Raw genomic sequence first — 215390 nt, 5'->3', positions numbered from 1 at the left:
CGACTTCGCCGCCAGCGCCTCGAAGATCCTCAGCCAGACGCCAGCCTTCGCCCACCTGTTGTAGCGGTTGTAGACCGTGGTGTGCGGCCCGTACCGGCTCGGCAGGTCGCGCCACGGCGAGCCCGTCCGCAACACATAGAAGATCCCGTTGATCCCCCGCCGATCGTCCCCCCGGGCCCCCCCGCGCGGCTTGTTCGGCAAAAGCGGATCGATCAGCCGCCACTCCGTCTCGCTCAGATCGTAGCGCGCCATTTCAAGGCTCCTTTCGGAAGCCTTGAATCAAGCGTCGCCCCAGCCAGCAAGCTTTATGAGTTCAGAACCTAGGGCGGATCAGAAGCGGCGGGTGTAGCCGAACCGTGCGGCCCGAAACTGAAAGCCTTCGTCGTCAGTCCAGGCGTCCTTCTGCGACAGTTCCACGTCCTCGCGCAGGCGGTCGTCGCCGCGCACGGTCAGGTCCAGGCGTCGGGGGGCTGCGCGGGTGGCGGCCGTAGTTTGCCGAGCGGCGAAGCCAGCGGACCTGATCCGGGCCGGGGTCCGCGCCGTCATCTGGCCGGAAGCCGCTTGGCTCGAGGCGACGGCCGCGAGGCCGGCGGTCCCTGGCGTCTGGGCCAGGACGGGCGCAGGCGCGCCCAGGACAATCATCACCCCCGCCAGCTTCAGCGATCTATGCAAGGTTTCGTCTCTCCATCCGTCGTGTCGGAGGGGCAAACCCGCCTGCCCCGAGGATGGTTGCGCGTCCGGCGTCACGCCTTCGTAAGATGCGCGGGCCGCTGCTACGCCCGGTCGATGCGCGCCGCGTAGCAGCGGCCGCGAGCTTGCGTTCTGCGCCCGCGACCCCAGATCAGGAGCTCAACGAAGGAGCCGACCCCATGCGCCTGACGACGGACACCCGCTCCGCCCGCCCCGTCCACGCGCCCACGGTCGTCCATGCCTGCCTTCGTAACCCTCGATTCCCTGAGCTTCGTCGCCCCTGACGGGCGTGTCCTCCTCGACAAGCTGACCCTGGCCTTCGGCGCCGAGCGCACCGGCCTCGTCGGACGCAATGGCGTCGGCAAGACGAGCCTCCTGCGCCTGATTCTGGGCGAGCTGTCTCCCAGTGCCGGGACGGTGAGCGTCAGCGGCCGCCTCGGGGTGCTGCGACAGACGCTTCAGGCGCCGCCGGGCGCCAGCGTCGGCGACCTCCTGGGCGTCTCCGAGGCCCTGGCCCGCCTTCGACGGATCGAGGCGGGCGAGGGGACCGAACAGGATTTCGCCGAGGCCGACTGGACCTTGGCGACACGCCTCGCCGAGGCCTTGGCCGGAGTGGGCCTGGGGCGCCTCGACCTCCACCGTCCGGCCGCCTCGCTCAGTGGCGGCCAGGCCACCCGGGCGGCGCTGGCCGGCCTGATCGCCGCCGACCCCGACCTCCTGATTCTCGACGAGCCCACCAACAACCTCGACGTCGAGGCCCGGGCCCTGGTGGCCGAGACGCTGGGGCGCTGGAAGGGCGGCGCCATCGTGGTCAGCCACGACCGGGCCCTACTGCGCCGGATGGACCGCATCGTCGAACTCACCGGCGTCGGGGCCCAGGTCTATGGCGGCGGCTACGACCTCTATGTCGAACGCAAGGCCGAGGCCGAGGCGGCGGCGGGCCGGGCCCTGGCCGACGCCCGAAAGGAAAACGCCCGCATCGCCCGCGAGGTCCAGGTCGCCGCGGAGCGCAAGGCGCGCCGCGACAGCGTCGGCAAGCGCCTGGGGCGCTCCGGCTCCATGCCGAGGATCGTCGCCGGCGGGCTCAAACGCCGCGCCGAGGAGAGCGCCGGGCGAGGGCAGGTCCTGGCCGACCGGCTGAAGGCCGAGGCGGCCGAGGAGCTTGCCGAGGCCGAGGCCCGGGTGGAGCGCGTGAGGCGCCTGGCCTTCGAATTGCCGCCCACCGACCTGGCCGCTGAGCGGACGGTCCTCGCCCTGGAGGACGTGACCTTCGCCTATCCCGACGCCCCGCCCGTGGTGTGCGGCCTGTCCCTGCGTCTCACCGGGCCGGAGCGTGTCGCCCTCACAGGCCCCAACGGGACCGGCAAGACCACCGTCCTGCGGCTCGCCGCTGGAGAGCTGGAGCCCGCCTCGGGCCGCATCGTCCGTGGCGTCGCCCCGGCCTTCCTCGACCAGCAGACCGCGCTTCTGGGCGCCGAGGGTGGGCTGGTGGACGCCTTCCTGCGCTTGAACCCGCGGGCGAGCCCCAACGCCGCCCGGGCTGCGCTCGCCCGGTTCCTGTTCCGCAACACCGCCGCCGACAAGCCGGTGTCGGCCCTCAGCGGCGGCGAGCGCCTGCGGGCGGGCCTGGCGTGTGTGCTGTTCGGCGATACGCGGCCCGGCCTGCTCATCCTCGACGAGCCCACCAATCACCTCGACCTCGACAGCATTGGCGCCGTCGAGGCCGCCCTCAGGGGCTATGACGGCGCACTCCTGGTGGTCAGCCACGACGCCGACTTCCTCGCCGCCATAGGCATCGATCGGGAGGTCCGGCTGGCCGCCTCCGCCTGAGGGGCGGAAGCGGCCGCCGCGCCCGCTACCGCGCCGGGACCGGAACCCCCTCGGCCAGCAGCACGATGGCGTCCGAGCCGGCGATGCGGTCCTCGGAAATCTTCCGGTACTCGGGGGAATTGGCCCAGGTCAGGGCCGCCTCCCGGCTGTCGAAGCCGATCAGGACCAGCTTGCGGCCGTCCCATTCGCCCTCCAGCGCCTCGGGCGTCTCCTCCGAGACCAGCAGCCGTCCGCCGTATTGCCGCAGCACCGGCAGGAAGGCCGCCGCGTAGCGGCCATAGGGTTCGCGGTCATGGATGGCCACGCGAGCCACGACATAGCAGCTCATCACACGGCCTCCGCGATGCGGGCGAGGCTCTGCAGCGTGCCGTGGCAAGCCTGGGCGGCCTCGGCGCCCTTCACCCGGAAATGGGCGTGGAAGAAGCGGCGATGCTGGTCGTGCTCATGGAAGTGGTGCGGCGTCAGCACCACCGAGAACACCGGGGTTTCGGTGTCCAGCTGTACGCGCATCAGCGCCCGGATCACTGTCTCGGCCACGAACTCGTGGCGATAGATGCCGCCGTCCACCACGAAACCGGCGGCGACGATGGCGGCGTAGCGGCCGGTGCGGGCCAGGGCCTGGGCGTGCAGGGGAATCTCGAACGCCCCGGGCGTCTCGAAGCGGTCGATGGCGTTCTCGGGCACCCCGAGGCGGGCCATCTCCTCTACGAAGCCGGCGTGGGCCTCGCGCACGATGTCGACGTGCCACAGGGCATGCACGAAGGCGATCTTGGCGGCGCGGAAGGCGCCGTTGGCGGTGCGGTATTCCTGGATCGCCGGGGCGGCTTGGAGGAAAGCAACTTGGGTCATGGTCTTCTCCCTGACCGGGTCTGAAGGGACCACGACTCAGGGACAGGCCACGGGCGCAGGCGGAGTCCGCCTGCAGTCTGAGGCCGTTCTCATAACCGGACTATGACCGTCGGCCCCGGGATCGCACCGGGTCTGCTCGTCCCCTGCCTGGCTCGTGGCGGAGCGAGGCAGGGCGCCCGCGGGCTCGTCTCTCCGCCGCCGAGGCCTTGGAGGGCATTACCGCCGGTGGGGAGTTTCACCCCGCCCTGAGAACGTAGGCCGCCCGGGGAATCCGGACGGCGGTGTCAGGCTAGCGGGCTTTCCCCAGCGGCAAACAAGCGGCCGCGACAGGCGCCAGTCAGGCCCGGCGGTTGAGGGTGATCGCCGTGGCCGTTCCGGTGGTGGAGGCCACGCCGTTGGCGCCATAGGCGACGCCTTTGGAGCGGTTGCGGGCCACCTCGTCGGCGATGGCCCGAACCAGGCCTTCCGTGACCGTGCGCGAGGCTTCGATCGCCCGGCCCTGCCGCGCCAGCACGGCGTCGAAGGCCTCGGTGGCGCGCACCAGGCGGGTGCGAAGCGGGGCCGGGGCGCCGGCCACCAGGCTGGGGTCGGCCCGCACGCGGGTGGACTCGTGGCGGTAAAGGTTCGCCAGGCGCCCCGTCTCCTCCATCTTCGCGGCCGCGTCCTGCGGCCGGCGCTGCTCGAAGGCCTGGGCCTGCTCGGCCACCAGTTCGGTGAGCCGCTCGGTGAGCAGGATCAGCTGCTCGACGCGGTCCGTAGGGTCTGTGGCGGCGATGGCCATTACTGGAGCCCCTGGAGCTTGAGGATTTCCCGCTGGACGGAGTCGGCGAGGCCGATGCCCCCGGCCTTCACCATCTGCTTGCCGATGGCCTCGGTCATCACCGAGCGGAACATGGTTTCGCCCACGCCCCCGCCAAACGGGCCCTCGGGATCGGTCCCCTCGAACATCGGCTGCAGCATGGCCGACAGGAACTGGGCCTCGAACTGTTCGGCGGCCTCGCGGATCTTCGTCCGGCGCGCCAGCTCCGCTGTGGTCGGCGTCGTCACGGGCGAGAGCAGGGCCGGGGAGGCGACGAGATCGGCCATCACATCACCTCGATTTCGGCCTGCAGGGCGCCCGCCGCGCGGATGGTCTGCAGGATGGAGATCATGTCCCGGGGCGTGACCCCCAGCGCGTTCAGGCCCGCCACCAAGCTCGACAGCGAGGCGCCCGAGCTGACGGTCAGGAACTGCCGGCCGCGCTCTTCGTCCACCGAGATGTCGGTCTGCGGCACCACCGCCGTCTGGCCCGTGCGGGCGAAGGGCGCGGGCTGGCTCACCGCCGGCTGCTCGCGCACCGTGATGGTCAGGTTGCCCTGCTGGATGGCCACGGTGGAGACGCGGACGTTCTCGCCCATGACGATCACGCCGGCCACTTCGTCGATCACCACCTTGGCCGGGGCGTCGGGCTCCACGGCCAGGTTCTCCACCTGGGCCATGAAGGAGATCAGATCGGTCCCCTGCGGGCGCAGGGTCACGATGGTGGGGTTCTCGGCCACCGCCGTGCCCGGGAAGCGGGCGTTGACGGCGTCGGCGATGCGCCGGGCCGTAGTGAAGTCGGGATTGCGCAGGGTCAGCCGCATCTGGCCCATGTTGGCGAGCTGGAAGCCGCTCTCGGCCTCCACCGTCGCGCCGCCGGCGATGCGCCCGGCCGTGGGCACTCCTTTGGACACCGACGAGCCCGAGGCTCCCGTGGCGCTGATCGCCCCGGTTTGCACGGTGCCTTGCGCCACCGCATAGGCGCGGCCGTCCGCGCCCAGCAGCGGGGTCACCAGCAGCGAGCCGCCCTGCAGGCTCTTGGCGTCGCCCAGGGCCGAGACGCTGACGTCGATCTGCGAGCCGGGGGCGGCGAAGGGCGGCAGCTTGGCGGTCACCATCACCGCCGCCACGTTCTTGGTGTTCAGCTGGGCGTCGCGGGTGTTGACCCCCAGGCGCTCCAGCATGGCCTCCAGGCTCTGCTTGGTGAACGGGGCGTTCCGCAGAGCGTCGCCCGTGCCGTTCAGGCCAACGACGATGCCGTAGCCCACGAGCATGTTCTCGCGCACGCCCTCGAACTCGACGATGTCCTTGATGCGGGACTTGGCCATCGCCGGGGCCAGGGGCGCCAGCGCCAGGGGCGCGGCGAGGAGGAGGGCGGCGAGTAGACGGACCGGACGCATGGGCGCTCACTGAAGCTGCTTCGCTCGCGCTCCTGCGAGGAGCGTGCCAGTCGCGATGCGCTGGGAAACCCAATGAAAACAGCGTTTGTCATGGTTAATGCGGCGCCTTTTTCCCGGCAGGAATTGCCGCCTGTTAACCATGCTGCAAGTTTGGCCGGTGAAGCTTCCGGCGTGGTTCGGGACGGGGTGGCTACAGCAGAATGAAGGTCAGCGGCGCGGGCGGCGTTTCCGCCACGACGGGTGCCGGCAAGGCCGGGGCGCGCAACAGCGGCGAGGGTTTCCGCCTCGCCGGTCCTGCGCCGGCCGCGGGCGCCGACAAGCCGGCCGCCGTCGGCGGCGTCTCGGCCCTCATGGGCGTTGAGGCCCTGCTGGCCCTTCAGGACGTAGGCGGCCCGCTGGAGCGCCGCCGCCGTTCGGTGCGCCGGGCCGGGCGGATCCTGGACGTCCTGGACGGGGTGAAGATCGCCCTGCTGGGCGGCGAGCTCTCCGCGGCCGATCTTGAGCGCCTGCAGCACGCCATCCGCGAGGAGCGGCTGGCCACCGACGACCCCAGGCTCGAGGGCGTGCTCGACGAGATCGAGCTTCGCGCCCAGGTGGAGCTCGCCAAGCTTGAGAATGCTCGTCGCGCCGCTTGAACCGCTGGTCGCGTCCACACGTTGAAACCGCTGTTCGATTTGCTATACACCCCGCGCGTGTGTCAGGGCGTCCAGGGGGCGTGAGGTTTTCATGAAGACAGCCGAACTTCTGGCTGAAGGTCCTGAATACCGTCCTTCCGAGGACGAGGAATTCATGAACGAGCGCCAGCTTGAGTATTTCAAGCAGAAGCTCTTGAAGTGGAAGGAGGACATTCTCCGCGAATCTCGCGAGACGCTGTCCCACCTCCAGAGTGAAACTGAAAATCATCCCGACCTGGCCGACCGCGCCTCGTCGGAGACTGATCGGGCCCTTGAGCTTCGGACGCGAGATCGCCAGCGCAAGCTGATCTCCAAGATCGACGAGGCTCTGCGGCGGATCGAGGACGGCTCCTACGGCTACTGCGAAGAGACCGGCGAGCCGATCGGCGTCGCCCGCCTCGAGGCCCGGCCGATCGCGACCCTCAGCCTCGAAGCCCAGGAACGTCACGAGCGGCGCGAGCGGGTTCACCGCGACGATTGATCAAGGCGGCCCCCTTTGCGGGGCCGTTTTGCTGTCTGCCGCGTTCTGATCCGGCCGGGGCGGGGGGCGCTTTGCCCCCGGTCCTCGGCGACGCTATATATGCTCAAAGTGAGCATTTCCCCTGCGCCGGGATCGGAGCCGCCGTGACGTCGTCGTTCTACGCCATCCATGCCCACGGCTTCGTCCGCGTGGCCGCCTGCACTCCGCGCGTCGCCGTGGGCGATCCCGGCTTCAACGCCGCAGAGACCTTGCGGATGGCGAAGGAGGGCGACGCCGCCGGTTGCGACCTGATGCTGTTCCCCGAGCTGGGGATCAGCGCCTACGCCATCGACGACCTCTTCCTGCAGGACGCCCTGCTCAAGCGGGTGGAGGCCGAACTCGCTGGCGTCGTGGCGGCCAGCGAGAACCTCGCCCCGGTGCTGCTGGTAGGCGCCCCCGTGGCCCGCAACGGCCGGCTCTACAACTGCGCGGTGGCCATCGCCCGCGGCCGCATCCTGGGGGTCGTGCCCAAGAGCTACCTGCCCAACTACCGGGAATATTACGAGAAGCGCTGGTTCGCTCCGGGATATGGCCTTTCGGGCCTCACGGTCACCCTGGCCGGCCAGACCGTCCCCTTCGGGACCGATCTGCTGTTCGAGGCGGCCGACCTTCCGGACTTCGTTTTCCACGCCGAGATCTGCGAGGACTTCTGGGCTCCGGCCCCGCCGTCCACCCAGGGCGCGCTCGCCGGGGCGCTGATCCTCTGCAACCTGTCGGCCTCGAACATCGTGGTCGGGAAGGCCGACGAGCGGGCGCTGCTTTGCGCCTCCCAGTCCAGCCGCTGCCAGGCCGCCTATCTCTATTCCGCGGCGGGGCCGGGGGAGAGCACCACGGACCTGGCCTGGGACGGCCAAGCCTCGATCCACGAGCTGGGCCGTGAGCTGGCCAGCACCGACCGCTTCCCCGCGGAAGGCCAGATGGCCATCGCCGACATCGACGTCCAGAAGCTGCGGCTGGAGCGGATGCGCTCGCCCACCTTCAACGACGCAGCCATCGTCGCCGGCCATCCCGAACAGGCCTTCCGGCGGGTGCGGTTCGAGCACCAGCCGCACTTCCGCGACGTGGGCCTGCGCCGCGCCGTCGACCGCTTTCCGTTCGTGCCGGACGATCCGGCGCGCCTCGATCAGGACTGCTACGAGGCGTTCAATATCCAGGTGCAAGGCCTTGTAAAAAGGCTGCAATCCACGAAGTCGCAGCACATCGTCATCGGCGTCTCGGGCGGCCTGGACTCCACCCATGCCCTGATCGTCGCGGCCAAGGCGTTCGACCTCCTGGACAAGCCGCGGTCGGACATCCTCGGCTTCACCATGCCCGGCTTCGCCACCAGCGAGGGGACCAAGTCCAACGCCTGGAAACTGATGCGGGCCCTCGGCGTCACCGGCGAGGAGATCGACATCCGCCCGGCCGCCACCCAGCTGCTCAAGGACATGGGCCATCCCTTCGCCGAGGGGCGGCCGGTCTATGACGTGACCTTCGAGAACGTCCAGGCGGGCCTGCGCACGGACTATCTGTTCCGCCTGGCCAACCAGCGCCACGGCATCGTCCTCGGCACCGGCGACCTCTCGGAGCTGGCCCTGGGCTGGTGCACCTACGGTGTGGGCGACCAGATGAGCCACTACAACGTCAACGGCTCGGTGGCGAAGACCCTGATCCAGCACCTGATCCGCTGGGTGGCCAAGACCGGCCAGTTCGACGCCGCCGCCTGCGAGGTGCTGCTCTCGGTGTTGGACACCGAGATCTCGCCGGAACTGGTGCCGCCCGACGAGACCGGGGCCATCCAGAGCACTCAGGCCAAGATCGGCCCCTACGAGCTCCAGGACTTCAACCTCTACTGGATCACCCGCTACGGCCTGCCGCCGTCCAAGGTGGCCTTCATGGCCTGGCACGCCTGGAAGGACGTGGGGCAGGGCGCCTGGCCGCCGCACTTCCCCGAGGAGGCACGCAACGCCTACGATCTCGCCACCATCAAGAAGTGGCTGTCGCTGTTCCTCTTCCGCTTCTTCGAGATCAGCCAGTTCAAGCGTTCGGCCATGCCCAACGGCCCCAAGGTGATCTCCGGGGGCAATCTCAGCCCCCGCGGGGACTGGCGCGCGCCCTCGGACGGCACGGCTAAGGTCTGGCTCGAGGAACTCGAAGCCAACGTACCCTGACCCGCCGCCGGGACGGCGCCTCTGTCCTACATCTGCCGGCCCAGTCGCCCGGAGGCGCCAGGCACGTCCGCGCCGCGGAGCCAGCGGGCCAGGGCGCGCAGGGCCGGCTGCACCCACATGGCCCAGTAGCCGAACGGAACATCCTTATGGATCCTGTGCAGCTCTTCCATTTCCGTCTCCCGTCGTCTGTCCTGCGTTGAAAGGGAAAATGGCGATGAGACCCGTGATCGACAAACGGGGGCTCCTGCTGCATAGATAAGTCAGCCTTATGTCTGACGTCCTCGCTCGCATCCCGCTCAGCGCCATCCGCGTCTTCGAGGCCGCGGCCCGCCAGGGCAGCTTCACCCGCGCCGCCGAGGAGCTCGGCGTCACCCAGGCGGCGGTGAGCTGGCAGGTGAAGGCCCTGGAGCAGCGGCTGGACCGCCGCCTGTTCGTGCGCCAGCCGCGGGAGGTGTCGCTCACCCCCGCCGGCGAGCGTCTGGCCCGGGCGGCCACCGAGGCCATGACCGCCCTCCGCACGGCCCTGGCCGATCTTTCCGACACGGGCGAGGGCATCCTGGCCATCACCACCGTCCAGACCTTCGCCACCCAGTGGCTGGCCGCGCGCCTCGGCGTCTTCCAGCTCGCCCATCCGAAGATCGCCGTCCGGCTCGACACCGATAATCGGGTGGTGGACCTGGCCCGGGAGGACTTCGATGTGGCCATCCGCGCCGGCCGCGGGCCCTGGCCGGGGGTGGAGGCGGTGCGGCTGTTCCCGGCCATGCAGACGGTGCTCTGCACCCCGGCCGCCTATGCGGCCCTGGGCGATCCGCCCCGGCCCGAGAAGCTGCTCGAGGTCCAGCGCATCGGCTGGGACGGCGAGTGGAACGCCTGGTTCGCCGCCGCCGGGGTTACGGGCGAGGGCGGGGCCACGCCCGCCGCCCCGCGCATCACCGCCGACACCCAGACGCTGGAGGTGGCCGCGGCCATCGCCAACGACGCCGTGGCCATCGGCTCGCCCGCCATGTTCGGCCGCGACCTCGCCGCCGGGCGGTTGATCCAGCCCTTCGACATCTACATCGGCGACATCAGCTACTGGCTGGTCTATCCGCCCGACCGACGCCGGGTGGCCAAGATCGTCGCCTTCCGGGAATGGCTGCTCGAGGAGGCGGCCCGCGATCCTTACGTGAAGCAGGTGCTGGCCGCGCCGCCGGCGCCGCCCATCAGGTCACCTTGAGGACTTCCGCCTCCTCGGCGGGCGGCATGGGTTCGCCGGCCTGGGCATAGAGCGCCGGAATGATGTCCTCCACCCGCGCAACGTCCCGCCAGGCGCCCATGAACGTCGGCGGCGTCAGCTTGGCGTCCACCGTGTGCTGGAAGAGGTCGAACAGCGGCTGCCAGAAGCCGTCCGGATTGTAGAACACCACGGGCTTCTCATGCAGGTCGAGCCGCCGCCACGACAGCAGTTCCACCACCTCCTCGAGGGTGCCGATGCCGCCCGGCAGGATGACGAAGGCGTCCGCCTCCTCGAACATCATCGACTTGCGCTGATGCATAGAGGTGACGACCACATGCTCCACGCTCTCCAGCGCGCGCTCGCGGCCCACCAGGAAGTCGGGGATGATGCCCAGAACCTCGCCGCCGGCCTCGTGCGCGGCCCGGGCGGTAGCCCCCATCAGGCCCACGCCGCCGCCGCCGTACACCAGCTTGAGCTTCGCCGCCGCCAGCGCCCGGCCCAGGTCCGCGGCGGCCTTCAGATAGGCGGGATCGCCGGCGTCCGAGGAGCCGCAGAAGACGCAAACGGCGTGCAGGCGTCCTGTGTCGCGCCCCATGAACAATCACTCCAGAGGAAAGGGGCCGGATCGCAGCGCGCTTGCCTGCGCGCCGCAAAGGCCCAAGTAGCTAGGCCTCATGTAAAGGGATTCAAGCGAGCCGTGTTCCGCATTCCGCCGTTCCGCCCCGCGGGCGAGGCCTAAGCGCCTTGGCCCACGTCCACATGGCCCGCTCGCGGCACGGTTCTGGTCCCGACGCCGTGGCCCCGCCCGGCGCGAAGTTCGACTTCTGGGGATCCATGGCCGATCTCGGCCGGCTGGTTATGCGCTCGGGCGCTCCGCAACTGCGCCTGCGGATCGCCGCCGCCCTGGTCCTGGTCTTCATCGGCAAGCTGGCGGGCGTCGTGGCCCCCGTGCTGCTGGGCGACGCCATCAACACCCTGACGCCGGCCCAGCAGGGCGGGGTGGTGGTGGGCGTGAGCTTCCTGGGCCTCGCCATCGGCTTCGCGGCCCTGCGCTTCGTCGCCGCAGTCGCCCCTTACGCTCGGGACGCCATCTTCACCCGCGTCTCTCAGTCCACCATGGCCCGGGCGGCGGTGGAGAGCTTCGCCCATGCCCTCTCGCTGTCCATAGACTTCCATCAGACCAAGCAGACCGGGGCCCTGGCCCGGGTCATCGACCGCGGCGCGCGGGCCACCGATTTCCTGATCCGCAGCCTGATCTTCAGCCTCGGCCCCACGGCGGTGGAGCTGGTCCTGGCCATGGTGGTCATGACCCTGCGCCTCGACGGGCGCTTCGCCCTGACGGCCTTCGCCACCCTGGTCCTCTACGCGGTCATCACCTTCAAGATCACCGACTGGCGCCTGTCGCACCGGCGGGATCTCAACGCCGCCGAGACCCGCGCCGCCGGCCTTTCGGCCGACGCCCTGATGAACTACGAGACCCTCAAGGCCTTCGGCGCCGAGCCGCGGCTGGTGCAGACCTACGCCGGGGCCATGGCCGACTATGTGGACGCCAGCGCCCGGGCCAACGGCTCGCTGAACCTGCTGAACGCCGCCCAGGCGCTGATCCTCAACGTCGGCCTCGCCGCCATGACCGTCATGGCCGGAGTGCAGGTGGCCGGCGGTGAGCTGCGGATCGGCGACGTCACCACCGCCATCTTCCTGCTCTCGGGCCTCTATGCGCCCCTGGGCATGCTGGGCTTCCAGTACCGGGAGATCCGCCAGGGTCTGATCGACATGGAGCAGATGGTCGCCCTGCGCGACATCCGCCCCGAGATCGCCGACGCCGCCGACGCCCGGCCCCTGCCGCCGACCGAAGGCAAGGGGGCCGCTATCGCCTTTGAGGACGTCAGCTTCCGGCACGACGCCCGCTCCGCCGGCCTCCTGGGCGTCAGTTTCGAGGCTCGCCCGGGGACAACCACGGCCCTGGTCGGCCCCTCGGGGGCCGGCAAGACCACCGCCATTCGCCTGGCCATGCGGCTCATCGATCCCCAGTCGGGCCGTGTCACCATCGACGGCCACGACCTGCGCAAGGTGCGTCTCGCCGACCTGCGCCGCGCCGTCGCCCTGGTCCCCCAGGACGTGGCCCTGTTCAACGACAGCCTCTACGCCAACATCGCCTTCGCCCGGCCGGACGCCACGCCTGCCGAGGTGCGCGCCGCCGCCGAGGCCGCCGAACTGGGGCCCTTCATTGACGGCCTGCCCGACGGCATGGACACGCGCGTCGGCGAGCGTGGTCTGAAGCTCTCGGGCGGCGAGCGCCAGAGGGTCGGCATCGCCCGCGCCCTTCTGGCCGATCCCCGGGTGCTGATCCTCGACGAGGCCACCAGCGCCCTCGACGGCCCCACCGAAGCCGCCATCCAGGAAACCCTGCGCAAGGTGAGGGCGGGGCGCACGACCCTGGTGGTCGCCCACCGGCTCTCCACCATCGCCGACGCCGATCAGATCCTCGTCCTGCGCCGGGGCCGGATCGTCGAGCGCGGGACCCACGACGAACTGCTGGCCAAGGGCGCCGAGTATGCCGCCCTCTGGCGCCGCCAGACCCGCACCACCGGCTGACGTCAAACCCTCTCCATCCTGGGGGGCGCGTCAGATCGCCTTGCCCATCCGCACCAGGGGCACGGGCGTTCCGCCCCGGTCGTCCTCAATGGCCTCGATGGGTGCGTAGCCCACCGCCGCATAGAGCGGCTGGCCGGACAGGGTCGCCATCAGCTCCAGCCGGGTGAAGCCCTCGGCCCGGGCGGCGTCCTCGCAGAGGCGCAGGATCAGCCGCCCCACGCCCCTCCGGGCGAAGTTTGGATGGGTGTACATGGCCCGCACCCGCGCCGGTTCGGCGGCCGGGTCCAGAAGCGCCGCGTCCCGCCCGGGCGTGTGGTCGCCGCCATAGAGCGTGGCCCGCCGGCTCCAGCCGCCGCAGCCGGCCACCGCCCCGTCCGCCTCGACCACGAAATAGGTGCCGTCGGCGATGAGCTGCCGGTCCAGGCCCATGATCATCCGGCTGGCCTCGATCTGTTCCGGGGTCAGGAAGCCCCTCTGCAGTTCGCTGATGGCGGCGTCCATCACCGCCTCCAGGGCGGGGACGTCGGCGGCCGTGGCGATGCGGTGGGTCAGGGCCAAGGCCTACTCCGCCGCCCTGGGGAAGTCGTCGTCGAACACCACCGGCGCCGTCCGCTTCGGCGGCGCGCCCCGGCCTATGCGCGCCTCCACCCAGCGGCGCAGGCGCACGAACCTGGCCGAATAGATCTTGGGCGCGGCCAGCATCACCGGGGTCAGCACCAGGGTCAGCAGGGTGGCGAAGGACAGGCCCCAGACCACCGAGGCCGAGAGCTGCACCCACCATTCCGAGCCCGGTGCGTGGAACTCCAGGTGGCCGGTGCGGAAGTTGGGGTGGATCTGGAACATCAGCGGCAGCAGGCCCACCACGGTCACCAGGGTGGTCAGCAGCACCGGCCGGAACCGCTGGGCGGCGGCCCGCACCGCGGCCTCGTCCGCCGCATAGCCCGAGTGGCGCAGGTGATAGAAGGTGTCCACCAGCACGATGTTGTGGCCCACCACCACGCCGAACAGGGCGACGATGCCGGTGCCCATCATGATCACCGACATGTAGTCGAAGGTGCCCAGCAGATTGACCTGGACCCCCAGCAGCACGCCCACCGTGGACAGGATCACCGCCGAGAGCGTCACCAGAACCCCGTAGAAGCTGTTGAACTGCCAGAGCAGGATCACGAACATCATGAACAGGGTCGCCGCCATGGCGGTGGCGAAGAAGCCCGCCGCCTCCTGGCCGCGCTCGTCGGCGCCCATGAACTTCCAGGTCACCGACGGGTCGATGGGGGCCTTCTCCAGCCAGGGCTTGAGCTCGGCGATCTTCAGGTTGGCGGCCGCGCCCTCCACGGCGTTGGCCTGGATCAGCACCAGCCGCTGGCCGTCGCGCCGGGTGATCTGGGTCACCTGCTGGGTGGGCACGCGCTTGATGAAATAGCTCAGCGGCACGGGCCCCTGGGCGGTGGTGATCTTCAACTGGTCGAAGGCCGCCACATTGCGGGCGTCCGAGGGGAAGCGCACGCGGATGTCCAGCTCGTCCTCGGCGTCGTCGGGGCGGAAGCGGCCCATCAGCACCCCGCCGGTGAGGAACTGGATGGTCTGGCCAACCGACAGCACGTCGACGCCGTAGCGGCCGGCGGCGGCCCGGTCGACGGTCAGGTTCCACTCGATGCCGGGGGAGGTGCGGTTGTCCTCCAGCTCCATCAGCTGCGGGTCGGCGGCCAGCTTGGCCTTCACTAGGTCGGCGGCGGCGTTTAGGGCGGCGGGATCGTGGCCCTGGAGCTGGACCTGGATGTCCTTGCCCACCGGCGGCCCGTTCTGCGGTCCGCGCACCTCGATCTGCATGCCGGGGATGTTCTGCATCCGCCGGCGGACCTCGTTCTCGATGTCCTTGCCCTTCAGCCCCAGGGCCTTGCGGCCCTCGAAGTCCAGGAAGTCGATGCGTATGCGGCCGATGGTGTCGTTCGGGGCGGAGCCGGGACCGCCGCTCGAGGTGAAGCCGCCGGCCCGGACATAGAGCGACTCCACGCCCTTCAGGCCCTCCAGCCGCTGCTCCACCTGGGCCACCAGCTCGTTCTGGGCCTCGGGCGAGAGGTTGCCGCGGGCCTTCACATAGACCTGGGTGAATTCCGGGTCCTCTTCGAAGAACAACTCGGTGCGGTGCTTGGTGGTCCCGAACCAGGCGACGATCAGCACCACCACCAGCAGCCCCGCCGCCAGCGTGCGGGTGGGGTGATTGCCCAGCACCGTCAGGGCGCGGGCATACCAGCCCATGAAGCCCTTCATCTCCCGCGGGTCGCCATGCTCGGACTTCATGATCTCGGCGAGGTGCTCCTCGTCGATGGCCGCCTTGCGTCCGAAGATCGAGCCCAGGGCCGGGGTGAAGATCAGCGCCACGAAGATCGATGCGCCCAGCATGAAGAACAGCGTGAGCGGCAGGAAGCTCATGAACTTCCCTTCGATCGAGTTCCAGAACATGAACGGCACGAAGGCGCTGAGGGTGGTCAGGGTGCCGTTCACCACCGGCCAGAACATGCGCTTGCCGGCGGCGGCGAAGGCTTCGGTCTTGGACAGGCCCTCAGCCATTTTCCGGTCGGCGTACTCCACGACCACGATGCCGCCGTCCACGAGGATGCCCACGGCCAGCACCATGCCGAACATGACCATCATGTTCAGCGTCACGCCCATGCCGTTCATCAGCAGCAGGCCGAGCATGAAGCAGATCGGGATCGAGGCGCCGACCATCAGCCCCTGCCGGATCCCCAGGCTGGCGACGATGATCAGCATCACCAGCAGGCTGGCCACCAGGAGGCCGCTCTCCAGGATCACCAGGGTCCGGCCGATGAACTCGCTTTCGTCATAGATGTAGGCGTGGCGGATGGTGGGCGGCCACCTCTCGGCCTCGGCCTCGGTGACCTTCTTGATGGTCTCCACCGTCTCCAGGATGTTCGCCCCGCCGCGCTTGGAGACCTCCAGGATGAAGGCCTGCTGGCCGTTGAAGCGGGTGATGGAAGTGGGGTCCTTGAAGGTGCGGCGCACGTCGCCGACGTCGCCCACGGTCACCAGCCGGTCGCCGTTCTTCTTGATCGGCAGGGCGAGGATGTCGGCGGGCTCCTCGACCACGCCCGGCACCTTCACCGCGAACTGGCCGGCCCCCGCGCGCAGGGAGCCGGCGGGCACCAGCTGGTTATTGCGGCCGATCACCTGGGCCAGTTCGCCAGTGGTGACGTTGTAGGCCTCCATCCGCAGCGGATCGATGATGACCTCGAGCACCTCGTCCCGGGCCCCGCCCATCTGTACCTCGAGGACCCCCTCGGCGCCTTCCAGCCGCTCCTTCAGCGACCGGGCCACCCGGTGCAGTTCGCGCTCGGGCGCGGCGCCCGAAATCACGATCCCGATCACCGGCTCGCCCGAGAAGTTCATCTCCTCGATGATCGGCTCCTCGGCGTCGGGCGGGAATTCGCCCCGGGCCAGGTCCACCTTGGCGCGAACGTCCTCCAGGGCCTTGTTCTTGTCGAAGTCGGCCTCGAACTCGAGGGTCACCACCGCCACGCTTTCCCGGGCGATGGCGTTCATCGACTTGATGCCCTGGATGGTCTGCAGCTCCACCTCCAGGGGCTTCACCAGCAGCCGTTCGGCGTCCTCGGGCGAGACGCCGGGGTAGGGGACCACCACCGAGATGTACGGCAGGTCGATGTCGGGCTCGCTCTCCCGGGGCATGCCCAGGTAGGCGAAGAAGCCGAACAGCGCGGCGATGAGCGTCACGCCCAGCACCACCTTCCGCCGTCGCAGGGCGCCTTCGATGAGGGCGTCGACCATCCGTGCGTCTCCCCGGCGGCGGGCGCTAGCGCGCCTGCGCCACCTGAACCTTCTGGCCGTCGTCGACGAAGGACTGGCCGACCGTGATGACCCGCACCTGGCCGCTCAGGCCGCTGACCCACATGCCCTGGTCGGTCTGCTCCAGGACCGAGACCGGAGCGAAGGCCACGCGGTTGTCGGGCTGGACGTAGCGCACGCCCTGGCGGCCGGCGGCGTCCAGCACAAGGGCCGATACCGGCACCAAGTGGGCCGCGCCCATGCCGGCGCCGATGCGCAGCTCGGCGGACAGGCCCGACCGGACGCTGTTGCCCGGGTTCTGGACGGCGATCTCGATGTGATAGGTGCGCGTGGCCGGGTCGGCGTCCTGAGCGACGTAGCGCACGCGCCCGTTCAGGATCTGGCCCGACACCAGCTTGGCCGTGGCCGGGGCGCCGATCTTCAGCCGCGCCGCGTCGGTCTCGGGCACGTCGCCCACCACCAGCAGCGGATTCAGCTCGATCACCGTCCCGCAGGCCTGACCGGGACTGAGATAGGTCCCAACCTCGGCGTCCCGGCGGTCGAACACCCCGTCGAAGGGGGCGCGGATGTTCACCTGCGCGAGGGCGATCTCGGCCTGGTGAACCTGGGCCTGGGCCGCATCCAGGGCCGCCTGGGCCTCCAGCACCTGGGTCTGGGAGCGATAGCCGTTCTCGGCGAGCTGGGCGGCCGCCTGCCGCTGGAGCTGGCGCGAGCGGAGCAGGGCGCGGGCCTGGTCGAGGGTGGCCTGGCGTGAATCCACCGCCAGCCGGCACAGCACCTGACCCTTGCGGACGAAGGTGCCTTCCCGGGCGGGCGTCTCCGCCACCACCCCGGCGGTCTCGGAGCGCACCACCACCGCCCGGGCGGCCTCGGTGCGGCCGCGCAGCACCACGTCCACCTGGCGCATGGTCTCGGGGGCGAGGGCCGCCTGGACGGTGGGGATCTCCTCGACGGGCTTGGCCTCCGCCGCGCCGCCGTCTCCGTCGCCGAACAACGGGCGGACCACGAAGTACAGCGCGACCAGCCCCAACACGACCAGGATGAACACGTACTGCGGCTTCAGGCGTCGCAAAACTCTCTCCCCAGGCGCCTTGGAGGCGCCCTTGCTCCCCTGTGGCGGCGATCTCCGTTCCGCCGCTTGTGATGCCGCCGTTATGCGAGCGCAAATGAATTTGCGGTCACCCGCGGCGCGGTAGATCTATTGAGGCGGCGACGCGCCGGGATTGTGCCCGCCTCGCCACACTCGCGGAGCGCGATCCCGTCTCCGCCAAGGATTTACGAAGTATAGGAAAGAACGCCGGTGCGCTACCTCCACACCATGGTCCGGGTCACGGACCTGGACGCCTCGCTCGACTTCTATGTGAACAAGCTCGGGCTCAAGGAACTGTACCGCTCCGAGCATGAGGCGGGCCGCTTCACCCTGGTGTTCCTCTGCGCCCCCGGCGATGAGGAGCTGGCCGTCCAGCGCAAGGCGCCGCTGGTGGAGCTCACCTACAACTGGGATCGCGAGGAATACGGCGGCGGCCGCAACTTCGGCCATCTGGCCTATCAGGTGGACGACATCTACGCCGCCTGCGCCCGGCTGATGGAGGGCGGGGTGACCATCAACCGTCCGCCCCGGGACGGCCGCATGGCCTTCGTCCGCTCGCCGGACAACATCTCCATCGAGCTGCTGCAGGCGGGCGAGCCCCTGCCGCCGGCTGAGCCGTGGGTCTCCATGCCCAACGTCGGGACCTGGTAAGCGCTCGGGTTTGGTGACTCGGGTTTGGTGGCTCGGGCTTGGTGAACGCCCGGCCTGGCGAGCACGCGGGGCAGAGGCGCATGGGCGCGTCCGTCCCGCCGCCCTGGGCGGACTCAGATCCGAATCAGACCGCCCGGCGAATCCCGCGCCGCGCCGTGCTTTCCCGCAGGGAGTCGGCCGGGCGGGAGTCGCTTGGGGGCTCAGCCGAAGAGGCGCTCCAGAAGTGCGCCCACGGCCACGAAGGCCACGCCGATGGCCACGAAAGGCGCCAGGATCACGGCGCATTGCGTATGCAGCCGCTCGGGCGGCCGGCTCATGTCGATCATCTCTAGTCTCCTCCCGAGCCTCTGACGGGCTCTATGCGAAGAACTCTGAACCTCGCCCGCTGTTGCCGCAAGCCTCCGTGAACCCTCCTTTGACGCCCCCGGCCGTCGAGGGGGACACGAAAGCTCCTGTGGATGACAGCTTGGCTTTTGACGTGAGAGGCGTTTGACCCGCTTGCGCCGCCGAACGACCCCGCGTATATGCCCGGCCCTCGACGGCCTGATCCTCGGTAGCTCAGTTGGTAGAGCAGGCGGCTGTTAACCGCCGGGTCGCAGGTTCGAGTCCTGCCCGGGGAGCCATCGCGAAGCTCGCGATCCCGCCGTCGAGACGAAACCCCAAAATTCCAGACCCTGACCCCAGGCGCCGTCGGCGCGCGGGGCGCCCCGGGACGGGGGCCATGAAAGGGGCCATGAAAAAAGCCCGGCGCGGACGCCGGGCCAGGAAAAGTCGGTGATGGTGGGGTGTCTTCAGAGAAGACGCTCGGAACGTCCGGCGCTTCGGTTAACTGGCCGTAAACGCCGTTCGCCGAACGCCCGAACCGGTTGCGGCGCGCCGCCCCCTTACCGCACCACCGGGATCGGCTGGACATAGTCGCCGCCCTGGGCCTCCCGCGTCTTGAACAGCTCCCGCCGCGGGCCGAGGTAGCCGAACAGATAGGCGGCCACCTTGCGCATCTGGATCTCCTCCGAGCCCTCGGTGATCCGGTAGCGGCGGTGGTGGCGGTAGATGTGCTCGAAGGGCTTGTGCCGCGAATAGCCAAGGCCGCCATGCACCTGCATGGCCCGGTCGGCGGCCTCGCACACCAGGCGGTTCGCCCAGTAGTTGCACATGGACACCTTGTCCGAGAGCGTCTTCTCCACCTGCTTGTGGTCCATCCGGTCCATCTCCCAGGCGGTCTTGCGGATCAGCAGGCGCAGCATCTCGCACTGGGTCTGCAGCTCCACCAGCGGCCACTGGATGGCCTGGTTCTCGGCCAGGGCCTTGCCGAACGGCTTGCGGTCCCGGGCGTATTTCACGCTCTCGTCGATGCAGTACTGGGCCGCCCCCAGGGACGAGGCCGCTTGGCGGATGCGGTTCTGGTGGACGAACGACTGGCCGAGCCCCAGCCCCTTGTCGATCTCGCCCCAGTAGCTGTCCTCGGGCACCCAGCAGTTGGTGATCGAGATGCGCGGATGGTCCGTGGGCATGTTGAACGTCCACAGATACTCCTCGATCACGAAGCCGGGGGCGTCCCTCGGGACGATGAAGCAGGTGATGCCCGTAGCGTCCCCGTCCTTGCCCGAGGTGCGGGCGAAGACCATGCAGTGGGTGGCCACGTGCATGCCGGTGGTCCACATCTTGGCCCCGTCGATCCGCCAGCCGGGCTTGCCGTCCCGGGTCTCGCGCACCGCCCGGGTCTCCATGAAGGTGGCGTCCGAGCCGTGGTTGGGCTCGGTGAGGCCGAAGGCGGTCCGCATCTCGCCGCTCAGCAGCTTGTCGGCGTAGCGCTCGTACTGCCAGTCGGTGGCGAACTCCTTGAACATCAGCACGAACGGGTTGTTGCCGACGATGGAGTGCTCGGTCTGCAGGTCGTTGAACAGGCCCAGCCCCTTGGCCGCCAGGTGCTCGCGGATCACCGCCATGGCCAGCTGGCTGCCGCCCTTGCCGCCCATCTCCTTGGGCCAGGCGTAGCGGTAGTGGCCGGCCGCGTCGGCTCGCCGTCGGGCCTCGGCCAGCAGCTCCTCCCACTCCTTGCGCGGCAGGCCGCCGTTCTCGAAGTCTGTCCGCGCCCATTCGCGCCGGTGATCGAAGAACCGCTCGTTGTCGTCCTGGGCCTGGAGCGGCCTGATCTCGCGCTCGATGAAGTCGTCGAGCTCCTTCAGATAGTCGACGAGGTCCTGGGGCAGGTCGAAGTCCATGGACGTTTCCTCACGCGCTTTGTTTCTTGGGCGAGGGTGACGTTGCGGAGGCATTTACAAGCCGGCCGCGGCCCCGCCAGATCGCTTTCAGACTAGATCAATCGGGAGCTTCCGTCGGGTCATGGAAGTGGACGTGCGCGCCGCGCTGGATCGATTGGCGGAGCGGCTCGAGGGCCGGGGCGCGCGGGTGGTCGAGGCCGGGCGGCTGTCCGGCGGCGCCAGCATGGAGACCTGGGCCTTCACCGTGGAGGGGGCGAGGGGGCGTGAGCGCCTGATCCTGCGCCGCCGCACCGTCCCCTTCGATCCCGACAACGCCCGGGCCATTCCCCTGGCGACCGAGGCGGCCCTGATCCGGGCCGTGCGCGGCTATGGGGCCCTGGCCCCGCCGGTGCGGCACGTCTGCGATGACGAAGACGGCCTGGGCGAGGCCTATGTGATGGCCGCCGTCCCCGGCGAGACCCTGGGCCGCAAGATCGTCGCCGACCCGGCCTTCGACGCCGTCCGGCCCGGGCTCGCCCGCCAGTGCGGCGAGGTCCTGGCCCGCATCCACGCCACCCCGCCGCCCGACGTGGGGCTGAAGGTGGTGGACGCCGTGGGCGAACTCGACCGCTACGAGGAGGTCTACCGCTCGACCGGCGCCCAGCGGCCGATCCTGGAGCTGGCCTTCCAGCACCTGCGCCGCCATGCGCCCGAGCCGGTCCCACCGGTGCTGGTGCACGGCGACTTCCGCAACGGCAATATCATGTTCGACCCCGAAACCGGGGTGGCCGCGGTCCTCGACTGGGAGCTGGCCCACATCGGCGATCCCGCCGAGGACATGGGCTGGATCTGCACCAACTCCTGGCGCTTCGGCCGCCCGGACCGGCCGGTGGGGGGCTTCGGCGACTACGCCGACCTGCTGGCGGGCTACGAGGCCGCCGGCGGGCGGCCTATTCCGTTGGAACGCCTGCGCTTCTGGCAGGTGCTGGGCTCGCTGCGCTGGGGCGTCATGTGCCTGACCATGTACATGAGCTGGCAGAGCGGCCTGGAAAAGTCGGTGGAGCGCCCGATGATCGGCCGCCGGGTCTCCGAGACCGAAGCCGACCTTGTCGTGCTTCTCCAACAAGGCTTAGGGGAGCAGGGCCTGTGAGCACCACCCATCCGAGAACCGAGGAGTTGGTCCAGGCCGTCGCCCTCTGGATCGACCAGATCCGCCCCAGCCTCGACCCCCGCGACGCCTTCCTGGCCCGGGTCGCCGTCAACGTCCTCTCGGTCGTCGAGCGCGAACTGACCCAAGGTCCCGCCGCCGAGGCGAGGGCGGTCCAGGCCATGAGCGGCCTGCTGGGTCATGAGGGGGATTTCACGACGCTCAACGCGGAACTGTGCGACCGCATCCGCGCCGGCGACCTCACCGTCGAAACCCCCGGCCTCCTCGAAGCCCTCGCTCTCATGGCCCGCGACCAGCTCGCCATCGACCAGCCCAAGTACCGCCCGGAGGTGGGGTAGGGGGCGCTAGACGTCTATCGGTGACTTTTGGCTGGGAAATCCGCTCTCGAGTAGTGAATCCATGGCTGTGGCGCAAGGCCGGATCGGGGGCTGAAGCGAAGTTGGCGACTTCCGCTTCCCAACAAGGGCAGGTGCGCGAGTTGCCGACGCGCGGGACTAATCAACATACAGTTGAGCTCGAAGTTGGATGATTCGCCCGAACACAGGCACGAGGCGTCATGAGCGGTCGCGGCACAGCCGGGGGAGTGGTCTTTCAGGCTGAGGTCGGAGCTGCGGCCGCGGCCTTACTTCTCGCAGAGCGAGCTATCTCCCGGCTCGGGCCGGGCCTGCCCGGGAGACCCGTCCGCATCCTCTTCGAGACGCCGACTGCGGTCGATGATGTGCTCGTCGAAACGGATGTCGGCATCATTTACGTCCAAGCAAAGCGGACTATCGCACTCTCGCCAAACAACAAGAGCGAACTGGCGTCGGTGGCCGATCAGTTCGTGCGCCAGTACCGCGACGGCGTTCTGGTAGGCGGAGTCCGTCGCGACCTTGATCCGACAAAGGATCGCCTCCTCCTCGCCGTTAGTGACGACACGGCCGGGACAATCTCGAGGAATTTGCGTGAGGCGCTGGACCGGAACAGAACCGGAGCCTCCACAGCGCTCCCCGCCGACCTGATCAACGCGCTTCAGGTCTTCAGCAACCATCTCGACCGCGAATGGAAGGCCGCCACCGGCCAGGAACTGTCGGCCGAGGAACGCCAGAATATCCTTCGCCTTTGCTCAGTTACCATCCTCTCAGACACAGCAAAGCAACTCGCCATAGAGGCCCTTCGCGATGCGGTCGAGACCGTTGGCGACGAAGCCGCAGCCTACGGCAGTTTGGGGCTTTGGGCAGCGAAGGCCCAAGCAGACGGCGTCGGTGGTGATGCTGCCGCAATCCGGCTGGCACTCAATCACGTCAAATTCAAAGCGCCGCCGAGCTACGCCGCTGATGTCGCGAAGTTGCTTGCACATTCTGACGAGGTTCGGGCGCGGCTCCGCAGATTCCCGGAGCTTGAGGCTCCAGAAGGACGGATTGCGATCGCCCGTCCTGTCGCCAAGGTCGTCGCGGACGCGGCGCGCGGTGGTTCTCTCGTCCTGACCGGCGATCCGGGGGCTGGGAAATCCGGCGTGCTCCACGAGGTCGCCGTAGACCTCGCCAAGCAAGGCTGGGTCGTGACCTTCGCGGTGGAAGCCAGCGCCGTATCTCTAGATGCGTTGCGGGCCGAGATCGGGCTTCGGCATCAGCTTATCGACGTGATGAAAAATATGCCGGGCGATCGGCCGGCGTATCTCCTCCTCGACGCCCTAGACGCCGTTCGCGGCGGGGCCGCCCAAGCGACCTACAAGAAGCTCGTCGAATCGGTGAGGGAGATTCCCGGGTGGCACGTCGTGGCGTCCGTGCGGTCCTTTGACCTCCGGCTCGGCCATGAGTGGCGCAAGCAGTTTCGGGGCATGCCACCGTCGCCGGATCGCAGCGACTCCACGCTCGCTGCTGTTCGGCACATCCACATCGGACTTCTAGACGACGCCGAGAAGGCGGACCTAGCCGCCAAATCGCCTTCACTAGCAGCCGCGGTTGAGGCCGGCGGACCGAAGATGGAGGTGCTGGCCCGCAATCCCTTCAATCTGGCGCTTCTGGCGGATCTCCTTTGCAATGGCGTCGCCGCCGCTTCCTTGTCGAAGGTCGCGAGCCGCGGCAACCTCCTTGAGCGCTATTGGGGCGAGAGGGTCGACGGCCTTGGCGTCGCCGGCACGACGAGTCTCAACGCGGTCATCCACGAGATGATCAGCCGGCGCTCGATCGATCTCGCCGACACGAAGGTTCCGATTGCCGCAGCACCGATGGTCGACGAGTTGCAGCGTGTCGGCGTTCTCGCCAAGACATCGAACATTCGGATCGGGTTTCGCCACCACGTTCTCTTCGACTACGCAGTCGCGCGTCTCCTCCTGTTCGCCGACGTGGAAGAAGCCCATACCCAGGTTCTGAAGGGCCGTGGAGCCGGCCTGCTAATCTCTCCTTCGGTCGGCTATTGGCTGGAGCACCTTCGGCGGACTTCAAGTGCAAGCGACTATTGGGCGTCGTCGCCCGGTTCGTATGCGACGGCACGATCGACCCAATCGTTCGTGTCGAGATCGCCAGGCTGGCGGTTGATGCCGCGGAAACTACTGACGGCATCGCGGACTTGGCGGCGATCCTCACGGAAACCCATCCCGCTCTCGCCAAGGCACTGAGCTACTTGGTCGGTGCGCTTCGCACGAAGGCGCTGGCGGGTGACGCGATCGTCGTCGCGCCATGGGCGACTCTGCTCGGCTACTTCACCAAACCCAGCGAGGATCAACTCGGTGCAGTATGCGCGCTGATCGGTATCGTCCTCGACAGCGGCCCGAGCGACGAAGACCGCGCGAACGCAGGTAAGGCCGCGCTAGCTGTCTTCGACGCGGCCACAACGCCTAGCCTTATCCAATGGCTGTCGCCTCACATTCTTCCCTACATCGCTAGGACGTTCGATCAGGACATCCCTGCCTCCCGCGAGCGTCTGCGGAGCGTCCTGCAAGGTGAGCGCTTCGCCGCTCACGGCTATATCGAAGTGCCTTGGCTCGCCCGCCAAGTCGCCGACATTGCGCCGTATGATCCCGATTTGGTGGTCGAGCTCTATGCGTGTGTCTTTCGAGGCCATGACTTCTCGCGGGACCAGACAACGAGTATGGGCGGAGGCTGGATTCTGTCGCTGACATCCAATGCCGCCCAGGACTTCGATTTGGCGTCGCATTCGCTTGCCGAGGTCTTTCCGAAAATCCTCGCCACCGATCCTGCACTCGGCTCAAAGCTTGTCGCGACGGTCGTCAGGAGCGAACAAGAGAAGGGACATCCTTTACCCGAGCAAGAGGAAGCCAGGTCGCTCGCGATTGCCGGGAAAGAGTACCCCTTCACGCCCGACCATAGCGCCATCTGGGCATGGGACGCGGAAGCGGATCGCCACGACGATTATTCGAAGGTGCTGCGAGCATACCTCAAATGGGTTGCCAAAGCCGGCGCTAAGGATGTGGCTGACGCCCCTGCGCTGATCTTGTCAGAGACAGGCAATGGTCTCGCTTGGCGGATCGTCTTCGCGCTCGGTGCTCGCAGGCCGAAAGTCCTCGGCGAGGTGCTGTGGGATGCGGCTACCAGTGAGACTGCGCTGAGGTGCTGCGACACCCGGCGCGATGCGATCAAGTTGATCGCAGCGGTCGCGCCGACGATCGGCGCAGACAAGCTCAGCGCCGCAGAAGCCCGATGGCTTGCATTTGATTTCTCCCATCGGAGCGACCCCGACGAAGCGCGCAAGATCGAGGTGGGCACGATCCTAAATGCCGTGGGCGCTGCGCGTCTTCAGACAGACGAAGCGCGTGCACTTCTCGCATCGGCAGAGGCCGACAAGCTCAGTCTCGAAAACAGGAAGCCCTTCCATATCGGGATGTGGCGCGGGACGGATCGACATTGGCTGGAACACGAAGGCGTCGATATCAAGCACCCCGAAGTCGCTAAGCTCATCAAGCTCAGCGAACGAGTCGGCAAGCTCAGCAAACGCGTCGGCAACGCCAACGTTAAGGCCGGCGACAGGCAGAATGGGAAGCTGCAGCAAGCGGCTTGGAACGCCACTTCCAATCTCTGGAAGGCGCTTGATCAGGCCTCGGCGGATCTAGAAACCGAAGTGGAACGTGAGGCGGCCCATAGGCTCGCCGAAGGCCTCGAACACGCCATACGCCGCTCATGCGTTCCTGACGATCAGCGAGAGGCTGCGATCGATCGGCTTCTAAAGATCGCCGATCATCCGCTGCCCGAAACCGGCGCGGACACTGAAGAGCAGTTCGCTCGCTCCTCGTCCTGGGGATCCCCTGCACCGCGCATCGAAGCCGCCATCTCGCTGCGGAGCCTGATCCGACTGAACGGCATGTGGCCGAGGCTTCGCGAGAAGTATGAGCAGCTCATTCTGAACGACCCGCATCCGGCCGTGCGCTTTAATCTTGTCCGCGGGTTGCTGACGGTCCTGCACTATGACCCCGAGGCGGCGTGGAAGCTCATCGAGCAGGTCGCGGCGAAGGAGACCAACGCCAGCATCATCAGGCAACTCGGACACGTACTGAATGCGATCCGAGGAAAGGACGAGGAGCGAGTCGAGGCTATGGTGCTCGATCTCGTCGATCGCTTTCCTGATCGGGATCGTCACGAGGATGGCTACATCGACAGCCTCACCCACATGGCCGTCGACAACGAGCAGCCCGCGTCGATCGCAAAAATCGACTCCTGGATTGACGAGTTTGCATCAAATGAAGGTGCGCTGCGCTCGGTGATCTTCGACCTGCAGCAGCGATTGATCCTGGGCTTCGAGAGTGGCGAAGAGAGGGACATCGCGACGCGCCACCGCGCCAGCGCCCTCGTGGATCGCATCATCTCCAAGATCGAGCCGACCGTTCGCGAACTACCTCAGCGTTTGGGCGACCCGACACCGTCTGACAAGGTCGCCTTCAAGCTCTTCAGCGAGATCGGTGAACTGCTCTATTACGGCGTGGGCCATGGCGCGACGTTGCCAACGTGGCTCAAGCCGCTGGAGGCTCAGCGCACCTATTTGGATGAGCGCTCCGCGTTGATCATCAAGCTCGTGACCCTCGGCAGTCCGGCGACGGTCCACCACTCGATCGACCTTGTGAGCAAGCTCGTCGAAGCCAATCCCGAGCTCTGTTTCGAAATCTTCAGCGAGGCGATGCTGCGGACCACGGGCGTCGCGAAGTACGAACACGAGAGCATGGGGGCCACCCGCTTCGTGGAACTCGTGGGCAGATACCTTGCCGACTACCGGTACCTCTTCGACGACGATGCCCGTCGAGCCAGGTTGATCGAGTGCATCGCGATCTTCGTGGAGGCTGGATGGCCTGAGGCGCGCCGTCTCTTCCAGAGCTTGCCCGATTTGTTCAGTTGAGCGCCGCAAACACCGGGCGCTGCCATTGCTCACGTGTCCCTCTCGGGTGGCTCTTCCTGGCGCTCAGCTGACGTTTGGTCGATCAACGACGGCAGATGCCCCCCGCCAACCGCCCTAAGAGCCCCCCCCATGCCCTCACACGCCTCCGCTCCCGCCGCCTATCCCATCGGAACCCCTGGCCGGCCGTGGGGGGACGCGGAGCTGGCGCAGTGGCGGGGGCGGCAGGTGCGGCGTCGGCGCTACGATGAGGACGTGCTGCCGCGCATCGAGGCCTTGGCGGAGCGATTCGAGCGCATCGCCTATGGCGCGCTGGATTACGCCGGCGAGGCCTATCCGCTCTATGCGCTCGCCAGCCGGCCGTGGGACCCGGCGCTGCCGGCGGCCCTGATCACCGGCGGCGTCCACGGCTATGAGACCAGCGGGGTCATGGGGGCGCTGGCCTTCTTGGAGACCCGGGCGGCGGCCTACGCCGGGCGGGCCAATCTGCTGGTGGCGCCCTGCGTCAGCCCCTGGGGCTATGAGCGGATCAACCGCTGGACCTACGACGCCGTCGATCCCAACCGGAACTTCCGAGAGGATGGCCCGTCGCGGGAGGCGACCAGCCTGATGGCCCTGGTGCGCGAGCCGAGGTTCGGGCGCTTTTCCCTGCACATCGACCTGCACGAGACCACCGACAGCGACGAGAGCGAATTCCGTCCGGCGCTGGCGGCCCGCGACGGCAAGCCGTTCGAGCCCGGCCTGATCCCCGACGGCTTCTACTTGGTGGCCGACGCCGAGGCGCCGCAGCTCCCCTTCCAGCAGGCGATCATCGCGGCGGTGGAGAAGGTCACCCACATCGCCCCGCCGGACGGGGCCGGCGAGATCATCGGCTGCCCGGTGGTCGCCCCGGGGATCATCACCTATCCGCAGGCCGAATACGGCATGTGCCCGTCCATCACCGGCGCGCCCTACACCACCACCACCGAGGTCTATCCCGACAGTCCGCAGGCGACGCCGGAGCAATGCGTGGCGGCCCAGGTGGCCGCGGTGTGCGCGGCCTTGGACTTCGTGCTGGCCCATGGCTGACCGGGTGGGCTGACCGCGGCCTGACCGGGCAGTGCAGGGGGCGCCTAGGCCGCCAGCACCCGGACGATCTCGTCCTCGCGCTGGTTGTAGAGGATCGACACCCCGGCGGCCGCCCGGGCGTGCTCGCCGAACCAGGCCTTCACCTCGGGCTCGCGCAGGCGGGCCTCGGAGACGCGGAGCAGGGCGATGTCGCCGCCCTGTTCACGCACCACGTCGTGGAAGCGCAGGATGCCGTTGATCAGCTCGCCCGAGGGCGAGGCGGGACGGAGGGCGGCCGACCGCGGCGCCTTCACCGGGCGCGGGCTGAAGCGGCTGCGGCGGGGGCGGAACTGGGAAGCCATCGAACCAACTCCGTGTTGCGGTTCTCGATGACTCCCGTATGGAATGGGGGTGCGACAGAAACGGACGTATGACGCCGATGCGGCACGAGAAAGCCGGCCGTCTCCTCGAACTGGCCCGCCTGCTGGCCAGCTCCGCCGAGGGCCTCACCCTGGACGAGATGGCCGACCACATGGGCGTGGGCCGGCGCACCGCCGAGCGGATGCGCGACGCCATCTGGGAAATCTTTCCCCAGCTCGAGATCGTGGACGATCCGCCCACCCGGCGCTTCCGCATCCCGTCGGGCCTCGACGGCCTCTTCCAGGCGCCCACCGCCGAGGAGCTGGCTGCGCTCACCGCGGCCGGCGACCTCTTCGAGAAACAGGGCGCCCAGGCCCGGGCCGCCGCCCTCCGCTCGCTGGAGCGCAAGGTGCTGTCGGCCACCCGCGCCGCCGCCCGCCGCAAGCTGGCCCCCGACCTCGAGGCCCTGCTGCAGGCCGAAACCATCGCCGTCAGCGCTGGCCCGCGTCCGTTCGAGGACGAGGCGGTGCTGCAGGCCATCCGCGACGCCCTGAAGGGCGTGTCCACCCTGCGCTTCCGCTACGAGGGCGGCTCCAGCCCCGGGCGGGTCCGCGAGGTGACGCCCTATGGCATCCTGTTCGGCCGCTCGAACTATCTGGTGGCGGCCGAGAGCGCCGAGACGGGGCCGCGCAACTGGCGCCTCGACCGCATCTTCGACGTGGAGGTCACCGGCCGTCCGGGCGAGCGGCCCGAGGGCTTCTCTCTCCAGGCCTATGCGGACGAGAGCTTCGGCATCTATCAGGACGACACCCACGACGTGGTCCTGCGCATCCTGCCCTCCGGGCGGGAGGAGGCCTTGGGCTGGCGCTTTCACGCCCGCCAGACCCTGGAGGAGACGCCGGACGGCAGCGTCATCGTCCGCTTCCGGGCGAGCGGCATGCGCGAACTCGCCTGGCACCTCTTCACCTGGGGCGACAAGGTCGAGATCGTCGAGCCCCAGGCGCTCAGGGACATGATGCGCGGCGAACTGGAGGCCGCCTTCCGGGCCCACGTCCGAAACTGACGGACCTGCCGGCCAGGGTGTGGCTCTCCAAGTTGAGGACACGACCATGACCGCCACGCTCGACTACGCCCGGTTGTTCGAAACCGAGTTCCGCCCCCGCCGCCGCCTTGTCGTGCGCCTGCGCCGCGCCGTCGCCCGGACGATCCTCGTGGGCCTGTTCGTGATCCGCCCGCGCCTCGCCCTGGCCATCTGGCGCGACCGCTGAAAGAGGTTGTGACCCCGCCCGGCCCCGGGCCACTCTTGGCCGGTCGCGACCCTAGGACCTGAGGCGGATGGCCGAGATCAGCGCCGGAGTGCTCGCATGGCGCCGTGGTCCGGAGGGGCCGCAGGTCCTGCTGGTGCATCCCGGCGGCCCCTACTGGGCCCGCAAGGACGAGGCCGCCTGGTCCATCCCCAAGGGCCTCGTGGAGCCGGGCGAGGAGGGCTGGGCCGCCGCCCGGCGCGAGTTCAAGGAAGAGCTGGGCCTGCCCATCGCGGGCCAGCCGGTGGCCCTGCCGCCCCTGCGCACGCCCGGCGGCAAGGTGATCTGGGCGTTCCTGGTGGAGGCCGACGTGGACGTCTCGGCCATCCGCAGCAACCTGTTCGAGATGGAATGGCCGCCTCGCTCCGGCCGCCAGGCCAGCTTCCCCGAGGTGGACTGCGCCGCCTGGTTCGACCTCGCCGTGGCCCGCCGGAAGCTGCACAAGGGCCAGCGGCCCCTGCTGGAGGCCGCCCTGGCGCATCTGGCCTGAGGCGGCGGCCGGGCGGATTTGCCCTCCGCGCCCCGGCTGGGCCATAAGACGGGCCATACGATCCCGCCCGAGCTTCCTGACCGCTGCGCCAGAGCCGCGGAAGAGGCCTTGCGCGGACCCTTGGCGGCCGGACGGCCGCGCCGACCTTCCGGAGCCATGACCTTCCAAGACCTGACCGCCGTCGTCGCGCCCTATCCCTGGCTTGAGACCCTGATCGGCCTGGCCCTGCTGGTGGCCGCCGCGACCGCCGCCAACATGCTGCTCAAGCCGCTGATCGTGCGGGTGCTGACGCGCATCATGGACGGCCTGTCGCAGAAGGTGAGCCGCGAGGACGCCCTGCCGGTCGCCCGGCGGCTGGCCAACATCCTGCCGGCGGTGGTGGTCAGCGAGGGGGTCGTGCTCGTGCCGCACCTGCCCCCGGCGGTGGAGACGGTGGCCCGCAATGTCTGCAGCGCCTCGGTGATCCTGATGGGCGCCATGGCCCTAAGCGCGGCCCTGAACCTGCTGAACGAGATCTACCAGCGCCGCCCGGCCGCCGCGAACCGACCCATCAAGGGCTACCTGCAGGTGGTCAAGATCCTGGCCTACGCCGCGGCCGTGGTGCTGATGGCCGCCGCGCTGATGGAACGTTCGCCGCTGCTGCTGCTCTCGGGTCTCGGCGCGATGACGGCGGTGCTGATGCTGGTCTTCAAGGACACCCTGCTGTCCCTGGTGGCGTCGGTGCAGCTGGCCTCGAACGACATGCTGCGGGTGGGCGACTGGATCGAGATGCCCCAGCTCAATGCCGACGGCGACGTCATCGACATCTCCCTGCACACGGTGAAGGTTCAGAACTGGGACAAGACCATCACCACTATCCCGACCCAGCGGCTGATCTCGGATTCCTTCAAGAACTGGCGCGGCATGCGCCAGGCGGGCGGCCGACGCATCAAGCGCAGCCTGATGATCGACCAGACCAGCGTGCGCTTCCTCACCGACGCCGAGCGTCAGGCCCTGCGGCGGTTCGCGCTCCTCGATCCCTATCTTGATCGCAAACAGGCCGAGATCGATGCCTGGAACGCCGAGCTCCTGGCCCAGGGGCGCGACCCAGTGAACACCCGGCGGGTGACCAACCTCGGCACCTTCCGGGCCTATGTGCAGGCCTATCTCCAGGCCCATCCGCGGATCGCCAAGGACATGACGCTGATGGTCCGCCAGCTCCAGCCGACCCCCGAGGGGCTGCCGATGGAGGTTTACTGCTTCACAGCGACCACGGTCTGGACGGAATACGAGGGCATCCAGGCCGACATCTTCGACCACCTCTACGCGATCCTGCCCGAGTTCGGCCTGCGGGTGTTCCAGGCGCCCGCCGGTGCCGACCTGGCGGCCCTGCGGGCGGCCTGATCGGCGCGGCCTTGGCTCGCCAGGGGCGGGGAGGGAGCCTGGCGGTTAGGCCGCTACGGGGAGAGCCTGCCGGAGGGCCTCTCGCCAGCCGTCCGCGTCCTGCGACGCAAGGCGGATGATGCGGATGCTCGGATACCAGGGCGTCCGCTCGCCCTGCCGACCCCAGCGCCAGTCCGTGCGGATTTTGGGCACGATCACGGTTGTCGGCTTTCCCATGGACCCCGCCAGGTGAGCCATCGCGGTATCGACGGTCACCACCCGCTCCAGGCCCGCGATGATGCGCCGGGTCGCCTCGAAGTCCTCCGCCCCCGTATCTTCCGGCGCAAGGCTGACGGTATGCGCCCGCATCTCCTCGATGATGTCCGGCGGCATCGAACGGTTCGCGTCATTCGGGTGGGTCGGTCGTCCTGCGCCGACAAAGCCGACGCCCCGCCCCTCGCCGCCGGCCAGCGGGATGGGCGGGGGCAGCCCGCCCAGAATCATCGGCAGGGACCCGACGAGACACCAGGCGTCACACGCGGGAATCTGGCTCGCGCCCGGAATGGGATAGGCGTCCAGGCCTGCCGCGCGGAACAGGCGGGCCAGCGGAGGACGGCAGGCGAAGCGCACGGCGATCCCGCGTGCTTCCAGCACCGGAATCCATCGCGCGAACATGATCTGGTCGCCGAATCCCTGCTCGTACCAGACCAGCAGCCTCTCGATCGGCTCGCCGCGCCATTCAGGGAAATTGAAGGGCGGGACATTGATCGGCTCGAAGGCCCATCGCCGCGCCTCGTACAGCGGCCAGCCCCGTTCGTAGTCGCCCAGGGCCAATCTCGTCTGGGCGACCCGGAATCGCCACTGCTGGCTCTCCGGCTCTGCCGCCATGCCGCGTTCGGCGATGGCGTCGGCGTCTTCTGCCCGCCCAGCTTCGAGGTAGAGGTAAAAGGCTTCGAGCAGCGTCACCATGGCGCCAGCCTATCGTTCTCCCGCAGGGCCGGGAAGGCTCGGCCACAACAGTCTGAGCGGCGCCAGAGGCAAGAGCGACAGCGAGTGACGGCCTGCTTCTCCGCGGGCCACAACCAAGGTGCGTGCCGGAAGAAGTTGGAGGCCTGACCGGGAATCGAACCCGGGTTCGCGGATTTGCAGTCCGCTGCGTCACCACTCCGCCATCAGGCCGCCGGAGAGCGCGGCGAACAGGCGCCGGGCTCGTGTGGAGGGCGCGAGGGCTACCAGAAGGTTTTCTCCGGAGCAACGTCCGTGAGGCGCCGCAATTGCGTTTCGCAGGCTGAAGCCTATAAGCCGCGGCCTAGACGCTTACCTTCTCGCGTATCCGAGGGATTCGATGGCCGACTTCGCCGCCGCCCGCCTGAACATGGTGGAAAGCCAGGTGCGTACGCAGGACGTGACCGACGTGCGCCTGCACGACGCCATGCGGGAACTGCCGCGCGAGCGCTTCGTGCCCGAGGGCAAAGCCTATTTGGCTTACGCCGATCTGGACGTGGAATACGCCCCGGGGCGCTGGCTCCTGAAGCCGCGCGACGTGGCCAAGCTCCTGCAGGAAGCCCGGCCGATGCCCGGTGAACGCGCCCTGGCCATCGCCGCGCCCTATGCCGGGGCCGTGCTGGAAATTCTGGGGCTTGAGGTCGTCCGCCTCGATGAAAATCTGAAGCAGCCGCCGGCTGGCGAATTCGATCTCATCATCTGCGAAGGCGCCGTCGCCCGTGCGCCTCAGGCCTGGATCGACGCCCTGGCGATGAACGGCCGCCTGGCGGTGATCGAGCGGGACGGCCCGGTGGGCAAGGCCGTGCTCTATCTGCGCGCCGAGGATGGCGTGGGCCGCCGCGAACTGTTCGACGCCACCCCGCCGGTGCTAGCTGGCTTCGAAGCGGAGCGCGGCTTCGCCTTCTAAAGGCCACGCCTTGCAACACCCTTGAAACCGCTCAGAAACGGTAGGGGGTGAAAAAAGCTTAAGGTGACGCCGCTTGGTCCGCGCGGCACACGACAGCATATAGGGCGAAGCGTCTCTCGCACGATCGGGGATTTCGAATGTCGATGACTGCCCGCGGCCGGCTGCTGGCTGCGATCTTCAGTGCGGGGCTGGGCTGCGCGGTCGTCGCGAATCCCGCCTCGGCCGAGACCCTGGCCGAAGCCATCGCGATGGCCTACGAGAACAACCCGACCCTGCAGGCGCAGCGGGCGGCGCAGCGGGCCCTCGACGAAAGCTACGTCCAGGCGCGCACGGGCTGGCGTCCGACCCTGTCCCTCAGCGCCGGCGCGGGCTGGGCCGAGGATCGGTCTCCCCGGGCGATCATCAACCCGGTGCTTCGCGACACCATCCAGGAAAGCAACAGCGCCCGGGCGGCGGTGACCTTCTCGCAGCCGCTGTGGACCGGCGGTCGCGTCGCCGCCAGCGTTTCAGCCGCCCATGCTGAGGTCCTCGCGGGGCGTGAGAACCTGCGCCGCATCGAGGCCCAGATCCTCGGTCAGGTGCTGCAGGCGTACGCCGACGTCCGTCGCGACCAGGCGGCCCTCGCCATCCGGCAGGAGAACGTCAAGGTTCTGACCCGGCAGCTTGAGGAATCCCAGGCGCGCTTCGATGTGGGCGAGGTGACCCGCACCGACGTCGCCCAGTCGCAGGCCCGGCTGGCCCAGGCTCAGGCCCTGCTTCAGCAGGCGGAGGCCCAGCTGGCCATCAGCCGCGCCAACTATGGCGAGATCGTCGGGCAGAACCCGGGTGAACTCGCGCCCGAGCCGTCCCTGGCCTACCTGCTGCCCAGCGATCCCGACCAGGCCTTCGCCGTGGCCGAGGAGAACAATCCGCAGCTCCGGGCCCAGCAGTTCACCGAGCAGGCCAGCCGCGCCCGGGTGGCCGGCGCCCGCGCCGAGCGGCTGCCGAACGTCACCGCCCAGGCGACCATGAGCTTCAACGGCCCGGCCGTGCCCGAGCCGCCGAACGATCCCTTCGAACGGGGCCTCTTCAACCGGGAGTCCACCGCCAGCGTGAACGTCACCGTTCCGCTGTTCTCCGGCGGCCTGATCTCCTCGCGCGTCCGTCAGGCGGTGGAGCGCAACAATTATGACCGGCTGAGCACCGAGATCGTCCGTCGCGACGTGCTGCAGGGGATCACTGCGGCCTGGAGCCAGCTGATCGCCGCCCGCGCCAACATCGCCTCCAGCGAAGAGCAGGTGAAGGCGGCCCGCATCGCCGCCGAAGGCACGCGCCAGGAGCAGCAGGTGGGGCTGCGCACCACCATCGACGTGCTGAACGCCGAGCAGGAGCTGCGCCAGGCCGAGCTGAACCAGGTCACCGCCCGCCGGGACGAATTCGTGGCCTCGGCCACCGTGCTCTCGCAGATGGGCCGGCTGGAAGCCAAGAATCTGACGCCCTCGGCGCCGCTGTACGATCCGAGCCGGAACTTCCGGAAGCTGCGCATCACCTGGGGCTGGGTGCCGTGGGAAGAGCCGATCGGTATCATCGATCATTTCCTCACCCCCTGGCCGGCGCCGAGCCCGGAGGCCAAGCCGGTGGAAGCGCCGATCGGTCCCGGCCTCGAGGCGGCCCCCGCCGCCGAGCCGCGCTGATCATCCGCCGTTCCCGGCGGTTTCCCCAGGGAGCCGCCGGTTGGCCCGCGAGCGGAAATTGCAGGATCGGCGAGGTACGCTTAGGCTCGCGATCTGAGATTCCTCATTGGCGGCAGGTCCATGTCCGAGCAGACGTCCCAGGAACCCACGATGGAGGAAATCCTCGCCTCCATCCGCCGTATCATCTCGGAGGACGAGGCTCCGGCCGAGACGGCCCCGCCGCCCGCGCCCGAGCCTGCGCCGGAACCTGTCCTTGCCGAAGCGCCGCCGCCGGCCCCTGAGCCCGTGATTGCGCCTGCGCCCGAGCCGGCTTTCCAGCCTGCGTCGCTGCCGGAAGAGGACGAGCCCCTGGAACTGACCCAGAAGGTGGAAACGGTCGGCGACCTCGATGTGCTTGCGCCCACCGAGCCGCCGCCGGCTCCTGTCGCTCCGGCTGCTGCCGCTGCTGCCGCCATTGCGCCTCTGGTCAGCGAGCGAGCCGCCAGCGCCGCGGCCTCGGCCTTCGGCCAGCTGTCGGCCGCCATCGCCATGCCGCGCGAGGATCGCACTCTTGAGGACGTGGTCCGCGAACTGCTGAAGCCGCTCCTGCAGCAGTGGCTGGACGACAATCTGCCGCGCATCGTGCAGGAGGCTGTCGAGGCCGAAGTCGCCCGCATCGCCCGCGGCCGAGTAGGCTGACCCTTCCACGCGACGCGCTTTCCGGCCCCGCCGGAGGCTTCGCAGCATTCACGGGCGCCCGGGCTGGCCGGGCGCTCTTTGACGTTCATCCAGTCTCCCGGCTTTCGCCGGGGTGAGCGGGTGTGTATGGACCGCTCCGGACATCGCCATGCTTGAAAAGACCTTCGATCCTAAGACCGTCGAACCGCGCCTCTACGCCGCCTGGGAGGCCTCGGGCGCCTTTGCGCCGACCGACGATCCGAACGCCGAGCCGTTCTCCATCGTCATCCCGCCGCCGAACGTGACGGGGTCGCTGCACATCGGCCACGCGCTGAATAACACCCTGCAGGACGTGCTGATCCGCTTCGAGCGGATGCGGGGCAAGGCCGCCCTCTGGCTGCCTGGGACCGACCACGCCGGCATCGCCACCCAGATGGTCGTCGAGCGCCAGTTGGCGCAGGAGGGCAACCTGGGCCGGCGCGAACTGGGCCGCGAGGCCTTCGTGGCCAAGGTCTGGGAATGGAAGGCCAAGTCGGGTGGGACCATCGTCAACCAGCTTCGCCGTCTGGGCGCGAGCTGCGACTGGAGCCGCGAGCGCTTCACCCTGGACGAGGGCCTCAGCGCCGCCGTCCGCAAGGTGTTCGTCACCCTCTACAAGCAGGGCCTCATCTACCGCGACAAGCGGCTGGTGAATTGGGATCCGCACTTCCAGACCGCGATTTCCGACCTTGAGGTCGAGCAGCGCGAGGTCGACGGCCACTACTGGCACTTCGCCTATCCGCTGGAGGACGGCTCTGGGGAGATTGTGGTGGCCACCACGCGCCCCGAGACCATGCTCGGCGACACCGCCGTGGCGGTCCACCCCAGCGACGAGCGCTATCAGCACCTGATCGGCAAGTTTGTCCGACTGCCGCTCGTCGACCGGCTGATCCCGATCATCGCCGACGAGTACCCGGATCCTGAGAAGGGCTCGGGCGCGGTGAAGATCACCCCGGCCCACGATTTCAACGACTTCGCCGTCGGCAAGCGCCACAGCCTGCCGATGATCAACGTCTTCGACGACTTCGCGCGCATCAACGAGAACGCGCCCCCCGAGTACCGCGGTCTCGACCGCTTCGCGGCCCGGTCAAAGATCGTGTCGGACATCGAAGCGCTAGGCCTCCTGCGGGGCATCGAAAAAACCCGCCACGTCGTCCCGCACGGCGACCGTTCGGGCGTCGTCGTCGAGCCCTACCTGACCGACCAGTGGTACGTCGCGGCCGACGTCCTCGCCAAGCCCGCCATCAAGGCGGTGGAGGAGGGCGATACCGTCTTCGTCCCCAAGGCCTGGGAGAAGACCTATTTCGAATGGATGCGGAACATCCAGCCGTGGTGCGTTTCGCGCCAGCTGTGGTGGGGCCACCGCATCCCAGCCTGGTTCGGGCCCGACGGAAAGGTGTTCGTCGAGGAAACCGAGGAAGAGGCTCGGCGGCAGGCTCGCGAAGCCTATGGCGAGGACGTGGAGCTGAAGCAGGACGAGGACGTCCTCGACACCTGGTTCTCCTCGGCGCTCTGGCCCTTCTCGACCCTCGGCTGGCCGGAGCAGACCGAGGATCTGCGCCGGTTCTACCCCACGCACACCCTGGTGACCGGCTTTGACATCATCTTCTTCTGGGTCGCCCGGATGATGATGCAGGGCCTGCACTTCATGGACGAGATCCCGTTCAAGCGGGTCTTCATCAACGCCCTGGTTCGCGACGCCTCCGGCGCGAAGATGTCCAAGTCCAAGGGCAACGTCATGGACCCCCTGGACCTGATCGACGACTTCGGCGCCGACGCCCTGCGGTTCACTCTGACGGCGATGTCGGGTCAGGCGCGGGACATCAAGCTGTCGCGGCAACGCATTGAGGGGTATCGCAATTTCGGCACGAAGCTGTGGAACGCCACCCGCTTCTGCCTGATGAACGGCTGTGCGCGCGCAGAGGGCTTCGATCCTGCCCAGGTGAAGGCGCCCCTGAACCGCTGGGTGGTCGGCGAGACGGTGCGGACCGCCCGTGCGGTCACCGAGGCGCTGGCGGATTGCGGCTTCGACGAGGCCGCCGCGGCGCTCTATCGCTTTATCTGGAACCAGTTCTGCGACTGGTACGTGGAACTGGCCAAGCCGCTGCTGAACGGCGAGGACGCGGCGGCCAAGGCCGAAACCCGTGCGACCGCCGCCTGGGTGCTGGACGTCATCCTGACCCTGCTGCACCCGGTGATGCCGTTCATCACCGAGGAGCTCTGGGAAAAGACCGCCGACCTTGGCGCGCCTCGGACCCACAAGGGCTTCCTGATGACCGCCTCCTGGCCGGAGCTGCCTGAGAGCCTGATCGACGCCGCCGCCGACGCCGAGATCGGCCTGATCATCAAGACGATCTCCGAAGGGCGTTCGGTTCGGGCCGAGCTCAACGTGCCGCCTTCGGCGCGTCCGCCGCTCCTCGTCGTTGAGGCGAGCGAAACCCAGCGCAAGGTGCTGGAAGCGGCTGGGCCGCTGATCGGACAGCTTCTGCGGGTGGCCGAGGTCCGCTTCGTGGAGGCCGCGCCCGACGGGGCGATTCCCTACGTGGTGGACGGCGCAACCCTTGCCCTGCCGGTGGCCGAGTTCATCGACCTGGCCGTCGAGCGCGCGCGTCTCGCCAAGGAGGTGGCCAGTCTGACCGCCGAGATCGAGAAGACGGCGAAGAAGCTCGGCAATCCGGACTTCGTCGCTCGGGCTCCGGAAGAGGTGGTCGAAGAAAACCGCGAGCGCCTCGCCGAGGCGGAAGCGGCAAGGGCCAAGCTGGAAGGCGCCCTCGCACGGCTCGGCGCGGTCGCGTAACGCTGTCGCCGGTTTGCCTCCGGCGCTGGGTTATGGTTGTTCACCTGGAGAAAGCGCAGGCGATGAGACCTGCGCACGCCAGGAGAAACGCCGCATGTCCGAGTTCGTCCTGCCGCCCGGCTGGCCCGCCATGTCGATCCAGCAGGCCCACGCCCTTCTTACCCAGCCCGGAACGGCGCTGGAGATCGAGGAGGTCGAGATCCGGGGCGTGCGGACCAAGGTCTGGAAGAACCTGCCGCCGTCGCTAAGGTCCGTGGTGGAGGCCAGCCGCGCCCACGGCGAGAAGATCTTCCTCGTCTATGAGGACGAGCGCGTCAGCTTCGAAGCCTTCTACCGGGCGGTCTCGGCGCTGGCCCGGGAGTTCCAGGCTCAGGGCGTCGGCAAGGGCGACCGGGTTGCGGTCATCATGCGCAACCTGCCGGAGTGGGTGGTCGCCTTCTACGCCGGCGCAGCCATCGGCGCGATCGTCACGCCCCTGAACGCCTGGTGGACCGGGCCGGAGCTGGAGTACGGCCTGACCGATTCGGGGACCAAGGTCGCGGTCATGGACGCCGAGCGCTATGAGCGCCTCCGCGAGCATTTCGACAACTGTCCCGACCTCGTCCGGGTCTATGTGAGCCGTCTGGGCGACGAAGAGGTGGCGCACCCCTACGTCACCCAGCTTGAGGGCGTGCTCGGCGCTCCCAACGATTGGGCCAACCTGCCTGATCAGCCGCTGCCGCCGGTCGACATCGCGCCGGATGACGACGCGACCATCTTCTACACCTCGGGCACCACCGGCCGTCCCAAGGGCGCTCTGGCCACCCAGCGGGCCGTCAACACCAACATCCTGACAGCCGCAGCCGCCACCGCCCGGGGTTTCCTGCGCCGCGGCGAGGCGCCGCCCGAGGCCGATCCCAACGCGCCCCAGCGCTCGGCGCTGATCTCGGTGCCGTTCTTCCATGTCACCGGCTGTTTCGCGGTCCTGAACCCCACGCTGTTCTCCGGCGGCAAGCTGGTGATGATGTACAAGTGGGACGTCATCCGCGCCTTCGAGCTTATCGAACGCGAGCGGATCATGGTGGCGGGCGGCGTGCCGACCATCGCCTGGCAGCTCATCGAACACCCGGCGCGTAAGGACTTCGACCTGTCCTCCCTGGAGAGCGTCTCCTACGGCGGCGCGCCGTCGGCGCCGGAACTGGTGCGGCGGCTCCGCGAGACGTTCCCGAAGTCGCAGCCCGGCCAAGGCTGGGGCATGACCGAGACGTGCGCCACCGTGACGTCCAACTCGGGCGAGGACTACATCAACCGGCCTGACAGTTGCGGCGTGGCTGCGGCGGTGGCCGAGATCCAGATTCGCGATCCGAACGACGGAAAGACGGTGCTCCCGCCGGGCCAGGTGGGCGAGCTCTGGTCGTTCGGGCCCATGAACTGCAGGCTCTACTGGAACAAGCCCGAAGCCACGGCGACGACCTTCGTCGACGGCTGGGTGCGCACCGGCGACCTGGCGCGGATGGACGAGGAGGGCTTCTGCTACATCATCGACCGCGCCAAGGACATGCTCATCCGGGGCGGTGAGAACATCTACTGCGTCGAGGTGGAGAACGTCCTCTACGACCACCCGGCGGTGATGGACGCCGCCGTCATCGGCGTGCCGCATAGGACCCTTGGCGAGGAGCCGGCGGCGGTGGTGACGCTCAAGCCCGGGGCTCACGCCACCGAGGACGAGCTGCGCGCCCACGTGGCCGAGCGGCTGGCCGCCTTCAAGGTGCCGGTGGCGGTGAAGTTCTGGCCCGAGACCCTGCCGCGTAATCCGAACGGCAAGATCCTCAAGAACGAGCTGAAGAAGCTGTTCGCCGACGAGGCTGCAGCCTGAGGAAACGCGCCGACGTCCTGCTGGTTGAGCGCGGTCTCTTCGAGAGCCGCGCAAAGGCGCGTGCGGCGATCGAGGCGGGCGGGGTGACGGCTGACGGACGTCCGGTTGGAAAGGCGTCCGAACTGCTGGACGAGGCGGCGGCGATCGAGGCCCGTGCGGCGCACCCCTGGGTGGGCCGCGGCGCCCTGAAGCTCGTGCACGCCCTGGAAATGTGGCCGGTGGAGGTGGCGGGGCGCATCGTCCTCGACGTGGGGGCGTCGACAGGCGGTTTTACCGAGGTCTGCCTTAGGCGAGGCGCCGCCCGGGTCTACGCCGTGGATGTCGGCCGCGGGCAGCTGCATCCGCGGCTGCGCGAGGAGGAGCGTGTGGTCAGCCTCGAGGCCACGGATGCCCGCGACCTCACCCCTGCGCTGGCGCCCGAGCCGCCCCAGTTGATCGTCAGCGACGTGAGCTTCATCGGCCTGGCGAAGGCCTTGCCGGCGGCTCTGGGTTTGGCGGCGGACGACGCGGATCTCATTGCCCTCGTAAAGCCCCAGTTCGAGGTGGGACCGGATCGGGTCGGCAAGGGAGGGGTGGTCAGCGATCCTCAGGCGCGCATCGATGCCTTGGAGGGTGTCAAGGCGTTCCTGGAGGGGGCGGGGTGGCCGGTGCAGGCCACGGCTGACAGCCCCGTGGCCGGCGGCGATGGCAACTGGGAGTTTCTGCTGTGGGCAAAAAAAGGGCCGCCCGCATAGGGACGGGCGGCCACTAGACAGATGCTTAGGGAGCGGAAGGGTTAGTCGACGACGGCGTAGCGTCCCGAGCTGTCGCGGCAGACCCGCACGAAGCGCGTCTGGGTGCGGCCGTCAGGCATGTAGATCGGGCTCTCGGCGAGGGTGCAGCCATCGGCTTCCGGGGCGTCGCCGGTCACGCGATAGCGGTCGCCACGGCGGTCGTAGGCGTAGTCGTCCCGGGCCGGAGCGTAATCGTCGCGGTCATGCTGAGGGCCGCGGGGACCATAGTAGCTGGTCTCGACCGGCGGGGGCGGCGGAGGCGGCGGAACATACTGGCCGGAGGTGCAGGCCGCGCTGGAATTGCCGACGCCGGCGCCGACCGCCGCGCCGAGCGCGCCGCCCAGGAGCGAGCCTTCTGTCCGGGCGTTGCGGGCCGCCGCATTGGAGCCGATCACCGCGCCGATGGTCCCGCCGATGAGCGCGCCGACGGTGCCGCGGGTGGTCTTCTCACGCTTGCAGGGGTCGTAGGCGTAGCCGCCAGAGCCCATGCCGTTGTAGCCGTAGGGCTGCGCCTGGGCGGCGGTGGTGCTGAGGGCCATGAGGCCGGCGGCGGCGATGAGGCCCGCCTTGGCGATGGTGACACGCTTGGACATTCGGAAAACCCCTCTCGAATCTTGCGCAGGCCTTGAGGGCCATGTTGGAAGCGAAGCTGCGCTACACAAGCTGAACGGACGTTGAGAATGTCGTTCATGTTCGTTCATCTTGGCTTAAGCGTGGCGGGGGCTTAGGCAGGCGCATGATGCCGCGCCGCCGCCGACCTGATCCGAAAGTTTCGTCGAGCCGCATTGTCGAACTCGACATTGAGGCCATGGGCGGCGAGGGGGACGGCCAAGCGGCCGGGCCGGTGTTCGTGCCATTCACCCTACCGGGTGAGCGGGTGCAGGCGCGGGGCGAGGGTGAGCGGCGAGAACTCGTGGAGGTGCTGGCGCCGAGCCCGGAGCGGGTCGAGCCGCCGTGCCCCCACTTCGGAACCTGCGGCGGCTGCGCTCTGCAGCACTGGGACCACGGGGCCTATCTGGCCTGGAAGGTCGCGCGGCTGGCCGGGACCCTGGCGCGCCAGCACATCGAGACTGAGATCCTTCCGGCCTACGCCGCCGAGCCGGGCACCCGCCGGCGAGTGACGATGCATGCGCGGCGGGGCGGGCGCGAGGCGGCCCGGCTGGGATACAAGGCGCGCAAGTCCTGGGACCTGGTGGACATCGGCGTCTGCCCGATCTCGGACCCGGCGATCCAGGCGGCGATCCCGGCCCTGAAGCGGCTGGGCGCGCCGCTGTTCGAGCATCCCAAATCGGCGCCCTCGCTGCACGTGACCCTCACCGACAGCGGCCTCGACATCGAGATCACCGGGGTCGAGGCGAAGAGCGGGGGCCTGTCCGCAGACGCCCGAATGCAGCTGGCGGAGCGGGCGGCCGAGGCCGACTTCGCCCGGGTGACCCTGGCCGGCGAGGTCGCCTATCAGGCCCGAAGCGCCCTGGTCCGCCTGGGCCCTGCCACCGTGGCCCTGCCGCCGGGCGCTTTCCTGCAGGCCACGCGCGGCGCGGAGGCGGCGATGACCGCCTTCGTGACGGCTGCGGCGGAGGGGGCGAGCCGGATCGCCGACCTTTACTGTGGTGTTGGCACCTTCACCTTCCGCTTGGCGGAAATCGCCCCGGTGCATGCCGCGGACTTCGCCCCGGAGGCGGTACGGGCCCTGAGCGCCGCCCTGGCCAGCGCGCCGGGCCTGAAGGCGGTCACCGCCGAGGCGCGGGACCTGGTGCGCCGGCCGGTGCTGGCCGAGGAGCTGAAGAAGACCGACGTGGCCGTCTTCGACCCGCCGCGCGCCGGGGCCGCCGAGCAGACGGCGGAGCTTGCCCGCTCAGGGGTGGCGCGGGTGATCGGCGTCTCCTGCAATCCGGCCACCTTCGCCCGGGACGCCCGTATGCTGATCGACGCGGGTTTCCGTCTGGACCGGGTCCTGCCGGTGGATCAGTTCCTCTGGTCCCCGCACGTAGAATTGGTGGGGGTGTTCCAGCGCTGAGCGGGCCCCATATTGGCCGCATGGTTGCACTCTCGGTCCTCGACCTCTCGCCCATTCTGGAAGGCTCGGACGCCGCCCAGTCGTTCCGCAACAGCCTGGACCTCGCTCGCCATGCCGAGCGGCTGGGCTATCGGCGCTTCTGGCTGGCCGAGCACCACAACATGCCCGGCGTGGCCTCGGCGGCGACGGCGGTGGTCATCGGCCATGTGGCGGCCGGCACCAGCACCATCCGGGTCGGCGCTGGCGGGATCATGCTGCCCAACCACGCACCCCTGGTGATCGCCGAGCAGTTCGGCACCCTGGCCAGCCTGTTCCCCGGACGGATCGACCTGGGCGTCGGACGCGCACCAGGGACCGACCAGATGACCGCCCGGGCCCTGCGCCGGACTCTGGTGGGCGACGTGGACCGCTTCCCCCAGGACGTGGTCGAGCTGATGGCCTATTTCGAACCCGCCCAGCCGAACCAGCTGGTCCGGGCCGTGCCGGGGGCGGGGTTGGACGTCCCGATCTGGATGCTGGGCTCAAGCACCTTCGGGGCGGAACTGGCGGCCCTGCTGGGACTGCCCTACGCCTTCGCCTCGCACTTCGCGCCCGCCCAGATGGAACAGGCCATCGAAATCTACCGGTCGAAGTTCCGGCCCTCGCCGCGGCAGGCGGAGCCCTACCTGATGCTGGGCCTGAATGTGGTGGCGGCCGAGACCGACGCGGAGGCCCGCCGTCTGTTCACCTCGCTGCAGCAGGCTTTCCTGAACCTGCGGACCGGCCGGCCGTCGCCCCTGCCGCCGCCGGTGGATGACATGGACGAGCGGCTGGCCGCCGCCGGCCTCTCGCCGGGCGAGCAGGGCGCCCTGGCCAAGGCGGTGGTCGGCGGCCCGGAGACGGTGCGCGAGGGCCTGCGGGCGTTCGTGGAGACCTATCGTCCCGATGAAGTGATTGTCACCGCCCAGATCTACGACCACGCCGCCCGGGTCCGTTCGTTCGAGATCGCCGCCGAGGCGACGAAGGCCTTGGCCGGCGAGCCCGCCTAGGGTCGGAAGAGGTCGATCTGGTCGCCCGGGCGGGGCGGCACGCGGAAGAGCGTCATGTCGAGAGCGCCCCAGCGGGCCTCCAGGCCGTAGCGCGCCTTGGCCGCCGCGAAGCGCTTGGCCATGAGTTCGGCGATGGGGCCTTCCCCCTTCATGCGGCTGCCCCACTGGGCGTCGTAGTCCTTGCCGCGGCGCATCTGCCGGACGAGCGACATCACCCGCCGGGCCCGGTTCGGATGGTCGGTCTCCAGCCATTCCCGGAAGAGGTCCTTGATCTCTAGCGGCAGGCGCAGGGCGACATAGCCAGCACCGCTGGCGCCTGCGGCGGCGGCCCGTTCAAGCACCTGCTCCATCTCGTGGTCGTTGAGGCCGGGGATGCAGGGGGCGAACATGACGGTGACCGGCACCCCCGCGCCGGTGAGCCGGCGGATGGCGTCCATGCGCTTCTCCGGGGTCGCCGCCCTGGGCTCCATGGAACGGGCCAGCCGCCGGTCGAGGGTGGTCACCGAGATGGCGGCGCGGACCAGGTTGAGCCTGGCCGCCTCGGCCAGCAGGTCGAGGTCGCGGACGATCAGGGCCGACTTGGTGATGATCGAGAAGGGGTGGCGGAAGCGGACCAGCACCTCGATCACGGCGCGGGTGACTCGCAGAATTCGTTCCTGGGGCTGATAGGGATCGGTGTTGCCGCCGATGTGGATCAGCTCGGGCCGGTAGCCGGGGCGCGAAAGTTCAGCCTCCAGCAGGCGGGCCGCCTCGGGCTTGAAGAACAGCCGGGATTCGAAGTCGAGGCCCGGAGAGAGGCCCATGTAGGCATGGGCAGGACGGGCGTAGCAGTAGATGCAGCCGTGCTCGCAGCCCCGATAGGGGTTGATGGAGGCCGAGAAGCCCACGTCGGGGCTGTCGTTGCGGGTGATGATGACCCGGGCCTTTTCAGGCGCGACGGTGGTCCGGAGCGGCGGGACTTGTTCGTCGTCCGACGTCCAGCCGTCGTCGAACGCCTCGCGAACCTGCTCCTCGTAACGGCCGGAGGCGTTGGAGCGGGCGCCGCGCCCGCGCAGTTGCTGGGGGAAGGTGCTCACCTGTCAAAGCTAGCGTCGCGTCAAGAACAAAACAAGAACCATATTGACGCCTGCGTCGACGCCAGCGCTTGTCCGGCCATGCTTACGGTGATCGTCGACGCCCGGACTTCGGCCGGGAAGCTCCCCGGGCTCCTGGGCCAGCTCACCACGGGGGCCGTTGAGGGCCTAGTGAAGGAGGTCTTCCTGGTGGCGCCGCACTCCGAGGTGGTGGACGCCCTGTGTGAGGAGATGGGGGCTGAGGCGGCTGACAGCATCGAGCAGGCCCTGGCCTGGGCCAGGTCCGAGCTGGTGCTGGCGGCGGAGGCCGACTTTCGCCTGAAGGACGGCTGGGTGGAGGCGCTTTCGACGCACCTGGCCAATGGCGGCGGCGCGGCGATGATCGAGGGCCTGGGCGAGAGCGGGCTGTTCGGACGAAAGCCCTACGGCGTCCTAGTCGAGCGCGGTCGCGTCGTTCGTCTGGATGATCCCGACCTGAAGCGACTCCGCCGCGAGCTGGGGCTGCGGCCCCGGCGTCTCGGGTAGGTCGAGGCGCAGGTCGATGGTGCGGGCGCCTGCAATCAGGGCGTCGAGCGAGCGGACTTCCTCGCCGAAGGCGCGCTTGTAGGCCCAGTAGCCGGCCACGACCTTCTCGACGTAGTCGCGGGTCTCGAGGGCGGGCAGGGACTCGATCAGCATCAGCGGATCGTCCTCGCCCACATGGCGCAGGGTCTTCAGCACCGCGCCAGGGCCGCCGTTGTAGGCGGCGACGATGCGGAACAGGTCGTAGCCGACGCCACGCTCGGTCAGCCAGTTGATGTAGGCTTGGCCGACGTCGAGGTTCACGGCCGGATCCAGCAGGGCCTTGTAGTTGTTGCGCAGCTTCGTATCGCCGGTAGCCAGGGCCGCTGAGGCCGGCATCACCTGCATCAGGCCCACGGCCCCTACGGGCGATATGGCCCGGGGGTTGAAGCGGCTTTCCTGGCGGACGATGGCATAGACGAGGGCCTTGTCGACGGTGAAGCCGTTCCGGGGCTCAAGCTCCGGAACCGGATAGTCGCCGAGGGTGAAGTAAGACGGGCCGACGGTCTCGCCCGAGCCGGGCGTGATCTCGGCCATCAAGGCCTTCCAGGTGTCGCGCTCCACCGGGGTCCGGGCCAGGGCGAGGCCCACGCGCAGCTCCTGTCGGGCCTCTTCCATACGCCCGATCTGGACGAGGGCCGCGGCGCGATGGGCGCGGGGCTGCTCCTCCATGAAGCGCCGCAGCTCGGCGTCGGCGCCCTTGCCGCGAGCGCGTGGGGCGGCCGGTGGGGGCGAAGGGCGGTAGCTGGCCGGGACGATGTCGCTGGTCTCGGCCTGGGCGAGCTGGAGTTCGCGGGCGGCGATCATGCCGTAGAAGGTCTGCGGCGCCGCGGCTGCCTGGCGCAGGAACACCCGGGCGATGGCCCGGTCGCCGCCGGTGCGCGCTGACCGATAGGCCCAGTAGGCGGCGGCCGAGCGCTGCCACACGTCCTCGTCGGGATCGCCCGCCACCTGGGCGAAATAGTCCTGGGCGGTGGCGTAGTCGCGCAGGCGATAGGCGGAGAGGCCGGCGATCCAGCGATCGGCGCATTCCACCGCCAGGGCGTGGGCCCGGCGCACGTCGCCGGAATAGTAAGCGTCACGAGCGGCGAAGGTGGCCTCGCTCCGGGTGCTGTCGATCCCGGCCACGGCCGGCGGGGGCAGCAGGGTCGCCTCGGCCGGCTTGCGCTGCTTGGCCAGGGAGAAGACTCGATCCGCGAGAGGCAGGTCGCGGAAGCGGCCCAGCCAGCCGGCCAGCTCCTCGAAGGTCGCCTTGTGGGCGGTCGGGTGCATCAGCTGGCGGAAGGCGAGGTAGCCGAGGAGGGACGAATCCTTGACCTCGGCGAGCTCGAGCTGCGCGCCCACGAAGTCGCCTTGATCGGCGGCGGCGAAGGCTGCGCGATAGGCGCTGGCGTCCCGATCGGAGAGGGCGCGGGGCGTTTCGGCGGACGCCTGGCCGGCGGCCGAGGCGAGGGTCAGGGCGGCGACCCCGACGCACAGGCGCTGGACGAGCGTCATGCGACCCAATCCGCGCCGGACGCCGCTGCGCCTTCAGCGCGAACCCCTTTTTCCCGAAAACGAAGCGGCAAGGCTAAGCAGGGCGCTCTGGCCGATCAAGCCGTTCCGTAAAGGTCAGAAGGTCGCTCCATGCCCGCTTCTTGGCGCCGGGTTGTCGCAGCAGGAACGCCGGGTGGAGGGTCGGCATGGCCGGCAGCTCCAGGGCGCCGTCCGACGAGCGCCATTCGAACCAGCGCCCGCGCAGGGAAAGGATGCCCTCCTCGCGCTTCAGCAGGCTCTTGGCCGACGCGCCGCCCGCCAGGAGCAGCATCCGGGGGCGGACGAGAGCGATAGCCCGCTCCACGAACGGCGCGCAGATTGCCTGTTCGTGGGGCGCCGGCGTGCGGTTGCCGGGCGGGCGCCAGAAGACGGTGTTGGTGATCAGCACGCGACCCGAAAGGCTGGCCGCATCCAGCATCTTGTCCAGCAGCTTGCCGGCCCGGCCGACGAAGGGCTGGCCCTGGCGGTCCTCGTCGGCTCCCGGACCTTCGCCGATGACCATTACCGGAGCGTCCAGGGCTCCGCGCCAGCAGACCGCCTTGGTGGCGGCGCCCTCGAAGCGCAGGCCGCAGCCCTCGAAGCCGGCGATGGCGACGGCGAGGGCCTCCATGTCCTGAGCCTGGGCGGCGAGGGCCTGGGCCTGGGCGATGGCGGCGGAGACGTCGGGCGCGGCAGGGCCCGCCTGCGGTCCCGGGCGCGGGGCGAGGGCCAGCGCGACCGGGGAGGGCGCCGGACGGGGCGGCAGGATCTTGCCGGCCTCGATGCGGTCGATGGGTTCGTCCAGCAGCACGGCGTCGACCCCGGCCTCGGCCCAGAAGGCGAGGAGGCTCTCGGCGACGGCGAGGGGGGAGACGTCAGGCATCGGCCAGAGATGCTTAGGGCGCCGAAAGGCCCGGGGAAAGGCCGCGCCGGGCTAGCGGCTGAAGCCGAAGCGGTCTGCGAGTTCCTCACGGGTGTAGTATCGGGCCTGGCGGTCCCCATCGGGCAGCCGCAGGCCGCCGTCCTGGCGCTCGTAGAGACCCGGGCGGACCTCGCGGTACCAGGTTCCGCCCAACTGGGCCCGCTGCTCCAGCCAGGCCAGGTAGGCTTCGAGGCTCTCAAACCTGCGGGGCGCATCTTTCGACCCCGGTTTCACGGTCTTGTCATCGGCGTGCGGCCTCGATCGGCTGCTATCTAAGGTTGTGTCCTGCGCTCCGGCGGACGGCTGCGCCCAGGCGATCAGGAACCCCGCGACGGGCAGGATGATAACTGCAGTCCGGATCATCTCACGCGCGCTCATGGAATAAGTAAAACAAAAGATAATCGGCTTTCGATTTCTGAAAAGCGAACTTGTCGGCGCCGGAAAAAGATGTTCGCTATCCAATAATGGCAATGCCGTGACCGGCATAAACATGTTTGCGGGTGATATCATGCGTTCTGCCGTTATGGATGATTTTCGGCCTACGACCGGTGGCGGTGCAACATCTTCGTCGCCGCAGCCAAGCTTGAGCGGCTATGGGCCGATCGACAGCAGCTTTCCGATCGACGATGGTCAGGTTCCGCTTCGCGCCGTCGGCGCCTTTGCAACCGAGGCTTACAGCTTCCTACCCATCACCCTGCAGGCGGGGGTGACCTACACATTTGCCCAGCGGCCGGCCGCGGTCGACGGCATGGAAGATCCGTTTCTGCTGCTGACCGACGCCAATCTCAACATCATCGACTTCGACGACGATGGCGGGTTTGGGCGGACGGCCATGCTGACGTTCACGCCGACCGTCACCGCCGGCTATCTTGTGGCGGCCAGTTCCTGGTACCACGTGGACCCAGGCGCCCCCGGCTATCCCAACTACCGTGACGCGGGCGGCTTCACCCTGGACATCTGGACCGCGAACCCGGCTCTCGACGCGCCCGCAACCTTCGAAGGGGCCTTCGTCGCCATAGAGGGAACGACCTACGGCCATCTGGATGCGCCGGGCGACCGGGACATGTACCGGATGGGGCTGACGGCCGGGCAGTTCTACACCTTCACCTACGCCGGCGGCATTGCGGGCAGCGGGGAGTATCCCGGCAACCTGCCCGGCGAAAACATCGGCATCCTGCGGCTCTACAATGCCGACGGCCAGCAGATCGCCGCGGCGGTGAACTACGAAACCGGCCTGGGCTTCATGCCCGAGGCGGACGGAACCTACTACCTGCGGATCGAGGGCTATGAGCCGGGCATGACCGGCGGCTACACGCTGGACATCCAGGCCGCCGCCTCCACGGACTTTGATCCGCTGGAATCCCTCAACTGGGACACCGCCGGCAACATTCCCACGGTGGACGTAAACGGCGTCCCGACGGCCTATGTCTATTTCGCGACCGTGGAGGACGGCGGTTTTGGGGATACCGAGGCCGACGGCGTCACGCCCATCGCGACTTACGGCTGGGAGGATTTCCAGATCCAGGGGGTGATGCGCGCCCTGCAGGAATACACCCCCATCACGGGGATCACCTACGCCCGCACCATGGACGTGGAGCAAGCGACGTTCCGGCTAATCACCACCGTCAACAACGTTTACGGAGCGCGGTTCTATCCGCAGGACCCGGCCTATGGGGATCTGCAGGGCCTGGGCGCTTTCAACCTGGTGAGCGGCGGTTTCACATCTCCCGCCAGCCTGCAGCCCGGCGGCTTTTCTTACGGGGTGATCCTGCACGAGTTCGGCCACGCCCACGGCGTCGCCCATCCGCACGACAGCGGCGGCGGCTCTGAAATCCTCCTGGGGGTCACGGACTCCAGCTCGCTTGGCATCTATGACCTGAACCAGGGCGTCTACACCGTCATGTCGTACAACGACGGCTGGCAGACCCATCCGGACGGGGCGCTAGAGTTCTCGCGCAAGACTCTGGGCTCAGGCTGGTCCGGGACGCTGGGCGCCTTCGACATCGCCGTGCTGCAGGCGCGTTACGGTGTCCATGCGCACAACGAGGGCGACACCGTCTATGAGCTGCAGGCCATCCAGCGCTTCGCCTATTACCAGACGATCTGGGCACGGGCGGGACCGACACCATCGCCTACAGCGGGGGCAAGGATGCCCATATCGACCTGCTGGCGGCGACCCTCGACTACACCCCCACGGGCGGCGGGGTGGTCTCGTTCATCGGCGGGGTGTTCGGCGGCTACACCATCGCCAATGGCGTGGTGATCGAAAACGCCACCGGCGGTTCGGGCGACGATGCCCTGATGGGCAACGAAGCGGACAATGTGCTGAAGGGCAACAGTGGCGACGACACCCTGCTGGGCCGGGGCGGCGACGACCAGCTGCGCGGCGACAGCGGCAAGGACGACCTGCGCGGCGGCGAGGGGGACGACACCCTGAACGGCGGGCCGGGCGACGACGTGCTGATCGGCGGGACAAGCTCCGATATCTTTGTCTTCACCGATCCCGGGACCGACACCATCGCCGACTACCAGAAGGGCGAGAAGATCGACCTCTCCGGGCTTGAGGGTGTGACCTTCGCCGACGTAAGCTGGGACGCCACTACCATCACCGTCGACCTTGAGGGGCCGGACGACCTGATGATCATCATCGGCAACACGCGGTGGCTCTCGGAGAGCGACTTCCTTTTCGCCTGACCGGCGGGCGAGCGTGATCCCGGCGGGCCGGAGCGTGACCCGCTCCGGCCCTTTGTCGGCCCTTTCCTGACGTGGCGGCGCCCTGTCTAGAGGCGCGGCATGAGCGTGACGGAAGCCGAGATCTTTCACCTGACCGCCGTAGCCCCCGGCCGGTGGACGAGCGTAGCGGGACCCGAGTGGAAGAATCCCAATGGGCCGCTGTGGGGCGGCTATCCCATCGGCCTCGCCCTGACCGTGGTGGGGCGCGAGCCCGAGGCGGTGGGCGAGCCGCTGTCCATTTCGCTGACCTATGTGGCGGCCCTGACCGCGGGCGAAATCGAAATCCGCACCCGCCGGCTGCGGCAGGGCGGCTCCATCGGCGTATGGGAGGTGGACCTGCGGCCGGCCGGGGCCGAGGGGGTGAGCGTCCAGGCCATCGTCACCATGGCCAGGCGTCCGCAGACCCCGCCCTTCGCCTTCGCGAAGATGCCGCAGGCGCCCGACCCTGAGAGCCTGCCGTCGCCCGTAAGCCCGGGCGGGGCGCTGCATTTCGGGGCCCGGGCCTTCGAGCGGCGCACGGAGGAAAGCTTCCCGATCCAGCCCCGGGAGAGTTCCTACTCCACCGCCTGGGTGCGGCCGAGGTTGCGGCCATGGGACCACCCGACCCTGGGCATGCTCACGGACAATTCGCCGCCGCGAGCCTTCTACGCCCTGGGTCACACGGTGATGACCACGACCCTGTCGCTCACCGTTTACCTGCACGCCACCGCCGCTGAGGTGGCCGAGGCCGGGCGCGACTGGCTGCTGGTGGAATACGAGGGGCGGGTCGGCGGCGGCGGCGCCTCGGACGAGCGCTCCAACTACTGGCGGCGGGACGGCAAGCTGCTGGCCACCAGCGAACAGCTGGTCTGGTACCGGAAGATCCCAGCCGCCTAGCGGGCGGGTTCCGGCGTGACCGCCGCCTTGAATCCAGCCATGTCGGGCGGCGGGTTGGCGCGGAGAGGGAAGGGTGTCGGCGGGCGATTCGAGGACCTTGGCGGACCGGCTCTACGGCCAGCGGCGGTGGTCTGAGGCGCTGGCGGCCTACGAGGTCTGGCTGGCGGCCGAGCCGGATTGCGCTGCGGCGCTGCTCGGGCGCGGGCGGACGCTGATGTGGCTGCGGCGACGCGAGGAGGCGGCGGAAAGCTTCGCCCTGGCGGCGACGATCGCCCCGGACGACTACGCCGCCCACGCCAATCTTGCGGTGGCCCTGCGGGAGCTTGGGCGGCACGGCGAGGCGCTGGAGCGTTTCGAACGGGCGCTGGCGCTCGGGCCCGCCGAGGCGCGGCTGCGGCGGGAGTGGCTGTCGACGCTGATGGAGGTGCGCGGTCCCGAGGCGGCCGAGGGGTGGCTGGCGGCGCATGCGGCTGACCCGCAGGAGCCCATGCTGCTGGAGATGTGGGGGGGCTGCCTGGCGCGGCTGGGCCGATTCGAGGCGGCCTGGTCGGCCTATGATCGGGCCCTGGCCCTGGCCCCGGACTGGCCGCCGGCGCTGTACGGCCGCGGCCTGGCCGACCTGACCCTCGGCCGCTTCACGCCGGGCTGGGAAGGCTATGAGGCCCGCTGGCGGGTGGGCATGCGCAACACCGCCGGGGGGCCGCCTGATCTCTTGGCGCAGCGCATCGAGCGGCCCGAGCCGGCGGCCCTGGCCGGGGCGGATGTGGTGCTGCTGGGCGAGCAGGGCGTCGGCGACATGGTGATGTTCGCCAGCATCATCCCCGACCTGCTGGCCGTCGCGCGGCGGGTGTCGCTGGTGGGCGAAATGCGCCTGGCGCGGCTGTTCGTCAGCTCGTTCCCGCAGTTGCACACTTCGGCGGCTTGGTCGGGCGCCAGGATCGTGACCCTGGGCAGCCTGGGCTACGCCTTCCGCAGGACGCCGGAGAGCTTTCCCGCGGCGCCCTATCTGCGGCCGTCAGCGGCGGCGCGGGAGCAGGCGAGGGCGCTCCTGGGGCCGCGCGTCCCCGGGCGGCGGCGGATCGGCCTGTCGTGGCGGGGCGGGGCGGAGATCACCGGGCGGAACCGCCGCTCGGTTGATCTTGCTGCGCTCATGCCGCTGCTGAGCCGGCCGGACGTGGAGTTTGTGAGCCTGCAGTACGGCGACCACGGCGAGGAGATCGCGGCGGCGAACCGGACCCTGCCGCGACCGATCATCACGCCCCCGGCGGAGGCGATGGCCGATTTCGACGACCTGGCGGGCCTGACGGCGGAGATGGACGGGGTGCTGTCGGTGCAGACGGCGCTGATCCACCTGTCGGGCGCCTTGGGCGTCCCCTGCGTGGTGATGGTCCCCAAGGTCCCGGAGTGGCGCTACGGTGCGGCGGGCGAGACCATGCCCTGGTACGGCAGCGTGCGTCTGGTGCGCGAGCGGGCCGAAGGCGGGCTGGCCTCTGTGGCGCCGGAGGCGTGGCAAACCCTGCTAAGGGCGATCGACGAACGGCCTTCGCCCTTGACCGCCCCGCCGTGACATCCCGATAAGACCCGCGACGAAATCAGGGCGGCGGACGGGCAGGCGAAGACACCGGCCGCGTCGCGAGGGGATGAGGAGCCAAGGCCGGGCATGAGCGAAGCCGTCGAACGCGAATCCATGGAGTACGACGTCGTCATCGTCGGCGCCGGCCCGTCGGGCCTAGCCGCGGCGATCCGGCTGAAGCAGATCAACGCCGACCTGACGGTGGCGGTGGTGGAGAAGGGCGCCGAGGTGGGCGCGCACATCCTCTCGGGGGCTGTGATCGACCCCAAGGGCCTCTCCGAGCTGATCCCCGACTGGAAGGAGAAGGGCGCGCCACTGGAGACGCCGGTGAAGGAGGACAAGTTCGTCTTCCTCGGCCCGCAAGGGAGCATGGACCTGCCGGTGTGGGCCATGCCGCCGTTCATGCACAACCACGGCAACTACATCGCCAGCCTCGGCAACGTCTGCCGCTGGCTCGCGGGCGAGGCCGAGGCTCTGGGCGTGGAAATCTACCCGGGCATGGCCGCCTCGGCGCCGGTGTTCGAGGATGACCGCCTGGTCGGCGTGATCGTGGGCGAGTTCGGCCTCGGCAAGGACGGCAAGCCCGGCCCGAACTACGAGCCGGGCATGGTGCTGCGCGGCAAGTACGTCTTCATCGGCGAAGGCGTGCGGGGCTCGCTAGCCAAGGTGCTGAAGGCCAAGTACGGCCTCAACAAGGACTCCGATCCCGAGAAGTACGGCATCGGCATCAAGGAACTGTGGCAGGTGCCGGACGAGGTGTTCCGCCCGGGCCTGGTGCAACACACCCTGGGCTGGCCGCTGGACGACAAGACCGGCGGCGGCAGCTTCCTCTACCACTTCGGGGACAACTACGTGGCCATCGGCTTCGTGGTGCACCTGAACTACCAGAACCCCTGGCTCTCGCCGTTCGACGAGTTCCAGCGCTTCAAGCATCACCCGGAGGTGGCCAAGCACCTGCAGGGCGGCAAGCGCATCGCCTATGGCGCCCGGGCCATCAGCGAGGGCGGGATCCAGTCGATCCCGAAGCTTTATTTCCCCGGCGGCGTGCTGCTGGGTGACTCGGCCGGCTTCGTGAACGTGCCGCGGATCAAGGGCAGCCACGCGGCGATCAAGAGCGGCATCATGGCGGCCGAGGCCGCGGCGGCGGCCATCGCGGCCGGCCGCTCGGGCGACGAGCTTGCCGAGTATCGTCAGGCCTTCGACGGCTCGTGGCTGAAGAAGGAGCTGCACGTCGTCCGCAACGCCAAGCCGATGCTGTCGAAGTTCGGCACGACCCTGGGCATGGCCCTGAGCGGCTTCGACATGTGGACCACGCACCTGCTGGGCGGGTTCTCGTTCTTCGGGACCATGCACCACGGCAAGAGCGATGCGGAGTCCACGGGCGCGGCCAAGGACTTCAAGCCGATCGTCTATCCGAAGCCGGACGGGGTGCTGTCGTTCGACAAGCTGTCGAGCGTGTTCCTGGCCTCGACCAACCACGACGAGGCTCAGCCGGCGCACCTGAAACTGCGCGATCCGTCGGTGCCGATCTCGGTGAACCTGCCCAAGTACGGCGAGCCGGCGCGGCTCTACTGCCCGGCGGGGGTGTACGAGGTACTGTACGACGAGGCGGGGCAGAACCCGAAGTTCCAGATCAACTTCCAGAACTGCGTCCACTGCAAGACCTGCGACATCAAGGATCCGTCGCAGAACATCGATTGGACGACCCCGCAGGGCGGGGACGGGCCCAACTACCCGAACATGTAAGGCCGCAAGGCCCGGACCTCGCGCGGGCGCCCTTGCGGCGGCCCGCGCGAGCGACCAAGGTCTGTCCATGCGCCTTCGCCTTCTCGCCTACGTCGCACCGCTGGTCCTCCTGGGAGCCTGCGCGAGCCAGCCCAGGGTCCTGGATCTGCCGGGGCCGAGCGCCGCCGCCGACACGCCCTACGGCATGTTCCTGGCCGGCAACGCGGCGCTGAACGCCGGCCGCAGCGAGGAGGCGGCGAAATTCCTGGCCATGGCGCGCACCCAGAGCGGCGCCGAGGCTACGGTGTCGGAGCGGGCGTTCACCGCCGCCCTGCTGGCCGGAGACGTGCGGCTGGCCTCGGAGTTGGCGCCCGATGGGGCGAACGCCTCGGAGCCCGGCAAGCGCATGGGGCGGCTGGTGAAGGCGGTGGAGGCCATCGCCCAGGGCAAGGGCAAGGTCGCCCAGGAGCAGCTCAGCGAGAACATCGGCTTCCCGCACCGGTCCGCGGCGGCGCTGCTGGCGCCGTGGGCCGCTGCCCAGGCGGGCGATCTCGAGACCGCCCTGGTGCGGCCGCAGGTGCGGGGCGATCCCACCGTCGACTATTTCGGCCAGCTGGGACAGGCGCATCTGTTCGAACGGGCCAAGCGCTATGACGAGGCCGAGACGGACTTCAAGGCGGTCACCAAGGGCGAGACCCCTTCGGAGATGGCCGTCCTGGCCTACGGCGGGTTCCTGGAGCGGCGAGGCCGCCGCAGCGAGGCGGTGGAGCTTTACGATGCGGCTCTGCAGCGCAATCCCGAGAGCCTGGGCCTGAAGACCGCGCGCGCCCGGGCCGCCGCGGGCCGCAGCGCGCCGCCCATGCCGTCGATCAAGGAAGGGGCGGCCCTGGCCATGCTCGCGCCGGCCGCCACCATGATCGCCGCCAAACAGACCCAGATCGGTCTCGCCTACCTGCGCCTGGCCCTGCGGCTCGACCCGCAGCGGAACGACGCCTGGCTGATGGTGGGCGACGTGCTGCAGGCGTCGGGCGATGTGGACGGCGCCCGGGCGGCGTATGGCCGGCCCAAGCCAGGCTCGCCCGAATATGGCTCCGCCCAGGCCAAGCTGGCCTGGAGCTACCAGCAGGCGGATGACAACGCGACGGCCCTGAAACTCGCTCGCGCAGCGGCGGCCACGGGGGACTATGACGCCCGCCTGACGCTGTCGGACCTGTTGCGGGCCAATGGCGACTACGAAGAGGCGGTGCAGATCCTGGGGCAGCTGATCGGCGAATCCCGGTCGCCCGACTGGCGGCTCTACTACGCCCGCGGGGCGGCGTTCAGCCTGATGGATCGCTGGCCCGAGGCCGAGGCCGACCTGATCGCGGCGCTGAAGCTGCGGCCGGACGAGCCTGAGCTGCTGAACTTCCTGGGCTACAGCTGGATCGACCGCGGCGAGCGCCTGCCCGAGGCCCTGGCGATGGTCGAGAAGGCGGTGGCGGCCAATCCGCGCTCGGGCGCCATGATCGACAGCCTGGGCTGGGCCTATTACCGCATGGGCGACTACAAGACGGCGGTGGAGAAGCTGGAGCAGGCCGTGGAGCTCGAGGCCGGCGATCCCGAGATCAACAACCACCTGGGCGACGCCTACTGGATGGTCGGTCGCAAGGACGAGGCGGTGTTTCAGTGGCGGCGGGTGCTGACCCTGCGTCCCGACGACAAGATCAAGGCCGACGCGGAGCGGAAACTGGCTTCGGGGCAGGGGCCTGAGGCGCCCCGGCTGGCGACGCAGTGACGGCTGCGCTCGCGCCGGCCAAGGTCAACCTCTTCCTCCACGTCGGCGCCCCGGACGCGACGGGGTATCATCCGCTGTGCAGCCTGATGGCTTTCGCCGACTATGGCGACCGGTTGAGCCTTACCGACGGCGGGGCCGGAGAACTGGTGCTTGAGGGGCCGTTCGCTGCGGGCCTGGCAGGTGAGGGCGACAACCTGGTGCTGCGCGCCGCGCGGGCGCTGCTGGCCGAGGTGCGGCGCCCCGTGCCGGTGACGGGCTTCCGGCTGGAGAAACGCCTGCCGGTGGCCAGTGGTCTGGGCGGCGGCTCGAGCGACGCCGGGGCGGCGCTGCGGCTGATGCGCGAGGTCCTGGCCCTGCCCGTGACGGACGAGCGCCTGGAAGCGTTGGCGGCGAGCCTGGGGGCGGACGGGGCGGCTTGCCTCTGGGGCCGGCCGGTGCTGGCGGAGGGCTATGGCGAGCGGCTGAGCCCGGCGCCGCGCCTGCCGGTGCTGGATGCGGTGCTGGTCAATCCGGGCGTACCCGTGTCGACCCCGGCGGTGTATCGGCGGCTGGATGCGGACGAGGCGTTCGGCTCCATCGCGCGGCCGCCGATGCCCGAGGCGCTGGAGAGCGTCCAGGAGACGGCGGCCTGGCTGGCGGGCCTGCGCAACGACCTGGAAGCGCCCGCCGTGGCGGTGGCCCCCGAGGTGGGGACGGTGCTGGAGACCCTGAGGGGCGAGCCTGAGACCCTGCTGGCCCGGGTGTCCGGCTCGGGCGGCACCTGTTTCGCGATCTGCGGCTCGGACATCGAGGCCGAAGGCCTGGCCGAAAGGATCGAGGCCCTGGCCCCCGGCTGGTGGGTGCAGCGGTGCCGGCTGGGCGGGCCGTGGTAGGCGCGCCAAACGTCTGAAGGCGAAGCGGCCTCTCATCTCTGTTCAGGACGCCCCTCTGTCGGCCCCGAGGATCTGGGTTTCTGCAGACTATGGTGCAAAGAAAACGGGGGCCCCGAAGGACCCCCGTCGCCACCCCGTCCGACGCCGCCCCCCGACGGCGTCTCTCCCCGGGAGCGGTTCTCAGCTCTCGTGCAGGGCTTCGCCGTGCTGCGAGAGGTCGAGACCTTCGATCTCGCCGTCCTCGCTGACCCGCAGGCCAGTGGTGAACTTGCAGATCATGAGGATCACGAACGTGGCCACCGCGCACCAGACAATGGTGCCGATGATGCCGAAGAACTGCGTGCCGATGTTGGCGCCGGCCGCGGCGTCGCCGGCCACGGCGGCGTCAGCCAGCACGCCGGTGAGCAGGGCGCCGGCGATGCCGGCCACGCCGTGCACGCCGAAGACGTCGAGGCTGTCGTCGTACTTGAGGGCCTTCTTGATCCAGACCGCGCCGGCGTAGGCGGCCACACCGCCCACCAGGCCGATGATCAGGGCGCCTTGCGGGGTGACGAAGCCGGCGGCCGGGGTGATGGCGACCAGACCCGCCACCGCGCCCGAGGCCAGGCCCAGCATCCCGGGCTTCTTGCGCTCGATCCATTCGACGATCATCCAGACGACCCCGGCGGCGGCCGTGGCCACCTGGGTGTTCAGCATGGCCACCGCGGCGAGGCCGTCGGCCGCCACCGCCGAACCAGCGTTGAAGCCGAACCAGCCGACCCACAGCAGGCTGGCGCCGATCATGGTCAGCACCAGGTTGTGCGGCGCCATGTTGTCCGTGCCGTAGCCCTTGCGCTTGCCGAGGACGAGGGCGCAGACGAGGCCCGCGATACCGGCGTTGATGTGGACCACGGTGCCGCCGGCGAAGTCGAGCACGCCCGCCTCGCTCAGGAAGCCGCCGCCCCACACCCAGTGGCAGACCGGGGCGTAAACGATCAGCGACCACAGGACGGTGAACAGCAGCATGGCCGAGAACTTGATGCGCTCGGCATAGGCGCCGACGATCAGGGCCGGGGTGATCACCGCGAAGGTCATCTGGAAGACGACGAACAGGTACTGCGGAATGCTGCCCGAAACGTCCTTCATGCCCATGCCGGCAAGCATGGCCGAGCCGAAGCCGCCGACGTAGGCGTTGAGGCCGGCCGAGGGGTTCTCGGAGAAGGCCAGGGAGTAGCCAAGGACCATCCAGACCACGCTGATCACGCAGGTGATGGCGAAGCACTGGGCGACCGTGGCGATCACGTTCTTGCGCCGGACCATGCCGCCGTAGAACAGGGCCAGGCCCGGAATGGTCATGGCCAGCACGAGGGCCGTGGAGGTGAGCAGCCAGGCGGTGTCGCCGCTATCGGCCACCGCCGCCTCCTGGGCGAAGGCGGGCGCGCCGAGCGCGCTCCCCGCGAGAAGGGCGGCGAGCGCGAGGCCCAGCCTTTGTTTACCCGTGATTTTCATGAAAGATCCCCTCAATCCCGATTAGAGCGCGGCTGCGCCGGTCTCGCCCGTCCGGATGCGCACGGCCTCCGAGACGTCGAGCACGAAGATCTTGCCGTCGCCGATCTTGCCGGTGGACGCGGCGGCCTTGATGGCTTCCACCGCCTTGCCGGCGGCCGCGTCGTCGACCACGGCCTCGAGCTTCACCTTCGGCAGGAAGTTCACCTGGTATTCGGCGCCCCGATAGATCTCGGTTTGCCCCTTCTGCCGGCCGTAGCCCTTGACCTCCGAAACCGTCAGCCCCTCGACGCCGGCGGCGACTAGCGCTTCGCGCACATCGTCCAGCTTGAAGGGTTTGACGATCGCCATGATGAGTTTCATCCGCTCGCTCCCGCGTCCGGCCCTTTGGGCGGGCCTGCCCCTCTCGTTCGTTTCGAGACCGCCGCAGATTTCGTTTGAACCCATCCCCTCGCAGCGGTCGTCCCAACGCTAGGGCCAGGCTTGCGGGTGCAGCACTTCGGGGGTGGGGATTGTGGCAAGAAGGCGGAATGCGCCTACGCCGCAGGCGCCGCGCCGAAGAGGCGCCCATAAAGTAGGCTGAATGGGCCTTCCAGCCCCTGACTGATCACCCTTGACGGGGGCGCGGCCGATCGGATTTCGTCCGTTTTCGCCGGGGGCGCTTCAGGAAATCCCGCAGGGGGCCGGAAACCCGCCGCATTGCCCGCGCAGAGTACGCGCTTCGCTCCGCAGTGGATTGGGGCGCCGGCTGTCGCCTGCCAGAACCAGACGAGGACTTTAAGGTATGTCTATGATCCGTATGCTTTCCGCCGTTGCCGCCCTGGCGGTGATCGCCTCTCCGGCGCTTGCCCAAAGCGACGCAGCGGCGCCGGCCGCGGCGGTCCAGGTGTCCCCGGCGGGCGACCTGATCGACACGCTCAAGGCGGCGGGCCAGTTCAACACCTTCATCAAGGCTGCGGACGAGACCAACCTCACCGGCCTGCTGAAGACCAACAGCAACCTGACGGTGTTCGTCCCGACCGACGCGGCCTTCGCGGCCCTGCCGGCGGACGAGCTGGCCAAGCTGGAGTCGGACAAGGCCGCCCTGCAGAAGCTGGTCCTGCACCATGTGATCAACGCCCCGGTCGACTCGGCCAAGATCAAGGGCGCGCGCGGCCCGGTGCCGTCCGGCGCCGGCGACCAGGTGCTGCTGGACGGCAGCGATGAGGCCGCCTTGAAGGCCGACGGCGCCACCATCATCCAGGCGGACGTGCGCACGGGCTCGGGCCTGCTGCATGTCGTCGACAAGGTGCTGGTCGCCGGGCAGGGCGAGACCGCCGCGGAAACCGGCGAGGGCGCCGGCGCTTAAGCCCGGAACGCGGGAACCAAATCGCCGGCCAGGCGGTAAAGCTTCCTGCCAACAACGGGGTGGGGCGTCAGACGTCCAGGCAACAGGAGTGCTAGACCTATGACCCTCAAAATCCTCGTTACCGTCGCCGCCGCGTCGGCCCTGATGGCCGGCGCGGCCGTGGCCCAGTCCACGTCCTCGGCGACCCCCGACCGGAGCACCACCACCAGCCCGTCGACCCCGACGAGCGAGACCGGTTGGGCGACCCAGGGCGATACGAGCGTCAATCCGCCCGCGGCCCGGGCCCCCGAGGCTTCCTCGGGCCTGACGTCGTCGAGCGGCGTGACGGACACCACCGAGCCGGACTCCGCCGTCAGCGCCACCTCCGCCACCAGCTTCGGCCAGGGCGCCAGCGTGACGACGACCATGGTCACCAACGGCCCGGTGCCGGACACGGCGGAGAACCGCGCCAAGTACGGCCAGCCGATGTCGCGGGCCGGCAAGGCGACGGCCGCCCGGGGCAACTAACCCGGTTCGGCGAAAACCTTGAAAATCCAGGCCTTGAAAACGCCTGGCGCGGCTTGAAGCAAAGGTCGGCGGGCCCTATGGTCCGCCGACTTTTTCGCGCCTGCGCACGGCCCTGTTTCCTTATGCCCGACGAGCCTCTCACGTTTCAGGGCCTGATCCTGAAACTGCACGACTATTGGTCCCGGCAGGGCTGCATGATTCTGCAGCCTTATGACGTTGAGGTGGGGGCGGGCACGCTTTCGCCGATGACGGTGATCCGGACCTTGGGTCCGAAGCCGTGGAAGGTCGCCTATGTGCAACCTTCGCGGCGGCCTGCGGACGGCCGCTACGGCGAGAATCCCAACCGGCTGCACCAGCACCACCAGTACCAGGTGATCCTGAAGCCGAACCCGCCGAACCTGCAGGAGCTGTACCTAGGGTCGCTGGAAGCTATCGGCATCGACCCGCTGCTGCATGACATCCGCTTTGTCGAGGACGACTGGGAGAACCCCACGGTAGGGGCCTGGGGCCTCGGCTGGGAGGTCTGGTGCGACGGGATGGAGATCACCCAGTACACCTACTTCCAGCAGGTGGGCGGCCTGGACGTGTTCCCGGTGGCCGGCGAACTGACCTATGGCCTGGAGCGGCTGTCGCTGTACCTCCAGAACAAGGAGAGCGTGTACGATCTCCAGTTCAACGAGGAGTTCAAGTACGGGGACGTCTACCTCGCCAACGAGGAGCAGTTCTCGGCCTTCGAGCAGGAGGTGGCCGACGTCGAGACCTGCAAGCGGCAGTTCGAGGACATGGAGCGCGAGGTGCGCCGGATCGTGACCTCGAAGGGACGGCAGGGGCAGGCGCTGGTGCTGCCGGCCTATGACCACGTGCTGAAGGCCAGTCACCTGTTCAACATCATGGACGCCCGCGGCGCCATCGCGGTAGCCGAGCGGCAAAGCTACATCGGCCGCATCCGCGACCTGTGCAAGCTCTGCGCCGAGGCCTGGGTTCAGAGCCAGGGGGCGAACGACTAGGCCATGCCCCAACTTCTGCTCGAACTGTTCTCGGAAGAGATTCCCGCGCGGATGCAGGCCAACGCCGCCCGCGACCTGGAGCGCCTCGCCCGCGAGAAGCTGGCGGCCGAGGGGCTGCTGCCCGAGGCGCTGAAGACCTTCGCCGGTCCGCGGCGCTTGACCCTGGTGGCCGAAGGGCTGCCGGTGGCGCAGAAGGACCGGCATGAGGAGCTGAAGGGCCCCAAGGTGGGCGCGCCGCCGCAGGCGCTGGAAGGCTTTTTGCGCAAGACAGGTCTGACCCAGGACCAGCTGATCGAGCGCGACGGCGTCTACTTCGCCCATCTGCACAAGCCTGGCCGGCCGACGGCCGAGATCGTGGCCGAGATGGTCGAGGCCATCGTCCGCAGCTTCCCCTGGCCCAAGTCGATGGTCTCGGGGGTGAGCAAGCTGCGCTGGGTGCGGCCGTTGCGGCGCATTCTCTGCGTGTTCGACGGGCAGGTCGTGCCGTTCGTGATCGACGGCATCCCCAGCGGCGACCTCGCCGAGGGGCACCGCTTCATGAGCGACGGCCAGCCGTTCCTGGTGAAGGACTTCGAGAGCTACGCCCACGGCCTGGCGCACCGCTACGTGGTGCTGGACGCCGACGAGCGAAAGCAGCGGATCGTCGAGACCGCCAAGACCCTGTGCTTCGCCCGCAATCTGGAGTTGGTGGAGGACGCCGGCCTGCTGGACGAGGTGGCGGGGCTGGTGGAATGGCCCGTGCCCGTGCTGGGCGACATGGACCCGGTGTTCCTGGACCTGCCGCCCGAGGTCATCCGCACCTCCATGCGGGTGCACCAGCGCTACTTCGCCGTGCGTGACCCGGCCACCGGCAGGCTCGCGCCCCACTTCCTGACCGTGGCCAACATCGAGGCCCGGGACGGCGGGGTGACCATCGCCAAAGGCAACGCCAAGGTGCTGTCGGCGCGCCTGTCGGACGCGCGGTTCTTCTACGAGGAGGACCGGAAGGTCCGGCTCGAGGACCGGCTGGAGAAGCTGAAGGGCGTCACCTTCCACGCCAAGCTCGGCTCGATGCACGACCGGGTGGAGCGGATCACGGCCCTGGCCAGCCAGCTTGCGCCTGTGGTGGGCGCAGACGAGACCAAGGCGGTGCAGGCCGCGCGGCTGGCCAAGGCCGACCTCGTCTCGGGCGTGGTGGGCGAGTTCCCCGAGCTGCAGGGGATCATGGGCGGTTATTACGCTGACGCCGAGGGGCTGGACGGCGAGGTGGTCGAGGCCATCCGCTCGCACTACCGCCCGCAGGGGCCGGCCGACGCCGCGCCTACCGGCAAGGTCGCGGCGACCGTGGCCCTGGCTGACAAGCTGGACACTCTGACGAGCTTCTTCGGCATCGGCGAGAAGCCGACCGGCTCGCGCGACCCGTTCGCTCTGCGGCGCGCGGCCCTGGGGATCATCCGCATCGTGCTGGAAGGTCGCATCCGGCTGCCGCTGAAGCGCTTCGTCTCGGACGAGGTGCTGGAGTTCTTCGCCGACCGCCTGGCGGTGCTGCTGCGCGACCAGGGCAAGCGCCACGACCTGGTGGCGGCGGTGTTCGCCCTGGGCGACGACGACCTGGTCCGCATCGTCGCCCGGGTGGACGCGCTGTCCGACTTCCTCAAGACGGAAGACGGGACGAACCTGCTCGCCGGCTACAAGCGAGCGGTGAATATCCTCAAGGCCGAGGAGAAGAAGGGGGCGCTGCCGGTCGGCGAGCCGGCGCAGATGGAGGGCGCCCCGGCCGAGGAACTGGCGCTGGTGGCCGCCGTCGACACCGTGGCCGGCAAGCTGGACAGCCTGATCGGCGCCGAGGACTTCGCCGGGGCCATGGCCGAACTCGCCAAGCTGCGCGGGCCGGTGGATGCGTTCTTCGACAAGGTGCTCGTGAACTCGGATAATCCGGCGGAACGGGATAACCGCCTGCGGCTTCTGGCCAAGGTCCGCGACGCCATGGGGCGCGTGGCGGACTTCTCGCAGGTCACGGGTTGAATTTCCCCCGGCAGAGGGCGCCGGGTTGTGTGGAGGTAAAGGGACGATGGCCGACACGATGGTGAAGACGCGGTGGGTCTATGCCTTCGGCGGCGGTGGGGCGGACGGGGACGCCTCGATGAAGAACCTGCTGGGTGGGAAGGGCGCCAACTTGGCCGAGATGTCGGCCCTGGGCCTGCCCGTGCCGCCCGGGTTCACCATCACGACCGAGGCCTGCACCTACTACTACGCCCATGGGAAGACCTATCCGGCCGAGCTGAAGGAGCAGGTGGCCGAGGGCCTGAAGAAGGTCGAGCAGCTGACCGGCAAGCGCTTCGGCGATGTGGCCAATCCGCTGCTGGTGTCCGTGCGGTCGGGGGCCCGCGCCTCGATGCCGGGCATGATGGACACGGTGCTGAACCTCGGCCTCAACGACGAGACCGTGGAAGGCCTGGCGCAGCTCTCGGGTGACCGCCGCTTCGCCTACGACAGCTATCGCCGCTTCATCCAGATGTACTCGAACGTGGTGCTGGACCTCGACCACCACATGTTCGAGGAGATCCTCGACGACCATAAGGAGCGCCTGGACGCGCGGGTCGACACCGACCTGACGGCGGAGAACTGGGAAGCCGTCGTTGTCGATTACAAGCGCGCCGTGGAAGCCGAGCTGGGCCGCGCCTTCCCGCAGGACCCGAACGAGCAGCTCTGGGGGGCCATCGGCGCGGTGTTCGCCAGCTGGATGAACGACCGGGCCAAGTTCTACCGCCGCATGCACGACATCCCCGAGAGCTGGGGCACGGCGGTGAACGTGCAGTCGATGGTGTTCGGCAACATGGGCGAGAGCAGCGCCACCGGCGTGGCCTTCACCCGCAACCCGTCCACCGGCGAAAACCGCCTGTACGGCGAGTTCCTGATCAACGCCCAGGGCGAGGACGTGGTGGCCGGCATCCGCACGCCTCAGCCGCTGACTAAGGCCGCCCGCGAGGAGATGGGCGACGTCCAGCCCTCGATGGAAGAGGCGCTGCCGGAGGTCTTCAACCAGTTCAAGTCCGTCGTGGAGCGGCTCGAGAAGCACTACCGCGACATGCAGGACATCGAGTTCACGGTGGAGAAGGGCCGTCTGTACATGCTGCAGACGCGCAACGGGAAGCGGACCGCCAAGGCCGCCCTGAAGGTCGCCGTGGACCTGGCCAACGAGGGCCTGATCACCAAGGAAGAGGCGGTGATGCGGGTCGAGCCCGCGAGCCTCGACCAGCTGCTGCACCCGACCATCGATCCGGCGAGCCCTCGCGACGTGATCGCCACCGGCCTGCCGGCCAGCCCCGGCGCGGCCACCGGCAAGGTGGTCTTCACCGCCGAGGAGGCCGAGAAGCTGGGCGGCGCGGGCGAGGCGGTGATCCTCATGCGCGAGGAGACCAGCCCCGAGGACATCCGCGGCATGGACGCCGCCCGCGGCATCGTCACCGCCCGCGGCGGCATGACCAGCCACGCCGCCGTGGTGGCGCGGGGCATGGGCCGCCCCTGCGTGTCGGGCGCGGGCGAAATCCGCATCGACCAGAAGGCGGGGGAGTTCCACTGCCGCGGCCGCACGTTTAAGGCCTATGACATCATCACCATCGACGGTTCGACCGGCGAGGTGCTGGCCGGGGCGGTGAAGATGATCGAGCCCGAGCTGTCGGGCGACTTCGCCACCCTGATGGGCTGGGCCGACAGCGTGCGCCGCCTGAAGGTGCGGGCCAACGCCGAGACGGCCCTGGACGCCCAGACCGCCCGCCAGTTCGGCGCGGAAGGCATCGGCCTGTGCCGCACCGAGCACATGTTCTTCGATCCGGCCCGGATCGCCGCCGTGCGCGAGATGATCCTGGCGGACGACGAGGCAGGTCGCCGCGGGGCCCTGGCCAAGATCCTGCCGATGCAGCGACAGGACTTCGTCGAGCTGTTCAAGATCATGGAAGGCCTGCCGGTCACCATCCGCCTGCTCGACCCCCCGCTGCACGAATTCCTGCCGCATACCGAGGCTGACGTGGCCTCGGTGGCCGAGGCCACGGGCCTGGACCCGCAGAAGCTGCTGCGCCGCGCGGAGGAGCTGCACGAGGTGAACCCGATGCTGGGCCACCGCGGTTGCCGCCTGGGCGTGGCCTATCCCGAAATCTACGAGATGCAGGTCCGGGCCATCATCGAGGCCGCCTGCGAGGTGGTCGCCGAGGGCCGCCCAGCGCCGATCCCTGAGATCATGCACCCGCTCGTCGCTAAGGGCGAGGAGATGAAGTTCCTGCGCGAGCTGACGGACCGCACGGCGCAGACCGTCATCGAGGAGCGCGGCTGCAAGATCGACTACAAGGTCGGCACGATGGTGGAGCTGCCGCGGGCTGCGATCCGCGCCGGCGACCTGGCGCAGAACGCCGAGTTCTTCTCGTTCGGCACCAATGACCTGACCCAGACCACCTTCGGCATCAGCCGGGACGACTCGGGCCGGTTCCTGAGCCACTACATCGAGAAGGGGATCTTCGAGAAGGATCCCTTCGTCAGCCTCGACCAGGACGGCGTGGGCGACCTGATCCGCATCGCTGCCGAACGCGGCCGGGCGGCCCGTCCGGACGTCAAGCTCGGCATCTGCGGCGAGCACGGGGGCGATCCGGCCTCGATCCAGTTCTGCGAGCAGGTGGGCCTGGATTACGTGAGCTGCTCGCCGTACCGCGTGCCGATCGCGCGCCTCGCCGCGGCCCAGGCGGCCATCGGCGAACGCGAAAAGGATCGTTGAGCCGCTGAGGGGGCGTAATGGGTGAGGGGACGTCGGAGCGGGCGTCTCTTCGCACCGGTCGCCCCCTCGGTCAGCGGCGCTGACGCCGACCGGTGACATAGAGCCGGGGGCGTTTCCGGGATTCGCGATGAACCGCGGCCATCTTGCGACCAAGCAGGAGCCGTCCCCGTCGAGACGGGGCTGTAGTGCGGCTAAGGTCGCGCCATGACCTTTCAACCTTTCCGAGCGCCGTCCGCGGCGCTGTGCTGGGCCGGGACGCTGGCGGTCGCTTCTGCGGCCGCTCAACCGCAGCCGCCTCGAACCGATCTTTAATGTACGGGCCAGGGTCCGCGTCCGCGGCCAAGAGCGAAATCGCTGGCGGCGCTGGGACCGTAGCGGTGACGCGGCTGGACGGCCGGCTGGGCGGTTCCGACGTGCGTGACCCAGTCTGGGTAGCGAAGCTTTCGGGGCGAGGCTCCCGCGGCGCTATGAGGAGCCATGCAGCAGCTGCCGCGTGACGATCAGTTCAGCGAGCAGGCGGCGCCCGTTCCGGCCCGCCGCCGCCCGTCGCGCCGAATGCTCCGGGTCCTGGCGCTGCTGGGGGCGATCGCCTTTGCCGCCGGAGTCTGGACGCTCATCGCCCTGGGCCTGCGGGCGCTGGTCGCCGGCTAGAGCCGAGCCGGACTACCAGGTCCAGTCGCTGGCCTTCGCCCGGCAGCCGCCATCGGGCCAGCCGGTCCAGCCGCGGCCGCGAACGACGCGCCCCGGGAGGGCGTTGGTGGCCTCGCCGTTCTCCAGGGCGAGAGCGCCGTTGACGACCACATGGTTCACGCCGGTGGCCAGCTGCTGCGGCTTCTCGTAGGTGGCCAGGTCCTGGACCTTGGCCGGATCGAACACCACCACATCGGCGAAGTAGCCGGGCTTCAGCAGGCCCCGCTCGCGCAGGCCGAGGTTGTGGGCAGGCAGGCCGGAGAGCTTGCGGATCGCCTCGGCGAGGGGCAGTCGCTTCTCGTCGCGGACGTACTTGGCGAGCAGCCGGACGAAGTTGCCGTAGGCGCGCGGGTGGGTGGAGGAGAGCAGGAACGGGCCTTCCGGAGCCTGGGCCTCGGCGTCGGAGCCGAAGCTCATCCAGGGCAGGGTGGTCTGGCGGGCGACGTTCTCCTCGCTCATCAGGAAATAGACCACCTGCACCCGGCTGCCGTCCTCGATGACCAGGTCGATGGCGGCGTCCTGCGGACTGACCCCGCGTTCCCTCGCGACATCGGCCAGGGTCCGGCCGGTGAGGGGCTTGAGCTTGGGGTTCTTGAAGCCCACCAGCAGCGTGCCCTCGGGCCCGGCGTGACGCATGAGGTTCTCGAAGCCGGCGTCCTCGGCCAGCATCTCGGCCTTCACCTTCGCCCGGGTGGCCGGGTCCTTCAGCCGTTCGATCCACTTCTCGACGCCGCCGGCCTGCACCCAGACGGGCATGGCCGCGTCGAGGCCGGTGGAGCCGGCGGTATAGGTGTACATGTCGGCGGTAATGCGCAGGCCCTCGGCCCGGGCTGCCTCGATCTTGGCGATGGCCTGGTCGAGCTTGGGCCAGTTGGCCTGGCCGCTGGCCTTCAGATGGTAGATCTCGGCCGGAGCGCCCGAGCGTCGGGAGATCTCAATCAGCTCGTCGATGGCTTCCAGGAGGCGGTTCCCCTCCGAACGCATGTGGCTGATATACATGCCGCCGCAGCGGCCCGCCTCGCTGGTGAGGGCCACCAGCTCGTCGGTCTCGGCGTAGTTGCCCGAGGCGTAGATCAGGGACGAGCCGACGCCCATGGCCCCGTCCTCCATTGCCTTGACCACGAGGGCGCGCATCTGGGCCAGCTGCTCAGGCGTCGGGTCGACGTCGTCCTCGCCCAGGACATGCACCCGCACGGTCTCGGCGCCGACGAACGAGGCCACGTTTAGCGACACGCCGCGCGCTTCGAGGTGGCGGAGGTATTCGTCCAGGGTGCTCCAGGCGACCTCGTACTTGATGTCGCCCTGGCGGCGGATGTCGTCGGCCTTCTGGGTCTCGTTCCACGGCCCCATGGAACTGCCTTCGCCCATCACCTCCAGCGTCACGCCCTGCTTCAGGGCGGACAGGCCGCGGCCGTCCTGGATGAGGCTGTCTACGGACCAGGACAGCATGTTGATGAAGCCGGGCGAGACGGCCTGGCCCCTGGCGTCCAGGGTCTTCTTCGCCGGGCCGGCGGGACAGACGCCGACGCAGACGATCCGGTCGCCCTTCACCCCCACGTCGCCCCGCACGGGACCAGCGCCTGTGCCGTCGTAGATTTCGCCGTCGCGGATCAGGAGGTCGTAGGCCGGCTGGCCCGAGCCCCCGGTCATCAAGAGGACGACAGCCAGGCCGGCGGCGGCGGCGAGCTTGCGCATGCGGCGATTCCCCCCTCGAACTCCGAGGAAGCCTAACCAGCTTTATCCACCCCGCGAAGCGGCGGACGGGTTCAGCGCTTGCGAACGAACACCGTGCCTGCGGAATAGCCGGCGCCGAACGAGCAGATCAGCCCCGTCTCGCCCGCCTGGAAGTCGTCGCTGGCCTTGTGGAAGGCGATGATCGACCCCGCTGAGGAGGTGTTGGCGTATTCGTCGAGGATGATGACGTTCTCGCCCGGCTGCGGATCACGGCCGAGGACGCGCCGGCCGATCAGGTCATTCATATTGATGTTGGCCTGGTGCAGCCACAGGCGCTTCAGGCCGGTGGGATCGAGGCCGAGGTCGGCGGCGTGAGCCACGATCATCTCGGAGACCATCGGCACCACCTCGCGGAACACCTTGCGGCCTTCCTGGACGAACAGCTTGTCGGGCTTGCCGATACCCTCGGGGGCGGCGCGGTTCAGGAAGCCGAAGTTGTTGCGGATATTGTTGGAGAACTGGGTCTTCAGCCGCGTGCCGAGGATGTCCCAGCCGCCCTGGGCAAGGTCGGCGCGCTCGATGATCACGGCGGTGGCCACGTCGCCGAAGATGAAGTGGCTGTCGCGGTCGCGGAAATTGAGGTGGCCCGAGCAGATCTCGGGATTCACCATCAGCACTGCCCTGGCCGAGCCCGAGCCCACGAAGTCGGCGGCGGTCTTGATGCCGAAGGTGGCCGAAGAGCACGCGACGTTCATGTCGAAGGCGAAGCCCTCGATCCCCAGGGCCTGCTGCACCTCGATGGCCATGGCGGGATAGGCCCGCTGCATGTTGGAGGCGGCGCAGATCACTGCGTCGATCTCGGAGGCCGGCTTGCCCCAGCGGGCAAGGGCGTCCTTGGCGGCCTCCACCGCCATCTCGGCGAGGATCGAGAGCTCCTCGTTGGGGCGCTCGGGGATGATCGGCCGCATGATGTCGGGATCGACCAGGCCAGACTTGTTCACCACGTAGCGCGACTTGATGCCCGAGGCCTTCTCGATGAACTCGACGGAGGAGGGGGCCAGCGCCTGGACCTCTCCGGCGGCGATAGCCTCGGCGTTCGCGGCGTTGAAGCGCTCTACATAGGTGTTGAAAGTCTCGACCAGCTCGGCGTTCGACAGGCTCTCCGAAGGGGTGTGGAGGCCGGTGGCGGCGATCACGGCGGCGGTCATGCTTCCTCCCGAACTCTGTTGGGCGCGACTGATAGCACGGTCCTGCGCGCCGTCATCCGGCGTTGTGGCCGCAGGGCCACAGGTGGGCCGCGAACAAGGCTTCGCCACAGAACCGGCCGCTGCGGGCCGCGTTTGACGCCGACCTAAACCCGGCTCGGGGGAGCTGAGAAGACTTGAGTGGAGTACCGACTATGAAAGCTCTCTACGCCGCGGCTTCTGTCGCCGCCGTTTCGCTGGCCGCCGCCGCCGTCGCCCCGACCGCCGCCCTGGCCCAGCAGGCGCCTGTCAGCAATGTGTACGCCACCGCCGGCTATGCCCACGTCGATGGCGACGGCGTTGACCTGGGCGCCCTGCAGGGCCGCTTGGGTTATCGGGCCAACCCCTGGCTCGGGGTCGAAGGCGAGGCCGCCATCGGCGTGAAGGACGACGATGTAAACATCGCCGGCACGAATGTGGACGTCGAGCTGAAACACCAACTGGCCGCCTATGTGGTTGGCTTTGCGCCCGTCGGCGCCAACACCGACCTGTTCGCCCGGGTTGGCTACGGCACCAGCAAGATCAAGGGCCGGGCCGGCGGCGTGTCGGTGACCGATGACGGCGAGTCCTGGAACTACGGCGTCGGCGCCCAGCACCACTTCGACGGGGTGAACGGCGTGCGCGTCGACTGGACCCGTCACGACTTCGACGGCGGCAACGCCGACGTCTGGTCGGTGGCCTACACGCGGAAGTTCTGATCCGCCGCAACGTCCTACATTGGTGACGTAACGGGAGCCCTCTCCGCTCGCGGGGAGGGCTTCTGCTTGACCCGGCGGTCCCAGGCGACCACGCTTCCCCGAACCTGGTTCGAAACCAGGGTGTGGAGGCAAGGCCGTGGACAAGGCGTATTTCGTCCAGCTGTTCGCGTCAGGGGCCGCGGTGGCGCTGCTTGTGGGGCTGGCCGCCTGGGCTCGGATCGCCAAGCCGCACGGCCCCCTGGACGAGGGCAAGGCGCGGGCGCTCCTCGAGGCGGAATTTCCAGGGCGGCGGCTGGACGCAGTGTGGGTGGCGTCCGACGGGAACGGCGCCCTGGCCAAGTCCGGCGGCCTGGCCCTGGTCATCTGCCGGCTGGGCGATGGCTATGCGGGCCGCCAGATTCCCTGGGCCCAGGCGCTGCAGGCCAGCTTCCGCAAGGGACAGCTATGCGTGGACCTGGCGGACGTGTCCGCGCCCAAGGCCTTCCTCAACCTGCCGTCCTGGCCGCCGAAGGACCTGGCGGCATGAAGACCTTCGATCCGGTCACCCTGGCGACGCCGCTCTTCATCCTTACTATCATCCTCGAGATCCTGTTGGCCCGCCTCGGCAAGGTGCGGGCCTATTATGAGGCCAAGGACACGGCGGTCTCGCTGGCGATGGGGCTGGGCTCAACCATGGCCGGGCTGCTCACCGCCGGGGTGGTGGGGACTGCTACTCTGTGGGCCTACCAGCACCGGCTGTTCGACATCCCCATGACCGCCGTCTGGGCGTGGGTGGCGATCTTCCTGGCCGAGGACCTGACCTACTACTGGTTCCACCGGCTGTCGCACGAGCGGCGGATCTGGTGGGCGGCGCATGTGAACCACCACTCCAGCCAGCACTACAATCTCTCCACAGCCCTGCGTCAGACCTGGACGGGCGGCCCGGCGGGGACCTGGCTGCTGTGGATCCCGCTGGCGCTGCTCGGCTTCCCGCCGGCGATGATCGCCATCCAGAAGGGGATCAGCCTCGTCTATCAGTACTGGATCCACACCGAGACCATCCGCCGGCTGCCCGCCTGGATCGAGGCGGTGTTCAACACGCCCTCGCACCACCGGGTCCACCACGCCCGCAACCCGCGCTACCTCGACAAGAACTATGCGGGCATCCTGATCATCTGGGACCGCATGTTCGGCACCTTCCAGCCCGAGCTGGACGAAGAGCCCTGCCGCTACGGGATCGTGAAGAACCTCGGCACCTTCAACATCCTGCGGGTCGCCTTCCACGAGTGGATGGGGATCGCCCAGGATATCGCGCGCCAGCCCCGGCACGCCCTCGGCTGGCTGTTCGGCCCGCCCGGCTGGAGCCCCGACGGCAGCCGGCAGACCAGCGCCATGCTGAAGGCCGAGTGGGAGGCGCAGCGACGACAGGCCGCGGAACCGGCGACGCCCGAGCTGGACGCGGCGGCCTGAGGCCAGTCATCTGGGCGGGATCAGTCGCGGAGCAGGGGCAGACTGAGGCCCGATACTGGACGGGCGTCCAGAACCTCGCGGCGGAAGCGGAAGAGTTCGGCGGGGCGGCCTCCGGTCTCTACATCGAGGCGGCCAAGGCCCTCCACCAGGCCGGCCCGCTCAAGGGCGCGGCGGAAGTTCTGCTTGTGCAGCGGCACGCCGGCGATGGCTTCCACGGTGCGCTGCAGGGCCGAGAGCGTGAAGGCCTCGGGCATCAGTTCGAACACCACCGGCCGATACTTCAGCTTGCCGCGCAGGCGGCTGAGGGCGGTGGCGAGGATGCGGCGGTGATCGGAGATCATCGGCTCGCCCATGGCGGCCTTGAGGGCCTCGTCCTGCCGCGGCGGGGGCTCGCCGCGGTCGCGGGCGGCCTCCTGCACCAGCCCGGCCTCGTAGAGCAGCTCGTAGCGCTCCAGGACGCGCTCCTCGTTCCACGGCGCGCCATCCAGGGCGAAGGCGAGGCGGGCGCGGGCCAGGCGCGGGACACTGCCGTCGGCCCAGGCGCGCAGGGCGGTCTCGATGGCTTCCAGCACCGCCGGGCGACCCTGGCGCCAGTCTTCCCATGGAAAGAAGCGTGCCCAGGGCCGCCATTCGCTGCCGGCGAAGTGGGTGTCCACCGCCGCCGGGGCGAGGCCCAGATAGCCGACGGAGATCACCCGGGCAGGGCGGTCTCCGGCCTGGCCGCCGAAGGGCTCCATGGCGGCGAGGGGCGCGTCGCGGCCCTTGTCGCCGAAGGTGTAGAGCTGCTCCACATAGCCGAGGTTGAACCGGGTCTGCTCGGTCACGAAGGCTCGCAGGCCGAGCTCGAAGGTTCGGTGGCCCTCGGGATCGAAGGGGCCGAAGGGCAGGCCGGACGGCTCGCCGTCCTTGTGGCGCAGGGTCAGGACCACGGCCTCGCCGTCGCGGATCGCCACGACCACAGCCGACAGCCCGATGACGACCATGGTGGGGCCCCCGCTCATTCGGTGATGAAGGCCTGGGCGGCGCCGGGGCGATAGCCGGCGGCCTCCGACAGCGCCTCGAAGCGGTGGAGGTAGCGATCCTGGGCCTCGAACGGGGCCTGGGGCTCGATCTTCAGGGCGTAGCCGGCGGGCGGCGGGCCGAAGAAGTCCAGGGCCTCCTCATGAGTGAAGCCGGCGAGCTGAGTGGCCTCGAAGAAAGCGCAGGCGCGGTCGGCCTGCTTGATCAGCTTCTTGATGGCCGGCGGGGTCCTGGCGGGCAGGCCGAACCGTACGTGGATGGCGTTCTCCAGCCGCTCCTCGAAGGTCTTGTAGTCCATGCCGAGGGCCGCCTTGAACGGGCTGATCATGTCGCCGATCACATATTCGGAGGCGTCGTGGAGCAAGGCGGCCAGCCGCCAGCGGGGTTCGATGTCGGGCCGGATGTGGGCGACGATCTCTTCGACCACCACGGAGTGCTGAGCCACAGAGAAGGCGTGCTCGCCCACGGTCTGGCCGTTCCAGCGGGCGACGCGCGCAAGTCCGTGGGCGATGTCCTCGATCTCGATATCGAGGGGCGAGGGATCGAGCAGGTCCAGGCGCCGCCCCGACAGCATCCGCTGCCAGGCCCTCGGCGCTTGGCGCGTTCGACGCAGCCCTTTCCTCACCGGCGCATTCCTTCCAAAGTCGAGCCGTGAACTGGCCCATGACCTGAGAAAGATCAATGCTGGCGCAGGTCTTCCGGGTCCAGACAGGCGAGCGAGGGAGGGACCTATGAGCTGGGCCCGCATTATGGTGCCGCTCTCGGGCGGCAAGGGTGACCGCGCGGCGATCGAGGCCGCAGCCGTCCTGGCCGAGCCCTTCGGGGCCGAAGTTGAGGGCGTGTACACCCCCGCCGACGTGGCCGACGTCATGCCCTGGATGGGCGAGGGCTTCCTCGGCGGCGTCCAGACGACGGCGCTGGAGTCCCTGAAAGAGGCCGCCGCGGCGGGCGAAAAGAACGCCCGCGAGGCCCTCGAGGCGGTCGGCTATCCCAAGTCGCGGTTCGTCGCCCTGCAGACGCCGGTTTGGGCCGGGCTGTCAGCCGAGAGCCGACTGGCCGATGTGGTGGTGTTCGGTGATGACCCGGCGCGGGGCCGCGGCCCCCTGGCCGAGGCATTCCAGCAGATGGTGGCCGACGAGCAGCGGCCGGTGGTGGTGGCGCGGGCCGGGCTAAGGATCGGCGGCGTGGTCGCCGTGGCCTGGGACGGCGGGAAGGAGGCCTCCCGCGCCGCGCGCCTGGCCCTGCCGCTGCTGGAGAAGGCGAGCCGGGTGGTGATCCTGGCGGCGCCCAAGGCGAGCTCGCGCAGCTTCGACCCGGCGCGGCTGCAGGACTACTACGCCGCCCGCGATGTGAAAGCCGACCTCGAGGTCCTCTCTGACACGGGCGATGCGGCGCCCGCTCTGCTGCACGGCGCCGAGGCGGTAGGGGCGAACATCCTAGTGGCCGGCGCCTTTGGCCACCCGCGGCTCCAGGAATTCATCTTCGGCGGAACGACCCGGACGCTGCTGAATTCCGACCACCCGTCATTATTTCTGTCTCACTAGGCTTGGAGGCGCTCATGTCCCTGTCGCGCATCGTGATGCGGCTTGCCCGGAACCCTGGCACGGAATTCGCCGGCGGCGACGACCATCGCGGCTATGTGCTGACGGCGCCTCTTACTCCGGACGGTCTCTTGGACGAGCAGGCCTACGCCAAGGCCCGTGACGCCTGCACCGTGCGCCGTTTCGCGCCCGACGAGGAGCCGGCGGACGGGCGGCTAAACCGTCGGGGAACGCGTTGGTTCTTCGACTATGACGAGGAAGAAGCGAGCGACGACGAGCCGGTCCATCGCCTTGGCGACCACCGCTTCGCCGTGGGCGAATATGTCACCGTCACTGACGATGACGGGCGGCCGCTGACCTACAAGGTGGTGGACGTTCAGCCGGCGGCCTAGGCGCCGCCGTTGCGCCGGACAAGGCGACGGATTTCGCCCTGGATCGTGTCGAACTGGGCGGCGTCCCGGCTGCGGATGACCGCCACGGTTAGCGGCCCGGAGACGGGGCCGGCGGCTTCGTAGCCGAGGACGCGGTAGCCCTCGGCATGATCCCCACGGTGGGTCATGCCCCGGATGACGCCCCGGCGCTTGGTCTTCGGCCCAGGGCCCTTGAGCGTGACGGTGTCTTGGTGGCGAGTGATCCCGGGCCCGCCCGCGGGCGCCAGCCGGACCGGCCCCATGCGGACGTTGTTCTCCCCATCGCGCATAAACAGGTGCGACCGCACGGGCAGGGCGTAGGATTCGCCACCGTCGGCTGCGGCCACCTCCACCAAGCCCGGGGCATAGACCCGCAGGCGGGTGATTGGCTCATCCGGCCGTCCGGCCAAGACGAGTTGCTCGAAGGGCTCCAGCGTCGCGGCGACGTCGTGTTGCACGGGCGATCGCACGAGGGTCATGGAGAAGCCATTGGCCCCTTCATAGGCGCAGGCCTCGCCGTCCGCCGCCGCGGAGGCGAGGCGAAGCACCCCGCCCATATTGCTCGGGCAGTCCAGGGCCGCACGTGGGGGCGCGGCGTTGCTATGGCAACCGCCGAGGACCGCGGCGGCGACCAGGATCACCGTGGCTGCTCTCATGCGCGTCCCCCCAACGCCCGAACGGTTGTTATCTAGACCCCGCCATTCTTGCGGACGAGGTGTTTCATGTCGTCGTAGACCTCGTCGCTGTGGTCAAGCTTGCCGGCGCCGCGGACCACGGCCACGGCGAGCGGGCCGGTCTTGGGGCCGCCGGCTTCGTAGCCGAGGAACCGACCCTGTTCGCCTCCGCGGTCGCCGAGGATGAAGGTCGCGCGAACGCCGCGCTTTTCCCGCGACAGGGCCTCGCCCTTGAGCCGCACGTCGCGGCGGATGCGGATGCGCGCCTCGTCGCCGCTGGCGTTCACGTGCAACGGGCCGATCCGGATGGAAGCGGAGTCTTCGTTCTCGTCGGCCTCGATCTGAATGCCGGGCAGATTGACCCGGGTGGTGCTGCCGCCCTCGGCCACCACGACCTTGCCGCCCTTGACGCGGACGTCGACGCCGCCGCCGTCCGAGCCGCCATTGGCCGACACCTCCACGCCCGCGGCGTCCTGCGCGGCTTCCTCGGCGGCGCGGCGGGTGTCGCCGGCGCTGACGGGACCGGGCCTCGCGTCGGCCGTCGCGCCGGCCTCGAGAGCCTTGGTCTTGGCCGCCGACTCGTCCTCGGCAACCAGGGCGGCCTCAAGCTGGTCGAGGGTGGCGTAGGCGCTGCCGGTCACCGGCACGAGGCGCAGGGTGATCTCGGCCCCGCCGTTGGAGGCGTAGGTGCAGCTCTTGCCGTCGGCTGCAGCGTCGGTGCGCGTCAGCTCTCCCTGGGTGGCCGGGCAGTCGAGCGCGGCCCGGGGCGCCTGGGCGCCCGAGGAGCAGGCGGCCAGGGGCAGCAGCGAGGCGGCGGCAAGGAGAAGCAGCGGCTTCTTCATATGGCAGGGGCTCCAGTCCGTTCGCATGAGAACGTGGCTGGAGCCCCCGAAAAAGGCGAATGAATTCGATGTAACGGCGACGCTGCCGTCGGGCCTGGGTTACTGGCCCGGGCGGGCGGCGCCCTCGCGGCGGGCGAGGAACGCCAACCGCTCGAACAGGTGGACGTCCTGCTCGTTCTTGAGGAGAGCGCCGTGGAGTGGCGGGATCAGCTTGGTGGGATCCTTCTCCTTCAGCGCTTCTTCGTCGATGTCCTCGACCATCAGCAGCTTGAGCCAGTCCAGCAGTTCGGAGGTGGAGGGCTTCTTCTTCAGGCCCGGCACCTTGCGCATGTCGTAGAAGATGCGCAGGGCCTCGGATACCAGCTTCTGCTTGATGCCCGGATAGTGGACCTCGACGATCTCCTGCATCGTCTCGGCGTCCGGGAAGCGGATGTAGTGGAAGAAGCAGCGGCGCAGGAAGGCGTCGGGCAGCTCCTTCTCGTTGTTCGAAGTGATGATCACGACCGGGCGGACGGCCGCCTTGATCGTCTCGTTGGTCTCGTAGACGTAGAATTCCATCCGATCGAGCTCCTGCAGGAGGTCGTTGGGGAACTCGATGTCGGCCTTGTCGATCTCGTCGATGAGCAGCACCGGGCGGACGGGGCTTTCGAACGCCTCCCAGAGCTTGCCTTTCTTGATGTAGTTCTTGACGTCTTTCACCCGCTCGTCGCCGAGCTGGCTGTCGCGCAGGCGCGAGACCGCGTCGTATTCGTAAAGGCCCTGGATGGCCTTGGTGGTCGACTTGATGTGCCAGGTGATCAGCGGGGCGTTCAGCGCCTTGGCGATCTCATAGGCCAGCACCGTCTTGCCTGTGCCGGGTTCGCCCTTGATCAGGAGCGGCCGCTCGAGCGCGATGGCGGCGTTGACGGCCACCTTGAGATCTTCGGTGGCGACGTAGTTTTCGGTGCCTTCGAAACGCTGGCTCATTCAGCTCCCCAGGCGGGCAGGACCCGCATTCGAACGTTTGTTTGCCTGGGGGCCAGCCTATAGGGCGTGACGCGAGGATCAAGCGGGTTCCGCGCCCTACGTAGCGGCGCCCTGCCGCCGCCCGTCAGGTCGCGAGCGGCGGCAGGGCGCCTTGTGGCGTCGCTATGCGTCCGGTTTGGCGCGGGTCTCGCCGCCGCGGTCCTCGGAATAGCCCATGTCCTTGAGGTCATCGTCCGACAGGTTGCGGGCCTGGAAGTCGGTGAAATCGTCCTCACCCCCCTCGGCCTCCCCGGCGTCGCGGACCTCGTCAAGGCCTTCAATCTCGCGGCGCAGGATGCGATGGTCGTTGAAGTTGTCGTCGGGGCCCAGGCCGTCCAGGTCGTCCTCGTGCTCATCGGTGGCGGCGCGGTAGTCGAGTTCGTTGTCCTCTTCGAAATCGCCATCGTCCACGGTGTCGGGATCGAACTCATCGGCGTCCAGGGCCCGGGCCTCGTCATCGTCGCGATCGCCGATCAGCTGGGTGAGATCCTCCACATCGGCCAGCTCCTCGAAGGTGCGCATCTCGGCGCCGACGCCGAAGGGGCTGTCATCGGCCAGACCCACGGATCCTTCGCCGCCGACGGTCATGCTCTCGTCGAACGCCTCGGCCTGATCCTGGGGATCGAAGTCGGACTCGGAGTCGAAGCTCGTGCCGGGCATGGGGGGTCTCCTTCGGGCTAACGTCGGCGCGGCGCGCCGTCGCAAGCAAAACCCTCAGGAAAACCCGGCGTTCCGCGCGCCCGGCGGACGTCCCGATCAGGCCTTGGTCCAAGCCCCCAGGGCCTGTGCGACGTCGGCCATGGCCGCATCCCAATCGCCATAGGTGGCGGGGGCGAAGACCCGGGTCTGGGGATACCAGGGATAGCGGTCGGCGCAGCCCAGGCGGGGCCATGCGCCGGGGGTGGTGATAAGCCACGCCGGGGCGCCGCAGGCGGCGGCGATGTTGAAGGTGGCGTTGGAGAAGCCGATCACCAGATCGAGGGCGCAGGAGAGGGCGGCGACCTCGTCGAGGTCCTCCTTCAGGTCGATGCCGGGCGGGTCCCAGACCTCGACGCCGAATTCGCGCTGGGCGAACGCCAGCTCCTCGGCGCAGTCGCCGTACTGCAGGTTCACGAAGGCGACGCCGCACTGGCGGAGCACCGGCGCCCACTGTTCGAAGGCCGAGAAGTAGCGGTGACGGGCGCCGCGGGCGGTGCCGCTCTTCCACAGGAGGCCGACCTTGCGTCCGGTCGGTGCGGCCTCAAGCACGCCACGCCAATGGGCGACACGGTCGGGGGCGGCGGCCAGGAAGCGGGGGCGGTCGGGATAGGCGGCCACGTCCCGGCGGAACTCGCGCAGGAGGGACCCAAGGGGCGCCCACAGGTCGATGGCGCCGGCGTCTTCCAGGAACGGCAGCAGCCGCACGGACCGGCCGCCGTGCAGGACGGTGGCGTGCGAACCGACCCGAGCCTGCGGGAAGCTGCGGGAAAACAGCGGTACGAGCCTGGGCTCGACGGCGATGGTGAGGCGTCCTTCCGGGCCGAGTCGTTCGATCAGGTCGGGAAGGGCGTTGGCGAAAAGGATTTCGTCGCCAAGGCCCTGCTCGCCGATGACCAGCATCGACTTCCCGGAGAGATCGAGGCCGGGCCGCCACGCGGGACGATCGATGGCGAAGTGCAGGGTGTCGGCGAATTGCGGGTGGTGGCGGGCCTCGTACTCGTCCCAGCCTTCGGCGAGGCGGCCCAGAGCGATGAGCATCGTGGACCGGGCCAGCAGCATCATCTGCCGTTCGTCCTCGGCGCGGGTGGACGTGAGGGCTTGCTCCACTAACGGCAGGGCTTCGGCCACCTCGCCGCGGTCGGCGAGGGCGTTGGCGAGGTTGTAGCGAGGCTTGGCGAAGTTCGGATCGAGGCGCATGGCCTCGGCGTAGAAGATCTCGGCGTTGGCCTGGTCGCCGTTCTCGGCCACCACGGCGGCGAGGCTGTTCCACAGGATGGCGTTGGTCGGATCGGCCTGGATCGCCGGGCGCAGCACCTCGATGGCTTCGGCGCGGCGGCCCTGGACGCGCAGGGCGGAGGCCAGGTTGTTAGCCGCCTCAGGGTGGCCCGGCCGGTGAGCCATGAAATGGCGGAAGAAGCCCTCGGCCTGCTGGGGCATGCCCATCCGCATGGCGAGGCGCCCCAGGTCGTTGGCGATCTCGGCGTGCTCGGGCAGGAGCTTCAGAGCCGACTCGTAGGCCTGAATCGAGGAGACGAAGTCGCCGGCCCGCTCGCGGGCCATGCCCAACAGGCACCAAGCGTAGCCGTTGCGCTCGTCGGCGTGCAGAGCCTTGAGAGCCCAGCGAGCGGCGCCCTTGGCGTCCTCGGCGTTCAGGCAGGCCACCGCCCGTTGCAGCATCGGTTGCACGGCCATGGCGCGGAGCTGGCCCATGGCGGCGGTGAGGCTTTCCAGGGTGTGGTTGCCGTCGCCCTCGGTCACGCGTTCCAGCAGGTTGTGGGCGGCGCGGGGAGCCGGCGTGGCCTGGAGCGCATGGGCGGAGGCGGCGCTGGGCCGGGCCGGAGGCGGCATGGGCTAGATTCTCCTGAATCGCTTGAGGGTTAGCTCGGCTCAACGTGTTTAATGTCGGCTTAAGCGCCGAGGGGGCGCGGTACGCCGCCGGACCGGCAAGGTGGCGTTAACTTGAGTGTCGCTATCGCTTTGCGTGCATCGGGTGCGCTGGCGACGAGGTGAGTCTGCCTCAGCTTGGGCTCCGGTCGGATGTGCGAGATCGGAGGGCGGAATTGCCGCTGAAACTGTCGCTGAGGCCGGGAGAGAGGTTCGTCCTCAACGGCGCGGTCGTGCAGAACGGCGACCGCCGGGCGGTCCTCGTGCTCCAGAACAAGGCCTCTGTCCTTCGCGAGAAGGACATCATGCAGCAGGAGGAAGCGAACACGCCGGCGCGGCGGATCTACTTCCCCGTGATGATGATGTACCTCGATGAGGGCAACGCCGACCGCTACTACGACGAGTTCGTGCGGCGGATGACCGAGTTCATGAGCGTGATCGTGAACCCGCAGGTGCTGGCCGACTGCGTGAGCGTCTCCAAGCACTGCATGGCGCGCGAATACTACAAAGCGCTGATGCTCTGCCGCCGCCTGATCGAGTACGAAGACGAGAGGTTGGGCAATGTCCCTTAACGCCTACCAGCAGGCGGCCGTGCGGTCGGAGAGCCCGCGGGAGATGGAGTATCGCCTGTTTGCGCAGGTGACCCGCGCCCTGATGGAGGCGGCCAAGCTTCCAGCGGATGATCTGCGCGGGCGTGTGGACGCCCTCGACTGGAACCGGCGCATGTGGGGCGTGCTGGGCGCCGATTGCCAGAGCCCCGGGAACAAGCTGCCGCCGCAGCTGCGCGCCTCGATCATCTCGCTGAGCATCTGGGTGTCGAAACACACCAGCCTAGTGATCCGTCGGGAGGAAGAGATCGAGCCCCTGATCGAGGTGAACCGGATGATCATGCAGGGGCTGATGGGCGGCGGGGGCGCGGCCCAGGCCGCCTGATCCTCCGCAACCTCGCCGGCAGGCGGGGCAGGGTGTCTTTTGGCAGGGCCGCGGCTTGCGCGGCCCTTTTTGCGTCTGGGCGGTCCCGTCCCGGCAGTTCCTGCCGGGCTGCAGGTTTGGTTTGCGCCCATGTGTGCGAGTTGCACGTATCTGGCAGAAAAACCTGATTAAAAACAGCCGGTTGGGTTGCGTCGGTTGCGGTTAATCCTGGCCCGCGGTTTGCGACGCCCTGTGCGAGCGAAAAATCGCTCTCCCGGCAAAAGCCGGGCTCATACCTCCAGAACGGAAGGGCTCAACGATGCCGATGAACTCGGTCAACACCAACGTGGGCGCGATGATCGCGCTCCAAAACCTGAATGCGACCAACGCGGAGCTGAACACCACCCAGACCAGGATCAACACGGGCAAGAAGGTCGCATCCGCGAAGGACAACGGCGCGATCTGGGCCATCGCCCAGAACCAGCGCGCCAACAGCCGCTCGCTGGATGCGGTTCGAGAGTCCCTTCAACGTTCGCAGTCGACCGTCGACGTGGCCATTTCGGCCGGCGAGACCGTCTCGGACCTGCTCCTTCAGATGAAGGAAAAGGCGCTGGCGGCTTCGGATACGTCGCTGGACACCACCAGCCGGAACGCCCTGGCCGAAGACTTCAAGGCCCTGCGCGACCAGCTGGCCAAGGCCGTGACCAACGCCGAGTTCAACGGCATCAACATGGTCAAGGACGGCGGCACGACGATCGCCGCCATCGCGAACGCGAACGGCACTGAGAAGCTGACGGTTCAGGCCCAGAGCCTTGCGCTCGGCGGCACGAACGTCACGCTCTCGGCGACCGCCACGTTCTCGACGGCGTCTTCTGCGGCCACGCTGATCACTACGATCAACACGTCGATCAACAACGTCTCGACCGTCCTGTCCAAGCTGGGTACCGGCTCGAAGTCGTTGGCTTCGCACCTGGAGTTCGTGAACAAGCTCCAGGACTCGATCGACGCCGGCGTGGGCAACCTCGTCGATGCGGACCTCGCGAAGGAAAGCGCAAAGCTCCAGGCGCTGCAGACCAAGCAGCAGCTCGGCGTGCAGGCGCTGTCGATCGCGAACCAGTCCTCGTCGATCCTGCTGGGCCTGTTCCGCTAAGTCGCAAACCCCGGGCGGAGTTCGCTCCGCCCGGGTGACCTTTTCAGGCGCCCGGCAAGAATGGCCGGTTTGCGCCCGGTAAATCTTGCCCATCAGGTCGCGCGGTGGGCAAAATCTGCCGCGGCAAAATGTGGCTAACAGGACTATAACATCAATATTTCAATATCTTAGTTGATTCGCCGAAGGCCGTTCTCGTGGCCCGGCGCTTGCTGTCAGGTCCCTCGGGCAAAACGCCCCCGGCCGCCAGAAAGGCGCCGGCTCCTTGAGAAGAAGGACCTAAGTGATGCCGAATAGCGTCAATACGAACGTCGGCGCGATGATCGCGCTGCAGAACCTCAACGCCACCAACAACGAGCTGATGACGGCTCAGGCCCGTATCAACACGGGCAAGAAGATCGCCTCGGCGAAGGACAACGGCGCGATCTGGGCCATCGCCCAGAACCAGCGCGCCAACAGCCGCTCGCTGGATGCGGTTCGTGAATCCCTGCAACGCTCGATCTCGACCGTCGACGTGGCCATTTCGGCTGGCGAGACCGTCTCGGACCTGCTCCTTCAGATGAAGGAAAAGGCGCTGGCGGCTTCGGATACGTCGCTGGACACCACCAGCCGGAACGCCCTGGCCGAAGACTTCAAGGCCCTGCGCGACCAGCTGGCCAAGGCCGTGACCAACGCCGAGTTCAACGGCATCAACATGGTCAAGGACGGCGGCACGACGATCGCCGCCATCGCGAACGCGAACGGCACCGAAAAGATCACCGTTCAGGCCCAGAGCCTTGCGCTCGGCGGCGCGAACGTCACGCTCTCGGCGACCGCCACGTTCTCGACGGCGTCCTCGGCGGCGACGCTGATCACCACGATCAACACGTCGATCAACAACGTCTCGACCGCCCTGTCCAAGCTCGGCACCGGCTCGAAGTCGTTGGCTTCGCACGTGGAGTTCGTGAACAAGCTCCAGGACTCGATCGACGCCGGGGTGGGGAACCTCGTCGACGCCGACCTGGCCAAGGAAAGCGCCCGCCTTCAGGCTCTGCAGACCAAGCAGCAGCTCGGCGTGCAGGCGCTGTCGATCGCGAACCAGTCCACGTCGATCCTGCTCGGCCTGTTCCGTTAAGGATGTCGCGCCGCGGAGCTCCGGCTCCGCGGCAGTCGCGTTGCGGCGGGCCGGATGCGTCGGCCCGCCGTTCCGCATTCTCATCGGAGCGCAGCCTGACGGCCTGCGACAGGAGACATGCAAAACAAGGTGGCGCGTTTCGCAGCCACGCCGGATTCCACCCTCGGGCAGCCCAAGCCTGCCGTGGCGCGCCCCATCGGCGCCCAGGCGCCGGTTGAGCCCCAGGGTTCGGACACGGCCGACCTGCGACTTGTCATCGAAGAGGATCCCGCCAGCGGGAGCTACGTCTACAAGACCATCGATCGCCGGACGGGCGAGGTCGTTCTCCAGCTTCCCAGGGCCGATGTCCTGAAGCTGCGGGAGGAGGCCGACTACGTCGCCGGCGCGGTGATCCGCACCCTGGCCTGATCCTCGAACGCTCGCCCATAGCGAGCATCGCAACCGCGAACCGCCCCGGAACGCTCCGGCGGCGGTGCGACTCTTTGCGCGCCGTTAACGATCTGATCACCACGTTTCTCCACCCTCGCAGCGAGGACGGAAGGCGAGTCGCCGCCCGCCCGAGTGGAGACCGCCATGTCGATCAGCGTGCACACCAACAAGTCCGCCCTGGTGGCGCTGCAAAACCTGAACAAGACCAACGATGAGTTGAGTCGGGTTCAGAACCGGATCAACACCGGCCTGAAAATCTCCGACGCCAAGGACAATGCGGCCGTCTGGGCGATCGCCCAGGGACAGCGGGCGGACATCGGCGCCCTGAGCGCGGTCCGGATGAGCCTTGAGCGCGCGAACTCGATCGCCGAGGTCTCGATGACCGCCGGCCAGACGGTGTCGGACCTGCTCGTGGAGTTGAAGGAGAAGGTCGTCGCGGCGATGGACACCTCGCTGGACGACGCCTCGCGCAAGGCCCTCAATTCGGACTTCCAGGCGATCCTGCGGCAGATCTCGCAGGTCGTGGACAATGCTGAGTTCGACGGCGCCAACCTGCTCAACGGCTCCCTGGGCGCGAACATCCAGTTCCTGGCCAACGCTGACGCCAATTCCCGGATCACGCTCTCGAGCCAGAATCTCAGCCTGGGCGGCGGGGTCATCGGTCTGACCGCCGGCGCTTCGATCCTGACGGTGACCACCGCCAGCCAGGCGCTGACCCAGCTGGACGCGGCGATCTCGGCCACCAATCAGGCGCTGGGCGACCTCGGCTCGCAGACCAAGCAGATCGAGGCCCACCTGGAGTTCGTCTCCAAGCTCACCGACGTGCTGGAAGGCGGCGTCGGCAACCTGGTGGATGCGGACCTGGCGAAGGAAAGCGCTCGCCTGCAGGCCTTGCAGGTGCAGCAACAACTCGGCGCCCAGGCGCTCTCCATCGCCAACGAGGCGCCGCAGATCATCCTGCAGCTCTTCCGCAACTAGGTTCCGTTGGGGCGTAGGGAAGGCCCCGGAGAGCGCGGCTTTCCGGGCCTTTCTTAACGGGGTGGAGACTCTAGGGGCCTAGAAGGGACGGGCGGGAAGCCGCCCGCGCGTGGACGCCCATGGTCATCTCGGTCGACACCAGCGTGCTGCTGGGACTCTATCAGTCCCGGACCTCAAGCCTCCTTGGCGCCGCCGCCAGCGCCGGGACTGGCGCGCTCGCTGCGGGCGCCCGCTCGACGACCAAGTATGCGCCGACGGCGCCCTGGAGCGCCCAGGGAACGGCGACGCCGGCCAGCGATCTGGTGAAGGCCGCCCTGCGCGGGGCCAAGTTCATCGACGAGGGGGCGGCCCAGCTCGACCTCGCCGGAGCCAGCGCCGACTACAAGAAGCTGTTTGCGCTCTACCAGGGGCTTTCGACCCTCACGAGCCTTGCCGAGCGGATGCAGGCCAAGGGCCTGACCAGCACCGACAAGCTGCAGATCCAGCGCGCCTTCGACCGCGGCATGGCGGAGCTCAACGCCTATGTGGACGCGGCCACCTTCGAGAAGCTGCGGTTGACGCAAGGCGTAGCCGCGACCCAGGCCAAGACCACGGCCCCGGTGCCCAGACCCAAGACCGAATATGTCACCACGCCGCTTTTCACGGGCACGAGCGCTGACGCCGTCCCGGCCTTCCAGGGCGATGTGAAGTTCGACATCCAGGTGAAGCGCGCCGGGGTGAACCACACCATCAGCATCGACCTGGCCGGCATGGGCGGGCAGGTGCGGTCGATGGCCAATGTGGTCACCTACATCAACCAGCAGCTGGAAGCCGCGGGCGTGGACACCCGCTTCGCAACCCAGCGGATTCCCGGCCAGCCCAAGACGGTGCAGTCGGGCGGCAAGACCATCACCATCGGCACGAACCCCGACCAGTGGGCGCTGAAGGTGAAGGTGTCGGTGGGCGAGACGGTCACGTTCGATGCGCCGAAGACCGCCGGCGCCATCTACATGGCCCAGACCGCGGGCGATCCAGACCCGGACGGCAAGGCTTCCACCAACGACGGCGTGCTGCAGCAGCAGCTTCTGAAGTTCCAGACCGACACCACAGACGTCCCCTCGGCGCCCAAGGCGGACGGGGAATCCTACTGGGTCGACGGCCGGGCCTTCGCCAAGACCCTGGGAACGGAGATCAAGGCGGTGCGGGCGACCCAGGTGGGGCCGGACGGCTCGGTCTACATGCTGGCCGACATCACCTCGACGAGCGGCGGCCAGGCGATCAAGGGGCAGCAGGACGTGGCCCTGCTCAAGTACGACGCGGCCGGGCAACTGGTCTATACGCGCACCCTCGGCGCGGCGGAGGAGGCGACGGGTCTGGCCCTGGCGGTGTCGGCCGACGGTCGGATCGCCATCGCCGGGGCGGTGAAGGGCGCGCTGAGCGGCGCCACCGACGGTCCCCTGAATTCGGGTACGAGCGGCGCCTATGCGGGTCAGGCCGACAGCTTCGTGACCCTGTTCAACGCCGATGGCGAGGAGATCTGGACCGCGCGCCGCGGCGCGCGTCAGCAGGACGAGGCGACGCATATCGCCTTCGCCGACGACGGCTCGATCCTGGTGGCCGGCCGGGCCCAGTCCTCGATGCCCGGGGCGACTGCCGTGGGCGATTGGGACAGCTACCTGCAATCCTTCAAGCCGGACCTCGTGACCTCGCCCACGGATCGCACGGGCAAGGTGGAGGCCAACTTCACCTACAGCTTCGGCACCGAGGGCGCCGACCGACCCGCGGGTATGGTGGTGGATGGCGCCTCGGTGATCACCGCCAGCATCGAGAACGGTCGGGCGATTCTGCGTCGGTTCGACCTGTCGAGCGGGCAGCCCGTCCTGACGTCGACCCGGGACCTGGGCGACCTGCAAGGGGGCAGCATCGCGGGCCTGGCCATCGACAATGGCCAGATCATCATCGCCGGGACGACCGCCAACGCCGCACTGGATGCGGGGACCGTCAGCCGCGCCCATGCGGGCGGCACGGACGCCTTCGCCGCCCGGCTCTCGGCCGATCTGACGCCGTCCGCGGGCGATGCCATCGCCTATTACGGCGGGGCGGGAGACGACCGGGCCACGGCCCTGACCGTGGCCAACGGGCAGGTGTGGATCGCGGGCTCGGCCGGTACGGACCTGCCGCCCACTGGTCCGGCAGGCTCCACCGATCCGGGCCTTGCGCCGGTGGGCAAGAAGGACGCCTTCCTGGCCAGCCTGGACGTGGCGACCGGGGAAATTGACTGGTCCCGGCGCTTCACCGGAAAGGACGGCCTTGCAGCGCCGACGTCCATCGCCATCGACCCCAACGGCGCGAGCGTGCTGGACCGGCTTGGCCTGCCCAAGGGCACGCTGGATATGGCCGACTCCCAGCGAGTGATCGACCAGAGCGCCGTGCGGCCGGGCGACACCTTCCAGGTGCGGTCGGGTTCGGGCCGTTGGACCACCATCACCATCGAGGCGAAGGACACCCTCGACACCCTGGCCAACAAAATCCGGCGGGCGGCGGGCTACCAGGCCAAGGTGACGGTGATGTCGAGCGGTGGCTCGCGGGTGCTGTCGATCGCCCCGACCAGCGACCGGGCGGTGATCGAGTTCGCGGCCGGCAAGACCGACAAGGACGCCCTGGCGCTTCTGGGTATTCCCGAAGGCGTGGTGCGTCGCACCGAAATCGACAAGGCGGGCAAGACGGTCTCGGCGGACGGCAAGCCGATGTTTTACGGCCTGTCCCTGGAGAGCGGCCTCAACCTCAATAGCGCCACTGAGATCAGCCACGCCCTGGCGGTTCTGACCAAGGCCCAGGGGGTGATCCGGCAAATCTATCGCGACCTCGTGGCCGCAGCGACGCCGAAGAGCGCTCAGAGCGCCGCCGCTGCGGTGAGCGGCGAGGCACCAGCCTATCTGCAGAACCAGATCGCCAATTATCAGGCCGCGCTCGCCCGCCTGGGCGGCTGACGCGCCGCTTGAAAGCGGCCGCGGCGCGGTCTAGCGAGGCGGCATGGATCACGACACCCAGCGCGACCCGCCGGCGGCGCCCAGCCGCAACCAGCTGGTGATCGCGGGCGCCGCCTTGGCCCTGCTGGCTGGCGTGGTCATCGCCTGGATGCTCATGCGCAGCGGAGAAACTTCCACCGAGCCGCCGCCGGCCTCGCAGGCGGGACTGGTCATCGAGAGCGGGCCCGCCGACGGTCGGCTCGACCCGGCCGGGCCCTTACGCTGCTTCGTGGCCGGACAGTTCGTGGGCGAGCTGAGCCTTGCGGACTGCGCGCGACGCAACGGCGTGGCCACCGACGCCCTGGACGTGGGGATCGACGAGACCGGCGCCCTGGCCGCCGCCGACCAGGCTGGCATGGTGCTGACCCCGCTGCCGCCGGAGGAGGGGGCCGAGCCGCCGCCTGAGGTCGAGCAGCCTGCGCCGCCGCCGGCTGTCGTGGCGGGGCCTGTAGCCCTTTGCCTGCGCCATGCGGGGGGGCAGTGGCGCAAGGTCGCCGACACCGACCTCAACGGCTGTGTCCAGGCGCTGTTCGCCGGCCGCTGCGAGCGCCCGGGCCAGGCCACCTATGGTCGGTTCGGCCAGCAGACCCTGCGGCTGGTTGCGGGGCGGGTGGAGATTTCGGCCGACAACCAGACCTTCCGCACGCTGGTCGCCCAGGGGCCGAACTGCAGCCTGCCTGTGGTCCCCTAAGCGTCCGGATGACGGGCGTCGGGTCCGCTGCTAGGGTCCGGCCATGTACGCAAAGTCGCTTCTCGTCGCCGCCGCCGCCACGGCCGCCGTTTCGCTCGCCGCCTGCGCCAAGCGGACCGAGCCGCCGGGCGATCCCGGCATTTGCTACCACGTGGTGGCCCAGAAGGACGGCGGGCTGAAGTACAACAAGGTGGTCGAGGCCCAGAGCCTGGAGGTCTGCGCCGCCAATCTCGAGGCCATGCGGGTGAAGTTCCTGACCCTGGGCGGCAGCCAGCAGGAACTGGTGGGTGCCTACCAGGCTAATTTCCTGTTCCTGGACCGCTACGGCATCCACACCTCCACCTCGCTGGAGGGGCCGCGTTACACGGCGCTGGTGCGTACTGGTGACGGGCGTCTGGCCGTTCCGGGGGCGATGCCCCAGTAGGCCGCGGGCCGCCGACGAATAACTGTGGACATGTGCCCGAGCGCCGGAACATATGGGGAACATAACGTTTGATGTTCTGTTAACGGCGCGCTAGCCTTGCGTCTGGGCGAAGCGGCCCGCAGCTACGGAAACTTCAGGGCATCGATATGGCGGGCAGCGTCAACAAGGTCATTCTGGTGGGCAACCTCGGGGCCGATCCCGAAATCCGCACCCTCAATTCCGGCGACCGGGTCGCCAATCTGCGCCTGGCCACGTCCGAGACCTGGCGGGACCGCGCCACCGGCGAGCGCAAGGAACGCACTGAGTGGCACCGGGTGGTCATCTTCAACGACAACCTGGTGAAGGTGGCCGAGAACTATCTGCGCAAGGGCTCGACCGTCTACATCGAGGGCTCGCTCCAGACCCGCAAGTGGACCGACCAGTCGGGCCAGGAGAAGTATTCCACCGAGGTGGTGCTGCAGAAGTACCGCGGCGAGCTGACCATGCTGGGCGGCCGGGGAGGCGACGGCGGCGGTGCGGTGGATCGTGACGAGGGCGGCTATGGCGGCGGCTTCTCGTCCGGCCCGCGCGCGCAAAGCTCTGGTCCCCGGGAAGACTTCTCCGCCGACCTGGACGACGAGATTCCGTTCTAAGCCGAACGCCGGCGCTGGCGTCGGAAGGCCGGTCCCTGCGGGGCCGGCCTTTTTCGTGGTCGCTCAGTTGGCGGCCGGGGTTTCCGGGGGCGGGCAGACGTCGCCGATGCGGCGGGCCTCGGTGGAGGCCTTGCCGGCGATGTCGAGCCCAAGGAACTCGGTGGCGATGCTGGCCGTGAGGTTGAAGCTGGTGGGCGTGTACTCGCCGGTCCCCTCGACGTCGACCTTGCGGCCCTTCTTGCTGACGCAGGAGCCCTTCAGGCTGATCTTGCCGCCGGCGATGACCTTGTGGGGGTAGGTGCACTTGTAGTGGCGGTTGGAGGGGCCGGCCATGAACTTGTCCACCTCGGCCGGAGTGATGCACCGCCGCTCGACCTTGGTCTGGCGGATCGGCGAGAGCAGCCGGTTGGTGGACTCCCAGTAGCCCGGCTGGATGGGCGGGGCGGCGGCGAGGGCGGGCGTCGCGACGCTGAGGGCGAGGGCGGCGGCGGTCAGGCGTTTCATGAGGCGAGCTTGTCCGGCTGGATCGGCGATATCGTGGCGCTCGCGCGGATGAACCGAAGCTGATCGCCCAGGATGCTCATCCTGCCGCCTCGGCCGTGCGGGCGCGATAGGCGGCGAGGATTTCGGCGCCGGCCTCGTCGTAGAGGAAGGGTAGGAAGGCGTAGCGGCGGCCGCGGGTGACCCGCAGGGCCTCATGCATCAGGCCGCAGCCGAACACCACCCCGCCGCCAACCGGCGGACGGTAGGTCTTGGGGCCGAACTCGGCGAAGCGCAGGTCGCCGCCCTCGAAGTCGTCGTTGAGGTTGATGGAGCAGGCGAACACGCGGTGGGCGGTGCCCTGGGTGGTGTTGTCCCTGTGCGGATGGAAGACGCCGCCGTCGTGCTCGTCGTAGCAGGACACCAGGAAGCGCTCGATGCGCGTGACCTGGAAGCCGAAGGCGCGGCGGATGAAGGGATAAAGCCGGGCTTCGAACCGGGTCCGGATGGCTTCCACCAGGTCGGGATCGCGCACCAGGACGTCCCGGCGCTTCTTCAGCTCGTCCATGACGTAGATGGTGCGCGCGCCGGCGTCGCGCATGACCCCGGTGTACCGGCCGCCGTCGCCGGCGTGCAGGGCGATCAGGGCCTCGCACAGCTCAGGTTCGAAGATGCGCGGGGCGACCAGCACCGGGGCGTGGAGCGGCACGCCCGCGTGGTCGCCTGGCGGGCCGAGGGCGGCGATGCGGCTCAGCATGGCCTCGACCGCCTCCAGCGGCGCCGCCGCCATCACCCGCAGGGCCGGGTCCAGCAGCAGCCAGTGCGGCGCCTCGGCCTCGAAGCGGCCGGCGATGGCGCCGTCGGCGTCGGGCAGCCAGCGCAGGCCGCGCACGTCTCGCAGGCCGCCGAACTGGGCCGGGTCCGGGAGGACCACGAAGGCGCTGACCCGGACGTCGTCGAAGAGCGCCTGGCGGCTGGCCAGAGCCTTCAGGGCAGGAATGGCCCGTTCGACCTCCGCAGGCAGGAACGCCATCAGGACATAGCGCCCGGCGGCGCTGTCGAAGACGAATTCGGGGGCGGACACGGTGGGCGCCGTGAACCACGGAGCCGGCTCGCCAAGACGCAGGGGCATGGCCTCTACCTAAGCCCGGCGGGCGGCCACGTCACCTGCGTCCACCCCGCGGAAGGGCGCCGTCGAGGCGGCGGCGGATGGCGGCGACGTGCGGCCTATGCGCGCGCGTGGGCGTGTACGCGCGAGGGAAAGTGGCGCTGGCAGCCTGCGCCTGCTAATAAAAACCTCTGTGTAACCCGTCCGATTCTCACGGTTAAATCTCTCCCTTGACCGACGAAACCAAAACGCCTCCGGACGATCGTCGCGGGGGCGTCGCCCCTGTCGCCATCGAAGACGAGCTGAAGCGCTCCTACCTCGACTACGCCATGAGCGTGATCGTGAGCCGGGCGCTGCCCGATGTGCGCGACGGGCTCAAGCCGGTCCACCGGCGGATCCTGTTCTCGATGGGCGAGAACAACCACACGCCGGATCGGGGCTATGTGAAGTCGGCACGGATCGTCGGTGACGTGATGGGTAAGTATCACCCGCACGGCGACGTCGCGATCTATGACACCTTGGTGCGTTTGGCGCAGCCGTTCTCGATGAACCTGCTGCTGATCGACGGCCAGGGGAACTTCGGCTCGGTCGACAACGACCCGCCGGCGGCCATGCGCTACACCGAGAGCCGCATGACCCGGGCCGCCATGGCCATCCTGGCGGACCTCGACAAGGACACGGTCGACTTCAAGGACAATTACGACGGCTCCGAGCAGGAGCCGGTGGTCCTGCCGTCGCGCATCCCGAACCTGCTGGTCAACGGCGCCGGCGGCATCGCCGTCGGCATGGCGACCAACATCCCGCCGCACAATCTGGGCGAGGTGGTCGACGCCTGCCTGGCCTATGTGGACAATCCGGACATCGGCCTGGACGAACTGCTGGACATCGTCCCAGGGCCGGACTTCCCCACCGGCGGCCAGATCATTGGCCGGACCGCCGCCCGCCAGGCGCTGATGACCGGCCGCGGCTCGGTGATCATGCGCGGCGTCGCCTCCATCGAGGAAATCCGCAAGGATCGCGAGGCGATCATCATCCATTCGATCCCCTACCAGGTGAACAAGGCGGCGCTGGTGGAGCGCATCGCCGAACTGGTGCGGGAGAAGCGGATCGAGGGCGTAGCGGACCTGCGCGACGAGTCCGACCGCGACGGCATGCGCATCGTGGTGGAGATGAAGCGGGACGCCTCGGCCGAGGTGATCCTGAACCAGCTCTACCGCTTCACGCCGCTGCAGAGCTCGTTCGGCGTCAACATGCTGGCGCTGAACCGTGGCCGGCCCGAGCAGATGGGCCTGCGGGAGATGGTCGCGGCCTTCGTCGACTTCCGCGAGGAGGTCGTCGTCCGGCGGACCAAGTTCGAGCTGTCCAAGGCCCGGGACCGGGGGCACGTGCTGGTCGGCCTGGCGATCGCCGTCGCCAACATCGACGAATTCATCAACATCATCCGCTCGTCCAAGGACCCGACCGAGGCGCGCGAGCGGCTGGTGGCCCGGGACTGGCCCTCCGGCGACATGCTGCCCCTGGTGGAGCTGATCGCCGACCCGCGCACCGTGGTGCTTGAAGGCGGGGCCATCCGCCTGACCGACGAACAGGCCCGCGCGATCCTGGCCCTGACCCTGTCGCGGCTGACCGGCCTCGGCCGCGACGAAATCTTCGGCGAGGCCCGGGAGCTGGCGGACGTGATCCGCGGCCACCTGGAAATCCTGGCCTCGCGCGAAAAGGTCATGGCCATCGTCCGCCAGGAACTGGTGGAGGTGCGCGAGCAGTTCGCCGTGCCTCGCCGCACCGAGATCGTCGAGGGCGACGCCGAGGTCGAGGATGAGGACCTGATCGCCCGCGAGGACATGGTCATCACCGTGACCCACGGCGGCTATGTGAAGCGCACGCCGCTCAGCCTCTACCGGACCCAGCACCGGGGCGGGAAGGGCCGCTCGGGCATGGGGACGAAGGAAGAGGACGCCGTCACCCGGGTGTTCTCGGCCAACACCCACACGCCGATGCTGTTCTTCTCGAGCGGCGGCAAGGCCTATCAGCTGAAGGTGTGGCGGCTGCCAGTGGGCACGCCCACCTCGCGCGGCAAGGCGTTCGTGAACCTGCTGCCCATCGAGCCCGGCGAAAGCATCACCTCGATCCTGCCGCTGCCCGAGGACGAGGCCACCTGGGGCCAGTACGACGTGATGTTCGCGACCCGCTCGGGCAACGTGCGGCGCAACAAGCTCAGCGATTTCGTCGGCATCAAGCGCAACGGCAAGATCGCCATGAAGCTGGACGAGGGCGACGCCATCATCGGCGTCGGCATCTGCAACGCCCAGCAGCATGACATCCTGCTCACCACGGCCATGGGCCGCGCGATCCGCTTCGCGGTGGACGAGGTGCGGGTGTTCGCCGGCCGTGATTCCACCGGCGTGCGGGGCATCCGCTTGGCCGAGGGCGACAGCGTGATCTCCATGGCCATCCTCCGCTCGGTGGAGGCTTCGGCCGAGGAGCGGGCGGCCTATGTGAAGCACGCCAACGCCATGCGTCGGGCCGCCAGCGGCGAGAACGAGGAGGCGGACGATGCGCCGTCGGCCGAGGATGACGAGGAAGCCACGGGCGACACCGCGCTCTCGCCCGAACGCATCGCCGAACTGGGCGCCGCGGAGGAGGTGATCCTGACGGTCTCCACCGAAGGCTACGGCAAGCGCACCTCCGCCTATGAGTTCCGGCGCACTGGCCGGGGCGGCCAGGGCCTGCTGGCCCAGGACCTCACCAAGCGCGGCGGCAAGCTCGCCGCCTCGTTCCCGGTGGAGGAGAACGACCAGATCCTGCTCGTCACCGATCAGGGCCAGCTCATCCGCACCCCGGTCAGCCAGGTGCGGATGGTGGGCCGCAACACCTCGGGCGTGATCATCTTCCGCACCGCCAAGGACGAGCATGTGGTCTCGGTGGACCGTCTGGCCGACACCGGCGAGGACGAGGGCGAGAACGGCGTCGAGAGCGGGGCGGGACCTGCGCCGGAGGCGTCATCGGAGGGTGACGAAGGGTAAGCCTCGGCAAGTTTCGCTTGCCAGATTGCTGCGGTGCGGCGAAAGGCGAACTGTGGTCAGTTTTCGGGGAGCCTTGAGCCACAATGACTCGCGTCGGCCTCTATCCGGGCACATTTGACCCGATCCATAATGGCCACACCGACATCATCGGCCGGGCCGTAAAGCTGGTGGATCGGCTGGTGGTCGGCGTTGCGATCAACGCCGGGAAGGGGCCGCTGTTCTCGCTCGACGAGCGGGTGGCCATCGTCGAGGAGGCCATCGACGGCCTCCGCGACCGCGCCGAGATCATCGTCCAGCCGTTCGAGGGTCTGACGATGCATTTCGCCCGGGAGATCGGCGCCAATGTCATCGTCCGCGGCCTGCGAGCGGTGGCGGATTTCGAGTTCGAGTTCCAGATGACGGCCATGAACCAGCAGCTCGAGCGCGAGATCGAGACGGTGTTCTTCATGGCCGACCCGCGGCACCAGGCCATCGCGTCCAAGCTGGTCAAGGAAATCGCGGTCCTGGGCGGCGACATCGCCAAGTTCGTCAGCCCGGCGGTGGAGTCCCGCCTGCTGGCGAAGGTCGGCCGCGCTTAATCCGCGCGGCGGGGCTGGCCTCTGGCGGGCGGCGCCGCTACGAGGGGGCCGATGAACCGCAAGACCGCCCTGATCGCCGCCACGCTCGCTGCGTGCGCGGCCACCGCCGTCGCCCAGCCCAAGCCGACTCCGCAGGTTCCGCCCCCCGACCCGGGCCAGCCGACGGCCGCCGACTGGCGCACGCCGAATCCCGACGACGTGCTGGTGATCGATACCAACAAGGGCCGGATCATCGCCGAGCTGACGCCTGAGGTCGCCCCCGAGACCACCGCCCGCATCCGCGAGCTGGCGCGGCGTGGCTTCTACGACGGCCTGACCTTTTTCCGGGTCATCGAGGGCTTCATGGCCCAGACGGGGGACCCGCAGAACAACGGCACCGGCTCGTCGGAGCTGCCGGACATTCGCGCCGAGTTCGTCTTCCGCCGCGGGCCGGACCTGCCGGTCGCCTTGGCCGAAAACCAGCAGGTGGCCGAAGTCGGCTTTGTGAAGTCCCTGCCGATCATGAGTCAGAGCATGATGCTGGCGCCGCTCACGGCGGATGGGAAGGTGCAGGCTTGGGGCCTCTACTGCCCCGGCGTGCTGGGCATGGCCCGGGGCGAGGACCCCAATTCGGCCAACAGCCAGTTCTTCTTTATGCGCGATCGCTATCCGCGGCTGGAGAAGCGCTATACCGCCTTCGGGCGGGCGTTGGCCGGCCAGGACGTGATCAATTCGATCAAGGTGGGCGAGCCGGTGGCGGACCCGCAGGACCGCATGGAGCGCGTGCGCGTTCTTTCCGACATTCCCGAGGCCGAGCGGCCGAAGATCCGTGTGATCGACCCCGCCGGTCCGTGGTTCAAGGCCGAGATCGCGCGTGCGCGGGCGGCCCGAGGGTCGAATTTCTCGGCCTGTGACGTGAACATCCCTGTCGAGGTGAAATAGATGGACGCCGAGAACACCCTGATCATGACGCTGGAGAGCGGTCCGGTGACCATCAAGCTCCGGCCCGACCTTGCGCCCAAGCATGTGGGGCGCATCAAGGAACTGGCCCGCGAGGGCTTCTATGATGGCGTCGTCTTCCACCGTGTGATCCCGGGCTTCATGGCCCAGGGCGGCGATCCCACCGGTACCGGCACCGGCGGCTCGTCCAAGCCGAACCTGCCGGCTGAGTTCAGCCGCGAACCACACGTGCGCGGCGTGTGCTCCATGGCCCGCACGCCGAACCCGAATTCGGCGAACAGCCAGTTTTTCATCTGCTTCGACGACGCCACCTTCCTAGACGGCCAGTACACGGTCTGGGGCGAGGTGACCGAGGGCATGGAGCATGTGGACGCCCTGCCGAAGGGCGAGCCGCCCCGCGCGCCGGGCAAGATCGTGTCTATGCGGGTCGCTGCCGACCTCTAAGAGCTGCGGGCGGCCGGAAACCCACCGGCCGCCCAGACGCTTCATCCACGGCGAAGGTGGATGCAGATGGCGGCGCGGCTGAAGGTGTTCGTGACGAGCGACGGGCTGACCGACTACGTCGTCGCGACCACCTCCAAGGTCAAGGCGCTGGCCGCCTGGGGCAGCCGCCAGGATCTGTTCAAGACCGGACTGGCGCGCCAGACGGATGATCCGGAACTGACGAAGGCGGCGAGCGCCAAGCCCGACGAAGTATTGCGCCGTCCCGCCGGTACGCGCGGCGAGTTGTCCAAGCTGAAGCCTGCCGGGAAGCCGTCGCTCACGGCTGGGAAGAAGACCGCAAAAACGCCGCGCAAGACCCCGTCCAAGGTGGCGCTGAAGAAGGTGGCCGACCTGGAGCGGAGGCTGGCCGCCGCCCAGGCCGCCCATGCCAGGGCTCTCGACGACCTTGACCGCAAGCGCGAGGCGGTGGCCGAAAAGGGCGCGGCCGAGCTGGCGCGGCTGGAGGCGCAGCTCAGCGCGGCGAGGCGGGACTTAGGATCATGACAATCGGATAGTGGTCCGAGCCAAGCTTCGGGCCGCGCCGCACGCTGACCGTGGCCCAGCCGGAGCCCGCGTAGACGTGATCGATGGGCAGGAACGGGAAACGGCCCAGCCAACGCAGCTGCTTGTAGGGCTGGGCGGGCCAGGAGAAGAGGCCGCGGTCCCGGCGAATGAGGCCGAATTCGGCATCCCATCGACGACGGGAGAAGCTCCACGGCGCGGAGTTGAAGTCGCCCGCGAGGATGGTCCGCTCGCGTGGCGACCGGGCGATGACTTCGGCGATTGCGGCTTCCTGCGCCTGCTGATCCGAACTGTCGGTGGGCCAGGCGTGATGCACGCCGATGACCGCAAACGGACCGCGTTCGTCCTCGAAGATGGCCCGGGTGAGGGGCCCTGGGGTGGGGCCGGCGAGGCGGATGAGGCTGTCCCGCACGGGTGGGCGGCGGGACAGGATCATCACCTCGCAGGTGTCGCAGACGGCGTACCAGCCCGGCTCGACCGCGGCGCGCTCGCGGACGGCGGCGGAGGTTTCCTCCAGGATGATGAGGTCAGGGTTCTCGGAGAACGCCCAGCCGAGGGCGCCGGCAGGGTCCTCGTTGTGGCTCCAGACGTTCAGCTGCACGACCTTCAGCTGCTCCGGCGCGTTGGGCGGCGCCTTGGGGCCGGCATCCCGCAGATATTCCGGCGCCATGAGGGCCACAGAGGCGCCGGCGGCCACCAGGCCCATGGCGAAGATCAGCGCCCGGACGTAACCTCGGAAGAGCAGCGCCCCAAAAACGGCGAGGAGCCCGCCTGTCAGCCAGAACGGGGCGAAATGGGCGAGGATGTCGAAGCGCAGGCTCTCGCGTCCCATATGGGCCGCGGCGGCGGCCCCTGCGCACAGGGTCGCGCCGAGGAAAAGAGGCGGGGCCAGGAGCACGGTCAGGACGAGTCGCACGAGGCGCATGAATGTTGGCTAGCACGGCGCGGCGCTTGACGCGCCTGCGCCCCCGTGGCCTTGAGCGCGGCCCATGCGTCTTGCCGATTTCGACTTCGACCTGCCCGAGGAGCGCATCGCGCTCCGGCCCGCGAGTCCGAGGGACTCCGCGCGCCTTTTGCTGGTCGAGCCGGGGCGGCCCATGCAGGACCTGGTGGTGCGGGACCTGCCGGGACTGCTGCGAGCCGGGGACGTGCTGGTGCTGAACGACACGCGGGTGATCCCGGCGCGGCTGAAGGGCGTGCGCCTGCGCGGTGAAAGCCGGGTGGCCGTGGAGGCGACCCTGCACCAGCGCAAGGCGGCCAGCGTTTGGACGGCCTTCATGCGTCCGGGCAAGCGGCTGCAGCCGGGCGACCGGGTGAGTTTCGGAGCCATGGACGACCGGGCCTGCGTGCTGGGCGCCCTGGACGCCACGGTGCGCGAGAAGGGCGAGGGCGGCGAGGTGAGCCTGGCCTTCGACCTTTCCGGGCCTGATCTGGACGCGGCCATCGCCGAGCGCGGCGCTATGCCGCTGCCGCCCTATATCGCCGCCAAGCGAGGGGAGGATGAGCGGGATCGGGTGGACTACCAGACAGTCTATGCCGAGGAGGACGGTTCGGTGGCGGCGCCCACCGCCGGCCTGCACTTCACGCCGGACCTGTTTGCGCGCCTGGCCGACGCCGGGGTGACGACCGAGAAGGTGACTTTGCATGTGGGCGCCGGGACCTTCCTGCCCGTGAAGACCGAGGAGGTCTCTGAGCACCGCATGCACGCCGAGTGGGGCGAGGTGGACGAGGGCACGGCCGAGCGGCTGAACGCCGTGCGCGCCGCAGGCGGCCGGATCATCTGCGTTGGCACCACTTCCCTGCGGCTTCTGGAAAGCGCTACCGGCGAAGACGGGATCGTCAGGCCGTTCCGCAACGAGACGGCGATCTTCATCACCCCCGGCTACCGTTTCCGCGCGGCGGACGGGCTGATGACCAATTTCCACCTGCCGAAATCGACGCTGTTCATGCTGGTCTCGGCTTTCGCTGGCCTGGAGACCATGCGCGAGGCCTATCGCCACGCCATCGAGACCGGCTACCGCTTCTATTCCTACGGCGACAGCTCGCTGCTCTGGAGAGCCTGATGGCCGCGTTCCCGTTCACCGTTCACGCCACCGACGGCAAGGCTCGGACCGGCGTCCTGGAAACGTCCCGCGGCGCGATCCGCACGCCAGCATTCATGCCCGTGGGCACGGCCGGCACGGTCAAGGCGCTGACCGTGGAGCAGGTGGCGGCGACCGGGGCCGACATCCTCCTGGGCAACACCTACCACCTGATGCTGCGGCCCACCGCCGAGCGGGTGCGGCGGCTGGGCGGCCTTCACAGGTTCATGCGCTGGGAGAGGCCGATCCTCACGGACAGCGGCGGCTTCCAGGTCATGTCCCTCTCACAAATCTCAAAGGTGACGGAGGAGAGCGTCACCTTCCAGAGCCACCTGGACGGCAGCCGGCACGTGCTGACGCCGGAGCGGTCCATCCAGATCCAGGCCGACCTGCTGGGCTCGGACATCGTCATGCAGCTGGACGAACTGGTGGCCCTGCCGGCGACGCCCGAGAAGGCGGCCGAGGCCATGCGGCGGTCGGCCCGGTGGGGGCAACGTTCGAAGGCGGCCTTCGGGACGCGCGAGGCCCAGGCGCTGTTCGGCATCCAGCAGGGTGGAACCGACGAGATGCTGCGCCGGGAATCGGCCGAGCGGCTGCAGGAGATCGGTTTCGACGGCTACGCCATCGGCGGCCTGGCCGTGGGCGAAGGGCACCAGGCCATGTGCGAAGTGCTGGACTATGCCCCGGGAATGCTGCCGGTGGAGAGGCCGCGCTATCTGATGGGGGTCGGCAAGCCCATCGACATCGTCGAGGCGGTCTACCGAGGCGTGGATATGTTCGACTGCGTCCTGCCCACCCGCTCGGGGCGGCATGGCCAGGCCTGGACCTGGGACGGTCCGCTGAACCTGAAGAACGCCCGCTTCGCCGAGGACGAGAGCCCGCTGGATCCGACCATTCCCGTCTCGGCCAGCCGCGACTATTCCAAGGCCTATCTGCACCACCTGGTGAAGGCGGGCGAAATTCTCGGCCAGGTCCTGCTGTCCTGGCACAACATCGCCTTCTTCCAGGCTCTGATGGCGGAGATGCGTGCCGCTATCGCCGAGAATCGGATGGAGGCGTTCCGCCGGGACTTTGCGGCGCGGCAGCGGCGGGCTGGCGGGTGGGATAGCGCGGAACGAAGCGCCGGTTAGGATCAGGCGGCGGCGTGCCGGCCTTCTCGTGGCTGGGCGTGGCCGGGGGATTGCAGCCCTTGGATTCGCCGAGGCCCTTCAGATAGGCGCGACGGACCCCGCCGGCGAAGATGGCGTCGCGCACCAACCGGTCGTGCCGCTCGGCCCCGGTGAGCTTGCGCACCCACCCGCGGAACGGGATGGCGTCGGAGGCGAAATCGGCGGCGGCGCCCAGGGCCGTCTCGCGGCTCCGCTCCATGACGTCCTGATCCTCGACGGCGATCCGGTCGAGGTCGGGCCCGAGGGCGTCGTCGAGGGCCTGCACGAGGCCAATGAGAGTGCGGCAGGTGTAGCCCTTAGGCGGCCGGGCGTAGGGATCGGCCATGGCCTCCAGCAACACCGGAGGGATCTTGGCGCGCATGACGTTGAGGTCGCGCAGGGGAGCGGTCGCGGCGCCCTGGACACTTTCCCGCTTCAGATCGTCGGCGGTCTTCACCCGCTCGGACGCGGGTTCGGATGGGGCCGGCTGGCCGGACGCCGCCGAGGCGGCGAGGGCCAGGAGAAGGGCGGAAGCAAGCTGGACGCGCATGTCAGCGTGACCATACCGCGACTTTGGGCGCTGATAAGGCGTGGCGTGCCGCCGCAGCAGCGGAGCGTTCATCAAAATGGGAGCGAGCTTCGCGGTGGTAGGCCGGCTGGGGCTCGAACCCAGGACCATTCGATTAAAAGTCGAATGCTCTACCACTGAGCTACCGGCCCGCACGCGGGTCGCGAAGCGGCGCGGACCATAGGCGCCGCTCTTGGCGCGCGCAAGCCATGTCAGCTTGCATTTGCGTCGCGGGGCCGAGGCGGCAGGATTGGCGCGCAGCCCGGCCCTACCGCCCGGCCGGGGGACTGCCTAGATTTGCGATCAGCTGCGGCGGGCTACGACGGCCCACTGGCGCGCCCAGTCCCGGGTCCCAGCATGGACGGTGGGTCTAAGCGTTCCGCAAGGGCGCTTTCCCGCCGCAGCACCCTCCTACTGCTGCTGTTGCTGCTGCTGCATCTGGTGCAGCCGCTGCTGCTCCACCAGGGTCGCGCCGGCAGCTCGGCGCGCGCCCGGCCGGGGCGCCGGGCGCGAGATGCGCAGAAATTCGGGCTCGCTGACCGCGGCGCGGGCCCGGCGCACGGAAACGCCCACGGACAGTTCGCTCTCGGCGTCGCCCTTGTAGACGCCCCGGGACGGCGGCACGTCGGAATAGTCGCGGCCCACGGCGCAGGCGATGTGCCGTTCGCCGGCCTCGGTGTTGTTGGTGGGGTCAAAGCCGATCCAGCGGGTGGACGGCAGGAAGACCTCGACCCAGGCATGGGTGGCGTCGGGATCGGAGCGGTCGCCGCCCTTGCGGTCGGTGAATAGGTAGCCGGAGACGTAGCGAGCCGGCACGCCCCATGACCGGCAAATGGCGATCATCAGGTGGGCGAAGTCCTGGCAGACGCCCTTGCGGGCCCGCAGCACGTCGTCGATGGGACTGTCGGCGCGGGTGACGCCCGCCTCGTAACCGAAGGCGGCATAGATGGCTTGGGACAGCTCGCGGACGGCGGTGAGCGGGTCGCGCTTGCGCAGGGCGCCGAGATCCTGCTCGGCCATGAAGGCGTGCAGAGCCTCGGTCTCGCGGGCGAAGCCGTGCGGGCGCAGATAGTCAAACTGTTCGCCGCGCACGAAGTCCGAGCGAAGGCGGTCCCACTCGCCCATGTCGAGGGTGTCGGGCAGGTCGATGGCCGGGGAGGTTTCCACCGCCGAGCGCGCCGTGATGACCAGGCGGTCATGCGGCTGCGGCACGTCGAAGTGATAGACCGCATTCCCGAAGCTGTCGGCGTAGGAGAAGAGCTGGGCCGGCGGGTCGATATCGAGGTCGAAGCTGACCAGCCGCTGGCGCGCGCTCTTCTGAGGCTGCATCCACAGCTCCATGACGCTCTCCCGCACCGGCGCGGCGTACTGGTACTGGGTGATGTGACGGATCTCGAGCAGCATCGGAAATCCCCTCAGGCCGGCAGCCGTTCTTCGAGCGGATAGGCCACGAAGGTGTCGTACATGAGCCGGTGGATGGCGGCGCATTCATCCAGCACGGTGGAGAGGAAGGCGCTGGGCCCCTGGCTCTCCAATTCGTTCATGTCGGCGTACTGCAGCCGCGCCTTGAGGCGGCCGGCCAGGCGCTCGGGACCCGCCACGCCCGCCATGCCCGCATGCCGGCATATGGCCTTGAGGTGGGACTCGATCTGGTCGGTGCAGAACCGGATCGCGCGCGGGAAGTCCTCGTCGAGCATCAGGAACTGGAGAATGTAACGGGGCTGCATCTCGGCGGTGTAGGCCCGCAGGTACGGCTCGAGGGCGCAGCTCATGCGCAGGACGTTGGTGAGGGCGAAGTGGTCGCTGATCGGCCGCCGGCGGCCATCCCCGAAGCAGACCTCCAGCAGCGAGCCGATGAGCTGGGCCCGCTCAAGGTACATGCCGAGCAGCAGGAACCGCCAGCCCTCGCCATGGCTCATGGTGGCGTCGGCGGCGCCCCTGAACAGGTGCAGGTCGGCGATGATGTCGTGCAGATAGAGCTGGGAGCCCTCGGCGTAAGCGGCCTCGGCGTCGGGGCCCGTCATCCGCAGATAGATGAGGTTTAGCCGCTCCCAGGTCTCGGTGGTGATCTGGTCGCGAACCTGGCGGGCGTTCTCGCGAGCCCGGGCGATGGAGGAGGCGATGGAGCCGGCGTCGTCGCGGTCGAACACCAGGGCCTTGGCCGCGGCGTAGGGATTCTTGGCCTTCGCCCCGTCGAAGTCGCCCACGGCGGCCAGGGCGATCCTGGCCACCTGGGTCGCGCTTTCCGAGCGGTCCAGGGTGGCGGTGAGCATTACGTCGGAGAGGCGGCACATGTGCTCCGCCCGCTCCACATAGCGCCCGATCCAGTAGAGGCTGTCGGCGACCCGCGCGAGCATCATGGGCGGCTCTCCCGGCTTTCGTTGAGCACCCAGGTGTCCTTGGAGCCGCCGCCCTGGCTGGAGTTCACCACCAGCGAGCCTTTCTTGAGCGCCACGCGAGTGAGCGCGCCGGGCGTGACCGAGATCTTCTCTCCGCAGAGGATGAAGGGGCGCAGGTCCACGTGCCGGGCCTCGACGCCGTGGTCGATGAGGCACGGGGCGGTGGAGAGCTGGATGGTCGGCTGGGCGATGTAGTTGCCGGGATCGGCCTTCAGGGCCTGGGTGAACTCCTCGCGCTGGGCCTGGGTGGAATGCGGGCCGACCAGCATCCCGTAGCCGCCTGAGGCGCCCACCGCCTTGACCACCAGCTTGTCGAGATTGGCCAGGACGTGGCTTAGCTGCGCCGGCTCGCGGCAGAGGTAGGTCTCGATATTGGGCAGGATCGGCTCCTCGCCCAAGTAGTAGCGGATGATGTCCGGGACATAGGCGTAGACCGCCTTGTCGTCGGCGACGCCGGTGCCGGGGGCGTTGCAGATGACCACGTTGCCGGCCCGGTAGGCGTTGAACAGGCCCGCTGCGCCCAGGGCCGAGTCCCGCCGGAAGGTGAGGGGGTCGATGAAGTCGTCGTCCACGCGCCGGTAGATGACGTCCACCCGCCTGAGGCCCGTGGTCGTGCGCATGTAGACAAAGTTGTCGTGCACCACGAGATCGCGGCCCTCGACGAGGGGCACGCCCATCAGCCGGGCGAGGTAGGCGTGCTCGTAGTAAGCCGAGTTGTAGACGCCGGGAGTCAGGACCACGACCTGCGGATTGGGCCGCCAGTCGGCCGCCATGCTCTTCAGGGTCTGGAGCAGCATGTCGGGATAGCGCTCCACCGACCGCACGCCGGCGCCGCGGAAGGTGCCTGGAAAGACCCGCTTGGAGGCCTCGCGGTTGGCCAGCATGTAGGAGACGCCGGAGGGGACCCGCAGGTTGTCCTCAAGCACCGCGAAGGCCCCATCCGGCTGGCGGATCAGGTCCGAACCGCAGACGTTGGCGTAGGCCTTGTGCGGCACATAGAGATTCTGCATCTCGCGCCGATAGGAAGGCGCGGTCAGGACCAGCTCGCGCGGCACCACGCCGTCCATCAGGATCTGCTGTTCCGAATAGATGTCGGCCAGGAACATGTTCAGCGCCTGGAGACGCTGGATCAGCCCAGCCTCGATCTTCGCCCACTCCTGGGCCGGGATGATCCGCGGCAGGATGTCGGTCGGAATGATCCGCTCGGTGGAGCTCTCGGCGCCATAGACGGTGAAGGTGATGCCCTGGAGCAGGAAGAACCGCTCCTGGGTCCTCTGACGTTCGGCCAGTTCGTCGGCCGACAGGGTGGCGAGCCTGGCCTGCAGGGCGGCGTAGTGGGGGCGCACCTGGCCATCGGCGCTGCGCGCCTCGTCATAGGGTCGCACGACCTCGATGGTTTCGGTCTCGACCCGGCTGACTTCCCCCACGTCGGCTACCACCTGCTCCCATCCATCACTGTTCAAAGCTGTAGGACGGTTGGGGCCTCGCCGAAAGCGCTGCGACAACTTTCGTTATGCGGACGCTTCGACAGATGGTGGCGCCCGGATTTTGGGCAGGCGCCTGTGGCGTGACAGGGAGCGACGGCGCGGCTACACGGACCTTCGGGGGGCTCGCGGGGATTCGAGCTTGGGTCGATTGCTCCACGCCTGCGCCGCCTCGGCGGCCCTGTGCGTTTACGGCGCAGCCGCGGCTGCGGAACCGCGCGCCGCTCTGGAGGGCGAGCTCGACGCGGATTTGCGCGCGGCTATCCAGCGCGCCATTGGCGAGACCGACGACAAGATCGAGAACCGTTTCGAAGCCCGACGGCGGGCCCGGGCCGCGGCCGAGGACGCCATAGCCGTCCTGCGTTCGGAGGGCTACTACGCCTATGTGGTGGAGCCGGACGTCAGCGAGACGGATCCGCCGACAGCTTTGGTGCGCATTACGCCCGGCCCGAGGTTCCGCCTGGGCGAGGCAGGCATCGAGTGGATCGAACCCGAACCCGATCCCGACGCGGCGGCCGAGGCCGAAAGGGCGGTAAACCTGCCGCCCGACGGACCGGGTCGGGCGGCTGATGTGATCGCCGCCGAAGGCCGGATCATCGCCGCGCTACAGCATCGGGGCTATCCCGACGCCACGCCCGAGCCGCGGGAAGTGATCGTCGACCACGCCACCACCCTCCTCACGCCGAGCTACCGCATCCGTTCGGGCGGGCTGGTGAAGCTGAACGGGCTGGAGATCATTACGGACGGCCGCACCCGGACCGGCTGGGTCCAGAGCCTGACGCCCTGGGCCCCCGGCGACATCTATGATCCCGACCGCGTGGCCGAACTCGAACGGCGTCTGCTGGACACGGGCGTATATGACAGCGTCACCGTCGCCCTGGCGCCGGCGGACAAGGTCACGTCGGAAGGGCTGCGGCCGGTGGTGGTGAGCCTGGCCGAACGCAAGCGGCGCACCATCGAGGCCGGCGCCAGCTATTCGACCACCGACGGGCCGGGTGTCGAAGGGCGCTGGACCCGCTACAATGTGCTTGGCCGGGCTGACACGCTTTCGGTGCTGGGGCGGTTCTCGGACAAGGACAGCCGGATCGAACCGGAAGTCACTCTGCCGCACTGGCGGCGGGCCCAGCAGACGTTGAGGCTGGGGGCGGCGGTCTACGACATCACCACGGACGCCTTCGACGAGACCGGCGCGGGCGTGCGCGGGGATGTGACCCGCCGCTACGGACGAACTTCCTATGTGACCGTCGGCGGCAGCATCGACGCCAGCCGCAACCGGGAAACCGACGAAGACGATCTTTCCCGCTTGGGGCTGGACCTGGTCACCGTCGCCGCCCTTGGCGACGTGCTGCTGGACCGATCGGACGATCCCCTCGATCCGCGCCGGGGCTGGAAGCTGAGCGCCCGGGCCGAGCCCACGGTGATCCTGGGCGAGGAAAACCTGCCGTACCTGCGCCTGCAGGTGCAGGGGACCGGCTATGTGCCCTTCGGCCCGGAGGCGCGGACGGTGCTGGCCGGCCGCCTGAGGGTGGGGCGGATCATCAACGGGACCGTGCCCGAGGTGCCGGCCTCACGGCGGTTCTATGCAGGCGGCGGCGGCTCGGTGCGGGGCTTCCCCTACCAGGGGGTCGGCCCGCGGCTGGATGACGGAACCCCCCGGGGCGGTCTCTCGCTGGTCGAAGCCTCGGCGGAGGTGCGCCGGGATCTCACCGAGCGGTGGGGCATGGCGCTGTTCGTGGATGCGGGCTCGGTAGGCTCGAACGGGGCCCTCGACCTTGACGACCTCGCCGTGGGGGCGGGTGTTGGCATCCGTTACAACCTGGGTTTCGCCCCGATCCGCGTGGACATCGCAACGCCTGTGGCGCGTCGGCGCGGTGAAGCGCCGATCCAGGTCTACATCAGCATCGGACAAAGCTTTTGAGCGAGCCGTCGGACACGCCGGCGGTTCCGGCCGCCCTGAAGCGCTCGGTGATCCCGAAAACCATCGTGGCGATCTGCGTGGTGGTGTTGGTGGCGTCCGCCGGACTGTTCGCCGCCGGGCGCTGGGGCGTGCTGGCGCCGGAGGCGCTGCTGTTGATCGAAGCCCGCACGGACGGCCTCAAGATCGGGCGTTTTGGCCGACTGAAGATCGAAGGCCTGTCCGGCGACGTGTGGCGGGATTTCCGCGTTCGCCGGCTGACGATCCGGGACGAGAAAGGCGTCTGGCTGGAGGCGAAAAACCTTCATCTTCAATGGCGTTATCTCGAATTGCTAAGGCGCAGGTTCGATGCCGACCTGATCGAGGCCGAGAGCCTGCGGCTGGTTCGCAGGCCGACCCTGGGGCCCAAGGGCAAGGACCGCGGCCTGCCTGTCTCGTTCCACATCGACGCCCTGCGCACGCGCGTCGTGCTGGAGGAGGGCTTCAGCTATCGGCGGGGCGTCTATGACCTGTCCGCCAACCTCGCCATCGAGCGGGCCGGGGGGCGGTCTGGCAAGGTGGCGGCCAAGAGCATCCTCCATCCCGGGGATCACCTGGACGTGGACTTCGCCCTGGGGCCCAAGGTGCCGCTGCGGCTGACGGCCGATGCGGTGGAGGCTCAGGGCGGGGCCTTGGCCGGGGCGCTGGGATTGCCGGCCGACCAGCCATTTGAGCTGGTGGTGCGTGCGTCCGGTAAGGCCTCGGAGGGCCGGTTCCAAGCCACGGCCCGCTCGGGCGAGCTCACGCCGGTGCTGGCGCGAGGCGCGTGGCGGCCGGACGGCGGCACGGCCGGCGGGCGAGTCCTGCTCGACGCCTCGACTCTGACGCGTCCGCTCATGGCGAGGTTCGGGCCCGAGGTGCGGTTCGGGCTGGCGGGCAAGCGGGCGGATAAGCAGTTCCACGACCTGGAGGGGCGGATCTACGCCGACAACCTCACCGTGGTCCTCTCAGGGCGGGGCAACTTGGGCGAACGGCGGCTGGCGCCGCAGGGGGTGCGGATCCAGGCCACCACCCCCGATCTTCAACGGCTGGCAGGCGGCCCGGAGATGCAGGCTGGGCGGCTCACCGGCGTCGTCACCGGAACCCTGGCGGAATGGAAGTTTGCGGGCCATGCGACGGTCTCCGACCTTTCCATGGGCGGCTATGGCCTGACCCGGATCGCCGGGCCGGTGCAGGCCGGACGGGACAGGGCGGGACTTTCGGTCAAGGCCAGACTGTCCGGGGTGGGCGGCAAGGGACAGGGCTTCCTGGCGGCGATGCTGGGCGCCGCGCCTTCGGCGACGCTGGACGCGGCCCGACTGACCGACGGGCGCCTGCTGCTGCGCGAACTGGATGTGGCCGGCGCCGGGCTGAAAGTGGAGGCCAGCGGCGGACGAAGCCTGCTCGGCGCCCTGACCTTCAAGGGATCGGCCGAGGTGTCGAACCTGGGAGCGGCCCGACCAGGGGCGGCTGGCGGGGCGACCCTGACCTGGCAGGCGACGCAGGGTGGGAGCGGCCGGCCCTGGACCGTCAGTTTCGACGGGCGCGGCCGGGGCCTGGCCACCGGCATGGAGGAGCTTGATCGGCTGCTCGGGCGCGAACCCAGGGCGAAGGCCCAGGCCAACTGGCAGGATGGCGCACTATCGGTGGCCCGGGCCAGCCTGGACGGAGCGGCTTTCCAGGCGACCCTGGCCGGGGCGCTGCGCGGGGACCGCACCCTGGCCTTCAAGACCGACTGGAGCGCCCAGGGGCCGTTCCGGGTGGGCCCGGTGGAGATCACCGGCCAGGCCAAGGGGACGGGCGCCGTGACCGGAACGCTGGCGGCGCCGAAACTGGACCTGATGGCCGACATCGAGCAGGTGGACGTCCCGCGCCTGCCGCTGACCAACGCCAAGCTGACCTTGAGCTTCCAGCGTCTGGTGGATGGATCGAGCGGCCTCGTGGCGATCGTTGCCGACAGCGCCTATGGCCCGGCGCGAGCCCGGGGGGCCTTCCGCTTCCCCGAGGGTGGGGTGGACCTGACCGAACTGGACGTGGACGCCGGCGGCCTGCAGGCCAAGGGGGCGATCTCGCTGCGTCGGCGCAGCCCGTCGTCGGCGGATCTTGATCTGGCCGTTGGGCCAGGGGCTTTCCTCAAGGCGGGGCGGGTCTGGGGAGACCTGCGGATCGTCGACGCCGGCGGGGCGCGGGCGAGCCTCGACCTGCGGGCGGAGAATGCCCGCCCGGCGGGCTCGGGCATGGCCATCCGCAACGCCCGGCTGACGGCGGATGGGCCGCTGGCGCGCCTGCCTTACACCCTCGCCGCCGAGGGCGGCTCCAAGCGGGGCGCCTGGCGGATCGACGGCAGGGGCGTCCTGGCCGAGGCGGAGGCGGGCTATGCGCTCGGGTTCGACGGCATGGGCCGTCTCGGACGCCGTGACGTGCATACGGTGCAGACGGCGATGTTCCGCTTCGGCGGCGAGGAGCGGTCCGCGCGGCTGCGGCTGGCCAGCTCCGACGGTGGACGGATCGATTTCGACGGCGCGCTGCGGGGCGAGGCCGCCGCGGTCCAGGCCCGCATCGTCGGCGTGACCCTCGAGATGCTTGATCCCGATCTGGCGGGGCGGATCGACGGGACGCTCAGCCTGAACGGGCGAGGCGAGGCCCTTGAGGGAGCCTTTGAGGCGCGGTTGGCGGATGCGCGCGGCCGCGGCGCACCGGAGGTCCAGGGCATGGACGTCCAGGTGCGCGGCAAGCTGGCGGGCAACGCCCTGACGCTTCAGGCCGAGACCCGCAACGAACAGGGGCTGCGGGCGGGCGCCGACCTGATGCTGCCGGCCGATGCCTCAGCGGCGCCGTTCCGCATCGCCATCGCCCGGCAGAAACCGATGCGCGGCCGGTTCTCGGCCGAGGGCGAGGTGCGGCCTCTGTGGGACCTGCTATTCGGCGGCGAGCGGGCTCTGGCCGGCGTGGTCCGCACCCAGGGAACGTTGGGCGGCACTCTGGCGGACCCGAACGCCGTGGGCCACATCAGCGTCGAGCGCGGCCGCTTCGACGACGGCGGAACGGGCCTATCCCTGCGCGACGTGACCCTGGCCGCGGACTTCACGCGTAACGGGGTGGACGTGACCGAGGCGTCGGGCGTCGATGGCCATGGCGGACGGGTCGCGGGCCGCGGCCGGGTGAGCCTGCAACGCGACGGCGTGTCCAGCTTCCGCCTCGACCTTGAGGACTTCCGGCTGATCGACAATGAGATCGCCACCGCCTCGGCCACGGGGCAGGCGACCATCGCCCGGGCTGCGGACGGCAAGGTGCGGCTGTCCGGCTATCTGACCATCGATCGCGCCGACGTGGCGGCTGACCTGCCAACGCCGTCCGGCGTGGTGGCCATGGATGTGAAGGAAATCAATCGACCGGACACTCTGGACACGGCTCTGCCGGCGCCACGCAGCCGCGGCTCGGGTTGGCTGCTGGACGTGAACCTGAAGGCGCCGCGTAGGGTGTTCCTGCGCGGCCGGGGGCTCGACGTGGAACTGTCGCTGGACGCTCACGTGGGCGGGACCACGACGCGGCCCAACCTCTCGGGCGTGGCTCGGGTCGTCCGCGGCGACTACGAGTTCGCCGGCAAGCGGTTCGAGTTCGACGACTCCAGCATCGTCTATCTGGCGACTCAGCCGCAGAACATCCGCCTGCAGCTGGACGCGACGCGCGACGATCCCACCCTGAGCGTCACCGTGCGCATCCGGGGCACGGCGGCGGTCCCCGAGGTGACTCTGACCTCATCGCCCACCCTCCCGAACGACGAGGTGCTGTCGCAGGTGCTGTTCGGGCGCTCGGCCGCCCAGCTCTCGCCGGTGGAGGCGGCGCAGCTGGCGTCGGCGCTTTCGTCGCTGACTGGGGGCGGCGGGCTTGACGTGATCGGCAACCTGCGGACCTTCGCCGGTCTCGACCGGCTGGCCTTCGGCGGCGGCGACGAGGCCGGGATGACTGTCTCGGGCGGCAAGTACCTGACCGACGACGTCTATCTGGAACTCACCGGCGGCGGGCGGGAAGGCGGGGCGGCGCAGGTTGAATGGCGTCTGCGCCGCAACCTGGCGATCATCTCGCGCATCACCGGGCAAGGCGAGAACCGCCTGGCCGTGCGCTGGCGGCGGGACTACTAGTCCGCGCCGCGGCCGCCCTTCCGGGCGTAGGTTTGCGTGCCGGGGGTGAAGACCCGGTCGTTCGGCAGAACCGCGTCAATCGGAATGTCCTCGGCGGGCGCAAGCCGGGCGTAGAGCGGCGCAAAGTCCTGAAGGGTGGCGTCCAGCAGGCTCTGCAGCGACGGGACGACGAAATAGACCTGCTGGAAATCGTCGATCCGGTAGGGCGTTCGCATCACCCGCTCGAGGTCGAAGCCAAGGCGGTTGGGCGAGGGATCGTCGAGGGCGAAGATCGATTCCGCGTGGCTGGAGACAATGCCGGCTCCAAAGATTCGCAGACCCTGCGGCGTGTTCAGGAGGCCGAACTCCACCGTGTACCAGTAGAGGCGGGCGAGGTTGTGCAGGCGGCCGAGCCCCAAGGCGCGGCGTCCGCCCTCGCCATAGGCTTGCATGTAGTCGGCGAAAACCGGATCGGTGAGCATCGGCACGTGGCCGAAGACGTCGTGGAAGACGTCAGGCTCCTGCAGGTAGTCCAGCTGGTCTGGTCTGCGGATGAACTGGCCGGCGGGGAAGCGGCGATTGGCCAGATGGTCGAAGAAGACATCGTCAGGCACGAGACCGGGGACCGCCACCACCGTCCAGCCAGTAAGTCGGCGGAGCTCCTCGTTGATGCGGACGAAGTCAGGGATGCCGGCCCGGTGCAGGTCGAGGGCCTCGAGCCCCTTGAGGAACGGATCGGCGGCGCGACCAGGCAGGAGGCGGACCTGACGCTCATAGAGCGTGATCCAGACCTCGTGCTCCGCCTGGGCGTAAGCCTCCCAGTTCTGATCGATCGTCCAGTCGGCCCGCGCCCCGGGCGGCGGGCCGCTCGCAAAGCCGTCGGCGCTCATGCCGACAGAATGGCCCCTTCCGCGCGGAAGTTCCGTTCTGAATGGTCCGCCAAAACGGGGTTTGGCGAAAGAACCTTGCGCGCTAGTGGCTGATCCGGGGACGCAGCGTGTATTGGCCTTCGCGGAAGGATTCGAAGATCAGCGAGGCCTGGGGATGGCCCACCGGCTGGCCGCTGTCGTCGGGCACCAGGTTCTGTTCCGAGACGTACGCCACGTAGGCGCTCTCATCGTTCTCGGCCAGGAGGTGGTAGAACGGCTGGTCCTTGTGCGGTCGGATGTGCGCCGGAATCGACAGCCAGTACTCCTCGGTGTTGTTGAACGAGGGGTCGACGTCGAAGATCACGCCGCGGAAAGGATAGACGCGGTGCCGGACGACCTGGCCGATCGTGAATTTGGCGAAACGCGTGTCCATACTCTCGAATCTAAGCCCTATCTCCTGACTGGAAGGTGAACGTAGCGCTCGGACTATTCTGTTCAAGGCTCTGCTTCCGGCCGCGGCGGGCGCTTGCTAAAGTCGCGGGGAAATGAGGCGGCCCGCCGGGCGGCCTGCGCAAGGACGGATGTAGTCCATGGATGAGGCGCCGAGCGCGCCGCGCGCCCCGACGGCTGTGCGGGGACGCGAACGGGGAAGGCCGGGAGGCGAGGCACCGTGCTATGCGGCGCTCGATCTGGGCACCAATAACTGCCGCCTGTTGATCGCCACGCCCTCGGCAGGCGGGTTTCGGGTGGTGGAGGCCTATTCACGCATCGTGCGGCTAGGCGAGGGCCTGGCGCAGAGCCGACAGCTCTCCGAAGCGGCCATGGAGCGGGCGGTGGCCGCGCTCAAGGTCAGCGCCGAGAAGGTGCGCCGTCGGCGGGTGGTGCGATTTCGCGCCATCGCCACCCAGGCCTGCCGTATCGCCGAGAACGGGCCGGCGTTCCTGGAACGGGTGGCCCAGGAGACGGGCGTCCGGCTGCAGGTGATCAGCCCCCAGGAGGAGGCGAGGCTCTCGGTGACGGGCTGCCTGAACCTGCTCGACCGTGGGCAGGACGCCGCCCTTGTGGTGGACGTGGGCGGCGGGTCGACCGAGTTGTCCTGGGTGGACCTGCGCGGGGCGCCGCCGGAGGGGATGCCGCCGATCCGGGCGTGGTTTTCGATTCCCATGGGCGTGGTGACCCTGGCCGAGCGTTTCCCGGAGGGCGAGGTCGCCACCGAGTCCTGGTTCCGGGCGATGGTGGAGACCGTGAAGGCCGAACTCGGCGCCTTCCGCCGGGCCGAGCCCATGCGGCCGATCTTTGAGGCCGACCGCGCGCACCTGATCGGCACCTCGGGCGCCATTACCAGCCTGGCCGGGCTGCACCTTGAGTTGCCTCGCTATGACCGTAGCCGGGTGGACGGCATCTGGATGAGCCGCGACGAATGCGACGCCGCGGCCGGGCGTCTCCTGGCCTTGAACGCCAAGGAGCGAGCCCAGGAACCGTGCATCGGGCCGGACCGGGCGGACCTCGTGCTGGCAGGGGCCGCGATCCTGCAGGCCGTGCAGGAACTGTGGCCGTGCTCGCGGGTGCGGGTGGCCGACCGCGGCCTGCGCGAAGGCATTCTCCTGTCCCTCATGTCCGACCGCGGAGGCCGACGCCGGCGCCGGCGTCGCCGCTCCCGGAGCGCCCGGAGTTCCTGATGACCGAACCGCCCCGCAAACGCATGGTGAAGCCGCCGACGGGCGGCCTCGAAGGAGGGCGCGGCAAGCCCGCGCGCCTGAAGACCGCCAAGCAGCGCACGCCGTCGCAGCAGGCCTGGCTTGAGCGTCAGGTGAACGATCCGTTCGCAGCCAAGGCCCGGGCGCTGGGCTATCGCAGCCGGGCGACGTTCAAGATCAGCGAGATCGACGAGCGTTTCCGCCTGTTCCGCAAGGGGGTGCGGGTGGTGGACTTGGGCCTCGCGCCAGGCGGCTGGACCCAGTATGCGATCCAGAAGGGCGTGACGCAGATCGTCGGCGTCGACCTTCTGCCGGTGGAGCCGCTGCCGCCGGCGCACATCCTGCAGATGGACTTCACCGACCCGGCCTGCGGGCCACAGCTGATCGAACTGCTCGGCGGCGCGCCCGACGTGGTCATGTCGGACATGGCGCCGAACACCATCGGCCACCGGGAGACCGACCACCTCCGGATCGTCGGCCTGATCGAGGCGGCGATGGACTTCGCCATCGAGGTTCTCAAGCCGGGCGGGACGTTCGTGGCCAAGGCCTTCCAGGGAGGCGGGACGGACCAGCTGATCGCGGCGCTGAAGAAGCACTTCAGCGAGGTGCGAAACGTGAAGCCCAAGGCCAGCCGTCAGGACAGCTCCGAGGTGTTTCTCGTGGCGACGGGCTTCAAGGGCCGGGCGGCGGCTCCGGCGTCTTAGCGCCTTCCTCTAGGAGCCAGTCGCGGAAGCGCCGCAGGGCGCGGCTCTCGGCGCCGGGCTGGGTGAGGAGGGCGAAGGCGCTCGCTGCGCGGTGGAAGCCCAGCGGCGCAACCAGCCGCCCCTGGCGGACCTCCTCGACACAGAGGGGCCAGGAGAGGACCGCCGCGCCGAGGCCGGCGAGGGCGGCGTCCATGGCGAAATGGACGTGGGCGAACGGCCGCTCGGCGACGTTGGGCAGTTCCAGCCCGGCGAGCTCTGCGAACACCGGCCAGGCCTCGGGGTGGGTGACGGCGGCCAGCCGCGGCGCTTTCAGAAGATTCCCGCCGGCCCGCTCGGCGCAGTCCGGCGACATGACTGCGCCCAGGGCGTTGCGGATGAAGGCCGTGCAGTTGGGCTCGGCGGTGCGGGCGAGGGGCACGATGCGGACCACCGCCTGGGCACCGCGGTGGGCCGTGGCGTGGGGCGCAAGTTCGGTCAGATGCAGGCGAATGTCGGGGTGACGAGCCTGGAAGCCGGCGAGGCGCGGGATCAGCCACTTCACCGAAATGCTGGCGTTGACCGCCACATGCAGATCTTCGCCGCCCTGACGGGTGGCCCGCACCGCCGCCTCGATACGGCCGAACGCCTCGGTGAGCTGGGCGGCGAGCTCCCGGCCGGCGGCCGTAAGTTCCAGGCGATGCTTGGGGCCGGTCAGGAGACGAACGGCGAGGGCGGCTTCAAGCGCCTTCAGCTGCCGGCTCACGGCGGACGGCGTAACGGCCAGCTCTTCGGCCGCGAGGGTCACCTTTCCGGTGCGCGCCACCGCCTCGAACGCACGCAGCGCATTGAGGGACGGTAGTGATCGACTTGTGAGTTTTTGGAACATACCCGTCCAGATAAGTCGATTTTTCTCAAATCGCCAGTCGGGCATCAGGGGCCATGGCGCAGCCCACGCGATCACAGGCCCTAATCGTCGCTGGCCTCGGCGTGGGCCAGATCGCGGCCTTCGCCTCCAGCTTCTACTTGATGGGCGTGCTGGGCGATCCGATCGGACGGACGCTCGATCTCTCGCCCACGTTTGTCTTCGCCGCCGCTTCGCTTTCGCTGCTCGTCCCGGCGGTCGTGTCCCCGGTGGTGGCGCGGCGGATCGACGAGCGAGGCGGCAAGCCGGTGCTCATCGGCTCGCATGCGGTGCTGGCCCTGGGCCTGGCGATCCTCGCAGTGGCGGACGGCGGTGCGGGGCTGATCCTGGCCATGGCCATGATCGGCCTGGGCATGGCCCTGGGACTTTCGCCGACGCCGTTCGCGATCCTCGTCTCCCTCTATGGGGAGGAGGCCCGACGACCGATCACCGCGGTGGCCCTGATCGGGGGCCTGGGCTCGGTGGTGGGCTGGCCCCTGACCGGTTGGCTGGTGGACGAGGTCGGCTGGCGGGGCGCCTGTCTGGTCTGGGCGGCCGTGCAACTCGCCGGCTGCGTTCCGCTGTCGGCCTGGACCTGCCCACAGACCCCCGGGGAGCGCGGCGAGGATGTACGTGCTGCGGCGCCGGCCAAGGTCCGGTGGGACCGCCCGATGGTGCAGCTTTCGGTGCTCTTCGCCTGCGCCTGGTTCGTCTCCACCTGCATGAGCGCGCACCTGCCGCGCCTGTTGATCGCCTTTGGCCTGTCGATCCACGCCGCCACGGCGGCGGCCGGGCTCATGGGCGTGGCGGCGGTCACGGTGCGGTTCCTGGAATTCACGGTGCTGCGCAGGCTTGAGCCCCTGGCGACGGCGCGCCTTGCGACCCTGGCTCATCCGGCCGGAGCAGGGATGCTGCTGGCGGGCGGCGCGGGCGCCGCACCCGCCCTGGCGGTTGGGCAGGGCGTCGGCAACGGCATGCTCACCGTGGCCAAGGGCGTTCTGCCTCTGAAGATATGGGGCGCAAGGGACTACGCCCTGCGCTCGGCCCTGATCGGTCGGCCAGCGATCATCGCCCAGGCGGCCGGGCCGATGGTCTACGCCATCGCCCTGGAACGTTCGGCCGTGGTGGCGCTCGGCCTGTCGTCGCTGCTCTGCCTTGTCATGTTCGTCCTGACGTTCGGCCTTTCGACCCGCGGCGAAAGGGCGCGGGAGGCGGCTCTGGCATGAATGCGCCGATCCCCCACTTGCCCCAACGGCGGCCTTCCCCGTATATCCGCGCCGCAAAACGGAGTGTCTCGATGGAGATTCGCGAAGGGCTCACCTTCGACGATGTTTTGCTCGAACCTGGCGCATCCGAGGTGATGCCCACACAGGTGGATGTCTCCACCCGGTTCACGCGAGAGATCAAACTGAACATCCCACTCGTGTCCGCCGCCATGGACACGGTGACCGAAAGCCGGCTGGCCATCGCCATGGCCCAGGCGGGCGGCATCGGGGTGCTTCACCGGAACCTGACGGTCGAGGAACAGGCCGACCAGGTGCGCGAGGTGAAGCGCTACGAGAGCGGCATGGTCATCAATCCGGTGACCATCGGTCCGGATACGACCCTGGGCGAGATTCGGCAGATCAAGGCTCGCCGCAAGATCAGCGGTTTCCCGGTGGTGGATTCCACCGGCAAGCTGTGCGGCATTCTGACGAACCGTGACATGCGGTTTGAGGGGCGTGACGACACGCCCGCCCACGTCCTGATGACCCGAGAAAACCTGGTTACGGTGAAGGAGGGCGTCAGCCAGGCGGAGGCCCGCGAGCTGGTGCGCAAGCACAAGATTGAGCGGCTGATCGTGGTGGACGACGACTATCGCGCCGTCGGCCTGATCACGGTCAAGGATATGGAGAAGGCCGAAGCCCATCCGAACGCCGCCAAGGACGCCCAGGGCCGCCTGCTGGTCGCCGCCGCCTCGACGGTGGGCGATGCCGGCTATGAACGGTCCATGGCCCTGGTGGACGCCGGGGTGGACGTGGTGGTGATCGACACCGCTCACGGCCACAACGCCGAGGTCGCCAAGGCTGTGGAGCGCGTGAAGCGCGAGACCAACCGCGTGCAGATCGTGGCCGGCAACATCGCCACCTACGACGCCGCCCGGGCGCTGATCGACGCGGGCGCGGACGCGGTGAAGGTGGGCATCGGCCCCGGTTCGATCTGCACCACGCGGATCGTGGCCGGCGTAGGGGTGCCGCAACTGACCGCCATCGCCGATGCGGTGCGCGCCGCGGAAGGAACCGATGTGCCGATCGTCGCCGATGGCGGGATCAAGTACTCGGGGGACCTCGCCAAGGCCCTCGCCATGGGCGCCTCGGTGGCCATGATGGGGTCGGTGTTCGCCGGCGTCGACGAGGCGCCGGGCGAGGTGTTCCTGTATCAGGGCCGCTCGTACAAGGCCTACCGGGGCATGGGCTCGCTGGGCGCCATGGGCCAGGGCTCGGCCGACCGCTACTTCCAGAAGGATGTGAAGGACGCGCTGAAGCTCGTGCCGGAAGGCATCGAGGGGCAGGTGCCCTACAAGGGTCCGATCGGGCCGATCCTGCACCAGATGATCGGCGGCCTGCGCGCGGCCATGGGTTATGTGGGCGGCGCCAACCTGGAGCAGTTCCGGCAGCGGGCGCGGTTCATCCGCATCACCAACGCCGGCCTTCGCGAAAGCCACGTCCACGACGTGATGATCACCCGCGAGGCGCCAAACTACCCCAGCGCACTCTGATGCGCGACGGCGGACGGCTGGCGGCGGCCATTGAAATCCTGGCGGAGATCGAAGGTCGCCATCGGCCGGCCCGTCTGGCCTTGAAAGCCTGGGGCGACGCGTCGCGGTTCGCCGGGGCGAAGGACCGGGCCTTCGTCTCGGGACTTGTCCTCGACGTCCTGCGCCGCAAGCGCTCCCTGGCCTGGCGGATGGGCGAGGAGGGACCGCGCGCCACGGCGCTCGCCGCCTTGCGCTTGCTCTGGGGCTGGCCCCTGGAGCGGATCGCGGTCGCTGCGGCCGAGGATCCGCACGGGCCCGGGCCGTTGAGCGATGCGGAACGGGCCGTCCTGGAGGTCCCGCGGGATCTTTCCGAGGCGCCGGCCGCCGTCCGCGGGGACTATCCCGACTGGCTAGACGCCAGCTTGGCTCGCGCCTTCGGCGAAGCCCGGGCGGAGGAGGGGGCGGCCCTCGCGGAGCGGGCCCCGGTGGACCTGCGGGTCAACAGCCTCAAGACCGATCCCGAGCGCGCCCTGAAAGCCCTGGCTTCCGTCGAGGCGCAGCCGACGGGCGTCCTGCCCAACGCCGTGCGGATCGCGCCGCCCGACCCCAGCGCGCGCAGCGGCGCCATCGAGGCCATCCCCCAGTTCTCCAAGGGCTGGTTCGAGGTGCAGGACCTGGGCAGCCAGATCGCGGCCTTCGCAGCCGGCGAGGTGAAGGGCAAGCAGGTGCTGGACCTGTGCGCCGGCGGCGGCGGCAAGACGCTGGCCCTGGCGGCGGCCATGGGCAACACAGGCCAGATCTACGCCTATGATAGCGACGCGCGCCGGCTGACTGACACCATCCGCCGCGGCGACCGGGCCGGCGTGCGGAACCTGCAGGTGCGCTCGCCGGTCAATCCCGAGCCGCTCAAGGGGCTGGCCGGCAAGATGGACGTGGTGTTCATCGATGCGCCATGCACGGGAACCGGCTCGTGGCGGCGTCATCCCGACACCAAGTGGCGCCTGACGCCCGAGGCCCTGGCCAAGCGTCAGGCCGACCAGGATCTGGTGCTGGACGACGGCGCCCGTTTCGTGAAGCCGGGCGGGCGTATCGTCTATGTCACCTGCTCGGTGCTGCCGGAGGAGGACGAGAACCGTGTCGCCGCCTTCCTACAGCGCCACCCGGGGTTCGCCCGCCGCCCGGCGAGCGATGATCCCAAGCTTGCGCAGTATCTCACCGCCGAAGGCGATCTCCGCCTCTCGCCCCGCACATCCGGCACAGACGGCTTCTACGTCGCCGTGCTGGAGAAGAGCCGTTAACGGAGCCCCATGACCACGTCCGCCCCCCAGACCGGCCACGAAAAGGTCCTGATCGTCGATTTCGGCAGCCAGGTGACCCAGCTCATCGCCCGACGGCTGCGGGAGAGCGGCGTCTATTGCGAGATCCATCCGTACGACAAGGCGGATGCGGCCCTAGACAGCCTGAAGCCCAAGGCGATCATCCTTTCGGGCGGCCCGGCCAGCGTGCATGAGAGCGCCAGCCCCTCGGCCTCGCCCCGGATCTTCGAGCAGGGCGTGCCCGTGCTGGGCATCTGCTACGGCGAGCAGACCATGTGCGCCCAGCTCGGCGGCAAGGTGGAGCCGGGCGCGACCCGCGAGTTCGGCCGGGCCGAGATCGAGATCGTCCGCGAGAGCCCGCTGCTGGAGGGCCTGGGCGCCTTGGGCCACACCGAGACGGTATGGATGAGCCACGGCGACAAGGTCACGGCCCTGCCGCCCGGCTTCGAGACGGTGGCGGTCTCGGAGGGCAGCCCCTATGCGGTGATCGCCGACGAAGGCCGGCGCTTCTACGGCATCCAGTTCCACCCTGAGGTGGCGCACACGCCGCGCGGGGCGCTGATCCTGCGCAACTTCACCCACCGGATCGCCGGGCTCAAAGGCGACTGGACGATGGCCTCCTACCGCCAGGAACAGGTCGCCAAGATCCGCGCCCAGGTCGGCGATGCCAAGGTGATCTGCGGCCTGTCGGGCGGTGTGGACAGCTCGGTGGCCGCCGTGCTGATCCACGAGGCGATTGGCGACCAGCTGACCTGCGTGTTCGTGGACACGGGCCTGCTCCGGAAGGACGAGGCGAAGCAGGTCGTGAGCATGTTCCGGGATCACTACAATATCCCCCTGGTTCACGTTGATGCATCTGAGCTTTTTGTGGGTGAGCTGAAGGGCGTCACCGACCCGGAGACCAAGCGTAAGACGATCGGCCGGCTGTTCGTCGAGGTGTTCGACCGAGAGGCGGCCAAGATCGATGGGGCCGAGTTCCTGGCCCAGGGCACGCTCTATCCCGATGTCATTGAAAGCGTGTCGGCGAGCGGCGGGCCGTCGGCTGTGATCAAGAGCCACCACAATGTGGGCGGCCTGCCGGACTACATGAAGCTGAAGCTGGTGGAGCCGCTGCGCGAGCTGTTCAAGGACGAGGTGCGCGCCCTGGGCGTCGAACTGGGCCTGCCGCCGCAGTTCGTGGGCCGCCATCCGTTCCCGGGCCCGGGCCTCGCCATCCGCATCCCCGGCGAGATCACCCCGGAGAAGGTGGCCGTGCTGCAGCAGGCGGACGCCATCTACCTGGACGAGATCCGCAAGGCCGGGCTTTACGACTCCATCTGGCAGGCCTTCGCCGTTCTGCTGCCGGTGAAGACGGTGGGCGTGATGGGCGACGCCCGGACCTATGAGCACGTCCTCGCCCTGCGCGCGGTCACCTCGACCGACGGCATGACGGCCGACTTCTTCGAGTTCCCCTGGGACGTCCTTGGCCGCTGCGCCACGCGGATCATCAACGAGGTCCGTGGCGTGAACCGGGTCGTCTACGACGTGACCTCCAAGCCGCCCGGCACCATCGAGTGGGAGTAGCGGGGCTTTAGAAGTGCAATAAAAACAATAACTTGAAGTTTCTCGTTGATGATGTGGCGCCGATGATTCGTTGCGCGCCCAACTGATTTTTCACCTGCCTTTTACTCACGATTAACGCGCGAATATTGGACTGAGCCGAGCAGCGCCGGCCTTCCGGCCTTATTGGCGGTATGGACGACGGTAATCACAGTATGGCCGGCGAGTCGGGCCCGAACTGTTGCCGCGGGTCAAACTTCAGAAGCCGTTGCGCCACCTCGCACGCCTCTCTCACTGCTTCAGCACGCCGTAGGGAATGCTGTTCGGAAGAACCTCCGCACGCTCTCGGCGCCCAGTCCGAGCCCGGCGGGTGAGTACCGGGCGGGGGCGGAAGCCCCGGTGATCGAAGGCGTGCTTCGGACGATGATTCGCCCTGCCTTAGAGCGCTAGGAGCGCCTGGCCAGCCGATCCTGCTCATCCTGTGTGATCGTTCGCGCGATCTGCCCCTCGCCGAAATGATGCGAGCGGGGAGCTGGGAGTGAGCCTGGTGGCCTCAGATTGGGAGCTATCGCTCCGCCCTCGTCCTCCCACCTTTCGTCAGCAGTATTTTCCAGCGAATGATGCTGGTGTTCGAGGCGAGCGTCGGCCCTTTCAACAGTTCGTTGCTTCATTTCTGAAACTCCACAAAGCGCCGTCCCGAGATGGGCGGTCGCGGACCGGCGACTACCGAGGGGCCTCAAAGATCAGCTCCGCTCGGCGGCCCTGACCCTCGACTTCGTGCGCGGCGCTTTCCGCCGCGGTCCGGGCCGGCGCCTCCGCCAGATAGTCGCCAAGGAAGACACGGTCGCGTGTCACCTGCCAGACCCCGCCGACCTGGGAGGTGCGGATCACCACCGTTGCGGCGAGTTCACTGGTCGTCGCGGCTGGTGCGGTCCTCTCGACCGCATCAGGAGGTTGAACGGAGATTGTGCCGTCGCGGACGCGGACCAGTCGCATCACCTCGTGCAGAAAGGCCTCGGCGTAGTCGGCGGTTTCCACGTAGTCATGTTCGTACGACCCACGCCGCGCCGTCGCGAAGCGCTCGCGCATGCGGTCCAGGAAGCCGGGCTCGCTTTCGGCGAGCTGGGCCATCAGCGCCTGCAAGATTTGCTCATGCGCAAGTACACGGCGCTCAAGGTGGGTGTTTTCGGCGGGCATTCTGAGCTCCTGGGAAGCTTGTCCCTAAGTCGCGCCCCAATCTTCGACGGATATTCGCCTGGACTACATGTGGTGATGCGGCGGCCATCGCGCCAGTGAGGGCGCACGATTTCAGGTCGGAAAACTGAGCGACTTTCGTAGCGCACGCGATTTCCTTGGTTGGGGGCGAGGAATATCCCACTTCAGCCGCTGTGCGTGCTATGATGGCTCACGTCGCTGGTGACCTGAGATGGTCAACGTGCAGCGGGTCGGCGGAGCGCCCTTTGTTCAGCGCTCGCCCAGGAAAGGGACGCCGATGGGCCTCTTCGAACCTCTACATTAGGAACTTGCCCTGAACCTCGGACTGGCGCTCATCGCTTCTTCAGCGGCCCCGCTCCTCTTGATGGATGCCGATCGTCGGGTGCTTGCGGCAAGTCCCTCGTTTTTGGGCGCCTTCGCCCTCGCTCCTGAGGTTATTCTCGGCCGGAGGATCGAGGCGCTCGGTGACGGGGAATGGGACATTCCCCAGCTACGTACGCTTTTGAACGCCACCCTGGCCGGGGACGCCAAGATCGATGCTTACGAGGTCGAAATTGCCAGGCCAGGGCATGGCGTGCAACGTTTGAGCCTCAATGCGCATAGGCTTGACTACGCCGGTGCGGGACCGGCCGATGGACGGCTGTTGCTCACCGTTTGCGATGTAACGGACGCTCACACGCGAGAGCATCTGAGGGAAGTCCTCGCGCGCGACAACGCCCTTCTTTTGAAGGAAGTGCGCCACCGCGTGGCCAACAACCTGCAGATCATCGCCAGCGTGCTTATGCAGAACGCCCGCCGGGTAAGTTCCCTTGAGGCTCGTGGACACCTTCACAACGCTCACCACCGCGTTATCGCCGTCGCCGAACTCGAGCGGCAGCTTGCGGTCTCGAGCTTCGACGAAGTCGAGCTGCAAACCTATTTCGGAAAGCTGTGCGACACCCTCAGGGCTTCCATGATTTCACCCGCCCAGCACGTGACCTTGAAGGTCTGCGGCTCCCCGGGCTTCGTGGCCGCGAACGTGTCGATCAGCCTGGGCTGATCGTTACTGAGCTCGTGATAAATGCGCTGAAGCATGCATTTCCAGACGGACGAAGAGGAGCCATCGTCGTCGAGTATCGGTCAGCGGGCTCGGACTGGACCCTTTCTGTGGCCGACGACGGGGTGGGGATGCACTCGGGCGGGGCGTCTCCGCAAGCTGGCCTCGGCGCCACCATCGTCGAGGCGCTCGCGCGTCAGCTCGGCGCGCGCGTCGAAATTTCTGGCACGCCGGGCTGTAAGGTTTCCATCCTATACGACGGGTCCCTGCGCGCGGCGGCTTAGTGGCTGTACGCGCTCCAGCGAGCGAGTCACCGCGCCTCCGCCTCGTCCTTGGCGATCAATGCATCGAACTCGAGGATGCTGCGTCTAATCCACGATGGCCTCGGACGAGATGTTCACCCCGTTTGAGCGGAGGGTGAGAGCGCCGGTTTCGAACATCTCAAGCTGATCGATCAGCATGGTCCGCAGATCGCGCCAGCGCTGAACGATTTCCGCGTGCGTTTCCATGATCCCAGCATACAGCGGCGCGTCCGCTGGAACGATCACTATTGTCGTTCTGGATTGCGCGGTTGCCGCAGGCGCTCAACGGCGCGCGCTAGCCGGGGTTCATCGGATCCCGCATCTGCAGCATCTTGCGCAGGAGGATGTCGTCAGAAGCCCTGCGACGAGCTTCAAAGGCGGCAAGCTGTTCAGCATAGTTCGCGCTCGGGCTGGGCGAAGACCGAGGCGGGGTGTGGGAGATGGATGTGGTGGGCTTCATTGGCGCTTCAGCTCACGCACGCAGGCGCGCAGGAGTTGAGCGCGCGCCGGCGCCAGGTGGGGCGCCTTGAGTTCATCGAGCGCGCCCTCAAGTGGCCAGCCGAGATGGCGCGTGCCCAAGCTCCAGATCTCCGCCCTGACCTCCTCCTCACTTGGGAAAGCGCCGCGCCACCAGGAACTGAGACTCATTGGCGCGCGCCTTCAAGGATGCATGTCGCGTGCCGGTCGGCCGCGCCGTTCACGCAGCGCGGTGAAGGACTGGGCTTCAAAGAGCAGGCGGGCGCCGCTGTGGCGGCTCTCGAGCGGGGTTCTGCAGAGCTATGTGGCGCGGGCATGATTGCCTCGGACGGCGCCGCATCGGACGGGATCAACCGCTTCGGTGGCGGCACACGCCCGACGGCGCTCGTCAGGGAGGTGGGGAGGCGCGATGCAGATTGCGAGGCCTCCACACCGAATCGTCCCTCGGGGCGCGGGGCTCGCCATTCTCGGGCCGACCAATTGGGCGCGTGCCCTGTCGCCGGCGGTCAGTGCGGAATGTCCTCGCCGAGGCTCTGCACGAGGAGGCCCGTCGCCTTCAACTCACCTGCGATCCGGCGCCAGGTGGCCGAAGCTGCGCGCCCCGCCTCGTCGTCGGCGAAGTCGGGGCTCGCGAAGACCGCCTGCAGTTCGTCGAGGAGGCGAGGGTCGCGAGCGGACAGAATTGCGATCAGCGTCCCAAGCAGGCGCTCGGTCGCCAGCATGCGCTGTTCCAGCTCGTCGTTAGCTTTGATCGACGGCATCTAATCGAGCCTTCCCGGCGGGCCGCGCCATGGGCCCACCGCATCTTAGCGTGTCCGACTGGGGCCTGTTCCGGGGACGCCTGGAAATAGCCGCTGCGCTCAGATCAGCAGCAGCTGGCGGCGCCTGCCGGCTGCAGTTCAAGCAGCTCCAGAAATACGAGAGCGCATCGAACCGGATGTCGGGCGCACGCTTCTGGCCGGTGCCAAGCGCTTGGCGTGGGAGTCGTCTATTTCTACGACGGGCTGCTCGCGCGTGGACGCCGGGGCCCGCCGCGCAGCGGCGGCCGACCTGACGATCTGCAGGGCAGGCGTCGCCCGCGCCTTGAAAGCGGCGCCCCGGCGCACCATCTGTTGATGGCGCCGTCGGTCCTGTGCCGCGAGCCAAGCGGTCGATCATCTCCGACACGGCGCGCTTTCGAGACATTCATGTCCGTTCTGTTCGTGGCGTCCGCGGCTTTTGCCGCAGGCGCGCTGGTGCTCCCGCTTCTGTTTTCGCTGTTTGGCGGACGGCGGTCGCTATGACCGCGACGCCTACAGACCTCGCCCGAGAGAACGCCTACCTGCGCCAGCGGAACGCGCAGCTGCAAGGGGACGTCGCCGCGTTGCAGGCGGAGGTCGAGCGGTTCCGTCAGATCGTCGAACGCCTGCATGGCCGCACCGCTGCGCGGCCTCCGAACCCTCTGAGCGGAGGACAGTAGTTATGCTCGCCAGCGACATCCGAGGCGCCGACTACCGGGCAAAGGCGCAGCAAGCGCTCGCCCACGCCGACTCCAGCACTTTGCTCCAGGTGCGGCGCAGGCACCAAGCGGCCGCATCGGTCTGGTTCGAGCTCGCCGCCTTCGAGGATCGGCGCAGCGCCTATGCGCGCGACATGATGGCCAACGCGCCAGTTCGCGCGGCCCGGGCCAGGATCCTCCAACCTGCGGAGCCCTCTCCATGCCAGAGCTAGCCTTGCCTGCCGGCGCTTCCGTCCGCCTCACGGCTACCGCGCGCGCCGACCGCGACCTGCATCGCTGGAAGGTGTCCGTGCTGCCGGCCGTCGGTGGACCGGCCAGGCTGACCTTCGGGTCATGGATCGGCGGGCGCGACCTGCACCAGCGGATCGACATACCGGCGCAGGATGTGGATTGCCGCCTTGAGATCCAGTCGCGCCATCAGAACGCGCAGGGCTGGGCCAATGACCGCGCCTCGCCCGAAGAGGACACGCCGGATCGGCTTCTGATCGGGTTCTGCAACCCGTCGAACCCGGGTGCTCGCCCGGACGACGTGCTGCTCAGCTTTGCTTTCGATACGCGGGACCGGCAGCAGCCGAAGGAGGACGCCGATGGCCAAGGAGCAAAAGAGAACGAACCGGGAAGCGCGCAAGCCCAAGCAGCCGAAGGCGAAACCGCCTGCAGCCAGCCGATCGCACCTTGAGCCTGCGCTACGAGGCGCGGCCAAGCCTTCTGCCCGCCCCAAGGCCTGAGGCTTCCCGGTTGGGCGAGCAGGACGCCCAGGCGGCGAAGCGGAGACGTCGCACGTGCGCGTGAGCATCCGCCACACCAGCACCTACCGCTTCTCGCGTGCTGTCGCATTCAATCCGCACAGACTGATGCTCCGCCCGCGGGAGGAGCTTGGCCTCGATGTTCTCAGCCACAGTCTCGCGATCAGCCCAGCACCTGCGCTCGTCTGGTCCACCGACGTGTTCGGGAATTGCTTCGCAACGGCGACCTTGGCGGACGCCGCGACTGAACTGGTCATCGAGAGCCGGAGCCTGGTGGAAGCGACAAGCCCCGATTGGCCAGTCTATGGAATCGAGCCTCGCGCTCAGCAGCATCCGTTCCGGTACTCGACGGATGAAGCCGCGGCGCTGGGCGTTCTCCTGAGCCCCGATATCGACGGAGTTGCGATCTCCGAGTGGGCCCACGGCTTCGTGGCGCGGCCCGGGACCGACACCCTTTCCCTGCTCAAGGACCTGAACAGCGGCGTCGGCGCGCAGATCTGCTATACGCCTCGATCAGAAGAAAACACCCAATCGGCGGGTGAAACGCTGGGTCGGCGCCGCGGCGCCTGCCGTGATCTTGCAGAGCTGTTCCTGGCGTCGGCGAGAAGCCTCGGCTTCGGTGCGCGAGCTGTCACCGGCTACCTTGTCGACTCCTCCCGAACTGGCGGCGCGGACGCCACTCACGCTTGGGCAGAGGTCTACATACCGGGTCCGGGTTGGATACCCTTCGATCCAACCAACGGTCGAATGGGCGCCGCCGGCCTTGTAAAGGTCGCCGTGGGCAGATCCTCCGCGCAGGTTCTCCCTATCGTTGGCAGCTACGTTGGCGATCCCAGCGACTACATCGATCTCGAGGTGGCTGTGCGCACGGCCACGCAGGGAACAGGAGTCCCGACATGTTGACGGCAAGTGAGACGGCCGCGCTGCGCAACCTGGCGGAGAAGAAGGCTGGGACGCTCACCGCCTTCGTGAACATCGCGGACGCGCGACGTTTGACCGAGCTCGGCCTGGCGCAGCGAAGTCAACAGGGATGGGACATCACGCCGGAAGGCGCCGCTTGCCTAGCCTCGATTGGTCCTGAAGAGGGTTACACCGGCTTGAGGCTAGCGACGCTGCGAAAACCCCAGGTGAGCATCACCGAAAGCAGAGCCGACGAAGAGGTGAGCAAGGACGACGCCGCGGATGCGGACGATTGATGTCTTGCGGCTAAGCTTTCGCTGAACCAACCTGCCTGCGGTGGGCACGTTCAGGCGCTGCCAAGGTCCAACGTGCTGGTCGGAACGCCGCCAGCCTCAACCTTGACGCCGAGGAAGTGCATCACGCTGTCGCGATAGCCAATGTCCTCGACAGGCGTCGTGCGGTCCCGCGCGAGCAGGCTCGCGTCCCGCAGCGTCATCTGGTCCAGGGAGGCTCCATTGGCGAGCGCATTCGCGATCGCTGCGCGGAAGCGGTTATCCGGTGACCGCGCGGACGCCTTCTCCGGCTGGCGTTCACGCATCTCTATTCTCTCCACCGGCTCGTTTCGCCGAACACCCGCACCTCGCAGGCTCGGCCTTTGTCAAACAGGTCTCGCGCCCGACGAAGCGCCGCGGCCCTGGCGACCTCCTTATCAGTCGAGTGCCCGAACGACTCTCCGCCGTCGGTGACGGACCAAATCCCGCCCTGCCTTCCAACGCTGATGATTTCACGCGTAAGTGTTTCTCGCATCTGTCACGCCTACCATGCGGAGGTCAGCAGCGCGTGGAGTTTATTTAATATATATGGACGATGACGACGGGACGTGGCATGGTCATTTCCATCAAATACTCGCGCTGGTTCGCCTATCTTCCGAGCAAGAGCTCTGCTCAGTGCCCCGGAAAAACATCCGACCCTCTTCGAAAATTTGATCTTCTCGCTCGTTTCGAGCGTGAGAACTCATGTCCGAAAGGGACAAATTCATGCAAACCGGTACTGTGAAGTGGTTCAACGGCCAAAAGGGCTTTGGCTTCATCCAACCTGAGAATGGCGGCGCGGACGTGTTCGTGCACATCTCGGCCGTCGAGCGCGCGGGGATGACGTCGCTGCAGGAAGGTCAAAAGCTCGGCTTCGAGCTTGAGCGCGACAGCCGCAGCGGCAAGACGGCTGCAGGCCAGCTCCAAGCGGCCTAGCGCGGTCGGCCGTGGCGCTGAGCGCCACGGCCACCCGTACACATCACTCAGCAATTCGATCTGAGGCGAGACGCAGCCGGTTGGACCGTGTTCGACCGCTGGACCGGCGAAACGGTGGTCCTAGCGTCCGCGCGTCAGGAAGGCCTCACGTGGACGGAGGCGTCGGACGTGCTTCGGCGGCTGCAGTCGCGGAGCGGCGAAGGCGATCGGAGCATCCTGCAATGAGCCCGGACCAGCAGCATCGCTGCACCGTACAACTGAAGGCCGACGGCGCACCCTACCTCGCGTTCGAGCCGAGCGATGGCGCCGTGTCGTCCTACAGCAACTCCCTGTTTACGCTGGACCTCCGCCCAGGTGTCGACCTCGCTGAGGCCGAGCGCTTGGCCGAACACGTCAACCGCGTCGTCTGGGGCGTTTCGACGACGGTCTTCTGAAGATCGCCGTGAGGGACGCTTAAGCCCGCCATCGCACGGGACCACAGGCTGCCAACCTCAATCATCATAAGTCCGGGCCCTACGGGCCCCACAACACCACGGAGCTAAATGTCTTTCACCACAGTCATCCGGCCGCGCCGTCGCGCGGCCCCCGGGATCGTTGGAAACCGGCCTGCGGCGCCGCCGCTAAAGGGCGCCCCGACTCGTCCGATCCTTCACCTCAAGCCAGCCGCCGGCGCATAGGGCGGCCCCGTGCGCTTCGCCACTGCTCCGTCTGACACGATCGGTCGAGCTGACTGCGGGAGAATCTAATGAAGAACCAGTTCAATGTCGGCTTCGCCGATCGCCTGAAGAGCGCTGCGGACGCCAAACGTTCGCTCCTCGGCAAGCTGCAGCACAAGCCGATCCAGACCGATCCGCTTCATGCCGAGCGAGAAGGTATGCGCAAAGAACGCCTGGCCGGAGTGCGCGCGGAACGCGCCACGCTCAGAGCCGCGAAGAAGCAGGCAGCGGCGGACGCTGCGGCCGAACAGCTACGCATCCAGGCCACGGCAGAGGTCGAGGAGCTGGCGCTGAAACGAGGCGCCCGCAAGGAGCGCAAGGCGCTCACGGCGGCGGAAGCAAAAGCCAAGCGCGACGCAAAGTACGCGGCGCGTAAGGCCCGAGGTTAAGGGAAGGGACATTATGGCGCGCAAGCCCAACTACCAGTTCGAGCGCTTGGAGCGCGAGCGCGTGAAGAGCGCCAAAGCCGCGGCGAAGGCCGCCGCCAAGCGTTCCCCGGACGAAGAAGCCGCCTCAGCAGAAACATCCGAGCGGAGAGGGGAATAGAGCTCGTGGGATGGGCTCCTCCTGGACAGGCCGCGAGATCGCCCTCGACTGCCGGCATGGACTCGACCGGCGCTTGAGCGGCCTGTGGCGATGTGGGATTGTCGCTTGCCGGACGCGGCTCGTCCTGTGCGACGATATGCACGGGAACGTGATCTGACTGAGTTCCTCAATGAATTCCGAAGCGTAGGTTTTTAACGCTGCCGTTGACGGTATTTGGCGTCGCCGCCGCAAAATTCCTTCGGAAATTCCGCCCCTTACGCGTCCAGGAAATGATCGAGTGGGAATAGGCTGAGCCGACTGGACATCATCGTTGATGTTCCCCTAATGTTCTCGCCCGCGAGGAGGAGGACATGGCGGAGCAATTGGCGTTGCCCGGCTTTGAGGCGAGGGCATGCGATGTTCAGATGGTCTATTTCGCCCTGCGGCCCGATCCGCGGGCGGCCTGCGAGGCGCGCCAGCGCGCCTGGGAGCTGAAGCGCCGCCATCGGCTGCATGGGCGGCCGGTCCCGCCAGAGCGGATGCACGTTTCGCTGCTCGGCGTCGGCGAGAGCCCGGTGGAACCCATCCTCCGTGCGGCGGAAAGGGCGGCGGCGCAGGTTCGGCTGCATGCCTTTGGCCTGCATCTGGAGCAGGTGGCCGGCTTCGGCGGCCGGGATGGGAAGCACCCCGTGGTGCTGGCGGGCGGCGAAGGGGCGAGCCTCGTGGATGACCTGCGGCGCGAACTGGGCGCTGCGCTGCGGCGGGAGGGCGTTCCAAACGCCGCCGGTCGGGCCTTCAGCGCTCATCTGACCCTGTTCTACGCTCAGCGTCGGATCGCGGCTGAATGGGTCGCGCCCGTGAGCTGGCGCGTGCAGAGCTTCGTCCTGATCCGGAGCCATTTCGGCGAGAGCCGGCATGAGGTGTTGGGTCGCTGGCCCTTGGTCGCCTGAGCTGCCACTAAGACGCCGAACTGCACACGGAGTCGCACCTTGACCGTCACCCTCTATGGCATCCGCAACTGCGACACGATGAAGAAGGCCTGGATCTGGCTGGACGCCAAGGGCGTCGCCTATGGCTTCCACGACTACAAGAAGCAGGGGATCGACCGGCGGACGCTCGAGGGTTGGGTCGAGAAGCTGGGTTGGGAGCCGCTGCTGAACCGGGCCGGCACCACTTTCAAGAAGCTGCCCGAGGCGGACCGACAGGACATCGACCGCGCCAAGGCTGTGGAGCTGATACTGGCCCATCCGTCGATGATCAAGCGCCCGGTCCTGGACGTGGACGGCAAGCTGACCGTGGGCTTCAAGCCGGAAATCTATGCCGAAGTCTTCGGCTGACGGCCCTGGGCTAGCGGCGTAGGTTCGCAGCCATGGGCGCAGGGCCGGCTATCCGGCGCTCTCCCTCGTACGTGACGACATGCGGACAAGGATGCTTGTCTCGCTCGCCGCGCCGCGCCGGCGGCTTATTGGAGGGGATGAATCATGACCAACAATTCATCGCCTTACATGCATCTGTTCGTGCGTCGCCCGGGCTCTTTTTGAGCAGAGACGGGCGCTTCGCCCGCCTTGACTGGAGAGAGGAGACAGCTCCGTGGAAATCCTGGTTCCGATCGCGCTGTTCGGGATGATCGCCGCGATCGTCATCGTTCCGCGCTATTTCATCAGCCTGGAACGCCAGAAGATGGCCGAGACGCTGCGCGCCGCCATCGAGCGGGGACAGCCGCTGCCGCAGGAGATGATTGACGCCCTGTCCACCAACGTCCGTTCGCCGAAGCTGCCGCCGTCGCCGCAGCGCGACCTGCGCAGCGGGATCGTGTGGATCGCCGTCGCCCTGGGCCTGGTCGCTCTCGGCCTGATCGTGGGCTTCGAAGAGCCGGACGCGGCCTACTGGTTCCTGGGTTTTGCCGCCTTCCCGGGCTTTATCGGCCTAGCTTTCGTCATCCTCGGCCTCATCAACAAGCCAAAGTCTTAGCGGACGGCCGAAGAAGGGTACGCCCATGCCGGGCAAACCACCGAGCTTCGCCAGCCTGCACGACGTGGAGCTCTGCTCCTACGCCGCGGCCGGCGAGGGACGCGCCTTCGGGGAGCTTGCGCGTCGCCACGGTTCGGCCGTCCGATACCTGCTGCGCCGGATGGGCGCGCAGCCCGCGGAGGCCGACGACGTCGCCCAGGACGCATTCCTCACCGCATTCCAGCGCATCGCCGAGTTCCGCGGGGAGGGCACCTTCGCCGCTTGGCTGAAGCGCATCGCCGCGCGGCAATACCTGCGCCGGCTCCAGAAGGAGCGCCGGTTGAGCGAGCTCGCCCAGGAAGGCGGCGAGGACGAGGGCGAGGTGTCGGCGGGAGATGCGGACCACCGCATCGACCTGGACGAGGCGATGAAGGTCCTCTCGAAGGCCGAGCGCATGTGCGTCTCGCTATGCTTCGGGGCGGGCCTTTCCCACAGTGAAGCGGCGGAGGCCTTGAACCTGCCGCTGGGAACGGTCAAATCCCATGTCAAACGTGGTCTGGAGAAGCTCAGAGCGCGACTGGCGCCGCCCGAGGGCGCCGTTCTGGAAGGGAGGCGGGGCAATGGCTGACGACTTCGAACGCCGCCTGGAACGCCTCTTCGCTGAGGCCCCGGAACTGCCGGACGCCCAGGCCTTCGCCCAGAAGATCGAGCGGCGGCTGAGCCGCGGGTGGCAGACCCGCCGCTGGCTGATCGGCGCCGGCGGGGTCGTTGGCGGCGTGGTGGGCTCCAGCCAACTGGTGATGTCCAATCTCTTTCAGCGCGTGGAGGCGGCCGAGGAGTCCGCCCGGGCGCTGACGTCCAGCCTTTCGCGAGCCGCGCCCAGCACCGAGATGATCTCGGCCCTATCGGGCGGTTTCGGCGTATGGATCGCCGTCGGCCTCGCCGTGCTATTGATGGGGTTCGCCCTGTCCCGGGTGATCGAGGAGATCTGATCTTGTCTAGTCATCGGCAGGAAGCCGTCCGGCGCGTCACCGCGCCGGATATCGCCGCGCGCAAGGGCGGGACGCCCATTGTCTGCCTGACCGCCTATACCGCGCCCGTGGCCGAGCTGCTGGACGAGCACTGCGACCTGCTGCTGGTGGGCGACAGCGTCGGCATGGTGGTGCACGGCCTGCCGAACACCGTGGGCGTGACGCTGGAGATGATGATCCTGCACGGTCAGGCGGTGATGCGCGGCGCCCGGCGAGCCATGGTCGTGGTCGACATGCCCTTCGGGAGCTACGAGGGCTCGGTCGAAGAGGCCTACGCTAACGCGGCCCGGCTGATGAAGGAGACGGGCGCCCAGGCCGTGAAGGTCGAGGCGGGGCCGACGATCGTCGGAACCATCGAATACCTGGTGAAGCGGGGCATTCCGGTGATGGGCCATGTGGGGCTGCGACCCCAGGCGGTGCTGGTGGACGGCGGCTTCAAAGCCAAGGGCAAGGCCGCGGCCGAGCGGCAGCGGATTCTGGAGGAGGCCAGGGCCACGGCTGAGGCCGGCGCCTTCGCCATCGTGGTCGAGGGCGTGGCCGAGGGGCTCGCCCGGGAGATCACCGAGGCGGTGAAGGTTCCGACGATCGGCATCGGCGCCTCGGCCGGCTGCGACGGCCAGATTCTGGTCACCGACGACATGCTCGGCCTGTTCGACTGGACGCCCAAGTTCGTGCGTCGGTACGGCGACCTGCGGGGCGAGATCGGGCGGGCTGTGGCGGCCTATGCCGAGGACGTGCGGGCCCGGCGTTTCCCCGGGCCGGCCGAGATCTACTACGCGAAGGCTGGGTAGCGTTGCGGCGGAAAGCGGCGCGCTATAGGTTCCCGGCCTCTGCCCAGAGGGCCAGCTAGAGAGTCCGGAGTCCCCTTCACGTGACGGATCTGTTCGAAGAGGTCGAGGAGCAGCTTCGCTCCGACCGCTACCGGTCGCTTGCGCAGAAGGCCCTGCCGTGGGTGCTTGGCGTCGCCGCCGCCGCGCTGATCGGGGCCCTGGCCTACTGGGGCTGGGACACCTGGCGCGCCAAGACCATCGCTGAGGCTTCGGAAAGCTATCACGCCGGCGCCCAGGCCTTTGTGCAGGGTGACGAGGCCAAGGCCCGGGAGCTGTGGACTCAGGTCTCGCAGTCGTCCGCTGGCGGCTACAAGGCCCTGGCGCTGATGCAGCTCGCCGCCTTCGCCGAACGTGAGAATAAGACCGAAGAGGCCGTGAAGCTCCTCGACCAGGCCGCGGACGCCGCGCCGGACGACATCCTAGGCGACGTGGCTCGCCTCAAATCCGCCTTCGCGGTGCTCGACACGGCCCCGTACAAGGACGTGGAGGCGCGCTTGACGCCGCTGATGAAGGACGGCCGCCCGTATCGGGTCCTGGCTCGCGAGGCGCTCGCCGTCGCCAAGCTGCTCGCCGGAGACACCGCCGGGGCGCGCGGCGACTTCGTGGTGCTCCAGCAGAGCCTTGATGCGCCGGACGGCCTGCGCGCCCGTGCGCAGGCCGCCGTGGCCATGATCGATTCCGGCTCGGCCAAGGCCCTGCCGGGCATCGTGAAGTCCGCGACCGCCATGCCGCCCATGATCGTGCCGCCCGGCGCCGTCGTGGGCCCGCAGGGCGCCGGTCAGCCGCAACCGCAAGACAACGGACAGCAATGACGTCGCGCCGCAACACCCTCCTGGCCGCCTGCCTGATCGCCGCGCTGGGCGCGAGCGGCTGCTCGACCCTGGGCCGCCTCAACCCGTTCGACCGTGACGAGGGTCCGCAGGAAACGGCGGGCGAGGGTCAGCGGATCTCGATCGTGCCCCCGGACCAGCGTCTGGAGCCGGCCGAGGCGCTGAAGGGCGTCGACTTCTCGCTGCCGACGCCGCAGACGGTGGCCGCCTGGCCGCTGCCGGGCGGAACGCCGGAGCAGTCGGTGGACCATGTGGACGCGGCCCCGAATCTGCAGGTCGCCTGGAAGCGCAAGTTCGGCGAAGGCTCCGAGCGTGGTCGATATGTGACCGCTCCGCCGGTGGCCGCCGACGGCAAGGTGTTCGTCATGGACGCCGACGGGCGGGTCTCGGCCCATGACGCCCGCACCGGCGCACAGATCTGGCGGACGGCGACCAACCCTGGGGACAACAAGCGCGACAAGCTCGCCTTCGGTGGCGGCATGGCCTACGCGGATGGCAAGCTCTACGTCTCGTCGGGCTTCCGGCAGGTTCTGCAGATCGACGCCAACACCGGCGCCATCGGCTGGCGCACGCGGACCAGCGAGGCCGTGCACGGCGCTCCCACCGTGGCCGGCGGTCGGGTGATGGTGGTCGCCCTCGACAACACGCTGCTGACCTTCGACGTTGCGACGGGCACGCCCAGCTGGACCTATCAGGCCCTGACCGAATCGGCGCGCATCCTGAGCGCCTCGAGCCCTGCGGTTTCGGGTGACACGGTCGTGGCGGCCTTCGGGTCGGGCGAACTGGTGGCCCTGCGCGCCGCCAACGGCAACGACCTGTGGAACGAGGCGCTCTCCCGCGCCAGCCGCACCAGTGCGCTGTCCGAGATCCGCGACATTCCCGGGCGTCCTGTGATCTATCAGGGCGACGTGTTCGCGGTGAGCCACTCTGGCGTCTTCTCGGCCATCGACCTGCGCACCGGCCAGGCCCGCTGGAACCTGCCCGTGGTGGGCATCACCTCGCCGCTGCCGGCGGGCGATGTGGTCTATGCGGTTTCGAAGGCGGGCGAGGTGATCTGCGCTTCCCGCGAGACCGGACAGATCTACTGGATCCGCGACCTCAACGAAGGCTTCAAGGGCAAGAAGAAGGGCGGATTCCTGGGGATCGGCGGCCAGCGGATGAACCGGCCGGTCTGGTCGAGCCCGATGCTCACCAACAACAAGCTGATCGTGGCCGGCCAGACGGGGCACCTTGTGGTCCTGAACGCCAAGACTGGCGAGATCGAGCGTCGGATCAGCCTGGGCGACTCCGCCTTGCTGGCTCCGATCGCCATGGGCGACACGATCTATGTGGTGACCGACGAAGCTACCCTGATCGCGCTGCGCTGAACTTGAATCTAGGCTGACGACATGCCGTTGAAGCTCGCCATCGTCGGCCGCCCGAATGTGGGCAAGTCCACGCTGTTCAACCGGCTGGCGGGGAAGAAGCTCGCCATCGTGGACGACCGCCCGGGCGTAACCCGAGACCGCCGGTTCGGCGTCGGCCGGCTTGGCGACCTCGATCTGGAGCTGATTGACACCGCCGGGTTCGAGGACGTCGCCGACGAGAGCCTCGAGGCCCGGATGCGCACCCAGACCGAGCGCGCGGTCGACGAGTGCGACGTGGCGCTGTTCGTCATCGACGCGCGCGAGGGCGTGACCCCGGCCGACCGCATCTTCGCCGAGATCCTCCGCAAGCGGGACAAGCCGGTCGTACTGGCCGCCAACAAGGCCGAGGGCGCCAAGGGCGACGGCGGGGTGCTGGAGGCCTGGGGCCTTGGCCTTGGCGAACCTGTGCCGATCTCGGCCGAGCATGGCGAGGGCATGGCCGACCTCTATGCCGCCGTCGCTGCGGTCTGGAGCGAGGACGACGAGGCCGAGGACGAGGATCCGGCCGACAAGCCGGTGCGGATCGCCATCGTCGGGCGGCCGAACGCGGGCAAGTCGACCCTGGTCAATCGCCTGATCGGAGAGGACCGGCTGCTGACCGGCCCCGAGGCCGGGATCACCCGCGACGCCATTCCCGTGGACTGGGAATGGGAGGGCCGCGCCATCCGGCTGGTGGACACCGCAGGCTTGCGGCGGAAGGCGAAGGTTCAGGAGAAGCTGGAGAAGCTATCCACCCAGGACACCATCCGGGCGATCACCTTCGCCGAAGTGGTGCTGCTGGTGATGGACGCCACCCATCCCCTGGAGATCCAGGACCTGCAGATCGCCGACCTGGTTGAGCGCGAAGGGCGAGCCTTGGTGTTCGTGCTGGCCAAGTGGGACCTCGTGGAGGAGCCCCAGGCGAAGCTGGCCGAGATCATCGAGGAGACGGGCCGTCTTCTGCCGCAGGTGAAGGGGTCGCCGATCGTGGCCCTTTCGGCCGAGACGGGGCGCGGCCTGGACCGGCTGATGCCGGCGGTGCTGAAGGCCTATGCCGACTGGTCGACGAAGGTGAAGACCCGCGACCTGAACGACTGGCTGCGCATGGCTGTGGAACGCCATCCGCCGCCGGCGGTGAACGGGCGACGGGTGAAGCCGAAGTACATGGCCCAGACCAAGGCGCGGCCGCCGACGTTCGTGCTGTTCGCCAGCCGGGCCGACCAGCTGCCCGACCATTACCGGCGCTATCTGATCAATTCGCTGCGGGAGAGCTTCGACCTGCCGGGCGTGCCGATTCGGCTGTCGGTGAGGTCGAACAAGAATCCGTTCGCCGAGACGGCCGAGGCGGGCCCGGCGAAGACCGCCCCCCGAGCCAAGGCGCGCGCCAAGCCGGAGACGGCCTCCGCGCCGGCCAAGCCCGCTAAGCCGAAGAAGGTGGCGACGCGCGGCAAGGCGGCCAAGTTGGCCCGCCCCGGCGTCAAGCCGAAGCGAGCGTCCCGCGCGATTTCCAGTCCGCGAAAACCACGTTAGCGGTGGGCAGGCCGAGGTCGGCCTGGGCCAGTTCTACGATCAGCGGACCGATCTCCGACGGATCGGGCAGCTCCTGCGGATCCTCTCCGGGGAAGGCTTCGGCCCGCATCCGGGTGCGCATCCGGCCAGGATCGAGCAGGGCCGCGCGAATAGGGGTGTTTTCAAGCTCGTCGGCCCAGGTGCGGACCAGGTTCTCGACGGCGGCCTTGGTGGCGCCGTAGGGGCCCCAGAAGGCCTTGGGATGGGCGGCGCGGCTGGAGGTCAGGAAGATGGCGCGGGGCCGCTCGGAGGCGCGTAGGAGCGGCTCCATGCTGCGGATCAGGCGATAGGAGGCGGTGAGGTTCACCGCCAGGACGCGCTCCCAGTGCTTGGGCTCGATGTGGCCCACGGGCGTCATGGGACCCAGGATGGCGGCGGCGTGGACGAGGATGTCGACGCGGCCGAAACGCTGGTGAACGGCCAGGCCGAGCTGATCGAGGGCGCCTTCCTCGGCGATGTCCATCGGGACAAGGGTGCCTGAGCGGCCGGTGGCCTGGCGAAGCTCGTCGTCCAGGTCCTCGAGGGCGCCCGAGGTGCGTGCGATGGCGACGACGTGGGCGCCGGCGGCGGCGAGGGCGAGGGCGGCGGCGCGGCCGATGCCGCGGCTGGCGCCGGTCACGAGGGCGATACGGTCGGTAAGAGGCAGGTCGGACATGAGGGCGCCTCTCTAGCCGGGTTCCGCGCCGGTGTCAGCGCGGCGTGCGTAGCGTTGGGCGATAGCGGCGCAGGCCATGAGCTGGATCTGGTGGAAGAGCAGGAGCGGGATCATGGCGACCCCGGCCACGGCCGGTGGGAACAGCGCCGCCGCCATGGGGGCCCCGCTCGCCAGGGACTTCTTGGACCCGCAGAAGACGATGGCGGCCTCATCCGCCTTGTCGAAGCCCAGCAGGCGGGCGGCCGTGGTGGTGGCCGCGAGGACGAGGCCCAGGAGGACCAGGCAGAGGATGAGCAGCCGGACAAGGTCGAGGCCGCTCAAGCGGGTCCAGACCCCCTCGACGACCGCTCCGGAGAAGGCCGTATAGACCACGAGCAGGATTGCGCCCCGGTCAACGAACGAGAGCACCCGGGCTCGGGCCGCGATCCACGGCCCCACCCAGCGGCGCAGCGCCTGGCCGGCGATAAACGGGACCAGCAGCTGCAGAACGATGGCTTCGACGGACGAGGCGTCCATCCGGCCCTCGGCGTGGAGGAGGAGGCCCACCAGGACCGGCGTCAGGGCGATACCGAGCAGGTTTGACGCCGAGGCCGCGGCCACGGCGGCGGCGACATTGCCCCGGGCGATCGCTGTGAAGCCGATGGACGACTGGATGGTGGAGGGCAGGCACCCCAGGAAGACGAGGCCCACCGCCAGTTCCGGGGGAGTGATCCACGCCGGCAGGGCCGCCAGCCCCAGGGTCAGCAACGGGAAGAGGGCGAAGGTCGAGGCCAGCACCACCAGATGCAGCCGCCAGTGTGTGAGGCCCTGGATCACCGCCTCGCGGGAGAGCCTGGCGCCGTGCAGGAAGAAAACGAGGGCGATGGCCGCCTTGGCGATCCAGCCGGCGGCCATGGCGGCCTCGTCGCGGGCGGGCGCGACCGTGGCGGCCACGCCCATCAGGACGATCAGGATCAGATACCAGTCGGGCTTGAAGCGGAAGCCCGGCTTCCGCTCGCTCACGCGTCGACCAGGAAGGAGAGCTGGCGCTCCATGTCCTGGTTGCGGCCCTCGGCGATCTCGCGGTCGAGGAGGCGGGTCGGATAGTCGCCCGTGAAGTAGTGATCCGTGAACTGCGGATTGTTCGGATCACGCACGGCGTCCATGGCCCAGTAAAGGCCCTCCACCGACAGATAGCCCATGGAGTCCACGTCCAGGAGCTTGGCGATCTCCTCGACGGAGTGGTTGGCGGCCAGGAGCTTTTCGCGGTTCGGCATGTCGATGCCGTAGTAGTCCGGCCACATGATCGGCGGAGACGCCGAGCGCAGGTGGACCTCCTTGGCGCCGGCCTCCCGGACCATGCGCACCACGCGGACCGAGTTGGTGCCGCGGACGATGGAGTCGTCCACCAGTAGCACGCGCTTGCCGGCTAGCACTGCGCGATTCGGCGACAACTTCATGCGCACGCCCAGTTCGCGCTGGCCCTGAGTGGGCTCGATGAAGGTGCGGCCCACGTAGTGGTTGCGGATGATACCCATCTCGAAGGGGAGGCCGGTCTCCTGGGCGAAGCCGAGGGCGGCGGGCACGCCAGAGTCGGGGACGGGGACGACCACATCGACGTCCGCAGGGGTCTCTTGGGCGAGCCGGCGGCCCATGCGCTTGCGGACCTCATAGACCGAGCGGCCGTTCACGACGGAGTCGGGCCGGGCGAAATAGACGTATTCGAAGACGCAGGGGCGGGCCTGCTGGGCCGGAAACGGCTTGAAGCTGCGGATGCCGCCTTCGTCGATGACCATCACTTCGCCGTGCTCGACGTCGCGCACGAAGGTCGCGCCGATGATGTCGAGGGCGCAGGTCTCGGAGGCCAGGACCGCCTTGCCGTCGAGGTCGCCGAGGACCAGCGGGCGGATGCCGAGGGGATCGCGGGCGCCGATCAGCTTCTTGTTGGTGAGGGCGACGAGGGCGTAGCCGCCCTCGATCTGCTGCAGGGCGTCGGTGAAGCGCTCGAGGAACTTGGGCTTCCGGGAGCGGGCGATGAGGTGGAGGATGACCTCGGAGTCCGACGTGGACTGGAAGATCGCGCCTTCCGCCACGAGCTGCTCGCGCAGCGTCAGGAAGTTGGTGAGGTTGCCGTTGTGGGCGAGGGCGATGCCGCCCGCCTCAAGGTCGGCGAACATCGGCTGGACATTGCGGATGAAGCTGCCGCCGGCGGTAGAATAGCGCGTATGGCCGATGGCCGAGTGGCCTGGCAGCCGGGTGTTGAGGTCGCCGCCGCCGAAGGCGTCGCCCACGTGGCCCATGTGCCGTTCGGTGTGGAACCGTTGGCCGTCAAAGGCGGCGATGCCGCAGGCCTCCTGGCCGCGGTGTTGGAGAGCGTGCAGGCCGAGCGCGGTCAGGGCGGCGGCTGATTCGACGTCGAACACGCCGAAGACGCCGCACTCCAGGCGCGGCGTGTCATCATCCGGGTCCCGGACGGGAGGAGCCCATCGCTCATAGGACTGCGTCTTCAGGGTCATCGAGACCTCTCCAGATCGTCCGCCATGTCGGTTCGCGGCGCGTCGTACCCGTCCGTCGCCGCTCTGTCACCTGACCCGTTGCGAACCGCGTTGTCGAAGGCCGGACCGAGGGACGCGGCCAGATCCATGCCCCTGGGCGCGAGGCCGGCGATCAAGTCGCCCATCTCACCCGCCAAGGGCCAAGTGGCGGCCCCGGTGATCCACCGCGGCCGGATGTCTTCGGGCGTGGCGGCGTCGAACATGAGAAACAGAGCTCCCAGCACCAGAAGGCCGCGCGCGAGGCCGATCAGCAGGCCGACCGAACGATCGAGCGCTCCCGCCACGTCGGTGGCCTGGACGCGTTTCGCAAGGGCTGCGCCGATCAGACGCAGGCCGACGTAGGTCGCCGCAAAGACCAGAATCAGGGCGGCCACGGCGCCGAGCCAATCGGGTCGGACAACCTCCCGCACAAGGGGGGCGGACACGGGCAGGCCGAAGACGGCCAGGAAGCCCGCCGCCACCAGGGCGACGAGGGCGGCGACCTCCCGCACTGCGCCGCGGGCGAAGCCGACGGCGCCCGAGACCAGGAGCAGGCCAAGGACGATCAGATCGAACTGGGTGAGGCCCAAACCCATCAGACTAGTTCCACGCGCCCTCGCTTATCCGGCGGACGGCGTCCGCCAGCCGGCTTGCGCCGGTGAAGTTGATTCCGCCAGCGGCCTCGACGTCGGCCGGCCCCAGGGCGCGCCGGAAACCGAGCTTGGCGGCTTCCTTCAGGCGGGCGTCCATGCGACTGACCGACCGCACCTCCCCCGAGAGGCTGATCTCGCCAAAGACCACGCAGTCCTGCGGCAGGGCGACGTCGAAGGCGGAAGAGGCGAGCGCCGCCGCGGCGGCGAGGTCGGCGGCGGGTTCGGTGATGCGCAGCCCGCCGGCGACATTGAGATAGACGTCGCGGTCGCCGAAACCAAGGCCGCAGCGGGCCTCCAGCACCGCGAGCACCATGGCTAGACGCCCCGAATCCCAGCCGACCACAGCCCGGCGCGGCGTGCCGTAGGTGGACGGGGCGACCAGGGCCTGAATCTCCACCAGGACCGGGCGCGAGCCCTCGATGCCAGCGAAGACCGCTGCGCCCGCCGCCCGCTCGCCGGAAGTGTTGAGGAATAGGGCCGACGGGTTCTTCACCTCGGCAAGGCCAGTGTCGTTCATCTCGAAGACGCCGATCTCGTCGGTGGCCCCGAAGCGGTTCTTGGCCCCGCGCAGGATGCGGAAGGGATAGCCGCGCTCGCCCTCAAAGGCGAAGACGGCGTCGACCATGTGCTCCACGACGCGTGGACCGGCGATGGCGCCTTCCTTGGTGACGTGACCCACGAGGACGACGGCGAGGCCGCGCTTCTTGGCCAGGCGGACCAGTTCGCCGGCGGCCGCACGGACCTGAGTGACTGAACCTGGTCCGGCCTCGTGGGCGTCGCTCCAAAGCGTCTGGATAGAATCGATGACCACCAGGTCGAAAGGCTCGGCCTTGAGCCCGTCGAGGATGGTCCGCAGGCTGGTCTCCGCGGCGAGCTTCACCTGGGCGTCGGCGAGCCCCATGCGCTGGGCCCGGCCGCGGACCTGCTCCACGGCTTCCTCGCCTGAAATGTAAGCGCAGCGGACGCCGCGGCGGGCGGCGCAGGCGGCGACCTGCAGGAGCAGTGTGGATTTGCCGACGCCTGGGTCGCCCCCGAGGAGAATGGCCGAGCCGGGCACCACGCCGCCGCCGCAGACCCGGTCGAACTCCTCGACCCCGGTGATGATACGCGGCGGGGCCGGGGTTGCGTCCTCCAGCCCCTCAAAGGCGAGGCCGCGGCCGCGGGCTGAGGCCTTCGAAGGCTTCAGGGCGCCAGGGGGGCGGCTGGTGAGCTCCTCGACGAGGGTGTTCCAGGCCCCGCAGACCGGGCATTGGCCCGACCACCGGCTCTGGACCGCGCCGCAGGACTGGCAGGCATAGACGGCGCCGTCACGGGCCAAGGCGAACTCCTGATTCGGTGAGGGGAAAGTCTATCCCAGGGGCGCGGCGGGGTCTGTGCGGCTGCCGCCATATGCTACCCAGGATGCGAGTGCTGACCGGAGGGCGGGATGAACTGGGCGCGGCTGGCCGCACGAGCCGGCGCGATGATCGTACGGCCGGGGCGCGTCTGGGATGAGATCGGTCCTGAGCCGGGAGAACCGCGCCACCTTCTGCTGGGCTATGTGGTTCCTCTTGCGGCGATCCCCGCCGTCTGCGGCGCGATCGGAACGCTGCTGTTTGGGATCAGCTTCGCCGACGTGGGCGTGCGGCCGACGACGGTTTCGGTGCTGCTTGAGGCGGTCGCGGGCTATGGCCTGACGCTGCTCGTTGTGTGGCTGGCGGCTCTGTGGATCGCAGTTCTGGCCCCGGCCTTTGGCGGGCTTCGCGAGCGGGATCAGGCGCTGAAGCTGGCGACCTTTTCGGCGACGCCGATGTGGTTGGCGGGGATCGCCCATCTCTATCCGAACCTGGGCGCGCCGATGGCTCTGCTGGCGGCCCTGTATGCCGGGTGGACTCTCTATCTGGGCCTTCCGCGGATGATGCGCTCGGTCCCCGGCCATACGCTCACCTATTTCGCCGTCGTCCTGCTGGGCTTGCTGGTGCTGGGCGTGCTGTGGGCCGTGGCGGTGGCCAAGGCCGCGGAGCTGGGTGGGCCGCTGGGGTTCAGCTGAGTGGTGCAACTCTCCTGTGGGAGGGGCTGTCGTGAGGGCTGTGCCGGCGGGGCAGCCCCCTCCGGCCCGTCGGGCCGCCTCCACCAGAGTGGCGGAAGCGAAGGGTTAGAGGTAGAGGCGTTCGGCTCTGCGGCTGAGGCGGATCAGGACCTCGTGGGCGACGGTGCCCCCGGCGGCCGCCTGGTTGTCCAGGAGGGCGTTGGGGCCGAGAAGCTCGACTGGCTCGCCGACGATGAGCGGCGCATCGCCGATCTCGATCGCCAGGAGGTCCATGGTCACTGCGAGGACAGGACGGCGGGCGCCCGCCGCCCAAGCGTAGGCGCGGCCGTAGGCCGAGCGGGACACGCCATCGGTGTAGCCGGCCCCGACAATAGCCACCCGGACGGGGCGGTCGGCGGTGAACATCCGGCCATAGGCGAGGCGTTCGCCCGGACGGAGGTTGCGGATGTCCAGGATCGGGGCGGTGAGGGCGGCCACCGCCTTGATGCGCGAGTCCGGGCGCTCGAACGGGCCGCCGCCGTAGAGACTGATGCCTGGACGGACCAGGTCGAAGCAGTATTCCGGGCCGCGGAAGATCCCTGCCGAGGCGGCGAGACTGGCCTGGACGCGGGGGAACAGGGGGCGGACGGCCTGGAAGGCGGCGAGTTGGTCTGCGCTGCGAGGATCGTCGATTTCGGACGCCGAGCCCAGGTGGCTCATGAGCAGGACGATCTCCAGGCCGCGCAGGCGGTCGGCCGTCTGGGCCAGGGCGGCAAGCACCTCCGGTGTGAGACCTTGCCGGTTCATGCCGGTGTCCACATGCAGGGCGGCCTGCAGCGGGCCGTGGGCCAGGCCCCAGGCGGAGGCGGCGGCGACCTGGGGCAGGGTGTTGAGCACAGGGACAAGACGGGCGGCGGCGAACCGCGGCGCGGTCCCGGTCGTCAGGCCGTCGAGCACGAAAATCCGGGCGTCGCGATCTCCCAACTCGGTGCGAAGGGCTTCGCCCTCGTCGAGCCGGGCGACGAAGAAGCTGCGGGCGCCGTCCTCGTGGAGCCGGCGGGCGATAGGGCCGGCCCCCAGGCCGTAGGCGTCGGACTTCACCACGGGGGCGACTTCGGCGCCGTTCGCCTCGGCGCGCAGGACGGCGTGGTTGTGGGCGAGCGCGGACAGGTCGATGGTCAGCCGCGCGCGGTCGGGAGGATGCATGCTCCCCTTAGTGGGGATCATACCGGCTGGAGTCACGGGCCAGATTGCCGAACTTGGTCGTATCGGAGTTGAACGACAGCTTCACGGTGCCGATGGGGCCGTGACGCTGCTTGCCGATGATGAGTTCGGCCAGGCCCTGCACCTGGTCCATCTGCTCCTGCCACTTGAAGTGCTCTTCGGTGCCTTCCCGAGGCTCCAGGCGGCTGAGGTAGTACTCCTCGCGGTAGACGAACATGACCATGTCGGCATCCTGCTCGATCGAGCCGGATTCGCGCAGGTCGGACAGCTGAGGCTTCTTATCGTCGCGGTTTTCGACCTGACGGCTGAGCTGACTGAGCGCCAGGACCGGGACGTTGAGCTCCTTGGCCAGGGCCTTGAGGCCCTGGGTGATCATCGAAACCTCCTGCACCCGGTTGTCCGGCCCGCCGGCGCCGGTCGTGACCAGCTGGAGGTAGTCGACGATGATGAGGTCGAGGCCGACCATCCGCTTCAGCCTGCGGGCCCGGGCCACGAGCTTGGCCAGGGTGATGCCGCCGGTGGCGTCGATGTAGAGCGGCGCCTCCTGGATCTCCATGGCCGCATCGCGGATGCGGCCGAACTCCATGGCGTCGATCTCGCCCTTACGGAGCCGGTCGCCCGAGACGCCCGAGGCCTCGGCGAGGAGGCGAAGGGCCAGCTGCTCGGCGCTCATTTCGAGCGAGAAGAAGGCCACGACCCCGCCGCGGACGGTCTTGCGCGAGCCGTCAGGCTGCGGCTCCCAGGCATAGTTGCGCGCCACGTCGAAGGCGATGTTACAGGCCAGCGACGTCTTCCCCATCGAGGGGCGGGCGGCGAGGATCACCAGGTCGGAGGGGTGCAGGCCGCCGATCTTGGCGTCGAGGTCGATGAGGCCGGTGGAGAGGCCCGCCAGGCCCCCGTCGCGGCTGTGCGCCTCGGCGGCCATGGCGAGGGCGCCCTGGATCGCATCGGCGAAGGGGACGAAGCCCTGAGAGACGCCGCCGGCCTCGGCCAGTTGGTAGAGCTGCTGTTCGGCGGCCTCGATCTGTTCCTGGGCGTCGAGTTCGGAGTCGCCGGCCTGGGCGGTGGCGGCGATCTCGCCGCCGATGCGGATCAGGTCCCGGCGCAGGGCGAGGTCGTAGATGACGCGAGCGTAGTCCGGGGCATTGGCCGCGGGAGGAGCGCGGTCGACGAGGTCGGCCAGGTAGCGGACGCCGCCCAACTCTTCGAAGGCCGGGTCGCGAGCAAACTGCTCGGCGATGAGGATCGGTTCGGCCAGCTGACCCTTACGGACATAGGTCTCGATGGCCGCGAAGAGGCGCTGATGGAAAGGCTCGAAGAAATGGCGGGCTTGGAGGTTGTCGCCCAGCCGCTCGAAGGCGGCGTTGTCGAAGAGCAGGGCGCCCAGGAGAGCCTGTTCGGCCTCGATGTTGGCGGGCGGACGGTTGATGACGGGCGCCTGGGAGGAATCCCCTGGGATGGAGCGCAGGTCGAGAGCCGGTACGATCGCCATGTGAAGACTGTTACCTCCAACGCCGCGCCAGCGTCAGGCGGTGATGCGACGATCCCCGTGATTCACAGGCCGCATTCACAGGCCAGAACCCATACGAAAACGGCGCAGAACCGAAGCTCCGCGCCGCATCGCAATCCTATGGCCTGAAGGCTCAGGCTTCTTCGGAGACGTACTCCGAAGCGGCCTGGCCAGCGCCGCCTTCGAGGAGGTCAGCGGCGGCCTGTTCGGCGGCCAGACGCTCGTCCTCGAATTGCGAGGCGATGACGTTCTCGCCACGGGCCTGACGCTCAGCTTCGTCCTGGCTGCGGGCGATGTTGAGCGTCACCGTGATGACCACTTCCGAGTGGAGGCGGACCTTCACCTCGTGCATACCGAGCGTCTTGATCGGCTTGTCCAGCACGACCATCGCGCGTTCGACCTTGCCGCCTTCGGCGTTGATCGCGTCGGCCACGTCACGACCGGTGACCGAACCGTACAACTGGCCGCTTTCGCCGGCCTGACGGATCAGGATGTATTGCGTGCCGTCCAGCTTCTCGCCGGCCTTGGCCGCGGCTTCGCGGGCCTTGGCGTTGCGGGCCTCGATCTCGGCGCGCTGGGCTTCGAAGATCTTGAGGTTGGCCGCATTGGCGCGGAGCGCCTTCTGACGGGGCAGCAGGAAGTTGCGGGCGTAGCCGTCCTTGACGTCGACGACGTCGCCGAGCGAGCCCCAGCCTTCCAGGCGTTCGAGCAGAATGACTTTCATCTGGGCGCTCCCCCTTACTTCACGACGTAGGGGAGGAGAGCCAGGAAGCGGGCGCGCTTGATGGCCTTGGCCAGTTCGCGCTGCTTCTTGGCCGACACCGCCGTGATGCGCGACGGCACGATCTTGCCGCGCTCGGACACGTAGCGCTGCAGGAGCTTGACGTCCTTGTAGTCGATCTTCGGGGCGTTGGCGCCGGAGAACGGGCACACCTTGCGGCGGCGGAAGAACGGACGGCGGGGAGCGGCAGGCGCCGCAGCCGGCGTGGAGGTTCCTTCAGACATCGAGGCCTCCCTTTCCTAGAATTGCGGAGCGTCGTCGCGGCGTTCGCGGTCGCGATCGCGGCGGGCGAGGATGGGCGACAGCTCGAGGTCGAGCTCGTCGACGCGGACGGTCATGAAACGCAGCACGTCTTCGTTGATCGACAGCTGCCGTTCCATCTCCTTCACCGCTTCCGGCGGGGCGTCGATGGCAAGCAGGGAGTAGTGACCCTTGCGGTTCTTCTTGATCCGGTAGGTCAGGTTGCGCAGGCCCCAGTACTCGATCTTGGCGACGGAGCCGCCGCCTTGTTCGATGAGGGCCTTGAGCTGGTCGTTCAGAGCTTCGGCCTGTTGCGGCGAGATGTCCTGCCGCGAGATGACCACGTGTTCGTAGAGGGCCATATTTTCCTTCTTCCGATGTGGAAGGCGGCGCGTCCGACGGCGGAAGGTCCGTCGGAAACGATGGCTCTCAACATGGCGGCCGGGAGGTTCCCGACCCTTTCGTATTCCGCGTGAGACCGCCTTCCGATGAAGAGGCGGGCCAATAGGGGAAAAGTGCAGTCAGGGCAAGGCTTTTCACCCTTTCGGCCACCGCTATTTGCCGCCGCCCTTCAGGCCCTTCACCGCCGCGAGAGTCTCAGAGACGTGCTCGGACGGGTCCATCTTGGTGTAGGCGTGGACGATCTTGCCGTTGGGGGCGATCACGAACGACGTGCGATCCGACAGTTCGGGGCGGGCGGCCATCACCGCATCGTACTTGCGAGCGACCGTGGCGCCGGGATCGGCGGCAACCGGAAACTTGCCCGAGCACTTGTCGTTGTCAGCCGAGATTTGCTGGAGCTTGTCGAGCTTGCCGGCGGTGACGCCGATCACCGTGGCGCCAGCCGCCGCGAACTGCGGGGTGGCGTCGGCGAACATCTTCGCCTCGATGTTGCAGCCGGGCGTGTCCGCGGCCGGGAAGAAGTAGAGCACCACCGGCCCCTTCTTGCGCGCCTCGGCAAGAGAGAAGGTGAGGGGCTTGCCAGCCTGGAAGCCCTGCAGGGTGAAGTCCGGGGCTGTCTCGCCGGGCTTGAGCGCGGCGGCGGCGGGGCTGGCGATCAGCGCGCCGAGGGCGGCGGCGAGGACGAGGCGGTTCATGGCGGTCTCCCGAACGGGCCGCGCGGCGAGGGCGCGCAGCCAACGCCGCGATGCTAGAACGCCAGTCGGTGAAGCGGAAGCGCGGTCACGCGCGCAGCGCTCTCAGTTGTAAGCGGCCGTGACGTTGAAGACGCCGCTATATGCGCCAGCGGTTGTGGAGCTGCTGACTGTCACCGAGCCGCCCACCGCGAAGCTGTACGTCCCCTGGCTGCCCAAGCCGCCGCTGAGCGTGGGCGAGGAGATGGTGTTGGTGGTGCTGACAATGAGCGTTTCGCCGCCGCCCGAGCGGGTCATCACCACCTGGGACGGCACCGAGATGGAGAGCGTGCGACCGCCTTCGCCCTTCACCGTGTAGCTGGCGGGGGAGGCGGCCGGCGTCGGCAGGGCGACGATACCGGCATCCACGGTCCGGGCGCCTGTCGTGGGGTTGATAGTCACGGCGCCGCTGCCAGACGTGGGGCGCATGATCCGGCCGAAGGCCAGGTCGGATTGCTTCTGGAGCGAGAGCGCCCGCTGAACATGGGCCGTGGCCGTCCCGACCTTGGTGACTGCGTAGTCGTTCTCCGCGGCGCCCTGCTGGTTGTATGGCACGAGGGTGATGCTGAACGACGAGGTGGCGTCTCCGGTAGCGGCGCCGCTGTTATCGCCCTTGATCGGGAAATCCATCCCGACGGTAAAGGTTTTGGTCGTGTTCTTGCCGATCGCCGGCAGGATGAAGGTGCGCGGATTGGCGCCACTCTCGCTGTAAACGCCGGCTCCGGCAATGTCGAAGTTGGTGAGCACGCCGGCCCGCCCAGTCGGCGAGCCAATGCTGGTGATCGTGCCCCGCAGGATGCGCGAGTTGCATTCGGGGCTGTTGTCGCAGGAAACCGTGACCGTGAGTTGAGAGCCGCCGCCGGCGCGGGCGCCGCCGCCGCTCTGCTTGGTGATCGAGCCGTCCATCGCGACCCGAAAGACAGTGTCGCCGCTCGTGGCCGCTGTCACGTTACCCAAACTGGGGGCCGAGTTCGGAAAATCGATCTCATAACGGTGAGCCGAGGCTGAGCTCGCTCCCATCAGAACGAGCAGACAACCTGAAATCGCAAGCAAAGGTTGCGAATTTTGCGCGCGAAAGACGATCATAAGCCCTCAGGACATCTAGTTCGGTATTGTATCCGCTGGTGAGGGGGCTTCCAACTTGCTTGGCGGGTTTGCGCCGTCTTGCGGGCGAGCCTCGAACAAGACTTCGCCTTCCAGGTCCGTTCCAAAACCGCCGTCATTCTTGATGACCGCCGTGAGGGGCGTTGCGAGGCGCATCCGCAAGCGCTGCGCCTGCTCTGGATCGAGCTCCACCCGATACTTGCCGATCGGGATGGAGGTGAAGATGGCCGTGCCGTCGAATTCGGTGGCGCCCTCGAACTTCCGGCCGTGTTCATCCACCAGCTGAAGCCGGGCTGCGGCCAAGCCCACGGAGGAGCCGTCTGGGCGGCGGAGCATAAGGCGCACCACCACATCGCCCGTGGGCTGCATGGGATAGTCGATGCGCATGGTGACGCCAGGGCGTGGACGCAGGTCCAGGGTGGCAGGCGGCGTCTTCACCGCCGGGTTCTCGATCTGATCGAGACTGACGGCGAGGCGGGCGGTCGGTCCTGCGCCGACGCCGGAAATGAAGACCTGGCCAGTTTCGTCGGTGACGGCGCGGCGGATGCCGCCTTCGAGCACCACGTCCTTTGCCGGCGCTTCGCCAGGATCGAAGACGCCGTTGCCATTGTCGTCCATGAACGCGTGGAACAGGATGCTGCCGCCTGCGCCGGGGCCGGTGCGGCTCATCTGATAGCGCCTACGGGCGGGATTGTAGCTAAGGCCAAAGCTGAGCTGGGCCCCCAACCGCCAGCTACCATCGCTGTTGTTGTATTCGCCCTCCAACGACAGGTCGCCCATTGCCAGGCGATGGATGCTGGCGACCATGAGATTCGTTCCGTCGAGATCGTCGAGCGGTTGGCCCAGGCCCAGTCGCAGCCCCCAAGTGGGGGTGATCTCGCGGTCGGCGGAGATGGCCAGGGTGCGGAACTTGGCCTCGGGCAGGATGTCGTAGTCCAGCGTGCCGCGGATCTGCCACGCGTAGTCGCGGAATGTGGAGGCGGCGAGAAAGCCGGTCAGCCGCTGGTAGCTCGTGACGGCCGTCTCCGTCCGCTCGTACTCCAGCCCGGTCGAGGCGAGGAAGTTGCCGATCGTGCTCGAGGCGCGGAGCGAAGCCGTGTAGTTCAGCGTGCCGTCCACATACTGATAGCGCGCGGCGCGAGCCGAGATGGGGATCAGCCTCTCGGCGAACTCAAGGCTGGCGTCGGCGGACAGTTCGGTGCGCCGGAGCGTCGGGCGATTGAGCTCGAAGCCGGGGCCGTTCTCATCAAGAAAACCGCGGCGGAATTCGGCATGCCGCAACACCACCGAGGCCCCGGCGACTTCGCCGGCCATCCCCACGAAACCGGCATAAGCGCCCCGGTCATCGGCGGCCCCATCGATCTGGGCCGAGAAGCCGAACAGCGACGTGCGCACGCCAAGGTCGTAGATGGTCCGGTACTTGTCGTCGCCCACAGGCATCAGGGCTGCGCCGCCGGACAGGGTAAGAACCGAAGTCAAGCCGTAGTTGACGGTGGCGACGCCGCGGTAACCGCCGCGCCGGACAGACGCGTCGATGCCGCCCGAATTCTCGAAGGAGATCACTGAGGTGTTCTGCTCGACGAGGCCGAATTCAAAGTTGGCCTTGCCCCGGGGCAGCAGGCCGCCGCCGACATTGATGATGCGCGTCTGTTCGGCGCGTTCCCCGCGGGGCCCGTAGGTGACGATGCGCACGATGTTGATCCCTGGTGAGAGGGGCACGTTGAGAAACTCGTAGCGGCCCTCGGCGGGGGTGTTCTGGCCGCTGCGCAGGACATCGTTGATGTAGAGTTCGACGTCGTAGCCAATGGGCAGTTCGCCGCGCAGGTCCACCCGGTTGAAGATGTTGGTCTCGTCCAGCGGCACCGTGGAGACGGCGAAACCGCGGCCGCCCAGACCGCGAGGGCCCAGGGGCAGGGCGGGCGTGAAGACGTCGCCCACGCTGACCACCCGGGCCTTGAGGGGGCCGAGAAGGTCGCCGGCCAGTGATCGCCGCTCGAACAGGACACGGGCCGCGGAGGGCGCGCCGGTTTCGTCCGAGCCGAGGAAGCCCTGGAAATTTCCGTAGAGCAGGTCGGCGGCGGCGCGAACATCGTAGCGCAGCGGGTAATTGGGGTCGTGGTTCTGGCCACCGGTGGCGACCTGGATGTCAAACCCCGGCATGCTGAAGAGTCCAAAGGGACGCTCGATCAGCAGGCTTTCGTTGGCCTGAGCCACGGGATCATTGGTGAGGCTGCGCAGACGCGCGATGCGTTCCTGCCGCAGCTGGATGGGCAATTGCTCCTCGGCCTTGATGTCGATCGACAGCGCCTCCGGGCTGACCTCGAAGGTCATCGGCAACAGACGCTGCAGGGCTGACGCGCGGATGTAGATTTCGGTCGGGGTGACGGCCACGTCTTCGGCCGCGAGCGGGATGCTGCGAGCCCCGTCCCGAGCGGTGCCGGTCCTGAGGTCGACCACGAGCGAGCGGCGCGCCTGGCCGATGCGGCCGAGAATGCGGGCCTCGGCGGGCAGGACCTCGACGTCCATCTCGAGAAGGCGGGTGAGTTCGCCGACCGGCAGCAGGGGGTCGGTGTCGTCGCCGTAGGCGGCGAGGCCGTCAGTAAGGGTCAGCTTGTCGAGCTGAAGCGAGAACAGAAGCAGGTTGGCCGGATCGATCTGATCCGACGCCGGCTGGATCGGAGCGCCAGCCGGGGCAGCCGCGTCCGAGGCCTCAGCCGCCCGAGCGCCGCTGGCGATCAGGAGGCAGAGAGCCGCAGGAACGGTAAGCGCACGCCATCTAGGGGATTTGGACGGTCGCAAGCGTCTTGCCCGGGGACGTGTCGTCGTCGGTGAACGAGACCTCCAGCTTCTCACCGGGTGCGGGAATGCGGGACAACGGGATGCGCAGGGTGCGGCGGTCGATCTCGGGATAGACGCCCACGCCCCTGGCGACGCCGATCGGATCGGCCCGCTTACCCGCCGGACGGATCTCGATATTGCCGAACAGCGAGCTCGCGCCCGTGCGCGCGAGGTCAAAAACCGCAATGGCCGTCCGGGTCGGGGCCGATCGGGCGTCAGCCGAGAGGTCCGCGTACTCGATACGGGGGTTCTCGATCGCGGCGCTGACCTCGGGGGCGGTGACGCGCACGATGGCAGGGATCGAAAGCCCGAACACCGAGGTGATCTGGAAGCTCAGCTCGTTACTGGCTCCGGCGGCGGCGCTTTCCGCCGTAGTGCCGACGTTTGGCGGTGGAATGGTTGTGACCGTCAGATGCGTGCGGTACTCGCCCTTGGCTTCTGGGGGCACGGCGCCGACCCGCAGGCGAATGGTCTGGCCCTGGCCGGGCGCCAAGGTGGCGCGGCGGGGCGAGATCAGGATCATGCTGCGAGCGGACGCGACCTTATCGGCAACGGCCTTCTGGGCCGGGTTCTTCTGAGCGTCTTCGACGGCGACGATCTGGCCGTCGGGCATCATTGCTCGGTCAATCAGGGCGATGTCGAACGTGGCCGGGGCTGTGCCCTGATTGAAGATGTAGACGCTGGCCGTTCGCTGCGTCGGGCTGAACGTCACCCGCTTGGGCGTGATGTTAAGATTCGCGCCGACGGTCGTGGTGGTGACAGTCGGAGCGGTGGGCGCCTGAGCCTGGACGTCAGTCGCGAGAACGGAGACGAAGGCGAGGGCGGGAAGTAGGGCGAAGCGTTTCAATTGTACTGGACCACGACAACGAGCATGCCCTCATAGGGGCCAGGGACAAGGTTCTGCGCCGTGGCCAGCGCCAGGGAACCACCAATGTCCACGCTCATTGCGGTATCGCCCAGCACGGCGTCGCCGCTGCCGATCTGATATTCGGCGCTTGTGTTGGTTTTGACGGTCAAGGTTTCCTGGCCCCCGCTGCGGACGACCGTGAAGCTCTCAGGCACGGTCGTCGACACCACGTCTCCAGGCTGACCCCGAATGGTTAACTGCGCGTTGCCCGTGGAAATGCGCGAACGCGCGATTGTGCTGCTAGCGGCGGCGCCGATAGCGACGCCCCCGGCGCGCACTGGGGCTACGGAAACCGCCGGCAAGGTCATGCCGTTGCCGATCTGAATACCGACCGCGTCCTGGAAGTTGACCCGCACGGGCGCCATGCCGGACGCACTGACCGCGGCCTGCGCACCGCAGGCGACGAAAGCCAGGCCGGCGAGTCCGAGGATGATGGCGCGACGCATGGGAAGCATCCGAGAAGCGGCGATGCCGGAAGCCCGGGCGGGCGGGCTTCCGGCGAGCGCATTGCTTACTGGTAGGAGACCGTAACGTACAGCGTGCCGGTCTGAGCGCCGGCGATCGTGGTGCCGTTGGCGACCGTCAGGGTGCCGCCGACCGGGAATTCCACTTCGCCCGATTGGTCGAGCGTGAGCGAGGTGTTCTGCAGGATCGGCGTCACCGACAGGCCGGCCGGCAGATCTTCGACCTCGGCCTCAATCGAGAAGCTTTCGCCCGGCGTGCCGGTCACGGCGAAGCGCGCGGCCGACACCGGCACGGCGGCGACCGGCGTCACGCCCGTGGTGGTGCCGCGTTGGCCGGCGGCGGTGACTTGGATGGTCGCCGCGCTGGTGCCGGTCCGGATGAGCGAGCCGAAGTCTAGAGCCGACGACTGGACATTCTCGATGGCGAGCGGGGTGACGAAGTTCACCTTAACGTCAGCGGTGGCTTGTTCGGCGTCGGCCGCAACTTGAGCGGACGCGGCGCCAGCCATGGCGGTCATCGCGGCGGCGGCGATCAGGATGGAACGGATCTTCATCAGGTTAGCCCCAGGTGTGTTGTGTCGAAACGATACGCGTCGGAACTGGTGTAGGCGCTTGTCGGCAAGCCGGGCGCCAGTTCTGCCGCGCGTGTATTTGGATCCCCAAGTAAACGTGCGGTTGTATTTGTATTTTAACCCCACATTATCCAAGCGGCCCCTCTAGGCGGGCCCCTCCGCACTGTCAAGTTTTCCGCGCTCGGTGATCGCAGTTCACAAAAGCAGTTCGGTTAACGGGATACTCAAAGTCAGACTGAGCCAAGACTAGATACACTCGCCTTGCCTTGTTCCATGCCGAAAACCCTTGCTGGTTGCGTCTGGCCTCGCGCCATTGGTGCATTCCTCTACTGAGGAATGTACCGAACCTCGTAGGGAGTTCCCGACTGTTGGGCGGGTAGATAGACGCTTCGATCGCGAGACTGAATACTGTGGTTTCCACGAGGTTACCCAAAACGGGCGGAGAGCCATGGGCTCGGACCGAGGCCGCGCGCCTGATGTCAGAACGACTGGCGGGAAGGTGAAGGATTCGGCGGGCGCTCTTATAGTATAGAGGGCCGGCGGGAAGCTTTGTGGCCGGCAGGCAATGGCGGCTGCCGGAAAAAATCGCTCAGCGTGGGGCGCAAGCAATATTGGCGGACGGGACTCACAGCGCAGGATCGTGCGGACGCGCCGGAAAGCTGACGACCGACCAGACCGTGCTGCGCGGCTTGTTCGATCGCCTACGTGATCATGTAGCAGGCGCCGAAGATCAGGCTTCGGCTGCCTTCAATGAACTGCCTGCGGCCCTTGATGGGCCCGAAGATTCAGCGGCCGTTCGAACACGCGCCGAGCCGTTGCTAGCCGCTCCCCGTAGCGCGGTGGAGGAATTGGAGCGCCTCAAGGGCGAGGTTGCGGTCATGCGCGGGCGGCTGGAACGCAGTCGCGACCCGACGGCGACCTCGCGGCTGACGGCTTTTCGGGACCTCGAAGCGGAACTGGCAGACCGCTCGGCCCTGTTGGCCAGCAGGCTGGTTGAGGCGGAGGCGGCGGTAGAACAGGCCTTGGCCGGTCTGGCGATGCGGCTGGGGCGCTGGGATCTGGCAGCGACCGAGCAGGCCCGACGTCTCGGCCAAGTGATCGAGAATGGGCTTGCAGCCGAGGATAGCCGGACGGCGGATGTCCTGCGGTTGCTGAAGGCCATCGAACAACGGTTGTCGACGTCGGCCCCGCAGGCGAGGCCCGAGTCTGCGGCAGTCCCAAAGACGGTGTCGCCTGATCGGCGGCGGGGCGTGCGAGCGGCCGCGCTGCTGACCTCGGCAGGTGTGGCTTGCATGGGCCTGGCGGCCCTGGTGGCGGTCCTGGAGCCGCCGATTATTCTGAGAAGGCCGGCGCCTGATGGGCCCCGCGCTGAGATGTCTGATCTGGCGTTGCGGGGGCGTATCCTGATTGCGCCGCCCCGGGCGGCCGGATTGGACGAGTTCGTTCCGCCGGAAGCGCCTGGAGGGACCAAGGTCGAGCCGAGTGAGCGCAGGACGCTTGCCGAGGCGATGGCGGCGGCCGACGCGGGGCGGCTCGGACCGCTGCGGGCCCTGGCCGAGGCGGGCCAGAGCCGCGCGCAAATGTACCTCGCCAAACTGTACGAGCAGGGCCGGGGCGTGGCGGCCGATAGCGGCGAGGCCCGTCGCTGGACCGCACAGGCAGCCGAGGGCGGCGATCCTGTGGCCATGCACAATCTGGCGCTCTACTACCTTGAGGGACGTGGCGGCCCGCGGGATGATGCGGCTGCGGCGCGGCTGCTCAGGCGCGCGGCTCTGGCGGGCATCGCCGATTCTCAATTCAACCTTGCACTCCTGTACGAGACCGGGACGGGCGTGGACCGCAATCTGGTCGAAGCCTACCGCTGGTTCCAGATTGCGGCCGGCAACGGCGACCTGAAAGCCCGGGAAAGGGCGGTGGCTTTGGAGGCTCGTCTGTCGTCGCAGGAGCTGGCCAGCGCGGACAGGCGGGTGGCGCGGTTCCGGCCAGGAGCGGGCGACGATAGTGAGGACGTCGTGCTGATCCCGGGCGCCGCCACGGTGGCCGAGGCGCAGAAGAAGCTGGCGAGGCTCGGCCTCTACATCGGCCCTACCGACGGCCGGGATACGCCGGCCTATCGGCAAGCCGTGGAGATCTACCGCGAGAGCCAGCGCACAGAGGCGTCCGGAGCAGGGGCGCCCGGGGGCCGCTAACCCCTAGGGTGTCACCAGAATCTTCACATGGGCTTCAGGATCGGCGAGCGCCTCAAACGCCCCCGCCACGCCGTCTAGGCCGACTTGACCGGTTACGAGGTGGGAGACATCGATAACGCCCTCGGCGAGGTGGCGGAGGGTCTGGGCGAACTCCTCGGGCGAATAGCCGAAGACAAAGGTAAGTTCGACCTCCTTGGTGACGGCGATGGAGGGCTCGAAGCGGTCGGTCTCCATGCAGACGCCCGCCACGACAATCTGGGCTCCGGCGGGGGCGGCCTCTATGAGGTTCTGCAGCACGCCCGGCGCACCCACGCATTCGAAGACGATCGGGCGGGCAAAACGACCGCCCATCATCTGGACCATCTGCTGAGCCGCCCGGGTCCTGGCGACGCCGAGGGATTCCCAGCGACCGTTCGCGTCCTCCAATGCCGGATCGATCACGATGTCGGCGCCTAGGCGTTCGGCCGCGTCTCGGCGGCGCGGAGAGAAGTCGGCCGCGATCACCGGCCCATGGCCGCCGGCCTTCAGGGCGGCGATGACGGCAAGGCCCACGGGACCGCACCCGACTACCACGGCGGGCGACTTCGGCTCCAGGCGGGCCTTTGCCACGGCGTGTAGACCGACGGCGAAGGGCTCCGTGAGGGCGGCGTGCTCCGTGGGCAGGCCGTTGGGAACTTCGAGCACCATAGCTTCGGTTAGGATCATCCGCTCGGCAAACCCGCCTGGCAGGCGGTTGGAGAAGCCCAGGAGTTCTACCCCTGCCGCGCCCATCACGGCGGGAATGCTGACGACCCGAGTCCCCGCCTTCAGCGTTTTGGGCGAACCTGGGCCATGGTCGAGGACTTCGGCGCAAAACTCGTGACCGAAAACCGTGTCGGCCCGAGGATCGAAGCCGGTGTCGAGGGTCCCGGCCCGCCGGGTGAGGTCGATCATGTGCTCCATGTGATGGAGCGCATGCAGATCGGAGCCGCAGATTCCGCAGGCTAGTGTCTTCACCAGGACCTGGCCCGGCGCGGGGGTGAGTTCCGCAATCTCGTCACAGACCAGCTGCCTGTTGCGGCGGATGACTGCCCTCATGCGTTTCCCCTTTAGGCATGCGGCTTCTGTTCCCCCGCGTTTGGGCGGCCGCGCTTGGTCTTTCTTGTCCAGCCTAGCCTAATCCCCTAACCCTCGCGCCTTCGGAATCACAATGAGCGGAGCCTCCGCATGAGCCTCGCCTTCATCTTCCCCGGTCAGGGCAGTCAGGCCGTCGGCATGGGCCTGGAGCTTTCCGAAGCCTTCGCCGCCGCCCGTGAGGTGTTCGAGGAGGTGGATGAGGCGCTGAAGCAAAAGCTTTCGGCGCTGATGCGCGAGGGGCCCGAGGATCAGTTGACCCTGACCGAGAACGCCCAGCCGGCTCTGATGGCCGTGAGCGTGGCGGTGATGCGGACCCTTGAGCGCGAGTTCGGCGTCAGCGTCGAGAAGGCGGCGTTCGTGGCCGGTCACAGCTTGGGCGAATATTCGGCCCTGGCGGCCGCCGGGGCGATCAGTCTTGCCGACACCGCCCGTCTACTGAAGCTGCGTGGCCAGGCCATGCAGCGCGCCGTCCCAGTGGGTCAGGGCGCCATGGCCTCGCTGATCGGGCCGAAGACTGACCTGGCGCTGGCCGAGGCTGCGGCTGCGGCGGGCGCCGAAGTGGGCGTCTGCGTCGTCGCCAACGACAACAACCAAGGCAATGTGGTGATCTCGGGCGAAAAGGCCGCCGTCGATCAGGCTATCACCAAGGCCAAAGAACTGGGGGCGCGGGCGATCCCGCTGAACGTTTCGGCGCCTTTCCACTGCCCGCTGATGCAGCCAGCCGCCGACGAGATGGCCGAAGCCTTGGCGGCCGCGACCATTGTGGCGCCACGGGCGCCGGTCGTTGCTAATGTCACCGCCGCTCCGACCAACGATCCGGAGACTATCCGTCGTCTGCTGGTGGAACAGGTCACTGGCCGAGTGCGCTGGCGCGAGAGCGTTCAGTGGATGGCGGGCGAGGGGGGTGTCGCGCGTTTCGCAGAGGCCGGCGCTGGCAAGGTGCTGTCGGGCATGGTGAAGCGGATCGCCCCAGATGCCGAAGCGGTCCCGCTGAACGTTCCGGCTGACCTGGAAGCCTTCGCCAAGACCCTTTGAAGGAAAGACGAGAGATGTTCGACCTGACCGGCAAGACGGCCCTCGTCACGGGGGCCACCGGCGGCATCGGCGCTGAGATCGCCAAGGCGATGCATGCGCAAGGCGCTCACGTGGTGCTGTCCGGCACTCGCGAGGCGGTGCTGCAGGATCTGGCCCAGACGCTCGGCGAGCGAACCTCGGCTGTGGCGGCCAATCTGTCGGACGCCGCGGCGGTGGACGGTTTAATCGAGGCCGCAGAGGCCGCGGCGGGAGCTCCGATCGACATCCTGGTCGCTAACGCCGGCATCACCAAAGACGGTCTGCTGCTCAGGATGAAGGACGAGGACTGGGACTCGGTCCTGAAAATCAACCTGGAGAGCTACTTCAGGCTCTCGCGGGCGGCCGTGAAAGGGATGATGAAGCGGCGCCACGGCCGGATCATTGGGATCACCTCCGTCGTTGGAGTCATGGGGAACCCGGGCCAAGCGAACTACGCCGCCTCCAAGGCTGGCATGATCGGCTTCTCCAAGGCCCTCGCGCAGGAGGTGGCGACGCGTGGAATCACTGTGAACTGCGTGGCGCCCGGCTTTATCGAAAGCCCCATGACCGACGCTCTGAACGAACAGCAGCGAGCGCAGATTCTGCAGACGATTCCGTCCCAGCGTCTGGGGCAGGGAAGCGAGGTGGCCGCCGCCTGCGTTTATCTCGCCAGCGATGAGGCCGGGTATGTCACCGGGCAGACCCTGCACGTGAATGGCGGAATGGTGATGATCTGAGTCTCGCCAAAGTCGTGGGGAACATGCTACGGCCCCGCCAACCTTGATCACCAAGGCGGCGGTTGACTCCGAAGTCGCCGTCGTCGATGCAAGCACCTGACTAAGCCCTGAGGGACCTACCTAATGTCCGACGTCCTTGAACGCGTCCGTAAGATCGTCATCGAACATCTCGACGCCGATCCCGAGAAGGTCACCGAGAAGGCCAGCTTCATCGACGACCTGGGCGCCGACAGCCTCGACAACGTCGAGCTGGTCATGGCGTTCGAAGAAGAGTTCGACATCGAGATTCCGGACGACGCTGCGGAGCACATCCAGACGGTTGGCGACGCCGTGAAGTTCATCCAGGAGCGGCTCGGCGCCTAAGGCGCTCGAATCGCTAGAGAATTCGACCGCCGCGGCTTCCCATCAACCGGAGACCGCGGCGGTTTTCATTTGAGGATCGCCCATGCGTCGAGTGGTCGTCACCGGCATCGGCATCCTGAGCCCGCTGGGCCAGGGGACCGAGCTGACTTGGAAGAAGCTCCTGGCCGGCACGTCCGGCGCGGGAAGGATCACCGCGTTCGATGCGTCGGACTACGCCTGCCAGGTGGCCTGCGAGGTCCCGCGCGTCGACGGCCGCGGCGGCGGCGGGCCGGACGTGGAAGGCAGCTTCGACCCCGAAGCCACCATGTCGGCCAAGGACCGCCGGCGGGTGGACGACTTTATCCTGTACGGCATCGCCGCGGCCGACGAGGCCGTCCGTGACGCCGGCTGGACCCCCGAGGACGAGGAAAGCCGCGAGCGCACCGGCGTGATGATCGGCTCGGGCATCGGGGGCCTGGGCACCATCGCCGAGACCTCCATCGAGCTGCACGAGAAGGGCCCCCGCCGGGTCAGCCCGTTCTTCATCCCCTCGGCCCTGATCAACCTGGCCAGCGGCCAGGTGTCGATCAAGTACGGCTTCAAGGGCCCCAACCACTCGGTCGTCACCGCCTGCGCCACCGGCGCCCACGCCATCGGCGACGCGGCCCGGCTGATCAAGTACGGCGACGCGGACGTGATGATCTGCGGCGGCGCCGAGGCCAGCGTGGTGCCGGTGGGCATCGCCGGCTTCATCGCCTGCCGGGCCATGGCCACGGCGTTCAATGATGCGCCGGAAAAGGCCAGCCGCCCCTACGACAAGGATCGCGACGGCTTCGTCATGGGCGAGGGCGCGGCCATCCTGGTGCTCGAGGAGCTGGAGCACGCCAAGGCCCGCGGCGCGAAGATCTACGCCGAGGTGGCGGGCTACGGCCTGTCGGGCGACGCCTATCACATCACCGCCCCGGTGGAGGACGGCGACGGCGGCTTCCGGGCCATGAAGGCGGCCCTGAAGGACGCGGGCCTCACCCCCGCCGACGTGGACTACATCAACGCCCACGGCACCTCGACCATGGCCGACGGCATCGAGCTGGGCGCCGTGGAGCGGCTGCTGGGCGATGCGGCTCCGGGCAAGCTGATGAGCTCCACCAAGTCGATGACCGGCCACCTGCTGGGCGCGGCCGGCGCCCTGGAGGCGGCGTTCTCGATCCTGGCCATCCGCGACCAGATCGCCCCGCCGACCATCAACCTCGACAACCCTGACGTCGAGACCAAGCTCGACCTGGTGCCGCACAAGGCCAAGCCGGCGAAGATCGACGTGGCCATGTCGAACAGCTTCGGCTTCGGCGGCACCAACGCCTGCGTGATCTTCAAGAAGTACGCGTGAGGCTGACGGGTCGCCTCCGCCGCCCCCTGGGCCTCGCCGTCCTCGCGGCGGCGGGCCTGGCGACCCTGCTGCTGCTCGCGGGCGTGTGGAGCTACGGCGGGCCCGGCCCCAGGGCCCGGGACGGCGAGGCGACCGTGGTGATGCTCGAGCGCGGCTCGGGCCTGAACGGCGTCGCCCGCGAGCTGAAGCGGGCCGGGGCGATCAATTCGGCGGGCCTGTTCATCCTCGCCGCCCGCCTGACCGGCGCGGCCGGGGAGCTGAAGGCCGGGGAATACGAGTTCGCCTCGGGCGCGCCCATGGCCAGGGTGCTGGCCGACATCCGGGCCGGCCGGGTGGTGCGTCACCTGATCACCATTCCCGAAGGCTGGACCAGCGAGATGGCCGCCGAGGCGGTGAACCGCCAGCCGGTGCTGACCGGCGAGGCCCCGGTCCCGCCCGAGGGCTCGATCCTGCCCGACACCTACCAGGTGCAGCGGGGCGACGACCGGGCGGCGGTGATCGAGCGGATGCGCAAGGCCCAGGACGCCCTGATGGCCGAGCTGTGGCCCAGGCGCGCGCCGGACCTGCCGGTGAAGACGCCTCAGGAAGCCCTGACCCTGGCCTCCATCGTCGAGAAGGAGACGGGCGTGGCCGCCGAGCGGCCGCGGGTGGCGGCGGTGTTCGTCAACCGCCTGCGCCAGGGGATGCGGCTGGAAAGCGACCCCACCATCATCTACGGCATCAGTAAGGGCCGGCCGCTCGGCCGGGGCCTGCGGGCCAGCGAGGTGGCGGCGCTGACGCCCTACAACACCTACCGGATCGACGGCCTGCCGCCGACGCCCATCGCCAACCCCGGCCGGGCGGCGATCGAGGCGGTGCTGAACCCGCCCAAGACCGACGACCTGTTCTTCGTGGCGGACGGCTCCGGCGGGCACGTCTTCGCCACCAACTACGCCGACCATCAGCGCAATGTGGCCCGGTGGCGGCAGATCGAGCGCCAGCGGGCGGCGCAGGGCCAGTAGTGGCCGCGAAGGCCGTGGGCGTTCGGGACCCAAGTGTTTTCAGTGTCTTGACTGACTTTCTTGAGGGGCTGGGCTGATGGCGATCAGCGGAATGACGGGCTTCGGACGGGCCGAGGGCGCGCTGGGGGCGTGGACCTGGGCGGTGGAGGCCCGCAGCGTCAACGGGCGGAACCTTGAGGTGCGCTTCCGGGGCCCGCCCGGATTCGACAGCCTGGAGCGGGCCGCCCGGGAGGGCGCGCAGGCCAGGTTCCAGCGGGGCCAGGTAACCATCGGCGTCCAGGCGCGGCGGGCCGAGAGCGCCGCCTCGGTGCGCATCAACCTCGACCAGATCGAGCGCTATCTTGAGGCCGGGCAGGCCCTGATCGACGAGGGGCGGGTGAAGCGCCCGCGGCTGGACGGGCTGCTCTCCCTGCGCGGGGTGGTGGAGGCCGACGACGGCGAGCCCGATCCCGAGGCCATGGCGGCCCTGGAGGCGGCCATGGCGGCCTCGATCACGGCGGCCCTGGACGGGCTGCGGGCCGCCCGCCGGCAGGAAGGCGCCCAGCTGGAGCCGGTGCTGACGGGCCAGCTGCACCGGATCGCCGAACTGACCGAACAGGCGGCCGAGCAGGCCGCCGGCCAGCCGGCCGCCATCAAGGGCCGGTTCGAGGCGCGGCTGAAGGAGCTGGCGGGCGAGGCGGCCACCGAGGAGCGGATCGTGCAGGAGGCCGCCGCCATGGCGGTGAAGGCCGACGTGCGCGAGGAGCTGGACCGGCTGGCCGGCCATGTGGAGGCGGCCCGGGGGCTGCTGGCCTCGGACGGGGCGGTGGGCCGCCGGCTGGACTTCCTGACCCAGGAGTTCATGCGCGAGGCCAACACCCTGTGCTCCAAATCGGCGCTGAGCGCCCTGACCGCCACCGGCCTCGACCTGAAGGCCACCATCGAGCAGTTCCGCGAGCAGGTGCAGAACGTCGAATAGCCCCGCGCGGATCTTGCGCGGCGCGGCGCGGGGTCGCGCTTTCGCGGTGTTTTCAGCGGCGCGCCTTCCGTCCCCCGGGCTTTCGATGCATGAGGGCGCGTTCCAGGAGGTTTGAGTCCGTGACTGCTGACGAACATGCCAGGCCGTGGGAGACGACGCGGCGCGGGATGATGCTGCTGATCTCCAGCCCGGCCGGGGCGGGGAAGACCTCGCTGTCCCGCCGGCTGGTGGCCGACCACGGCGAGCTGATCCTGTCCATCAGCGCCACCACCCGCCCGCCGCGCCCCGGCGAGGAGGAGGGCCGGGAGTACTTCTTCAAGACCCGCGACGAGTTCGAGGCGATGATCGAGCGGGGCGAGTTCCTGGAGTGGGCGACGGTCAACGGCAACTACTACGGGACCCCCAAGGGGCCGGTGCTGTCGGCCCTGGAGGCCGGCCATGACGTGCTGTTCGACATCGACTGGCAGGGCGCCCGGCAGATCGCCGAGAAGCAGCCGGACGACTGCGTGCGGGTGTTCATCCTGCCGCCGGTGTGGAGCGACCTGGAGCGGCGCCTGCGCGCCCGGGCCCAGGACAGCGACGAGGTGATCGAGGCCCGGCTGCGGCTGGGGCGCGAGGAGATCGCTCACTGGACCGAGTACGACTACGTCATCGTCAACAAGAACTTCGACCGCGCCTATGCGGACCTCGGCCACATCTACCGGGCCGAGCGGATCAAGCCGGGCCGGAACCCCTGGCTGCCGGGCTTCGTCCAGGGGCTGCTGGCCGAAGGTGAGTAGCGGCGGCGGGGGAGACGGGGCCTCTGGCTGACGGCGGGCGCCGTTGACAAGCCAGGCAAGCTTGGCCGCTATCATTGTTCCATGACGGTCCTGGAACGCGTTCGCGGCCTCATCGTCCGGTTAAGCCCCGACGCTGCGTGTGACGACTGCATCGCCAAGGAGGCGGGGATCACGCCCCGCCAGCACGCCAACCACAAGACACGCGAACTGGCGGAGAAAGGCGGCTTTGTTCGCCAGGTCGGCGAGTGCGTGTTCTGCAAGCGCGGCGACAAGAAGGTGATCCGCTGCGGCTGAACCAGCCGTCTTGAAGACGGCGGCTCGCCCTTCGTTCCTTATTTGTTCTTGATTTCCGCGCGCGTCTGTGCGAGGACTTTGGCAGGCTTGTGAGGTGCGCCTGAGCGCCCTCCAAGGTCCGCCCTGAGCCTGGCCGGGCGATCGCGGCGATTTCCAAGGACATGACGATGGCCCGGAAGACGGGAAGCCGACGCCCCGGGGCGTCGAAGGATGCGCGCGGGCGGGCGTTCGCCCGCCGGCTGGCCCTGGTGCAGGCGGTGTGCGAGCGGCTGGAGGCGGGGGAGAGCCTGTGCGCCATCTGCCGCGATCCCCTGATGCCGCAGCGCTGGCAACTGGACCGCTGGCGGGCGGCGGACCCGGAGCTGGACGAGATGCTGAACCGGGCGCGGGCGCGGGCGACGGCGGCGGGCCTGTGGACCCGCAAGGCGAGCCACGGCTGGTCCGAAGCCCTGGCGGACGAGCTGTTGCGGCGGGTGGCGGCGGGGCGCTCGCTGGTGGAGGTGTGCGCCGAGGCCGACATGCCCCACGCCGTTACCGTGAGCCGATGGCTGAAGGCGCGGCCCGAGTTCCTGGAGCGCTATCTGGAGGCGCGCCAGGCCCAGGCGGACGCCCTGTTCGACCTGGCCTGGAAGATCGCCCGGGACGCCAGCGAGGAGGACTGGCGCACGGCGCGGCTGAAGATCGACACCATCAAGTGGCGGGTGGCGAAGCTGGCGCCCAAGCGCTACGGCCCGGCCTTCACCCAGCGGGCCGCGATGGCGGAGGCGGCGGGGTCCCGGGACCGGGACCTGCCCGAGGTGTGGGTGCGCCACTACGCCAACCCCGACGACCCGAACGATGCGGACTTCTCCCTGCGGGCCTGGCCGCCGCGGACGCCGGGGGAGCCCCTGAGGCTGCTGTATCCGGACGCCGACGCGCCCGAGCCGCCCCGGCATCCCAGCCATGTGCCGCCCAAGGCCTTCCGGCAGCCGTGGGAAGAGCCGCTGTATGGGGAGGGTGGGCGTGACGGGGCGCCTGCGGGGCGGCCGGGGCCGCCTGAATGCCCGCCTTCGGGAGGTTGACGGGGGCGACGCCGGGCGGGGGTGTCGCGACGGGCCTGCGTCAGGGGACGTCTTCGAGGACCTTGGAAAGGGGCGGGGCGACGTCTTCCAGGGCGCGGCGCTCGGCGGCGACGGCGTAGCGGCGGGCGAGGAGACCAGCGGCCAGCATCAGGCCGCCGCCGAGGAGGTAGCCCAGCATCACCCGGTGCGGCTCGCCGGTGTCGATGAGGGCGCCGAAGAGGGCCGGCCCGCCCACGCCGCCCACCAGGGTCCCGAAGGCGTAGAACAGGGAGATGGTGACGGCGCGGATCTCCAGGGGGAAGCTCTCGCCGATGGTGAGGTAGGCGGCGCTGGCCCCCGCGGAGGCGAAGAAGAAGATCACCGTCCAGGCGGCGGTCTGGGTGACGGCGGACAGCCAGCCCTGAGCAAAGGCCCAGCCGGTGAGGCAGAGGAACAGGCCGGCCAGGCCGTAGGTGAGGCCGATCATGGTGCGCCGCCCGACGCTGTCGAAGAGGCCGCCCAGCAGCAGGGGGCCGAGGAAGTTGCCGGCGGCGAAGGGCAGGATGAACCAGCCCACGGCGGCGGCTTCCACGCCATAGAACCGGGTGAGGATCATGGCGTAGGTGAAGAAGACGGCGTTGTAGCAGAAGGCCTGGGTGGCCATGAGCACGACGCAGAGGCCCGTCCGCCGGGGATAGACCACGAACAGGGTGCGGACGATGTCGAGCCAGCGGGTGCGGACCGGCCGCAGGCGGATCTCGTCGAGGTGGTGATGCGGCGGCGGCGGCCGGCCGGTGCGGCGGGCGACGTCCGCCTCGATGCGCGTCACCACCGCCTCGGCCTCGGCGGCGCGGCCGTGGGTCATGAGCCAGCGGGGGCTCTCGGGGATGAACCGGCGCAGCCAGATGATGATCAGGGCGAGGAGGCCGCCCACCACGAAGGCCAGGCGCCAGCCGAGGGCTTGGTCGATGACCTCGGGATTGAGCACCACCAGCGAGCCCAGGGCGCCCAGGGCCGCGCCGACCCAGAAGCTGCCGTTGATGGCGAGGTCGGTGTAGCCGCGCCGGCGGGCGGGGATCAGCTCCTGGATGGCGGAATTGACCGCCCCGTACTCGCCGCCGATGCCCGCGCCGGTGATGAACCGGAAGACCAGGAAGGACGTGAAGTCCCACGACAAGCCGGTGGCGATGGTGGCCAGCAGATAGATGCCGATGGTCCAGGTGAAGAGCTTGCGGCGGCCGAAGTGGTCGGTGAGGCGGCCGAACAGCACCGCGCCGACGACCGCGCCCAGGATGTAGGCGCTGCCGCTGAGGCCGACCTGGGTGGCGGTCAGGCCGAGGCCGTCCGGGCCGGCGATGGCCGGCGACAGGGCGCCGACGAGGGTGACCTCCAGCCCGTCGAGGATCCAAGTGATGCCGAGGGCGGCGACCACGAGCCAGTGGAACCGGCTCCAGGGGAGGCGGTCGAGGCGGGCGGGAATGCGGGTGGAGAAGGCGTCGGCGGAGCGGGCGGACAGCTTGGCCATGGCGCTCTAACGCCGAAGCGGGGCGATGCGCTCCGCTGAAAGGAACGGTTTTGTCCGGCCCGGATCGCCGCGGGCGGGGATCACGGGAGGGGAAGGGCGGTCGCCTCCCAAGGCCCGGGGGCCTCGGGAGGCGCGCCGCGGCGGGGGTTAGCCGCGTTCGCCGGCGCGGCGGGTGGCCGACTGCTGGGCGGCGGCCTGGGCGGCGGCGTTGGCCTGGTCGGCGGTGGACTGGGCGCGCGCGGCGGCCTGGGCGGCCTGGTCGGCGGCGGCCTGGGCCTGCTGGGCCGAGGACTGCGCCTGCTGGGCGGTGGACAGGGCCTGGTCGGCGGTGGCCTGGGCGCGGTTCACCGACTCGGTGGTGGCGCAGGCGCTGAGGGCGAAGGCGCCGCCGACAGCGGCGGCGACGAGGGCGGTACGACGGAAGGTCAGCATCTTTCAGACTCCCACAGGGGTTTGGACTCGTTGGAACCGGGTCACTGAAACTGTGCAGAGGCTTTGAAAGGCTGCCGCTGTGACGGCCAGCCGACATAGCCGAACCTGCGGCGTCCAAACGAGCGCGGCCGCAGGCGGTTCCTGACGCCGGCGCGCAGTGGTTTTCGCGGGCCTCGCGCCGGGCCTCGTCGCGGGGGGTGCCCAGCAGGGGGCGCCCAGGGATTGGCCAGGGGGCCCTGGGCGGCTGCGCGGGCCTTAGCCAAACGGCGGAAGGGCGCGGCTTTTTGCATTGCAGCGCGTGCGGGCGCCGCCGCCCCGGCCCAACCATCACGGCCTTCGTCGTGAGGGGATAGTGACGATGAACGAAGGAGGCGGGCCGCTGACCAGACGGCGGCTCATGCAGGCGGTCGGGCTGATCGGCGGCACCGCGGCGCTCTACAACATGATGACCGTGTTCGGGCACGCGGCCGAGACCCGGTTCGACGGGCCGCCGAACCTGTCCGGGGCGCGCAAGGGGACGCGCGTCATGGTGCTGGGGGCGGGCTTGGCGGGGATGCTGGCGGCCTATGAGCTGCGCAAGGCCGGCTATGAGGTGAAGATCCTCGAGTACCAGAAGCGCGCAGGGGGACGCGCCTGGTCGCTGTACGGCGGGGACCGGTTCACCGAGATGGGCGGGGCGACCCAGGAGGTGCGCTTCGCCAAGGGCAACTACCTGAACCCCGGGCCGTGGCGCATCCCGCACCACCACCGGACGCTGCTCCACTACTGCAAGGCCTTCGGGGTGGCCCTGGAGCCGTTCATCCAGCTGAACCACAACACCTACATCCACTCCACCGAGGCGTTCGGCGGGGCGCCGCAGCGCTACCGGGCCCTGGCGGCGGACTTCAACGGCAACATCGCCGAGTTGCTGGGCAAGGCCATGAACCAGCAGGCGCTGGACGCGCCCCTGACGGCTGAAGACCTGGACCGGCTGAAGGAGGCCCTGCGCAGCTGGGGCCTGCTGGACGCCGACATGCGCTACCGCTCCGGCCCCAGGGCCTCGCGGGCCCGGGGCTGGGCCCTGCCGCCCGGCGGCGGGGTGGACGGGGCGCCGAAGCCCTCGGAGGTGCTGCCCTTCGACGAGGTGCTGAAGTCGGGGATCTGGGGCTCGCTGGCCTTCTTCATGAACCACGAGTTCCAGACCACCATGTTCCAGCCGGTGGGCGGGATGCAGAAGATCGGCGACGCCTTCGCCCGCCAGGTGGAGGGCCTGGTGATCCACGAGGCCAAGGTCACCCGGCTGATGCAGGACGCCGGCGGGGTGACGGCCACCTACACCGACCTGGCCACCGGGACCGAGAAGACCCACCGGGCCGACTTCTGCGTCTGCACCATCCCGCTGTCGGTGCTGAGCCAGATCGAGACCAACCTGTCCGAGAAGAAGACCGCGGCGATCCAGGCCGTGCCCTACAACGCCAGCGTCAAGATCGGCCTGGAGATGCGGCGCCGGTTCTGGGAGCAGGACTACGAGATCTTCGGCGGGCACAGCTTCACCAACCAGGAGATCGGCCTGATCTCCTACCCCAACTCGGGCTTCTTCTCGGACGGGCCGGCGGTGCTGCTCGGGGCCTTCGCCAATGGCGCGGCGGGCTACCGGCTGGGGGGCCTGAGCCCCGAGGCGCGGATCGAGGCGGCCCTGGCCCAGGGCGAGGTGTTCCACCCGGACAGCTACCGCAAGGAGTTCCTCAGCGGGGCCAGCGTGGCCTGGAGCCGCGCGCCCTGGGTGCTGGGCTGCTGCGCCCGCTGGAACGAGGACACCCGGCGCGAGCACTACCAGACCCTGGTGGCGCTGGAGGACCGGATCGTGCTGGCCGGCGAGCATGCGAGCTACGTCGGCTGCTGGATGGAAGGGGCGCTGCTGTCGTCGCTGGACGCCATCACGCGCCTGCACAAGCGGGCGCTGGAGGCCTGAAGATGCGGGGATGGTTCGTGGCGGGCGCGGCCCTGGCGGCGCTGGCGATCGGGGTGCGCGGCGCGGGGGCGGACGAGCCGGGGCCTGGCGGCCTGCGGCCGATCGCCCCCAGGACCGGGGCCGAGGTCTATCAGGTCTATTGCCAGGTCTGTCACATGGCCGGCGGCGAGGGGGCGGCCGGGGCGGGGGCGTTCCCGGCCCTGGCGCGCAACGCCCGGCTCGCGACCAGCGCGTATCCGATCTACATGATCGCCAGGGGCAAGGGGGCCATGCCGTCGTTCGAGGAGCTGAGCGACGAGCAGCTGGCCGAGCTGGTGAGCTATCTGCGGACGCACTTCGGCAACGCCTATCCCGAGCCGGTGACGGCGGCGGAGGTGCATGCGCTGCGGGAGTCGCTGAAGCCTTAGGGGCGCGGAGGAGAGCGCGCTTGCCAGGACGCCCGCATCCCTGGGCGGGGACGAGGCGGAGCCACCGCTGCGCGGCGTCCTGGCGGTCGTGAAGGCTGTCGTGGGGAGCGCCCGGTGATCAGGCGGGCCGGCTGTCCCACGAGGGTCCCTCGCGCCCCCTGAAGGTGGGGATTGCGCGAGGGGTTTCAAGGGCTTGGCGTCAGAACTTGGCGGTCATCGGGTGCGGCCCGATGCGGCCGTCGGGATCGTCCAGCCCGGCGAAGGCGGCGAGGTCGTCGGCGTCGAGGGCGAAGTTGAAGACGTCGAAGTTCTCGCGGATGCGGCTGGGCGTCACCGACTTGGGGATGACGATCAGGCCGTTCTCGATGTGCCAGCGGATGATCACCTGGGCCGGGGTGCGGCCATGCTTGCGGGCGATGTTGGCCACCACCGGATCGGCGAGCTGCAGGCCCCGGCCGAGGGGGCTCCAGGACTCGGTGCGCACGCCGTGGGCCTCGTTGGCGGCGCGGGCGGCCTTCTGCTGGAAGCGCGGGTGCAGCTCGATCTGGTTGAGGGCCGGGGCGACGCCGGTCTCGCCGATGATCCGCTCCAGGTGCTCGGGCTCGAAGTTGGAGACGCCGATGGAGCGGGCGAGGCCGTCCTTGCGGGCCTGGATCAGGGCCTTCCAGGTGTCGACGTAAAGGCCCCGGGACGGCGAGGGCCAGTGGATCAGCAGCAGGTCCACCTGCTCGAGGCCCAGGCGGCGCAGGCTGTCCTTCGTGGCCTTGAGGGCCGCGTCATAGCCCTGGTTCTCGTTCCAGACCTTGGTGGTGACGAACACCTCGGCGCGGGGCGCGCCCGAGGCCCGCAGGCCCTGACCCACGCCGTCCTCGTTGCCGTAGATGGCGGCGGTGTCCACGTGGCGGTAGCCGGCCTCCAGGGCCGTGCGGACGGCCTCGACGGCGACGTCGTTGGGCGTCTGCCAGACGCCGAGGCCCACCTGCGGGATGGCGTTTCCGTCGTTCAGTTCGATGAGAGGCGAGGCGGTCATGGGGGCTCCGGGCGCTTGATCCAGGACGCCACACCTAGGCCGCCTGCGCCTCAACACAAGAGGCGACGGCAAGGGGCGGGAGGGCCCCCTGCCGTCTTGCCCGCCTAGCTCAGGACGACGATCGCCACGCGGCGGTTCTGCGCCCGGCCGTCCGGCGTGTCGTTCGGGGCCACGGGCGCTTCCTCGCCGTAGGAGATGGTGGCCATGCGGTTCAGGGCGACGCCCTGCTTGGCCAGGTACTTGCGCACGGCCTCGGCGCGCTCGGCGCCCAGGCGGTCGTTGTAGGACTCAGGGCCGGTGGCGTCGGTGTGGCCCTGGATCTCCAGATAGACGTTGCGGTTCTCGGCCTTCAGCCGCTCGGCGAGCTCGTTGAGCCGCGCCTCGGCCTCGGGGGAGAGCGCATGGACGTCGGTGGGGAACTTCACCGAGTCGTCGGACAGCACGACCTCGTAGAGGAACTTGCCCTCGGCCAGCTTGTGGGCCGCGTTGGCCCGGGCCAGGGCCTCTCCTGCCGTGCCTTCCACCTCGGTGACCCGGGTGTCGACCACGGCGACCTGGTCGCGGACGAACCTGTGGCTGGCGCAGCCGCTGGCCGCGATGCCTGCGAAAATCAGTGCGCCGCCGATAGCGGCCACCCTAAGCTTCCCGTCTTTCAACTCTCTTTTCCTTCTCGCAAAGGCCCCACCCCAGGCGCTTCGCCGCGGCCAAGGTGCCGGTGCGCCCGTGGCCTGCCGATGACGTGACCGTGGCGAGATCGGGGCATCGCAGCCCGTGCGCCGCCACGATGCCGCCCCCGACGCGGGCGAGCGTTGCGCCGATGGGCAGGACGGACACCCGGCGGCGGCGCGTGGCGGCGATGGCGTTGAGCCTGGCGGCGCACGCGGCGATCCCGTTCGTGCTGATCGCCAGCCAGCCGCCCGGGGACATGCGGCCGGACCCGGAGCCGATGGTGGTGAGCCTGGCCCCGCCGCCGCAGCCGCCCCCGCCGCCGCCGGAGCCCACGGCGCCCGAGCCGGCGGGGGGACAGGCGGCGACATCGCTCGAGCCGGTGGAGACGCCAAGGCCGCCGCCCAAGGCCCGCGCCCGGCCAACGCCGGCGCCGCCGCCGACGGTGGAGCCCCTGCGGGTGGCGGTGAGCGAGACCCCGGCGCCGGTTCCCGAGCCCGTGGCCACCGTGAGCGAGGCGGCCCTCGCCGGGGCCCGGACGGCGGGCGCCGGGCGTGGGACGGGCACGGGCTCTGGGACGGGCGACGGGGCCGGCAGCGGATGCGACATGGTGGAGCGCCTGCAGGCGGCCCTGCGCAAGGACCCGGAGGTGAGCGCCGCCATCGGCCAGGCCCACCGCTCGGCAAGGGCCGGCCGCAGCGCCCTGCTGATCTGGAGCGGCGAATGGATCCGCAACCCCGGCCAGGAGGGCAAGGGTCTGGCGGGGGTGCGCCAGGCCATCGTCATGGAGGTGGCCTTCGCCCCGGAAGCCTGCCGCAAGGAGACGATGCGCGGCCTGGTGCTGATCTCCATGGCCGACGGCTCGCGCGTGGCTCTGGGCCGGTCGACCTGGAGCTGGACGGACCTGCTCGAGGCCCGGCGGCGGGGCGGCGGCTAGGCTATTTGTTGTCGGCGGGGACGAAGCGGGCGGCGAACAGGCCGCAGGCGTCGGGATAGCCCTGCATCAGCCGGCGGGCGATGGTGTTGCGTTCGGTGATCTCGAGCCGCAGCTCGCAGAAGCGCGGCCCCTCGTCGGTGTCCACCGAGCGGCGCCAGATGTAGTAGAGCTTGCCGGCGAGGACCACGGACTCGTCCCAGCGCCCGTAGAGGGCGACGGCGGCGTCGGTGGGCTGGCCGTAGAGGGTGGAGGGCCGCTCGCCCTCGAACTCGGTGGCGCAGCCGGCCAGGAGGGTGGGCGCGACGGCGGCCAGAGCCAGGGCGACGGCGCGCGAGACGGTCCTGATCTGCACCACAGCTGACCTCGTAAATCCGTTCGCCTCGCGCACGGACAAGCTTGCGGGCTGATACCGGCGGGAACGGGGGTTTGCAATCTGGCCCCGCCTATTTTGGGTGCGGCGCCGCGACGTCATTGTCGGCGCCCGGCGGCGCATCTACGGTGACGGTGTGAGCACAAGACGCGCCATCCGGGCGGCGGCCGTGGCCGCGGCCCTCGCGACGAGCGCCGTGGCCTGGGCTGAGGAGCCGGTCTCGGTCGAGGCGCGCGCCAGCCTGACGGTGATCGATCCCCCGGGCCTGGGGGAGGCGGCGGCCTTCAGCGTGGCCCCCGTGCGCCGCCCCACCGGCGCCGGCGTCACCGCCCAGGGCGTGGACGGCCGCTATGAGGTGAGCGGCGTGGCCGGGGACAGCTACAGCATCAGCGTGCCTTCGACCCTGACCCTGGTGCGGGCCGGCGGGGCCGAGGAGGTCCAGTTGCAGCTCACCCCGGAGGGCGTGGTGAGCGTTCTGCCGGGCGCCTACGGAGCCCGGGCCAGCGGCTCGGTGGCGGTGCAGGGCGCCGTGGGCGTGCAGGCCGGGGCGCCCCCGGGGGTCTATCAGGGCTCGCTGCCGGTGATCCTGTCGCTGCAATAGGCCCGGGAGCGGAGGCGGTCCGGGGCAGGCGGCCAGGATCAGGCGGCCAGGATCAGGCCGTCAGGGCCAGAAGGGCGAAGGAGGCGAGCCAATGCTCGCCCATGTAGTCTCCGGCGACATGGGGCAGGCTGGCGGCCAGATGGGCGGCGGCGGCCTCTTCGGCGGCGGCCTGGGCCGGGCCCGAGAGCGCAGCCGCCAGGGCCCGCCAGCACCAGGCGCGGGAGAGGTTCAGGCCATCCAGGTGGACGATCTTGCCGTCGGTCCGGTCGGTGACCACGGCCGGGGTGAAGAGGCTGGCCGGGCGGCGCTCGGCGATGGCCGGCAGATAGGCGGCGAACCAGTCCGCGAATTCATCGGGCGGCAGCAGCCGGCGCAGGCATTCGGCGGTCATGAGGGTGGCCGAGAGGAAGTCGTCCAGGGACGGCTCCCAGGCCTGGGCGTCGCGGTCGCCGAGGTGCCAGGCCCGGGCCTTGTCGGCGAAGAGGGCGAGCAGGGCCGGGTCGGCGAGCCGGGCATAGTCGGCGGCCACGGCCAGGGCGAAGCTGGTGGACGAATGGACCCCGGTGCGGATCGGATAGGCCGCCTTGGGCAGGAAGTCCCGGAAGCGGTCGGCGAAGGCCTCGGCCAGGGGCTGGTGGATCGCCGCCCAGGGAGCCTGGTGGGCCATCAACTCGGCCTGGAGCTTGAGCAGCCAGCCCCAGCCGTAAGGGCGCTCGAAGCCGCGGGCCAGGGGGCGGGCGAGGTAGGCGACCTCGGCGGCGACGTTGTCCGGGGTGAAGGCGGCGTCGAACCGGGCGCGGATGGCTTCGGCCTCGGGAATGTCCGGGTGAAGGCGCAGGACGGTGGCCAGGGTCCAGTAGCCGTGGACGCAGGAGTGCCAGTCGAAACTGCCGAAATAGATCGGGTGCAGGGCGCGGGGGCCGAGGGCGTCCTCGGGACCGGCCAGGACGTGGTCCAGCTTGTTGGGATATTCCCGGGCCACATGGCCAAGGGCGATGCGGGCGAAGGCGCTCGCCGTCTCGCGGGGGAGGCGGTCAGCGGAAGGCGAGGACATACATCAGCACCACATTGGCGATCAGCACCGGCAGGGCGGTGGGGATCTGGGCCTTGATGACCGAATAGCGGTCGGGAAGCTCAAGCAGGGCCGGCGGGACCAGATTGAAGTTGGCGGCCAGGGGCGTCATCAGCGTGCCGCAGAAGCCGGACAGCATGCCGATGGCGCAGACCACCGCAGGATCGCCGCCGAAGCGGTTGATCAATATGGGCAATCCGATCCCGGCGGTGAGCACGGGGAAGGCCGCGAAGGCGTTGCCCATGATCATGGTGAAGGCGGCCATGCCGAGGCAGTAGACGGCCACCGCCACGAACCGGGTGTCGAGGGGAATCCAGGCGGTGACGAGCTGGCCGATCAGCTCGCCGACGCCGGCCAGGGCGAAGACCGCGCCCAGGGCGGCGAGCATCTGGGGCAGGAGGGCCGCCCAGCCCACGGTGTCCATCAGCCGCCGACCTTCCTGCAGCGGGGCGAGGGGCGGCTGGCGCAGCAGGATCAGGGCGGTCAGCACCGAGATCACGGCGGCCAGGGCCAGGGAGATGAGCGTGGCCTGCTTGGGGTCGAACAGGGGCTGGCCGCCGATCTGCATGGGCTTGAACACCAGCACGCCGAGGGCGACCACCAAGGGCAGGGTGAGCGCGGGGACGAACAGCCGTCCGCCGAACCGCTCGGAGAGGACGCGGCGTTCGTCGGGCGAGGTGGTGGCCGGCTGGCCCCGGCCCAGGAGGCCGAAGCCGGCGATGAGGGCGAGGCCCAGGACGAGGACGCCGTTGCCCACATCGCCCAGCCGGTCGCCGAACAGGAAGCTGACCGCCACCAGGCCCCAGAAGAGGGCGTTGCCGAACCGCTTGGCGTTGGCGCGGTCGGTGGCGCTGAGGACGGCGAAGGCGGCGAAGACGAGGCCCGCCAGGAGATAGACCAGCGAGAGGGTGATCATGGCTCGCCCGCCTTCCGCCGGAGGCGACGGTCGAAGAGGATCAGCCGCGCCCCGTGGATCAGGAACGCGACGATGGCCGTGGGGATCGCCCACAGGGACAGGTGCAACGGGTCGATGACGATGCCGCTGGAGGCCAGAATGCCCACCATTAGCAGGATCGAGCCGATGGCGATGAAGATGTCCTCGCCGAAGAACAGGCCGATGTTGTCGGTGGCGGCGGCCTGGGCCCGGACCGCCTGGCGGGTGTCGGCGTCGAGGGGCGCGCCGGTGCTCGCCTCAACAGCGCCCTCGGCCATGGGCGCCACCAGCGGCCGGATCGACTGGGCCTGGCCGGCGATGGAGTGCAGGCCGATGGCCGAGGTGATCTGGCGCAGGGCGAGATAGGCCACCAGGAACGGGCCGACCGAGACGCCGCGCAGGCGGGCGATGAGGGCGCGGGCGCGCTCCTGCAGGCCAGCGCGCTCCAGCACCCCGACCATGGGCAGGACGAGATAGGCGACGGTGACGAAGCGGTTCTCGTTGAAGGCCTTGCCGAAGGCGGCGAGCACCTCCAGGGGCGAAAGGCCGGCGAACAGGCCAGTGGTGAAGGCGGCGAGGATCACCACCAGCAGGGGGTTCAGGCGGGCGGCGAAGCCCACGACCACCACGACGACGCCCAGCAGGGTCAGCATCGGCTCAGCATTCCCGGCAGGCTCCCCGATTCCGCAGAGGGTATTGGAACGGGTAGAGCAACGTTCGGCAACGGCGTAGGCTAGGGGCATGAGCGAACCCAAGACCCCCGAACAGGACGACGACTTCGACCTGGTGGAAGAAGCGGGCGAGGAGAGCTTTCCCGCCAGCGATCCGCCGTCGTGGACCCCGCCGGGCCACGACGACCCGCCGAAGGCCGACTAGCGCCGGGCCAGCCAGGCGTCGGCCAGGGCCAGGAAGCCGTCGACCGGAATGACCTCGGCCCGGGCGGCCGGATCGAGGCCGGCCGCCGTGACCAGGGCCTCGCCGCCGAGCGCCTTGAGGCTCGCGCGGAGCATCTTGCGCCGCTGGCCGAAGGCGGCGGCGGTGATCTTTTGCAGCGCATCGAGGCGCTGGGGCGCGGGCCGGTCGGCGCGGGGCTCCAGGCGCACCACGGCGGACTCCACCTTGGGCGGCGGGGTGAAGGCCCGGGCGGGCACGTCCAGCACCGGCCGGGCGTGGGCCGTGGCCTGGGCGATCACCGCCAGGCGGCCATAGGCGTCGTCGCCGGCCGCGGCGGTGATGCGGTCGGCGACCTCCTTCTGGAACATCAGCGTCAGGGACGCGGGCGTCCAGGGGCCGGTGAGCCACTTGATGAGCAGGGGCGTGCCCACGTTGTAGGGCAGGTTGGAGACAAGGTGCGCCGGGGCGCCTTCGGCGAGGGCGGCCTCGTCGGCGGCAAGGGCGTCGCCGAACACCAGGGCCAGGCGCCCGTCGGCGGCGGCGGCCAGTTCGGTGAGCAGCGGCCGGAAGCGCTCGTCCTTCTCGATGGCGGTGACCCGGGCGCCGGTCTCCACCAGGGCGCGGGTGAGGCCGCCGGGGCCGGGGCCGACCTCGATCACATGGTCGCCTTCGCCCACCTCGGCTAGGCGGGCGATCTTGCGGGTGATGTTGAGGTCGAGGAGGAAGTGCTGGCCGAAGGCCTTCTTGGCCCACAGGCCATGGGCCTCCAGCGTCTCGCGCAGGCTGGGCAGGCGGTCCAGGCTCATCCGCGGCGGTCCGCGATCTCGGCGGCGAGGCGCAGGGCGGCGATCAGGCTGTCGGGGCGGGCGATGCCGCGCCCCGCGATGTCGAAGGCCGAGCCATGGTCGGGGGAGGTGCGGATGATCGGCAGGCCGAGGGTGACGTTCACGCCGCCCCAGAAGTCCAGCATCTTCACCGGGATCAGGGCCTGGTCGTGGAACATGCAGAGGGCCGCGTCGTAGCCGGCGCGCATCTCAGCCGGGAACAGGCTGTCGGACGGGTACGGGCCGCGGGCGTCGACCCCGGCCGCGCGCAGGGCCTCCACGGCCGGGGCGATGATCTCGATCTCCTCGCGGCCGATGCCGCCGCTCTCGCCCGCATGCGGATTGAGGCCGGCCACGGCGAGGCGCGGGCGGGCGACGCCGAAGTCGCGGGAAAGGGCCTGGGCGGTGACGATGCCGGCGTGGACGATCCCGTCCGTGGTGAGCCGTGACGGCACCTGGGCGATGGGATCGTGGATGGTGACCAGGGTCACGCGCAGGTCGGCGGCGGTGAGCATCATCACCGGGCCGCGGGCGCCCTCGAAGGGCGCCTTGGCGGTGAGTTCGCCGAGGAATTCGGTGTGGCCGGGAAACTTGAAGCCCGCTGCGTAGAGAGGGGCCTTGGCGATGGGGGCGGTGACCACCCCCGAGACGGTTTCCGAGAGGGCGAGGCCGACGGCGGTCTCGATCCAGCGGATCACCGCCGGGGCGGCGTCGGGGGACGGCCGGCCTGCGACCACGGGGGCCTGCAGCGGCAGGTCGAGCACCGGCAGGGCCTCAGGGAAGACAGCCAGGGCCTCGGCGGGCGAGTTGACCGACCGTACGGGCGTGGGGCCGCCGGGGGCGGCGGCGACGGCCTGGGCGTCGCCCACGACGACGAAGGCGGGACCCGTGGCGTGGAGGGCGCGCCAGGCCTTGGCGACGATCTCGGGGCCGACGCCGGCCGGCTCGCCGAGGGTGAGGGCCAGGGGGCCGGGCTTCACCGCGTCTCGATGGTGGCCGAGTTGCGCAGGTCGCGCATGTAGCGCCGGGCGATCATGGAGAGCTGCTGGCCGTAGAGGCGGTTCTCGATGGCGTCGCGCTCCATATTGGCCCCGCCGGCCACGCGGCGGCCGCAGACGGCCACCAGGTGGAGGCCGGCGCCCGTGCGGATCGGCTCGGAGACCTGGCCGACCTCGAGGCTTTCGGCGACGGCCTTGAACTGGGGCGCGAGGTCGTTGACCTCGGCCTCGCCGAGGTCGCTGGCCACCACGCCCTCGACGGCGCCGGCGACGGTTTCGAGGGTGTCGCAGCCGGCGATCTGCGGGCGCAGCTGCTCAAGCCTGGCCCGGGCGGCGGCCTCGTCGCCGCCGGCGGGCAGGGGCACGGCGGCCTGCTTCAGATGGACCAGGGTGGAGCCCCCGCCGGCCCGCTTGTCGCGGAGGTAGATAATGTAGACGCCGTCGCGGACCGGGATCGGCTGCGACAGCTGGCCGGGGCGCATCTGTTCGAGGACCTGCTGGACCTCGGGCGGCATCTCGCCCTGGCCGACCCAGCCGGCGTCGCCGCCCGCCGCGGCGGTGGGCAGGGCCGAGAACTGCCGGGCCACGGCCGGGAACGGGGCGCCCTGCTGCATCTGGGCCACCAGCTGCTGGGCGCCGGCCATGGCCTGCTGCATGCCGCCGACGCGGTTGGCGTCGATGAGCACTTCCGAGATCTGGTACTGGGGCTTGGCCGCGTCGGCGGCCATGCGGGCCTGGACGGCGGCGATCTGGTCGTCGCCGATGCGCAGGCGCGAGCCGTAGCGGCCACGGATCCAGCGGGCCCAGCTGACCTGGGCGCGGATCTGCTCTCGCAGGGTGTCGACGCCGATGCCCCGGGCCTGGAGGAAGCCCACGAACTGTTCCCGGGTCATGTTGTTGGAGCGCGCCATGTCGGCGATCTCCTCGTCGACCTCCTCGTCGGAGGCGATGATGTCGATCTTCTGCTCGCGCTCGACGCGGCGGAGCTCCTGGAACTGCAGGCGCTCGTCGATGAGGCTGATCAGGGCCTCGCGCTGGAACTGCGGCAGGGTTTCCTGGGTGGGCTGGACGCCGGAGGTGGCGATCAGCAGCCGCATCCGCTGGCCCAGGTCGTAGGTGGAGATAATCTGGTCGTTGACCACCGCGGCCACGGCCTCGGAGATGCCCTGCGGCTCAGGGGGCTCGGCGGCGGCCGGCGGCGGCGGGCTGATGACGGGAACCTGGGCGGCGGCGAAGGGGGCGTAGGCAAACGGCGAGCCCGCGGCGATGAGCGCGCAGGCCAAGGCCGCGCTTCGCGCCATCGGGCCCGAGACGAGGGACTTCATGGACGAGATCGTTTCCTTACGCGGGCGGCGAGCGCCCTTGATTCTAGCGGCCATCTGTTCCGCCCAATGTGGCGAGCGTTAGGCGCACCGAGAAGGACTCACTGGGTAGCAGACGGCCGATGATGATGTCTTCCCGACGATAGATCACGTCCACCCGGATACAGTCGTCCCGGTAGAAGACGCCCACGTCGCGGATCACCCAGGCCTCCTGCTGCAGGTCGCGGCTGCCGTAGAAGCTGACGCCGTAGTTGGTGGCGATATAGACCTCGCCGCCGAGATCGAGGTTCTCACGGCGGTTGCCGTTGATGTCGAAATCGTCGGTGAGGTAGCGGACGAAGCCGTTGCCGAACTTGTTGTAGACGTTGGCGCCGGCCTCGAGGCGGTGAACGTCGAGGTTGTCGGAATCGAGCCGGGCCCGGGCGAAGACCGACAGGCCGACCACGGGCTGGGCGCTGGCCGAGACGATCCAGTCCGAGGCCTTGTCGCGCAGGCCCGAGCGGTCGGGGAAGACGGTGTTCTCCTTGCTGCGGAAGGAGCGGCCGACGAGCAGGTTGGCCCGGCGCCCGTCGTCCCAGAGCATGGTGGCCCGGCCGGCCACGTTCATCCGCAGGCCGTCCTCGTAGAGGTCGTAGCCGGGGAACTTGTTGGGCCGGAAGAGGGTGGTCTCGTCGTACTCGAAGGCGACGCTGTCCTCGTTGAGATAGACCGGCTTGCCGGCGGCGTCCTGGCCGATGACCACCTGCTTGGCGTCGGGCGAGGCCAGGACCTGGACCACGGGCTCGAGCACCACGGTCTTGTCGCCGAAGCGGCGGTAGACGGGATAGCTGACGTCGGCCCCCACGGTGGCCAGGGCGCGGCCCACCTCGTCCTTGCGGGTGGCCGAGCCGACGCCGGTGAGGATGTCCTGGATGCGGTAGGCGTCGGCGCGCAGGTTCACGAAGGGCGACACGCGCAGGCCGGCGGCCGAGGTGAAGTCGCGCCGCCAGTCGAGTTCGCCGGTGAGCCGGGCGCTGTCGAGGCCGGGCAGGCGGACGGAGAGGTCGGTGGGCGACTGCTCGCGGCTGAGGACCACGGCGCTGGTGTTGACCCGCAGGCGGCCGCCGACCACCCGGCCCACGTCGTAGCGGCCCTCGACCAGCGGGCCGATGACCGGGAAGACGCGGTCGTTCTCGCCCGAGGCGAAGCCGGTGACCGGGTCCACGGCCCCGGGGCGCAGGCCCTGGATGGTCATCGCCGCCGCCGACAGGTACGAGCGCTCGTCCTGGCGGATGGCGTAGAGCTGGCTGATCAGGCGCCGGTCGTCGGCCACATAGGGGCCGCGGCTCTCATAGACGTCGTCGACCTCGTACTTGTCGAACAGCAGGTCGTCGGAGGCGCGCTCGGCGGTGAAGCCCCAGCGCCAGTCCTCGTTGATCTGGAAGGCGCCGCGGCCGAGGATGTAGCTGCGGTCGGTCTTCTGGCCGAACTCGTTGCCCTTGCCGTCGAAGTCGTATTCGCGGGTGTAGCCGAGCCGGATGTCCACCTCGCCCGAATAGAAGCGCTTGCGGCCGCGCAGGTTCAGGAAGGGGTTCACCTTCGAGTTGAACTGCGGACTGATGGTCAGGTCGGAATAGGGCGAGATCACCCAGTGGTAGGGCTGCTCGTAGGACGCGCCCCGACGGTCCGAGGCCGAGGCCTCGGGCGGCAGGAAGCCAGAGGAGCGGCCCTTGCGCGGGTCGGCGTGCCAGAAGACCGGCAGGTAGAGCAGGGGCACGCCCAGGATGCGGAAGCGGGCGTTGCGGTAGGTGATGGTGCCGCGCTTGCGGTCCTGGATGACCTTGTCGGCCGAGATCGACCAGGTGGGCCGCTTGTAGCTGCCGTCCTCGGCGCAGATCTCGCAGGGCGTGTAGATGGCCCGGTTGAGCTCCTGGATGTCCTCGTTGCGCCGGACGGCGGTGGCCGCGGCCACCTTCACGTTCTCGGGCAGGCGGGCGGAGAAGCCCTGGATCACGCCGGCGCGCATCTCGTCGTCGAGCAGGATCTCGTCGGCGAATTCCGCCGAGCCGTCGGCGTTGACGATGGAGATGTTGCCCATCGCCCGGAGCGTGCCGGTCTCCTCCTCGTAGATCAGCCGGTCGGCGCGCAGCGTGCGGCCGTTGTAGCGGACCTCGATGTTCCCCTGGGCGGTCGTGCGGCCGATCTTGTCCTCGCGGACGACCTCGTCGGCCTCCATGTACATCTCGCCTTCCTGCAGGCGGTCGGCGCCTGCGGGGGTGGGCGGCGGCGCCGGCGGGCGCGGGAGCAGGGGAAGCTGCTGGGCCTCGGCCGCGGAGACGGCGAGGGCGCACAGGATCGCGCCGGCCGCCCCGGCGAGGAGGGCGCGCTTGGCAGCCAGTGGCGGGGTGCGCCGACTCATCAAGCTTCCGTTTCCCCTCTCGCGGCCGTGCGCGCCTGCAGCGTGGCTCAAGCGCGGATGCATAGCCGGGCCGGACAATGATTCAACCGTCTTCGGTGTAGCAAAGCAGGCTGACGCCCGCGAGCAAGGCGACGAGCACGGGCGCCCAGGCCGCCGCAGCGAGCGGAATGATGTCGGCCTTGGCCAGGGCGCCGGCGAACTGATTGAAGAAGAACATCACGAAGCCGAGGGCCACGCCCGCCCCGGCCAGGCCCGCAAGCCCGCCCAGGCGCGCCAGGCGCAGGGAAAAGGCGGCGGCGAGGATCGACATGGCGGCGTAGAGCAGCGGCGTGGCCAACAGCTGCTGGAAGCGCAGCCGGTAGCCGTCGGCCGAGAACCCGGCCTGTTCGGTGAGCCGGATGGCGGCCGGGAGCCGCCAGAAGGCGATGGCCTCGGGCGAGGCGAACCGCTCCATGGCCGCCTCGGCGTCGAGGGTGGAGCGGATGGACAGGCTCTCGGAGCGGATCGAGCTTTCGCCCGCCCCGGCCTCGGCCACGTCCTTCAGCTGCCAGAAGCCCGGCATCAGCCGCGCCTCGGCGGCCTCGAGGCGGCGACGGAATTCCGGGGCCCCGCGGTCGTTCTTCTCGTAGATGAACACCGACACCCCGCGCAGGACGACCGTGCCGGCGTGGGTCTCGCGGTCGCGGGCGTGGATGACGATCTGGGTGCGGTCGTCACCCTGGCGGATCCAGATGTCCTTCGGCTGGTCGCCCAGGTAGTTCTCCATCAGCCGGGCGCGTTCCAGCTCGAAACGGGCGTTCAGGGCGGCGGCGACGGGATTGAGCAGGGCCACGACCAGGACGCCGAGGATCGCCGACAGGGCCGCCGAAGGCAGGATGAAGCGCCAGGCCGAGACCCCGGCGGCGCGCATGGCCACCAGCTCGCTCTTGCGGTTCAGCCCCACGAAGGCGCCGATGCCGCCGAACAGGAAGCAGAACGGCAGCAGGATCTGGATCAGACCGGGGGCGCGCAGCAGGGTCAGGCCCATGATCGCCGAGGCGCCCACGTCGGCCCGGGTGCCCACCTGGCTGGACAGCTCGACGAACTGGATCAGCAGGATGACCGCCGAGATCACCGCCAGGGCGGCGCCGACGCCCGCCAGCATGCGGCCCATCACATAGCGTTCGAGACGGCCAAGACCGGTCATGCGGCCGCGCCTTCGCCGAGGCCGGCGATGCGGGCCGGGCGACGGGAAATGTCGATGTAGCGGCTGACCCGCTGGCGGAAGATGCTCCGCATGGCGAAGGCGATGGCCAGCAGGGGCACGGCGTACTGCAGGACGTTCAGCCAGGCGGCGTCCTCGGCGGCGGCCTGGACCTGGAAGCCGGCGATGCGGACCACCGCCGCCGCCGCGCCCATGGCGGCGATCCGGCGGCCATAGCCCAGGCGTGAGAAGCCGCCGCCGATGATCGCCGACAGGGCCATGGCCATGAAGGCGATGTTGTAGAGCGGCGTGGCGATGCGGGCGTGGCCCTCGGCCAGGAGGTCGAGCCGGTTGCGCTTCTCCCACTCCTGTTCCAGGTCGGGGAAGAACAGCTCGTGCAGATAGCGGTCGGACGGCTTGTAGTGGACCCGCTCGGCGCCGCTGGTCAGGGCCGACAGGTCGAAGATGTATTCGTCGAAGGTCAGGTAGTTCAGGACCCCCGTGCGGGAGAACTCCTGATTGGAGCCGTTCCGCATGATCAGCACCGGCCGGCCCTGGCTGCGGGCCACGCGGCCCTCCTGGGCGGTGTAGGTGGTGGCCGAGCCGTCGGGCTTGGTCTGGTGGATGAACAGGTTCTCGAGGTTGCCGGCGCCGTCGACGCCCTGGGCATAGACGGTCAGGCCCGGCGCGGGCTCGGTGAACTCGCCCTCGCGCACGAGGGTGGAGGCCAGGTCCGTGCGGATGTGGAACAGCTCGTTCCGCATCTCGCGATAGGCCGCCGGCTGGACCCAGAGGTTCATCACCAGGGCGATGAAGGCGATGGTGCAGGCAAGCCGGATGGCCGGGGAGATCACCCGCCAGCGGCTCATGCCCCCGGCGAAACAGACGACGATCTCCTGCTCGGTATGGAGCCGGTTGAGGGCCACCAGGGCGGCCACGAAGACGGCGATGGGCAGGACCATGTTGATGAGCTGCGGCATGGCCAGCAGCGTCACCTTGAGGAACACGAGCGCGCTCTGGCGCTGGTTCACGATGAGGTCGAGGCCCGACAGCGTCTGGCTCAGCAGCGCCACCCCCGTCAGCGCCAGGGTCGCGAGGGCCACGGGACCCAAGAGCTGCCGAAGGAGATATCGGTCGATCAGGCGCATGGGGTTTGCGAAAAGAGGCGTCGCCGCAGATTAGGGCCTGCCCCCGCCGCGGAGGTGTTCTAAATCATGCGTCGCCGCGCCAGACAACCGCAGCGCGATGTCGTCGGGCGCCAGATACGTCGAAGCCGAGAGAGAGTCCCATGGAGATCCAGTTCGTCGCCGCTTCCGCCGCGACCGGCCCCAACACCGCCCTGGCGCGGATCGTCTTCGAGGGCGAGGCGCTGGACGGCGCGCTCGGGCAGGCGGCCGCCGCCAGCCGGTTCACCGGGGCCAAGGGCCAGACCCTGGACATCCTCGCCCCGGCCGGCGTCGATGCGGCCCGGCTGGTGCTGGTGGGCGCGGGCAAGCGCGACGCCTTCGACGCCCTGGGCGCCGAACATGCGGCGGCCACGGCCTATTCGACGGTGAAGCTGTCGGGGCTGGAGACCCTGCGGGTGGAGACGCCCAACGGCGACGCCGAGCTGGCGGCGCGGGCGGCGCTGGGCCTGCGGCTGGCCTCCTACCGCTTCGACAAGTACCGGACCAAGGAGCCGGCCGAGAAGAAGCCTTCGATCCGCAAGGCGGAAGTGGCGACGACCGATCCGGACGGCGCCCTGGCGGCGTTCCCGCCGCTGGCGGCCCTGGCCGACGCGGTGAGCTTCACCCGGGACCTGGTCTCGGAGCCGGCCAACGTCCTCTATCCCGCCGAGTTCGCCCGCCGGGTGAAGGAGCTGGAGCGCCTGGGCCTGGAGATCGAGATCCTGGGCGAGGCGGAGATGGCGGCCCTGGGCATGGGTTCGCTGCTGGGCGTGGGCCAGGGCAGCATGCGCGAGAGCCAGCTGGTGGTGATCCGCTGGAACGGCGCGGCGGACAAGGACGCCCAGCCGGTGGCCTTCGTCGGCAAGGGCGTCTGCTTCGACACCGGCGGCATCTCCATCAAGCCCGCCGAGGGCATGGAGGACATGAAGTGGGACATGGGCGGCGCCGGGGCGGTTGCCGGCCTGATGTACGCCCTGGCCGCCCGCAAGGCGAAGGTGAACGCCGTGGGCATCCTCGGCCTCGTGGAGAACATGCCCGACGGCAACGCCCAGCGTCCGGGCGACGTGGTGACCTCCATGTCGGGCCAGACCATCGAGGTGATCAACACCGACGCAGAGGGCCGCCTCGTGCTGGCCGACGCCGTCTGGTACTGCCAGGACCGTTTCAAGCCGAAGTTCATCGTCGACCTGGCGACCCTGACCGGGGCGATCATCATCAGCCTGGGCAACGACTACGCGGGCCTGTTCTCGAACAATGACGAGCTGGCGGGCGACCTGCTGGCCGCGTCGGGCGCCGAGGGCGAGCCCCTGTGGCGGATGCCGCTGCCGCCCGCCTATGAGAAGCAGATCGAGTCGGCCATCGCCGACATGAAGAACACCGGCGGCCGTCCGGCGGGCTCGATCACCGCGGCCCTGTTCATCCAGCGCTTCGTGAACGGCACGCCCTGGGCGCACCTCGACATCGCCTCGACCGCCTGGAAGAAGGGCTCCACCGTTCCGACCACCCCGGACGGCGCCACCGGCTTTGGCGTGCGCCTGCTGAACCGGATGGTGCAGGACAAGTACGAAGGCTGACGGCCGATCGGCGGGCGGCCTTCCGGCGGGCGGCCTTTCGGGGCCGTCCGTCCCGCGGCGTATTTCGCAGGACCCGTCCTGGGCTTAGATGGGCGCCATGACCGAGGTGTGGTTCTACCATCTGGAGCGGACGGGCCTGGACCAGGCCCTGCCGGAACTCCTGGAAAAGACGATCCAGAAGGGCTGGCGGGCCCTGGTGCGCACGGGCGCGCCCGAACGGGTGGAGCACCTCGACGGCTGGTTGTGGAGCTACAAGGAAGACAGCTTCCTGCCGCACGGCGTGGCGAACGACCCGCAGGCGGCGCGCCAGCCGATCCTCATCACCACGGGCTTCGAGAACCCGAACCGGGCCGATGCGCTTTTCCTGGTGGACGGCGCCGACTTCGGCGATCTCGACGGCTACCAGCGCTGCGCCGTGCTGTTCGACGGGGGCGACCCCGAACAGCTCACGCGGGCGCGGCGGCAGTGGACCGCAGCCAAGGCCCAGGGCCTTTCGGTGTCGTACTGGAAGCAGATGACGCGCGGCTGGGAGAAGCAGGTATGAGCTGGTGGGGAAGGGCGGTGCTGCCGGGGCTGCTGGCCCTGGCCGGATGCGCGGCGGCGACGCCGGATCCGGGACCGACCCCGACGCAGGTTCCGCCGGTGGCCGAGACGCCTCCCGAGCCGCTGCCGGTGGTGGCGCCGCAGCCGGCCGACGCCTGCGGCGCGGAGGCGGTGCGTCATCTCATCGGGCGGCCGCGCAGCGAAATCCCCGTGCCGGTGCGGCCGAACCTGCAGCGGGTGGCCTGTACGACCTGCCCCGTGACCCTGGACTTCAACCCGAACCGGTTGAACTTCTTCTTCGACGCCGACACCGGGATCATCAAGGAAATCCGCTGCGGCTGAGGCGACCCGGCGGCTCTAAGCAGCGGCCTCTGGGATGACCAGCCCCTGCTCGCGGAGCAGGGCGAACCAGGCCTTACGCCCCTTCTCACGGTCGAACAGCGCCTCGGCGCGGGCCCGGGCGGCCCGGCGCAGGGGCTCGGACTGTTGCGGATGGCGGCAGGCGTGGATCAGGGCCTCGGACAGGGCGTGGTGGTCGGTGAAGGGCAGCAGGCGCCCGCTCACCCCGTCCTCGATGGCGTCGCGCACCGGCCCGGTGTCGGAGGCGATGATGTTGCAGCCGAGGGCCATGGCCTCGGACAGCGACCACGAGAGCACGAAGGGGATGGTGTAGTAGACGTGCGCCGCCCCCAGCCGCATGGCGTGGTGCATCCGGGCGTGCGGCAGCTTGCCGACGAAATGGACCCGGGAGTGGTCGAGGTCGAGGCCGTCGAAGGCCCAGTCCTTCCAGGTGCGCCCGTCGGGGGCGGCGGCCCCGTAGCCCGAGGTCTTGGCCTCGCCGATGACGATCGCATGGGCGTCCGGAACCTCGGCCAGCAGGCGGGGCAGGGCGCGGGCGAAGGTGTGGATGCCCCGGGCCGGCTCCAGGCTGCGGTTCACATGGGTTACGATGGGCGTTCCGGGCGCCAGCCGGCGGCCGTCGGGCAGCTCGAACGGCTCGGGCGGGCCGAGCTCCCAGGAGGGGCGCAGGCTCGCCACGTCGACGCCCTCGTGGATGATGTGCGCCCGCTCGCGGAACACCGGGGGCAGGGTGGAGGCCTGGAACGGCGTGGGCGCGACGATGGCGTCGGCGTGGGCGTAGGCCCAGGCCATGGAGAGCCCCTTGGCGTTCACCCGCTGCACCTCGGCCTCGGTGGGCTCGGGAAACTCGGGGTCGAAGCCCACGTCGAAGCCGCGGCCATGGTAGAAGAACTCGGCGAACAGCACCTGCCGGGCGTCCGGGAAGGCTTCGCGCAGGTGCAGGCTCTCGCCCCAGCCCGGGTGGGCGACGATCACCGCCGGGTCGCAGCCGTGCTCCTTGAGCGCCTTGGCGACCCGGAAGGCGTCGGCGGCGCGCAGCAGGTCGGCCTCGGCGCGGACGGCGGCGGGGAGCAGCCCCGGGGTCGAGCCCCGGGTGAGCTGGTAGCGGGCCATGCCCATGCCGGGCAGGCCGGGGGCGTGGGCCTGGCCGATGGCCCAGCAGCGAACGCCCCGGGCGATGAGCGCCTGGGCGAGGTCGCGGAACTGGCCGGGGAAGTTGTTGTGGACGAAGAGGACGCCTTCCGACATGGCGCCCTTGTGCCCGAGCAGGGCTGCGCTTGTCACGCCGGGGTGAAGCCCGGGGCGTCAGGAAAGGGGCCTGGTGCGGATGAGAGGAGTCGAACCTCCACGCCTTTCGGCGCTGGAACCTAAATCCAGTGCGTCTACCAATTTCGCCACATCCGCGCGGCGGCGATGCCATTGCCAGGGAACGCCGCCACGTCAAGGCTCTTGGAGCCGCGCACGGGCCATGACATAAGGGCGCGCCGCGCCGCCGGGGCGATTTCGGCGGCGCTCCCTATTCCACCTGAAGGCGGACCTGCAGGCGTGCTTTCGGCGCGCTGTCCGGAAGTTGAGAATGTCGATGCAAGTCGTTGAGAAGTCTGGCGAAGGTCTGAGCCGCGTTTACGGCGTCACGGTTCCGCAAGCGGACCTGAGCGCCCGTCTGGAGGCGCGGATCGCCGAAATCGCGCCGACGCTCAACGTGAAGGGATTCCGTCCGGGCAAGGTCCCGCCGGCCCATGTGAAGCGGCTCTACGGCAAGCAGCTCATGAGCGAGGTGCTTGAGCAGGCCCTGTCCGAAACCACGCAGAAGGTGCTGACGGACAACAATCTGCGCCCGGCGGGCGAGCCCGAGCTGAAGCCGGAAGGCGACATCCAGGGCGTGCTGGACGGCAAGGCCGACCTGACCTTCGAAGTGTCGGTGGACCTGATGCCGGAATTCGAGCCGGTGGACCCGACGACCCTGTCGCTGGTGCGTCCGGTCTATGCGCCGACCGACGCCGAGGTCGACGAGGCGGTGGCCGAGCTGGCCAGCCAGAACAAGACCTACGAGGCCAAGACCGGCAAGTCGGTGAAGGCGAAGGAAGGCGACATGGTCGTCATCGACTTCGTCGGCCGCATCGACGGCGAGGCCTTCGAGGGCGGCTCGGCCGAGGGCGTCGAGCTGGTGCTGGGCTCGGGCCAGTTCATCCCGGGCTTCGAGGACCAGCTGGTCGGCGCCAAGCCGGACAGCGACGTGGAGGTGAAGGTCACCTTCCCGGAGAACTATCAGGCCGCCCATCTGGCCGGTAAGGAAGCGGTCTTCGAAACCAAGGTGAAGGAAGTGAAGGCCCCGGTGGACACCGTGGTCGACGACGCCTTCGCCGAGCGCCTGGGCATCGAGAACCTCGAGAAGCTCAAGGAGCTGCTGAAGACCAACCTGGAGCAGCAGTACCAGGGCGCGAGCCGCTTCAAGCTGAAGCGCGCCCTGCTGGACGAGCTGGACGCCAAGCACGACTTCCCGCTGCCGCCGAAGATGGTCGAGGCCGAGTTCGCCTCGATCTGGGCCCAGGTCCAGCAGGACAAGGCCGCCGGCAACCTGCCCGAGGACGACGCGGGCAAGTCGGACGAGCAGCTGGAGAAGGAATATCGCAAGATCGCCGAGCGCCGGGTGCGCCTGGGCCTGGTCCTGGCCGAGATCGGCCGGGCCAACAACGTCCAGGTGACCGACCAGGAGCTGGCCGACGCCATGCGCCGTGAGGCCCTGCGCTACGGCCCGCAGGCGCAGCAGATCTTCGACCTGTTCCGCCAGAACCCCAACGCCCAGGCGCAGCTGCGCGCGCCGATCTTCGAGGACAAGGTCGTCGACCTGATCATCGAGAAGGCCAAGGTCGAGGACAAGCCGGTCGACAAGGAAGAACTCCTGAAGGAGGACGACCTGCCGGAAGGCTACGAAGGCTAAGACGCCTTCACCCGAGGAGAACTGAGAGCGGCGTCGCCCGGGCGGGCGGCGCCGCTTTTGGTTGCTGGCCTCAGTCCTCGTCTGGCCTCAGTCCTCGAGCGTGTAGCCGAGCTTCAACGCCACCTGGAAATGGGCCACCTGGCCGTCCTCCACATGGCCGCGGGTCTCGAGGACCTCGAACCAGCGGATCTGGCGGCGGTTCTCGGACGCCTTGGCGATGGCGCCGCGGATGGCGTCCTCGATGGAGGTCTGGGACGAGCCCACGATCTCGCTGACGCCGTAGATGTTGTCCTGGCCCATGGGCGCTCCTCTCTGCTGCTCTCCAGCGGAGAAGGCCCCGGGCGGCGGAGGGTTCCGGCCGCCCGGCCGCGCCTAAAGCGCCCGGATGCGGCGCAGCAGCTCGGGATTTTCCAGCTCGGCCCGGCGGGCGTTGATCTGGCGATGCAGGTCCAGGGCGTCCGGTTCGCCCAGCGCCAGGATGGCCGGCGGCGGAAGCTCGTGCGAGGCTTGCGCGGACGCGGGAACGCGGTCGGTGGGCTGATCCATCGGCAGTCTCCCTCGTGGCCTGCGGGTGCAGGCGTCTCCCCCAATTGTTAAGCTATCATTCACCATGCGGCCGCGCCACGACCCGGCGGTCACGTTCGCGTCAGGGGCTTGCGGGGGAGCGCCGGGGCGGGCGAAACGGCAATCGCAGAACAGTGTTGGCTTACCCGCCGTTACGGGCGTAGCCTTCCTCAATTGAACGCCGCGCCGGGGCGAGACGCAGGTTCGAATTCGCCGCCTCGGGAGTAGAGCGTCGGGAAGGAAGACCTGTTTTGCAGCGCACGCGTACCGAGGGGCCCGACTACTTCCACAAGGTCGTCGACTGCCAATGGGCCTGCCCGGCCCACACGCCCGTGCCCGAATACATCCGGCTGATCGCCGAGGGCCGCTACGCCGACGCCTACATGATCAACTGGCGGTCCAACGTCTTCCCCGGGATTCTGGGGCGGACCTGCGACCGGCCGTGCGAGCCGGCCTGCCGCCGGGGGCGCGTGGAGGAGGAGCCGGTGGCGATCTGCCGGCTGAAGCGCGTGGCGGCCGACAACAAGGGCGAGGTGCTGGAGCGGATGCCCGCCCCGGCCGCCGGGCGGAACGGACGGCGGGTGGCGCTGGTGGGGGCGGGGCCGGCCTCGCTGACCGTGGCCCGGGACCTGGCGCCCCTGGGCTATGACCTCGTGCTCTACGAGCAGGACGCCAAGGCCGGAGGCTTCATCCGCAGCCAGATCCCGCGCTTCCGGCTGCCCGAGGCGGTGATCGACGAGGAGGTGGGCTATGTCACCCGCCTTTCGGCCATGGACCTGCGGCTCGGCCAGCGGGTGGAGAGCCTGAAAGCCCTGCTGGACGAGGGCTATGACGCGGTGTTCGTGGGCTCGGGCGCGCCCCGGGGCCGGGACCTCGACCTGCCGGGGCGGCAGGAGGGGGCGGCCAACATCCACATCGGCATCGACTGGCTGGCGTCGGTCTCGTTCGGCCATGTGACGGGGATCGGCCGGCGGGTGATCGTGCTGGGCGGCGGCAACACCGCCATGGACTGCTGCCGCACCGCCCGGCGGCTGGGCGGCGAGGACGTGAAGGTCATCGTCCGCTCGGGCTTCGAGGAGATGAAGGCGTCCCCCTGGGAGAAGGAGGACGCTATGCACGAGGACATCCCGATCCTCAACTACCGCGTCCCCAAGGCCTTCACCCACGAGGGCGGGCGGCTGACGGGCGTGACCTTCGAGGTGGTGGAGGCCGTCTATGACGCGGCCGGGCGGCGCCGGCTCGCGCCCTCGGGCCAGCCGGACGAGCACTACCCCTGCGACGACGTGCTGATCGCCGTGGGCCAGGAGAACGCCTTCCCCTGGATCGAGCGGGACATCGGCCTGGAATGGGACGAGTGGGGCCTGCCCAAGGTGGATCCGGCGACCCTGCAGTCCACGAACCCGCGGGTGTTCTTCGGGGGCGATGCGGCCTTCGGACCCAAGAACATCATCTGGGCGGTGGCCCACGGCCACGAGGCGGCGGTGTCGATCCACCTGTTCTGCGAGGGCCGGGACGTGGCCGAGCGGCCCGCGCCGCACGCCTCCCTGGCCAGCCAGAAGATGGGCATCCACGAGTGGAGCTACGACAACGACGTCTCCAACGACCGCCGCTACCGCGTGCCGATGCGGGAGAAGGCCGAGGCGCTCGGCGACGTGCGGCTGGAGGTGGAGCTGGGCTTCGACCGTGAGCTGGCGGTGCGCGAGGCCGAGCGCTGCCTGAACTGCGACGTGCAGACGGTGTTCACGGACAAGCTGTGCATCGAGTGCGACGCCTGCGTCGACATCTGCCCGATGGACTGCATCACCTTCACCGAGGAGGGCGAGGAGGGCGACCTGCGCACGCGGCTGCGGGCGCCGGCCCTGAACCCGACGCAGGACCTCTACGCGTCCGGGCCGCTGGGCACCGGGCGGATCATGGTCAAGGACGAGGACGTCTGCCTGCACTGCGGCCTGTGCGCCGAGCGGTGCCCGACGGGCGCCTGGGACATGCAGAAGTTCTATCTCGAGACCACTCAGGCGGAGGCGGCATGCCGGGGCAGGTGACGTCGGCGGGCCAGCCGAAGACCCGGGTGAACGACTTCGTGGTCAAGTTCGCCAATGTGAACGGCTCGGGCTCGGCCAGCGCCAACGGCCTCTTCGCCCGCAGCATCCTGCGCATGGGCGTTCCGGTGGCGGCGCGGAACATCTTCCCCTCGAACATCCAGGGCCTGCCCACCTGGTACGAGGTGCGGGTCACCGAGGCCGGGCACCTGGGCCGACGGGGCGGGGTGGACCTGATGGTGGCCATGAACCCGCAGACCTGGGACCGGGACGTGGCCGAGCTGGAGAGCGGGGGCTACCTGTTCTACGACTCCACCCGGGCGGTCCCGGCCTCGCGGTTCCGGGAGGACATCACGGTCATCGGCGTGCCGCTGACGGCCATGTGCAACGCCGCCTACGAGCTGCCGCGCGAGCGCCAGCTGTTCAAGAACATCATCTATGTCGGGGCCTTGGCGGGACTTCTTGGCATCGAGCCTGAAGCCATCGAGGCCCTGCTGGCCGAGGACTTCGCCGGGCGCGACAAGCTGATCGCCGCCAATGTGGAAGCCCTGCACATGGGCCTCGACCATGTGAGGCAGCACCTCGGGCCCCTCAGCCTGCAGGTGCGCCGGGCCGACGCCGTGGGCGATCGCATCTATGTGGAGGGCAACCAGGCCGCGGCCCTGGGGGCGGTCTATGGCGGGGCGACCGTCTGCGCCTGGTACCCGATCACTCCCTCCACGTCCCTGGCCGAGGCCTTCACCAGCTACTGCCAGAAGCTGCGGGTCGATCCGGAGACCGGCAAGGCCCGCTACGCCATCATCCAGGGCGAGGACGAGATCGCCTCCATCGGCATGGTGGTGGGGGCCGGCTGGAACGGCTGCCGGGCGTTCACGGCGACCTCCGGCCCGGGCGTCTCGCTGATGACCGAGTTCATCGGCCTGTCCTACTTCGCCGAGATCCCGGCGGTGATCTTCGACGTCCAGCGGGGCGGGCCGTCCACGGGGATGCCCACCCGGACCCAGCAGGCCGACCTCCTGGCCGCCGGCTACGCCAGCCACGGGGACACCAAGCACCCGATGCTGCTGCCGGCCGATCCCGGCGAATGTTTCGAGATGGGGGCCCTGGCGTTCGACCTGGCCGACCGGCTGCAGACCACGATCTTCGTCATGCTGGACCTCGACATCGGCATGAACGAGTGGCTGACCAAGCCCTTCGCCTGGGACGATACGCGCAAGCTCGACCGCGGCAAGGTGATGACCGCCGAGATGCTGGAGGCGGGAGCCGACTTCGGCCGCTACAAGGAGGTGGACGGCGACGGCATCCCGTACCGGACCTATCCCGGCGCCCATCCCACCAAGGGCGGCTATTTCACCCGGGGCACCTCGCGGAACCCCTATGCCCGCTACTCCGAGGAGGGGGCGGTCTATGTGGACAACATGCAGCGCCTGCTGCGGAAGTTCGAGACCGCCAAGACCCTTGTCCCGGCGCCGGTCTTCAAGCCGGCCAAGGGCAAGACCAAGGACGGGGTGATCTATTTCGGCTCGACCAGCGTGGCCATGGACGAGGCCCTGGAGATGCTGGAAGGGCAGGGCCGGCGGCTGGACGCCCTGCGCCTGAGGGCCTTCCCGTTCTCCCAGGCGGTGGAGGACTTCATCGCCGGGCACGAGCGCATCTTCGTGGTGGAACAGAACCGCGACGCCCAGATGCGCACCCTGCTGACCGTGGAGCTCGGCGTGGACCCGGCCAAGCTGATCCCGGTGCTGCACTACGACGGCACGCCGATCACCGCCCGGTTCATCGCCGGCGAAATCGGCCAGTCGCTCACCCTGGGACAGATCGAGGCGGCGGAATGACCTACATCGCAAAGCCCAGGCTGCATCACCCCAGGCTGCCGACCAACGGCCTGGGCTACACCCGGCGGGACTATGAGGGTTCGGTCTCGACCCTGTGCGCCGGCTGCGGGCACGACTCGATCTCTGCGGCGATCATCCAGGCCTGCTTCGAGCTGGAGCTGCCGCCGCACCGGGTGGCCAAGCTCTCGGGGATCGGCTGCTCCTCGAAGACGCCGGACTACTTCCTGGGCAACTCGCACGGCTTCAACACGGTGCACGGGCGGATGCCGTCCGTGCTCACCGGGGCCAATCTCGCCAACCGCGACCTGATCTATCTGGGCGTCTCGGGGGACGGGGATTCCGCCTCCATCGGCCTCGGACAGTTCGCCCACGCCATCCGGCGCGGGGTGAACATGCTCTACATCGTCGAGAACAACGGGGTGTACGGCCTGACCAAGGGCCAGTTCTCGGCCACCTCGGACCGGGGCTCGAAGTCCAAGCGCGGGGTGGTCAACCACGACGCCGGGATCGACATGGTGAGCCTCGCCCTGCAGATGGGCGCGACCTTCGTGGCCCGCAGCTTCTCGGGCGACAAGGCGCAGCTCGTGCCGTTGATCAAGGCGGGGCTGGCGCACAAGGGGGCGGCGTTCATCGACTGCATCAGCCCCTGCGTGCAGTTCAACAACCACCCGGGCTCCACCAAGAGCTACGACTATGTGCGCGAGCACAATGAGGCGGTGAACCGGCTGGACGTGATCAGCCCGCGCGACCCGATCCATGTGGACTATGCGCCGGGCGAGACGGTGCGGGTGCAGCAGCACGATGGCTCGACCCTGTCGCTGCACAAGCTGGCCGAGCTGTACAACCCCAACAACCGCGCCCAGGCCCTCGGCTATCTCCAGGCCCGTCAGGCCCGGGGTCAGATCGTCACCGGCCTGCTGTTCGTGGACCCCACGGCGGGCGACCTGCACGACAGCATCGGCACGGTGGACACGCCCCTCAACCAGCTGGGCGAGGCCGAGCTGATCCCCGGCTCGGCGGCCCTGGACGAGATCAACGCTTCGCTGCGGTAGGCGGGCCTGGCCGCGCCGGCCGGTTGATCCTCGTCATATCGGGCGGCCCCGGCGGCGCTCAGGCTCGCGCCCACGCTAAAGACCAGTGGGACCGCCATGCGCCTGGGTACCCGTTCCCTGATTATCCCTGTGGTTCTGATCAGCTTCGGGCTGTCGGCCCTGGCGGTTCCGAGCGGCACGTGGCCGAGCACCGGCATGCTCAGCCTCGGCTCGGGCGTGGCCGCCCTGTCCCTGATGGCCCTGGCGGCCGTCCTCGGGGCGCGCTGGAAGGCGGTGGAAAGCCTGTTCGGCGGCCTGGACCGGGTCTACGAGACCCACAAGTGGCTGGGGATTTGGGCCCTGGTGTTCGCCTCGGTCCACCTGGTTTTCAAGGCGGGGGCGCAGGGCTGGGAGGCGGCGCCGATCGTGGCCCTGCCGGGCGCGGTGACCCGGCTCGTCCGGCAGCTCAGCTACGTGGCCCTGGTGGTGATCGTGGTCCTGGCGCTGAACCGGAAGATCCCGTACCGGCGCTGGCGCTGGTGGCACAAGCTCTCCGGGCCGCTGTTCCTAGTGGTGGTCTCCCACTGGCTGAGCTTCAAGTCGCCCATCGTCCTCGCCAGCCCGGCGGGGGTCTGGCTGGCGGCCCTGGCGGCGTTCGGGACCGCGGGGGCCTTCTACAAGCTGCTGCTCTACCCGTTCCTGTCGTGTCATGCGCGCTATCGGCTCGACGCGGTGTCGTCGGGGGGTGGGGCCGTCCATCTGCAGTTGACGCCCCTGGGACGGGCGATCCCGTTCGAGCCCGGCCAGTTCGCCTTCCTGTCGTTCGAGCAGGAGGGGCTGCGCGAGCCGCACCCCTTCACCATCGCCTGCGCCGGTGGCGACGACGGCGGCATCGCCTTCATGGTGCGGGCTTCGGGGGACTACACCGAGCGGCTGGTGCGCGAGGCCAAGGCCGGGCTGGTGGCGGAGGTGTATGCGCCCTTCGGCCGTTTCCGGCGCGAGGCGGGGGCGGGCAAGGAGATCTGGATCGCGGGCGGGGTCGGGGTGACGCCGTTCCTGTCCTGGCTGCAGGACGCCGAGGCGCCCGGCCTGGAGCAGGCGACCTTCTTCCACTTCTACACGCCGGGGCGGGAGCTGCCCGACGCAGTGGACATCACGGAGCTGGCCGCCCGGCGCGGCGTCGAGCTGATGGAGATCGCCACGGGGCCGGGGGATGCGGCCTTCCGCCGGCGGTTCGCCGCCGTCGTGGCCGAGGCCGGGGCCGCGGGCGTGCAGATCTACTTCTGCGGCCCGGCGGGCCTTCTCAAACAGGTGCGGCGGCTGATGCGGGAGACCGGGGTCGGCGAAGCGCGGCTGCGCCACGAGCTGTTCGAGTTCCGCTGAGGCGCCGCTAGCGGCCGGCGGGCCGTCCCCACCAGAGGGCGGCGAGGCCCACCACGACCGCGCCGGCCAGGGCCAGCCAGGCCACGAGGGGCTGGTTCGGCTGTTCAGCCACCCACACGCCGATCAGGCCCCAGGTCACGGCCGCCCCATAGGGCAGCACGGCGGTGCGGCGGAGCACCCAGAGGGCGACGGCTGCGACAGCCAGGAGGCCGGCGGCGGCGTAGAGCAGGGCGTCGGCCCGTGGGATCATCCCCTCGGCGGTCATGACGGTGAGGATGTTCACGGCGCTGGCGATCGTCAGCCAGCCGCCCAGGAGGCCCAGGGGCCACCAGACCAGCAGCCAGTTGAGGAAGGTGCTGCGGCCGCGGCTGGCGCGCACGAGGCCCAAGATCATCACGGCCGCCGCGGCGACGATGATGGCCACGGTCGCCCAGCGGGCGTCGAGCGCCGAGGCGAAGATCCAGACCCCGGTGGCGGTGATGGTGAAGGCCGCGGGCCAGGCCAGGGCGCGGATGGCCGGATCGCTGGTGTTCCGCGGCAGGGCCTGCCAGACGGCGAAGGCGGCTAGGCCCAGGTAGATCAGGCTCCAGATGGAGAAGGCATAGCCGGCGGCGCGCAGGGTGGAATCGCCCTGGCGCGAGAACTCCGCAGCGGAAAGGCCGATATCCATCAGGTTCTGCACCGCCGGGGCGGCGATGGCGAAGACAACGGCGGCGATCACCGCGAGCTTGCGGGGGGCGTCCTTCATTGGGGCGGGTCCTCCTTGGCCGGCCTGGCGGCGCTGGTCTCCGGCACATAGAGGCCGGTGGCGAACTTGGTAAGCCAGCCCTCGGGCCGCAGCCGGGGGCCGAATTCGGCGCAGGGGTCGGGATCGGGGATCTTGCCGGACCTGGCGTCCTTGGGGCTCAGCGCCTTGGCGGCGTCGTCCGCGAAGGCCTCGATGAACTGCAGGGCGTCGCCCACCCGGCTGACCGAGGGGTTGTCGGTCCCGACCACGGTGGCGTTGCGGCTCCAGGTCATGGCCGCAAGCTGGCGGCCGTCCGGACCGAGCATCTCGGCCTCGGCGCCGACGCCGCCGGTGGAGCCCGGCACGCGCACGCCCACGGGGCCGGGGATGAAGAAGTTGGCCGCCGCCGAGACCACCGAACCGGGGGCGTTGGTGGGGCGCACCGTGGTCACCGCCGCGCGGATCGAGGCGTCGGGGCCGTCCTTCACCACCTCGTAACGTTCCGAGACCTCGAAGCAGAGCTGGGCGTCCATCTCGCGGAGCAGCAGGGTCTGTTCAGCCGCGGTGAGCCAGCCGAGGCGGGCCTTGGCGTCGGGCATGAGGATGGTGGGGGCGATGATCACCCGGCGCACCGCGGCGAGGGCCGCTTCGTCCCGCCACTGTTTGACGTCGGCGCGGATGGCGTCGCCTTTCGGCTCAAGCCCCTCGTAGGCGGTGAGGAAACCGGCCGGGCGGTGCTGGGCCGTGGCGCAGGCGCCGAGGGTCAGAAGGAGGGGCAGGAGGATGATCGATCTCATGCGGGGCCTGGCTCAAGCGTGGGCGTGAGCCGGCACAACGCATGAAACGCGATTTGGTATGGCGGAGCTTGGCGAAAACCCGACCGGCCGTGCGGCCGACCGGGATCGCGGCCCGGGACCGGCGCCTAGGCCTTGGCCAGTTCGCCCACCACGAAGGCTTCCTCGCCGTCGCGGACGAGGCCTTCGAGGACGTCGGGCAGATCGTGCGGATCGACGATCAGGACGAGGCCGACGCCGCAGTTGAAGGTGCGGCGCATTTCATGCTCGGCCACGCCGCCGGCGGCCTGCAGCCACTGGAAGACCGGGGGCAGGGTCCAGGCGTTCCAGTCGAAGCGGGGGACGAGGCCCTCGGCGATGGCCCGGGGCGGGTTCTCGATCAGGCCGCCGCCGGTGATGTGGGCAAGGCCCTTCACCCGGCCGGCCTTCAGGTGCGGCAGGACCGTCTTGATGTAGATGCGCGTGGGCTCGAGCAGGGCCTGGGCCAGGCTCTTGCCCTCGGCGAAGGGGGCGGGGGCGTCCCAGGCCAGGCCCGAGCGCTCGACGATGCGGCGGATCAGGGAATAGCCGTTGGAGTGCGGGCCTGAGGAGGCGAGGCCGATGAGGATGTCGCCTTCCTTCTGGTCGCCCAGGCGCGGCAGCACCTTGTCGCGGTCGACCGCGCCGACGCAGAAGCCGGCCATGTCGTAGTCGCCCTCGGCGTACATGCCGGGCATTTCGGCGGTCTCGCCGCCCACCAGGGCGCAGCCGGCCTGGCGGCAGCCCTCGGCGACCCCGGCCACCACGGCGGCGGCGGCGTCAACGTCGAGCTTCCCGGTGGCGTAGTAGTCCAGGAACATCAGGGGCTCGGCGCCCTGGGCCAGGAGGTCGTTGACGCACATGCCCACCAGGTCGACGCCCACGGTATCGTGGATGCCGGTCTCGATGGCGACCTTGAGTTTGGTGCCGACCCCGTCGGTCGTGGTCACCAGCAGCGGATCGGCATAGCCGGCGGCCTTGAGGTCGAAGAGGGCGCCGAAGCCGCCAAGGGCGGAATCTGCGCCAGGACGTCGCGTGGACTTGGCCAGCGGCTTGATCCGCTCGACGAGGGCGTTTCCGGCGTCTATGTCGACGCCGGCTTGAGCGTAGGTGAGACCGTTCGGCCGCTCGGACATTTGAAGGAAGCCTATCGTGGTTTGGAGACCGCCGCGCATGCGGACTTGCAGACTCGGGCGCGCGCGGGGCTATAGCTAATCGATGACGCCGATCACAACCACCGCGGAACTCGAGGCGTTCTGCGCGAAGATCAAGGGCCAGCCGTTCGTCGCCGTGGACACCGAGTTCATGCGCGAGACGACCTACTGGCCCAAGCTGTGCCTGATCCAGGCCGCGACGCCCGCCGCGGAAGCCACGATCGACCCGCTGGCGGACGATATCGACCTGTCGTCGTTCCTGGAAATCCTCAAGGATCCCAGCATCCTGAAGGTGTTCCACGCCGCCCGGCAGGACGTGGAGATCTTCAACAACCTCGGCGCCATGCCGAAGCCGCTGTTCGACACCCAGGTGGCCGGGATGGCCGCGGGCTTTGGCGAACAGATCGCCTATGACGCCCTGGTCCGGCAGATACTGAAGATCGAGCTGGACAAGTCGAGCCGCTTCACCGACTGGGCCCGCCGGCCGCTGTCGGACAACCAGCTGACCTACGCCCTGGCGGATGTGACGCACCTGGCCCGGCTCTATCCCATGCTGCGCGAGCGGCTGGAGCGGGAAGGCCGCCTCGCCTGGGTGCAGGACGAGATGGAAAGCCTCACCGACCCGGCGAACTATGACGTCGAGCCGGAGAACGCCTGGAAGCGGCTGCGGCCCCGGCGACACACGGCCAAGTATCTGGCGGTGTACCGGGCGGTGGCGGCCTGGCGCGAGCGGACGGCGCAACTGCGCGACCAGCCCCGCGGGCGGATCCTGAAGGACGACGCCATCGACGAGATCGCCACCCAGGCGCCCACGGACGCCGACGCCCTGGACCGGCTGCGCTCGGTGCCCAAGGGCTTCTCGGGCTCGCGCTTCGGGCCGGACCTGCTGGCGGCGGTGCGCGAGGCGCTGAAGGACCCGGAAGGCTATGCGCCGGTGATCGAGAAGACCCGCCAGCCGAGTTCGCCGGCGGCGGGGGCGGTCGTCGAGCTGCTGAAGGTGCTGCTGAAGGCGCGGGCCGAGGAGGCGGGCGTGGCCTCGAAGCTGATCGCCACGGTGGCCGACCTGGAGCAGATCGCCAACAACGACAACGCCGACACCGCCGCCCTGAAGGGCTGGCGCCGGGAAGCGTTCGGCGAGGACGCCCTGAAGCTGAAGCGCGGCGAACTGGCCCTGGTGCTGGACGGGACCCGCGTGCGGGTCGTCGAGGTGCGCCGGGCGCCGAAGGCAGCCGCCAGCTGAGCCGTCGAGACGCCTGAGGCCAGGGCTTCCTGGGGACAAGGCCAGGCCTTTGACAGGCCTGGCCTTTTTCACAGCCGTACAGGCTTTCCCACAGGCGCTCCACCGATCGGTCCACAGGCCGTCCACAGGCGGCCGGATAACGCCGCTTGCCGAACGGGCGCGCCGGGGGGATCGTGACCTTGCCGAGAGGAAGCCACGGCGCGGCGGGACGGGAAACCGGACCGGAAGCGGGCGGAGGCCTCGAAGGCTCAGATCCCCCAACGGATCTGGTTCAGAGGGCGGTGTCCGGGCGACCGGGCGCCGCCCTCTCGCTGTCTGGCCGGACGCCAGGCCCAGCTCAGCCGCCAGGCCCGGCTCAGCCCATGTGGAGCTTGAGCTTCAGGGTCTGGGCGAGGACCTGGGCGCGCTTGGCCGTCTGTTCCCCCAGCAGCATGTCCTCCCAGCCGTCCACCGTGGTCAGGCGCAGGCGGCCGTCGCGGACGGCCAGGCTGGAGCATTCCAGCAGGCGCGGATTGCGGCCCGAGAGGTCGCAGCCGAGGCGGATCGCCGAGCCCAGGGCCCGGGCCCGCTGGCGTCGCTCGGGCGTGAGCAGCCGCGAGATGACGTCGGGATGCGGCAGCTGGGGCGAGGAGGAATGCCGGGCGAAGGCGGTGGCGGCCAGGAAGGCGCGTTCCCGGTGGGTCATGCCGGCGATGGGGGCGCGCAGCACCTGCTCGAAGGCGAGATCGGCCCGATGGTCGGGGTGCAGGCGGGCGCCGAGGTCGGCCAGGCGGCAGGCGGCGGCGATGAGCACCTTGTCCCGGCCGTGGTCGAACACCGGCGGCAGGGCTTCGAAGACCCCGCTCACCCAGGCCTCCAGGGCCGGGCCGAGGTCGGGGGCCACGCCCTTGTGGGCGGTGAGGGCCGTGCAGCCCTCGATGAGCGGGTCGCGCACCCGCACCGGGGCCGGCATGGCCTCCAGCAGCATCCCCTCGCGCACCCCATAGGCCGAGATGACGATGCGCTCGATGCCCAGGCGCTCGATGAGCTGGTCCAGGACCAGGGCCGAATAGGGCAGGGTGTCGAAGCGCTTCTTGGAGACCCCCTGGATGCGTTCCAGGGACGAGCGGGACTGGCGCTGCACCACCCGGGCCACGTCGAGGGCGTCGGCGCGGCTCATCTCGTACTGGTGGGCCACGTGCAGGGGATAGTCGGCCAGCTGCATGTGCAGCAGGGCGAGGTTGCGCCAGGCGCCGCCGACGGCGTGAAACTCGCCGCTGGCGAAGCGCTCGGCCAGGGGCGACAGGTGGCCGTCGATGGTCCGCCGCACGCGGTCCACGTCGAGGGCCTTGGGCGCGCCGAGGGCGAAGGGGCCGAGGGGCAGGGTGGCCCCCTGCACCGGGCCGGTCCCGTTCAGCCGGATCAGCTCCAGGCTGGAGCCGCCGAGGTCGCCCACGACGCCGTGGGCCCGGGGATCGCCGGCGATGACGCCGAGGGCGGCGTAGTGGGCCTCCTCCTCGCCCGAGAGGATGCGGACGTCGAGGCCGGTCTCGTCCTTCACCCGCTGAAGGAAGGCGCGGCCATCGGCGGCCTCGCGGACGGCGGCGGTGGCGGCGGCGGTCACCTGCTCGAGGTCCCAGCCGTCGAGCACCACCCGGAACCGGCGCAGGGCGGCGAGGGCGGCCTTCACCCCGTCGGGGCTGAGGCGGCCGGTGGCGGGCAGGTCGCGGCCGAGGCCGGCGATGACCTTCTCGTTGTAGATGGTCCAGAGCGCCCGGCCGTCGAGCCGATAGATGACGAGACGGACCGAGTTGGACCCGACGTCGATGACGGCGGCCTGCCGCGCCTCGGAGCGGACGTCAGGCCGGGACGGGGACCGCTTATCCGCGCGGGGCCACATGGTCGATCGCGCGCGGCATGTCCTTCACTCGCTGGCCTCTGCCTGAGAGGCTGGGATTGGTCATGAAATACTCGTGCGCGGAAAAAGCGTTGGGGTGGTCCCAGGACGGGTCCCGGCTATAGCGGCCGTCGGCGGCCAACGTCCAGCTTTGGGCCTCGTCCTTGAGGTTGGCGAGCATGATCTGCTGGAGCACCTGCTGGTGGACCGTGGGGTTCTCGATGGGCGTCAGGCATTCCACCCGCCGCTCGAGGTTGCGGGGCATCCAGTCGGCCGAGGAGATGAACACCCGGGCCTGGGCCGAGGGCATGGCGTGGCCGTTGGCGAAGGCGACGATGCGGGCGTGCTCCAGGAAGCGGCCGACGATGGACTTCACCCGGATGTTCTCGGAAAGGCCCGGCACGCCCGGGCGCAGGCAGCAGATGCCCCGGACCACCAGGTCGATGGCGACGCCGGCCTGGCTGGCGGCGTAGAGCGCGTCGATCACGTCCTCGTCCACCAGGGCGTTGAGCTTGGCCCAGATGGCGGCGGGCCGCCCGGCGCGGGCGTTGGCGGCCTCCTCGCCGATGTAGCGCAGGAGGTCGTCCTTCATGGTGATAGGCGAGAAGGACAGCTTCTCCAGGCTCTCGGGCTGGGCGTAGCCGGTGACGAAGTTGAACAGCCGCGCCGCATCGCGCCCCAGGGCCGGGTCGGTCGTGAACAGGCTGAGGTCGGTGTAGGTGCGGGCGGTGATCGGGTGGTAGTTGCCGGTGCCGAAGTGGCAGTAGGTGCGCAGAACGTCGCCCTCGCGGCGGACCACCGTCGAGAGCTTGGCGTGGGTCTTGTACTCGATGAAGCCGAAGACGACGTGGACGCCGGCGCGTTCCAGGTCGCGGGCCCACTTGAGGTTGGCCTCCTCGTCGAAGCGGGCCTTGATCTCCACCACCGCGGTGACGTTCTTGCCGTTGTCGGCCGCCTCGATGAGGGCGGCGACGATGGGGCTGTTCTTGGACGTGCGGTAGAGCGTCTGCTTGATGGCCAGGACGTTGGGGTCGCGGGCCGCCTGGCGCAGGAACTGCACCACCACGTCGAAGCTCTCGAACGGATGGTGGACGAGGATGTCCTTCTCGCGGATGGCGGCGAAGCAGTCGCCGCCGTGGTCGCGGATCCGCTCGGGGAAGCGCGGCTCGAAGGGCTTGAACTTTAGCTCGGGCCGGTCGGCCGGGATCAGCTGGGAAAGCTCGTCCAGGCCGAGCAGGCCGTCGATGAGGATGATGTCCTCGGGGGCGGCGTCGAGGTTCAGGCAGATGAATTCGCGCAGCTCCTCGGGCATGGCGGCCTCGATCTCCACGCGGACCACCGAGCCCATGCGCCGCTGCTTGAGCAGGGCCTCGAATTCCCGGACCAGGTCCTCGGCCTCTTCCTCGATCTCCACGTCGCTGTCGCGGATGAGGCGGAAGACGCCCTGGTTCTCCACCTCGCAGCCGGGGAACAGATGGTCGAGGAACAGGCCGACCACGGACTCCAGCGACAGGTAGCGGCGCTCGCGCTTGCGGCGGCCCGAGCCCGGGGTCAGCTCCCAGAAGCGGGCCACCTGGCCTGGCAGCGGGACCAGGGCGTGCAGGCGCCGGCCGTCGGACAGGCGGCGCAGGTTCAGCACCAGGGAGAAGGCCAGGTTCGGGATGAACGGGAACGGGTGCGCCGGGTCGATGGCGAGCGGCGTCAGCACCGGGAACAGTTCGGTGAGGAAACGCGTCTCGAGAGCGGCCTTCTCGGCCTCGGTGAGGTCGGCGCCGGTGACGACGCGCAGGCCCTCGGCGGCGAGCTCTTCGGTGAGCTCGCGCCACCGGCGCTGCTGGTCGGCCATGAGGTCGGCGGCGGCGGCGTTGATGGCGGCCAGCTGTTCGGAGGGCGTCAGGCCGTCCTGGCTGAGCACCCGCACACGCTCGCGGACCTGGGCCTTCAGCCCGGCCACGCGCACCATGTAGAACTCGTCGAGATTGTTGGCGCTGATCGCCAGGAAGCGGAGGCGCTCCAGCAGCGGATGCCGCGGGTTGGTGCTTTCGGCCAGGACGCGGCGGTTGAAGGCCAGCCACGAAAGCTCGCGGTTGAAGAAGCGGGCCGGCGAGCCCGCCAGCTCGGCGTCCCAGTCATGCGCCGCGTACTCCCCGTCGTTCGCAGATTGCGAGGCGTACGGCGCGACTTGGGTCATACAGGGCGGCTCCCGGGGGCTGAGTGGTTTGACGACCTCACCTCAGTTCGAGCGGCGGTTATCACTCGAAAAGATCAAGATTTTCACTATCGCCCTCAAGAATCTCCCGGGCAAGCACTCGGGTGACCGGCCGGAAGCCTTCGTCGCCGGCTTCATCCAGCCGTCTGACGATTTCCTGGGCGTCCGGAATGGACCGGCCCATGCGGCGGAGGAGGTACGGATAGACCTCCTCGGGCGGACGAATATTCCGGTCGCGGAAGAATTTGCGAAGCACGCCCTCCAGAACGTCGTCGTCGGGCGGCTCGATCTCGGCCACCTGCAGGGCGTTGAGCCGGGAGCGCAGGTCAGGCAGGCCCGCAGGCCACAGGGCCGGCGCCTTGCGGGCGGTGAGCAGCAGGCCGCCGCCATCGCGTGCGGCGAGGTTGATGAGGTGGAACAGCGCCTCGTCGGCGATCCCCTGATCCACGTCCTCGACCAGAACGGGCCGGCCGACGGCGAGGGCGACGTCGGGGCAGGCGCGGTCGAGGACGGCGGCGCCCGCCTGTTCCGCCCAGGCGCGCGCCAGGTGCGTCTTGCCGGAGCCTTCGGGCCCCACGAGGGCGAGGGCGCCGGCGTGCCAGGCCGGCCAGCCGTCCACGAGCGCCGCGGCATGGGCGTTGGAAGCGCCGACGACGAACTCGTCGCGCGCATAGGCGGCGGGGCGATCGAGGCTTAGCCGAAGCTGCCGCGCCATGGGCCGGATCCGGGGAAGAGCGTCACCACGCCTGTCTAGCGCAGGCGCGGGGCGGGAAGCCACCGGCGCCGCCGGTTCGTCACCGGGTTCCACAGGCCCGTCAGGCGACAGGCGGGTCGGTCCGGGGGCGCAGGTCTCGGGAGGAGAGCAGGGTCCAGCCCTCGGCCTTGAGCAGCTCGATGGGCATGAAGCGGACCTTGTAATCCATCTTCTCGGAGCCGCGGACCCAGTAGCCCAGATAGACGTAGGGCAGGCCGGTGAGGCAGGCCTGGACGATGTGGTCCAGGATCATGAAGGAGCCAAGGCTGCGGCGCTTCAGGTCCGGGTCGTAGAAGCTGTAGACCAGGGACAGGCCGTCGTTCATCAGGTCGACGAGGGCGCAGGCCACCAGGTCGCCCGGGCCGCTGCCCTGGGATTTCAGGCGATACTCGATGAGATGGGTGCGGACCGCGGTGTCCTCGACCATGGCCACGTAGTCGGGCCAGGTCATCTCGGCCATGCCGCCGTCGGCGTGGCGGGCCAGCAGGTAGCGGCGGAGCAGGTCGAACTGCTCCATGGTCGCCTCGGCCTCGACCAGGTGGCGCTCGATGTCCTCGTTGCGGTTCAGGACCTTCCGCTCGGAGCGGGAGAAGACGTAGTCGGCCGCCGGAATCCGGGCCGAGACGCAGGCCGAGCAGGCCTCGCAGGCCGGGCGGTAGGCGATGTTCTGGGAGCGGCGGAAGCCGACCTGGGTGAGGCTGTCATTCACCGTGGCCCCGTCGGACAGGGGCAGGTGTGCGAAGACCTTCCGCTCGTACCGCTCCGGCAGGTAGGGGCAGGGCGACGGCGCGGTCAGGAAGAACCTGAGCTGTCGGGTCGGAACATGCTGCGTCACGAGTGTGCGACCGCCCTCAAGCCAATGCGCCCGACGATTAGGCGTCATGGCGGGCGGTTGCGCAAGGCGCTTCGCTACAAGCCCGCGTCCTGGGGAAGGACAGGCGCCTCCCGCAACAACACAATGGCTATGCGGCGGTTTCCGGGCAGGGTCGGATCGTCGGGATAGAGGGGCTCGGACGCGGCCTTGCCGGAGACCTGATAGATGCGGTCGGGATCGACCCCGGCGCTCTGGAGGATGCGGCGCGAGGCGTCGGCCCGGGCGGCGGAGAGCGGCCAGTCGGCCTCGGAGCGCACGCCGCCGGCGTTGGCGCTGGTGTGGCCATAGACGCTGACGCGGTTGGGCAGCTGGTTCACCACCTTGGCCACGGCCCGCAGCAGCAGCTTGGCGCGGTCATTGGGCTGGGACGAGCCCTGGGCGAACATGGAGCGTCCTTCCTGGTCGACCAGCTGGATGCGCAGGCCCTCGGGGGTCTGGTCGATGAGGATGTTCTTCGAGAGCTCGGCGAGCTCTGGCATGTCCTGCAGCGCCTGGCGGAGCGACTGGGCGGCCGAGGCGAAGGCGGCGGCCTCGCGCTTCTGCAGGGCGTCGCGCAGGGCCTGGGTGGAGGCGGCCTCCAGGTCCTCGCCGCGGGAGGCGTCGGGGTTGCGGCCGTCGTTGGGATTGCGGCTGTCGGGAGACAGATCCTCGATGATGGCCGAGGAGCCGGCGCTCCTGGAGCCGTCAGAGCCCAGGGCGTTGCCGCCGAGGATGCCGCCGGCCCCGGAGGTGGTCTCGGAGACGCTGGCCGGGGCGAAGTAGTCGGCGATGCCGCGCTTCTGCTCGGGGCTGGTGGTGTTGATCAGCCACATGAGCAGGAAGAAGGCCATCATGGCGGTGACGAAGTCGGCGTAGGCGACTTTCCAGGCGCCGCCGTGGTGGGCGTGGCCGCCGGCCTTCTTCACCTTCTTTATGAGGATCGTCTGATCGCCCACCGCCATTGGTCCACCCCGGCTCCGCCTGCTAGACGAGGCAAGGTGGCGCTCGCCAGTTAAGATGCGGCTAAGGTTACGGAGTGCGTGGGATGAAGGTGGCGTTCGCCGGGCTCGGCGTGATGGGGTTCCCGATGGCCGGTCACCTGGCCAAGGCCGGCCATGAGGTGGCGGTCTACAACCGCAGCCCCGAGAAGGCCCGGCGCTGGGTCGAGACCCACGGGGGCCGGATGGGCGAGACGGCGGCCGAGGCCGCGGCGGGCGCCGAAATCCTGTTCCTGTGCGTGGGCAATGACGACGACGTGCGCCAGGTGGTGAGCGAGGCTCTCGCGGCCTTGGCTCCCGGGGCGGTCATCGTCGACCACACCACGACCTCCGCGGTCGTGGCCCGGGAGATGGCGGAGCTGGCGGCCAAGAGCGGCCGGGCGTTCGTGGACGCGCCGGTGTCGGGCGGCCAGGCCGGGGCCGAGAACGGCCAGCTGACCATCATGTGCGGAGGCGATGCGGCGGCGGTCCAGAAGGGCGAGCCGGTGATGGCCGCCTACGCCAAGGCGATCCGCCGGATGGGCGAGGTCGGCGCCGGGCAGCTGACCAAGATGGTCAACCAGATCTGCATCGCCGGCGTGGTCCAGGGGCTGGCCGAGGGCCTGCACTTCGCCAAGCGGGCGGGGCTCGACCCGCAGGGGGTGCTGGAGGCGATCTCCAAGGGCGCGGCCCAGTCCTGGCAGATGGACAACCGCTGGCCGACCATGGCGCAGGGCAAGTTCGACTTCGGCTTCGCCGTGGACTGGATGCGCAAGGACCTGGGCCTGGTGCTGGACGAGGCGGCGCGCAACGGGGCGAAGCTGGACATGACCGCCATGGTCGACGGCTTCTACGCCGAGGTTCAGGCCCTGGGCGGCAGCCGCTGGGACACCTCGAGCCTGGTGGCGCGGCTGGAGAAGCCCGAGTGACGCTGAAGACCGAGCGCCTGACCCTGACGCCGCCAGAGGAGGCGGACGCGCCGTTCGTCCTGGAGCTGCTGAACGATCCGGGCTGGATCGCCAATATCGGCGACCGGGGCGTGCGCACCCTGGACGACGCCCGGGCCTATATCGCCGACCGCTTCTCCAAGAGCCCCTGGTTCGTGGTCCGGCGGGAGGACGGCGAGCCGGTGGGAATGTGCGGCATCGTGGTGGGCCGGGAGGGGCTGGACTGCCCGGACATCGGCTACGCCTATCTGGAGCGGCACGCGGGCCAGGGCTACGCGACGGAGGCGGCCCGGGCTGTGCTGGCCTATGCGCTCAAGGAGATGGGGCTGAACAAGGTGGCGGCGATCACCACGCCCACCAACACGGCCTCGCAGCGGGTCCTGGAGAAGATCGGCCTGCGCTTCGTGCAGATGATCGACCTGCCCGGATACAAGGAGCCGAGCGCCTACTTCACCACCTAGGACGGGAGGGCGGCATGGCGGGGGTGACGACGCGGACCGTGGAGGCGGGGGGCTTCCGCTTCGCGGTGGACGAGGCCGGGGCGGGCGACCGGCTGGCCCTTTGCCTGCACGGCTTTCCCGAGAGCCGGTTCTCCTGGAGGCGTCAGCTGCCGCTGCTGGCGCAGATGGGCTACCGGGCCTGGGCGCCGGACCTTAGGGGCTATGGAGAGACCGAGCCCAAGCCGCGGGAGGTGGCCGCCTATCTCGTGGACCGGCTGATGGAGGACGTGGCGGCCCTGATCGACGCCAGCGGCGCGCGGTCGGTGACGCTGATCGGCCACGACTGGGGCGCGGCCCTGGCCTGGACCTTTGCCGCGAACCAGGTGCGGCCGCTGGAACGGCTGGTGATCATGAACGTGCCGCATCCGGCGGTGATGGCGGCGCGCCTGCGCCAGGGCGACTGGGCCCAGCTGCGGCGCAGCTGGTACATGTTCTTCTTCCAGCTGCCGGGCCTGCCCGAGCGGATGCTCACGGCCAACGACGCCAGGGCCGTCCGGCGGGCCTTCCGCGGGATGGCCGTGGACAAGACCCATTTCACCCCCGAGGTGCTGGACCGCTACGCCCGCGACGCCCAGCGGCCGGGGGCCATGCGCGGGATGGTCAACTGGTACCGGGCGGCGTTCCGCCTGCGCGGCAAGCTGGCCGGACCGTGGCCGGTGATCGAGACGCCGACGCTGATCGTTTGGGGCGAGGAGGACGCGGCCCTGGGCGTGGAGCTGCTGGACGGGACCGAGGCCCATGTGCGCGACCTGACCATCCGCCGGCTGCCCGGCGTCTCGCACTGGGTGCAGCAGGAGGCGCCCGAGGCGGTGAACGCGATCCTGGCGGACTGGCTGGCTGCCGCGAGGCCGTCAGCCTAGGGGCGCGGTGTCTCGGCGGCCAGGCGCGGGAGGAGCTGGCCGGTGAGCAGCGGGGCCAGGGGCGCCTCCGGCGGCCGGGCGGGATCGACCCAGAGCTGGGCCTCGATCTCCGAGGCGATGGCGATCCGGCCTTCGATCTCGGCGCGATAGACGCAGGAGCGGACGGTGGCGCCGGGCTCATTGGCGGCCGGGGCCTCGAACCGGCCGAGCAGTTCGGCCGCGACGAGGCGGACGCCCAGCTCCTCGTCGAGCTCCCGGGCCAGGGCCGTCAGGTCGTCCTCGCCGGGCTCGCGCTTGCCGCCGGGCAGGGTGAAGCGGGGCGCGCCCGCCTTGCGGACCAGCAGCACGCGGCCGTCGGCGGCGCGGATGACGGCGCCGACGACCTCGACGATCACGCGCCGAGCAGCCGCGCGGCGCGCGGGGCGAAGTAGGTGATGACGCCCGCCGCGCCGGCCCGCTTGAAGGCGCCCAGGCTCTCCATGATGGCGCGCTCCTCGTCCAGCCAGCCGTTCTGGGCCGCCGCCATGAGCATGGCGTACTCGCCCGACACCTGGAAGGCGAAGGTGGGCACGGCGAACTCGTCGGCCACGCGGCGGACGATGTCGAGGTAGGGCAGGCCCGGCTTGACCATGACCATGTCCGCGCCCTCGGCGATGTCGAGGGCCACCTCGCGCAGGGCCTCGTCGGTGTTGGCCGCGTCCATCTGGTAGGTCTTCTTGTCGCCCGGATTGTCCACCGAGCCCGTGCCCAGCTTCCCGGAGCCGATGGCCTCGCGGTAGGGGCCATAGAAGGCCGAGGCGTATTTGGCGGCGTAGGACATGATCATCACGTCCTGCAGACCTTCGCCCTCCAGGGCCGTGCGCAGGGCGCCGACGCGGCCGTCCATCATGTCGGAGGGGGCGAGGATCTCGCAGCCGGCCTTGGCCTGGACCAGGGCCTGGGCCACCAGGGTCTCCACCGTGGCGTCGTTGAGGATGCGGCCGTTCTCGATCAGGCCGTCGTGGCCGTGGTCGGTGAAGGGATCGAGGGCCACGTCGCACATGATGCCGACTTCGGGGGCGGCGTCCTTCATGGCCTTCACGGCGTTGCAGACGAGGCCGTTGGGATCGGCCGCCTGGCTGCCGCGGGCGTCCTTCTTGGCGCCGTCGATGTGCGGGAAGACGGCGATGGCCGGGATGCCCAGGGCCTTGGCCTCCTTGGCGGCCTTGGCGGCCTCCTTCACCGAGAGGCGCGCGACGCCCGGCATGGACCCCACCGGGACCTCGCCCTCGCCCTCGTGAACCACCATCGACCAGATGAGGTCGGCCGGGGTGAGCACGGTCTCGCGGACGAGGCGACGGATCCAGTCGGCCTGGCGCAGGCGGCGCAGGCGCAGGGCGGGGTAGGCGGCGAGGGGAGCGCGGGTCATGGCGGGGCTTTGGACCCTGAAAGGGGCGGAAGGCAAGTCCCCCTTGTCGTGCTAAGCCGGGCGAAAACGGGGAGGATGACAATGAGCCTGAGCTACGACCTCTACTGGTCGTTCCGGTCGCCCTATTCCTACATGGTGACGCCGCGTCTGCTGGCGCTGGAGGCCGAGTACGACGTGCGCTGCAATGTGCGGCCGGTCTATCCGCTGGCGGTGCGCACGCCGGAGTTCTTCGAGAAGCAGGACCCGTTGTGGCTGCGCTACTTCATGGTCGACGTCTTCCGGGAGGCCGAGTTCCTGGGGCTGCCGTTCCGCTGGGCGCGGCCCGATCCGGTGCAGCGGGGCATGGACGGCGACTACCGCGTGCCGCAGCCCTACATCCACCGGCTGACGCATCTGGGCGTCGCGGCGGCCGAGCGGGGGCGCGGCCTGCCGTTCCTGCGCGAGGTGAGCCATGTGATCTGGAGCGGCGAGGTGGAGAACTGGCACGAGGGCGACCACCTGGCCCGGGCGACCGCGCGGGCGGGGCTCGACTGGGACGAGCTGGCCGCGGCGGTGGACGCCGATCCCGATCGTTTCCGGGCCATTGTCGAGAAGAACCAGGAGGACCAGCGCGCGGCCGGCCACTGGGGCGTGCCGATGATGACCTTCGGGGGAGAGCCGTTCTTCGGCCAGGACCGCTTCGACCAGCTGGTCTGGCGGATGCGCCAGCAGGGGCTGACGCCAAGGGACGCTGCCGCAACGTCAGATTGACACCGGGTCAGGGCCGCTCCACTCCCGAGCCATGGACTTCAACCTGACGGAAGATCAGCGGGCCATCGAGGACGCCGCGCGCGCCTTCGCCGCCGCCGAGCTGGCGCCCCATTCGGCGCGCTGGGACGAGGAGAAGCACTTCCCCGTCGACGTCATGCGCAAGGCCGCCGAGCTGGGCTTTGCCGGCCTCTATGTGCGCGAGGACGTGGGCGGCTCGGGCCTCTCGCGCCTGGACGCCTCGATCGTGTTCGAGCAGCTGTCCTACGGCGACGTGCCGGTGGCGGCCTTCATCTCGATCCACAACATGGCCGCCTGGATGATCGACCGGTTCGGCTCGGACGCGCTGCGGCGGCGCTACCTGCCGCGGCTCTGCACCATGGAGCTGATCGCCTCCTACTGCCTGACCGAGCCGGGCTCGGGCTCGGACGCGGCGGCCCTGAAGACCACCGCGCGCCGGGACGGCGACCACTATGTGCTGAACGGCTCCAAGGCCTTCATCTCCGGCGCCGGGACCTCGGATCTCTATGTGGTCATGGCCCGGACCGGCGGGGAGGGCGCGAAGGGCGTCTCGGCCATCGTGGTGGAGAAAGACACGCCAGGGCTCTCGTTCGGGGCCCAGGAGCGGAAGATGGGCTGGAACGCCCAGCCCACCGCCCAGGTCAATTTCGATGACTGCCGCGTGCCGGCGGAGAACCTGATCGGCGCCGAGGGCGAGGGCTTCAAGTTCGCCATGGCGGGCCTCGACGGCGGGCGGATCAACATTGCCTCATGCAGCCTGGGCGGGGCCGGCTTCGCCCTTGATGTGGCCCGGCAATACCTGAGCAATCGCAAGCAGTTCGGCCAGACTCTTGCGTCGTTCCAGGGGCTGCAGTGGCGGCTGGCCGACATGGCCACCGAGCTGGACGCGGCGCGGCTGATGGTGCGGCGGGCGGCCCACGCCCTGGATCAGAAGCACCCGAAGGCCACCCAGTACTGCGCCATGGCCAAGCGGTTCGCCACCGACGGCGGTTTCGAGGTGGCCAACCAGGCCCTGCAACTGCACGGCGGCTATGGCTACCTCAAGGACTTTCCGCTGGAGCGGATCGTGCGGGACCTGCGGGTCCACCAGATCCTCGAAGGCACCAACGAGATCATGCGGGTGATCATCGCCCGGGAGCTGTTGCGCGGATGAGCGAAGCTGAAGTCCTGACCCGGGTGGAGGGCCGCGTCGGCCGCATCACCCTGAACCGGCCCAAGGCCCTGCACGCCCTGACCACCGCCATGTGCCGGGACATGACCGCCGCGCTGCTGGCGTGGAAGGACGATCCGGCGGTGGCCCTGGTGCTGCTGGACCACGCCGGCGAGCGGGGTTTCTGCGCTGGGGGCGACATCCGGATGCTGGCCGAGAGCGGCAAGGGCGACGGGGCCGAGGCCCGGGAGTTCTTCCACACCGAGTATCGGCTGAACGATCTGCTGTTTCGCTATCCGAAGCCGACGGTGGCGATCATGGACGGGGTGACCATGGGCGGCGGCGTGGGCCTGTCGCGGCCGTGCCGCTTCCGGGTGGCCACCGAGCGCACCACCTTCGCCATGCCCGAGACGGGGATCGGCCTGTTCCCGGACGTGGGCGGCGGCTGGCACCTGAGCCGGATGCCCGACCACATCGGCCTGTGGCTGGCGCTCACCGGGGCGCGGATCAAGGCGGCGGACTGTGAGCTCCTGGGCATCGCCACCGACTATGTGGAGAGCGCCAAGGTCGAGGCGTTGAAGGCCGCCATCGTGGCCGAGCCCGAGCGGACCGAGACCCTGCTGACCGAGTTCGAGGCCGATCCGGGGCGGCCGCCGCTCGCCGCCCATCAGGACGAGATCGCTCGCCTGTTCGCCGGCGACAGCGTCGAGGCCATCGTCGAGGCCCTGGCGGCGGGCGGCGACTGGGCGGCCGAGCAGCTGAAGGTGATTGGGACCAAGTCGCCCCAGACCATGAAGGTGGCCTTCCGGCAGCTGCGCCTGGGCGCCCAGGCCCGGACCTTCGCCGAGAACATGGCCATGGAATACCGGATCGGCGCCCGGGTGGTGCGCCGTCACGACTTCATCGAGGGCGTCCGGGCGGTGATCGTGGAGAAGGACAATGCGCCCCGGTGGAGCCCGGCGACGCTGGAAGGCGTCACCGAGGCCATGCTGGACGAGATCTTCGCGCCCCTGCCGCCCGACGAGGAATGGACCCCGCTTCCGGAGCTTGCCCCATGACCGACGCCAAGACCCCCCTGCGGATCGCCTTCATCGGCCTCGGCAACATGGGCGGCGGCATGGCCGCCAACCAGGCGAAGGCGGGCCGGGAGGTCCGGGCCTTCGACCTGTCGGCCGCGGCCCTGGAGCGGGCGGCGGCGGCGGGCTGCGCGACGACGGCCTCCGCCGCCGAGGCGGTGAGGGACGCCGACGCGGTGATCACCATGCTGCCGGCGGGGCCGCACGTCCGGCAGGTCTATGCCGAGCAGGTGTTTCCTCACGCGCCCAGGACGGCCCTGCTGATCGACTGCTCCACCATCGACGTGGAGAGCGCCCGGGCGGTGGCGGCCCAGGCCCGGGAGCACGGCTTCCGCTTCGCCGACGCTCCGGTCTCGGGCGGCACGGCGGCCGCCGAGGCCGGGACCCTGGCCTTCATGGTGGGCTGCGACGAGGCCGACTTCCCCGCCGTGGAGGAGGTGATCGCCCCCATGAGCCGGGCCACCATCTGGGCCGGCGACCACGGGGCGGGACAGGCGGCCAAGATCTGCAACAACATGGTGCTCGGCATCTCGATGATCGGGGTGTGCGAGGCCCTGGCCCTGGCCGAGAAGCTGGGCCTAGATCCGGTGAAATTCTACGAGATCAGCTCGCAGTCGTCGGGCCAGTGCTGGAGCCTGACCAGCTATTGCCCCTGGCCGGGGCCGGTGCCGAGCGCGCCGTCGAACCGCGGCTATGAGGGCGGCTTCGCCACGGCGATGATGCTGAAGGACCTGAAGCTCGCCCAGGAGGCGGCGGCCAGGGCCGGCGCGGCCACGCCGCTGGGGGCGGCGGCGGAAGGCCTCTACGCCCTGTTCGAGCGGCTGGGCGGCGGGGGCAAGGACTTCTCGGCCATCCTCGAGCTGCTGCGCGGCAAGGCCCCTGCGGCCTGAACCTGAGCCGCGCGGTCAGACGAGGTCGCGCAGCAGGCGGACCAGCTGGCTCTGCCGGTTGACCTCGGTCTTCGCGAAGATCGACTTGATCTGCGACTGGACCGTGGATCTGGCGACGCCCCGGGCGGCGGCGATCTCCTCGGGCGAGGCGCCCTCGGCGATCATGTTGGCCACCTCGGCCTCGGCGGTGGAGAGGCCGTAGAGGCGCGTCAGCACGTCGGGTTCGGGCCGCCCCGGCGGAACCCGGGCCACCACCAGGGCCGCGCCGCCCGCGCCGAAGCCGTAGCGTTCGCCCGGCAGGGGATGGATGTCGAACACCGCCCCGCCGACGCCGGAGCGACGCCGCAGGGCCAGGGAGGAGGTGGGACCGCCGGGCTCGCCCCGGGCCGCGGCGATGGCGGCGTCGATGGCCGCGGCCAGGGCGGGCCGGTCGGCTTCCAGGGCGGCCACGAGCCGGCGGTGGCGGATCGTCACCACGGCGCCCTGCCGCACCATGGCCTCGCCAGCGCTGGATAGCCCGGCCAGGACGCCCGTCTCGGTGAGCAGGAACGCCGGGGCGGACATGGCCTCCATGGCCTCAAGGCTGGCCCGGTTCCGCACCTCGGCGAGGGTGATCTGCAGGCGGGCCGCGGCCTGGAATTCGGGGGCGAGGCGGGAGAAGGCCTGCTCGGCCCCCGGTTCGAGCGCCCCGCCGGCGAGCCCCAGGCGCAGCCCGGGCTTTACCTGGGGATCGGCCAGGCCATAGGCCTCGATGGCCTCCCGGTCGGCGGGGGCCGTCCCCGTGATCCAGTGCTGGATGATCTCGCCTTGGCCGTTCAGGGCCGCCAGCGGGCCGGACGGCGCGCGACAGGCGCCGGCGAACGCGTCGGCGGTGTCGGGGGCGTCGCACCAACGCTCAGGCTCCAGGGGGGCTTCGCGGACAGGCGTCCGCGCCCTGGCGATACCTTCTGCACTCAAACCGCCACCACTCCCGAACGCCTTGGCCGGAACCAGTGGACACCGGCGACGCCGGAACCGTGTTCGATGATAGCAGGTCGGTGAGGCCGAGTCTCGTGGTCAAGCTCGGGGCGCAGCGCCCGCCGGGCGGCGTCGCGGCGCGGGCGAATTCGACGGGGCGGGTGGCGAACCTGCCGCGTGCGACGTCCGAGTTTGTGGACAATGTGAAATCGCGGCGCCAAAAGGCTGCCGTATCTCAGGGGCCGACCGCTTCGCCCAAGGTCGGAATCAAGTCGATGGATTACAGGTCTGCCTTCCGCACCGCTCTGGAGAACATCCGCTCCGAGGGTCGCTATCGTGTGTTTGCGGACCTGAAGCGTCATCGAGGGGAGTTTCCGAAGGCGACGTGGACGAAGCCGGACGGGACGCAGGCCGAGGTGACGGTCTGGTGCTCGAACGACTATCTGGGCCAGGGCCAGAACCCGGTGGTGCTGGATGCGATGCACCAGGCCATCGAGGAGGCTGGGGCCGGTTCGGGGGGCACCCGGAACATCTCGGGGACGACGCGCTATCACGTGGAGCTGGAGCGCGAGCTGGCGGATCTGCACGGCAAGGAAGCGGCGCTGCTGTTCACCTCGGGCTATGTGTCCAACGAGGCGACGCTGTCGACGCTCTACAAGATCCTGCCGGGCCTGCAGGTGTTCTCGGACGAGCTGAACCACAACTCGATGATCTCGGGGAT

At 69.2% G+C, this 215390-nt stretch carries 210 protein-coding genes, 4 tRNA genes and 1 riboswitch; of the genes, 120 read left to right on the top strand and 94 right to left on the bottom strand.

What is annotated here, in order from left to right; genetic code table 11:
• Together BO64_RS13765 and BO64_RS13760 are read right to left on the bottom strand one after the other, a co-directional pair.
• A partial coding sequence (locus BO64_RS13765; protein WP_496403869.1) for a transposase occupies window positions 1-252 on the bottom strand: 252 nt, incomplete at its 3' end.
• A gap of 78 nt (window positions 253-330) precedes the next feature.
• Complete coding sequence (locus BO64_RS13760; RefSeq protein ID WP_496403868.1) at window positions 331-672, bottom strand: hypothetical protein; 342 nt, start codon at window positions 670-672, stop codon at window positions 331-333.
• A 255-nt stretch (window positions 673-927) separates the two neighbouring features.
• Here BO64_RS13760 and BO64_RS13755 point away from each other — a divergent pair, with 255 nt between their 5' ends.
• Window positions 928-2520 carry an ABC-F family ATP-binding cassette domain-containing protein gene (locus tag BO64_RS13755; protein WP_496403867.1) on the top strand — a complete coding sequence of 531 codons (1593 nt, stop codon included), beginning with the start codon at window positions 928-930 and terminating at the stop codon, window positions 2518-2520.
• A gap of 25 nt (window positions 2521-2545) precedes the next feature.
• On the opposite strand, the gene BO64_RS13750 is transcribed toward BO64_RS13755, so the two are convergent.
• From BO64_RS13750 to BO64_RS13730, 5 genes are all read right to left on the bottom strand, one after another.
• Window positions 2546-2848: a DUF1330 domain-containing protein gene (locus tag BO64_RS13750; RefSeq protein WP_496403866.1), complete on the bottom strand. Its 303-nt coding sequence runs from the start codon at window positions 2846-2848 to the stop codon at window positions 2546-2548.
• Window positions 2848-3369 (bottom strand): 6,7-dimethyl-8-ribityllumazine synthase, encoded by a 522-nt coding sequence (locus BO64_RS13745; protein ID WP_496403865.1) that lies wholly within the window; start codon window positions 3367-3369, stop codon window positions 2848-2850. Before BO64_RS13745 ends, BO64_RS13750 begins: the two co-directional genes overlap by 1 nt.
• Window positions 3370-3450: 81 nt before the next feature.
• A riboswitch (FMN riboswitch) is annotated at window positions 3451-3626 on the bottom strand.
• Window positions 3627-3706: 80 nt separating this feature from the next.
• On the bottom strand, window positions 3707-4150 hold the full coding sequence (locus BO64_RS13740; RefSeq protein ID WP_496403864.1) for a flagellar basal body protein: 444 nt from the start codon (window positions 4148-4150) through the stop codon (window positions 3707-3709).
• Window positions 4150-4455 carry a rod-binding protein gene (locus tag BO64_RS13735; RefSeq protein ID WP_496403863.1) on the bottom strand — a complete coding sequence of 102 codons (306 nt, stop codon included), beginning with the start codon at window positions 4453-4455 and terminating at the stop codon, window positions 4150-4152. The genes BO64_RS13740 and BO64_RS13735 overlap by 1 nt, the downstream gene beginning before the upstream one ends.
• Window positions 4455-5567 (bottom strand): flagellar basal body P-ring protein FlgI, encoded by a 1113-nt coding sequence (locus tag BO64_RS13730; RefSeq protein ID WP_496403862.1) that lies wholly within the window; start codon window positions 5565-5567, stop codon window positions 4455-4457. The genes BO64_RS13735 and BO64_RS13730 overlap by 1 nt, the downstream gene beginning before the upstream one ends.
• 200 nt (window positions 5568-5767) lie before the next feature.
• Here BO64_RS13730 and fliX point away from each other — a divergent pair, with 200 nt between their 5' ends.
• The 3 genes from fliX (at window position 5768) to BO64_RS13715 (ending at window position 8911) form a co-directional block, all read left to right on the top strand.
• On the top strand, window positions 5768-6202 hold the full coding sequence (fliX, locus tag BO64_RS13725) for a flagellar assembly regulator FliX (RefSeq protein ID WP_496403861.1): 435 nt from the start codon (window positions 5768-5770) through the stop codon (window positions 6200-6202).
• A gap of 91 nt (window positions 6203-6293) precedes the next feature.
• Window positions 6294-6722: an RNA polymerase-binding protein DksA gene (gene dksA, locus BO64_RS13720; protein WP_496403860.1), complete on the top strand. Its 429-nt coding sequence runs from the start codon at window positions 6294-6296 to the stop codon at window positions 6720-6722.
• 143 nt (window positions 6723-6865) lie between these two features.
• Window positions 6866-8911 carry an NAD(+) synthase gene (locus BO64_RS13715; protein ID WP_496403859.1) on the top strand — a complete coding sequence of 682 codons (2046 nt, stop codon included), beginning with the start codon at window positions 6866-6868 and terminating at the stop codon, window positions 8909-8911.
• Between the two features lie 26 nt (window positions 8912-8937).
• Here the strand turns inward: BO64_RS13715 and BO64_RS13710 are convergent, their stop codons facing one another.
• Window positions 8938-9081, bottom strand: a complete 144-nt coding sequence (locus tag BO64_RS13710) for a hypothetical protein (protein WP_496403858.1) — start codon at window positions 9079-9081, stop codon at window positions 8938-8940.
• 98 nt (window positions 9082-9179) lie between these two features.
• Here BO64_RS13710 and BO64_RS13705 point away from each other — a divergent pair, with 98 nt between their 5' ends.
• The gene (locus tag BO64_RS13705; RefSeq protein WP_496403857.1) at window positions 9180-10127 is read left to right on the top strand and encodes a LysR substrate-binding domain-containing protein; all 948 of its coding nucleotides are present in this window, start codon (window positions 9180-9182) and stop codon (window positions 10125-10127) included.
• On the opposite strand, the gene BO64_RS13700 is transcribed toward BO64_RS13705, so the two are convergent.
• Window positions 10114-10722 (bottom strand): LOG family protein, encoded by a 609-nt coding sequence (locus tag BO64_RS13700; protein WP_496403856.1) that lies wholly within the window; start codon window positions 10720-10722, stop codon window positions 10114-10116. The two genes, BO64_RS13705 and BO64_RS13700, sit on opposite strands and share 14 nt — an antisense overlap.
• 164 nt (window positions 10723-10886) lie before the next feature.
• Between BO64_RS13700 and BO64_RS13695 the strand changes: the two genes are divergently transcribed.
• The gene (locus tag BO64_RS13695) at window positions 10887-12722 is read left to right on the top strand and encodes an ABCB family ABC transporter ATP-binding protein/permease (RefSeq protein WP_496403879.1); all 1836 of its coding nucleotides are present in this window, start codon (window positions 10887-10889) and stop codon (window positions 12720-12722) included.
• A gap of 30 nt (window positions 12723-12752) precedes the next feature.
• Here BO64_RS13695 and BO64_RS13690 read toward each other — a convergent pair whose 3' ends face one another.
• The 3 genes from BO64_RS13690 to BO64_RS13680 are packed head-to-tail and all read right to left on the bottom strand — an operon-like array spanning window position 12753 to window position 17616.
• On the bottom strand, window positions 12753-13280 hold the full coding sequence (locus BO64_RS13690) for a GNAT family N-acetyltransferase (RefSeq protein WP_496403855.1): 528 nt from the start codon (window positions 13278-13280) through the stop codon (window positions 12753-12755).
• A 3-nt stretch (window positions 13281-13283) separates the two neighbouring features.
• Window positions 13284-16526, bottom strand: coding sequence for an efflux RND transporter permease subunit (locus BO64_RS13685; protein WP_496403854.1), 3243 nt, complete (start codon window positions 16524-16526; stop codon window positions 13284-13286).
• A gap of 25 nt (window positions 16527-16551) precedes the next feature.
• Entirely contained in the window at window positions 16552-17616 is a 1065-nt protein-coding gene (locus tag BO64_RS13680; RefSeq protein ID WP_496403853.1) for an efflux RND transporter periplasmic adaptor subunit, read from the bottom strand.
• 228 nt (window positions 17617-17844) lie between these two features.
• Here BO64_RS13680 and BO64_RS13675 point away from each other — a divergent pair, with 228 nt between their 5' ends.
• The gene (locus tag BO64_RS13675; RefSeq protein ID WP_496403852.1) at window positions 17845-18285 is read left to right on the top strand and encodes a VOC family protein; all 441 of its coding nucleotides are present in this window, start codon (window positions 17845-17847) and stop codon (window positions 18283-18285) included.
• 200 nt (window positions 18286-18485) lie between these two features.
• Here BO64_RS13675 and BO64_RS13670 read toward each other — a convergent pair whose 3' ends face one another.
• Window positions 18486-18611: a hypothetical protein gene (locus BO64_RS13670; protein WP_496403851.1), complete on the bottom strand. Its 126-nt coding sequence runs from the start codon at window positions 18609-18611 to the stop codon at window positions 18486-18488.
• A gap of 221 nt (window positions 18612-18832) precedes the next feature.
• Between BO64_RS13670 and BO64_RS13665 the strand changes: the two genes are divergently transcribed.
• Window positions 18833-18908, top strand: a tRNA-Asn gene (locus tag BO64_RS13665).
• Window positions 18909-19169: 261 nt separating this feature from the next.
• On the opposite strand, the gene BO64_RS13660 is transcribed toward BO64_RS13665, so the two are convergent.
• Window positions 19170-20507: an acyl-CoA dehydrogenase family protein gene (locus BO64_RS13660; protein ID WP_496403850.1), complete on the bottom strand. Its 1338-nt coding sequence runs from the start codon at window positions 20505-20507 to the stop codon at window positions 19170-19172.
• Between the two features lie 121 nt (window positions 20508-20628).
• Between BO64_RS13660 and BO64_RS13655 the strand changes: the two genes are divergently transcribed.
• The 4 genes from BO64_RS13655 (at window position 20629) to BO64_RS13640 (ending at window position 28044) form a co-directional block, all read left to right on the top strand.
• Window positions 20629-21636, top strand: coding sequence for a phosphotransferase family protein (locus tag BO64_RS13655; protein ID WP_496403849.1), 1008 nt, complete (start codon window positions 20629-20631; stop codon window positions 21634-21636).
• The gene (locus BO64_RS13650) at window positions 21633-21992 is read left to right on the top strand and encodes a DUF6285 domain-containing protein (RefSeq protein ID WP_496403848.1); all 360 of its coding nucleotides are present in this window, start codon (window positions 21633-21635) and stop codon (window positions 21990-21992) included. Before BO64_RS13655 ends, BO64_RS13650 begins: the two co-directional genes overlap by 4 nt.
• Before the next feature lie 2101 nt (window positions 21993-24093).
• A complete protein-coding gene (locus BO64_RS13645) occupies window positions 24094-26979 on the top strand; it encodes a hypothetical protein (RefSeq protein WP_496403847.1) in 2886 nt (961 codons plus the stop codon).
• A gap of 129 nt (window positions 26980-27108) precedes the next feature.
• Window positions 27109-28044: a M14 family metallopeptidase gene (locus BO64_RS13640; RefSeq protein ID WP_496403846.1), complete on the top strand. Its 936-nt coding sequence runs from the start codon at window positions 27109-27111 to the stop codon at window positions 28042-28044.
• A gap of 44 nt (window positions 28045-28088) precedes the next feature.
• Here BO64_RS13640 and BO64_RS13635 read toward each other — a convergent pair whose 3' ends face one another.
• Window positions 28089-28385, bottom strand: coding sequence for a hypothetical protein (locus BO64_RS13635; RefSeq protein ID WP_496403845.1), 297 nt, complete (start codon window positions 28383-28385; stop codon window positions 28089-28091).
• Window positions 28386-28462: 77 nt separating this feature from the next.
• Here BO64_RS13635 and BO64_RS13630 point away from each other — a divergent pair, with 77 nt between their 5' ends.
• From BO64_RS13630 to BO64_RS13615, 4 genes are all read left to right on the top strand, one after another.
• The gene (locus BO64_RS13630; RefSeq protein ID WP_496403844.1) at window positions 28463-29446 is read left to right on the top strand and encodes a helix-turn-helix transcriptional regulator; all 984 of its coding nucleotides are present in this window, start codon (window positions 28463-28465) and stop codon (window positions 29444-29446) included.
• A gap of 46 nt (window positions 29447-29492) precedes the next feature.
• Window positions 29493-29651 carry a hypothetical protein gene (locus tag BO64_RS13625; protein WP_496403843.1) on the top strand — a complete coding sequence of 53 codons (159 nt, stop codon included), beginning with the start codon at window positions 29493-29495 and terminating at the stop codon, window positions 29649-29651.
• 67 nt (window positions 29652-29718) lie between these two features.
• Window positions 29719-30177, top strand: coding sequence for an NUDIX hydrolase (locus BO64_RS13620; RefSeq protein WP_496403842.1), 459 nt, complete (start codon window positions 29719-29721; stop codon window positions 30175-30177).
• A 156-nt stretch (window positions 30178-30333) separates the two neighbouring features.
• Complete coding sequence (locus tag BO64_RS13615) at window positions 30334-31560, top strand: mechanosensitive ion channel family protein (RefSeq protein ID WP_496403841.1); 1227 nt, start codon at window positions 30334-30336, stop codon at window positions 31558-31560.
• A 45-nt stretch (window positions 31561-31605) separates the two neighbouring features.
• Here the strand turns inward: BO64_RS13615 and BO64_RS13610 are convergent, their stop codons facing one another.
• Together BO64_RS13610 and BO64_RS13605 are read right to left on the bottom strand one after the other, a co-directional pair.
• Window positions 31606-32508, bottom strand: a complete 903-nt coding sequence (locus BO64_RS13610) for a tetratricopeptide repeat protein (protein ID WP_496403840.1) — start codon at window positions 32506-32508, stop codon at window positions 31606-31608.
• Window positions 32509-32644: 136 nt separating this feature from the next.
• Window positions 32645-32718: transfer RNA gene (locus tag BO64_RS13605), tRNA-Cys, on the bottom strand.
• 166 nt (window positions 32719-32884) lie between these two features.
• On the opposite strand from BO64_RS13605, the gene BO64_RS13600 reads away from it, so the two are divergent.
• The 6 genes from BO64_RS13600 to BO64_RS13575 all read left to right on the top strand — a co-directional run bounded on the left by BO64_RS13600 (window position 32885) and on the right by BO64_RS13575 (window position 41206).
• The gene (locus BO64_RS13600; protein WP_496403839.1) at window positions 32885-33451 is read left to right on the top strand and encodes a protein-L-isoaspartate O-methyltransferase family protein; all 567 of its coding nucleotides are present in this window, start codon (window positions 32885-32887) and stop codon (window positions 33449-33451) included.
• A 137-nt stretch (window positions 33452-33588) separates the two neighbouring features.
• Window positions 33589-35124 carry a TolC family outer membrane protein gene (locus BO64_RS13595; protein ID WP_496403838.1) on the top strand — a complete coding sequence of 512 codons (1536 nt, stop codon included), beginning with the start codon at window positions 33589-33591 and terminating at the stop codon, window positions 35122-35124.
• A gap of 120 nt (window positions 35125-35244) precedes the next feature.
• Window positions 35245-35802 (top strand): DUF2497 domain-containing protein, encoded by a 558-nt coding sequence (locus tag BO64_RS13590; protein WP_496403837.1) that lies wholly within the window; start codon window positions 35245-35247, stop codon window positions 35800-35802.
• A 148-nt stretch (window positions 35803-35950) separates the two neighbouring features.
• Entirely contained in the window at window positions 35951-38617 is a 2667-nt protein-coding gene (locus BO64_RS13585; protein WP_496403836.1) for a valine--tRNA ligase, read from the top strand.
• A 94-nt stretch (window positions 38618-38711) separates the two neighbouring features.
• Complete coding sequence (locus BO64_RS13580) at window positions 38712-40472, top strand: class I adenylate-forming enzyme family protein (RefSeq protein ID WP_496403835.1); 1761 nt, start codon at window positions 38712-38714, stop codon at window positions 40470-40472.
• Window positions 40469-41206 (top strand): TlyA family RNA methyltransferase, encoded by a 738-nt coding sequence (locus BO64_RS13575; protein WP_496403878.1) that lies wholly within the window; start codon window positions 40469-40471, stop codon window positions 41204-41206. The genes BO64_RS13580 and BO64_RS13575 overlap by 4 nt, the downstream gene beginning before the upstream one ends.
• Before the next feature lie 41 nt (window positions 41207-41247).
• On the opposite strand, the gene BO64_RS13570 is transcribed toward BO64_RS13575, so the two are convergent.
• On the bottom strand, window positions 41248-41838 hold the full coding sequence (locus BO64_RS13570; RefSeq protein WP_496403834.1) for a hypothetical protein: 591 nt from the start codon (window positions 41836-41838) through the stop codon (window positions 41248-41250).
• 191 nt (window positions 41839-42029) lie between these two features.
• On the opposite strand from BO64_RS13570, the gene BO64_RS13565 reads away from it, so the two are divergent.
• Window positions 42030-43262: a class I SAM-dependent RNA methyltransferase gene (locus tag BO64_RS13565; RefSeq protein WP_496403877.1), complete on the top strand. Its 1233-nt coding sequence runs from the start codon at window positions 42030-42032 to the stop codon at window positions 43260-43262.
• A gap of 20 nt (window positions 43263-43282) precedes the next feature.
• Entirely contained in the window at window positions 43283-44290 is a 1008-nt protein-coding gene (locus BO64_RS13560) for an LLM class flavin-dependent oxidoreductase (RefSeq protein ID WP_496403833.1), read from the top strand.
• Here BO64_RS13560 and BO64_RS13555 read toward each other — a convergent pair.
• Window positions 44287-45366 carry a PA0069 family radical SAM protein gene (locus BO64_RS13555; RefSeq protein ID WP_496403832.1) on the bottom strand — a complete coding sequence of 360 codons (1080 nt, stop codon included), beginning with the start codon at window positions 45364-45366 and terminating at the stop codon, window positions 44287-44289. The two genes, BO64_RS13560 and BO64_RS13555, sit on opposite strands and share 4 nt — an antisense overlap.
• Window positions 45367-45444: 78 nt before the next feature.
• On the opposite strand from BO64_RS13555, the gene BO64_RS13550 reads away from it, so the two are divergent.
• Window positions 45445-45888 carry a hypothetical protein gene (locus BO64_RS13550; protein WP_496403831.1) on the top strand — a complete coding sequence of 148 codons (444 nt, stop codon included), beginning with the start codon at window positions 45445-45447 and terminating at the stop codon, window positions 45886-45888.
• Here BO64_RS13550 and BO64_RS13545 read toward each other — a convergent pair.
• The 3 genes from BO64_RS13545 to BO64_RS13535 form a co-directional block, all read right to left on the bottom strand.
• Complete coding sequence (locus BO64_RS13545; protein WP_496403830.1) at window positions 45796-47421, bottom strand: lytic transglycosylase domain-containing protein; 1626 nt, start codon at window positions 47419-47421, stop codon at window positions 45796-45798. The two genes, BO64_RS13550 and BO64_RS13545, sit on opposite strands and share 93 nt — an antisense overlap.
• 73 nt (window positions 47422-47494) lie before the next feature.
• The gene (locus BO64_RS13540) at window positions 47495-48322 is read right to left on the bottom strand and encodes a uracil-DNA glycosylase (protein ID WP_496403829.1); all 828 of its coding nucleotides are present in this window, start codon (window positions 48320-48322) and stop codon (window positions 47495-47497) included.
• A 51-nt stretch (window positions 48323-48373) separates the two neighbouring features.
• Window positions 48374-48853: a hypothetical protein gene (locus tag BO64_RS13535; RefSeq protein WP_496403828.1), complete on the bottom strand. Its 480-nt coding sequence runs from the start codon at window positions 48851-48853 to the stop codon at window positions 48374-48376.
• 91 nt (window positions 48854-48944) lie between these two features.
• Here BO64_RS13535 and BO64_RS13530 point away from each other — a divergent pair, with 91 nt between their 5' ends.
• The 7 genes from BO64_RS13530 to BO64_RS13500 all read left to right on the top strand — a co-directional run bounded on the left by BO64_RS13530 (window position 48945) and on the right by BO64_RS13500 (window position 57914).
• Window positions 48945-50624 carry a zinc metalloprotease gene (locus BO64_RS13530; protein WP_496403827.1) on the top strand — a complete coding sequence of 560 codons (1680 nt, stop codon included), beginning with the start codon at window positions 48945-48947 and terminating at the stop codon, window positions 50622-50624.
• Complete coding sequence (locus BO64_RS13525; RefSeq protein WP_496403876.1) at window positions 50519-51055, top strand: M10 family metallopeptidase C-terminal domain-containing protein; 537 nt, start codon at window positions 50519-50521, stop codon at window positions 51053-51055. The genes BO64_RS13530 and BO64_RS13525 overlap by 106 nt, the downstream gene beginning before the upstream one ends.
• Before the next feature lie 99 nt (window positions 51056-51154).
• The gene (locus BO64_RS13520) at window positions 51155-51970 is read left to right on the top strand and encodes a thioesterase family protein (protein ID WP_496403826.1); all 816 of its coding nucleotides are present in this window, start codon (window positions 51155-51157) and stop codon (window positions 51968-51970) included.
• 73 nt (window positions 51971-52043) lie between these two features.
• Window positions 52044-53537 (top strand): tetratricopeptide repeat protein, encoded by a 1494-nt coding sequence (locus tag BO64_RS13515; RefSeq protein ID WP_496403825.1) that lies wholly within the window; start codon window positions 52044-52046, stop codon window positions 53535-53537.
• Window positions 53538-53630: 93 nt separating this feature from the next.
• Window positions 53631-55289: an electron transfer flavoprotein-ubiquinone oxidoreductase gene (locus BO64_RS13510; protein WP_496403824.1), complete on the top strand. Its 1659-nt coding sequence runs from the start codon at window positions 53631-53633 to the stop codon at window positions 55287-55289.
• A gap of 67 nt (window positions 55290-55356) precedes the next feature.
• Window positions 55357-57042 (top strand): tetratricopeptide repeat protein, encoded by a 1686-nt coding sequence (locus tag BO64_RS13505; RefSeq protein ID WP_496403823.1) that lies wholly within the window; start codon window positions 55357-55359, stop codon window positions 57040-57042.
• Window positions 57039-57914 (top strand): 4-(cytidine 5'-diphospho)-2-C-methyl-D-erythritol kinase, encoded by an 876-nt coding sequence (locus BO64_RS13500; protein ID WP_496403822.1) that lies wholly within the window; start codon window positions 57039-57041, stop codon window positions 57912-57914. The genes BO64_RS13505 and BO64_RS13500 overlap by 4 nt, the downstream gene beginning before the upstream one ends.
• Window positions 57915-58094: 180 nt before the next feature.
• Here the strand turns inward: BO64_RS13500 and BO64_RS13495 are convergent, their stop codons facing one another.
• Both BO64_RS13495 and BO64_RS13490 read right to left on the bottom strand, forming a co-directional pair.
• Window positions 58095-59402, bottom strand: coding sequence for an ammonium transporter (locus tag BO64_RS13495; RefSeq protein ID WP_496403821.1), 1308 nt, complete (start codon window positions 59400-59402; stop codon window positions 58095-58097).
• A 21-nt stretch (window positions 59403-59423) separates the two neighbouring features.
• Entirely contained in the window at window positions 59424-59762 is a 339-nt protein-coding gene (locus tag BO64_RS13490; RefSeq protein ID WP_496403820.1) for a P-II family nitrogen regulator, read from the bottom strand.
• A gap of 427 nt (window positions 59763-60189) precedes the next feature.
• Between BO64_RS13490 and BO64_RS13485 the strand changes: the two genes are divergently transcribed.
• The 6 genes from BO64_RS13485 to BO64_RS13460 all read left to right on the top strand — a co-directional run bounded on the left by BO64_RS13485 (window position 60190) and on the right by BO64_RS13460 (window position 67656).
• Window positions 60190-60747, top strand: a complete 558-nt coding sequence (locus tag BO64_RS13485; protein WP_496403819.1) for a fasciclin domain-containing protein — start codon at window positions 60190-60192, stop codon at window positions 60745-60747.
• Between the two features lie 99 nt (window positions 60748-60846).
• Entirely contained in the window at window positions 60847-61254 is a 408-nt protein-coding gene (locus BO64_RS13480) for a hypothetical protein (RefSeq protein ID WP_496403818.1), read from the top strand.
• Between the two features lie 122 nt (window positions 61255-61376).
• A complete protein-coding gene (locus BO64_RS13475) occupies window positions 61377-62261 on the top strand; it encodes a glycine--tRNA ligase subunit alpha (protein ID WP_496403817.1) in 885 nt (294 codons plus the stop codon).
• A gap of 3 nt (window positions 62262-62264) precedes the next feature.
• Window positions 62265-64265, top strand: coding sequence for a glycine--tRNA ligase subunit beta (gene glyS / locus BO64_RS13470; protein ID WP_496403816.1), 2001 nt, complete (start codon window positions 62265-62267; stop codon window positions 64263-64265).
• A gap of 46 nt (window positions 64266-64311) precedes the next feature.
• Complete coding sequence (gene ppdK, locus BO64_RS13465) at window positions 64312-67005, top strand: pyruvate, phosphate dikinase (RefSeq protein WP_496403815.1); 2694 nt, start codon at window positions 64312-64314, stop codon at window positions 67003-67005.
• 477 nt (window positions 67006-67482) lie between these two features.
• Window positions 67483-67656: a hypothetical protein gene (locus tag BO64_RS13460; RefSeq protein WP_496403814.1), complete on the top strand. Its 174-nt coding sequence runs from the start codon at window positions 67483-67485 to the stop codon at window positions 67654-67656.
• 12 nt (window positions 67657-67668) lie between these two features.
• Here the strand turns inward: BO64_RS13460 and BO64_RS13455 are convergent, their stop codons facing one another.
• Window positions 67669-69390 (bottom strand): N-acyl-D-amino-acid deacylase family protein, encoded by a 1722-nt coding sequence (locus BO64_RS13455; RefSeq protein WP_496403813.1) that lies wholly within the window; start codon window positions 69388-69390, stop codon window positions 67669-67671.
• A gap of 71 nt (window positions 69391-69461) precedes the next feature.
• The gene (locus tag BO64_RS13450; RefSeq protein WP_496403875.1) at window positions 69462-70610 is read right to left on the bottom strand and encodes a beta-ketoacyl-ACP synthase III; all 1149 of its coding nucleotides are present in this window, start codon (window positions 70608-70610) and stop codon (window positions 69462-69464) included.
• A gap of 158 nt (window positions 70611-70768) precedes the next feature.
• Here BO64_RS13450 and BO64_RS13445 point away from each other — a divergent pair, with 158 nt between their 5' ends.
• The 3 genes from BO64_RS13445 (at window position 70769) to BO64_RS13435 (ending at window position 72760) form a co-directional block, all read left to right on the top strand.
• Window positions 70769-71311: a porin family protein gene (locus tag BO64_RS13445; RefSeq protein WP_496403812.1), complete on the top strand. Its 543-nt coding sequence runs from the start codon at window positions 70769-70771 to the stop codon at window positions 71309-71311.
• Between the two features lie 136 nt (window positions 71312-71447).
• Window positions 71448-71837, top strand: coding sequence for a hypothetical protein (locus tag BO64_RS13440; RefSeq protein WP_496403811.1), 390 nt, complete (start codon window positions 71448-71450; stop codon window positions 71835-71837).
• Window positions 71834-72760: a sterol desaturase family protein gene (locus BO64_RS13435; protein WP_496403810.1), complete on the top strand. Its 927-nt coding sequence runs from the start codon at window positions 71834-71836 to the stop codon at window positions 72758-72760. The genes BO64_RS13440 and BO64_RS13435 overlap by 4 nt, the downstream gene beginning before the upstream one ends.
• 20 nt (window positions 72761-72780) lie before the next feature.
• On the opposite strand, the gene BO64_RS13430 is transcribed toward BO64_RS13435, so the two are convergent.
• Both BO64_RS13430 and BO64_RS13425 read right to left on the bottom strand, forming a co-directional pair.
• A complete protein-coding gene (locus tag BO64_RS13430; protein ID WP_496403809.1) occupies window positions 72781-73743 on the bottom strand; it encodes an NUDIX hydrolase in 963 nt (320 codons plus the stop codon).
• 14 nt (window positions 73744-73757) lie between these two features.
• Window positions 73758-74405: a YfbR-like 5'-deoxynucleotidase gene (locus BO64_RS13425; RefSeq protein WP_496403808.1), complete on the bottom strand. Its 648-nt coding sequence runs from the start codon at window positions 74403-74405 to the stop codon at window positions 73758-73760.
• A 106-nt stretch (window positions 74406-74511) separates the two neighbouring features.
• Here BO64_RS13425 and BO64_RS13420 point away from each other — a divergent pair, with 106 nt between their 5' ends.
• On the top strand, window positions 74512-75324 hold the full coding sequence (locus BO64_RS13420; RefSeq protein WP_496403807.1) for a universal stress protein: 813 nt from the start codon (window positions 74512-74514) through the stop codon (window positions 75322-75324).
• A gap of 14 nt (window positions 75325-75338) precedes the next feature.
• The gene (locus tag BO64_RS13415; protein WP_496403806.1) at window positions 75339-75713 is read left to right on the top strand and encodes a hypothetical protein; all 375 of its coding nucleotides are present in this window, start codon (window positions 75339-75341) and stop codon (window positions 75711-75713) included.
• Here the strand turns inward: BO64_RS13415 and BO64_RS13410 are convergent.
• The 5 genes from BO64_RS13410 to BO64_RS13390 all read right to left on the bottom strand — a co-directional run bounded on the left by BO64_RS13410 (window position 75710) and on the right by BO64_RS13390 (window position 80799).
• Window positions 75710-76387: a hypothetical protein gene (locus BO64_RS13410; protein ID WP_496403805.1), complete on the bottom strand. Its 678-nt coding sequence runs from the start codon at window positions 76385-76387 to the stop codon at window positions 75710-75712. The two genes, BO64_RS13415 and BO64_RS13410, sit on opposite strands and share 4 nt — an antisense overlap.
• A gap of 32 nt (window positions 76388-76419) precedes the next feature.
• Entirely contained in the window at window positions 76420-77247 is an 828-nt protein-coding gene (locus BO64_RS13405) for a hypothetical protein (protein ID WP_496403804.1), read from the bottom strand.
• Between the two features lie 99 nt (window positions 77248-77346).
• Window positions 77347-78213 (bottom strand): AAA family ATPase, encoded by an 867-nt coding sequence (locus BO64_RS13400; protein ID WP_496403803.1) that lies wholly within the window; start codon window positions 78211-78213, stop codon window positions 77347-77349.
• 162 nt (window positions 78214-78375) lie between these two features.
• Entirely contained in the window at window positions 78376-78912 is a 537-nt protein-coding gene (locus BO64_RS13395; RefSeq protein ID WP_496403802.1) for a hypothetical protein, read from the bottom strand.
• A gap of 96 nt (window positions 78913-79008) precedes the next feature.
• On the bottom strand, window positions 79009-80799 hold the full coding sequence (locus BO64_RS13390) for a tetratricopeptide repeat protein (RefSeq protein ID WP_496403801.1): 1791 nt from the start codon (window positions 80797-80799) through the stop codon (window positions 79009-79011).
• A gap of 212 nt (window positions 80800-81011) precedes the next feature.
• On the opposite strand from BO64_RS13390, the gene flbT reads away from it, so the two are divergent.
• From flbT to ssb, 10 genes are all read left to right on the top strand, one after another.
• Entirely contained in the window at window positions 81012-81407 is a 396-nt protein-coding gene (gene flbT, locus BO64_RS13385) for a flagellar biosynthesis repressor FlbT (RefSeq protein WP_496403800.1), read from the top strand.
• Complete coding sequence (flaF, locus tag BO64_RS13380; RefSeq protein WP_496403799.1) at window positions 81397-81768, top strand: flagellar biosynthesis regulator FlaF; 372 nt, start codon at window positions 81397-81399, stop codon at window positions 81766-81768. Before flbT ends, flaF begins: the two co-directional genes overlap by 11 nt.
• Before the next feature lie 298 nt (window positions 81769-82066).
• Window positions 82067-82897, top strand: coding sequence for a flagellin (locus tag BO64_RS13375; RefSeq protein WP_496403798.1), 831 nt, complete (start codon window positions 82067-82069; stop codon window positions 82895-82897).
• A gap of 283 nt (window positions 82898-83180) precedes the next feature.
• Window positions 83181-84008 carry a flagellin gene (locus BO64_RS13370; RefSeq protein WP_496403797.1) on the top strand — a complete coding sequence of 276 codons (828 nt, stop codon included), beginning with the start codon at window positions 83181-83183 and terminating at the stop codon, window positions 84006-84008.
• Between the two features lie 117 nt (window positions 84009-84125).
• Window positions 84126-84416: a hypothetical protein gene (locus BO64_RS13365; RefSeq protein ID WP_496403796.1), complete on the top strand. Its 291-nt coding sequence runs from the start codon at window positions 84126-84128 to the stop codon at window positions 84414-84416.
• Window positions 84417-84581: 165 nt separating this feature from the next.
• Entirely contained in the window at window positions 84582-85415 is an 834-nt protein-coding gene (locus tag BO64_RS13360) for a flagellin (RefSeq protein ID WP_496403795.1), read from the top strand.
• A 119-nt stretch (window positions 85416-85534) separates the two neighbouring features.
• A complete protein-coding gene (locus BO64_RS13355; RefSeq protein ID WP_496403794.1) occupies window positions 85535-88384 on the top strand; it encodes a hypothetical protein in 2850 nt (949 codons plus the stop codon).
• A gap of 43 nt (window positions 88385-88427) precedes the next feature.
• Entirely contained in the window at window positions 88428-89114 is a 687-nt protein-coding gene (locus BO64_RS13350) for a hypothetical protein (RefSeq protein ID WP_496403793.1), read from the top strand.
• A gap of 43 nt (window positions 89115-89157) precedes the next feature.
• A complete protein-coding gene (locus BO64_RS13345) occupies window positions 89158-89538 on the top strand; it encodes a hypothetical protein (protein ID WP_496403792.1) in 381 nt (126 codons plus the stop codon).
• A gap of 146 nt (window positions 89539-89684) precedes the next feature.
• A complete protein-coding gene (gene ssb, locus BO64_RS13340) occupies window positions 89685-90170 on the top strand; it encodes a single-stranded DNA-binding protein (protein ID WP_496403791.1) in 486 nt (161 codons plus the stop codon).
• Between the two features lie 63 nt (window positions 90171-90233).
• Here ssb and BO64_RS13335 read toward each other — a convergent pair whose 3' ends face one another.
• The gene (locus BO64_RS13335) at window positions 90234-90674 is read right to left on the bottom strand and encodes a DUF3617 domain-containing protein (RefSeq protein ID WP_496403790.1); all 441 of its coding nucleotides are present in this window, start codon (window positions 90672-90674) and stop codon (window positions 90234-90236) included.
• Between the two features lie 76 nt (window positions 90675-90750).
• Window positions 90751-91782 carry a 2OG-Fe(II) oxygenase family protein gene (locus BO64_RS13330; protein WP_496403789.1) on the bottom strand — a complete coding sequence of 344 codons (1032 nt, stop codon included), beginning with the start codon at window positions 91780-91782 and terminating at the stop codon, window positions 90751-90753.
• Window positions 91783-91988: 206 nt separating this feature from the next.
• On the opposite strand from BO64_RS13330, the gene gyrA reads away from it, so the two are divergent.
• The 5 genes from gyrA to BO64_RS13305 all read left to right on the top strand — a co-directional run bounded on the left by gyrA (window position 91989) and on the right by BO64_RS13305 (window position 97285).
• Window positions 91989-94781 carry a DNA gyrase subunit A gene (gene gyrA / locus BO64_RS13325; protein ID WP_496403788.1) on the top strand — a complete coding sequence of 931 codons (2793 nt, stop codon included), beginning with the start codon at window positions 91989-91991 and terminating at the stop codon, window positions 94779-94781.
• 83 nt (window positions 94782-94864) lie between these two features.
• Window positions 94865-95359, top strand: a complete 495-nt coding sequence (gene coaD, locus BO64_RS13320; RefSeq protein ID WP_496403787.1) for a pantetheine-phosphate adenylyltransferase — start codon at window positions 94865-94867, stop codon at window positions 95357-95359.
• Between the two features lie 51 nt (window positions 95360-95410).
• On the top strand, window positions 95411-96280 hold the full coding sequence (locus BO64_RS13315; protein ID WP_496403786.1) for a peptidylprolyl isomerase: 870 nt from the start codon (window positions 95411-95413) through the stop codon (window positions 96278-96280).
• Window positions 96281-96742, top strand: coding sequence for a peptidylprolyl isomerase (locus tag BO64_RS13310; RefSeq protein ID WP_496403785.1), 462 nt, complete (start codon window positions 96281-96283; stop codon window positions 96740-96742).
• A gap of 60 nt (window positions 96743-96802) precedes the next feature.
• Entirely contained in the window at window positions 96803-97285 is a 483-nt protein-coding gene (locus BO64_RS13305; protein WP_496403784.1) for a hypothetical protein, read from the top strand.
• On the opposite strand, the gene BO64_RS13300 is transcribed toward BO64_RS13305, so the two are convergent.
• Window positions 97254-98228, bottom strand: a complete 975-nt coding sequence (locus BO64_RS13300) for an endonuclease/exonuclease/phosphatase family protein (protein WP_496403783.1) — start codon at window positions 98226-98228, stop codon at window positions 97254-97256. The two genes, BO64_RS13305 and BO64_RS13300, sit on opposite strands and share 32 nt — an antisense overlap.
• 64 nt (window positions 98229-98292) lie before the next feature.
• Between BO64_RS13300 and queA the strand changes: the two genes are divergently transcribed.
• Together queA and tgt are read left to right on the top strand one after the other, a co-directional pair.
• Complete coding sequence (gene queA, locus BO64_RS13295) at window positions 98293-99366, top strand: tRNA preQ1(34) S-adenosylmethionine ribosyltransferase-isomerase QueA (protein ID WP_496403782.1); 1074 nt, start codon at window positions 98293-98295, stop codon at window positions 99364-99366.
• Window positions 99366-100514, top strand: coding sequence for a tRNA guanosine(34) transglycosylase Tgt (gene tgt / locus BO64_RS13290; RefSeq protein WP_496403781.1), 1149 nt, complete (start codon window positions 99366-99368; stop codon window positions 100512-100514). The genes queA and tgt overlap by 1 nt, the downstream gene beginning before the upstream one ends.
• On the opposite strand, the gene BO64_RS13285 is transcribed toward tgt, so the two are convergent.
• The 5 genes from BO64_RS13285 to BO64_RS13265 all read right to left on the bottom strand — a co-directional run bounded on the left by BO64_RS13285 (window position 100417) and on the right by BO64_RS13265 (window position 104893).
• Entirely contained in the window at window positions 100417-101082 is a 666-nt protein-coding gene (locus tag BO64_RS13285; RefSeq protein WP_496403780.1) for a hypothetical protein, read from the bottom strand. The two genes, tgt and BO64_RS13285, sit on opposite strands and share 98 nt — an antisense overlap.
• A gap of 95 nt (window positions 101083-101177) precedes the next feature.
• Window positions 101178-101252: transfer RNA gene (locus BO64_RS13280), tRNA-Lys, on the bottom strand.
• A 259-nt stretch (window positions 101253-101511) separates the two neighbouring features.
• Complete coding sequence (locus tag BO64_RS13275) at window positions 101512-102504, bottom strand: transglutaminase family protein (RefSeq protein ID WP_496403779.1); 993 nt, start codon at window positions 102502-102504, stop codon at window positions 101512-101514.
• An 11-nt stretch (window positions 102505-102515) separates the two neighbouring features.
• On the bottom strand, window positions 102516-103460 hold the full coding sequence (locus BO64_RS13270; RefSeq protein ID WP_496403778.1) for an alpha-E domain-containing protein: 945 nt from the start codon (window positions 103458-103460) through the stop codon (window positions 102516-102518).
• Window positions 103457-104893, bottom strand: a complete 1437-nt coding sequence (locus BO64_RS13265; protein WP_496403874.1) for a circularly permuted type 2 ATP-grasp protein — start codon at window positions 104891-104893, stop codon at window positions 103457-103459. The genes BO64_RS13270 and BO64_RS13265 overlap by 4 nt, the downstream gene beginning before the upstream one ends.
• A 232-nt stretch (window positions 104894-105125) precedes the next feature.
• Between BO64_RS13265 and BO64_RS13260 the strand changes: the two genes are divergently transcribed.
• A complete protein-coding gene (locus BO64_RS13260) occupies window positions 105126-106901 on the top strand; it encodes an autotransporter assembly complex protein TamA (RefSeq protein WP_496403777.1) in 1776 nt (591 codons plus the stop codon).
• Window positions 106898-111058, top strand: a complete 4161-nt coding sequence (locus BO64_RS13255) for a translocation/assembly module TamB domain-containing protein (RefSeq protein WP_496403776.1) — start codon at window positions 106898-106900, stop codon at window positions 111056-111058. The genes BO64_RS13260 and BO64_RS13255 overlap by 4 nt, the downstream gene beginning before the upstream one ends.
• Here the strand turns inward: BO64_RS13255 and phhA are convergent.
• Window positions 111055-111927 carry a phenylalanine 4-monooxygenase gene (gene phhA / locus BO64_RS13250; RefSeq protein ID WP_496403775.1) on the bottom strand — a complete coding sequence of 291 codons (873 nt, stop codon included), beginning with the start codon at window positions 111925-111927 and terminating at the stop codon, window positions 111055-111057. The two genes, BO64_RS13255 and phhA, sit on opposite strands and share 4 nt — an antisense overlap.
• An 82-nt stretch (window positions 111928-112009) precedes the next feature.
• Complete coding sequence (gene hspQ, locus BO64_RS13245) at window positions 112010-112339, bottom strand: heat shock protein HspQ (RefSeq protein WP_496403774.1); 330 nt, start codon at window positions 112337-112339, stop codon at window positions 112010-112012.
• Between the two features lie 157 nt (window positions 112340-112496).
• On the opposite strand from hspQ, the gene BO64_RS13240 reads away from it, so the two are divergent.
• Together BO64_RS13240 and BO64_RS13235 are read left to right on the top strand one after the other, a co-directional pair.
• On the top strand, window positions 112497-113585 hold the full coding sequence (locus BO64_RS13240) for a Ppx/GppA phosphatase family protein (protein ID WP_496403773.1): 1089 nt from the start codon (window positions 112497-112499) through the stop codon (window positions 113583-113585).
• Window positions 113585-114307, top strand: coding sequence for an RlmE family RNA methyltransferase (locus BO64_RS13235; protein ID WP_496403772.1), 723 nt, complete (start codon window positions 113585-113587; stop codon window positions 114305-114307). The genes BO64_RS13240 and BO64_RS13235 overlap by 1 nt, the downstream gene beginning before the upstream one ends.
• Here BO64_RS13235 and BO64_RS13230 read toward each other — a convergent pair.
• A complete protein-coding gene (locus tag BO64_RS13230; protein WP_496403771.1) occupies window positions 114276-115172 on the bottom strand; it encodes a LysR family transcriptional regulator in 897 nt (298 codons plus the stop codon). The genes BO64_RS13235 and BO64_RS13230 overlap by 32 nt on opposite strands.
• A gap of 53 nt (window positions 115173-115225) precedes the next feature.
• Between BO64_RS13230 and BO64_RS13225 the strand changes: the two genes are divergently transcribed.
• The 4 genes from BO64_RS13225 to guaA all read left to right on the top strand — a co-directional run bounded on the left by BO64_RS13225 (window position 115226) and on the right by guaA (window position 120803).
• Window positions 115226-116413 (top strand): MFS transporter, encoded by a 1188-nt coding sequence (locus BO64_RS13225; RefSeq protein ID WP_496403770.1) that lies wholly within the window; start codon window positions 115226-115228, stop codon window positions 116411-116413.
• Window positions 116414-116484: 71 nt separating this feature from the next.
• On the top strand, window positions 116485-117945 hold the full coding sequence (guaB, locus tag BO64_RS13220) for an IMP dehydrogenase (protein ID WP_496403769.1): 1461 nt from the start codon (window positions 116485-116487) through the stop codon (window positions 117943-117945).
• Complete coding sequence (locus BO64_RS13215; RefSeq protein ID WP_496403768.1) at window positions 117945-119222, top strand: RsmB/NOP family class I SAM-dependent RNA methyltransferase; 1278 nt, start codon at window positions 117945-117947, stop codon at window positions 119220-119222. The genes guaB and BO64_RS13215 overlap by 1 nt, the downstream gene beginning before the upstream one ends.
• Before the next feature lie 9 nt (window positions 119223-119231).
• Window positions 119232-120803, top strand: coding sequence for a glutamine-hydrolyzing GMP synthase (guaA, locus tag BO64_RS13210; RefSeq protein WP_496403767.1), 1572 nt, complete (start codon window positions 119232-119234; stop codon window positions 120801-120803).
• 699 nt (window positions 120804-121502) lie between these two features.
• Here the strand turns inward: guaA and BO64_RS13205 are convergent.
• Entirely contained in the window at window positions 121503-121976 is a 474-nt protein-coding gene (locus BO64_RS13205) for a hypothetical protein (RefSeq protein ID WP_496403766.1), read from the bottom strand.
• 382 nt (window positions 121977-122358) lie between these two features.
• Here BO64_RS13205 and BO64_RS13200 point away from each other — a divergent pair, with 382 nt between their 5' ends.
• Both BO64_RS13200 and BO64_RS13195 read left to right on the top strand, forming a co-directional pair.
• Window positions 122359-123033 carry a histidine kinase dimerization/phosphoacceptor domain -containing protein gene (locus tag BO64_RS13200; RefSeq protein ID WP_496403765.1) on the top strand — a complete coding sequence of 225 codons (675 nt, stop codon included), beginning with the start codon at window positions 122359-122361 and terminating at the stop codon, window positions 123031-123033.
• Window positions 122925-123314, top strand: a complete 390-nt coding sequence (locus BO64_RS13195; RefSeq protein ID WP_496403764.1) for an ATP-binding protein — start codon at window positions 122925-122927, stop codon at window positions 123312-123314. Before BO64_RS13200 ends, BO64_RS13195 begins: the two co-directional genes overlap by 109 nt.
• A gap of 84 nt (window positions 123315-123398) precedes the next feature.
• Here the strand turns inward: BO64_RS13195 and BO64_RS13190 are convergent, their stop codons facing one another.
• Together BO64_RS13190 and BO64_RS13185 are read right to left on the bottom strand one after the other, a co-directional pair.
• Window positions 123399-123539 carry a hypothetical protein gene (locus BO64_RS13190; RefSeq protein WP_496403763.1) on the bottom strand — a complete coding sequence of 47 codons (141 nt, stop codon included), beginning with the start codon at window positions 123537-123539 and terminating at the stop codon, window positions 123399-123401.
• 776 nt (window positions 123540-124315) lie between these two features.
• Window positions 124316-124570, bottom strand: coding sequence for a hypothetical protein (locus BO64_RS13185; RefSeq protein WP_331932321.1), 255 nt, complete (start codon window positions 124568-124570; stop codon window positions 124316-124318).
• Window positions 124571-125270: 700 nt separating this feature from the next.
• Between BO64_RS13185 and BO64_RS13180 the strand changes: the two genes are divergently transcribed.
• From BO64_RS13180 to BO64_RS13165, 4 genes are all read left to right on the top strand, one after another.
• The gene (locus BO64_RS13180; RefSeq protein ID WP_331932320.1) at window positions 125271-125519 is read left to right on the top strand and encodes a hypothetical protein; all 249 of its coding nucleotides are present in this window, start codon (window positions 125271-125273) and stop codon (window positions 125517-125519) included.
• Entirely contained in the window at window positions 125507-125986 is a 480-nt protein-coding gene (locus BO64_RS13175; RefSeq protein WP_372764345.1) for a hypothetical protein, read from the top strand. Before BO64_RS13180 ends, BO64_RS13175 begins: the two co-directional genes overlap by 13 nt.
• Window positions 125987-126095: 109 nt before the next feature.
• A complete protein-coding gene (locus BO64_RS13170) occupies window positions 126096-126956 on the top strand; it encodes a transglutaminase family protein (protein ID WP_496403762.1) in 861 nt (286 codons plus the stop codon).
• Window positions 126950-127249 (top strand): hypothetical protein, encoded by a 300-nt coding sequence (locus tag BO64_RS13165; RefSeq protein WP_320358953.1) that lies wholly within the window; start codon window positions 126950-126952, stop codon window positions 127247-127249. The genes BO64_RS13170 and BO64_RS13165 overlap by 7 nt, the downstream gene beginning before the upstream one ends.
• 50 nt (window positions 127250-127299) lie before the next feature.
• Here the strand turns inward: BO64_RS13165 and BO64_RS13160 are convergent, their stop codons facing one another.
• Window positions 127300-127551, bottom strand: coding sequence for a hypothetical protein (locus BO64_RS13160; RefSeq protein WP_320358954.1), 252 nt, complete (start codon window positions 127549-127551; stop codon window positions 127300-127302).
• Between the two features lie 439 nt (window positions 127552-127990).
• On the opposite strand from BO64_RS13160, the gene BO64_RS13155 reads away from it, so the two are divergent.
• From BO64_RS13155 to der, 13 genes are all read left to right on the top strand, one after another.
• Window positions 127991-128200: a cold-shock protein gene (locus BO64_RS13155; protein WP_320358955.1), complete on the top strand. Its 210-nt coding sequence runs from the start codon at window positions 127991-127993 to the stop codon at window positions 128198-128200.
• Window positions 128201-128421: 221 nt separating this feature from the next.
• Window positions 128422-128634, top strand: coding sequence for a hypothetical protein (locus BO64_RS13150; protein WP_320358956.1), 213 nt, complete (start codon window positions 128422-128424; stop codon window positions 128632-128634).
• A 311-nt stretch (window positions 128635-128945) separates the two neighbouring features.
• Window positions 128946-129305, top strand: a complete 360-nt coding sequence (locus BO64_RS13145; protein ID WP_320358957.1) for a DUF6481 family protein — start codon at window positions 128946-128948, stop codon at window positions 129303-129305.
• Between the two features lie 13 nt (window positions 129306-129318).
• Window positions 129319-129462, top strand: a complete 144-nt coding sequence (locus BO64_RS13140; RefSeq protein ID WP_320358958.1) for a hypothetical protein — start codon at window positions 129319-129321, stop codon at window positions 129460-129462.
• Between the two features lie 350 nt (window positions 129463-129812).
• Entirely contained in the window at window positions 129813-130391 is a 579-nt protein-coding gene (locus BO64_RS13135; protein WP_496403761.1) for a 2'-5' RNA ligase family protein, read from the top strand.
• Window positions 130392-130430: 39 nt separating this feature from the next.
• Entirely contained in the window at window positions 130431-130778 is a 348-nt protein-coding gene (locus BO64_RS13130; protein WP_496403760.1) for an ArsC family reductase, read from the top strand.
• Window positions 130779-131031: 253 nt separating this feature from the next.
• A complete protein-coding gene (locus BO64_RS13125; protein ID WP_496403759.1) occupies window positions 131032-131412 on the top strand; it encodes a DUF6249 domain-containing protein in 381 nt (126 codons plus the stop codon).
• A gap of 25 nt (window positions 131413-131437) precedes the next feature.
• Window positions 131438-132019: an RNA polymerase sigma factor gene (locus tag BO64_RS13120; protein WP_496403758.1), complete on the top strand. Its 582-nt coding sequence runs from the start codon at window positions 131438-131440 to the stop codon at window positions 132017-132019.
• The gene (locus tag BO64_RS13115) at window positions 132012-132383 is read left to right on the top strand and encodes a hypothetical protein (RefSeq protein WP_496403757.1); all 372 of its coding nucleotides are present in this window, start codon (window positions 132012-132014) and stop codon (window positions 132381-132383) included. Before BO64_RS13120 ends, BO64_RS13115 begins: the two co-directional genes overlap by 8 nt.
• Window positions 132384-132385: 2 nt before the next feature.
• Window positions 132386-133213 carry a 3-methyl-2-oxobutanoate hydroxymethyltransferase gene (panB, locus tag BO64_RS13110; protein ID WP_496403756.1) on the top strand — a complete coding sequence of 276 codons (828 nt, stop codon included), beginning with the start codon at window positions 132386-132388 and terminating at the stop codon, window positions 133211-133213.
• 80 nt (window positions 133214-133293) lie between these two features.
• A complete protein-coding gene (locus tag BO64_RS13105; RefSeq protein ID WP_496403755.1) occupies window positions 133294-134064 on the top strand; it encodes a tetratricopeptide repeat protein in 771 nt (256 codons plus the stop codon).
• Window positions 134061-135449, top strand: coding sequence for a PQQ-like beta-propeller repeat protein (locus tag BO64_RS13100; protein WP_496403754.1), 1389 nt, complete (start codon window positions 134061-134063; stop codon window positions 135447-135449). Before BO64_RS13105 ends, BO64_RS13100 begins: the two co-directional genes overlap by 4 nt.
• A gap of 21 nt (window positions 135450-135470) precedes the next feature.
• On the top strand, window positions 135471-136997 hold the full coding sequence (gene der, locus BO64_RS13095) for a ribosome biogenesis GTPase Der (protein ID WP_496403753.1): 1527 nt from the start codon (window positions 135471-135473) through the stop codon (window positions 136995-136997).
• Here der and BO64_RS13090 read toward each other — a convergent pair.
• The 5 genes from BO64_RS13090 to radA are packed head-to-tail and all read right to left on the bottom strand — an operon-like array spanning window position 136945 to window position 142175.
• On the bottom strand, window positions 136945-137691 hold the full coding sequence (locus tag BO64_RS13090; RefSeq protein WP_496403752.1) for an SDR family NAD(P)-dependent oxidoreductase: 747 nt from the start codon (window positions 137689-137691) through the stop codon (window positions 136945-136947). The two genes, der and BO64_RS13090, sit on opposite strands and share 53 nt — an antisense overlap.
• Before the next feature lie 12 nt (window positions 137692-137703).
• Window positions 137704-138693, bottom strand: coding sequence for a bile acid:sodium symporter family protein (locus BO64_RS13085; protein ID WP_496403751.1), 990 nt, complete (start codon window positions 138691-138693; stop codon window positions 137704-137706).
• Window positions 138690-140186, bottom strand: a complete 1497-nt coding sequence (purF, locus tag BO64_RS13080; protein ID WP_496403750.1) for an amidophosphoribosyltransferase — start codon at window positions 140184-140186, stop codon at window positions 138690-138692. The genes BO64_RS13085 and purF overlap by 4 nt, the downstream gene beginning before the upstream one ends.
• Window positions 140183-140794: a CvpA family protein gene (locus BO64_RS13075; RefSeq protein WP_496403749.1), complete on the bottom strand. Its 612-nt coding sequence runs from the start codon at window positions 140792-140794 to the stop codon at window positions 140183-140185. The genes purF and BO64_RS13075 overlap by 4 nt, the downstream gene beginning before the upstream one ends.
• Window positions 140795-140804: 10 nt before the next feature.
• Complete coding sequence (gene radA, locus BO64_RS13070) at window positions 140805-142175, bottom strand: DNA repair protein RadA (protein ID WP_496403748.1); 1371 nt, start codon at window positions 142173-142175, stop codon at window positions 140805-140807.
• 108 nt (window positions 142176-142283) lie between these two features.
• Between radA and BO64_RS13065 the strand changes: the two genes are divergently transcribed.
• Window positions 142284-142886 (top strand): Yip1 family protein, encoded by a 603-nt coding sequence (locus BO64_RS13065; protein WP_496403747.1) that lies wholly within the window; start codon window positions 142284-142286, stop codon window positions 142884-142886.
• Between the two features lie 105 nt (window positions 142887-142991).
• On the opposite strand, the gene alr is transcribed toward BO64_RS13065, so the two are convergent.
• The 11 genes from alr to BO64_RS13010 all read right to left on the bottom strand — a co-directional run bounded on the left by alr (window position 142992) and on the right by BO64_RS13010 (window position 153620).
• Window positions 142992-144071, bottom strand: coding sequence for an alanine racemase (gene alr, locus BO64_RS13060; RefSeq protein WP_496403746.1), 1080 nt, complete (start codon window positions 144069-144071; stop codon window positions 142992-142994).
• Between the two features lie 7 nt (window positions 144072-144078).
• Window positions 144079-145581 carry a replicative DNA helicase gene (locus tag BO64_RS13055; protein ID WP_496403745.1) on the bottom strand — a complete coding sequence of 501 codons (1503 nt, stop codon included), beginning with the start codon at window positions 145579-145581 and terminating at the stop codon, window positions 144079-144081.
• Between the two features lie 151 nt (window positions 145582-145732).
• Window positions 145733-146323 carry a 50S ribosomal protein L9 gene (gene rplI, locus BO64_RS13050; RefSeq protein WP_496403744.1) on the bottom strand — a complete coding sequence of 197 codons (591 nt, stop codon included), beginning with the start codon at window positions 146321-146323 and terminating at the stop codon, window positions 145733-145735.
• A gap of 14 nt (window positions 146324-146337) precedes the next feature.
• Entirely contained in the window at window positions 146338-146604 is a 267-nt protein-coding gene (rpsR, locus tag BO64_RS13045; RefSeq protein ID WP_496403743.1) for a 30S ribosomal protein S18, read from the bottom strand.
• Window positions 146605-146619: 15 nt separating this feature from the next.
• Window positions 146620-146982 (bottom strand): 30S ribosomal protein S6, encoded by a 363-nt coding sequence (rpsF, locus tag BO64_RS13040; protein ID WP_496403742.1) that lies wholly within the window; start codon window positions 146980-146982, stop codon window positions 146620-146622.
• A gap of 192 nt (window positions 146983-147174) precedes the next feature.
• Entirely contained in the window at window positions 147175-147717 is a 543-nt protein-coding gene (locus BO64_RS13035) for a peroxiredoxin (protein WP_496403741.1), read from the bottom strand.
• Window positions 147718-147819: 102 nt separating this feature from the next.
• Window positions 147820-148839 (bottom strand): DUF4402 domain-containing protein, encoded by a 1020-nt coding sequence (locus BO64_RS13030; RefSeq protein WP_496403740.1) that lies wholly within the window; start codon window positions 148837-148839, stop codon window positions 147820-147822.
• A 15-nt stretch (window positions 148840-148854) separates the two neighbouring features.
• On the bottom strand, window positions 148855-151383 hold the full coding sequence (locus tag BO64_RS13025; RefSeq protein ID WP_496403739.1) for a hypothetical protein: 2529 nt from the start codon (window positions 151381-151383) through the stop codon (window positions 148855-148857).
• 250 nt (window positions 151384-151633) lie between these two features.
• On the bottom strand, window positions 151634-152542 hold the full coding sequence (locus BO64_RS13020; RefSeq protein ID WP_496403738.1) for a fimbrial biogenesis chaperone: 909 nt from the start codon (window positions 152540-152542) through the stop codon (window positions 151634-151636).
• Window positions 152539-153048 carry a DUF4402 domain-containing protein gene (locus tag BO64_RS13015; protein ID WP_496403737.1) on the bottom strand — a complete coding sequence of 170 codons (510 nt, stop codon included), beginning with the start codon at window positions 153046-153048 and terminating at the stop codon, window positions 152539-152541. Before BO64_RS13015 ends, BO64_RS13020 begins: the two co-directional genes overlap by 4 nt.
• A gap of 65 nt (window positions 153049-153113) precedes the next feature.
• Window positions 153114-153620: a DUF4402 domain-containing protein gene (locus tag BO64_RS13010; protein WP_496403736.1), complete on the bottom strand. Its 507-nt coding sequence runs from the start codon at window positions 153618-153620 to the stop codon at window positions 153114-153116.
• A 569-nt stretch (window positions 153621-154189) separates the two neighbouring features.
• On the opposite strand from BO64_RS13010, the gene BO64_RS13005 reads away from it, so the two are divergent.
• Entirely contained in the window at window positions 154190-155827 is a 1638-nt protein-coding gene (locus BO64_RS13005) for a tetratricopeptide repeat protein (protein WP_496403735.1), read from the top strand.
• A 3-nt stretch (window positions 155828-155830) separates the two neighbouring features.
• Here BO64_RS13005 and BO64_RS13000 read toward each other — a convergent pair whose 3' ends face one another.
• Window positions 155831-156904 carry a zinc-binding dehydrogenase gene (locus BO64_RS13000; RefSeq protein WP_496403734.1) on the bottom strand — a complete coding sequence of 358 codons (1074 nt, stop codon included), beginning with the start codon at window positions 156902-156904 and terminating at the stop codon, window positions 155831-155833.
• Between the two features lie 129 nt (window positions 156905-157033).
• Between BO64_RS13000 and fabD the strand changes: the two genes are divergently transcribed.
• The 9 genes from fabD (at window position 157034) to BO64_RS12955 (ending at window position 164552) form a co-directional block, all read left to right on the top strand.
• Window positions 157034-157978, top strand: a complete 945-nt coding sequence (fabD, locus tag BO64_RS12995) for an ACP S-malonyltransferase (protein ID WP_496403733.1) — start codon at window positions 157034-157036, stop codon at window positions 157976-157978.
• Window positions 157979-157992: 14 nt separating this feature from the next.
• A complete protein-coding gene (gene fabG / locus BO64_RS12990) occupies window positions 157993-158733 on the top strand; it encodes a 3-oxoacyl-[acyl-carrier-protein] reductase (protein ID WP_496403732.1) in 741 nt (246 codons plus the stop codon).
• A 123-nt stretch (window positions 158734-158856) separates the two neighbouring features.
• Window positions 158857-159096: an acyl carrier protein gene (locus BO64_RS12985; protein ID WP_012522113.1), complete on the top strand. Its 240-nt coding sequence runs from the start codon at window positions 158857-158859 to the stop codon at window positions 159094-159096.
• An 82-nt stretch (window positions 159097-159178) separates the two neighbouring features.
• Entirely contained in the window at window positions 159179-160459 is a 1281-nt protein-coding gene (gene fabF / locus BO64_RS12980) for a beta-ketoacyl-ACP synthase II (RefSeq protein WP_496403731.1), read from the top strand.
• 2 nt (window positions 160460-160461) lie between these two features.
• Entirely contained in the window at window positions 160462-161460 is a 999-nt protein-coding gene (gene mltG / locus BO64_RS12975; protein ID WP_496403873.1) for an endolytic transglycosylase MltG, read from the top strand.
• Window positions 161461-161536: 76 nt separating this feature from the next.
• Complete coding sequence (locus BO64_RS12970; RefSeq protein ID WP_496403730.1) at window positions 161537-162418, top strand: YicC/YloC family endoribonuclease; 882 nt, start codon at window positions 161537-161539, stop codon at window positions 162416-162418.
• Between the two features lie 167 nt (window positions 162419-162585).
• Window positions 162586-163197, top strand: a complete 612-nt coding sequence (gmk, locus tag BO64_RS12965; RefSeq protein ID WP_496403872.1) for a guanylate kinase — start codon at window positions 162586-162588, stop codon at window positions 163195-163197.
• Window positions 163198-163278: 81 nt separating this feature from the next.
• Window positions 163279-163491, top strand: coding sequence for a hypothetical protein (locus BO64_RS12960; RefSeq protein ID WP_496403729.1), 213 nt, complete (start codon window positions 163279-163281; stop codon window positions 163489-163491).
• A 167-nt stretch (window positions 163492-163658) separates the two neighbouring features.
• Complete coding sequence (locus tag BO64_RS12955) at window positions 163659-164552, top strand: terminase small subunit-like protein (RefSeq protein WP_496403728.1); 894 nt, start codon at window positions 163659-163661, stop codon at window positions 164550-164552.
• Window positions 164553-164592: 40 nt separating this feature from the next.
• Here the strand turns inward: BO64_RS12955 and BO64_RS12950 are convergent, their stop codons facing one another.
• On the bottom strand, window positions 164593-166056 hold the full coding sequence (locus BO64_RS12950; protein WP_496403727.1) for an MFS transporter: 1464 nt from the start codon (window positions 166054-166056) through the stop codon (window positions 164593-164595).
• A 147-nt stretch (window positions 166057-166203) separates the two neighbouring features.
• Window positions 166204-166488, bottom strand: coding sequence for a hypothetical protein (locus BO64_RS12945; protein ID WP_496403726.1), 285 nt, complete (start codon window positions 166486-166488; stop codon window positions 166204-166206).
• Window positions 166489-166885: 397 nt separating this feature from the next.
• Between BO64_RS12945 and BO64_RS12940 the strand changes: the two genes are divergently transcribed.
• Together BO64_RS12940 and BO64_RS12935 are read left to right on the top strand one after the other, a co-directional pair.
• Window positions 166886-168439, top strand: coding sequence for a flavin monoamine oxidase family protein (locus BO64_RS12940; RefSeq protein ID WP_496403725.1), 1554 nt, complete (start codon window positions 166886-166888; stop codon window positions 168437-168439).
• Window positions 168440-168441: 2 nt separating this feature from the next.
• Window positions 168442-168846: a c-type cytochrome gene (locus BO64_RS12935; protein ID WP_496403724.1), complete on the top strand. Its 405-nt coding sequence runs from the start codon at window positions 168442-168444 to the stop codon at window positions 168844-168846.
• 199 nt (window positions 168847-169045) lie between these two features.
• On the opposite strand, the gene BO64_RS12930 is transcribed toward BO64_RS12935, so the two are convergent.
• Together BO64_RS12930 and BO64_RS12925 are read right to left on the bottom strand one after the other, a co-directional pair.
• Window positions 169046-169876 carry an aldo/keto reductase gene (locus BO64_RS12930; RefSeq protein ID WP_496403723.1) on the bottom strand — a complete coding sequence of 277 codons (831 nt, stop codon included), beginning with the start codon at window positions 169874-169876 and terminating at the stop codon, window positions 169046-169048.
• Between the two features lie 104 nt (window positions 169877-169980).
• Window positions 169981-170532 (bottom strand): OmpA family protein, encoded by a 552-nt coding sequence (locus tag BO64_RS12925; RefSeq protein WP_496403722.1) that lies wholly within the window; start codon window positions 170530-170532, stop codon window positions 169981-169983.
• Between the two features lie 161 nt (window positions 170533-170693).
• On the opposite strand from BO64_RS12925, the gene BO64_RS12920 reads away from it, so the two are divergent.
• Entirely contained in the window at window positions 170694-171479 is a 786-nt protein-coding gene (locus tag BO64_RS12920; RefSeq protein ID WP_496403721.1) for a hypothetical protein, read from the top strand.
• Window position 171480: 1 nt separating this feature from the next.
• Here BO64_RS12920 and BO64_RS12915 read toward each other — a convergent pair whose 3' ends face one another.
• On the bottom strand, window positions 171481-171831 hold the full coding sequence (locus BO64_RS12915; RefSeq protein ID WP_496403720.1) for a hypothetical protein: 351 nt from the start codon (window positions 171829-171831) through the stop codon (window positions 171481-171483).
• Between the two features lie 154 nt (window positions 171832-171985).
• On the opposite strand from BO64_RS12915, the gene BO64_RS12910 reads away from it, so the two are divergent.
• On the top strand, window positions 171986-172450 hold the full coding sequence (locus tag BO64_RS12910) for a DUF4402 domain-containing protein (RefSeq protein WP_496403719.1): 465 nt from the start codon (window positions 171986-171988) through the stop codon (window positions 172448-172450).
• Between the two features lie 52 nt (window positions 172451-172502).
• On the opposite strand, the gene BO64_RS12905 is transcribed toward BO64_RS12910, so the two are convergent.
• From BO64_RS12905 to BO64_RS12895, 3 genes are read right to left on the bottom strand one after another with little or no spacing between them, the layout of a single operon-like run.
• Window positions 172503-173504 carry a DUF2891 domain-containing protein gene (locus tag BO64_RS12905; protein WP_496403718.1) on the bottom strand — a complete coding sequence of 334 codons (1002 nt, stop codon included), beginning with the start codon at window positions 173502-173504 and terminating at the stop codon, window positions 172503-172505.
• Window positions 173485-174438, bottom strand: coding sequence for a DUF979 domain-containing protein (locus BO64_RS12900; RefSeq protein WP_496403717.1), 954 nt, complete (start codon window positions 174436-174438; stop codon window positions 173485-173487). Before BO64_RS12900 ends, BO64_RS12905 begins: the two co-directional genes overlap by 20 nt.
• Window positions 174435-175109, bottom strand: a complete 675-nt coding sequence (locus tag BO64_RS12895) for a DUF969 domain-containing protein (RefSeq protein ID WP_496403716.1) — start codon at window positions 175107-175109, stop codon at window positions 174435-174437. The genes BO64_RS12900 and BO64_RS12895 overlap by 4 nt, the downstream gene beginning before the upstream one ends.
• 88 nt (window positions 175110-175197) lie before the next feature.
• Here BO64_RS12895 and BO64_RS12890 point away from each other — a divergent pair, with 88 nt between their 5' ends.
• Window positions 175198-175332: a hypothetical protein gene (locus tag BO64_RS12890; RefSeq protein ID WP_496403715.1), complete on the top strand. Its 135-nt coding sequence runs from the start codon at window positions 175198-175200 to the stop codon at window positions 175330-175332.
• Here the strand turns inward: BO64_RS12890 and rsmA are convergent.
• The 6 genes from rsmA to lptF form a co-directional block, all read right to left on the bottom strand.
• Window positions 175329-176156 carry a 16S rRNA (adenine(1518)-N(6)/adenine(1519)-N(6))-dimethyltransferase RsmA gene (gene rsmA / locus BO64_RS12885; RefSeq protein WP_496403714.1) on the bottom strand — a complete coding sequence of 276 codons (828 nt, stop codon included), beginning with the start codon at window positions 176154-176156 and terminating at the stop codon, window positions 175329-175331. The two genes, BO64_RS12890 and rsmA, sit on opposite strands and share 4 nt — an antisense overlap.
• Window positions 176153-177154: a 4-hydroxythreonine-4-phosphate dehydrogenase PdxA gene (pdxA, locus tag BO64_RS12880; RefSeq protein ID WP_496403713.1), complete on the bottom strand. Its 1002-nt coding sequence runs from the start codon at window positions 177152-177154 to the stop codon at window positions 176153-176155. Before pdxA ends, rsmA begins: the two co-directional genes overlap by 4 nt.
• A complete protein-coding gene (locus BO64_RS12875; RefSeq protein ID WP_496403712.1) occupies window positions 177151-178497 on the bottom strand; it encodes a peptidylprolyl isomerase in 1347 nt (448 codons plus the stop codon). Before BO64_RS12875 ends, pdxA begins: the two co-directional genes overlap by 4 nt.
• Window positions 178498-178540: 43 nt before the next feature.
• The gene (locus tag BO64_RS12870; protein ID WP_496403711.1) at window positions 178541-180892 is read right to left on the bottom strand and encodes an LPS-assembly protein LptD; all 2352 of its coding nucleotides are present in this window, start codon (window positions 180890-180892) and stop codon (window positions 178541-178543) included.
• Between the two features lie 82 nt (window positions 180893-180974).
• Complete coding sequence (gene lptG, locus BO64_RS12865) at window positions 180975-182078, bottom strand: LPS export ABC transporter permease LptG (protein WP_496403710.1); 1104 nt, start codon at window positions 182076-182078, stop codon at window positions 180975-180977.
• Window positions 182075-183223 carry an LPS export ABC transporter permease LptF gene (gene lptF, locus BO64_RS12860; protein ID WP_496403709.1) on the bottom strand — a complete coding sequence of 383 codons (1149 nt, stop codon included), beginning with the start codon at window positions 183221-183223 and terminating at the stop codon, window positions 182075-182077. Before lptF ends, lptG begins: the two co-directional genes overlap by 4 nt.
• A gap of 140 nt (window positions 183224-183363) precedes the next feature.
• Between lptF and BO64_RS12855 the strand changes: the two genes are divergently transcribed.
• The 3 genes from BO64_RS12855 to BO64_RS12845 all read left to right on the top strand — a co-directional run bounded on the left by BO64_RS12855 (window position 183364) and on the right by BO64_RS12845 (window position 185700).
• Window positions 183364-184815, top strand: coding sequence for a leucyl aminopeptidase (locus BO64_RS12855; protein WP_496403708.1), 1452 nt, complete (start codon window positions 183364-183366; stop codon window positions 184813-184815).
• 97 nt (window positions 184816-184912) lie between these two features.
• Window positions 184913-185359: a DNA polymerase III subunit chi gene (locus tag BO64_RS12850; RefSeq protein ID WP_496403871.1), complete on the top strand. Its 447-nt coding sequence runs from the start codon at window positions 184913-184915 to the stop codon at window positions 185357-185359.
• Window positions 185356-185700 carry a peptidase inhibitor I78 gene (locus tag BO64_RS12845; protein WP_496403707.1) on the top strand — a complete coding sequence of 115 codons (345 nt, stop codon included), beginning with the start codon at window positions 185356-185358 and terminating at the stop codon, window positions 185698-185700. Before BO64_RS12850 ends, BO64_RS12845 begins: the two co-directional genes overlap by 4 nt.
• 15 nt (window positions 185701-185715) lie before the next feature.
• On the opposite strand, the gene BO64_RS12840 is transcribed toward BO64_RS12845, so the two are convergent.
• The gene (locus BO64_RS12840; RefSeq protein ID WP_496403706.1) at window positions 185716-186966 is read right to left on the bottom strand and encodes a glycosyltransferase; all 1251 of its coding nucleotides are present in this window, start codon (window positions 186964-186966) and stop codon (window positions 185716-185718) included.
• A gap of 71 nt (window positions 186967-187037) precedes the next feature.
• Window positions 187038-187122 (bottom strand) — tRNA-Leu (locus BO64_RS12835).
• 178 nt (window positions 187123-187300) lie between these two features.
• On the opposite strand from BO64_RS12835, the gene tig reads away from it, so the two are divergent.
• Complete coding sequence (tig, locus tag BO64_RS12830; protein ID WP_496403870.1) at window positions 187301-188659, top strand: trigger factor; 1359 nt, start codon at window positions 187301-187303, stop codon at window positions 188657-188659.
• An 87-nt stretch (window positions 188660-188746) separates the two neighbouring features.
• Here the strand turns inward: tig and BO64_RS12825 are convergent, their stop codons facing one another.
• Window positions 188747-188959 carry a dodecin gene (locus tag BO64_RS12825; RefSeq protein WP_496403705.1) on the bottom strand — a complete coding sequence of 71 codons (213 nt, stop codon included), beginning with the start codon at window positions 188957-188959 and terminating at the stop codon, window positions 188747-188749.
• A 72-nt stretch (window positions 188960-189031) separates the two neighbouring features.
• Window positions 189032-189205 carry a hypothetical protein gene (locus tag BO64_RS12820; RefSeq protein WP_496403704.1) on the bottom strand — a complete coding sequence of 58 codons (174 nt, stop codon included), beginning with the start codon at window positions 189203-189205 and terminating at the stop codon, window positions 189032-189034.
• A gap of 269 nt (window positions 189206-189474) precedes the next feature.
• On the opposite strand from BO64_RS12820, the gene BO64_RS12815 reads away from it, so the two are divergent.
• From BO64_RS12815 to BO64_RS12800, 4 genes are all read left to right on the top strand, one after another.
• Window positions 189475-191265, top strand: coding sequence for an FAD-dependent oxidoreductase (locus BO64_RS12815; RefSeq protein ID WP_496403703.1), 1791 nt, complete (start codon window positions 189475-189477; stop codon window positions 191263-191265).
• Window positions 191250-193097, top strand: coding sequence for a 2-oxoacid:acceptor oxidoreductase subunit alpha (locus BO64_RS12810; protein ID WP_496403702.1), 1848 nt, complete (start codon window positions 191250-191252; stop codon window positions 193095-193097). The genes BO64_RS12815 and BO64_RS12810 overlap by 16 nt, the downstream gene beginning before the upstream one ends.
• Window positions 193094-194149 (top strand): 2-oxoacid:ferredoxin oxidoreductase subunit beta, encoded by a 1056-nt coding sequence (locus BO64_RS12805; protein WP_496403701.1) that lies wholly within the window; start codon window positions 193094-193096, stop codon window positions 194147-194149. The genes BO64_RS12810 and BO64_RS12805 overlap by 4 nt, the downstream gene beginning before the upstream one ends.
• A 96-nt stretch (window positions 194150-194245) precedes the next feature.
• Window positions 194246-195511 (top strand): ferredoxin reductase family protein, encoded by a 1266-nt coding sequence (locus BO64_RS12800; protein WP_496403700.1) that lies wholly within the window; start codon window positions 194246-194248, stop codon window positions 195509-195511.
• A 7-nt stretch (window positions 195512-195518) separates the two neighbouring features.
• Here BO64_RS12800 and BO64_RS12795 read toward each other — a convergent pair whose 3' ends face one another.
• The 3 genes from BO64_RS12795 to purM form a co-directional block, all read right to left on the bottom strand.
• The gene (locus BO64_RS12795; protein WP_496403699.1) at window positions 195519-196259 is read right to left on the bottom strand and encodes a TspO-related membrane protein; all 741 of its coding nucleotides are present in this window, start codon (window positions 196257-196259) and stop codon (window positions 195519-195521) included.
• Window positions 196256-197035, bottom strand: a complete 780-nt coding sequence (locus BO64_RS12790) for a DUF3313 domain-containing protein (RefSeq protein ID WP_496403698.1) — start codon at window positions 197033-197035, stop codon at window positions 196256-196258. Before BO64_RS12790 ends, BO64_RS12795 begins: the two co-directional genes overlap by 4 nt.
• A gap of 125 nt (window positions 197036-197160) precedes the next feature.
• Complete coding sequence (gene purM, locus BO64_RS12785; protein WP_496403697.1) at window positions 197161-198186, bottom strand: phosphoribosylformylglycinamidine cyclo-ligase; 1026 nt, start codon at window positions 198184-198186, stop codon at window positions 197161-197163.
• Between the two features lie 82 nt (window positions 198187-198268).
• On the opposite strand from purM, the gene rnd reads away from it, so the two are divergent.
• Window positions 198269-199444: a ribonuclease D gene (gene rnd / locus BO64_RS12780; RefSeq protein ID WP_496403696.1), complete on the top strand. Its 1176-nt coding sequence runs from the start codon at window positions 198269-198271 to the stop codon at window positions 199442-199444.
• Window positions 199445-199799: 355 nt separating this feature from the next.
• On the opposite strand, the gene BO64_RS12775 is transcribed toward rnd, so the two are convergent.
• The 5 genes from BO64_RS12775 to BO64_RS12755 all read right to left on the bottom strand — a co-directional run bounded on the left by BO64_RS12775 (window position 199800) and on the right by BO64_RS12755 (window position 206098).
• On the bottom strand, window positions 199800-201323 hold the full coding sequence (locus tag BO64_RS12775; protein WP_496403695.1) for a Ppx/GppA phosphatase family protein: 1524 nt from the start codon (window positions 201321-201323) through the stop codon (window positions 199800-199802).
• The gene (locus BO64_RS12770) at window positions 201304-203511 is read right to left on the bottom strand and encodes an RNA degradosome polyphosphate kinase (RefSeq protein WP_496403694.1); all 2208 of its coding nucleotides are present in this window, start codon (window positions 203509-203511) and stop codon (window positions 201304-201306) included. Before BO64_RS12770 ends, BO64_RS12775 begins: the two co-directional genes overlap by 20 nt.
• A 61-nt stretch (window positions 203512-203572) precedes the next feature.
• Window positions 203573-204244 (bottom strand): P-loop NTPase family protein, encoded by a 672-nt coding sequence (locus BO64_RS12765; RefSeq protein ID WP_496403693.1) that lies wholly within the window; start codon window positions 204242-204244, stop codon window positions 203573-203575.
• Between the two features lie 100 nt (window positions 204245-204344).
• A complete protein-coding gene (locus tag BO64_RS12760; RefSeq protein WP_496403692.1) occupies window positions 204345-205118 on the bottom strand; it encodes an arginyltransferase in 774 nt (257 codons plus the stop codon).
• A gap of 74 nt (window positions 205119-205192) precedes the next feature.
• Entirely contained in the window at window positions 205193-206098 is a 906-nt protein-coding gene (locus BO64_RS12755; protein WP_496403691.1) for a flagellar motor protein MotB, read from the bottom strand.
• Window positions 206099-206181: 83 nt separating this feature from the next.
• On the opposite strand from BO64_RS12755, the gene BO64_RS12750 reads away from it, so the two are divergent.
• From BO64_RS12750 to BO64_RS12740, 3 genes are read left to right on the top strand one after another with little or no spacing between them, the layout of a single operon-like run.
• Entirely contained in the window at window positions 206182-207042 is an 861-nt protein-coding gene (locus tag BO64_RS12750; protein WP_496403690.1) for an NAD(P)-dependent oxidoreductase, read from the top strand.
• Window positions 207039-207521: a GNAT family N-acetyltransferase gene (locus tag BO64_RS12745; RefSeq protein WP_496403689.1), complete on the top strand. Its 483-nt coding sequence runs from the start codon at window positions 207039-207041 to the stop codon at window positions 207519-207521. Before BO64_RS12750 ends, BO64_RS12745 begins: the two co-directional genes overlap by 4 nt.
• Before the next feature lie 14 nt (window positions 207522-207535).
• The gene (locus BO64_RS12740) at window positions 207536-208420 is read left to right on the top strand and encodes an alpha/beta fold hydrolase (protein WP_496403688.1); all 885 of its coding nucleotides are present in this window, start codon (window positions 207536-207538) and stop codon (window positions 208418-208420) included.
• On the opposite strand, the gene BO64_RS12735 is transcribed toward BO64_RS12740, so the two are convergent.
• Together BO64_RS12735 and hemB are read right to left on the bottom strand one after the other, a co-directional pair.
• Window positions 208417-208815: an NUDIX hydrolase gene (locus BO64_RS12735; protein ID WP_496403687.1), complete on the bottom strand. Its 399-nt coding sequence runs from the start codon at window positions 208813-208815 to the stop codon at window positions 208417-208419. The genes BO64_RS12740 and BO64_RS12735 overlap by 4 nt on opposite strands.
• Window positions 208812-209828: a porphobilinogen synthase gene (hemB, locus tag BO64_RS12730; protein WP_496403686.1), complete on the bottom strand. Its 1017-nt coding sequence runs from the start codon at window positions 209826-209828 to the stop codon at window positions 208812-208814. The genes BO64_RS12735 and hemB overlap by 4 nt, the downstream gene beginning before the upstream one ends.
• 81 nt (window positions 209829-209909) lie before the next feature.
• Here hemB and BO64_RS12725 point away from each other — a divergent pair, with 81 nt between their 5' ends.
• From BO64_RS12725 to mmsB, 4 genes are read left to right on the top strand one after another with little or no spacing between them, the layout of a single operon-like run.
• Window positions 209910-210578 carry a 2-hydroxychromene-2-carboxylate isomerase gene (locus tag BO64_RS12725; RefSeq protein ID WP_496403685.1) on the top strand — a complete coding sequence of 223 codons (669 nt, stop codon included), beginning with the start codon at window positions 209910-209912 and terminating at the stop codon, window positions 210576-210578.
• A gap of 31 nt (window positions 210579-210609) precedes the next feature.
• Complete coding sequence (locus BO64_RS12720) at window positions 210610-211749, top strand: isobutyryl-CoA dehydrogenase (RefSeq protein WP_496403684.1); 1140 nt, start codon at window positions 210610-210612, stop codon at window positions 211747-211749.
• The gene (locus tag BO64_RS12715) at window positions 211746-212804 is read left to right on the top strand and encodes an enoyl-CoA hydratase/isomerase family protein (RefSeq protein WP_496403683.1); all 1059 of its coding nucleotides are present in this window, start codon (window positions 211746-211748) and stop codon (window positions 212802-212804) included. The genes BO64_RS12720 and BO64_RS12715 overlap by 4 nt, the downstream gene beginning before the upstream one ends.
• Complete coding sequence (gene mmsB, locus BO64_RS12710; RefSeq protein WP_496403682.1) at window positions 212801-213712, top strand: 3-hydroxyisobutyrate dehydrogenase; 912 nt, start codon at window positions 212801-212803, stop codon at window positions 213710-213712. The genes BO64_RS12715 and mmsB overlap by 4 nt, the downstream gene beginning before the upstream one ends.
• Window positions 213713-213727: 15 nt before the next feature.
• On the opposite strand, the gene BO64_RS12705 is transcribed toward mmsB, so the two are convergent.
• Window positions 213728-214669: a helix-turn-helix transcriptional regulator gene (locus BO64_RS12705; protein ID WP_496403681.1), complete on the bottom strand. Its 942-nt coding sequence runs from the start codon at window positions 214667-214669 to the stop codon at window positions 213728-213730.
• A 275-nt stretch (window positions 214670-214944) separates the two neighbouring features.
• Between BO64_RS12705 and BO64_RS12700 the strand changes: the two genes are divergently transcribed.
• On the top strand, window positions 214945-215390 hold a 446-nt coding region (locus tag BO64_RS12700; protein ID WP_496403680.1), incomplete at its 3' end, for an aminotransferase class I/II-fold pyridoxal phosphate-dependent enzyme.

The sequence above is a fragment of the Phenylobacterium composti DSM 19425 genome (genome assembly GCF_059568645.1).
The sequence above is the reverse complement of the archived record's forward strand: the minus strand, read 5'-3'. Positions and strand labels throughout refer to the sequence as shown.

What these genes read in the sequence shown, in the direction of transcription:
- BO64_RS13755 (WP_496403867.1), top strand. Translation starts at nt 928, where the DNA reads ATGCCTGCCTTCGTAACCCTCGATTCCCTGAGCTTCGTCGCCCCTGAC.
- BO64_RS13750 (WP_496403866.1), bottom strand. Translation starts at nt 2,848, where the DNA reads ATGAGCTGCTATGTCGTGGCTCGCGTGGCCATCCATGACCGCGAACCC.
- BO64_RS13745 (WP_496403865.1), bottom strand. Translation starts at nt 3,369, where the DNA reads ATGACCCAAGTTGCTTTCCTCCAAGCCGCCCCGGCGATCCAGGAATAC.
- BO64_RS13740 (WP_496403864.1), bottom strand. Translation starts at nt 4,150, where the DNA reads ATGGCCATCGCCGCCACAGACCCTACGGACCGCGTCGAGCAGCTGATC.
- BO64_RS13735 (WP_496403863.1), bottom strand. Translation starts at nt 4,455, where the DNA reads ATGGCCGATCTCGTCGCCTCCCCGGCCCTGCTCTCGCCCGTGACGACG.
- BO64_RS13730 (WP_496403862.1), bottom strand. Translation starts at nt 5,567, where the DNA reads ATGCGTCCGGTCCGTCTACTCGCCGCCCTCCTCCTCGCCGCGCCCCTG.
- fliX (WP_496403861.1), top strand. Translation starts at nt 5,768, where the DNA reads ATGAAGGTCAGCGGCGCGGGCGGCGTTTCCGCCACGACGGGTGCCGGC.
- dksA (WP_496403860.1), top strand. Translation starts at nt 6,294, where the DNA reads ATGAAGACAGCCGAACTTCTGGCTGAAGGTCCTGAATACCGTCCTTCC.
- BO64_RS13710 (WP_496403858.1), bottom strand. Translation starts at nt 9,081, where the DNA reads ATGGAAGAGCTGCACAGGATCCATAAGGATGTTCCGTTCGGCTACTGG.
- BO64_RS13705 (WP_496403857.1), top strand. Translation starts at nt 9,180, where the DNA reads ATGTCTGACGTCCTCGCTCGCATCCCGCTCAGCGCCATCCGCGTCTTC.
- BO64_RS13700 (WP_496403856.1), bottom strand. Translation starts at nt 10,722, where the DNA reads ATGGGGCGCGACACAGGACGCCTGCACGCCGTTTGCGTCTTCTGCGGC.
- BO64_RS13695 (WP_496403879.1), top strand. Translation starts at nt 10,887, where the DNA reads ATGGCCCGCTCGCGGCACGGTTCTGGTCCCGACGCCGTGGCCCCGCCC.
- BO64_RS13685 (WP_496403854.1), bottom strand. Translation starts at nt 16,526, where the DNA reads ATGGTCGACGCCCTCATCGAAGGCGCCCTGCGACGGCGGAAGGTGGTG.
- BO64_RS13670 (WP_496403851.1), bottom strand. Translation starts at nt 18,611, where the DNA reads ATGATCGACATGAGCCGGCCGCCCGAGCGGCTGCATACGCAATGCGCC.
- BO64_RS13660 (WP_496403850.1), bottom strand. Translation starts at nt 20,507, where the DNA reads ATGGACTTCGACCTGCCCCAGGACCTCGTCGACTATCTGAAGGAGCTC.
- BO64_RS13655 (WP_496403849.1), top strand. Translation starts at nt 20,629, where the DNA reads ATGGAAGTGGACGTGCGCGCCGCGCTGGATCGATTGGCGGAGCGGCTC.
- BO64_RS13640 (WP_496403846.1), top strand. Translation starts at nt 27,109, where the DNA reads ATGCCCTCACACGCCTCCGCTCCCGCCGCCTATCCCATCGGAACCCCT.
- BO64_RS13635 (WP_496403845.1), bottom strand. Translation starts at nt 28,385, where the DNA reads ATGGCTTCCCAGTTCCGCCCCCGCCGCAGCCGCTTCAGCCCGCGCCCG.
- BO64_RS13630 (WP_496403844.1), top strand. Translation starts at nt 28,463, where the DNA reads ATGCGGCACGAGAAAGCCGGCCGTCTCCTCGAACTGGCCCGCCTGCTG.
- BO64_RS13625 (WP_496403843.1), top strand. Translation starts at nt 29,493, where the DNA reads ATGACCGCCACGCTCGACTACGCCCGGTTGTTCGAAACCGAGTTCCGC.
- BO64_RS13620 (WP_496403842.1), top strand. Translation starts at nt 29,719, where the DNA reads ATGGCCGAGATCAGCGCCGGAGTGCTCGCATGGCGCCGTGGTCCGGAG.
- BO64_RS13615 (WP_496403841.1), top strand. Translation starts at nt 30,334, where the DNA reads ATGACCTTCCAAGACCTGACCGCCGTCGTCGCGCCCTATCCCTGGCTT.
- BO64_RS13610 (WP_496403840.1), bottom strand. Translation starts at nt 32,508, where the DNA reads ATGGTGACGCTGCTCGAAGCCTTTTACCTCTACCTCGAAGCTGGGCGG.
- BO64_RS13600 (WP_496403839.1), top strand. Translation starts at nt 32,885, where the DNA reads ATGGCCGACTTCGCCGCCGCCCGCCTGAACATGGTGGAAAGCCAGGTG.
- BO64_RS13595 (WP_496403838.1), top strand. Translation starts at nt 33,589, where the DNA reads ATGTCGATGACTGCCCGCGGCCGGCTGCTGGCTGCGATCTTCAGTGCG.
- BO64_RS13590 (WP_496403837.1), top strand. Translation starts at nt 35,245, where the DNA reads ATGTCCGAGCAGACGTCCCAGGAACCCACGATGGAGGAAATCCTCGCC.
- BO64_RS13585 (WP_496403836.1), top strand. Translation starts at nt 35,951, where the DNA reads ATGCTTGAAAAGACCTTCGATCCTAAGACCGTCGAACCGCGCCTCTAC.
- BO64_RS13580 (WP_496403835.1), top strand. Translation starts at nt 38,712, where the DNA reads ATGTCCGAGTTCGTCCTGCCGCCCGGCTGGCCCGCCATGTCGATCCAG.
- BO64_RS13570 (WP_496403834.1), bottom strand. Translation starts at nt 41,838, where the DNA reads ATGTCCAAGCGTGTCACCATCGCCAAGGCGGGCCTCATCGCCGCCGCC.
- BO64_RS13560 (WP_496403833.1), top strand. Translation starts at nt 43,283, where the DNA reads ATGGTTGCACTCTCGGTCCTCGACCTCTCGCCCATTCTGGAAGGCTCG.
- BO64_RS13550 (WP_496403831.1), top strand. Translation starts at nt 45,445, where the DNA reads ATGCTTACGGTGATCGTCGACGCCCGGACTTCGGCCGGGAAGCTCCCC.
- BO64_RS13545 (WP_496403830.1), bottom strand. Translation starts at nt 47,421, where the DNA reads ATGACGCTCGTCCAGCGCCTGTGCGTCGGGGTCGCCGCCCTGACCCTC.
- BO64_RS13540 (WP_496403829.1), bottom strand. Translation starts at nt 48,322, where the DNA reads ATGCCTGACGTCTCCCCCCTCGCCGTCGCCGAGAGCCTCCTCGCCTTC.
- BO64_RS13535 (WP_496403828.1), bottom strand. Translation starts at nt 48,853, where the DNA reads ATGTTTATGCCGGTCACGGCATTGCCATTATTGGATAGCGAACATCTT.
- BO64_RS13520 (WP_496403826.1), top strand. Translation starts at nt 51,155, where the DNA reads ATGAGCGTGACGGAAGCCGAGATCTTTCACCTGACCGCCGTAGCCCCC.
- BO64_RS13510 (WP_496403824.1), top strand. Translation starts at nt 53,631, where the DNA reads ATGAGCGAAGCCGTCGAACGCGAATCCATGGAGTACGACGTCGTCATC.
- BO64_RS13505 (WP_496403823.1), top strand. Translation starts at nt 55,357, where the DNA reads ATGCGCCTTCGCCTTCTCGCCTACGTCGCACCGCTGGTCCTCCTGGGA.
- BO64_RS13495 (WP_496403821.1), bottom strand. Translation starts at nt 59,402, where the DNA reads ATGAAAATCACGGGTAAACAAAGGCTGGGCCTCGCGCTCGCCGCCCTT.
- BO64_RS13490 (WP_496403820.1), bottom strand. Translation starts at nt 59,762, where the DNA reads ATGAAACTCATCATGGCGATCGTCAAACCCTTCAAGCTGGACGATGTG.
- BO64_RS13485 (WP_496403819.1), top strand. Translation starts at nt 60,190, where the DNA reads ATGATCCGTATGCTTTCCGCCGTTGCCGCCCTGGCGGTGATCGCCTCT.
- BO64_RS13480 (WP_496403818.1), top strand. Translation starts at nt 60,847, where the DNA reads ATGACCCTCAAAATCCTCGTTACCGTCGCCGCCGCGTCGGCCCTGATG.
- BO64_RS13475 (WP_496403817.1), top strand. Translation starts at nt 61,377, where the DNA reads ATGCCCGACGAGCCTCTCACGTTTCAGGGCCTGATCCTGAAACTGCAC.
- glyS (WP_496403816.1), top strand. Translation starts at nt 62,265, where the DNA reads ATGCCCCAACTTCTGCTCGAACTGTTCTCGGAAGAGATTCCCGCGCGG.
- ppdK (WP_496403815.1), top strand. Translation starts at nt 64,312, where the DNA reads ATGGCCGACACGATGGTGAAGACGCGGTGGGTCTATGCCTTCGGCGGC.
- BO64_RS13460 (WP_496403814.1), top strand. Translation starts at nt 67,483, where the DNA reads ATGCAGCAGCTGCCGCGTGACGATCAGTTCAGCGAGCAGGCGGCGCCC.
- BO64_RS13455 (WP_496403813.1), bottom strand. Translation starts at nt 69,390, where the DNA reads ATGCGCAAGCTCGCCGCCGCCGCCGGCCTGGCTGTCGTCCTCTTGATG.
- BO64_RS13445 (WP_496403812.1), top strand. Translation starts at nt 70,769, where the DNA reads ATGAAAGCTCTCTACGCCGCGGCTTCTGTCGCCGCCGTTTCGCTGGCC.
- BO64_RS13435 (WP_496403810.1), top strand. Translation starts at nt 71,834, where the DNA reads ATGAAGACCTTCGATCCGGTCACCCTGGCGACGCCGCTCTTCATCCTT.
- BO64_RS13430 (WP_496403809.1), bottom strand. Translation starts at nt 73,743, where the DNA reads ATGGTCGTCATCGGGCTGTCGGCTGTGGTCGTGGCGATCCGCGACGGC.
- BO64_RS13420 (WP_496403807.1), top strand. Translation starts at nt 74,512, where the DNA reads ATGAGCTGGGCCCGCATTATGGTGCCGCTCTCGGGCGGCAAGGGTGAC.
- BO64_RS13415 (WP_496403806.1), top strand. Translation starts at nt 75,339, where the DNA reads ATGTCCCTGTCGCGCATCGTGATGCGGCTTGCCCGGAACCCTGGCACG.
- BO64_RS13410 (WP_496403805.1), bottom strand. Translation starts at nt 76,387, where the DNA reads ATGAGAGCAGCCACGGTGATCCTGGTCGCCGCCGCGGTCCTCGGCGGT.
- BO64_RS13405 (WP_496403804.1), bottom strand. Translation starts at nt 77,247, where the DNA reads ATGAAGAAGCCGCTGCTTCTCCTTGCCGCCGCCTCGCTGCTGCCCCTG.
- BO64_RS13400 (WP_496403803.1), bottom strand. Translation starts at nt 78,213, where the DNA reads ATGAGCCAGCGTTTCGAAGGCACCGAAAACTACGTCGCCACCGAAGAT.
- BO64_RS13395 (WP_496403802.1), bottom strand. Translation starts at nt 78,912, where the DNA reads ATGCCCGGCACGAGCTTCGACTCCGAGTCCGACTTCGATCCCCAGGAT.
- BO64_RS13390 (WP_496403801.1), bottom strand. Translation starts at nt 80,799, where the DNA reads ATGCCGCCTCCGGCCCGGCCCAGCGCCGCCTCCGCCCATGCGCTCCAG.
- flaF (WP_496403799.1), top strand. Translation starts at nt 81,397, where the DNA reads ATGTCCCTTAACGCCTACCAGCAGGCGGCCGTGCGGTCGGAGAGCCCG.
- BO64_RS13375 (WP_496403798.1), top strand. Translation starts at nt 82,067, where the DNA reads ATGCCGATGAACTCGGTCAACACCAACGTGGGCGCGATGATCGCGCTC.
- BO64_RS13370 (WP_496403797.1), top strand. Translation starts at nt 83,181, where the DNA reads ATGCCGAATAGCGTCAATACGAACGTCGGCGCGATGATCGCGCTGCAG.
- BO64_RS13365 (WP_496403796.1), top strand. Translation starts at nt 84,126, where the DNA reads ATGCAAAACAAGGTGGCGCGTTTCGCAGCCACGCCGGATTCCACCCTC.
- BO64_RS13360 (WP_496403795.1), top strand. Translation starts at nt 84,582, where the DNA reads ATGTCGATCAGCGTGCACACCAACAAGTCCGCCCTGGTGGCGCTGCAA.
- BO64_RS13355 (WP_496403794.1), top strand. Translation starts at nt 85,535, where the DNA reads ATGGTCATCTCGGTCGACACCAGCGTGCTGCTGGGACTCTATCAGTCC.
- BO64_RS13350 (WP_496403793.1), top strand. Translation starts at nt 88,428, where the DNA reads ATGGATCACGACACCCAGCGCGACCCGCCGGCGGCGCCCAGCCGCAAC.
- BO64_RS13345 (WP_496403792.1), top strand. Translation starts at nt 89,158, where the DNA reads ATGTACGCAAAGTCGCTTCTCGTCGCCGCCGCCGCCACGGCCGCCGTT.
- ssb (WP_496403791.1), top strand. Translation starts at nt 89,685, where the DNA reads ATGGCGGGCAGCGTCAACAAGGTCATTCTGGTGGGCAACCTCGGGGCC.
- BO64_RS13335 (WP_496403790.1), bottom strand. Translation starts at nt 90,674, where the DNA reads ATGAAACGCCTGACCGCCGCCGCCCTCGCCCTCAGCGTCGCGACGCCC.
- BO64_RS13330 (WP_496403789.1), bottom strand. Translation starts at nt 91,782, where the DNA reads ATGCCCCTGCGTCTTGGCGAGCCGGCTCCGTGGTTCACGGCGCCCACC.
- coaD (WP_496403787.1), top strand. Translation starts at nt 94,865, where the DNA reads ATGACTCGCGTCGGCCTCTATCCGGGCACATTTGACCCGATCCATAAT.
- BO64_RS13315 (WP_496403786.1), top strand. Translation starts at nt 95,411, where the DNA reads ATGAACCGCAAGACCGCCCTGATCGCCGCCACGCTCGCTGCGTGCGCG.
- BO64_RS13310 (WP_496403785.1), top strand. Translation starts at nt 96,281, where the DNA reads ATGGACGCCGAGAACACCCTGATCATGACGCTGGAGAGCGGTCCGGTG.
- BO64_RS13305 (WP_496403784.1), top strand. Translation starts at nt 96,803, where the DNA reads ATGCAGATGGCGGCGCGGCTGAAGGTGTTCGTGACGAGCGACGGGCTG.
- BO64_RS13300 (WP_496403783.1), bottom strand. Translation starts at nt 98,228, where the DNA reads ATGCGCCTCGTGCGACTCGTCCTGACCGTGCTCCTGGCCCCGCCTCTT.
- queA (WP_496403782.1), top strand. Translation starts at nt 98,293, where the DNA reads ATGCGTCTTGCCGATTTCGACTTCGACCTGCCCGAGGAGCGCATCGCG.
- tgt (WP_496403781.1), top strand. Translation starts at nt 99,366, where the DNA reads ATGGCCGCGTTCCCGTTCACCGTTCACGCCACCGACGGCAAGGCTCGG.
- BO64_RS13285 (WP_496403780.1), bottom strand. Translation starts at nt 101,082, where the DNA reads ATGCGCGTCCAGCTTGCTTCCGCCCTTCTCCTGGCCCTCGCCGCCTCG.
- BO64_RS13275 (WP_496403779.1), bottom strand. Translation starts at nt 102,504, where the DNA reads ATGCTGCTCGAGATCCGTCACATCACCCAGTACCAGTACGCCGCGCCG.
- BO64_RS13270 (WP_496403778.1), bottom strand. Translation starts at nt 103,460, where the DNA reads ATGATGCTCGCGCGGGTCGCCGACAGCCTCTACTGGATCGGGCGCTAT.
- phhA (WP_496403775.1), bottom strand. Translation starts at nt 111,927, where the DNA reads ATGAGCGCCGACGGCTTTGCGAGCGGCCCGCCGCCCGGGGCGCGGGCC.
- hspQ (WP_496403774.1), bottom strand. Translation starts at nt 112,339, where the DNA reads ATGGACACGCGTTTCGCCAAATTCACGATCGGCCAGGTCGTCCGGCAC.
- BO64_RS13240 (WP_496403773.1), top strand. Translation starts at nt 112,497, where the DNA reads ATGGATGAGGCGCCGAGCGCGCCGCGCGCCCCGACGGCTGTGCGGGGA.
- BO64_RS13235 (WP_496403772.1), top strand. Translation starts at nt 113,585, where the DNA reads ATGACCGAACCGCCCCGCAAACGCATGGTGAAGCCGCCGACGGGCGGC.
- BO64_RS13230 (WP_496403771.1), bottom strand. Translation starts at nt 115,172, where the DNA reads ATGTTCCAAAAACTCACAAGTCGATCACTACCGTCCCTCAATGCGCTG.
- BO64_RS13225 (WP_496403770.1), top strand. Translation starts at nt 115,226, where the DNA reads ATGGCGCAGCCCACGCGATCACAGGCCCTAATCGTCGCTGGCCTCGGC.
- guaB (WP_496403769.1), top strand. Translation starts at nt 116,485, where the DNA reads ATGGAGATTCGCGAAGGGCTCACCTTCGACGATGTTTTGCTCGAACCT.
- BO64_RS13215 (WP_496403768.1), top strand. Translation starts at nt 117,945, where the DNA reads ATGCGCGACGGCGGACGGCTGGCGGCGGCCATTGAAATCCTGGCGGAG.
- guaA (WP_496403767.1), top strand. Translation starts at nt 119,232, where the DNA reads ATGACCACGTCCGCCCCCCAGACCGGCCACGAAAAGGTCCTGATCGTC.
- BO64_RS13205 (WP_496403766.1), bottom strand. Translation starts at nt 121,976, where the DNA reads ATGCCCGCCGAAAACACCCACCTTGAGCGCCGTGTACTTGCGCATGAG.
- BO64_RS13200 (WP_496403765.1), top strand. Translation starts at nt 122,359, where the DNA reads ATGGATGCCGATCGTCGGGTGCTTGCGGCAAGTCCCTCGTTTTTGGGC.
- BO64_RS13190 (WP_496403763.1), bottom strand. Translation starts at nt 123,539, where the DNA reads ATGGAAACGCACGCGGAAATCGTTCAGCGCTGGCGCGATCTGCGGACC.
- BO64_RS13185 (WP_331932321.1), bottom strand. Translation starts at nt 124,570, where the DNA reads ATGCCGTCGATCAAAGCTAACGACGAGCTGGAACAGCGCATGCTGGCG.
- BO64_RS13180 (WP_331932320.1), top strand. Translation starts at nt 125,271, where the DNA reads ATGCTCGCCAGCGACATCCGAGGCGCCGACTACCGGGCAAAGGCGCAG.
- BO64_RS13175 (WP_372764345.1), top strand. Translation starts at nt 125,507, where the DNA reads ATGCCAGAGCTAGCCTTGCCTGCCGGCGCTTCCGTCCGCCTCACGGCT.
- BO64_RS13165 (WP_320358953.1), top strand. Translation starts at nt 126,950, where the DNA reads ATGTTGACGGCAAGTGAGACGGCCGCGCTGCGCAACCTGGCGGAGAAG.
- BO64_RS13160 (WP_320358954.1), bottom strand. Translation starts at nt 127,551, where the DNA reads ATGCGTGAACGCCAGCCGGAGAAGGCGTCCGCGCGGTCACCGGATAAC.
- BO64_RS13155 (WP_320358955.1), top strand. Translation starts at nt 127,991, where the DNA reads ATGCAAACCGGTACTGTGAAGTGGTTCAACGGCCAAAAGGGCTTTGGC.
- BO64_RS13150 (WP_320358956.1), top strand. Translation starts at nt 128,422, where the DNA reads ATGAGCCCGGACCAGCAGCATCGCTGCACCGTACAACTGAAGGCCGAC.
- BO64_RS13145 (WP_320358957.1), top strand. Translation starts at nt 128,946, where the DNA reads ATGAAGAACCAGTTCAATGTCGGCTTCGCCGATCGCCTGAAGAGCGCT.
- BO64_RS13140 (WP_320358958.1), top strand. Translation starts at nt 129,319, where the DNA reads ATGGCGCGCAAGCCCAACTACCAGTTCGAGCGCTTGGAGCGCGAGCGC.
- BO64_RS13135 (WP_496403761.1), top strand. Translation starts at nt 129,813, where the DNA reads ATGGCGGAGCAATTGGCGTTGCCCGGCTTTGAGGCGAGGGCATGCGAT.
- BO64_RS13120 (WP_496403758.1), top strand. Translation starts at nt 131,438, where the DNA reads ATGCCGGGCAAACCACCGAGCTTCGCCAGCCTGCACGACGTGGAGCTC.
- BO64_RS13115 (WP_496403757.1), top strand. Translation starts at nt 132,012, where the DNA reads ATGGCTGACGACTTCGAACGCCGCCTGGAACGCCTCTTCGCTGAGGCC.
- BO64_RS13100 (WP_496403754.1), top strand. Translation starts at nt 134,061, where the DNA reads ATGACGTCGCGCCGCAACACCCTCCTGGCCGCCTGCCTGATCGCCGCG.
- der (WP_496403753.1), top strand. Translation starts at nt 135,471, where the DNA reads ATGCCGTTGAAGCTCGCCATCGTCGGCCGCCCGAATGTGGGCAAGTCC.
- BO64_RS13090 (WP_496403752.1), bottom strand. Translation starts at nt 137,691, where the DNA reads ATGTCCGACCTGCCTCTTACCGACCGTATCGCCCTCGTGACCGGCGCC.
- purF (WP_496403750.1), bottom strand. Translation starts at nt 140,186, where the DNA reads ATGACCCTGAAGACGCAGTCCTATGAGCGATGGGCTCCTCCCGTCCGG.
- BO64_RS13065 (WP_496403747.1), top strand. Translation starts at nt 142,284, where the DNA reads ATGAACTGGGCGCGGCTGGCCGCACGAGCCGGCGCGATGATCGTACGG.
- alr (WP_496403746.1), bottom strand. Translation starts at nt 144,071, where the DNA reads ATGCATCCTCCCGACCGCGCGCGGCTGACCATCGACCTGTCCGCGCTC.
- BO64_RS13055 (WP_496403745.1), bottom strand. Translation starts at nt 145,581, where the DNA reads ATGGCGATCGTACCGGCTCTCGACCTGCGCTCCATCCCAGGGGATTCC.
- rplI (WP_496403744.1), bottom strand. Translation starts at nt 146,323, where the DNA reads ATGAAAGTCATTCTGCTCGAACGCCTGGAAGGCTGGGGCTCGCTCGGC.
- rpsR (WP_496403743.1), bottom strand. Translation starts at nt 146,604, where the DNA reads ATGTCTGAAGGAACCTCCACGCCGGCTGCGGCGCCTGCCGCTCCCCGC.
- rpsF (WP_496403742.1), bottom strand. Translation starts at nt 146,982, where the DNA reads ATGGCCCTCTACGAACACGTGGTCATCTCGCGGCAGGACATCTCGCCG.
- BO64_RS13035 (WP_496403741.1), bottom strand. Translation starts at nt 147,717, where the DNA reads ATGAACCGCCTCGTCCTCGCCGCCGCCCTCGGCGCGCTGATCGCCAGC.
- BO64_RS13030 (WP_496403740.1), bottom strand. Translation starts at nt 148,839, where the DNA reads ATGATCGTCTTTCGCGCGCAAAATTCGCAACCTTTGCTTGCGATTTCA.
- BO64_RS13025 (WP_496403739.1), bottom strand. Translation starts at nt 151,383, where the DNA reads ATGGACGTCGAGGTCCTGCCCGCCGAGGCCCGCATTCTCGGCCGCATC.
- BO64_RS13015 (WP_496403737.1), bottom strand. Translation starts at nt 153,048, where the DNA reads ATGCGTCGCGCCATCATCCTCGGACTCGCCGGCCTGGCTTTCGTCGCC.
- BO64_RS13010 (WP_496403736.1), bottom strand. Translation starts at nt 153,620, where the DNA reads ATGAAGATCCGTTCCATCCTGATCGCCGCCGCCGCGATGACCGCCATG.
- BO64_RS13000 (WP_496403734.1), bottom strand. Translation starts at nt 156,904, where the DNA reads ATGAGGGCAGTCATCCGCCGCAACAGGCAGCTGGTCTGTGACGAGATT.
- fabD (WP_496403733.1), top strand. Translation starts at nt 157,034, where the DNA reads ATGAGCCTCGCCTTCATCTTCCCCGGTCAGGGCAGTCAGGCCGTCGGC.
- fabG (WP_496403732.1), top strand. Translation starts at nt 157,993, where the DNA reads ATGTTCGACCTGACCGGCAAGACGGCCCTCGTCACGGGGGCCACCGGC.
- BO64_RS12985 (WP_012522113.1), top strand. Translation starts at nt 158,857, where the DNA reads ATGTCCGACGTCCTTGAACGCGTCCGTAAGATCGTCATCGAACATCTC.
- fabF (WP_496403731.1), top strand. Translation starts at nt 159,179, where the DNA reads ATGCGTCGAGTGGTCGTCACCGGCATCGGCATCCTGAGCCCGCTGGGC.
- BO64_RS12970 (WP_496403730.1), top strand. Translation starts at nt 161,537, where the DNA reads ATGGCGATCAGCGGAATGACGGGCTTCGGACGGGCCGAGGGCGCGCTG.
- gmk (WP_496403872.1), top strand. Translation starts at nt 162,586, where the DNA reads ATGATGCTGCTGATCTCCAGCCCGGCCGGGGCGGGGAAGACCTCGCTG.
- BO64_RS12960 (WP_496403729.1), top strand. Translation starts at nt 163,279, where the DNA reads ATGACGGTCCTGGAACGCGTTCGCGGCCTCATCGTCCGGTTAAGCCCC.
- BO64_RS12955 (WP_496403728.1), top strand. Translation starts at nt 163,659, where the DNA reads ATGGCCCGGAAGACGGGAAGCCGACGCCCCGGGGCGTCGAAGGATGCG.
- BO64_RS12950 (WP_496403727.1), bottom strand. Translation starts at nt 166,056, where the DNA reads ATGGCCAAGCTGTCCGCCCGCTCCGCCGACGCCTTCTCCACCCGCATT.
- BO64_RS12945 (WP_496403726.1), bottom strand. Translation starts at nt 166,488, where the DNA reads ATGCTGACCTTCCGTCGTACCGCCCTCGTCGCCGCCGCTGTCGGCGGC.
- BO64_RS12940 (WP_496403725.1), top strand. Translation starts at nt 166,886, where the DNA reads ATGCAGGCGGTCGGGCTGATCGGCGGCACCGCGGCGCTCTACAACATG.
- BO64_RS12935 (WP_496403724.1), top strand. Translation starts at nt 168,442, where the DNA reads ATGCGGGGATGGTTCGTGGCGGGCGCGGCCCTGGCGGCGCTGGCGATC.
- BO64_RS12930 (WP_496403723.1), bottom strand. Translation starts at nt 169,876, where the DNA reads ATGACCGCCTCGCCTCTCATCGAACTGAACGACGGAAACGCCATCCCG.
- BO64_RS12920 (WP_496403721.1), top strand. Translation starts at nt 170,694, where the DNA reads ATGGGCAGGACGGACACCCGGCGGCGGCGCGTGGCGGCGATGGCGTTG.
- BO64_RS12905 (WP_496403718.1), bottom strand. Translation starts at nt 173,504, where the DNA reads ATGTCCTCGCCTTCCGCTGACCGCCTCCCCCGCGAGACGGCGAGCGCC.
- BO64_RS12900 (WP_496403717.1), bottom strand. Translation starts at nt 174,438, where the DNA reads ATGATCACCCTCTCGCTGGTCTATCTCCTGGCGGGCCTCGTCTTCGCC.
- BO64_RS12895 (WP_496403716.1), bottom strand. Translation starts at nt 175,109, where the DNA reads ATGCTGACCCTGCTGGGCGTCGTCGTGGTGGTCGTGGGCTTCGCCGCC.
- BO64_RS12890 (WP_496403715.1), top strand. Translation starts at nt 175,198, where the DNA reads ATGAGCGAACCCAAGACCCCCGAACAGGACGACGACTTCGACCTGGTG.
- rsmA (WP_496403714.1), bottom strand. Translation starts at nt 176,156, where the DNA reads ATGAGCCTGGACCGCCTGCCCAGCCTGCGCGAGACGCTGGAGGCCCAT.
- BO64_RS12875 (WP_496403712.1), bottom strand. Translation starts at nt 178,497, where the DNA reads ATGAAGTCCCTCGTCTCGGGCCCGATGGCGCGAAGCGCGGCCTTGGCC.
- BO64_RS12870 (WP_496403711.1), bottom strand. Translation starts at nt 180,892, where the DNA reads ATGAGTCGGCGCACCCCGCCACTGGCTGCCAAGCGCGCCCTCCTCGCC.
- lptG (WP_496403710.1), bottom strand. Translation starts at nt 182,078, where the DNA reads ATGACCGGTCTTGGCCGTCTCGAACGCTATGTGATGGGCCGCATGCTG.
- lptF (WP_496403709.1), bottom strand. Translation starts at nt 183,223, where the DNA reads ATGCGCCTGATCGACCGATATCTCCTTCGGCAGCTCTTGGGTCCCGTG.
- BO64_RS12855 (WP_496403708.1), top strand. Translation starts at nt 183,364, where the DNA reads ATGGAGATCCAGTTCGTCGCCGCTTCCGCCGCGACCGGCCCCAACACC.
- BO64_RS12850 (WP_496403871.1), top strand. Translation starts at nt 184,913, where the DNA reads ATGACCGAGGTGTGGTTCTACCATCTGGAGCGGACGGGCCTGGACCAG.
- BO64_RS12845 (WP_496403707.1), top strand. Translation starts at nt 185,356, where the DNA reads ATGAGCTGGTGGGGAAGGGCGGTGCTGCCGGGGCTGCTGGCCCTGGCC.
- BO64_RS12840 (WP_496403706.1), bottom strand. Translation starts at nt 186,966, where the DNA reads ATGTCGGAAGGCGTCCTCTTCGTCCACAACAACTTCCCCGGCCAGTTC.
- tig (WP_496403870.1), top strand. Translation starts at nt 187,301, where the DNA reads ATGCAAGTCGTTGAGAAGTCTGGCGAAGGTCTGAGCCGCGTTTACGGC.
- BO64_RS12825 (WP_496403705.1), bottom strand. Translation starts at nt 188,959, where the DNA reads ATGGGCCAGGACAACATCTACGGCGTCAGCGAGATCGTGGGCTCGTCC.
- BO64_RS12820 (WP_496403704.1), bottom strand. Translation starts at nt 189,205, where the DNA reads ATGGATCAGCCCACCGACCGCGTTCCCGCGTCCGCGCAAGCCTCGCAC.
- BO64_RS12810 (WP_496403702.1), top strand. Translation starts at nt 191,250, where the DNA reads ATGCCGGGGCAGGTGACGTCGGCGGGCCAGCCGAAGACCCGGGTGAAC.
- BO64_RS12805 (WP_496403701.1), top strand. Translation starts at nt 193,094, where the DNA reads ATGACCTACATCGCAAAGCCCAGGCTGCATCACCCCAGGCTGCCGACC.
- BO64_RS12800 (WP_496403700.1), top strand. Translation starts at nt 194,246, where the DNA reads ATGCGCCTGGGTACCCGTTCCCTGATTATCCCTGTGGTTCTGATCAGC.
- BO64_RS12795 (WP_496403699.1), bottom strand. Translation starts at nt 196,259, where the DNA reads ATGAAGGACGCCCCCCGCAAGCTCGCGGTGATCGCCGCCGTTGTCTTC.
- BO64_RS12790 (WP_496403698.1), bottom strand. Translation starts at nt 197,035, where the DNA reads ATGAGATCGATCATCCTCCTGCCCCTCCTTCTGACCCTCGGCGCCTGC.
- purM (WP_496403697.1), bottom strand. Translation starts at nt 198,186, where the DNA reads ATGTCCGAGCGGCCGAACGGTCTCACCTACGCTCAAGCCGGCGTCGAC.
- rnd (WP_496403696.1), top strand. Translation starts at nt 198,269, where the DNA reads ATGACGCCGATCACAACCACCGCGGAACTCGAGGCGTTCTGCGCGAAG.
- BO64_RS12775 (WP_496403695.1), bottom strand. Translation starts at nt 201,323, where the DNA reads ATGTGGCCCCGCGCGGATAAGCGGTCCCCGTCCCGGCCTGACGTCCGC.
- BO64_RS12770 (WP_496403694.1), bottom strand. Translation starts at nt 203,511, where the DNA reads ATGACCCAAGTCGCGCCGTACGCCTCGCAATCTGCGAACGACGGGGAG.
- BO64_RS12765 (WP_496403693.1), bottom strand. Translation starts at nt 204,244, where the DNA reads ATGGCGCGGCAGCTTCGGCTAAGCCTCGATCGCCCCGCCGCCTATGCG.
- BO64_RS12755 (WP_496403691.1), bottom strand. Translation starts at nt 206,098, where the DNA reads ATGGCGGTGGGCGATCAGACGATCCTCATAAAGAAGGTGAAGAAGGCC.
- BO64_RS12750 (WP_496403690.1), top strand. Translation starts at nt 206,182, where the DNA reads ATGAAGGTGGCGTTCGCCGGGCTCGGCGTGATGGGGTTCCCGATGGCC.
- BO64_RS12740 (WP_496403688.1), top strand. Translation starts at nt 207,536, where the DNA reads ATGGCGGGGGTGACGACGCGGACCGTGGAGGCGGGGGGCTTCCGCTTC.
- hemB (WP_496403686.1), bottom strand. Translation starts at nt 209,828, where the DNA reads ATGACCCGCGCTCCCCTCGCCGCCTACCCCGCCCTGCGCCTGCGCCGC.
- BO64_RS12725 (WP_496403685.1), top strand. Translation starts at nt 209,910, where the DNA reads ATGAGCCTGAGCTACGACCTCTACTGGTCGTTCCGGTCGCCCTATTCC.
- BO64_RS12720 (WP_496403684.1), top strand. Translation starts at nt 210,610, where the DNA reads ATGGACTTCAACCTGACGGAAGATCAGCGGGCCATCGAGGACGCCGCG.
- BO64_RS12715 (WP_496403683.1), top strand. Translation starts at nt 211,746, where the DNA reads ATGAGCGAAGCTGAAGTCCTGACCCGGGTGGAGGGCCGCGTCGGCCGC.
- mmsB (WP_496403682.1), top strand. Translation starts at nt 212,801, where the DNA reads ATGACCGACGCCAAGACCCCCCTGCGGATCGCCTTCATCGGCCTCGGC.